The organism is Streptomyces griseoloalbus (assembly GCA_014650015.1).
GTDB lineage: Bacteria > Actinomycetota > Actinomycetes > Streptomycetales > Streptomycetaceae > Streptomyces > Streptomyces griseoloalbus.
In genome coordinates this window covers 1-230686 of sequence record BMUD01000005.1, presented here as the reverse complement: position 1 = coordinate 230686, position 230686 = coordinate 1, and the positions used below count along the sequence as shown (strand labels likewise).

Annotated in this window: 204 protein-coding genes and 2 pseudogenes (1 of these 206 cut by a window edge); 80 read left to right on the top strand and 126 right to left on the bottom strand. The window is 71.5% G+C overall.

All coding sequences use genetic code 11. The features are described 5' to 3' along the window. The 3 genes from IE178_RS09995 to IE178_RS09985 all read right to left on the bottom strand — a co-directional run. Positions 1-1668, bottom strand: the 5' portion of a protein-coding gene (locus IE178_RS09995) for an ATP-dependent DNA helicase (RefSeq protein ID WP_193511997.1). The gene continues 1848 nt to the left of window position 1, outside the view; 1668 of the gene's 3516 nt are visible here — the first part of the coding sequence; its start codon is at positions 1666-1668; its stop codon lies off the left edge, out of view. A gap of 100 nt (positions 1669-1768) precedes the next feature. After that, positions 1769-5167 carry an ATP-dependent helicase gene (locus tag IE178_RS09990; protein ID WP_193511996.1) on the bottom strand — a complete coding sequence of 1133 codons (3399 nt, stop codon included), beginning with the start codon at positions 5165-5167 and terminating at the stop codon, positions 1769-1771. Between the two features lie 257 nt (positions 5168-5424). Beyond that, positions 5425-5811 carry an MGMT family protein gene (locus IE178_RS09985; RefSeq protein ID WP_193511995.1) on the bottom strand — a complete coding sequence of 129 codons (387 nt, stop codon included), beginning with the start codon at positions 5809-5811 and terminating at the stop codon, positions 5425-5427. 176 nt (positions 5812-5987) lie between these two features. Between IE178_RS09985 and IE178_RS09980 the strand changes: the two genes are divergently transcribed. The 4 genes from IE178_RS09980 to IE178_RS09965 all read left to right on the top strand — a co-directional run bounded on the left by IE178_RS09980 (position 5988) and on the right by IE178_RS09965 (position 12724). Continuing rightward, positions 5988-8729 (top strand): lysylphosphatidylglycerol synthase domain-containing protein, encoded by a 2742-nt coding sequence (locus IE178_RS09980; RefSeq protein WP_193511994.1) that lies wholly within the window; start codon positions 5988-5990, stop codon positions 8727-8729. Positions 8730-8822: 93 nt separating this feature from the next. Continuing rightward, a complete protein-coding gene (locus IE178_RS09975) occupies positions 8823-10382 on the top strand; it encodes an alpha/beta hydrolase (protein ID WP_184764694.1) in 1560 nt (519 codons plus the stop codon). A 198-nt stretch (positions 10383-10580) separates the two neighbouring features. Then, positions 10581-12077, top strand: coding sequence for an alpha/beta hydrolase (locus IE178_RS09970; protein WP_193511993.1), 1497 nt, complete (start codon positions 10581-10583; stop codon positions 12075-12077). Between the two features lie 206 nt (positions 12078-12283). Next, positions 12284-12724 carry a hypothetical protein gene (locus tag IE178_RS09965; RefSeq protein WP_193511992.1) on the top strand — a complete coding sequence of 147 codons (441 nt, stop codon included), beginning with the start codon at positions 12284-12286 and terminating at the stop codon, positions 12722-12724. Here IE178_RS09965 and moeZ read toward each other — a convergent pair whose 3' ends face one another. From moeZ to IE178_RS09930, 7 genes are all read right to left on the bottom strand, one after another. After that, positions 12725-13903 carry an adenylyltransferase/sulfurtransferase MoeZ gene (gene moeZ, locus IE178_RS09960; RefSeq protein ID WP_193511991.1) on the bottom strand — a complete coding sequence of 393 codons (1179 nt, stop codon included), beginning with the start codon at positions 13901-13903 and terminating at the stop codon, positions 12725-12727. Between the two features lie 63 nt (positions 13904-13966). After that, on the bottom strand, positions 13967-14716 hold the full coding sequence (locus tag IE178_RS09955) for a spherulation-specific family 4 protein (RefSeq protein WP_193511990.1): 750 nt from the start codon (positions 14714-14716) through the stop codon (positions 13967-13969). After that, positions 14704-15741, bottom strand: a complete 1038-nt coding sequence (locus IE178_RS09950) for an SDR family oxidoreductase (protein WP_193511989.1) — start codon at positions 15739-15741, stop codon at positions 14704-14706. Before IE178_RS09950 ends, IE178_RS09955 begins: the two co-directional genes overlap by 13 nt. Positions 15742-15807: 66 nt before the next feature. Further along, positions 15808-16938 carry a hypothetical protein gene (locus tag IE178_RS09945; protein WP_193511988.1) on the bottom strand — a complete coding sequence of 377 codons (1131 nt, stop codon included), beginning with the start codon at positions 16936-16938 and terminating at the stop codon, positions 15808-15810. Continuing rightward, positions 16935-18620 carry a DUF3492 domain-containing protein gene (locus tag IE178_RS09940; RefSeq protein ID WP_318279947.1) on the bottom strand — a complete coding sequence of 562 codons (1686 nt, stop codon included), beginning with the start codon at positions 18618-18620 and terminating at the stop codon, positions 16935-16937. The genes IE178_RS09945 and IE178_RS09940 overlap by 4 nt, the downstream gene beginning before the upstream one ends. Before the next feature lie 209 nt (positions 18621-18829). Continuing rightward, entirely contained in the window at positions 18830-20473 is a 1644-nt protein-coding gene (locus IE178_RS09935) for a DUF3152 domain-containing protein (protein WP_193511986.1), read from the bottom strand. Between the two features lie 8 nt (positions 20474-20481). After that, complete coding sequence (locus IE178_RS09930; RefSeq protein ID WP_184764703.1) at positions 20482-21537, bottom strand: alpha/beta fold hydrolase; 1056 nt, start codon at positions 21535-21537, stop codon at positions 20482-20484. A gap of 207 nt (positions 21538-21744) precedes the next feature. On the opposite strand from IE178_RS09930, the gene IE178_RS09925 reads away from it, so the two are divergent. The 4 genes from IE178_RS09925 (at position 21745) to IE178_RS09910 (ending at position 23798) form a co-directional block, all read left to right on the top strand. After that, positions 21745-21972 carry an Rv3202a family protein gene (locus tag IE178_RS09925; RefSeq protein WP_184764704.1) on the top strand — a complete coding sequence of 76 codons (228 nt, stop codon included), beginning with the start codon at positions 21745-21747 and terminating at the stop codon, positions 21970-21972. 196 nt (positions 21973-22168) lie between these two features. After that, positions 22169-22813: a TetR/AcrR family transcriptional regulator gene (locus IE178_RS09920; protein WP_184764705.1), complete on the top strand. Its 645-nt coding sequence runs from the start codon at positions 22169-22171 to the stop codon at positions 22811-22813. Positions 22814-22965: 152 nt separating this feature from the next. Then, positions 22966-23193, top strand: coding sequence for a DUF3107 domain-containing protein (locus IE178_RS09915; protein WP_030220063.1), 228 nt, complete (start codon positions 22966-22968; stop codon positions 23191-23193). 335 nt (positions 23194-23528) lie between these two features. Continuing rightward, positions 23529-23798: a hypothetical protein gene (locus IE178_RS09910; protein ID WP_193511985.1), complete on the top strand. Its 270-nt coding sequence runs from the start codon at positions 23529-23531 to the stop codon at positions 23796-23798. A 47-nt stretch (positions 23799-23845) separates the two neighbouring features. Here IE178_RS09910 and IE178_RS09905 read toward each other — a convergent pair whose 3' ends face one another. Continuing rightward, positions 23846-24601 (bottom strand): ferritin-like domain-containing protein, encoded by a 756-nt coding sequence (locus IE178_RS09905; protein WP_184764707.1) that lies wholly within the window; start codon positions 24599-24601, stop codon positions 23846-23848. A gap of 480 nt (positions 24602-25081) precedes the next feature. Between IE178_RS09905 and IE178_RS09900 the strand changes: the two genes are divergently transcribed. Both IE178_RS09900 and IE178_RS09895 read left to right on the top strand, forming a co-directional pair. After that, positions 25082-27475 (top strand): DEAD/DEAH box helicase, encoded by a 2394-nt coding sequence (locus IE178_RS09900; RefSeq protein WP_193511984.1) that lies wholly within the window; start codon positions 25082-25084, stop codon positions 27473-27475. A gap of 77 nt (positions 27476-27552) precedes the next feature. After that, positions 27553-28446 (top strand): alpha/beta fold hydrolase, encoded by an 894-nt coding sequence (locus IE178_RS09895; protein WP_193511983.1) that lies wholly within the window; start codon positions 27553-27555, stop codon positions 28444-28446. Here the strand turns inward: IE178_RS09895 and IE178_RS09890 are convergent. Next, positions 28443-29336 carry an NYN domain-containing protein gene (locus tag IE178_RS09890; protein ID WP_193511982.1) on the bottom strand — a complete coding sequence of 298 codons (894 nt, stop codon included), beginning with the start codon at positions 29334-29336 and terminating at the stop codon, positions 28443-28445. The two genes, IE178_RS09895 and IE178_RS09890, sit on opposite strands and share 4 nt — an antisense overlap. A gap of 229 nt (positions 29337-29565) precedes the next feature. Here IE178_RS09890 and IE178_RS09885 point away from each other — a divergent pair, with 229 nt between their 5' ends. After that, positions 29566-29718: a DUF8834 family protein gene (locus tag IE178_RS09885; protein ID WP_184764710.1), complete on the top strand. Its 153-nt coding sequence runs from the start codon at positions 29566-29568 to the stop codon at positions 29716-29718. A 134-nt stretch (positions 29719-29852) separates the two neighbouring features. Here IE178_RS09885 and IE178_RS09880 read toward each other — a convergent pair whose 3' ends face one another. From IE178_RS09880 to IE178_RS09870, 3 genes are all read right to left on the bottom strand, one after another. After that, the gene (locus IE178_RS09880; protein WP_184764711.1) at positions 29853-30458 is read right to left on the bottom strand and encodes a MarC family protein; all 606 of its coding nucleotides are present in this window, start codon (positions 30456-30458) and stop codon (positions 29853-29855) included. Positions 30459-30604: 146 nt separating this feature from the next. After that, the gene (locus IE178_RS09875; protein WP_184764712.1) at positions 30605-31462 is read right to left on the bottom strand and encodes a PHP domain-containing protein; all 858 of its coding nucleotides are present in this window, start codon (positions 31460-31462) and stop codon (positions 30605-30607) included. Between the two features lie 227 nt (positions 31463-31689). Continuing rightward, positions 31690-32331, bottom strand: a complete 642-nt coding sequence (locus IE178_RS09870) for a DUF6758 family protein (protein WP_184764713.1) — start codon at positions 32329-32331, stop codon at positions 31690-31692. Between the two features lie 169 nt (positions 32332-32500). On the opposite strand from IE178_RS09870, the gene IE178_RS09865 reads away from it, so the two are divergent. After that, on the top strand, positions 32501-33763 hold the full coding sequence (locus tag IE178_RS09865) for an MFS transporter (protein ID WP_193511981.1): 1263 nt from the start codon (positions 32501-32503) through the stop codon (positions 33761-33763). 64 nt (positions 33764-33827) lie between these two features. On the opposite strand, the gene IE178_RS09860 is transcribed toward IE178_RS09865, so the two are convergent. After that, entirely contained in the window at positions 33828-34412 is a 585-nt protein-coding gene (locus IE178_RS09860; protein ID WP_193511980.1) for a suppressor of fused domain protein, read from the bottom strand. A 500-nt stretch (positions 34413-34912) separates the two neighbouring features. Between IE178_RS09860 and IE178_RS09855 the strand changes: the two genes are divergently transcribed. Continuing rightward, positions 34913-36031 carry a magnesium and cobalt transport protein CorA gene (locus IE178_RS09855; protein ID WP_193511979.1) on the top strand — a complete coding sequence of 373 codons (1119 nt, stop codon included), beginning with the start codon at positions 34913-34915 and terminating at the stop codon, positions 36029-36031. A gap of 164 nt (positions 36032-36195) precedes the next feature. After that, positions 36196-36711, top strand: coding sequence for a hypothetical protein (locus tag IE178_RS09850; protein ID WP_193511978.1), 516 nt, complete (start codon positions 36196-36198; stop codon positions 36709-36711). Positions 36712-36718: 7 nt separating this feature from the next. Here IE178_RS09850 and IE178_RS09845 read toward each other — a convergent pair whose 3' ends face one another. Continuing rightward, a complete protein-coding gene (locus IE178_RS09845; RefSeq protein ID WP_184764718.1) occupies positions 36719-37495 on the bottom strand; it encodes a hypothetical protein in 777 nt (258 codons plus the stop codon). A gap of 215 nt (positions 37496-37710) precedes the next feature. Here IE178_RS09845 and IE178_RS09840 point away from each other — a divergent pair, with 215 nt between their 5' ends. Genes IE178_RS09840 through IE178_RS09830 form a run of 3 tightly spaced genes read left to right on the top strand, consistent with a single transcriptional unit; the run spans position 37711 to position 40769 of the window. Then, positions 37711-38994, top strand: coding sequence for a magnesium transporter MgtE N-terminal domain-containing protein (locus IE178_RS09840; RefSeq protein ID WP_184764719.1), 1284 nt, complete (start codon positions 37711-37713; stop codon positions 38992-38994). After that, positions 38984-39592, top strand: coding sequence for a DUF1003 domain-containing protein (locus IE178_RS09835; RefSeq protein WP_193511977.1), 609 nt, complete (start codon positions 38984-38986; stop codon positions 39590-39592). Before IE178_RS09840 ends, IE178_RS09835 begins: the two co-directional genes overlap by 11 nt. Positions 39593-39635: 43 nt before the next feature. Further along, entirely contained in the window at positions 39636-40769 is a 1134-nt protein-coding gene (locus IE178_RS09830) for an Mrp/NBP35 family ATP-binding protein (RefSeq protein WP_184764721.1), read from the top strand. Positions 40770-40835: 66 nt separating this feature from the next. Here IE178_RS09830 and IE178_RS09825 read toward each other — a convergent pair whose 3' ends face one another. The 5 genes from IE178_RS09825 to sigE form a co-directional block, all read right to left on the bottom strand. Next, positions 40836-41510, bottom strand: coding sequence for a hypothetical protein (locus IE178_RS09825; RefSeq protein WP_184766495.1), 675 nt, complete (start codon positions 41508-41510; stop codon positions 40836-40838). A gap of 248 nt (positions 41511-41758) precedes the next feature. After that, positions 41759-42205, bottom strand: coding sequence for a sec-independent translocase (locus tag IE178_RS09820; protein ID WP_193511976.1), 447 nt, complete (start codon positions 42203-42205; stop codon positions 41759-41761). A gap of 281 nt (positions 42206-42486) precedes the next feature. Next, positions 42487-44454 (bottom strand): trypsin-like peptidase domain-containing protein, encoded by a 1968-nt coding sequence (locus tag IE178_RS09815; RefSeq protein ID WP_193511975.1) that lies wholly within the window; start codon positions 44452-44454, stop codon positions 42487-42489. Positions 44455-44611: 157 nt separating this feature from the next. Beyond that, positions 44612-45577 (bottom strand): anti-sigma factor family protein, encoded by a 966-nt coding sequence (locus IE178_RS09810; RefSeq protein WP_193511974.1) that lies wholly within the window; start codon positions 45575-45577, stop codon positions 44612-44614. Next, on the bottom strand, positions 45574-46233 hold the full coding sequence (sigE, locus tag IE178_RS09805; RefSeq protein ID WP_193511973.1) for an RNA polymerase sigma factor SigE: 660 nt from the start codon (positions 46231-46233) through the stop codon (positions 45574-45576). Before sigE ends, IE178_RS09810 begins: the two co-directional genes overlap by 4 nt. 276 nt (positions 46234-46509) lie before the next feature. Between sigE and IE178_RS09800 the strand changes: the two genes are divergently transcribed. Continuing rightward, complete coding sequence (locus IE178_RS09800; protein ID WP_184766498.1) at positions 46510-47208, top strand: O-methyltransferase; 699 nt, start codon at positions 46510-46512, stop codon at positions 47206-47208. 91 nt (positions 47209-47299) lie between these two features. Here the strand turns inward: IE178_RS09800 and IE178_RS09795 are convergent, their stop codons facing one another. Next, complete coding sequence (locus IE178_RS09795) at positions 47300-47467, bottom strand: DUF3117 domain-containing protein (RefSeq protein ID WP_003966491.1); 168 nt, start codon at positions 47465-47467, stop codon at positions 47300-47302. Positions 47468-47846: 379 nt separating this feature from the next. Between IE178_RS09795 and chcB the strand changes: the two genes are divergently transcribed. Next, entirely contained in the window at positions 47847-48650 is an 804-nt protein-coding gene (gene chcB / locus IE178_RS09790; protein ID WP_184766490.1) for a 2-cyclohexenylcarbonyl CoA isomerase, read from the top strand. Between the two features lie 43 nt (positions 48651-48693). Here chcB and IE178_RS09785 read toward each other — a convergent pair whose 3' ends face one another. Next, a complete protein-coding gene (locus IE178_RS09785; protein ID WP_184766489.1) occupies positions 48694-49332 on the bottom strand; it encodes a DNA-3-methyladenine glycosylase I in 639 nt (212 codons plus the stop codon). Then, positions 49329-49691, bottom strand: coding sequence for a DivIVA domain-containing protein (locus tag IE178_RS09780; protein WP_193511972.1), 363 nt, complete (start codon positions 49689-49691; stop codon positions 49329-49331). Before IE178_RS09780 ends, IE178_RS09785 begins: the two co-directional genes overlap by 4 nt. Positions 49692-49844: 153 nt before the next feature. On the opposite strand from IE178_RS09780, the gene folP reads away from it, so the two are divergent. Then, positions 49845-50705: a dihydropteroate synthase gene (gene folP, locus IE178_RS09775; protein WP_184766487.1), complete on the top strand. Its 861-nt coding sequence runs from the start codon at positions 49845-49847 to the stop codon at positions 50703-50705. A gap of 121 nt (positions 50706-50826) precedes the next feature. Here folP and IE178_RS09770 read toward each other — a convergent pair whose 3' ends face one another. Both IE178_RS09770 and dapE read right to left on the bottom strand, forming a co-directional pair. Then, the gene (locus IE178_RS09770) at positions 50827-51585 is read right to left on the bottom strand and encodes an LOG family protein (protein WP_184766486.1); all 759 of its coding nucleotides are present in this window, start codon (positions 51583-51585) and stop codon (positions 50827-50829) included. Positions 51586-51706: 121 nt separating this feature from the next. Then, positions 51707-52786: a succinyl-diaminopimelate desuccinylase gene (gene dapE, locus IE178_RS09765; RefSeq protein WP_193511971.1), complete on the bottom strand. Its 1080-nt coding sequence runs from the start codon at positions 52784-52786 to the stop codon at positions 51707-51709. An 83-nt stretch (positions 52787-52869) separates the two neighbouring features. Between dapE and IE178_RS09760 the strand changes: the two genes are divergently transcribed. After that, positions 52870-53844, top strand: coding sequence for a VldE C-terminal domain-containing protein (locus IE178_RS09760; protein ID WP_193511970.1), 975 nt, complete (start codon positions 52870-52872; stop codon positions 53842-53844). A gap of 206 nt (positions 53845-54050) precedes the next feature. After that, positions 54051-54383 (top strand): ATP-binding protein, encoded by a 333-nt coding sequence (locus tag IE178_RS09755; RefSeq protein WP_193511969.1) that lies wholly within the window; start codon positions 54051-54053, stop codon positions 54381-54383. A 210-nt stretch (positions 54384-54593) separates the two neighbouring features. Here IE178_RS09755 and IE178_RS09750 read toward each other — a convergent pair whose 3' ends face one another. Together IE178_RS09750 and fdxA are read right to left on the bottom strand one after the other, a co-directional pair. Beyond that, the gene (locus IE178_RS09750; RefSeq protein ID WP_184766482.1) at positions 54594-55691 is read right to left on the bottom strand and encodes a bifunctional succinyldiaminopimelate transaminase/glutamate-prephenate aminotransferase; all 1098 of its coding nucleotides are present in this window, start codon (positions 55689-55691) and stop codon (positions 54594-54596) included. 102 nt (positions 55692-55793) lie between these two features. Next, positions 55794-56111, bottom strand: coding sequence for a ferredoxin (fdxA, locus tag IE178_RS09745; protein WP_004926152.1), 318 nt, complete (start codon positions 56109-56111; stop codon positions 55794-55796). Between the two features lie 140 nt (positions 56112-56251). Between fdxA and IE178_RS09740 the strand changes: the two genes are divergently transcribed. Both IE178_RS09740 and IE178_RS09735 read left to right on the top strand, forming a co-directional pair. Then, the gene (locus tag IE178_RS09740; RefSeq protein WP_193511968.1) at positions 56252-57322 is read left to right on the top strand and encodes a GNAT family N-acetyltransferase; all 1071 of its coding nucleotides are present in this window, start codon (positions 56252-56254) and stop codon (positions 57320-57322) included. A 17-nt stretch (positions 57323-57339) separates the two neighbouring features. Then, on the top strand, positions 57340-58191 hold the full coding sequence (locus IE178_RS09735) for a transglutaminase family protein (RefSeq protein ID WP_193511967.1): 852 nt from the start codon (positions 57340-57342) through the stop codon (positions 58189-58191). A 65-nt stretch (positions 58192-58256) separates the two neighbouring features. Here the strand turns inward: IE178_RS09735 and IE178_RS09730 are convergent, their stop codons facing one another. The 4 genes from IE178_RS09730 to IE178_RS09715 form a co-directional block, all read right to left on the bottom strand. Next, on the bottom strand, positions 58257-60443 hold the full coding sequence (locus IE178_RS09730) for a hypothetical protein (RefSeq protein ID WP_193511966.1): 2187 nt from the start codon (positions 60441-60443) through the stop codon (positions 58257-58259). Positions 60444-60637: 194 nt separating this feature from the next. Continuing rightward, positions 60638-61027, bottom strand: coding sequence for a DUF6113 family protein (locus IE178_RS09725; RefSeq protein WP_184766497.1), 390 nt, complete (start codon positions 61025-61027; stop codon positions 60638-60640). Between the two features lie 20 nt (positions 61028-61047). Next, on the bottom strand, positions 61048-61911 hold the full coding sequence (mshB, locus tag IE178_RS09720; RefSeq protein ID WP_193511965.1) for an N-acetyl-1-D-myo-inositol-2-amino-2-deoxy-alpha-D-glucopyranoside deacetylase: 864 nt from the start codon (positions 61909-61911) through the stop codon (positions 61048-61050). Between the two features lie 871 nt (positions 61912-62782). Further along, a complete protein-coding gene (locus tag IE178_RS09715; protein ID WP_184766477.1) occupies positions 62783-62977 on the bottom strand; it encodes a hypothetical protein in 195 nt (64 codons plus the stop codon). 177 nt (positions 62978-63154) lie between these two features. Between IE178_RS09715 and IE178_RS09710 the strand changes: the two genes are divergently transcribed. Next, positions 63155-65293 carry a S9 family peptidase gene (locus IE178_RS09710; protein WP_193511964.1) on the top strand — a complete coding sequence of 713 codons (2139 nt, stop codon included), beginning with the start codon at positions 63155-63157 and terminating at the stop codon, positions 65291-65293. A 101-nt stretch (positions 65294-65394) separates the two neighbouring features. Here the strand turns inward: IE178_RS09710 and IE178_RS09705 are convergent, their stop codons facing one another. From IE178_RS09705 to IE178_RS09660, 10 genes are all read right to left on the bottom strand, one after another. Next, on the bottom strand, positions 65395-66468 hold the full coding sequence (locus tag IE178_RS09705) for an ABC transporter ATP-binding protein (protein WP_193511963.1): 1074 nt from the start codon (positions 66466-66468) through the stop codon (positions 65395-65397). Beyond that, entirely contained in the window at positions 66461-67435 is a 975-nt protein-coding gene (locus tag IE178_RS09700) for an ABC transporter ATP-binding protein (protein WP_193511962.1), read from the bottom strand. Before IE178_RS09700 ends, IE178_RS09705 begins: the two co-directional genes overlap by 8 nt. Before the next feature lie 6 nt (positions 67436-67441). Continuing rightward, entirely contained in the window at positions 67442-68422 is a 981-nt protein-coding gene (locus IE178_RS09695) for an ABC transporter permease (RefSeq protein ID WP_193511961.1), read from the bottom strand. Beyond that, the gene (locus tag IE178_RS09690; RefSeq protein WP_184766472.1) at positions 68415-69338 is read right to left on the bottom strand and encodes an ABC transporter permease; all 924 of its coding nucleotides are present in this window, start codon (positions 69336-69338) and stop codon (positions 68415-68417) included. The genes IE178_RS09695 and IE178_RS09690 overlap by 8 nt, the downstream gene beginning before the upstream one ends. A 7-nt stretch (positions 69339-69345) precedes the next feature. Beyond that, the gene (locus tag IE178_RS09685; RefSeq protein ID WP_193511960.1) at positions 69346-70974 is read right to left on the bottom strand and encodes a peptide ABC transporter substrate-binding protein; all 1629 of its coding nucleotides are present in this window, start codon (positions 70972-70974) and stop codon (positions 69346-69348) included. 186 nt (positions 70975-71160) lie between these two features. Beyond that, a complete protein-coding gene (locus IE178_RS09680; protein WP_193511959.1) occupies positions 71161-72276 on the bottom strand; it encodes an ABC transporter ATP-binding protein in 1116 nt (371 codons plus the stop codon). Between the two features lie 15 nt (positions 72277-72291). Next, on the bottom strand, positions 72292-73353 hold the full coding sequence (locus IE178_RS09675; protein WP_184766469.1) for an ABC transporter ATP-binding protein: 1062 nt from the start codon (positions 73351-73353) through the stop codon (positions 72292-72294). Positions 73354-73363: 10 nt separating this feature from the next. Beyond that, positions 73364-74341 carry an ABC transporter permease gene (locus tag IE178_RS09670; protein ID WP_184766468.1) on the bottom strand — a complete coding sequence of 326 codons (978 nt, stop codon included), beginning with the start codon at positions 74339-74341 and terminating at the stop codon, positions 73364-73366. Between the two features lie 104 nt (positions 74342-74445). Beyond that, positions 74446-76248, bottom strand: a complete 1803-nt coding sequence (locus tag IE178_RS09665; protein WP_193511958.1) for an ABC transporter substrate-binding protein — start codon at positions 76246-76248, stop codon at positions 74446-74448. 100 nt (positions 76249-76348) lie between these two features. Next, positions 76349-77395 (bottom strand): ABC transporter permease, encoded by a 1047-nt coding sequence (locus tag IE178_RS09660; RefSeq protein WP_193511957.1) that lies wholly within the window; start codon positions 77393-77395, stop codon positions 76349-76351. Between the two features lie 441 nt (positions 77396-77836). Here IE178_RS09660 and typA point away from each other — a divergent pair, with 441 nt between their 5' ends. Further along, positions 77837-79744: a translational GTPase TypA gene (gene typA, locus IE178_RS09655; RefSeq protein ID WP_184766465.1), complete on the top strand. Its 1908-nt coding sequence runs from the start codon at positions 77837-77839 to the stop codon at positions 79742-79744. Between the two features lie 75 nt (positions 79745-79819). Here typA and IE178_RS09650 read toward each other — a convergent pair whose 3' ends face one another. Next, on the bottom strand, positions 79820-82114 hold the full coding sequence (locus IE178_RS09650; RefSeq protein WP_193511956.1) for an ABC transporter family substrate-binding protein: 2295 nt from the start codon (positions 82112-82114) through the stop codon (positions 79820-79822). 289 nt (positions 82115-82403) lie between these two features. Here IE178_RS09650 and IE178_RS09645 point away from each other — a divergent pair, with 289 nt between their 5' ends. The 4 genes from IE178_RS09645 to IE178_RS09630 are packed head-to-tail and all read left to right on the top strand — an operon-like array spanning position 82404 to position 86307. After that, a complete protein-coding gene (locus tag IE178_RS09645) occupies positions 82404-82697 on the top strand; it encodes an Rv0250c family protein (RefSeq protein WP_193511955.1) in 294 nt (97 codons plus the stop codon). Positions 82698-82716: 19 nt separating this feature from the next. Next, entirely contained in the window at positions 82717-83550 is an 834-nt protein-coding gene (sdhC, locus tag IE178_RS09640; RefSeq protein ID WP_193511954.1) for a succinate dehydrogenase subunit SdhC, read from the top strand. Between the two features lie 19 nt (positions 83551-83569). Continuing rightward, on the top strand, positions 83570-85543 hold the full coding sequence (locus tag IE178_RS09635; protein WP_193511953.1) for a fumarate reductase/succinate dehydrogenase flavoprotein subunit: 1974 nt from the start codon (positions 83570-83572) through the stop codon (positions 85541-85543). Next, a complete protein-coding gene (locus IE178_RS09630; protein WP_193511952.1) occupies positions 85540-86307 on the top strand; it encodes a succinate dehydrogenase/fumarate reductase iron-sulfur subunit in 768 nt (255 codons plus the stop codon). The genes IE178_RS09635 and IE178_RS09630 overlap by 4 nt, the downstream gene beginning before the upstream one ends. Positions 86308-86325: 18 nt before the next feature. Here IE178_RS09630 and IE178_RS09625 read toward each other — a convergent pair whose 3' ends face one another. From IE178_RS09625 to IE178_RS09585, 9 genes are all read right to left on the bottom strand, one after another. Continuing rightward, positions 86326-87510, bottom strand: a complete 1185-nt coding sequence (locus tag IE178_RS09625) for a glycoside hydrolase family 18 protein (RefSeq protein ID WP_318279942.1) — start codon at positions 87508-87510, stop codon at positions 86326-86328. Positions 87511-87600: 90 nt separating this feature from the next. After that, positions 87601-90303 (bottom strand): SpoIIE family protein phosphatase, encoded by a 2703-nt coding sequence (locus IE178_RS09620; protein WP_193511951.1) that lies wholly within the window; start codon positions 90301-90303, stop codon positions 87601-87603. Between the two features lie 265 nt (positions 90304-90568). After that, a complete protein-coding gene (locus IE178_RS09615; RefSeq protein WP_184766496.1) occupies positions 90569-90997 on the bottom strand; it encodes an ATP-binding protein in 429 nt (142 codons plus the stop codon). A gap of 168 nt (positions 90998-91165) precedes the next feature. Then, positions 91166-91573 carry a (deoxy)nucleoside triphosphate pyrophosphohydrolase gene (locus tag IE178_RS09610; RefSeq protein WP_184766457.1) on the bottom strand — a complete coding sequence of 136 codons (408 nt, stop codon included), beginning with the start codon at positions 91571-91573 and terminating at the stop codon, positions 91166-91168. 402 nt (positions 91574-91975) lie between these two features. Beyond that, positions 91976-92164, bottom strand: coding sequence for an SPOR domain-containing protein (locus IE178_RS09605; RefSeq protein WP_184766456.1), 189 nt, complete (start codon positions 92162-92164; stop codon positions 91976-91978). Between the two features lie 375 nt (positions 92165-92539). Continuing rightward, entirely contained in the window at positions 92540-93292 is a 753-nt protein-coding gene (locus IE178_RS09600; RefSeq protein WP_184766455.1) for a GntR family transcriptional regulator, read from the bottom strand. 147 nt (positions 93293-93439) lie between these two features. Beyond that, positions 93440-94645 carry a DUF4190 domain-containing protein gene (locus IE178_RS09595; protein ID WP_318279941.1) on the bottom strand — a complete coding sequence of 402 codons (1206 nt, stop codon included), beginning with the start codon at positions 94643-94645 and terminating at the stop codon, positions 93440-93442. Between the two features lie 114 nt (positions 94646-94759). Beyond that, positions 94760-96340 (bottom strand): S8 family peptidase, encoded by a 1581-nt coding sequence (locus tag IE178_RS09590; protein ID WP_184766453.1) that lies wholly within the window; start codon positions 96338-96340, stop codon positions 94760-94762. A gap of 389 nt (positions 96341-96729) precedes the next feature. Further along, positions 96730-97359, bottom strand: coding sequence for a TetR/AcrR family transcriptional regulator (locus tag IE178_RS09585; protein ID WP_193511949.1), 630 nt, complete (start codon positions 97357-97359; stop codon positions 96730-96732). A 125-nt stretch (positions 97360-97484) separates the two neighbouring features. Between IE178_RS09585 and IE178_RS09580 the strand changes: the two genes are divergently transcribed. Next, the gene (locus tag IE178_RS09580; RefSeq protein ID WP_193511948.1) at positions 97485-98447 is read left to right on the top strand and encodes a zinc-binding dehydrogenase; all 963 of its coding nucleotides are present in this window, start codon (positions 97485-97487) and stop codon (positions 98445-98447) included. Between the two features lie 370 nt (positions 98448-98817). On the opposite strand, the gene IE178_RS09575 is transcribed toward IE178_RS09580, so the two are convergent. Continuing rightward, complete coding sequence (locus IE178_RS09575) at positions 98818-100731, bottom strand: glycosyltransferase family 2 protein (protein ID WP_193511947.1); 1914 nt, start codon at positions 100729-100731, stop codon at positions 98818-98820. Between the two features lie 142 nt (positions 100732-100873). On the opposite strand from IE178_RS09575, the gene IE178_RS09570 reads away from it, so the two are divergent. Then, positions 100874-101392: a hypothetical protein gene (locus IE178_RS09570; RefSeq protein ID WP_229876087.1), complete on the top strand. Its 519-nt coding sequence runs from the start codon at positions 100874-100876 to the stop codon at positions 101390-101392. On the opposite strand, the gene IE178_RS09565 is transcribed toward IE178_RS09570, so the two are convergent. The 6 genes from IE178_RS09565 to IE178_RS09540 form a co-directional block, all read right to left on the bottom strand. Then, complete coding sequence (locus IE178_RS09565) at positions 101358-102626, bottom strand: erythromycin esterase family protein (protein ID WP_193511946.1); 1269 nt, start codon at positions 102624-102626, stop codon at positions 101358-101360. The genes IE178_RS09570 and IE178_RS09565 overlap by 35 nt on opposite strands. A 90-nt stretch (positions 102627-102716) precedes the next feature. Beyond that, the gene (locus IE178_RS09560) at positions 102717-103679 is read right to left on the bottom strand and encodes an LLM class flavin-dependent oxidoreductase (RefSeq protein ID WP_318279940.1); all 963 of its coding nucleotides are present in this window, start codon (positions 103677-103679) and stop codon (positions 102717-102719) included. Positions 103680-103690: 11 nt separating this feature from the next. Beyond that, on the bottom strand, positions 103691-105475 hold the full coding sequence (locus tag IE178_RS09555; RefSeq protein ID WP_193511945.1) for an ABC transporter ATP-binding protein: 1785 nt from the start codon (positions 105473-105475) through the stop codon (positions 103691-103693). Beyond that, entirely contained in the window at positions 105472-108540 is a 3069-nt protein-coding gene (locus tag IE178_RS09550; protein ID WP_318279939.1) for a lantibiotic dehydratase, read from the bottom strand. Before IE178_RS09550 ends, IE178_RS09555 begins: the two co-directional genes overlap by 4 nt. Continuing rightward, positions 108513-109850 (bottom strand): lanthionine synthetase C family protein, encoded by a 1338-nt coding sequence (locus IE178_RS09545; protein WP_318279938.1) that lies wholly within the window; start codon positions 109848-109850, stop codon positions 108513-108515. The genes IE178_RS09550 and IE178_RS09545 overlap by 28 nt, the downstream gene beginning before the upstream one ends. Before the next feature lie 88 nt (positions 109851-109938). Then, positions 109939-110121 carry an FDLD family class I lanthipeptide gene (locus IE178_RS09540; protein WP_184761289.1) on the bottom strand — a complete coding sequence of 61 codons (183 nt, stop codon included), beginning with the start codon at positions 110119-110121 and terminating at the stop codon, positions 109939-109941. A 601-nt stretch (positions 110122-110722) separates the two neighbouring features. Here IE178_RS09540 and IE178_RS09535 point away from each other — a divergent pair. Next, a complete protein-coding gene (locus tag IE178_RS09535; protein ID WP_318279937.1) occupies positions 110723-111094 on the top strand; it encodes a LuxR C-terminal-related transcriptional regulator in 372 nt (123 codons plus the stop codon). Between the two features lie 112 nt (positions 111095-111206). Here IE178_RS09535 and IE178_RS09530 read toward each other — a convergent pair whose 3' ends face one another. Then, on the bottom strand, positions 111207-112625 hold the full coding sequence (locus tag IE178_RS09530) for an ATP-binding protein (protein WP_193511943.1): 1419 nt from the start codon (positions 112623-112625) through the stop codon (positions 111207-111209). Positions 112626-113012: 387 nt separating this feature from the next. Between IE178_RS09530 and IE178_RS09525 the strand changes: the two are divergent. Beyond that, positions 113013-113372, top strand: a pseudogene (locus IE178_RS09525) (hypothetical protein); the annotation flags it as partial. A gap of 92 nt (positions 113373-113464) precedes the next feature. On the opposite strand, the gene ychF reads toward IE178_RS09525, so the two are convergent. Further along, complete coding sequence (gene ychF / locus IE178_RS09520; RefSeq protein WP_184761278.1) at positions 113465-114553, bottom strand: redox-regulated ATPase YchF; 1089 nt, start codon at positions 114551-114553, stop codon at positions 113465-113467. A gap of 182 nt (positions 114554-114735) precedes the next feature. Here ychF and IE178_RS09515 point away from each other — a divergent pair, with 182 nt between their 5' ends. Next, entirely contained in the window at positions 114736-115365 is a 630-nt protein-coding gene (locus tag IE178_RS09515) for a DUF6542 domain-containing protein (protein WP_193511942.1), read from the top strand. A gap of 14 nt (positions 115366-115379) precedes the next feature. Here the strand turns inward: IE178_RS09515 and ppgK are convergent, their stop codons facing one another. Both ppgK and IE178_RS09505 read right to left on the bottom strand, forming a co-directional pair. Next, positions 115380-116126: a polyphosphate--glucose phosphotransferase gene (ppgK, locus tag IE178_RS09510; RefSeq protein ID WP_193511941.1), complete on the bottom strand. Its 747-nt coding sequence runs from the start codon at positions 116124-116126 to the stop codon at positions 115380-115382. A gap of 70 nt (positions 116127-116196) precedes the next feature. Next, complete coding sequence (locus IE178_RS09505) at positions 116197-117222, bottom strand: 4-hydroxy-3-methylbut-2-enyl diphosphate reductase (RefSeq protein ID WP_184761275.1); 1026 nt, start codon at positions 117220-117222, stop codon at positions 116197-116199. A gap of 64 nt (positions 117223-117286) precedes the next feature. Here IE178_RS09505 and xseA point away from each other — a divergent pair, with 64 nt between their 5' ends. From xseA to IE178_RS09490, 3 genes are all read left to right on the top strand, one after another. Beyond that, the gene (gene xseA, locus IE178_RS09500; protein ID WP_193511940.1) at positions 117287-118495 is read left to right on the top strand and encodes an exodeoxyribonuclease VII large subunit; all 1209 of its coding nucleotides are present in this window, start codon (positions 117287-117289) and stop codon (positions 118493-118495) included. Positions 118496-118504: 9 nt separating this feature from the next. Beyond that, the gene (locus IE178_RS09495; RefSeq protein WP_184761273.1) at positions 118505-118753 is read left to right on the top strand and encodes an exodeoxyribonuclease VII small subunit; all 249 of its coding nucleotides are present in this window, start codon (positions 118505-118507) and stop codon (positions 118751-118753) included. A 218-nt stretch (positions 118754-118971) separates the two neighbouring features. Then, positions 118972-119562, top strand: coding sequence for a malonic semialdehyde reductase (locus IE178_RS09490; protein WP_193511939.1), 591 nt, complete (start codon positions 118972-118974; stop codon positions 119560-119562). Between the two features lie 88 nt (positions 119563-119650). Here IE178_RS09490 and IE178_RS09485 read toward each other — a convergent pair whose 3' ends face one another. Next, the gene (locus tag IE178_RS09485; RefSeq protein WP_184761329.1) at positions 119651-120157 is read right to left on the bottom strand and encodes a DUF4245 domain-containing protein; all 507 of its coding nucleotides are present in this window, start codon (positions 120155-120157) and stop codon (positions 119651-119653) included. 142 nt (positions 120158-120299) lie between these two features. Between IE178_RS09485 and glpX the strand changes: the two genes are divergently transcribed. Further along, positions 120300-121334: a class II fructose-bisphosphatase gene (glpX, locus tag IE178_RS09480; RefSeq protein WP_145867449.1), complete on the top strand. Its 1035-nt coding sequence runs from the start codon at positions 120300-120302 to the stop codon at positions 121332-121334. A 164-nt stretch (positions 121335-121498) separates the two neighbouring features. Here glpX and IE178_RS09475 read toward each other — a convergent pair whose 3' ends face one another. Further along, a complete protein-coding gene (locus IE178_RS09475) occupies positions 121499-121873 on the bottom strand; it encodes a WhiB family transcriptional regulator (protein ID WP_193511938.1) in 375 nt (124 codons plus the stop codon). A gap of 117 nt (positions 121874-121990) precedes the next feature. After that, a complete protein-coding gene (locus IE178_RS09470) occupies positions 121991-122686 on the bottom strand; it encodes a DUF1707 SHOCT-like domain-containing protein (protein WP_184761270.1) in 696 nt (231 codons plus the stop codon). Positions 122687-122832: 146 nt separating this feature from the next. Between IE178_RS09470 and IE178_RS09465 the strand changes: the two genes are divergently transcribed. The 5 genes and pseudogenes from IE178_RS09465 to IE178_RS09445 all read left to right on the top strand — a co-directional run bounded on the left by IE178_RS09465 (position 122833) and on the right by IE178_RS09445 (position 130941). Beyond that, the gene (locus tag IE178_RS09465) at positions 122833-124509 is read left to right on the top strand and encodes a fumarate hydratase (protein WP_318279935.1); all 1677 of its coding nucleotides are present in this window, start codon (positions 122833-122835) and stop codon (positions 124507-124509) included. A gap of 317 nt (positions 124510-124826) precedes the next feature. Continuing rightward, positions 124827-126242 (top strand): M20/M25/M40 family metallo-hydrolase, encoded by a 1416-nt coding sequence (locus tag IE178_RS09460; protein WP_193511936.1) that lies wholly within the window; start codon positions 124827-124829, stop codon positions 126240-126242. Between the two features lie 112 nt (positions 126243-126354). Continuing rightward, positions 126355-127758 (top strand): class II fumarate hydratase, encoded by a 1404-nt coding sequence (locus IE178_RS09455; protein ID WP_184761267.1) that lies wholly within the window; start codon positions 126355-126357, stop codon positions 127756-127758. Positions 127759-127830: 72 nt separating this feature from the next. Next, on the top strand, positions 127831-128523 hold the full coding sequence (fomD, locus tag IE178_RS09450) for a cytidylyl-2-hydroxypropylphosphonate hydrolase (protein ID WP_193511935.1): 693 nt from the start codon (positions 127831-127833) through the stop codon (positions 128521-128523). Positions 128524-128797: 274 nt separating this feature from the next. Next, positions 128798-130941 (top strand): annotated as a pseudogene (locus IE178_RS09445) (SpoIIE family protein phosphatase). A 62-nt stretch (positions 130942-131003) separates the two neighbouring features. Here IE178_RS09445 and IE178_RS09440 read toward each other — a convergent pair. Beyond that, positions 131004-133292, bottom strand: coding sequence for a transglycosylase domain-containing protein (locus IE178_RS09440; RefSeq protein ID WP_193511934.1), 2289 nt, complete (start codon positions 133290-133292; stop codon positions 131004-131006). A 270-nt stretch (positions 133293-133562) separates the two neighbouring features. Here IE178_RS09440 and IE178_RS09435 point away from each other — a divergent pair, with 270 nt between their 5' ends. From IE178_RS09435 to IE178_RS09415, 5 genes are all read left to right on the top strand, one after another. Beyond that, positions 133563-134525, top strand: a complete 963-nt coding sequence (locus IE178_RS09435; protein ID WP_193511933.1) for an SPFH domain-containing protein — start codon at positions 133563-133565, stop codon at positions 134523-134525. Continuing rightward, the gene (locus IE178_RS09430) at positions 134522-134776 is read left to right on the top strand and encodes a type II toxin-antitoxin system antitoxin (protein WP_193511932.1); all 255 of its coding nucleotides are present in this window, start codon (positions 134522-134524) and stop codon (positions 134774-134776) included. The genes IE178_RS09435 and IE178_RS09430 overlap by 4 nt, the downstream gene beginning before the upstream one ends. 158 nt (positions 134777-134934) lie before the next feature. Then, entirely contained in the window at positions 134935-135459 is a 525-nt protein-coding gene (locus IE178_RS09425) for a PadR family transcriptional regulator (protein ID WP_184761261.1), read from the top strand. Then, positions 135456-136148 carry an ABC transporter ATP-binding protein gene (locus IE178_RS09420; RefSeq protein ID WP_193511931.1) on the top strand — a complete coding sequence of 231 codons (693 nt, stop codon included), beginning with the start codon at positions 135456-135458 and terminating at the stop codon, positions 136146-136148. Before IE178_RS09425 ends, IE178_RS09420 begins: the two co-directional genes overlap by 4 nt. Beyond that, positions 136145-138481 (top strand): ABC transporter permease, encoded by a 2337-nt coding sequence (locus tag IE178_RS09415; RefSeq protein WP_193511930.1) that lies wholly within the window; start codon positions 136145-136147, stop codon positions 138479-138481. The genes IE178_RS09420 and IE178_RS09415 overlap by 4 nt, the downstream gene beginning before the upstream one ends. A 201-nt stretch (positions 138482-138682) precedes the next feature. Here the strand turns inward: IE178_RS09415 and IE178_RS09410 are convergent, their stop codons facing one another. Then, complete coding sequence (locus IE178_RS09410) at positions 138683-139627, bottom strand: LysR substrate-binding domain-containing protein (protein ID WP_438874364.1); 945 nt, start codon at positions 139625-139627, stop codon at positions 138683-138685. 133 nt (positions 139628-139760) lie between these two features. Between IE178_RS09410 and IE178_RS09405 the strand changes: the two genes are divergently transcribed. Together IE178_RS09405 and IE178_RS09400 are read left to right on the top strand one after the other, a co-directional pair. Beyond that, a complete protein-coding gene (locus IE178_RS09405; protein WP_030859927.1) occupies positions 139761-140315 on the top strand; it encodes a peroxiredoxin in 555 nt (184 codons plus the stop codon). A 6-nt stretch (positions 140316-140321) separates the two neighbouring features. Next, complete coding sequence (locus tag IE178_RS09400) at positions 140322-140855, top strand: alkyl hydroperoxide reductase (RefSeq protein WP_184761257.1); 534 nt, start codon at positions 140322-140324, stop codon at positions 140853-140855. 93 nt (positions 140856-140948) lie between these two features. Here the strand turns inward: IE178_RS09400 and IE178_RS09395 are convergent, their stop codons facing one another. The 10 genes from IE178_RS09395 to IE178_RS09350 form a co-directional block, all read right to left on the bottom strand. Further along, complete coding sequence (locus IE178_RS09395; RefSeq protein ID WP_193511929.1) at positions 140949-142361, bottom strand: AI-2E family transporter; 1413 nt, start codon at positions 142359-142361, stop codon at positions 140949-140951. Between the two features lie 145 nt (positions 142362-142506). Next, positions 142507-143205, bottom strand: coding sequence for an aggregation-promoting factor C-terminal-like domain-containing protein (locus tag IE178_RS09390; protein ID WP_438874363.1), 699 nt, complete (start codon positions 143203-143205; stop codon positions 142507-142509). A gap of 451 nt (positions 143206-143656) precedes the next feature. After that, positions 143657-144982: an RNA 5'-3' helicase PhoH2 gene (gene phoH2 / locus IE178_RS09385; RefSeq protein WP_184761254.1), complete on the bottom strand. Its 1326-nt coding sequence runs from the start codon at positions 144980-144982 to the stop codon at positions 143657-143659. A 338-nt stretch (positions 144983-145320) separates the two neighbouring features. Continuing rightward, positions 145321-146094 (bottom strand): isoprenyl transferase, encoded by a 774-nt coding sequence (locus tag IE178_RS09380; protein WP_184761253.1) that lies wholly within the window; start codon positions 146092-146094, stop codon positions 145321-145323. A gap of 333 nt (positions 146095-146427) precedes the next feature. Continuing rightward, positions 146428-147090: a hypothetical protein gene (locus IE178_RS09375; RefSeq protein ID WP_193511928.1), complete on the bottom strand. Its 663-nt coding sequence runs from the start codon at positions 147088-147090 to the stop codon at positions 146428-146430. 403 nt (positions 147091-147493) lie between these two features. Beyond that, the gene (locus IE178_RS09370) at positions 147494-148300 is read right to left on the bottom strand and encodes a methyltransferase domain-containing protein (protein ID WP_193511927.1); all 807 of its coding nucleotides are present in this window, start codon (positions 148298-148300) and stop codon (positions 147494-147496) included. Positions 148301-148364: 64 nt separating this feature from the next. Next, the gene (locus tag IE178_RS09365; protein WP_184761251.1) at positions 148365-149240 is read right to left on the bottom strand and encodes an LLM class flavin-dependent oxidoreductase; all 876 of its coding nucleotides are present in this window, start codon (positions 149238-149240) and stop codon (positions 148365-148367) included. Between the two features lie 177 nt (positions 149241-149417). Next, a complete protein-coding gene (locus IE178_RS09360) occupies positions 149418-150446 on the bottom strand; it encodes a hypothetical protein (RefSeq protein ID WP_438874362.1) in 1029 nt (342 codons plus the stop codon). Next, entirely contained in the window at positions 150434-151093 is a 660-nt protein-coding gene (locus tag IE178_RS09355; protein ID WP_193511926.1) for a hypothetical protein, read from the bottom strand. Before IE178_RS09355 ends, IE178_RS09360 begins: the two co-directional genes overlap by 13 nt. A 149-nt stretch (positions 151094-151242) precedes the next feature. Next, positions 151243-151455, bottom strand: coding sequence for a DUF4287 domain-containing protein (locus IE178_RS09350; RefSeq protein WP_184761248.1), 213 nt, complete (start codon positions 151453-151455; stop codon positions 151243-151245). A 305-nt stretch (positions 151456-151760) separates the two neighbouring features. On the opposite strand from IE178_RS09350, the gene IE178_RS09345 reads away from it, so the two are divergent. Together IE178_RS09345 and IE178_RS09340 are read left to right on the top strand one after the other, a co-directional pair. Next, complete coding sequence (locus IE178_RS09345; RefSeq protein ID WP_193511925.1) at positions 151761-153284, top strand: discoidin domain-containing protein; 1524 nt, start codon at positions 151761-151763, stop codon at positions 153282-153284. A 72-nt stretch (positions 153285-153356) separates the two neighbouring features. Next, positions 153357-153734 (top strand): DUF192 domain-containing protein, encoded by a 378-nt coding sequence (locus IE178_RS09340; protein WP_193511924.1) that lies wholly within the window; start codon positions 153357-153359, stop codon positions 153732-153734. Positions 153735-153887: 153 nt separating this feature from the next. Here IE178_RS09340 and IE178_RS09335 read toward each other — a convergent pair whose 3' ends face one another. The 14 genes from IE178_RS09335 to IE178_RS09270 form a co-directional block, all read right to left on the bottom strand. After that, complete coding sequence (locus IE178_RS09335) at positions 153888-154535, bottom strand: OmpA family protein (RefSeq protein WP_193511923.1); 648 nt, start codon at positions 154533-154535, stop codon at positions 153888-153890. Positions 154536-154543: 8 nt separating this feature from the next. After that, positions 154544-155119 carry a hypothetical protein gene (locus tag IE178_RS09330; protein WP_193511922.1) on the bottom strand — a complete coding sequence of 192 codons (576 nt, stop codon included), beginning with the start codon at positions 155117-155119 and terminating at the stop codon, positions 154544-154546. Positions 155120-155153: 34 nt separating this feature from the next. Beyond that, positions 155154-155756 (bottom strand): pilus assembly protein TadG-related protein, encoded by a 603-nt coding sequence (locus IE178_RS09325; protein ID WP_193511921.1) that lies wholly within the window; start codon positions 155754-155756, stop codon positions 155154-155156. Continuing rightward, positions 155753-155986: a hypothetical protein gene (locus tag IE178_RS09320; protein ID WP_193511920.1), complete on the bottom strand. Its 234-nt coding sequence runs from the start codon at positions 155984-155986 to the stop codon at positions 155753-155755. The genes IE178_RS09325 and IE178_RS09320 overlap by 4 nt, the downstream gene beginning before the upstream one ends. Before the next feature lie 160 nt (positions 155987-156146). Beyond that, the gene (locus IE178_RS09315; RefSeq protein WP_318279934.1) at positions 156147-156980 is read right to left on the bottom strand and encodes a response regulator transcription factor; all 834 of its coding nucleotides are present in this window, start codon (positions 156978-156980) and stop codon (positions 156147-156149) included. A gap of 44 nt (positions 156981-157024) precedes the next feature. Continuing rightward, positions 157025-158617 carry a sensor histidine kinase gene (locus IE178_RS09310; RefSeq protein WP_193511918.1) on the bottom strand — a complete coding sequence of 531 codons (1593 nt, stop codon included), beginning with the start codon at positions 158615-158617 and terminating at the stop codon, positions 157025-157027. Positions 158618-158634: 17 nt separating this feature from the next. Continuing rightward, positions 158635-159522, bottom strand: coding sequence for a DUF5936 domain-containing protein (locus tag IE178_RS09305; RefSeq protein ID WP_184761240.1), 888 nt, complete (start codon positions 159520-159522; stop codon positions 158635-158637). Positions 159523-159544: 22 nt separating this feature from the next. Further along, complete coding sequence (locus IE178_RS09300; protein WP_184761239.1) at positions 159545-160489, bottom strand: type II secretion system F family protein; 945 nt, start codon at positions 160487-160489, stop codon at positions 159545-159547. 11 nt (positions 160490-160500) lie between these two features. After that, a complete protein-coding gene (locus IE178_RS09295) occupies positions 160501-161838 on the bottom strand; it encodes a TadA family conjugal transfer-associated ATPase (protein ID WP_193511917.1) in 1338 nt (445 codons plus the stop codon). A gap of 14 nt (positions 161839-161852) precedes the next feature. Beyond that, positions 161853-162245, bottom strand: coding sequence for a TadE/TadG family type IV pilus assembly protein (locus IE178_RS09290; protein ID WP_193511916.1), 393 nt, complete (start codon positions 162243-162245; stop codon positions 161853-161855). A gap of 1 nt (position 162246) precedes the next feature. Continuing rightward, entirely contained in the window at positions 162247-162576 is a 330-nt protein-coding gene (locus IE178_RS09285; RefSeq protein ID WP_229876104.1) for a pilus assembly protein, read from the bottom strand. Between the two features lie 200 nt (positions 162577-162776). Beyond that, complete coding sequence (locus IE178_RS09280; protein WP_184761236.1) at positions 162777-164045, bottom strand: CpaE/TadZ family protein; 1269 nt, start codon at positions 164043-164045, stop codon at positions 162777-162779. Positions 164046-164054: 9 nt separating this feature from the next. Continuing rightward, entirely contained in the window at positions 164055-164762 is a 708-nt protein-coding gene (gene cpaB / locus IE178_RS09275) for a Flp pilus assembly protein CpaB (RefSeq protein WP_184761235.1), read from the bottom strand. 160 nt (positions 164763-164922) lie between these two features. Beyond that, positions 164923-165771, bottom strand: a complete 849-nt coding sequence (locus tag IE178_RS09270; protein ID WP_193512064.1) for a hypothetical protein — start codon at positions 165769-165771, stop codon at positions 164923-164925. 476 nt (positions 165772-166247) lie between these two features. Here IE178_RS09270 and IE178_RS09265 point away from each other — a divergent pair, with 476 nt between their 5' ends. The 3 genes from IE178_RS09265 to IE178_RS09255 all read left to right on the top strand — a co-directional run bounded on the left by IE178_RS09265 (position 166248) and on the right by IE178_RS09255 (position 169962). Next, positions 166248-167951, top strand: coding sequence for a chitinase (locus IE178_RS09265; RefSeq protein WP_193511915.1), 1704 nt, complete (start codon positions 166248-166250; stop codon positions 167949-167951). A 165-nt stretch (positions 167952-168116) separates the two neighbouring features. Continuing rightward, positions 168117-168626, top strand: coding sequence for a SigE family RNA polymerase sigma factor (locus tag IE178_RS09260; protein ID WP_193511914.1), 510 nt, complete (start codon positions 168117-168119; stop codon positions 168624-168626). Between the two features lie 64 nt (positions 168627-168690). Continuing rightward, positions 168691-169962: a hypothetical protein gene (locus IE178_RS09255; RefSeq protein ID WP_193511913.1), complete on the top strand. Its 1272-nt coding sequence runs from the start codon at positions 168691-168693 to the stop codon at positions 169960-169962. A gap of 72 nt (positions 169963-170034) precedes the next feature. Here the strand turns inward: IE178_RS09255 and IE178_RS09250 are convergent, their stop codons facing one another. Continuing rightward, on the bottom strand, positions 170035-171357 hold the full coding sequence (locus IE178_RS09250; RefSeq protein ID WP_184761231.1) for an Nramp family divalent metal transporter: 1323 nt from the start codon (positions 171355-171357) through the stop codon (positions 170035-170037). 185 nt (positions 171358-171542) lie between these two features. Here IE178_RS09250 and IE178_RS09245 point away from each other — a divergent pair, with 185 nt between their 5' ends. Next, the gene (locus IE178_RS09245) at positions 171543-172883 is read left to right on the top strand and encodes a M14 family metallopeptidase (RefSeq protein WP_193511912.1); all 1341 of its coding nucleotides are present in this window, start codon (positions 171543-171545) and stop codon (positions 172881-172883) included. 6 nt (positions 172884-172889) lie between these two features. On the opposite strand, the gene IE178_RS09240 is transcribed toward IE178_RS09245, so the two are convergent. The 5 genes from IE178_RS09240 to IE178_RS09220 form a co-directional block, all read right to left on the bottom strand. After that, entirely contained in the window at positions 172890-173519 is a 630-nt protein-coding gene (locus tag IE178_RS09240) for a hypothetical protein (protein ID WP_193511911.1), read from the bottom strand. An 83-nt stretch (positions 173520-173602) separates the two neighbouring features. Further along, entirely contained in the window at positions 173603-175090 is a 1488-nt protein-coding gene (locus IE178_RS09235; protein WP_193511910.1) for a GntP family permease, read from the bottom strand. A gap of 131 nt (positions 175091-175221) precedes the next feature. Beyond that, positions 175222-175641, bottom strand: coding sequence for a RidA family protein (locus IE178_RS09230; protein WP_184761227.1), 420 nt, complete (start codon positions 175639-175641; stop codon positions 175222-175224). Continuing rightward, the gene (locus IE178_RS09225; RefSeq protein WP_184761226.1) at positions 175638-176411 is read right to left on the bottom strand and encodes an IclR family transcriptional regulator; all 774 of its coding nucleotides are present in this window, start codon (positions 176409-176411) and stop codon (positions 175638-175640) included. The genes IE178_RS09230 and IE178_RS09225 overlap by 4 nt, the downstream gene beginning before the upstream one ends. Then, positions 176408-177535: a sugar kinase gene (locus IE178_RS09220; RefSeq protein WP_193511909.1), complete on the bottom strand. Its 1128-nt coding sequence runs from the start codon at positions 177533-177535 to the stop codon at positions 176408-176410. The genes IE178_RS09225 and IE178_RS09220 overlap by 4 nt, the downstream gene beginning before the upstream one ends. A 134-nt stretch (positions 177536-177669) precedes the next feature. On the opposite strand from IE178_RS09220, the gene IE178_RS09215 reads away from it, so the two are divergent. After that, entirely contained in the window at positions 177670-178956 is a 1287-nt protein-coding gene (locus IE178_RS09215; RefSeq protein ID WP_193511908.1) for an amino acid deaminase, read from the top strand. A gap of 9 nt (positions 178957-178965) precedes the next feature. Further along, on the top strand, positions 178966-180576 hold the full coding sequence (locus IE178_RS09210) for an N-acyl-D-amino-acid deacylase family protein (RefSeq protein ID WP_193511907.1): 1611 nt from the start codon (positions 178966-178968) through the stop codon (positions 180574-180576). Positions 180577-180607: 31 nt separating this feature from the next. Here the strand turns inward: IE178_RS09210 and IE178_RS09205 are convergent, their stop codons facing one another. Beyond that, positions 180608-181540, bottom strand: a complete 933-nt coding sequence (locus tag IE178_RS09205) for a S1 family peptidase (protein ID WP_193511906.1) — start codon at positions 181538-181540, stop codon at positions 180608-180610. Positions 181541-181839: 299 nt separating this feature from the next. Between IE178_RS09205 and IE178_RS09200 the strand changes: the two genes are divergently transcribed. Together IE178_RS09200 and IE178_RS09195 are read left to right on the top strand one after the other, a co-directional pair. After that, positions 181840-183051 (top strand): pyridoxal phosphate-dependent aminotransferase, encoded by a 1212-nt coding sequence (locus tag IE178_RS09200; RefSeq protein ID WP_193511905.1) that lies wholly within the window; start codon positions 181840-181842, stop codon positions 183049-183051. Between the two features lie 113 nt (positions 183052-183164). Continuing rightward, a complete protein-coding gene (locus tag IE178_RS09195; RefSeq protein ID WP_193511904.1) occupies positions 183165-183587 on the top strand; it encodes an SCO4983 family protein in 423 nt (140 codons plus the stop codon). 139 nt (positions 183588-183726) lie between these two features. Here the strand turns inward: IE178_RS09195 and IE178_RS09190 are convergent, their stop codons facing one another. Continuing rightward, positions 183727-184281 (bottom strand): hypothetical protein, encoded by a 555-nt coding sequence (locus tag IE178_RS09190; protein ID WP_318279932.1) that lies wholly within the window; start codon positions 184279-184281, stop codon positions 183727-183729. A gap of 51 nt (positions 184282-184332) precedes the next feature. Between IE178_RS09190 and IE178_RS09185 the strand changes: the two genes are divergently transcribed. Then, positions 184333-184554 (top strand): hypothetical protein, encoded by a 222-nt coding sequence (locus IE178_RS09185; RefSeq protein ID WP_193511903.1) that lies wholly within the window; start codon positions 184333-184335, stop codon positions 184552-184554. A gap of 87 nt (positions 184555-184641) precedes the next feature. Here IE178_RS09185 and IE178_RS09180 read toward each other — a convergent pair whose 3' ends face one another. Both IE178_RS09180 and IE178_RS09175 read right to left on the bottom strand, forming a co-directional pair. Further along, positions 184642-184932, bottom strand: a complete 291-nt coding sequence (locus tag IE178_RS09180; protein ID WP_193511902.1) for a DUF397 domain-containing protein — start codon at positions 184930-184932, stop codon at positions 184642-184644. Beyond that, positions 184913-185767, bottom strand: a complete 855-nt coding sequence (locus IE178_RS09175) for a helix-turn-helix domain-containing protein (protein WP_193511901.1) — start codon at positions 185765-185767, stop codon at positions 184913-184915. Before IE178_RS09175 ends, IE178_RS09180 begins: the two co-directional genes overlap by 20 nt. Before the next feature lie 181 nt (positions 185768-185948). Between IE178_RS09175 and IE178_RS09170 the strand changes: the two genes are divergently transcribed. Both IE178_RS09170 and IE178_RS09165 read left to right on the top strand, forming a co-directional pair. Next, a complete protein-coding gene (locus tag IE178_RS09170) occupies positions 185949-186152 on the top strand; it encodes a hypothetical protein (RefSeq protein ID WP_193511900.1) in 204 nt (67 codons plus the stop codon). Continuing rightward, the gene (locus tag IE178_RS09165; protein WP_193511899.1) at positions 186152-186670 is read left to right on the top strand and encodes an ATP-binding protein; all 519 of its coding nucleotides are present in this window, start codon (positions 186152-186154) and stop codon (positions 186668-186670) included. Before IE178_RS09170 ends, IE178_RS09165 begins: the two co-directional genes overlap by 1 nt. A gap of 112 nt (positions 186671-186782) precedes the next feature. Here IE178_RS09165 and IE178_RS09160 read toward each other — a convergent pair whose 3' ends face one another. After that, positions 186783-187655: an enoyl-CoA hydratase/isomerase family protein gene (locus IE178_RS09160; RefSeq protein ID WP_438874361.1), complete on the bottom strand. Its 873-nt coding sequence runs from the start codon at positions 187653-187655 to the stop codon at positions 186783-186785. A gap of 141 nt (positions 187656-187796) precedes the next feature. On the opposite strand from IE178_RS09160, the gene IE178_RS09155 reads away from it, so the two are divergent. After that, the gene (locus IE178_RS09155) at positions 187797-188414 is read left to right on the top strand and encodes a TetR family transcriptional regulator (RefSeq protein ID WP_193511898.1); all 618 of its coding nucleotides are present in this window, start codon (positions 187797-187799) and stop codon (positions 188412-188414) included. A gap of 242 nt (positions 188415-188656) precedes the next feature. On the opposite strand, the gene IE178_RS09150 is transcribed toward IE178_RS09155, so the two are convergent. The 6 genes from IE178_RS09150 to IE178_RS09125 form a co-directional block, all read right to left on the bottom strand. After that, on the bottom strand, positions 188657-189790 hold the full coding sequence (locus IE178_RS09150) for an FAD-dependent monooxygenase (RefSeq protein WP_193511897.1): 1134 nt from the start codon (positions 189788-189790) through the stop codon (positions 188657-188659). 38 nt (positions 189791-189828) lie between these two features. After that, the gene (locus tag IE178_RS09145) at positions 189829-190398 is read right to left on the bottom strand and encodes a GTP-binding protein (protein ID WP_184761211.1); all 570 of its coding nucleotides are present in this window, start codon (positions 190396-190398) and stop codon (positions 189829-189831) included. Positions 190399-190403: 5 nt separating this feature from the next. Then, positions 190404-190811 carry a DUF742 domain-containing protein gene (locus IE178_RS09140; protein WP_373301142.1) on the bottom strand — a complete coding sequence of 136 codons (408 nt, stop codon included), beginning with the start codon at positions 190809-190811 and terminating at the stop codon, positions 190404-190406. Next, entirely contained in the window at positions 190808-191245 is a 438-nt protein-coding gene (locus IE178_RS09135; RefSeq protein WP_193511896.1) for a roadblock/LC7 domain-containing protein, read from the bottom strand. The genes IE178_RS09140 and IE178_RS09135 overlap by 4 nt, the downstream gene beginning before the upstream one ends. Beyond that, positions 191242-194163: a sensor histidine kinase gene (locus IE178_RS09130; RefSeq protein WP_193511895.1), complete on the bottom strand. Its 2922-nt coding sequence runs from the start codon at positions 194161-194163 to the stop codon at positions 191242-191244. The genes IE178_RS09135 and IE178_RS09130 overlap by 4 nt, the downstream gene beginning before the upstream one ends. Before the next feature lie 546 nt (positions 194164-194709). Then, the gene (locus tag IE178_RS09125) at positions 194710-196584 is read right to left on the bottom strand and encodes a phosphoenolpyruvate carboxykinase (GTP) (protein ID WP_184761208.1); all 1875 of its coding nucleotides are present in this window, start codon (positions 196582-196584) and stop codon (positions 194710-194712) included. Positions 196585-196922: 338 nt separating this feature from the next. On the opposite strand from IE178_RS09125, the gene trhA reads away from it, so the two are divergent. From trhA to IE178_RS09105, 4 genes are all read left to right on the top strand, one after another. Further along, on the top strand, positions 196923-197636 hold the full coding sequence (trhA, locus tag IE178_RS09120; protein WP_193511894.1) for a PAQR family membrane homeostasis protein TrhA: 714 nt from the start codon (positions 196923-196925) through the stop codon (positions 197634-197636). 56 nt (positions 197637-197692) lie between these two features. After that, a complete protein-coding gene (locus IE178_RS09115) occupies positions 197693-198349 on the top strand; it encodes a TetR/AcrR family transcriptional regulator (RefSeq protein ID WP_193511893.1) in 657 nt (218 codons plus the stop codon). A gap of 93 nt (positions 198350-198442) precedes the next feature. Then, complete coding sequence (locus IE178_RS09110) at positions 198443-199174, top strand: Mut7-C RNAse domain-containing protein (protein WP_184761205.1); 732 nt, start codon at positions 198443-198445, stop codon at positions 199172-199174. A 47-nt stretch (positions 199175-199221) separates the two neighbouring features. Continuing rightward, the gene (locus IE178_RS09105) at positions 199222-199545 is read left to right on the top strand and encodes a hypothetical protein (protein ID WP_193511892.1); all 324 of its coding nucleotides are present in this window, start codon (positions 199222-199224) and stop codon (positions 199543-199545) included. A gap of 71 nt (positions 199546-199616) precedes the next feature. On the opposite strand, the gene IE178_RS09100 is transcribed toward IE178_RS09105, so the two are convergent. Then, positions 199617-201650, bottom strand: coding sequence for a thioredoxin domain-containing protein (locus IE178_RS09100; RefSeq protein WP_193511891.1), 2034 nt, complete (start codon positions 201648-201650; stop codon positions 199617-199619). Positions 201651-202019: 369 nt separating this feature from the next. Between IE178_RS09100 and IE178_RS09095 the strand changes: the two genes are divergently transcribed. Continuing rightward, positions 202020-205220, top strand: coding sequence for a tetratricopeptide repeat protein (locus IE178_RS09095; RefSeq protein WP_193511890.1), 3201 nt, complete (start codon positions 202020-202022; stop codon positions 205218-205220). Positions 205221-205542: 322 nt separating this feature from the next. Here IE178_RS09095 and IE178_RS09090 read toward each other — a convergent pair whose 3' ends face one another. Next, a complete protein-coding gene (locus tag IE178_RS09090; RefSeq protein WP_184761201.1) occupies positions 205543-205791 on the bottom strand; it encodes a hypothetical protein in 249 nt (82 codons plus the stop codon). Then, positions 205784-206665, bottom strand: a complete 882-nt coding sequence (gene mca, locus IE178_RS09085) for a mycothiol conjugate amidase Mca (RefSeq protein WP_184761200.1) — start codon at positions 206663-206665, stop codon at positions 205784-205786. Before mca ends, IE178_RS09090 begins: the two co-directional genes overlap by 8 nt. A 148-nt stretch (positions 206666-206813) precedes the next feature. Here mca and IE178_RS09080 point away from each other — a divergent pair, with 148 nt between their 5' ends. Further along, the gene (locus IE178_RS09080) at positions 206814-207212 is read left to right on the top strand and encodes a DUF4307 domain-containing protein (protein ID WP_184761199.1); all 399 of its coding nucleotides are present in this window, start codon (positions 206814-206816) and stop codon (positions 207210-207212) included. A gap of 168 nt (positions 207213-207380) precedes the next feature. Next, the gene (gene greA / locus IE178_RS09075; RefSeq protein ID WP_184761198.1) at positions 207381-207878 is read left to right on the top strand and encodes a transcription elongation factor GreA; all 498 of its coding nucleotides are present in this window, start codon (positions 207381-207383) and stop codon (positions 207876-207878) included. 57 nt (positions 207879-207935) lie between these two features. Here the strand turns inward: greA and IE178_RS09070 are convergent, their stop codons facing one another. The 3 genes from IE178_RS09070 to ilvA all read right to left on the bottom strand — a co-directional run bounded on the left by IE178_RS09070 (position 207936) and on the right by ilvA (position 211277). Further along, entirely contained in the window at positions 207936-208781 is an 846-nt protein-coding gene (locus IE178_RS09070) for an ABC transporter permease (RefSeq protein ID WP_184761197.1), read from the bottom strand. Beyond that, positions 208778-209809, bottom strand: coding sequence for an ATP-binding cassette domain-containing protein (locus tag IE178_RS09065; protein WP_193511889.1), 1032 nt, complete (start codon positions 209807-209809; stop codon positions 208778-208780). Before IE178_RS09065 ends, IE178_RS09070 begins: the two co-directional genes overlap by 4 nt. Before the next feature lie 238 nt (positions 209810-210047). Then, entirely contained in the window at positions 210048-211277 is a 1230-nt protein-coding gene (gene ilvA / locus IE178_RS09060; RefSeq protein ID WP_193511888.1) for a threonine ammonia-lyase, read from the bottom strand. A gap of 162 nt (positions 211278-211439) precedes the next feature. Between ilvA and IE178_RS09055 the strand changes: the two genes are divergently transcribed. From IE178_RS09055 to IE178_RS09045, 3 genes are all read left to right on the top strand, one after another. Further along, complete coding sequence (locus IE178_RS09055) at positions 211440-211961, top strand: MarR family winged helix-turn-helix transcriptional regulator (RefSeq protein ID WP_193512062.1); 522 nt, start codon at positions 211440-211442, stop codon at positions 211959-211961. A gap of 289 nt (positions 211962-212250) precedes the next feature. Continuing rightward, complete coding sequence (locus IE178_RS09050) at positions 212251-212754, top strand: sigma factor-like helix-turn-helix DNA-binding protein (RefSeq protein WP_193511887.1); 504 nt, start codon at positions 212251-212253, stop codon at positions 212752-212754. A 13-nt stretch (positions 212755-212767) separates the two neighbouring features. Continuing rightward, complete coding sequence (locus tag IE178_RS09045) at positions 212768-213016, top strand: hypothetical protein (protein ID WP_184761193.1); 249 nt, start codon at positions 212768-212770, stop codon at positions 213014-213016. Positions 213017-213043: 27 nt separating this feature from the next. On the opposite strand, the gene IE178_RS09040 is transcribed toward IE178_RS09045, so the two are convergent. Continuing rightward, on the bottom strand, positions 213044-214201 hold the full coding sequence (locus tag IE178_RS09040; RefSeq protein ID WP_184761192.1) for a cystathionine gamma-synthase: 1158 nt from the start codon (positions 214199-214201) through the stop codon (positions 213044-213046). A gap of 153 nt (positions 214202-214354) precedes the next feature. Here IE178_RS09040 and IE178_RS09035 point away from each other — a divergent pair, with 153 nt between their 5' ends. Beyond that, a complete protein-coding gene (locus IE178_RS09035; protein WP_184761191.1) occupies positions 214355-215473 on the top strand; it encodes a hypothetical protein in 1119 nt (372 codons plus the stop codon). A gap of 31 nt (positions 215474-215504) precedes the next feature. Here IE178_RS09035 and IE178_RS09030 read toward each other — a convergent pair whose 3' ends face one another. After that, a complete protein-coding gene (locus tag IE178_RS09030; RefSeq protein WP_184761190.1) occupies positions 215505-216545 on the bottom strand; it encodes an NAD(P)-dependent alcohol dehydrogenase in 1041 nt (346 codons plus the stop codon). Positions 216546-216718: 173 nt separating this feature from the next. On the opposite strand from IE178_RS09030, the gene IE178_RS09025 reads away from it, so the two are divergent. Next, complete coding sequence (locus IE178_RS09025; protein WP_184761189.1) at positions 216719-217636, top strand: helix-turn-helix domain-containing protein; 918 nt, start codon at positions 216719-216721, stop codon at positions 217634-217636. Positions 217637-217648: 12 nt separating this feature from the next. On the opposite strand, the gene IE178_RS09020 is transcribed toward IE178_RS09025, so the two are convergent. The 4 genes from IE178_RS09020 to IE178_RS09005 form a co-directional block, all read right to left on the bottom strand. Further along, on the bottom strand, positions 217649-218161 hold the full coding sequence (locus tag IE178_RS09020; protein WP_193511886.1) for a hypothetical protein: 513 nt from the start codon (positions 218159-218161) through the stop codon (positions 217649-217651). A 91-nt stretch (positions 218162-218252) separates the two neighbouring features. Then, positions 218253-221576, bottom strand: coding sequence for a S8 family peptidase (locus tag IE178_RS09015; protein WP_318279929.1), 3324 nt, complete (start codon positions 221574-221576; stop codon positions 218253-218255). Between the two features lie 426 nt (positions 221577-222002). Then, positions 222003-223253, bottom strand: coding sequence for a L,D-transpeptidase (locus tag IE178_RS09010; RefSeq protein ID WP_193511884.1), 1251 nt, complete (start codon positions 223251-223253; stop codon positions 222003-222005). A 238-nt stretch (positions 223254-223491) separates the two neighbouring features. Continuing rightward, complete coding sequence (locus tag IE178_RS09005; protein WP_193511883.1) at positions 223492-223845, bottom strand: hypothetical protein; 354 nt, start codon at positions 223843-223845, stop codon at positions 223492-223494. A gap of 109 nt (positions 223846-223954) precedes the next feature. Between IE178_RS09005 and IE178_RS09000 the strand changes: the two genes are divergently transcribed. Further along, positions 223955-224272: a hypothetical protein gene (locus IE178_RS09000; protein WP_184761184.1), complete on the top strand. Its 318-nt coding sequence runs from the start codon at positions 223955-223957 to the stop codon at positions 224270-224272. A 219-nt stretch (positions 224273-224491) separates the two neighbouring features. Continuing rightward, the gene (locus IE178_RS08995; protein WP_193511882.1) at positions 224492-224839 is read left to right on the top strand and encodes a hypothetical protein; all 348 of its coding nucleotides are present in this window, start codon (positions 224492-224494) and stop codon (positions 224837-224839) included. 38 nt (positions 224840-224877) lie between these two features. Here IE178_RS08995 and hutH read toward each other — a convergent pair whose 3' ends face one another. The 3 genes from hutH to IE178_RS08980 all read right to left on the bottom strand — a co-directional run bounded on the left by hutH (position 224878) and on the right by IE178_RS08980 (position 228517). After that, complete coding sequence (gene hutH, locus IE178_RS08990) at positions 224878-226416, bottom strand: histidine ammonia-lyase (protein ID WP_184761322.1); 1539 nt, start codon at positions 226414-226416, stop codon at positions 224878-224880. Positions 226417-226491: 75 nt separating this feature from the next. After that, positions 226492-227652, bottom strand: a complete 1161-nt coding sequence (locus IE178_RS08985) for a GGDEF domain-containing protein (protein ID WP_184761182.1) — start codon at positions 227650-227652, stop codon at positions 226492-226494. A 64-nt stretch (positions 227653-227716) separates the two neighbouring features. Next, positions 227717-228517 carry an enoyl-CoA hydratase/isomerase family protein gene (locus IE178_RS08980; RefSeq protein WP_184761181.1) on the bottom strand — a complete coding sequence of 267 codons (801 nt, stop codon included), beginning with the start codon at positions 228515-228517 and terminating at the stop codon, positions 227717-227719. Positions 228518-228730: 213 nt separating this feature from the next. On the opposite strand from IE178_RS08980, the gene IE178_RS08975 reads away from it, so the two are divergent. Next, complete coding sequence (locus IE178_RS08975; RefSeq protein ID WP_193511881.1) at positions 228731-229342, top strand: hypothetical protein; 612 nt, start codon at positions 228731-228733, stop codon at positions 229340-229342. On the opposite strand, the gene IE178_RS08970 is transcribed toward IE178_RS08975, so the two are convergent. Beyond that, a complete protein-coding gene (locus tag IE178_RS08970; RefSeq protein WP_184761179.1) occupies positions 229339-230445 on the bottom strand; it encodes an adenylate/guanylate cyclase domain-containing protein in 1107 nt (368 codons plus the stop codon). The genes IE178_RS08975 and IE178_RS08970 overlap by 4 nt on opposite strands. Positions 230446-230686: the final 241 nt, after the last annotated feature.

The following is a 230686-nucleotide window of genomic DNA, read 5'->3' as shown; positions in this document are numbered from 1 at the left end:
GAACCGCACGCGCGCGTCCGGCGAGAAGGGCAGGCCGTCGTCGTCGCCGCGGCCGTCGAGCGGGGTCTCCAGGAAGGTGTCGAGGGCGTCCGCGAGCGAGATCACCTCGGCCGGGTCGACGCCCTCGACGGCCTGGGCGAGCCGCCGGTCGGGATCGTCGTCGCCGTCCACGCGCGCGTGGGAGACGAGCAGGCGTGCGCGCCGCCCCAGCAGGGCGAGGTCGCGGGGGCCGATGCGCCAGCGCGGGCCGGTCAGCAGGCGTACGAGGGAGGCGTTGGCACCGGGGTCCTGGAGGACCTCGCAGACGGCGACGAGGTCGGCGATCTCGGGCAGGTGGAGCAGCCCGGACAGGCCGACCACCTCGACGGGGATGTCCCTGGCGACCAGGGATCCCTGGATCTCGGCGAAGTCGCCGGCCGTGCGGCACAGCACGGCGATCTCGCCGGGCGCCGTGCCGGTGCGTACGAGGTGGGCGATGGAGTCGGCGATCCAGTCGATCTCCTCCGCGTGGGTGCGCAGCAGGGCGCAGCGGACGGTGCCGTCGTGTTCGGCGCCCGGGGCCGGGCGGAGGGCTTCCACGCCCGCGTGCAGGGCGCGCAGGGGTTCGGCGAGACCGTTGGCGAGGTCCAGCAGGCGGCCTCCGCTGCGGCGGTTCTCACTGAGGGACTGGCGGGCGGCGGGGCGGCCGTCGGCGTGGGGGAAGTGCTCGGGGAAGTCGTCGAGGTTGGCGACGGAGGCACCGCGCCAGCCGTAGATGGCCTGGCAGGGGTCGCCGACGGCGGTCACCGGGTGGCCGGTGCCGCCGCCGAACAGCCCGGCCAGCAGGACGCGCTGGGCGACCGAGGTGTCCTGGTACTCGTCGAGGAGGACCACGCGGAACTCGTCGCGCAGGATGCGGCCCACCTCGGGGATCGCGGCGAGCCGGGCGGACAGGGCGATCTGGTCGCCGAAGTCGAGCAGGTCGCGTTCGCGTTTGGCGGTCCGGTAGCGCACCACGAGGTCGGCGAGTTCACGCCGCGCGGCGGCCGCTTCGGGGACCTTGCGCAGGTCGGCGTTGGTGAGCTTGGTGTTCTCCAGGGTGCGCAGCAGTCCGGCGTCGTGGGCGCGCAGGTCCTCGGGCCGTACGAGGTGTTCGGCGAGCTCTCCGTCGAGGGTGAGCAGGTCCCCGACGAGGTCGGGGAAGGAGCGGGTGAGCGCCGGGTAGGGGCCCGGTGCCTCGCGCAGGACGCGCGCGGCGAGCTGGTAGCGGGTGGCGTCGGCGAGCAGGCGGGAGGTCGGTTCGAGGCCGATGCGCAGGCCGTGGTCGGTGAGGAGGCGGCCCGCGAAGGCGTGGTACGTGGAGATCACGGGCTCGCCCGGGGGGTTGTCCGGGTCGATGGCGTCCGGGTCGGTGACACCGGCCTTGATCAGCGCCTTGCGGACGCGTTCGGCGAGTTCGCCGGCGGCCTTGTTGGTGAAGGTGAGGCCGAGGACCTGTTCGGGGGCGACCTGGCCGGTGCCGACCAGCCACACCACGCGTGCCGCCATGACCGTCGTCTTGCCCGACCCGGCTCCGGCGACGATCACCTGCGGGGCGGGCGGCGCGACGATGCAGGCCGTCTGCTCCGGGGTGAACGGAATCCCGAGGAGCTCCTTGAGCTGATCGGGATCGGTGATACGAGCGGGCACACCCAGAGGCTAGCGGTGGGCACTGACACCGGAGGCCGGATGAGGGTTCCGGGATGGGAACATCGCAGGTCGGCATGGGTGGTGCGATGCGTCACGCCGGTCACTCGACCACGTGCCGGCCCTCCGGGCGGGCGCTGCACGAGGCCCGGAAGGCGCAGTGGGCGCAGTGCTGGCCCGCGGTGGGGGTGAACCGTTCGTCGAGGACCTTGCCGGCGGCCGTGGCCAGCAGATCGCCGACCCACTCCCCCTCCAGCGGTTCCTGGGCCTGCACCTTGGGCAGGGCCTCGCCGCCGTCCCGTTTCGCGGCGCCCTGGCGCAGCTGGACGAGCTCGGCACCGCCCGGTTCGGGGCGTGCTCCGTCGAAGACCTCGTCGACGGCGCCCTCGCGGATAGCGAGCTGGTAGACGGCGAGCTGGGGGTGCCGGGCGACCTCGGCGGAGCTGGGCGCCTGTTTGCCGGTCTTGAAGTCGACGACGTAGGCGCGGCCGTCGCCGTCGGTCTCGACGCGGTCCAACTGGCCGCGGATGCGTACTTCGTAGTCGCCCGCTTCGAGGGTGACGTCGAAGTCGTGCTCGCTGGCCACCGGGGTGCGTCCGGCGCGGTCCATCACATGCCACTTCAGGAAGCGTTCGAGGGCCACGCGCGCGTTCTCCTTCTCCTGCGCCGACTTCCACGGCGCGTCGAAGGCGAGCGCGTTCCACACGGAGTCGAGTCGCTCCATGAGGACGGCGAGATCCGCCGGGGTGTGCCCGGAGGCCACCTCGTCGGCCAGGACGTGCACCACGTTGCCGAAGCCCTGGGCGGCGGTCGCGGGGGCGTCGGCCTTCACCTCACGGCCCAGGAACCACTGCAGGGCGCAGGTGTTGGCCAGCTGGTCGAGGGCGCTGCCGGACAGCACGACGGGCTGGTCGCGGTGGCGCAGCGGCACCTTGGACTCCGTCGGTTCGAACATGCCCCACCAGCGGTACGGGTGCGCGGACGGCACCAGCGGGCGGCCGTCCTCGTCGGCGAGTGCGGCGAGCCGGGCCAGCCGCCTGGCTGCCGCCTCCCGGAGGGTGTCCGAGACCCGCGGGTCGACCGTCGTGGCGCGCAGTTCGGCGACGAGCGCGGCGACGGACAGGGGGCGGCGCGGGCGTCCGGTGACGTCCTTGGGCTCGACGCCCAGTTCGGTCAGGAAGCGGGAGGGCTGGTCGCCGTCGTCGGCGGGCGCCTTCACGGCCGTCACGACCAGACGTTCCCGCGCGCGCGTGGCGGCGACGTAGAACAGGCGGCGTTCCTCGGCGAGCAGTGCGCCGGGGGTGAGGGGTTCGGCGAGTCCGTCGCGGCCGATGCGGTCGGCCTCCAGGAGGGAGCCGCGGCGGCGCAGGTCCGGCCACAGGCCCTCCTGGACGCCTGCCACGACGACCAGGCGCCATTCCAGCCCTTTCGAGCGGTGCGCGGTCATCAGGCGCACGGCGTCGGGGCGGGCGGCGCGCCGCGTGAGGGTGTCGGCGGCGATGTCCTCGGCCTCGATCTCCTCCAGGAAGTTCAGGGCGCCCCGGCCGCCGGTGCGTTCCTCCGCGCGGGCGGCGGTCGCGAACAGCGCGCATACGGCGTCGAGGTCCCGGTCGGCATTGCGGCCCGCCGCGCCGCCGCGCCGGGCGGAGCGCTCCAGGCGCTGGGGCCACGGAGTGCCGTCCCAGAGGTCCCACAGGGCCTCTTCGGCCGTACCGCCGCCCGCCAGGCGTTCGCGGGCCCGGCGCAGCAGGGCGCCGAGGCGTTGGGCACCGCGCGCGTAGGCGGGGTCGTGCACGGCGAGCCGCTCCGGTTCGGCCAGCGCACGTGCGAGCAGCTCGTCCGAGGGCGGCGGCAGCGGGTTGCCCGCGGCCCGCTCCTCCTCGCGCAGGGCCCGTCCGAGCCGGCGCAGGTCGGCGGCGTCCATGCCGGCGAGCGGGGAGGCGAGCAGGGTGAGGGCGGTTTCGGTGTCGAGCCAGCACGTCTCGCCTGCGGCGTAGGAGCCCGTTCCGGCCGCTGCTTCGGCGTCGGGATCCGGTCCCGAGGCCGATGCCGATCCCGTTGCGACGCCCGAATCCGGTCCCCCTGCCCCCGTGGTGTCTTCTCGCTCGTCCGCCTCCGCCGTCGCCACCGCGCGCAGGGCCGTCAGCAGCGGGGCCACCGCCGGTTCGTGGCGCAGGGGCACGTCGTCGCCGTCGACGTCCACGGGGACGCCCGCCGAGGTGAGCGCGCGGCGGACCGCGGGGAGGGTGCGGGAGCCGGCCCGCACCAGAACGGCCATGTCGGTCCAGGGGACGCCGTCCTCCAGGTGCGCCCTGCGCAGGATGTCGGCGATGTTGTCCAGCTCGGTGCCGGACGTCGGGTAGGTGTACACCTCGACCCGGCCGCCGTCCCGTACCGGAGTCAGCTCCCGGTGGGCGCGGACCTTCTCGGCGGGCAGTCGGGGCAGCGGCATGCGCCGGGTCACCCGCCGGGTGGCGTCCAGCAGGGCGGCGCCGGAACGCCGGGAGGCGCGCAGTACCTCGACGGGGGCCGGGCGGCCGTCCGCGCGGGGGAACGCGTACGGGAACTCCAGGATGCCGTTGACGTCCGCGCCCCGGAAGGCGTAGATCGACTGGTCGGGGTCGCCGAAGGCGACGAGCGTGCGTCCGCCGGCCAGGGCGTGCAGCAGCCGTACCTGGGCGGGGTCGGTGTCCTGGTACTCGTCGACGTAGACGGCGTCGTACCGCGCGGCCAGCTGCCCGGCGATCTCCGGGCGGCGGGCGAGGAGCACCGCGCGGTGGACCAGTTCGGCATAGTCGAGTACGCCCTGCAGGTCGAGGACGTCGAGGTACTCGGCGAGGAAGGCGGAGGCGGCGCGCCAGTCGGGGCGTCCGATGCGGCGGGCGAAGGCGTCCAGGGCGTCGGGGCCGAGGCCCAGTTCGCGGCTGCGGGCGAGCACGGCGCGGACCTCGTCGGCGAAACCGCGGGTGGTCAGGCAGGCGCGCAGGTCGTCCGGCCAGCGCACATGGGCGAGCCCGAGCCGTTCCAGGTCCACCTGGCCGGCGAGGAGTTCGCGGACGGTGACGTCCTGCTCGGGGCCCGACAGCAGCCGCAGCGGCTCCACGAAGAGGTCGCTGTCCTGGTGGGCGCGGACCAGGGCGTAGCAGAACGAGTGGAACGTGGTCGCCCGCGGTGCGCGGGCGGCGCCGATCCGCAGCGCCATGCGGTCGCGCAGTTCGACGGCCGCCTTGCGGCTGAACGTCAGCACCAGGATGCGCTCGGGGTCCCCGCCACGGGCGATCCGCGCGGCCACGGACTCGACGAGGGTGGTGGTCTTCCCGGTGCCCGGACCTGCGAGAACGAGCAGCGGGCCGGTCCGGTGCTCAACCACGGAGCGCTGCGCGGCGTCCAGGAGAGGGGGATCGATACGGGCCGGCGGGGTACGCACCAGTCGATAAGCGCCACGGTTCCCCCGCCGCACCCGGGGGTGCGACAGGTCGCTGGTGGAGAAAGAGGAGCTCACGTGGTTCGCCGGTCCTGGTGGGTGTGCTGTTGGGGCATTCGCCGCGCGTGCGGGGCGGTGGTCGCGGGATGAAGGGGACACGCGCAGCCGACGCTACGCCGGTGAAAAGCTCGGAAGCAGACCTTCCGCTTCTTCCCTCCGGGCACTCCCGTCGCACATGTCCCTCGCCTCACGAACGTACGTCATGCCATGGATGTGCCTCATGTCCCCCTGGCGGATCACTGGTCACACGGCGGCGTGCGCGATGGCGGAAGCTGTCAGGTGTGACCCTCGGTGTGCCCGCCGCCGTCCCACCGCGCGCGCTTCATGTCGAGGCGCGGCACATGGCCCTCCGCGGCCCGGCTCGCCTCCTTCAGCGGCGTGCCCTCGGCGCGGTAGTGACCGAGGGCTCTGCGCTCATGCCCGGGGAGCGGCAGACCGTCCGCGCGGACGACGCGCCACCACGGGACGGCTCCCCCGTACAGGGCCATCACGCGCCCGACCTGCCGGGGCCCGCCCTCCCCCAGCCACTCGGCGACGTCCCCGTATGTCATGACACGCCCCGGCGGGATCAGCTCGGTCACCTCGAGGACCCGCTCGGCGTACTCCGGCAGGGCGTCCGGGTGCTCCGGACCCCCGTCGGACGGAAGGCTCTCCTGGCTCATCCGGCCCATCCTGCCCCACCGCACCGACAACGCGACGCGCGCGCACGGCTCGCCCCGGGGCAGCGCTTCGGGCAGACTGTGCCGCCCCGCTTTGGGACCCTGATGCCCCCTTGTGCCGCTACGGCATGCCACCATCATGCGGGCGGTGACTGGTGATACGAGACCGAGAAGAGACGATGAAGCAGCAGGGTGCGCACCCCGGAGACACGGAGGGCACCCCTGACGCGTCGTCGCGCCCGGACACGGCGGAGGGCCCGGACACCGCGGGGGGCCCGAACACCGCGGGGGGCCCGAACACCGCGGACCCCGACTCGGCGCACATCGACGAGGTGGAGGGCGACGAACCGCTGCTCCCCGCGCGGGTGCACCGCCCGTCCGATCTCATGCGGCTCGTGGGCGGCGTACTCGCCGTCGTGGTGCTGATGGCGATCGCCGCGTTCGCCCACGGCACCACCTCGGGGCTGGAACAGGACATCAACAAGGGCACCGGTCAGGCGCCCGACCTGCTCATCAAGATCGCGGGCCTGGCGTCCAGCATCGCGATCCTCCTGGTACCGGTCGCCTTCGCCATCGAGCGGCTGATCAAACGGGACGGGCTGCGGATCGCCGACGGCGTGCTCGCCGCCGTCCTCGCGCACGGTGTGACACTCGCCACCGACCTGTGGGTCGCGCGCGCCGCTCCGGACTCGATCCAGGAGGCGCTCACCCAGCCCTCCCCCGGTGACATCCACGCCCTCACCGACCCCGTGCACGGCTATCTGGCCCCCGTCATCGCGTACATGACGGCCGTCGGCATGTCCCGCAGACCCCGCTGGCGCGCGGTGCTCTGGGTGGTGCTGCTCCTCGACGCCTTCTCGATGCTCGTCACGGGGTACACGACGCCGTTCTCGATCATCCTGACGGTGCTGATCGGCTGGACCGTCGCCTACGGCACGCTCTACGCGGTCGGTTCGCCCAATGTGCGCCCCACGGGACGCACCCTGATGGCGGGACTGCGCACCGTCGGCTTCCGCCCCGTGAGCGCGTCCCGCGAGGAGACGCCGGACGCCTCGGAGGCCGGCGACCGGGGGCGCCGGTACTTCGTCACCCTGGAGGACGGTCCACCGCTGGACGTCACGGTGGTCGACCGCGAGCAGCAGGCGCAGGGGTTCTTCTACCGCGCGTGGCGCAATCTGACCCTGCGCGGCTTCGCCACCCGCAGCAGCCTGCAGTCGCTGCGCCAGGCGCTGGAGCAGGAGGCACTGCTGGCCTACGCGGCCATCGCCGCCGGTGCCAACGCGCCCAAGCTGATCGCGACCTCCGAACTGGGTCCCGACGCGGTGATGCTCGTCTACGAGCACAGCGGCGGACGCACCCTCGACACGCTGCCGGACGAGGAGATCACCGACGAACTGCTGCGCGACACCTGGCACCAGGTACGGGCCCTGCAGTCGCGCCGTATCGCGCACCGCAGGCTGGTGGGCGACGCCATCCTGGTGGATCGTTCCGGCACGGTGATCCTCACCGACCTGCGCGGCGGCGAGATCGCGGCCGGCGATCTGCTGCTGCGCATGGACACCTCCCAGCTGCTGGTGACGCTGGGCCTCAGGGTGGGCGCCGAACGCGCGGTGGCCTCCGCGCTGAGCGTCCTGGGCCCCGACACCGTGGCGGACTGTCTGCCGATGCTCCAGCCGATCGCGCTGAGCCGCTCCACGCGCGCGACCCTGCGGAAGCTGGCCCGGGAGCGGGCGGAGCGTGAACGTGAGGCGGTTCTGGAGGCCTCCCGGCAGGCCAAGCCGGCCCGCGCGGAGCACGCCGCGGACGACGCGCACCACCCGGTCGTGCTCGAAAAGGCCGACAAGAAGGCCGTGCGCGCGGAGCAGCGGGCCGAGAAGCGGGCCATCGACGAGGCCCTCGAGGAGGCGCGCGAGGAGGATCTGCTCACCCAGATCCGGCACGAGGTGCTGCGGATCAGGCCGCAGGCCCCGGTCGAGCCGGCCCGACTGGAACGGGTGCGCCCGCGGACACTGATCAGTTTCATCGCCGGTGCGATCGGCGCGTACTTCCTGCTGACGCAGCTCACCCACATCGAGTTCGGCCCGCTGATCGCGAACGCGGAGTGGGGCTGGGTGGCCGCGGCGGTGCTGTTCTCGGCGGCCAGTTATGTCGCGGCGGCCATGGCCCTGCTCGGATTCGTACCGGAGCGGGTGCCGTTCCCGCGGACCGTGGCGGCGCAGGTCGCCGGGTCGTTCGTGAAGATCGTCGCCCCGGCGGCGGTGGGCGGTGTCGCCCTGAACACGCGCTTCCTCCAGCGCGCGGGGGTGCGGCCGGGGCTCGCGGTGGCGAGCGTCGGCGCTTCCCAGCTCTTCGGGCTCGGCTGTCACATCCTGATGCTGCTGGCCTTCGGCTATCTGACCGGCACCGAGAAGACGCCCTCCCTCACTCCGTCCCGCACGGTGATCGGGGGCCTGTTGACGGTGGCGGTGCTGGTGCTGGTGGTGACCTCGGTGCCGTTCCTGCGGAAATTCGTCGTCACACGTGTGCGGTCGCTTTTCGCGGGAGTCGTGCCGCGCATGCTCGATGTGCTGCAACGGCCGCAGAAGCTGGTCACCGGTATCGGCGGCATGCTGCTGCTCACGGCCTGTTTCGTGATGTGCCTGGACGCCTCGATCCGGGCGTTCGGCGACGAGACGACCTCGGTCAGCATCGCGAGCGTCGCCGTCGTCTTCCTCGCGGGCAACGCGCTGGGGTCGGCGGCGCCGACACCGGGTGGTGTGGGCGCGGTCGAGGCGACCCTGACGGTCGGTCTGATCGCGGTCGGGCTCCCCAAGGAGGTCGCCGCGCCGGCGGTGCTGCTCTTCCGCCTGCTGACCCTGTGGCTTCCGGTGCTGCCGGGATGGCTCGCCTTCAACCACCTCACGCGCAAGGCAGCTCTGTAGGCGGCGCGAGACGGACGGTGTCCGGCCGCGGCCCCGTACCTCGTACGGCCCGTGTCCCGCGCGTCCCGCTCCGGGCGACCGCAGGATGGGAACATGCCCCACCCCTTGTCCCACCGCTGCCGCCTGCGGGTCGCCGCCCTGACCGTCTTCGCCGTACTGCTGCCCGCGCTGCTGGCGGGCTGCGGCCAGGACGACAGGGACGAGGACCTGACGGATCAGAAGCTCAACTGGGAGGACTGCCCGGTCCCGTCCCAGGCCCAGGGCGGAAGCGCTCGCCCGTCCCCGCTGCCGGGCGGCAGGGGCGAATGGAGCTGCGCCACCATGAAGGCGCCGCTGAACTGGGACGAACCCAAGGGCGACACCATCGACCTCGCGCTGATCAGGGCCAGGTCGAGCGGCGCGGCGAGCGAACGCATCGGCTCCCTGATCTTCAACTTCGGCGGCCCGGGGGGCTCCGGCGTCACCACGCTGCCCGCGTTCGGCAAGGACTACGCGACTCTGCGCACCCGCTACGACCTGGTGAGCTTCGATCCCCGCGGAGTCGGCCGCAGCGCACCCGTGACCTGCCAGAACGACCAGCAGCTCGACGCCTACTTCCAGCAGGACGCCACCCCCGACGACAGCGCCGAGCGCACGGAACTGATGGACATCACCAGGGAGTTCAACGCGGCCTGCGAGAGGAACTCCGGGCGAATCCTGCCCCATGTGCGCACCACGGAAGCCGCCCGCGACCTGGACCTGATGCGCCAGGTCCTCGGCGACGAGAAGCTGCACTACTTCGGTATCTCCTACGGCACCGAACTGGGCGGCGTCTACGCCCACCTGTTCCCGAAGAGGGTGGGCCGTGTGGTGTTCGACGCGGTCGTCGACCCGACGCAGAACGCGGAGCAGGGCTCGCTGGGGCAGGCCCGGGGGTTCCAGCTCGCGCTCGACAACTACGCCGAGCACTGCGTCTCCCAGAAGGAGGAGTGCCCCGTCGGCGACAGCGCACAGGATGTGAAGGACCGGATCGCCAAGCTGCTGAAGGACCTCGACAGCAGGCCCGTTACCGGCCTCTTCCCGCGGGAACTCACCCAGACCGCGGCGACCAACGGGATCGTGCAGGCCCTGTACTCGCAGGAGTTCTGGGATCTTCTCACTGACGGTCTCAAGCAGGCGTACGGCGGTGACGGAACGATTCTGATGCTGCTGTCCGACTCGTTGAACAGGCGCAGGGAGAACGGCGAGTACAGCAACCTCGTCGCGGCCAACACCGCCATCGACTGCGCCGACGAGAAACCCCGTTACAGCCCGGCGGACGTGCAGCGCAGGCTGCCCGAGTTCCGGGCCGTGTCCGGCCTGTTCGGCGACTATCTGGCGTGGGGACTGATCGGCTGCACCGACTGGCCGGTGCCGGGGGCCGCCGACCATCCGGACGTGCACGCCCCCGGCGCGGACCCGATCCTGGTGATCGGCAACACCGGCGACCCGGCCACACCGTACGAGGGGGCGCGCAGGATGGCGCAGGCGCTCGGTGAGGGCGTCGGTGTGGAGCTGACGTACGAGGGGCAGGGGCACGGGGCCTACGGCAGCAAGAACACGTGCGTACAGAACGCGGTGCACGGCTACCTGTTGGACGGAAAGGTGCCGATGGCCGGGACCGTCTGCTCCTGAACGGGCGCCCGAGCCGCAGTAAGTCGCAGGAACCCGCAAGAAGTCGCGGGAAAGTCGCGGGAAGTCGCGGGAAGTCGCGGGAAGTCGCAGGTCAGAGCGTTATCCACAGGCTGCCCCGGTGGGCGGCGGATCTGCCTACCATGGCCTGACCGCCATCCGCGGCACAGTGCGGACGGCCAGCGAGGGGGGAAGTGGCACATGACCCGTTTCACACGGTGGACGGCCCTGACGGTCGCCGCCGCGCTTCTGACGGCGGGCTGCAGCGGCGGCTCGTCGGACGACGACTCAGGGAACGACGGCAAGAGCGGCGGGACGGCGCTCGAGTGGGGACGCTGCAAGGCCACCGGGGACGGCCCCGCTCCGGGCGGCGACTGGCAGTGCGCCACTCTGCGGGTGCCGCTGGACTGGTCGAAGCCCGACGGCTCGACCATAGGGCTGGCCCTGATCCGGGCCAAGGCCACGGGCGACGACCGCCTCGGCTCACTGCTGTTCAACTTCGGCGGCCCGGGCGGCTCGGGCGTGTCCACGATGCCGTCCTACGCCGCCACGGCCGCCGAGCTGCGCGAGCGGTACGACCTGGTGAGCTGGGATCCTCGCGGGGTGGCCGCCAGCGAGGGCGTCCGCTGCCGAGACGACAAGAGCATCCAGGCCGCCGAGTCGTCGGTGGACGGCACCCCGGACACGCAGGCCGAGGAACAGGCGTTCCTCGACGACGCCGCCGACTTCGGCAAGGGCTGCCAGGACGCCGCCGGGAAGCTGATGGCCCATGTGTCGACCACGGACACCGCCCGCGACATGGACCGCATCCGGCAGGCCCTCGGCGACGACAGGCTGAACTACTTCGGGATCTCCTACGGCACCGAACTCGGCGGCGTCTACGCCCATCTGTTCCCGAAGAAGGTGGGTCGGATGACGCTCGACGCGGTGGTGGACCCGAGCGCCGACACGGTGGGCCATGCCAGGAATCAGACGCGTGGCTTCCAGACGGCGCTCGACAACTACCTGAAGTCCACCGGACGGGACCCCGGGCAGGGGTCGCGGGAGATCGCGGAGCTCCTGGAGCGGATCGACGCCGAACCGCTGCCGACGTCCGCCTCCGGACGCGAGCTGACGCAGACCCTGGCGCTGACCGGCATCGTGCTGCCGCTGTACAGCAAGGACGGCTGGCCTGCGCTGACCAGCGCGCTGAAGGCGGCGCAGGAGGGGGACGGTTCGGAGCTGCTGGCGCTGGCCGACGGCTACAACGAACGCGACACCTCGGGACGCTACGGCACGACGACCCACTCGCAGCGGGTCATATCGTGCCTGGACGACAAGCAGCGGCCGACCCTGGAGGAGACGAAGAAGCTGCTGCCCGAGTTCGAGGAGATCTCGCCCGTGTTCGGGGCGTTCCTCGGCTGGGACACGGCCGGCTGGTGCCACGACTGGCCGGTTCCCGGTCAGCACGACACCCCCGAGGTGAGCGCGCCGGGCGCGGCGCCGGTCCTGGTCGTGGGCAACACCGGCGACCCCGCCACGCCGTACGAGGGTGCCCGGAAGATGGCGGACGAGCTGGGCGAGGACGTCGGTGTCGTGCTCACCTGGAAGGGCGAGGGCCACGGTGCGTACGGCAGTGGCAGCGACTGCGTCGACTCCACGGTGAACGCGTATCTGCTGAACGGCACGGTGCCCGAGGACGGCAAGGTCTGCTCATGACGACGGCGGGGGCTCCACGCACCCGTGACGCGTGGAGACCCGCCTCAGCCTCGATGCCGGCCTCAGGGCTGTCCCGTAGAGATCGTCGAGCCCGAGACCGCCGCCGGTGCATCCGAGGTAGCGCCCCGGAGCGTAGCCCTACGGGTTCGGCGGTTGAGCGGCAGGTAGCCGTACGGCTCGTATGGCTTGTTGTTGGCAGTCAAGGCATGGGCGAGGGACCGGGTCACCTGTTCAGTGAAGGAGTGGTCGCCGCCGAGACGCTGGCTGCCGGAGCTGGCGGTGGAGGGGCCCCCGGGTGCGAGCGCGCCAGGAAAGCCGGGCTTTTTATGCGGGCCGGTGGGTCCATTGACCGCATCCAGCAGTGCGGCGATGGCCGCCTGCTCATTCGAGTCCAAGCCGTGCAGATCCTTTTGGATGACGGCACTCAGGATGTCGGGTACGTCAGCGGCCGCAAGGGGTTCGATCGTCAGCGGAATGAGACGCTCACGCCGGGCGACAACGGCGGTCCACTCCTCGCGAGTCCACCGACCGAAGAGCGTAGACGCGACACCGCGGCCGACGCCAACCCATCACGGCAGAAGCCCACGGCACCTGAACTGGTCAGTGCCATGGGCTTCTTCAGGTCCGCCGGTCAGCGGAAGGGTTGATCAGTACACCGGCTTCTCCGGCTCGATCTGGTTGACCCAGCCGATCACGCCGCCGCCGACGTGGACGGCGTCGGCGAAGCCCGCGGACTTCAGGACCGCGAGGACTTCCGCACTGCGGACACCCGTCTTGCAGTTCAAGACGATCTTCTTGTCCTGCGGCAGGTTCTCCAGGGCGCTGCCCATGAGGAACTCGTTCTTGGGGACCAGCCGGGCGCCCGGGATGGAGACGATCTCGAACTCGTTCGGCTCGCGTACGTCGATGAGTTCGATGTTCTCGCCGTCGTCGATCCACTCCTTGAGCTGCTTGGGAGTGATCGTGGAGTCGACGGCCGCCGCCTGGGCCTCCTCGGACACGACACCGCAGAAGGCCTCGTAGTCGATGAGCGCGGTGACGGTCGGGTTCTCGCCGCAGACCGCGCAGTCGGGGTCCTTGCGGACCTTGACCTGGCGGTACTGCATCTCCAGGGCGTCGTAGATCATCAGACGGCCGACGAGGGGCTCACCGATGCCGGCGAGCAGCTTGATGGCCTCGTTGACCTGGATGGAGCCGATGGACGCGCACAGCACGCCCAGGACGCCGCCCTCGGCGCAGGAGGGGACCATGCCGGGGGGCGGGGGCTCCGGGTACAGGCAGCGGTAGCAGGGGCCGTGCTCGGACCAGAACACCGAGGCCTGGCCGTCGAAGCGGTAGATCGAACCCCACACGTACGGCTTGTTCAGCAGGACGCAGGCGTCGTTGACCAGGTAGCGGGTCGCGAAGTTGTCCGTGCCGTCGACGATCAGGTCGTACTGGCTGAAGATCTCCATCACGTTGTCGGCCTCGAGCCGCTCCTCGTGAAGGATCACGTTCACGTACGGGTTGATGCCCTGGACGGTGTCACGGGCGGACTCGGCCTTGGGGCGGCCGATGTCGGCCTGGCTGTGGATGACCTGGCGCTGCAGGTTCGACTCGTCGACCTCGTCGAACTCCACGATGCCGAGGGTGCCCACGCCGGCGGCGGCCATGTACATCAGCGCCGGCGAACCCAGGCCGCCGGCGCCCACGCAGAGCACCTTGGCGTTCTTCAGCCGCTTCTGCCCGTCCATGCCCACATCGGGGATGATCAGGTGGCGGGAGTACCTGCGGACCTCGTCTACGGTGAGCTCGGGGGCCGGCTCGACCAGGGGTGGCAGCGACACGGGGACTCCGTTGGTCGGTCAATCACTACGGTTGTTCTCCGCTTAACACTGCCATGGCCTTTTTCATTCCGAGACACCTGTCCCGATCCGCGAGACGAGGTCGTCCCAGTAACCGGGCCGCGGCTCCCAGGGTTCGGTACGGCCGCCGTGCCCCGTGTGGTCGGTGAAGTAGATCGTGGCCGCGCCCTGCCAGCGGGCGATGCGCAGGGCCTCGTCCAGGTGCGGCCGGGGCACTCCGTGCACGAAGTGGCAGAAGCGTTCGGGCGGGTGGTCGGCGGTCCACTCCGCCACCTGCGACCAGCGGTAGTCGCTCCACGGGCCGGAGAAGGTGACCAGTTGGTCGGCGTGTTCGGCGTATCCCGGGTACGGGTGGGTGCCGTGGCCGAGGACGATGTGGGCGTCGTCACGGATCGCCTGGAGCGTGGTGACGGTGCGCCGGACCTCGGGGAGTGCGGCGCGGTCGGCGGGACAGCGGTCCAGGAGGAAGCCGTCGACCTGGTACCAGTCGAGGAACCGGTGGGCGTCCGAGATCACCTCGCCGAAGGTCCGCAGGCCGTACGCGGTGTCGAGGTGGCCGAGGACGCGGACACCGGCGTTGCGCAGCCGGCCGGCCGCCTCCAGGCAGCGCGGGTCGGGCCGGCCACCGGGGCCGTCGGCCACGTTGAGCACCACCCAGTGCAGGGGGGTGCCCGGGCGGGTGAGTTCGTTCCACTCGGCGGGGGCGACGAGGGGGTGCGCGAAGCCGGGGATGCCGAAGCCGGTGCGGACGTCTGTGCTCGCCGTGCCGCGTTTGGCACTGGTCAGATGCGGCATGCGGCCTCCATCCAGATGTCGGCCAGGGATTCCTCGAGATTGATCCGGGGGCGCCAGCCGAGCCGGTCGCGGGCGGTGCGCACATCGGCCTGCTGCCAGCTCCCGCAGCCGTCCGGGTACGGGAAGGCCATGGGGCTCGTCGTGTGGTGGTCGGGGTCGGGGCGGGGGTGGCCGATGGTGGGCCTGATGTGGGGGGACTGGGTGGCGTGGGACGCGTGGGTGGCGTGGTGGGGGCCCGCCGTCACGTGGGGTGCGTGGTGCATGCCGGGCGGGCCGTCCAGTTCGGTGAGGGCTCCGCCGTATCCGGCCACCCGGGCGAGGATGCCGGCGGCGTCGCGGAGGCGGACGGCGCGGCCCGAGCCGATGTTGATGACGCCCTGCGCGGCGGAGAGTGAGGCGGCGTGGACGGCGCGGGCCACATCACGGACGTCGACGAAGTCCCGCTGTGCGCCGAGACCGCCGAGCTTCAGCTCACCGTCGCCGGACTGCATGGCGCGGCGCATCGCCTCGGCCAGACGGCCGAGCGGGGAGCCGGCGGGGGTGCCGGGGCCCACGGGTGAGAAGACCCGCAGGACCACGGCGTCCAGGCCGGAGCCGAGGACCAGTTCGGTGGCGGCGAGCTTGCTCACGCCGTACGGACCGCCGGGGCGGGGGACGGCGTCCTCCGCGGTGGAGGAACCGGGCTGGCTGGGGCCGTACTCCGAACTGCAGCCGATCTGCACGAGCCGTGCCCCGCAGCCGCTGCGACGCAGGGCCTCGCAGACGGTGGCGACGGCGACGGTGTTGTGCCGGGTGAGCTCGCGGGCGCCGCCTCTCGTGGCGCCGGCGCAGTTGACCACCACGCCGGGGTGGACGGCGTCGAGGAAGCGGGTGAGGGCGCCGGGGCTGCCGGTGGCGAGGTCGAAGCGGACGTCGGCGTCGTCGCCGCGGCCCAGGGCGGTGAGCTGGACCGCGGGGTCGGCGAGGAGACGGTCGGCCACGAAGCGGCCGAGGTAGCCGTTGGCTCCGATCAGCAGGACTCTCATCGGGCGGCTCCTTCGGGGTGCGGAGCTGCGGGGTGGGTGGTCATGCGGGGGTCTCCTTCGGATGGGTCACCGTGGTTGCTCCGGTGGAATGTGGGCCGAGGCCCGGGTGAGGGTGCGGGAGGCGTGGATCAGGAGGGTCAGGGCCGCCGCACCGCAGGTGAGGGCGGGAAGGGCGGCGGGGTCCCAGGCCGTCAGGGTTTCCACGGGTGCGTCCACAGGGGCGCAGCCGGGGAGGCGGGCCGCGAACACCGTGGCCAGGGCGGTCGCCTGGGCGGCGACGGTGAGGGTGAGGATCACCTTCGGGGCGTGGGTGAAGCCGTGGACGGTGAGGAGGCGGGCCAGGAAGAGGAGGGCGCCCAGGGTGAGCGTTTCCGCGTGGGCTGAGGGCTCGTCCAGGAGGGCGGACGATGCGGTGAGGAGGGTGGCCAGGGCGGTCAGGTACAGGGCGAACGTGCCGAGCAGCACGGGGCGTACGGAGGCGGCGAGGTCCTCCAGCCCACGGCTGGAGCGGAGCCTGCGGCGGGCGTGGACGGTGAAGAGGCGGACGGTCCAGGCCGCCGGCGCGCAGGACAGGGCGAGCGCCAGGACCGGGGCGACGGTGAGCGGCCAGTCTCCTTCGGCGGTGCCGTTGGGCAGGCCGTCCGGGCCGCCCGTGATCGCGGTACCGAGCAGGCCGTTGCCCAGCAGGGCGTATCCGATGAGCCAGCAGGTCCGGGAGGCCGTGGCGGTGCGGGACCGGGTGGGGCCGAGGGAGCTGAGCGGTCCTCGGCGCAGTGCCGCGCGCAGCGCGAGGGTGACGGCGAGGACGCCGGCGACGGCCGCGTAGAGGCCGGTCTGGCCGTGGGTCTGGCGCAGGGCGATCACCGTTGCCGCGCACAGGGCGCCGGGGAGCACGGGGAGAAGGATGAGGGCCGTCCGGTCGGTGCCTGTCCCGGGGGGTGGCTCGGTCGGTGCGGGCTGCGGGGTTTCACCGGCGCGGGGGACTCGGGCGTAAAGCTCCTCCGCGAGGGAGAAGACGTCGCGGTGGCGGAAACGGGCGGCGATGCGGTCGGTGATGCCGTGGGCCTCCAGGCCCGCAGCGATCTCCAGCGGGTCCACCGCCCGTTCGCACAGATCGCGGTGGCGGTGCAGCAGCGCCTTGACCGGGTCGGCCGCGCCCGGCGGAGTGCCGCGGTTCAGTTCGCCGAGGTCGGTCATCGGGCTGTCTCCGTCGCGGGAACCGGGGCGTCCATGGCCCACCCGGGCAGGACGCGGGAGGTGCGGTCGGTCCAGTGGCCGGGGACGTGGGCCTCGGCGGGGGTGGCGAAGGGCAGGGGGTCGCCGGTGGCGTCCAGGAGGAGGCGGTGGACCGGTGTCCGGGCGACGATCTCCAGATAGATGCCGTGGAACGCCGCGATGCTCTGGTCGGCGGTGAACAGTTCGAGTGCTCGGGCGCGCGCGGCGGCGCCGAGGCGCGCGCGGCGCTCGGGGTCGCGCAGCAGGGAGACGCACGCCTCGGCGAGCGCCCGCGGATTGCGCGGCGGTACGACGAGACCGGTGCCGCCGATGGCCTCCACGACCGCGCCGACGTCCGTGGAGACCGTCGCGCGACCGCAGAACATCGCCTCCACCAGGCCGACCGGGAAGCCCTCGACGACGCTGGACGAAACGGTCACGGCACCGCGTCCGTAGGCGTCGGCGGGGGTCGGCAGTTCGGGGCCGCCGAGCTCCTCGAAGGAGACCGGGTTGTCACCGACGGAGTGCGGGCTCTCGGCCTCGTCCGGGAAGAGCTGGGCGGCCAGTGCCCTGCAGTGGCCGAGGTAGGCGGCGCCCTCCGGGCCGCAGGGTCCGCCGATGATCCGCAGTCGGGTCTTCGGCTCCTCCTTGCGGATCTCCGCGAAGGCGTGCAGGAGCGAGACCAGGTCCTTGGCGGGCTGCACGTGGCCGACCCAGACGAGGGTGTGCGGGTCCGCGCTCTCCGGGGCCTCGCCCACCTCCGCGAAGGGCGCGGCGTCCATGCCGGGGTAGACCGTGCGGAGCTTCGCCCGGTCGGCGCCGCAGCGCTCCTGCCAGCGGCGGGCGTGCGTGTTGCCCGGTGTGATGAACGCCGCCCGGCGGTAGATCTCGGCGGCGAGCCTGCCGTGGAAGGCGGCGAGCAGGGCACGGACCGCGGGCGGGGAGTCCGGGCGGGTGAGGTAGTACGTCCGCAGGCGTACGCCGTACTCGGTGACCAGGAGGGGGACGCCGGAGAAGTGGTGGGCGAGCAGACCCGGAAGGGCCGTCACCCCGCCGGCGGCGGCGTGGCAGACGTCGACCGCGCCGAGTCCGTCCTCCTCGTACCAGTCGAGCGAGAGGGGGCGCAGGGCGCGTTCCAGGTGGGCGGCGACGGCCAGCAGATCCGGTACGCGGGCCTCACGCGTGGTGCGCAGGGCGCCGGGCGCACGACAGGCGCGCTCCAGGGCGCGTACGGCCGTCTCGGAGCGGAGCGCGGACTGCAGGCCCCCTTCGTCGCGGGCGAGTTCGGCAAGGCCGTGGAGAGCGGTGGCGAAACGGTCCGCCTCGGCTGACACGCGGGGTGTGCCGGGCCTCGCGGGCCGGCTGTCGGGGGCAAGGGGGTCCGTCGCGGCGCAGAGGACGGCGGCCAGCTCGCCGTAGTGCTCCGAGAAGCGCCGGCGCGCGCGGCGGCCGTACACCACCCCGTCACCCCAGGCCCCCCACAGCGGTGCGGTACGCACCCGGCCGACCTGCGGCGGCAGCGGGACCCAGCCCGCTTGCTCCTGTGCTTCGCTGCTGCTGAACGCGTAGACGTCGAACTCATGGTGGCCGAGTCCGCGCACCAGGCGGTCGCACCAGAGCCAGCCCTCACCGTCCACATACGGATAGCCACCCTCCGTAAGCATTCCGATGCGCACCTGTGCACCCCCGATCTCCCGTATGGGGAGCCGCCGTTGACCCGGCGGCTCGCAGCGGGACGAACGTATGCGGACAAGGCGGTGGCGTGATGGACGGTTGTCCATCACGCCACCAAAAGGGGTGAAGAGGCGTAACTTTCCCGTGCGGGACGCGTTCCGCCGCGCTAGAAGGCCGTCAGTGGGCGCTCAGCCGGTGATCAGCTCTTCGGGAAGGGCCACGGGTTGGGGCGGCAGCTGATTCCGTCGTATTCGAGGAACTTGGTCTGCTGCTGCATCACCGGGGCCAAGTCGCCGTTCTTGTCACAGGTGACATGGTCGTAGCCCAGGCGGTGGCCGATCTCGTGGTTGATCAGCATCTGACGGTAGGCGTGCATCCTGTCGCCGTACGTCTCCGCTCCCTGCGCCCACCGGTACGCGTTGATCATCACGCGTTCGGTCGCCGCGGAGTCGCAGGAGACGTTGTCCACGGTGGTGTCCAGGCCGGACTTGGCGCACCATTCGGCGGTCGTCTCGGGGCCGGCGAGGGTGATCACGAAATCGACCTGGCCGGAGTGGATGCGCTCGAAGGTGCGCGCGCCGTTGTGCGCCCAGCTGCGGTCGTCGTTGAGCGTCCTTTGCACCGCCTCGGCGAAGAGTTCGCCGTCGAGGCCGAGTCCCTGCTCCACGTCCACCCGATAGGTGAACTTCTCGCCCACGCCCGGCGCCTTGTCGATGCCGGGGACCGCGTCGAACTTCCCCGTGCTCGCGCGCGCGGCGCTGAGCGGATACCTCTTGTCCATCTTCTGCTCGTACGTCAGCGGCTCGGCGGAAGGCGCGGAGGGCGTCTCCCGGCCGTCCCCGCGTGAGGCCGCATCCCGGACGTCGCGCGCCTGGTCGTCGGCGGACTGCGCCTGTACGCCGGTGCCGCCGCTCCGGTCGGCGACCTGGCCGGCCACGACGACGGCCAGCACCGTGGTGACGGCTGCGGCCGCGATCCCCGTGAACGCCCGCCCCTTGCCGGCGCGGGCCGGCGCGGGCTCGCCGGTCGGCGGGGCGTTGTCGTCGTCGAGGTCGGAGGGGATGCCGGTGACCGGAGCGGCGTTCCAGTCGGTGACGGCGGCGTGGGGGGCGTCGGTGGGCGCGGAGGCGGGTGGGCGCGGGGTGAAGAGGTCGTCGTCCTCGTCGAAGGCGTCGAGGTAGTCCTGGCGCGGCCCCCGGGGAGGTGCCTGCCGCTGTCGTGGGAGGGGCGCACCCGGCGGCCCGGCCACCGGTGTGCCGTGGCCGGCCCCTGCCCCGGTCGCCGTCCGGCCTGTCAACGTCCCCCAGCCGCCCCCGTGTTCCCGCTGCTCGGGGTGCCCACCGCGGGCTCGGGGCACACCGTGCGCGGGGGTACCGTCCGGCAGCCGGGGAACACCGTCGACCGGGGTCCCGTCGGGGAGCCGGGGAACACCGTGCGCCGGGGTGCCGTCCGGCATGCGCGGGACGCCGTGCGCGGGCGTTCCCTCCGGAAGCCATCCATCCGGGAGCCGCGGAACCCCCTGCACCGGCGTGCCGTCCGGAAACCGGGGCACCCCGTCGGCAGGCGTCCCGTACCCAGGAGTTCCGTGCGCCGGAGTCCCGGGTGAGGTTCGGTAGGGAACCCCGTACCCCTGAGTTCCGCCCGTGGCCTGCCCCGGCTGCTGGGCAGCCCCAGCGGCCTGCCCTCGCGCCGGCGGAGCCGCAGGCATGCGGCGCGGGCCCGGAACGTCGTCCCGCCGGTCGTCCGTGGCGTCGTCCCGGCGGGCCGCGCGGCCGTCCCGTGCCCCGGCTGGCTCTGCGGTGTCGCCCTTCGGGGCGGGTCCGCGGCGGCTGTGGCGTCCCACGTCGCGCCTCAGCCCCTCATGTTCTCGGCGGTGGTCCCTCCACCGGTTTCGGCGGGAGGACCCGGGGCGCCCTGCGCGCCCGGCTCATCAGTATCCCCCTCGGCCGCCGGATCCGTCGCATCCGCGAGGAGTTCACGGAAGGCGAGGGCCACGGTCTCGGGATACTCCATCATCGCCACATGCCCCGCGTCCGGGAGTGTCACCAGCCGCGCGTCCCGGAAGGCGCGCGCCGACCGCTGGGCCATGCGGAAGCCGACGAGCTGGTCCCGGCCGCCGTAGACGAGCAGGGTCGGCGCGAGCACCCGCTCGGCCTGGCGCCACAGTCCCTGCTGGCCACCCAGCATGTACGCGCTGACGAGCCCTCGCGCGGAGCGTGCCATCGCGTCCCAGAAGTACGGCAGTCGCAGCCGCCGCTCCATCTCCTGCACGGCGTTGCGGAACCCTTCCGCCGTCACCCGCGCGGGGTCCCCGTAGCAGAGCTGCATCACGCCACGGACCCGCTGTTCCGCCGTCCACTCCCGGCTGATCCGGGTGAACAGCGATACGACCCCGGGTACCGCCAGCAGTCCCGTCGGGACGGCGGTGCGCTGCACCCGCAGTTCCGGCAGCGCCGGTGACACGAGCGTGAGGGTGCGGACGAGGTCGGGGCGTACGGCGGCGACCCGTGTGGCGACCGCGCCGCCGAGTGAGTTGCCGAACAGGTGCACCGGACCGCGGCCGGCGGCGTCGAGATAGCGGATCACCGCGCGTGCGTGCGCGGTGATGGAGTAGTCGCCGTCGTCCGGGGGTGGGGAGTCGCCGAAGCCGGGCAGGTCCACGGCCTCGCTGGAGACGACGTCGTCCAGCATCGGCATGAGTGCCGACCAGTTCAGCGAGGAACCGCCGAGTCCGTGGACGTAGAGAGCGGGCGGCAGTCCCTCCCGCGCGCCAGGCCTCGACCGCACCGACAGGGTGACCCCGGGCAGTTCCACCGATCTGAGCCGTTCCCCGGCGGCGACCCTGACGGCCGCCGCCTCGGAAAGCGCGCTGGCGGGCGGCACGGACGGCAGCTCGGTCGAAGACATGCGGCAATGTTACGAGACGATCACGTAGTGGTTCATGTGTTCGCCGTCACAGGGGATGCCTGATCCCGCTCCTCGGGGTGCGCACACTGTCACATCCCGGTCGCGGATCGCATAGCGTCCGGATCGGGTGTCTCCTAGGCTCGAAGAAAGGGCACCCGCATGTGGCCCCTGCATTCTCCAGGGACGTTCGTAGGAAGGGAGCCCAGCATGGCCGTAGACCCGACCGACCCCGAGACGTTCGAGGAAGACGAGGACGTTCGCGGGAACCAGGAGTACGACGTCGAGGCGCCCGAGGTCGACGCGGCCGAGCAGCACACGGAGGTGAAGCCCGACCGCGACGACCCGTTGACCGGCGTCGATCCCGACCGTGCCAATGAGGCGGACCTGGTGGAACAGGCCCGGGTCGTCTCCCTCGACGAGGACGACTACCGGTGACGAGGACGCCGGCCGGGGCGTGATCGAGCAGTGAGGAGGCCTTCTTGCCCGCTCTGACACCTTTTGAAACCGTCCGTATGGCTTTCACCGCCGTCCGGTCCGTGAAATTCTGCGTTCTCACCGCGCACACCACGGTTACCGAAAAGTACGATGGCGGCGCGGCTCACACCGCACATGGACGACAATGGGAGGCGGCGTGACAGCCATCGAGCAGACAGAGGCGGTACGCCCGAGGGGTACACGCCTGCCGCGCCGTGCCCGACGGAACCAGTTGCTGGGCGCCGCACAGGAAGTCTTCGTCGCGCAGGGCTACCACGCGGCCGCGATGGACGACATCGCCGAGCGCGCCGGCGTCAGCAAGCCGGTGCTCTACCAGCACTTCCCGGGCAAGCTCGATCTCTATCTCGCCCTGCTGGACCAGCACTGCGAGGCCCTGATCCAGTCGGTGCGCCACGCGCTGGCGTCGACGACGGACAACAAGCACCGCGTCCGGGCGACCATGGACGCCTACTTCGCGTACGTGGAGGACGACGGCGGCGCGTTCCGCCTGGTCTTCGAGTCGGATCTGACGAACGAGCCCGCCGTGCGCGAGCGCGTCGACAAGGTGACCAACGAATGCGCGGAGGCGATCTGCGACGTGATCGCCGAGGACACCGGGCTGTCGCGGGCGGAGTCGATGCTGCTCGCCTCGGGGCTCGGCGGTCTCGCCCAGGTGGTGGCGCGGTCCTGGCTGCACAGCGACCGCAGCGTGCCGCGTGACCAGGCGGTGCAGTTGCTGGCCTCGCTGGCGTGGCGGGGCATCGCCGGATTCCCGCTGCACGGCAACGAACAGCATCACTGAGTACGCGGGCGGGCGCCGGCGGCGGTTTGTTCCCGTCGGCTGTTCGCTCATGGCGTGGCCGGGCGCAGCGTGCACGTCCCTGCACCGGGCTAATGTGTGCTGGTACGGCGCGGAAGGTCGCGCACTTCACTGACCGTCGGAGGGACATAGCCGTGGAGGTCAAGATCGGCGTGCAGCACGCGCCCCGCGAGATCGTTCTGGAGAGCGGTCAGAGCGCCGAGGAGGTCGAGCGCGTGGTGGCCGAGGCGCTGGCCGGGAAGTCGCAGCTGCTGAGCCTCGTGGACGAGCACGGCCGCAAGATCCTGGTCCCGGCCGACCGTCTCGCGTACATCGAGATCGGCGAGCCGGCCCCGCGCAAGGTGGGCTTCGGCGCGCTGTAGGCGACGACCGGCAGTCGTGGAAGGGCCCGGCGGTTCGACACCGCCGGGCCCTCCCGCGTTCCGGCGTCAGCGGCGGCGCCGTTCCGGCCGTCAGCGGCCCTGCCCTCGCGCTCGCTCGGCGGTGCGCCGTCCCCGTGGTCCGAGGGTGTGCCGTCCCGGTCGTTCGGGAGTGTGCCGTCCCCGCGGTCCGGCGGTGCGCCGTCCCGTTCGTACGTGCGTGCGCCCTCACGGATGGAGCACAGGTGCTTCACGGATGAGGATTGGATTCCGCAGGTCAGGGGTAGGACGGGCTAGGAACGATGTGAGCAGGCCGGCCATGTGGGAGGGACCCCGACATGCTCTTGGAAGCGCTCAGCTCCGCGATCCTCGGCCTGGCTCTGGGGTGGGCGGCCAGCCACCGTCTGCCGCACCGTCTTCCCGCCCGCGCCCTGGTCCTGCCGACCGGTGTGGCCGGAGCGCTGTTCGGCGCCTTCCTCATCACCACGGCGCTGGACGCCGGCAATCTGCTCACGATGCTGCTCGGCGCGGTGATCGTGTCCGTGGCGTCCCTGTCGCTGCTGCTGCGCCCGGCGGGAAGACTGCGCCGCCGGTCGGCGACCGCCTGACCGGGCGCCGACGGTGGCGCCGGGGGTGAACCGGCCCCGAGGGGTTCTCAGGCCGCCAGTCCCAGTGCCGCCATGCGCTTGGTGTGCGCCTCGGTGATCCGGGAGAACATCTTGCCGACCTCGGCGAGATCGAACCCGTCCGCGACCCCACCCACCAGCATCGTCGACAGCGCGTCCCGGTCGGCGACCACCCGCTGGGACTGCGACAGTGCCTCGCCCATCAGCCGCCGCGCCCACAGCGCGAGCCGCCCGCCCACCCGCGGGTCCGCGTCGATCGCGGCGCGCACCTTCTCCACGGCGAAACCGCCGTGACCCGTGTCGTCGAGCACCGCCACCACCAGGGCGCGGCTGTCGGAGTCCAGGCGGGCCGCGACCTCCCGGTAGAAGTCGCTGGCGATGGAGTCGCCGACGTACGCCTTGACCAGACCCTCCAGCCAGTCGGAGGGCGCCGTCTGCTTGTGGAAGCCGTCGTACGCGGCGACGAACGGCTCCATCGCGTGCGTCGGCTCCTCGCCGATCTCGGCGAGCCGGTCACGCAGCCGCTCGAAGTGGTGGAACTCGGCCGAGGCCATCTTCGCCAGCTCCGCCTTGTCCGCCAGCGTGGGCGCCAGCTTGGCGTCCTCCGCGAGCCGCTCGAACGCCGCCAGTTCCCCGTACGCGAGCGCGCCGAGCAGATCCACGACAGCGGCGCGGTACTGGGGGTCGGCGGAAGCGGCCGCCCAGTCCATGGCGGCGACGCCGGTGTGCCCGGTGGTGGTCTCGGTGCTGGCCGCGGCGTTGTCAGGCTTGTCGGAGCTCGTCATGAAGCGCACAATATCCCGCTTGCCCCGCGCCGGAAGGCCCTGGCCAATCAGTGTGACGACGACTACGTGACCAAATCGGCCATGGCGTGTGCGCGAATCCAGGGTATGGTGGTAATGCGCCTGCTGAGCACTCTGACGTACTCGACAGGCCGTATGTATGAGGATGCCCGGTCGGTGGCCCGATCGGCTCCGACCCGACAGCCCTCCCTGCCGTACGCCACGCTGCGTACGGAATCCGGAGGGGGAACCTCAGCGGTACGAGCGCTAGAGCGTCGGCAGTGGTCCCGTGTCCTACGGCCCCGCCCGTAAGGCAGCCGACGTCCCCGGCACGGTCCCTACACGACCCCCGCGCTCGCCTCGCACCGCGCACACAGAAGAGGCAGCACCCTGACTACGACGTTCCGAGAGCTCGGGATCCTCCCCGAGACCGCCGAGGCCCTGGAGGCCGTCGGCATCATCACCCCCTTCCCCATCCAGGAGATGACGCTCCCCGTGGCCCTGACGGGCACGGACGTCATCGGCCAGGCCAAGACCGGCACCGGAAAGACGCTCGGCTTCGGCCTTCCGCTCCTCGAGCGCGTCACCGTCCCCGCGGACGTCGAGGCGGGCCGTGCGAAGCCCGAGGACCTCACCGACACCCCGCAGGCGCTCGTCGTCGTCCCCACGCGTGAGCTGTGCACACAGGTCACCAACGACCTGCTGACCGCCGGCAAGGTGCGCAATGTGCGCGTCACCGCGATCTACGGCGGCCGCGCCTACGAGCCGCAGGTCGAGGCGCTGAAGAAGGGCGTCGACGTGATCGTCGGCACCCCGGGCCGACTGCTCGACCTCGCCGGGCAGAAGAAGCTGAACCTGAAGGATGTGAAGGCCCTCGTCCTCGACGAGGCCGACGAGATGCTCGACCTGGGCTTCCTGCCCGACGTCGAGAAGATCATCAACCTGCTGCCGGCCAAGCGTCAGACCATGCTGTTCTCGGCCACCATGCCGGGCGCGGTCATCGGTCTGGCCCGCCGTTACATGTCCCAGCCCACGCACATCCGCGCCACCGCGCCGGACGACGAGGGCGCGACGGTCGCGAACACCACGCAGTTCATCTACCGCGCGCACAACATGGACAAGCCCGAGATGGTCGCGCGGATACTGCAGGCCGACGGCCGGGGACTGGTCATGGTCTTCTGCCGCACCAAGCGCACCGCCGCCGACCTCGCCGACCAGCTCAAGCAGCGCGGCTTCGCCTCCGGCGCGGTCCACGGCGACCTCGGCCAGGGCGCCCGCGAGCAGGCGCTGCGCGCGTTCCGCAACGGCAAGGTGGACGTGCTCGTCTGCACCGACGTCGCCGCCCGCGGCATCGACGTCGAGGGCGTGACGCACGTCATCAACTACCAGTCGCCGGAAGAGGAGAAGACGTATCTGCACCGCATCGGCCGTACCGGCCGCGCGGGCGCGAAGGGTACGGCGATCACGCTGGTCGACTGGGACGACATCCCGCGCTGGCAGCTGATCAACAAGGCGCTGGACCTGGGCTTCAACGACCCGCCGGAGACGTACTCCACCTCCCCGCACTTCTACACCGACCTCGGCATCCCCGAGGGCACGAAGGGCGTCCTGCCCCGCTCGGAGCGCACGCGCGCCGGGCTGGACGCGGAGGAGCTGGAGGACCTGGGCGAGCCGGGCGGCCGTGGACCGCGCGGGCGCGGCGGCCGGGGCGGGCGCGGTGACGCCCGTCCGGCCGAGTCGGAGACCTCGACCCGTACGCCGCGACGCCGCCGTCGTACGCGTGGCGGTACGCCGCTGGACGAGACGGCGCAGCAGCCCGTGAGCCCGGTCGCGGAAGGCACCGACGGTGCGGAGGCCGGCACGGTCACCGCACGCACCCCGCGCCGTCGTCGCCGTATGCGCGGCGGCGTCCCGTCCGGGACGACGCCGGCCGCGGCGACCGCGGTGGAGCCGGCGCAGTCGGCGGAGGCGGCCGTCGACACGGCCGAGGGCACGTCCGGGGACGCCCCCGAGAAGCCCCGTCGTCGCCGCACCCGCAAGACGGCCGAGACGGCAGCCGTGGAAACGGCGCCTGTCGTCACGCCGCCGGTCGAGGAGCCCGCTGCGGCCCCGGTGGTGACGGACGCCCCGGTGGTGACGGAAACCGAGGCTCCGGCAGCCGAGTCCCGCCGCACCCGCACCCGCACCCGCAAGACCGCGGCGGAGGCCGAGACGGCCGTCGACACGGCCGAGGGGAGCGCCGAGCCGGTCGAGGCGGCGGAGGCCAAGCCGCGCCGTACGCGCAAGGCCACGGCCAAGAAGGCCGAAGCCGCCGTCGACACCGCCGAGGCCACCGAGGCCGCCGAGGCGAAGCCGCGCCGCACCCGCAAGACCGCGGCCACCGAGGCAGCCGACAGCGCCGACACCGCGGAAGCCGCCGAGGCCAAGCCCCGCCGCCGCACCCGCAAGGCCGCCGAGGCGGACCCGGCCGTCGCCGTCGAGATCCCGGCGCAGACGGTCACGGAGCCGGAGGCGGCGGAGGCCAAGCCGCGCCGTACGCGCAAGGCCACGGCCAAGAAGGCCGAAGCCGCCGTCGACACGGCCGAGGCCACCGAGGCGAAGCCGCGCCGCACCCGCAAGACCGCGGCCACCGCCACCGCCACGGAGGCAGCCGACACCGCGGAAGCCGCCGAGGCCAAGCCCCGGCGCCGCACCCGCAAGGCCGCCGAGGCCGCCGGGATCCCGGCGCAGGCCGCACAGGAGCCGGAGGGCGCGGAGGCCAAGCCGCGCCGCGCCCGCAAGGCCGCCGCGGCCGCGCAGGAGCCGGACGCCACGGCAGAGGCGAAGCCGCGACGGACCCGGAAGACGGCGGCCGCCGCGGAGCCCGCGGAAGGCTGACGCATCGAAACCGACGGCCCGGTCCCACACCCGTGGGGCCGGGCCGTCGGCGTATCCGAACCCGCTACTCTCACCCCGTGACCAGCGACTCCTCCCCCGCCCCGCGCCTCGGCGCCCGCGCCCACCGACTCCGCACCCCGCGCGGGGAGTTCGCCGTCGTGGACGTGCCGCCGGCCGCCGGCGTTCCGGTGAGGGGGACCGCGTTGCTGCTGCCCGGGTACACGGGCAGCAAGGAGGACTTCGCCCTGGTGCACGAGCCGCTCGCCGCGCGCGGGTATCGCACGGTCGCCGTGGACGGGCGGGGTCAGTACCAATCGGACGGGCCCACCGACGACGAATCCGCCTACGCTCAGGTCGAGTTGGCGCAGGACGTGCTCGCGCAGGCCTCCGTGCTCGGTACGCCGGTACATCTCGTCGGACACTCGCTCGGCGGCCAGATCGCCCGTGCCGCCGCCCTCCTGGACCACTCGCCCTTCCGCTCGCTCACGCTCGTCTCCTCCGGCCCCGCACGGATCTCCGTCCCCCAGGAACAGCGGGTGAAGCTGCTGCGGGACGCGCTCGCGGTGATGTCGATGGCGGAGTGCTGGGAGGTGATCCTGGCCATGGGGCCGCCGGAGGAGGTGGGCGGGCCGGCCCGCGGGATAGGCGGTCAGGAGTGGCTGCGGCGCCGCTGGCTCGGCACCCGGCCCGCGCAACTGCTCGCCACGGGCCGACAGTTGTGCGTCGAGCCGGACCGGGTCGCCGAACTGTCCGCCGTACCGCTGCCGTTCCACGTCCTGTCGGGCGTACGGGACGACACCTGGCCGGTGCCGGACCTCGACAAGATGGCGCTGCGGCTGAAGGCGCATCGCACCGTCATCGAAGGGGCCGAGCACTCACCGACCATCGACCGGCCCGAGCCGACCGCCCGCGCCCTCGCCGACTTCTGGGACGACCACCAACCCGACCGTCGCGATCGTCGCGATCGCTAATACTGCGTCTGCAGGTGGTCCCAGAAGCCGTCGCGCAGGGCGCGTCGCAGATCCGCCTGGCCGCGCAGGGAGTACTGCAGCAGGCCCTCCGCCTCCACCAGCAGGTCCTGGTCGACCGAGCCGGGCAGATAGGGATGACCGGGGAGCAGTTCCACCAGGGTGTCCCGGCCGCGCGCGACCAGCCACTTCGCGGCGATCTGCGCACCGACGAACCGGACGTCCTCGCGCGTGGGCCGACCCGTCGTGGCCTCGTACGTCTGTGCCGCGCGCCGGGAGACATACGGCTTGAAGAAGTCCAGGTCGAGGGTGCGCTGGCTGTCGACCTCCCAGAGCAGCGGCTCGGCCTGGTTGCGGCCCTCGGGTGCCTCGATGCCCCAGAGGTGGACCCGGGCGCCGTACCCCTGTGCCGCCTCGACCGCCGAGACGAGGTCCTCGTCGCCGCCGAGCAGGGCCGCGTCGCTGATGGAGCGGTGCCGGGCCAGTGACTCCAGGTCGGTGCGGATCAGGGAGTCGACGCCCTTCTGCTGGTTGTTGGCGTTGAGGTTGCCGAGGCGGACCTTGACGTCCGGGAGTTCGGCGATGGTCTGCTGCTCGGCGGTGTGGATGCGGCGCCTGGCACCGTCGTACCAGTAGACCCGCAACAGCCTGCTGTCCGCGAAGACGGTGCGGGCCCGGTCGATGAGCGCGTCGATGAGTCCCTCGGCGTCGAGGTCGAAGGCCCGGCGGTCCTCCGTCCCGGCCACCAGGCGCCCCGCGGCGGCGTACAGATAGCCGGCGTCGACGAAGATCGCATGCGTCGAGGGCGTCTTCGCCACCTCGGCGAGCATGCGCTGGAGCAGCTCGTTCGTGCGGTCGATACGGGCGTGCAGAGCCGCGAGGTCTTCGTTCATCAGCTCCATTGTCCCGGTGGTCACACTACGAACACAACCGGTCTCGGTCGGTCTCCTTCGAAACACTTACCGGTCAGTATTTAGTAGATCGAATATTTTCCTTAGCGTAGGGAATGTTTGCATCGCACAGGCCGTTGAACCCGTCATGGCACACAGGCACCGACTGGCCCGTGTGCCCTCCACCCAGTAGTTCTCCTTCAGGAGGATGACCAGACGAAGGGAGAAGCCCATGCGCTTCGAAATCATGCGACTCGACGACATCGACGGGACACCCGTGGACACCACCGTCGTGGACGCCGCCTCCGTCAACCGCATCGTTCAGCAGGCCGCCGCCATCGGACAGCGCCTGTGGATCCGCCCGGCCGGCACCCCGGCCTCATAACCCTCATCACGCCCACACGCTCATGACGCGGGACGACGGCCACACGGGCCGGGTCCCGGACCGTACACCTCCGAGCCCCCGTGCCGTCCTCGGCACGGGGGCTCGGCGCGTTGCCGCGGCGGTGATACGGGGGGTCAGCCGCCCCGGATCACCTGGGTGACGCCGTTGATGATCTGCTGCACGGCGATCGCGGAGAGCATCATGCCCGCCAGGCGGGTCACCAGGACCACGCCGCCGTCCTTGATGACCCGAATGATCAGCAGTGAGTACCGCAGCGCCAGCCACAGCACGACATGGATGGCGAAGATGGCCGCCCACACCGAGACCTGCCCGGTGACTCCGTCGGCCTTCTGCACGGCGAGAATGACCGACACGATCGCACCGGGCCCGGCCAGCAGCGGCATCCCCAGCGGGACCAGCGCGACGTTGACGTCCTTGGTCTGCTTGGGCTCGTCGGTCTTGCCGGTGAGCAGATCGAGCGCGATCAGCAGGAGCAGCAGCCCGCCCGCGATCATCAGCGCGGGCACCGACACATGCAGGTAGTCGAGGATCCGGTGGCCGAGCAGCCCGAACACGACGATCACACCACCGGCCACACAGACGGCCTGGAAGGCCATCCGCTTCTGCGCCTTGGCGGGCCGGCCCGCGGTCAGGGCGAGGAAGATCGGGGTGACCCCAGGGGGATCCATGATGACAAAAAGGGTCAGGAAGAGAGAGCCGAAGACGGCGACGTCGAGCATGACTGCCTTGCTGAAGAACGAGGAGAGGGACGGAGGAGGCACAACGCCAGCGCACGCCGGGGCGCACCGGTGAAGGGCGAGGAACGCACGAGGGAGGTACGAGGGGCGTACCGGGACGGACGAAGGACGGGCGGGAGGAGGCGGTCTCAGACTCCGCCGGTCCCCGGCACCGGGAACGCCCCGGTCGCGCGCCGCGTGATCTCGCCGTAGACCTCGGGGTCCGTCATGAACTCGCCGAGCACACAGGTCTTCCGGCTGCCGTGGTAGTCGCTCGACCCGGTCACCAGGAGACCCAGCTCCTTCGCGAGGCCCCGCAGCCGCGCCCGCGTCTCGGGGTCGTGGTCCATGTGGTCGACCTCGATGCCGTCGAGACCCGCCTCGGCCAGCTCGGCGATCGCGGACTCCGGCACGGTCCGGCCCCGCTTGCTCGCGGCGGGGTGCGCGAAGACGGCGACCCCGCCCGCGTTCTTGATCAACCGCAGGGTTTCGTAGGGGTCGGTCTCGTGCTTCTCCATGTACGCCCGGCCACCGTCGGCCAGCCACTCCTGGGTGAAGGCGTCACTCACGGTGGGCACGACGCCCAGTTCGACGAGCGCGGTGGCCACGTGCGGGCGCCCCACCGAACCGTCGCCGGCGATCCGCGCCACCTGCTCCCAGGTGACCGGCACGCCCAGCGCGTTCAGCTTGGCGATCATGCCCTGGGCCCGCGGCACCCGGTCGTCGCGGACCAGTTCACGCTCGGCGAGCAGCGCGGGTTCCTCCGGGTCGAAGAGGTAGGCCAGCATGTGCATGCTGATGCCGTCGAGCCGGCAGGAGAGTTCGGCGCCGGTGACCAGGGTGAGTCCCGCCGGCAGCACGGCGAGCGCCTCGGCGTGACCACGGGTGGTGTCGTGGTCGGTCAGCGCGATGACGTCGAGACCTGAGGCGGCGGCCTTGCGGACCAGTTCGGCCGGCGTGTCCGTACCGTCGGACGCGGTGGAGTGGGTGTGCAGATCGATGCGCACGACGCGGTACTCCAAGCGGGTGACGGGCGGAGGGGACGCTTCAGGATAACCGGATTTTCGAAGGCCCCTTGTCACACCCGAACCGGCCGCGCGCCCCCTACCGATCCCCCTGGAGACCCCCATGCGACGCCCCAAGCGACGTCGCGGTGGGGCGTCGCGGTGGGGCGTCGCGGTGGAGCGTCGATGTGACGCCGATGCGGCGTATGCGCCGGGTGCGCCGGGTGCGCCTAAGCCTCCAGCAGGCGCGGTGACAGCGCCCCGCAGGGCACCAGTTCCACCTCCGCCCCGGCGTCCCGCAGGTCGGTGAGCACCAGCTCGTCGTACATCAGCAGCCCGGACTGCTCCGGCCACACCACCGCCCACAGCCACATCCCGAGCGCCTCACCCGCGAACACGGCGCGGTCGTCCGGCGCCTTGGCGACATGCCAGAGCGGCGTCGGGCGGCCGGCGGCCAGCACCTTGGCCTGGGCCGGTTTCTCCACGTTCATGTACGGCCCCGGGTCCGGGCCGTCGATACCCGCGTACCGCGCGCCGAGACCGACGCCGAGCTCCTCGGCGACCAGGATCAGCTCACCCATTCCGCCCAGCGGACCGGGCCCGGTGCACGCGACGGCGGTCGCCCGGCCCCCGCTGCGGTCGTCGCCCGCACTGGCCACGCCCGTGAACAGCCAGCCGACCGGTAGCGGCCACGGCATCCACACCGGCACCTTCGTGCGGTGCACGACGACTTCGAGAGCCTCGACACTCGGCGGTATCACGGGCTGGACCGGGTGCACGGTGCCGTGCACATCACACTGCCACGCATCCGAGAAGAGGCCGGGAGCCCTGACCCGGCCACCACACTTCGGGCAACTGGGTTCGCCCCTCATAGAGCCCCACGGTCCTACCCTCACCGCGCCACGTCAAGGACGATCACCCGTCCGGGCGGAACCGGTCACGAGGAAACTAGATGTAACTTGCATTAATTAGCATGGCTAATCTAATGTGTGCACACACCATCTACCTTTCCATGCAGTCACGCCCGGGATTGGAGCACCCATGGACCCCTTCGACACGGGATCGGGCGGCATACTCAGGCAGCCGAAGTCCGTGTGGGCGACGGCCGGAGCGTCCGTCGTCGCCTTCATGGGGATCGGCCTCGTCGATCCGATCCTGCCCTCCATCGCCCAAGGCCTGGACGCCACCGCCGGACAGGTCTCCCTGCTCTTCACCTCGTACTTCCTCATCACCGCGCTCGCGATGCTGGTGACCGGATTCGTCTCCAGCCGCATCGGCGGCCGGAAGACCCTGCTGCTCGGCCTCGCGCTCGTCGTGGTCTTCGCCGCGCTCTCCGGCACCTCGGGATCGGTCGGCGAGCTGGCCGGCTTCCGGGCGGGCTGGGGTCTGGGCAACGCGCTGTTCGTCTCCACGGCCCTCGCGGTCATCGTCGGCGCGGCGGCCGGGGGCAGCGCGGCGGCCATCCTGCTGTACGAGTCCGCCCTCGGACTCGGCATGGCCTGCGGGCCCCTGCTGGGCGCGCTGCTCGGCGACGCGAGCTGGCGCTACCCGTTCTTCGGCACGGCCTTCCTGATGGCGGTCGGCTTCCTGTGCATCTCGGTGTTCCTGAAGGAGCAGCCCAAGCCGGCCCGGAAGACATCGCCGCTCGACCCGCTCAGGGCGCTCGGCCATGGCGGACTGGCCTCGGCGGCGGTCTCGGCGTTCTTCTACAACTACACGTTCTTCACCGTGCTGGCCTTCACGCCGTTCGTGCTGGACATGTCCCCGTACCGGTCGGGTGCGGTGTTCTTCGCCTGGGGCGTGCTGCTCGCCGTCTTCTCGGTGATCGTGGCGCCGCGCCTGCAGAAGCGGTTCGGCTCACTGCGGGTGCTGGGCGGGTCGCTGGTGCTGCTCGCGGCGGACGTGCTCGTCCTCGGCTACGGCGACCACACCACTGCCGTCGTCTGCACCGTCGCCTCCGGTGCCTTCATCGGCGTGAACAACACGGTGTACACCGAACTGGCCCTCGGGGTGTCGGACGCGCCGCGGCCGGTGGCGAGCGCGGGGTACAACTTCGTGCGCTGGTTCGCGGCAGCCGCCGCGCCCTACTTCGCGCCGAAGATCGAGGAGTGGACCGATGTCCACGTCCCGTTCGTGGTCGCCGCGGTCACGGCCGTCCTGGGCGCGCTCGTGGTCGTCGTGCGGCGCAGGGCCCTCGCACTCCCCCAGGCTCCCGACTCCGCTCGACCAGGAGGGACCCTCATGGCCGAGGAGCTCCGGCCGCACCACGCCGCCGAGGACGGGGACACCGTCTTCGCCAACTGACCGGAAACTGTTCGGTGTTGGTGAGCTTGCTCACTGAGGGCTCGCTCGCGGCCGGCTCCACCGCTCACTCCAGCGGCACGGACTTCCGGGACGGATCCCTGAGGTCCGTGCCCTGGGTCAGCCAGCGCTCCTGAAGGGCCTGTGCGCCGTGCACCCGCTTCCAGGCGGCCTCGTTCGGGGTCATCGGCAGCAGCGGCAGGAACCGGACGGGATCCAGGGGCGCGTCGAGCTCCAGGTCCTCCACCAGGCCGCCCGGCTCGGCGACCAGCACCGAGGTGAACGGGGCGCCGGGCCACAGCGGCTCGCCGACGTCCAGCGAGGCGCCGGGGGCCACGACGACACCCTCGACCTGCGGCGACGCGGCCAGTACGGCGAGCGGGCGGAGCACCTTGTCGGTGTCGGCGAGGCCGTCCCTCACGGACAGCACCAGCTCGACACGCGGACCCTTGACCGGGTCGGCGACCACCGCGGTGGGGTCGGTCATGGGCTGGGCCGCCATGCCGAGAGTCGCGTAGCGCACGATGTCGCCCTCGTGGAAGCGCAGCACCTCGATGCGGTCCGTGCCCAGGAAGGTGACCGCCGCGCGCGCGTCCGGTTCGCCCAGTGCCGTACGCAGCCGGGCCTCGACCAGAGGAAGAACATCAGCCATGCGGCGAGCATAGAACTCGTCAGTACCGGGCAAAGCAGAGCCTTGACATGTCAGTCGGCTGATACGCTTGGACGGCGGTTCGGGACAGCACGCAGAAGCGTCCGTTCGAGTCCCGGACGCCGATGTGACACTCCCCGCTCAAGGGGGATCCCCCACGGGGATCGTGGATCGTCCCTCACGAGGGACCGGCCGGAGGAGGTGGGGCTGGCATGGACCGAAGTCGACCGTGCAGTACCACCCGCTCTTCCGCCCGTTGATGTAGCCGCTTCCTTTCCTGGCTGCCGCCTCTCGCCTTCGCGTCTTCATCGGAAGAGCACTTCGTTTCGTTCTGCCTGATCTGCCCCCGTAGCTGTATCAGCGACGAAGCTCGCCACCGCGACGGTGCGGTGCTCCCCGCTTTGTGGACGTGCCAAACATCCGCAGTTGAGGACGTCCCCATTCCGGGTTGCTCCACCCGTCGTTCCGGCGCCTTTCGTTGCCCGTCTGCGAAGGAGCCCGCCATGTCGATGATCCGCGACCTGCGCGCCGCAGTCCGTCCCGCCTCCCGCGTCTCCCTGCGCAAGGAGAGCGGCCCGTACGACACCACCCGCGACCCGTCGACGACCACGGCCGTCGTCGACTGCGCCGTCTACCGGGACGGCCGGCGCCTGGTGACCGAGGCCCCGCTCGGCCCCCAGGAGGCGATGCGCCTCGTGCGCCGTGACGGCGGCTTCGTGTGGATCGGCCTGCACGAGCCGAACGAGGCCGAATTCGCCGGGATCGCCGCGGAGTTCGGGCTGCACCCGCTGGCCGTGGAGGACGCCGTCCAGGCGCATCAGCGGCCCAAGCTGGAGCGCTACGACGACTCGCTGTTCACGGTCTTCAAGACCGTCCACTACCTCGACCACGACCGGCTCAGCTCCACCAGCGAGGTCGTCGAGACCGGCGAGGTGATGTGCTTCACCGGCCGGGACTTCTTCATCACCGTCCGGCACGGCGGGCAGGGTTCCCTGCGCGCCCTCCGGCACCGCCTCCAGGACGACCCCGAACTGCTCGCCAAGGGGCCCTCGGCCGTGCTGCACGCCATCGCCGACCATGTGGTGGACGGCTACATCGCGGTCGCCGACGCGGTGCAGGACGACATCGACGAGGTCGAGACGGAGGTGTTCTCGCCGGGCCGCAAGGGCACCCCGCGCGGCACCGACGCCGGGCGGATCTACCAACTCAAGCGCGAGGTGCTGGAGTTCAAGCGGGCCGTGTCGCCGCTGCTGCGGCCGATGCAGCTGCTGAGCGAGCGGCCGATGCGGCTGGTCGACCCGGACATCCAGAAGTACTTCCGGGACGTGGCCGACCACCTGGCCCGGGTGCAGGAGCAGGTCATCGGCTTCGACGAACTGCTGAACTCCATCCTCCAGGCCAACCTCGCGCAGGCGTCCGTGGCACAGAACGAGGACATGCGGAAGATCACCTCGTGGGCCGCGATCATCGCCGTGCCGACGATGGTGTGCGGGGTGTACGGGATGAACTTCGACCACATGCCGGAGCTGCGGTGGAAGTACGGCTATCCGCTGGTCCTGGGAGTCACGGTGGCCCTCTGTCTGGGCATCCACCGCACGCTGAAGCGCAACGGCTGGCTCTGAACGGCCGTGAAGCATCCGGAGCCCGGCGGCACTCGGAGCCGAGCCCGGGAGCACTCCGTGCCCGGGGAGCCCGGCCGGTACCCGGGGACGTCGTTGAGCCCGTGAAGCCCTGGACAGTCCTTGGAGCCCTCAGCGCCCTTGGAGCCCCTGGATAGGCTGGTCGCATGACAAGCGAGCTGCTCGACAGGGCCCTCATCGAGGAGGCCACGAAGAAGTCCGGCCTCATCTGGGTCAAGGGACCCGGTGTCCCGGCCCGTGCGCTGTGGCATGTGTGGCACGAGGGTGCCGCGTGCGTGATCGGCGACGGACCCGGGGAGCAGCCGCTGCCGGGGCTCGCGGACGGCGGGCCGGCCGAGGTGACGGTCCGCAGCAAGGACAAGGGCGGCCGGCTCGTCTCCTGGACCGCGACGGTCGTGGAGCTGCCACCGGACTCCGAGGAGTGGACGACGGCGGTCGCGGAGCTCAAGGGCAAGCGGCTCAACGCGCCCGACGGCGAGGCGATGACCGGGCGCTGGGCCCGCGAGTGCCGGGTGCTGCGGCTGGAGCCGACGGGGGCGACCGCACCGCTGCCCGACGGCTCGCTGGCCGCGGCCCCCCTGCCGACACCGGTGACCACCCGGCAGCCGGCCCCCGCGGGACTGCCCCGGCTGCTGCTGAAGCGGAAGCGCCGGCGCGGCTGACCGGACCCTACGAGGACGGGAGCTGCTGGCCGTAGTCCAGCGTCTCGTCCTGGGCCGGCTTCTCCAGGGGGAAGTCGGTGCCCCAGGCCGAGAACGTGAGGGTGCCCGCTTCGCCGGCCCGCACCAGGCGCACCGGGTACGGCGTGCCCTCGAGCGAGACGTCCAGGGTGCCGCCGGAGCCCTTGTCGCCGGTGACGCGGATGGTGCGCACGCCCGCCTGCTGGTGATGGCCGTCCGTGGCCAGCTTGCCGTGCAGGGTCAGCAGACCGCCGAGGAGGACGTTCTTGTCCGTGAAGCCGATGAACTTCTTGTACGACGGATCGCCCTGCGGCACCTTCACATACTTCTCGGCGAGCTTGCCGGCCGCCGCCGCGTCCGCACCGCCGCCGCCCTCACCACCGTTCTCCCCGCCGTCCTCGCCGCCTGCCTGCCCCCAGAACTCGGCACCGGCCTTCAGATAGAGCTCGTCGTCGATCCTCAGGAGGCGGAACGTCTCCCCCTTGGTGGTGACCGAGCCGATGCCGCCCTTCTCCTTCAGCCGCATGTCCAGCGTGTACGTGCGTCCGCTGGTGACCACGGTTCCGTGCAGCCGTACCGTGCCGACCGACTCGGCGGCCTTCTGTGCTCTGCCCCGGATCTGGTCGGCGGGCAGTCTGCCGACCCCGTTCGTTCCCTCGTTCGGATCCTCGGAGCATCCCGTGAGCGCCGTCCCGGTCACGAGCAGCGCGCACACGGCGCCGGCCAGCGTGGCCCTGCGGGAACGGCCCTGGGAGATCGGAATCACAGGTGGGCTGCCTCTCTGACGGGGGACCTGAACGGCGTACCGCAGGGTACCGGGGTCGGGTACGCCGGGCGGAGCCAGTCCGTCCGGACGGGCCGCGAGCGCACGGCCGAACGGGACGGGCTAGCCTGAAGCCCATCCGAGCGGGCAATCCGGAATACAGACGCAGCAGGCAGTACACGGCAACGAAACCTCCCGCACGCAAAGGAGCCGCCGCCATGGCAGCGGGCGCCCCCCGGTTCTTCGTCTCGCACGTCTCCGGTGTCGCGGTCTTCGACCCGGCCGGCGACCAGGTGGGGCGCGTGCGTGATCTGGTCGTCGTCCTGCGGGTCGGCAGGCGTCCGCCCAGACTGCTCGGACTGGTCGTGGAACTCTCCACCCGCCGCCGTATCTTCCTGCCCATGAACCGGGTGACCGCCGTGCAGTCCGGCCAGGTCATCACGACCGGAGTGCTCAACGTCCGGCGCTTCGAGCAGCGGCCCACCGAGCGGCTCGTCTTCGGCGAGCTCCTGGACCGGCGGGTGACGCTCGTGGAGAGCCGCGAGGAGGTCACCGTCCTCGACCTGTCGGTGCATCAGCTGCCGGCCCGCCGCGAGTGGGAGATCGACCGCGTCTTCGTGCGCAAGGGGAAGAAGGGCGGCGCGTTCCGGCGCAGCAAGGGCGAGACGCTGACCGTCGAGTGGTCCGCCGTCACCGGCTTCTCCCTGGAGGAGCACGGGCAGGGCGCCGAGAACCTGCTCGCCACCTTCGAGCAGCTGCGCCCCGCCGACCTCGCCAACGTCCTGCACCATCTCTCCCCCAAGCGGCGCGCGGAGGTGGCGGCGGCCCTCGACGACGACCGGCTCGCCGACGTGCTCGAGGAGCTGCCCGAGGACGACCAGATCGAGATCCTCGGCAAGCTGAAGGAGGAGCGTGCCGCCGACGTCCTGGAGGCCATGGACCCCGACGACGCGGCGGACCTGCTCGGTGAGCTGCCCGAGGCCGACAAGGAGCGGCTGCTGAGCCTGATGCAGCCCGGCGACGCGGCCGACATGCGGCGCCTGATGTCGTACGAGGAGCACACGGCGGGCGGTCTGATGACGACCGAGCCGATCGTGCTGCGGCCCGACGCGACCGTCGCGGACGCCCTCGCCCGCATCCGTGAGCCCGACCTGTCCCCGGCGCACGCCGCGCAGATCTACGTCTGCCGCCCGCCCGAGGAGACCCCCACCGGCAAGTATCTGGGCACGGTCCACTTCCAGCGCCTGCTGCGCGATCCCCCGTACACCCTGGTCGGCTCGATCCTGGACGCCGATCTGCAGCCCCTGGAGCCGGACGCGGCACTGCCCGTGGTCGCCGGGTTCTTCGCCGCGTACGACATGGTGGCGGCGCCCGTGGTCGACGAGGCGGGCTCGCTGCTGGGCGCGGTGACGGTGGACGACGTGCTGGACCACATGCTTCCCGAGGACTGGCGGGAGACCGAGTTCCACCTCGACGAGGGGGTGGTGACCGATGGCTCCTGAGCGCGAAGGGGTGCGCGAGCGCCTGCCCGCCGGCGCCACGGCGTCCGGACGGCCGCGGGCGCCCCGTCTGGACCAGCCGCGGCCTCCCCGGCGGCGGATCCTGCCCGAGTGGGACCCGGAGGCGTTCGGGCGGCTGTCGGAGCGCATCGCGCGTTTCCTGGGCACCGGGCGGTTCATCGTCTGGATGACGGTCGCCATCATCGTGTGGGTGCTGTGGAACGTGTCCGCGCCACGCGAGCTGCGCTTCGACGAGTACCCGTTCATCTTCCTGACCCTGATGCTCTCCCTCCAGGCCTCCTACGCGGCCCCGCTGATCCTGCTCGCGCAGAACAGGCAGGACGACCGCGACCGGGTCAATCTGGAGCAGGACCGCAAGCAGAACGAGCGGTCGATCGCGGACACCGAGTATCTGACCCGGGAGATCGCCGCCCTGCGCATCGGGCTCGGGGAGGTCGCGACGCGGGACTGGATCCGCTCGGAGCTCCAGGACATGATCAAGGAGCTGGAGGGGCGGCAGAACGGCCACAGAGATCATCACGGCCCATTCCCGGCGATGCGGGCGGATCGGCCGCCGGGACGTGACGCAGAAGACCACTGACGGACTTACCGGCGGGTGCGTCCGGCGCCGTACCATCGTCCCTATGGCTACGGAAGACGCGGTGCGCGAGGCACTGGCGACGGTGAACGACCCCGAGATCAACCGGCCCATCACCGAGCTCGGCATGGTCAAATCGGTGGAGATCGGCGCGGACGGGGCGGTCGCGGTCACCGTGTACCTGACGGTCTCCGGCTGCCCCATGCGGGACACCATCACGCAGCGCGTGACGGACGCGGTCTCCCGCATCGAGGGCGTCACCCGTGTCGACGTCACGCTGGACGTCATGAGCGACGAGCAGCGCAAGGAGCTGGCGAGCGCCCTGCGCGGCGGCCAGACCGAGCGCGAGGTGCCCTTCGCCAAGCCGGGCAGCCTGACCCGGGTGTACGCGGTCGCCTCCGGCAAGGGCGGCGTCGGCAAGTCCTCGGTGACGGTGAACCTGGCGGCGGCGATGGCGGCCGACGGTCTGAAGGTCGGTGTCGTGGACGCCGACATCTACGGCCACTCGGTGCCGCGCATGCTGGGCGCCGACGGTCGTCCGACCCAGGTCGAGAACATGATCATGCCGCCGTCGGCGAACGGCGTGAAGGTCATCTCCATCGGCATGTTCACCCCGGGCAACGCGCCGGTGGTGTGGCGCGGGCCGATGCTGCACCGCGCACTCCAGCAGTTCCTCGCGGACGTCTACTGGGGCGACCTCGACGTGCTGCTGCTGGACCTGCCGCCCGGCACCGGCGACATCGCGATCTCCGTGGCCCAGCTGGTCCCGAACGCCGAGATCCTGGTCGTCACCACGCCCCAGCAGGCGGCGGCCGAGGTGGCCGAGCGGGCGGGCTCCATCGCCGTGCAGACGCACCAGAAGATCGTCGGCGTGGTGGAGAACATGTCCGGGCTGCCCTGCCCGCACTGCGGCGAGATGGTCGACGTCTTCGGCACGGGCGGCGGCCAGAGGGTCGCCGACGGCCTGACCCGGACCACCGGGACGAACGTTCCGGTGCTCGGCTCCATCCCCATCGACGTCCGGCTCCGCGAGGGCGGCGACGAGGGCAAGCCCGTGGTCCTGACCGACCCGGACTCCCCGGCCGGCTCGGCGCTCCGCTCGATCGCCGGGAAACTGGGCGGCCGGCAGCGGGGCCTCGCGGGGCTGTCCCTGGGAATCACCCCGCGCAACAAGTTCTGAGGCACGTCATGCGGAAGGGCGCCGTCCCGGTGGACGGCGCCCTTCCGCGTACCGCGGCGTCCGTGCTCAGGACGTGTACGCGGCGATGTCCTCGACCACGGAGAAACCGAGGCCGTACGCGCTCATGCCCCTGCCGTACGCCCCCACGTGCACGCCCGTCGGCGTGGAGCCCGCGAGCACCCAGCCGAACTCGGACTCCCGGTAGTGGAACGGCGTCGGCACGCCGTCCACGGGCAGGGACAGCGTCGACCAGTCCGGCCCCTCCAGGTCGTCCGCGAGGACCCAGGCCGTCTCCGTCTGCTGCTCCAGCCAGTCGTCGCGCAGCGAGTGGTCCATCTGGCCCGGCCAGGTGAAGGACAGCAGCCCCACACCGGCGAGCCAGGCGGCGGAGGAGACCGAGGTGGCCTCCAGCAGACCGGTGCCGTCCGCGCTGCGGCGCACCGGGTTGGCGGCCACGGTCACCACGACCGCGAACTTCTCCTTGGCGTCCTGGCCGGCCCCGGCCGCGTACTCGCTGCGCACCGAGGGCTCGTCGCCGTGCCCGACCGATCCGTGCTCGACGGCTCCGTCGGCCGCCAGTCCGACCTGCATCAGCCAGCGCGGTCCCGTGAAGGCCTCGTCGAGGCCGTACCACGGGAAGGGCGCACGCAGGTAGCCGTCGACCGCACGCCGGGCGGAGGGGACGTGTTGTCCGTCCTCCGCGGCCGGCGCCTGCGCGACTGCCCGACTCGTCGTCTCCATGTGCCCGGACGCCTCCTCGCTCTCGTCGGACCGGGCGGCCCGCCCCCCTTCGGGCGTACTCGTCCGTTCCGCACAACAACTGGGCAGCATAGCCACCCTGCGGCCACAGGCTGGGAAACCGCCCGGCGCATGGGCCGCTCGGAGGTCCGGATCAGGCCGTGCGCAGCTCGGGTGGAGTATGAAACGCGTCACGTCCACGGGGGCGTACGCCCCCGTGCGCCCGGCTCCAGGCGCCGTCCGCGCTCGGCTCAGGTGGCATCCGCGTCGAAGGGCGGACGGGTGTCGGCCGCCGGGCTCTCGGGCTTCTTGATCATGTCCACCCGGCCACCGGAGGAGCCGGAGGAGGGCGACGGGGACGACGAGGAGTCGGTGTCGCGGCCGTGGACCGCGTCCGTGACCTCGGCCATCTCCTTCTTCAGGTCGAAGCCGTTACGGATCTCCTTGAGCCCCAGGTCGTCGTTGTCCATCTGCTTGCGGATGAACGTCTTGGGGTTGAGGTCCTCGAACTCGAAGTCCTTGAACTCCGGGCCGAGCTCCTGCCGGATGTCCTGCTTGGCGCTCTCCGAGAAGTCGCGGATCTTCCGGATCGTGCGGGTCACGTCCTGGATGACCTTGGGGAGCTTGTCCGGACCGAAGACGAGCACGGCGAGGATGATCAGCGTCACCAGCTCGAGCGGTCCTATGTCATTGAACACCTGAAGCTCCTCGCGATGCCTTCGGTCCTCGGCCCTCGGCGGCTGTGGTCTTCCGTGGTCCGGGCCGGGTCCACGGTACCCGGCCATCCCCTACGACCGGTACTGTCCCGAGGGCCACTGATGCGTCTACGTGTGCGGTTTTTTCGGAAGTTCGCCGTCCCGTGCCGTGCCGTACGCCTCACTCGCCGTCCTCAGCCGCGGTTTTCCGTCTCCGTCGTCAGTCGCCGTCCTTGAGCCGCCGTCCGTGAGCCGGAGCGGCGCCGTCCTTGAGCCCGCCGTACTCAGCCGCCGTCCGAGGAACCGAGCACCAGCGAAACCTCCCGCTCCTCCCCGTCCCGCTCCAGGGTGAGCTCCAGCCGGTCGCCGGGGCGGTGGGCGCGGGTCTTGACGATGAGTTCCTCGCCGGAGTGGACCCGCCGGCCGTCGACCTGCGTGATGACGTCGCCGGACCTGATCCCGGCCCTGGCTCCGGGCCCGCCGGTGCTGACCGCCGGGCCGCCGTCGCTGCCCTTGGCGGCGACGCGGGCGCCGTCGCCGCTGTAGTCCATGTCGAGGGTGACGCCGATCACCGGGTGGGTGGCCTTGCCGGTGTTGATCAGCTCCTCGGCGACGCGCTTGCCCTGGTTGATCGGGATGGCGAAGCCGAGTCCTATGGAGCCGGCCTGACCGCCGTCGAGGTCGGCGCCGCCGCCGGCGGAGCGAATGGCCGAATTGATGCCGATCACCCGGGCCTCGGCGTCGAGGAGCGGGCCACCGGAGTTGCCGGGGTTGATCGGCGCGTCGGTCTGCAGCGCGTCGACGTACGACACGTCACTGCCGTCGCCCTTCTCACCGCCGGCGGTGATGGGCCGCTCCCTGGCGCTGATGATGCCGGAGGTGACGGTGCCGGCCAGGTCGAAGGGGGCACCGATGGCGACGACGGGGTCGCCGACCCGCACGTTGTCGGAGTTGCCGAGGGGCAGGGGGGTGAGCCCCTGGACGCCCTTCACCTTCACGACGGCGAGGTCGTAGCCGCTGTCCCGGCCGACGACGGTGGCGTCGGCGGTGGCGCCGCTGTTGAAGGTGACGGTGATCTCGCCGTCGTCCCCGGCGGGTTCCACGACGTGGTTGTTGGTGAGGATGTGGCCGCGCTCGTCGAGCACGAAGCCGGTACCGGTACCGGTGCCGGCCGCGCCGGCGCCGCTGGCGTGCAGGGTGACGACGCTGGGCAGCGCCCGCGCGGCGATTCCGGCGACGCTGCCCGGGTCCCTCCCGGACGCCTCCTCGCCGGCCTGCGGCAGTTCGACGGAGCCGACGCCGCCGTTGCGCTCCAGATACGCGCCGACGATCCCGCCGATGCCTCCGGAGACGAGCGCGAGCAGCAACGCGGCACCGATGACCACACGCCTGGCCCGCCTGCGCCGCTGCTTCCCGTCGATCACGGTGGGCTCGGCCCGCTGCAACGGCGCGGCCGCGGCTGCCGCCCAGGGGTCGTAGCGGCCCCATGGGTCGGTGACCGGGGTGTCCGGGTGAACGGCGGGGACAGGCGCCGGGGCAGGGACAGGGACGGGCGGTCCTGCGGGAGCGCCGTGGGGCGCCGCCGTGTCCGAGGCCGCGGGAGGCGCCGCGGTGGCCCCACCGTGCGTCGGAGTGGCCGCCGCCGGGTGCTGCACGGGCGGCGCGGGCGCCCAGGGGCCCGGTTCGCCGTAGGGCGGGGTGCTGTAGGGGTCGGGGTCGTGCAACGGCTTCGGCTGCCCGGCCCCGACGGCAGGGGCGCCGCCCGGCGCCGGGGCGGCCGGGGCCCCGACGGACGTCGCGGAGGCGTCGGTCCCAACGGCGGGACCGGGGACCGTCGGCCTCGGCCCGGCGGAAGCGTCGGACACCGGCGCCCCGACGGCGGAGGTGCCGGGCACGGGGGCGGCCGGCGTGTCCGGTGCGCCGGCCTCGACGGCGAAGGCGCCCGGCACGGGAGCGGCAGGGCTGTGCGCCACGTCGGGGGCGGCACCGGTGACGTCGGCGGCCGGGGCGGCCGGAGACGTGGGCGGGACAGGTGTGGCGGGCGTGGCGGGGGGCTCGGGAGGTGCGGGGGCCTGAGGGGCCTTCGCGGCCCGCTCGGGCATCAGGGGGCGGTCCAGTTCGTAGTCGCCCTCGTGGTGGTCCACGGCCACGGCGGCCGACCGATCCGGACGCGCCAGTTCGAAGTCCCCGTCGGGCCCCTCCGGACGCGTGGTCGGTTCCTCCCCCGATGGGCCCGGCTTCCCCTCGTTCATGCTCTCCCCACAGCTGGACACGGCACGGATCGTCGGCTCCGTGGCTCCGTGGCTCCGTCCGCCGGTGCGTCGGAGCCTGGCTCGGCGCCCGGCGGTGTGGGCCTGGGCGCGCCACCTGGATTCAATCAGGTTCGCGCGCCCCTGCGCAGTGGACGGGTCAGCGGGCCGTGCTGGAGGTGGGAACCGGCGTCGCACCGGCGGTGACGAGGCCGGGTTCCTTCAGCCCGACGGACTCGGCCCACGAGGTCAGGGTGAGCGGCGGGGCTGAGGCGAGCGGACGTATCAGCGGAGACACCGCCGTCGCTCCCCCCGTCACCGGCGTGCCCGGTGTGGGGTGACGCACCGTGGGTGGCGGCACCCCGGGCAGCAGCGGCGCGGACACCGCGGTCGGGGCGGCCGGGGTGTTCCCCAGCGCGCTCTGGCCCTCCAGCTGACCGAGCAGCGGTCCGACGCCACGTCGCCGCTGGGACTCGGGCGTCGCCGCCAGGCCGGCCCCCTGGGTGCGCATCGGTGTCGCGTTGCTGCCCTTGCCCGAGCCACGCGCCTCCGTGTCGGTGGGCGTGCTCGCGGTGACCCCGCCGAGCGCGATCGCGGCCAGGGAGACCGCCCCGGCGGCGACGAACGCGAACCGCAGTCCGCGCGAGGCCGGCCGGTCGGTCTCGTGGCGGCTGACGTCATGGACGCCGAAGCCGCGGCCGCCCGCCGTGGACGCCGGAAGCGCCGGCTCATGACGGCGGATGGGCGCGTACGCGAACTCGAAGCGCTCGCTCCGCCTGGCCCCGAAGACCCCGGAGCCCGCGCCGAACCGCCCGGACATGCCGCCCGGCAGCCCTCCGCCGCCCAGCGGTGAACCGCCGTCGCCGAGGTCGCCCCCGGCCGGCAGGCCCTGGAGGCGGGCCAGGAAACTCTCGGAGGGCGGCGGCGGGGCCGCCGCCGCGAAAACGTTCTTCAGGCGGCGCTGCGCGTCCACCTCCGCCTTGCACTTGGCGCAGGTGGCGACGTGCGCCAGTACGCGCTCACGCGCGTCATGACCGAGCTCTCCGTCCACCAGGGCGGAGAGTCGGTCTCCCAGGTGCTGCTCTGCGAGGTGCCCCTCGGAAGACTTCGGCAGTGAACCGTTCACGCGCTCGCGCCCCCTCCTCCCAGTGCGGGAACACGCGGCACGAAGGAGCGGCGCTCCGCGCGCGCCTGCGGCGAGCGGTGCGCGAGGGCCTTGCGCAGCTGGGAACGGCCGCGGTGGATGCGGGACCGGACGGTGCCGAGCTTGACGCCCAGGGTGGCCGCGATCTCCTCGTAGGACAGACCTTCGATGTCGCACAGGACGACGGCTGCACGGAACTCGGGGGCGAGGGTGTCGAGGGCCTGCTGGACGTCCGCGTCGAAGTGGGCGTCGTTGAAGACCTGCTGCGGGCTGGGTTCCTTGCTGGCCAGCCGCTCGGCCGCGTCCTCGCCGAGCGCGTCGAAACGGATGCGCTGCTTGCGGCGGACCATGTCCAGGAACAGGTTGGTGGTGATGCGGTGCAGCCAGCCCTCGAAGGTGCCCGGCGTGTAGGTCGACAGGGAGCGGAAGACGCGGACGAAGACCTCCTGGGTGAGGTCCTCGGCGTCGTGCTGGTTGCCGGTGAGACGGTAGGCGAGCCGGTAGACCCGGCCGCTGTGCATGCTGACGATCTCCTCCCACGTGGGCGGAGTCCACGCCTGCCCGTCCGCGTCGGTGGAGAAGGTCGCGGTCTGGGCCGGGTCTCCGGCGCGGTCGTGGTCAGCAGCGGTGTTGTTCACGGATTTCGGCCTGCCCGCCGATCCGAGGAGGCGCCGCAGCGCTCCTGCGCGATCCACAGGCGCAGCCGCACCTCCCCTATCGGCTCTGGTGGTGTCCAGCGGAGCCCCTACCATAGCCACCTCGCCCGTTAGCTCCGGATAAGCGGTTTTACGAGAATTTGATCTGCGCTGCCACGGCTCGTACGCCCGCGTCAGCACCTGCCCGGCGCCCTCGTCCACTCCCCGCCCCCCGTCACGGCACGCGCCATTTGCTCATCCCTTTCAACGACCGGTCCCATCTGCGGGTTCCCGACGCCAACGGATACAGTCACGCCCAGGCCACCACGGGGACAGGAGAGGGTCATTACCGCCAACCGGCAGACGAGCTGGGCCTTCGCCGACGCCTATGTCGCCGAGGACGAAGCGCTGCACTGGGCCCGTGACCGGGCTCGCGACGCAGGGCTGCGCTCGGTGGCGCCCGGCACGGGCGCGGCCCTGCGCTTGCTCGCCGCCAGCGTGGATGCCAAGGCGGTCGCGGAGATCGGCACCGGCTGCGGGGTCTCCGGGATCCATCTGCTGCACGGGATGCGGCCGGACGGGGTGCTGACGACGGTCGATCAGGAGCCGGAGCACCAGCAGTCCGCCCGCCAGGCCTTCCGTGACGCCGGCTTCGCCGGCAATCGGGCCCGGTTCATCCCGGGCCGCGCACTGGACGTGCTGCCCCGCCTCGCGGACGCCGGATACGACCTGGTCTTCTGCGACGGCGACCGGCAGGAGTACCAGGACTACCTCGCGGAATCGTTGCGTCTGCTGCGTCCGGGAGGCCTGGTGGCTTTCGAGGGCGTCTTCGCCAACGGGCGCACGGTGGACTCCGGACCGCAGCCCACGGAGGTGCTGCGGCTGCGGGAGCTGGTGCGGACGGTACGGGAGAGCACGGACCTGGTGTCCTCGCTGCTGCCGGTGGGTGACGGGCTCCTCTGCGTCGTGAAGCGGTGAGCTGGGGGTGGGCGGGGCAGGAGGCCAAACAGTCGCCCCGGCACCGCGTGCGGTGCCGGGGCGACTGAAAGGGTATGGTCGCGTGCGCGCGTCAGCCGACGACCTTCTTGAGGGCGTCGCCGAGTGCGTCGGCCTCGTCCGGGGTCAGCTCGACGACGAGCCGACCGCCGCCTTCGAGCGGAACGCGCATGACGATGCCCCGCCCCTCCTTGGTCACCTCGAGCGGGCCATCACCCGTCCGCGGCTTCATGGCCGCCATGCTCGTTCCCCTTCCTGAAACCCAGCTAAACCGTCTAGCCGACGGCCCACTGAAGGGCACCTGCGGTCCTCGAAGCAGGACACACGCCACCGGCATCGAACACATTGCTTCCAGGCCATTATCCCGCATCGCAGGACCCGATGACCAACATCAGGCGGCATCGCTTGGGCAACGCACGCGACCAAAACCACTCAATTCGGCGGTGTGGCTGCGATACTGCGCCGCCGCACACAGGTCCGCCGATCGGAAACGCACCGGAATCGTTTGACGCAGGTCACACGCCGACCGCGGTCCGTAGCGGGTGGACTCCGTCATGCTGTCCTGCAGACGGGGACGTACCCGCCGGTACGTCCCGAGCCACCACACGGAGGGATACGCCATGGCCGACACCGTGCTCTACGAGGTGAGCGACGGACTCGCGACGATCACGCTGAACCGCCCCGAGGCGATGAACGCGCTGAACGTCGCGGCGAAGGTCGCCCTCCGGGACGCGGTCCGGTCCGCCGCGGACGACGACGCCGTACGGGCCGTGCTGCTGACGGCGGCCGGGGACAGGGCGTTCTGCGTCGGGCAGGACCTCAAGGAACACATCGGGTTGCTGGCCGCCGACCGGGCGAGCGGTTCGGGGCAGACCATGAGCACGGTGCGCGAGCACTACAACCCGATCGTGAAGGCCCTGGCCGGGGCCCCGAAGCCGGTGGTCGCGGCGGTGAACGGGGTCGCGGCGGGCGCCGGATTCGGCTTCGCGCTGGCCGCGGACTACCGGATCGTCGCGGACACGGCGGCCTTCAACACGTCGTTCGCCGGCGTCGCGCTGACCGCGGACTCCGGGATCTCCTGGACGCTGCCGCGCGTGATCGGCCCCGGGCGCGCCACCGACCTGCTGCTCTTCCCGCGCAACATCCCGGCGCAGGAGGCGTACGAGCTGGGCATCGCGAACCGGCTGGTCCCGGCGGCGGAGCTGCGCGCGGAGGCGGAGAAGGTGGCCCGCGCCCTGGCCGGGGGGCCGACGGTGGCGTACGCGGCGCTGAAGGAGTCCGTGGCGTACGGGCTGAGCCACTCGCTGGAGGAGGCCCTGGAGAAGGAGGACGAGCTCCAGACCCGGGCGGGCTCCTCCGAGGACCACGCGATCGCGGTGCAGGCGTTCGTGAACAAGGAGAAGCCGAGGTATCTGGGCCGCTGAGCGGCGGTCCCCGCATCCGTACCCGGTGGCCCGTGCCCGGCCCTCAGCCGCCGGACGGGCCACTCGGGCCGTCCGGGCTGTCCGGGCCGCTCGGGCTGTTGCGTGCCACGCACGTTTCCAGGTGGTCGTTCACCAGCCCGCAGGCCTGCATCAAGGCGTAGGCCGTGGTCGGGCCGACGAAGCGCAGGCCCCGCTTCTTCAGGGCCTTGGACAGGGCCGTCGACTCCGGGGTGACCGCGGGGACGTCGGTGAGGGCCTGGGGCGCCGGGCGGCGGGCCGGGTCGGGGGCGTGGGACCAGATGAGGGCGTCCAGGTCGCCGGGCGCCCACCCGGCCAGCACGCGCGCGTTGGCGAGGGTCGCGTCGATCTTGGCGCGATTGCGGATGATGCCGGCATCGGCCAGCAGGCGCTCGCGGTCGGTGTCGGTGAACTCCGCGACCGCGGCGATCTTGAACTCGGCGAAGGCGGCGCGGAAGCCGGGACGGCGGCGCAGGATGGTGATCCAGGACAGGCCGGACTGGAACGCCTCCAGGCTGAGCCGTTCGAAGAGGGCGTCGTCGCCGTGGACCGGGCGGCCCCACTCCTCGTCGTGGTACGCCACGTAGTCCGCGGTGGACAGGGCCCAGGGGCAGCGCGGGAGACCGTCCGGGCCGGTGAGGGCGGCTGCCGCTCCGTCGCTCACGGCTGCTCCTCCTCGCGGCGCGGGGCGGGCTTGTCCATGGACAGGTGGGCCGCGGCGGCACGGGCGCCCGCCAGCGCGGACTCCAGGTCGGCGATCCGGGCGTCGCGCTCGGCGAGCTCGGCGCCGAGGCGTCCGAGGGCGTCGTCCACGTCCGCCATGCGGTAGCCCCGGGCGGCGAGCGGGAAGCGCAGGCTGTCGACGTCCCCGCGGTTGACCGGGCGGTCCGGCGGCAGGGGGTCCCACAGACGCTCGGGGGCCGCGTCGGGCAGCGGGCCGTTGTCGCCACCGCCCACCACGAGGAGCGTCACCGCGGTGACCACGACGGCGAGCGCGACGACCAGGAACAAGAACATAACCATCGCCGGGGCCCCCACGGTCGGATGTGTCGGAGTGCGTCGGAAGTGAGTCGGAGTCGGATGTGTGGCTCCGATCGTGCCATGCGAGTCTGACAGTCGGAGCCGCCGGGCGGTCGCGGGCGGCCGAGTCGCACGTACGAGGAGAGGTCGCAGGAGATGCTCAGGCTGGGCAGGCGGGATTTCGCACCGCACGAGCGGGTGATCATGGCGATCGTGAACCGGACCCCGGACTCCTTCTACGACCGGGGCGCCACCTTCCACGACGAGCCGGCGCTCGCCCGCGTGGAGCAGGCGGTGGCGGAGGGCGCCGCGATCATCGACATCGGCGGAGTGAAGGCCGGTCCGGGCGAGGAGGTCACGGCCGAGGAGGAGGCGCGGCGGACGGTCGGTTTCGTCGCCGAGGTGCGGCGGCGCTTCCCTGACGTCGTGATCAGCGTGGACACCTGGCGGCACGAGGTCGGCGAGGCGGTGTGCGAGGCGGGGGCGGACCTGCTGAACGACGCGTGGGGCGGGGTCGATCCACGGCTCGCGGAGGTCGCCGCCCGGTACGGCGTCGGGCTGGTGTGCACCCACGCGGGCGGCGCCGAGCCGCGGACCCGGCCGCACCGGGTGACGTACGACGACGTCATGGCGGACATCCTCGGCGTGACCGTGGGACTGGCGGAGCGGGCGGTGGCCCTGGGGGTGCCGAGGGAGTCGGTGCTGATCGATCCCGGGCACGACTTCGGGAAGAACACGCGGCACAGCCTGGAGGCGACGCGGCGGCTGGACGAGATGGTCGCCACGGGGTGGCCGGTGCTGGTGTCGCTGTCCAACAAGGACTTCGTCGGGGAGACGCTGGACCGGCCGGTGAAGGAGCGGGTGCTGGGGACGCTGGCGACGACCGCGGTGTCGGCGTGGCTGGGGGCGCGGGTGTACCGGGTGCACGAGGTGGCGGAGACACGGCAGGTCCTGGACATGGTCTCGTCCATCGCGGGGGATCGGGCACCGGCGGTCGCGCGGAGAGGGCTGGCCTGATGCGGAGAGGGCTGGCCTGATACCGGGTTCCGCCGCCCCTGACCGTCCCCTTCCCGGGGGCTCCGCCCCCGGGCTCCCGGCCGTTGTCACCCACCACCCGACCCGGTGGGGGGAGGTCCCGTCAGCGGCCCGCCTCCTTGGAGACCAGGGCCACCGCCTCCTCCACGTCGTCGGTGACGTGGAACAGCAGCAGGTCCTTCTCCGACGCCTTGCCCTGCGCGATGACCGTGCGGCGGAGCCAGTCGACCAGGCCGCCCCAGTAGTCCGTGCCGAACAGGACGATGGGGAAGCGGGTGACCTTCTGGGTCTGGACGAGGGTGAGGGCCTCGAAGAGTTCGTCGAGGGTGCCGAGGCCGCCGGGCAGCACCACGAAGCCCTGGGCGTACTTGACGAACATCATCTTGCGGACGAAGAAGTAACGGAAGTTCAGCCCGATGTCGACATAGGGGTTCAGCCCCTGCTCGAAGGGCAGCTCGATGCCCAGGCCGACCGAGATGCCGTCGGCCTCGCAGGCGCCCTTGTTGGCCGCCTCCATGGCCCCGGGACCACCGCCGGTGATCACCGCGAAGCCCGCCTCGACCAGGCCGCGGCCCAGGCGGACACCGGCCTCGTATTCCGTGGAGTCCACCGGGGTGCGCGCCGAACCGAACACGCTGATGGCGGGCGGGAGTTCGGCCAGCGTGCCGAAGCCCTCGATGAACTCCGACTGGATGCGCAGCACCCGCCAGGGATCGGTGTGGACCCAGTCCGTGGGGGCGCGCTCGTCCAGCAGCCGCTGGTCCGTGGTGCTCGCCTGCACCTGGCCCCGCCTGCGGAGAACCGGCCCCAGGCGCTTCTCCTCCGGCGGCTGCTGCTTCCCCTCGGGGTTGCCGGTAGCCATGTGCGCTCCCTCCGTTTTGCTGGTGGTTCCACCTCAGCGTAGATCGACGCGGGTTACGTCCGGGGGACGTCAGCATGTCCGCGGGACAGCGTCCCAAACGCCCCGGCGCGAGCCGCCGGTCTCACGCCGTCAGCCAGGACCGCAGGCGCTCCTCCCCCGCGAGGATCTTCGCGGTGTCCACGCGCTCGTCCCGCTTGTGCGCCAGGTGGGGGTTGCCGGGACCGTAATTGACCGCCGGGACGCCCAGGGACGAGAAGCGGGAGACGTCCGTCCAGCCGTACTTGGGCTGCGGTGTGCCGCCCACCGCCTTGATGAAGGCCGCGGCGGCCGGGTGGGACAGGCCGGGCAGCGCCGCGCCGCTGTGGTCGTCGACGACGAACTCCGCCACCCCGCAGTCCGCGAAGACCTCGCGGACATGGGCCAGCGCCTCCTCCTCGGTGCGGTCCGGGGCGTAGCGGAAGTTCACGGTGACGACGCACTCGTCGGGGATGACGTTGCCGGCCACTCCCCCCCGGATGCCGACCGCGTTCATGCCCTCCCGGTACTCCAGGCCGTCGATCACCGGGTAGCGCGGTTCGTAGGCGGCCAGACGGGCGAGGATCGGGGCGGCGGCGTGGATCGCGTTGGAGCCCATCCAGCCGCGCGCCGAGTGCGCGCGCTCGCCGGTGGTCTTCAGCAGGACCCGCAGCGTCCCCTGGCAGCCGCCCTCCACCTGGCCGTCGGAGGGCTCGAGCAGCACCGCGAAGTCGCCCTCGAGCCACTCGGGGTGCGCCTCGGCCAGGTGCTTCAGGCCGTTGAGGTCGGCGGCGACCTCTTCGTTGTCGTAGAAGACGAAGGTCAGATCGCGGTTGGGGGCGGGGACCGTGGCGGCGATGCGCAGCTGGACGGCCACGCCCGCCTTCATGTCGCAGGTGCCGCAGCCCCACAGCGTGCCGTCGTCGTCGAGCCGGGAGGGGACGTTGTCCGCGATCGGGACCGTGTCGATGTGGCCGGCCAGGATCACGCGCTCCGCCCGCCCCAGCCGCGTACGGGCGACGACGTTGTTGCCGAACCGGTCGACCACGAGGTGCGGAAGCGCGCGCAGCGCGGTCTCGATCGCGTCCGCGAGCGGCTTCTCGCTGCCGCTGACGGACGGGAAGTCGACGAGCCGCGCGGTCAGGCGCGCGGCGTCCAGCGTGAGGTCAAGCGGGGTGTCGGCCATGCCGTCGACCCTAACGCGCCGGGCCGGGACCCACGGTCCACACCCGGCTCACGCGCCTGTGTACTCTCCAGTACCTTGTACGCGTGCCAGAGCCGTCCCCTTCTTCCAAGCGTCGTGGCCGCCTCTTCCGCTTCGGGGCGTCCCTTGTGGTCCTGCTCGCGGTCGCCGGGTACCTCGTGGTGCAGTACGTCACCGGGGGCAGGGGCGGCCCGGGCTGCAAGGTCGTGTCCGGCACGGGTGACGGGGCGACGTACGAGTTCACGCCCGAGCAGGCGGTGAACGCCGCGACGATCACCGCCGTGGGCACCGCGCGCGAGCTGCCCGAGCGGGCGGTGACGATCGCGCTGGCGACCGCGCTCCAGGAGTCGGCGCTGCGCAACATCGACTACGGCGACCGTGACTCGCTGGGCCTGTTCCAGCAGCGTCCCTCGCAGGGCTGGGGCACGCCGAAGGAGATTATGGATCCGACGTACGCGGCGGAGAAGTTCTACGAGCACCTGGAGGAGGTGCCGGGCTACACCCGGCTGCCGCTCACGGTCGCCGCGCAGAAGGTGCAGCGCAGCGGCTTCCCGCAGGCGTACGCCAAGCACGAGCCGGATGCCACGCTGCTGGCCGCCGCGCTCACCGGGCGCTCGGCGGCGACGCTGACCTGCGAGGGCCGGCCGGCGGCGACCCGGGCGGCGGGCGCGGACGCGGTGCGTGCCGCGCTGGTGCGGGACTTCGGGCGGGAGCTGCTGGAGCCCGCGGGTGCCGAGGTGGGCGACGTGGCCACGGCCTCGCCGTCCGCGAGCGCGCCGGCCGGGTCGCCCGGCTCCGACGGGCGGACGGTGACGCTCCCGGTCGCCGCGGGAGTGGGTGCCGACGCCGGAACCCGCGGCTGGCAGCTGGCCCACTGGGCCGTGGCCAACGCCTCCGAACTGCACATCGAGCAGGTGGCGTACGCGGGGCGGGAATGGACCGCCGGGAACACCGACAGCCAGTGGCGGCCGACCGACGGCAAGGGCTCCGCGGACGCGGGGGACGGCGCGGACACGGTCCGGATCACGACGGCGCGGTAGCCCCGGTCAGGAGTACGGGGACTCACTCGCGGGCGTCACACGCGGCCGGTCAGGCGACGCATTGCCAACTCTTTACGGTGTCCCACCGCAACCTTCCCGGCGGTCGAGCGGTAGTCACTGCGTCCGAGCCCGACGATCAACAGCCGGTGGATCGCCCTCCCGGGCCGGCCGGACGTCTCATCGTTCTCACCCGCCGAAGGAGCACCATGTCCCTCCCCCTGACCCGTCGGATCGCCCGTGCCGCGCTGCTCGTCGCTGCGGGAGCGGCCGCCGGGGTCGGTGCGGCCGGTTCCGCCAGCGCTGCTCCGGAGCTGCCGGCCACTCCGAACCTCGGCGGGCTGACCGCCTTGGACGGGGCTGCCGACGACACCGTGGACACCGTGACGCGGGACGTCACCAAGACGGCGGGTGACGCCGACAAGGTGGCGCCGACCGTCGGCAAGACCGTGGAGAAGGCCGGGTCGGCGGCGAAGACGCTGCCGACCGAGTCCCTCACCAAGGGTGGCGTCCCGTCGGCCAGGACGCTGCCGCTCGTCTGAGGTTCGGCCGCAGCCGTACTACGACGGGGTCCGGGATCTCCCGGGCCCCGTCGTCTCGTGTGTCCGCGCCGGTGCGGTGAGCGCCTGCCGAGCGATGCCCGGCGCCGGTGGCGGTGCCCACCCTCCCCCCTTGACCGGGAGGGCAGGGGAGATGCCCCCCACCGCCCTGCGGAACGGCCGCCCACAGCCGGGCCGGGCGGGCCGGGGGCGTCAGGCGGTGAGTCTGGCCACCGCCGCCCGGACGCGTTCGTCCGTGGCCGTCAGGGCGACGCGGACGAAGTTCTCGCCCGCCGGGCCGTAGAAGTCGCCGGGGGCGACGAGAATGCCGCGCTCGGCCAGGTGGGCGACCGTGCTCCAGCAGGACTCGTCCCTCGTGGCCCACAGGTAGAGGCTGGCCTCGCTGTGCTCGATGCGGAAGCCGTGGCCGAGCAGCGCCTCGCGCAGGGCGGTGCGGCGGGCCGCGTAGCGCTCACGCTGGACCCGGACGTGCTCGTCGTCACCCAGGGCCGCCACCACGGCCGCCTGCGTCGGCGCGGAGGTCATCATCCCGCCGTGCTTGCGGATCTCCAGCAGCGGGCCGAGGACCGCCGGGTCACCGGCGAGGAAGGCGGCGCGGTAGCCGGCGAGGTTGGAGCGCTTGGACAGGGAGTGGACCGAGACGATGCCGTCGTACGAGCCGCCGTTGACGTCCGGGTGCAGCACCGAGACCGGGTCGGCCTCCCAGCCCAGCTCGATGTAGCACTCGTCGGACAGGAGCAGGACGCCGTGCTCACGGGCCCAGGCCACGATCCGGGTCAGCTCCTCCTTGGACAGCACCCGGCCCGTCGGGTTGGACGGGGAGTTCAGCCAGAGCAGCCTCAGGTTCGTCGGGTCGAGCTCGGTCGGGTCGTCGTAGGCCTCGTACTCGGCGCGGGCGAGGCGGGCGCCGACCTCGTACGTCGGATAGGCCAGGCGCGGGTAGGCGACCTTGTCGCCGGGGCCGAGACCGAGCTGGGTGGGCAGCCAGGCGACCAGTTCCTTGGAGCCGACGACCGGCAGGACGTGGCGGTGGGTCACCCCGCGGGCGCCCAGCCGGCGCTCCACCCAGCGGGTGAGCGCGTCACGCAGTTCCGGGGTGCCCCAGACCGTGGGATAGCCCGGGGAGTCCGCCGCGGCGACGAGGGCCTTCTGGACCGGCTCGGGGACCGGGTCGACGGGGGTGCCGACCGAGAGGTCGACGATGCCGTCGGGGTGCGCGGCGGCCGTCTTCTTGTAGGGCTCCAGCTTGTCCCAGGGGAAGGTGGGCAGCCGGTCGGAGACTGCGGACACGGGTGGCTCACTTTCTGGTACGGCAAACGCCTGGTCCCGTACGGCGATCGGGCCGTACGGGACCAAGGCGGCACGTCGGTGCGGAGGCCGCCGACGGGACGGCTACGCCTGCGGCGGCAGCGCGGCGATGAACGGGTGATCGCGCTCGATCAGCCCCAGCTTGCTGGCGCCGCCGGGCGAGCCGAGCTCGTCGAAGAACTCGACGTTCGCCTTGTAGTAGTCCTTCCACTCCTCCGGAGTGTCGTCCTCGTAGAAGATGGCCTCGACCGGGCAGACCGGTTCACAGGCGCCACAGTCGACGCATTCGTCCGGGTGGATGTACAAGGACCGCTGGCCCTCGTAGATGCAGTCGACCGGGCACTCCTCGATGCACGCCTTGTCCTTCACGTCGACACAAGGCTGCGCGATGACGTAGGTCACGCTGTCGTTCCTCCTCGATAGGGCGCTGGCGGGCCTCCTCAGGCTCCGCCGCCTGGCGCGCGGGAGCGCGGCGTCGTCGATGCCCGCCCCTAGTATCTCCGTTCCTGGGCATGATCCGAACAGGAGGGGTGAACTGACCTGTGGAAATCTCTGCCGCCGGGCGCCTCGAGGTCCGTATCACCACTGCTGACGTGGGAAAACGGGTCTCCGTGAGGAGCTTGATCGAACATGGTCCTTCGGGTGACACGTTCACCGACACGGTCGGTGTTCTCACATCATGGGACAACGGTGTGCTGCGGATCACAAGGAAGAACGGGGAAGGTGTCAGCATCGCGGAGTCCGCGCTGGTCGCGGGCAAGGTCGTGCCGGCGGCGCCGGCGCGTCGGCGCGGTCCGGCCGCCTCGTACGAGGAGCTGGCGCGCGTCAGCGCGCGGGCGTGGCGCCCCGTGGAGAGCGAGCGGCTCGGCGAGTGGGAGCTGCGGGCGGCCGAGGGCTTCACGCGGCGGGCGAACTCGGTGCTGCCGCTGGGTGACCCGGGCGTGCCGCTCGAGGAGGCGCTGACGGCCGTACGCCGCTGGTACGCCGCGCGGGGACTGCCCGCCTACGTCCAGACCGCGACCGGCGCGCAAGGCACGCAGGAGCTGCTGTGCGCGGAGCTGGAGCGGCGGGGCTGGGTGCGGGAGGTGACCGCCGAGCTGTGGACCGGGGCGTTGGCGCCGGTCGCGGACCTGGGTGCGGAGCCGTCCGGGGTCGTGCTGTCGCGGGAGGCCGACGAGGCGTGGCTGGCCCGCTACCGGCGCAAGGGGGTGAGCGAGGTGGCCCTGCGGGTGCTGGAAGGGGGCTCCCCCGGTCCGAGCGACGCCGGGAGCGGGGGAGGGCCGACGGTGTGGTTCGCCACGGTGCCGGGCGGGGCGGACGCGCCGGCCGCCATCGGGCGGTGCGCGGTGGACGGTCGGTGGGCGGGCTTCGCCGCGGTCGAGGTGGACCCGGCGCGGCGACGGCGCGGGCTGGCGACCGCCGTGATGGCCGCGCTGGCCCGGCGGGCGCTCGACGAGGGCGCCTCCGCGGCCTGGCTCCAGGTCGAGGACGACAACGCGGGAGCGCGGGCGCTGTACGACCGGATGGGTTTCGCCGCGCACCACGCGTACCACCACTACCGCGCGCCGGAATCCTCGGATCCGGCGGATCCGGCGGGTGAGGGAACACTGTGAGCGGGCACGAACCGGGTATGCGTTCCCCTCATTCCCCACCGCCCGAGCGCTCCGCCGAGCTGCGCCGGCGGTTCGCCGAGGAGGCCCGCTGCGAGCGGCCCGACCTGTCGACGCTGTGCCTGCTGCTGGGCGCGGAGGCGGACGGCGCGCTGGACGAGGCGGCCATGGACGCCGCACAGGTGGAGCTGGACCGGCTGGCCGGTGAACTCCCCTACCGGCCCGGCACGCCCCGGGCCTGGGCGCTCGCGCTGCGGGAGCTGCTGGGCGAGCGGTACGGCTTCCACGGCGCCCCGGAGGACTACCGGCGGCTGAAGTCCTCGCTGCTGCACGAGGTGCTGCGGCGGCGGCGCGGGCTGCCGATCCTGCTGTCGGTGGTGTGGCTGGAGGTGGCCCGTCGGGCGGGTGCGCCGGTGTACGGGGTGGCGCTGCCGGGGCACTTCGTCGTCGGCTTCGGGGAGGCGGAGGGACAGGTGCTCGCCGATCCCTTCGACGGGGGCCGGGTACTGACCGGCGCCGACGCGGAGCTGCTGGTCGCCGGGGCCACGGGGGCGCCGCTGAGCGCGTCCATGCTGACGCCCGCCGACACGCTGGACGTCGTCCTGCGCATCCTGAACAACATCCGGGCGTGGGCGGCGGCCCGTCCGGAACACTCGGACGTGTCCCTGTGGGCGGTGGACCTCTCCCTGCTCCTCCCCTCGCACCCGGCACGGCTGCGCTACGAGCGGGCGCAGTTGCTGGTGCGGCGCGGGGACTACCGGGACGGCGCGCGGGAGTTGGAGGCGTACGCGGAGGTGGTCGCGGCGGTGGACGAACCGGCGGCGGAGCAGGTGCGGGGGCAGGCCCGGGCGGCGCTGGCGCTGCTCAACTAGTTCGACGACAGGGCGCAGGACGCGGGGGCCCGGTGGTGCACCGGGCCCCCACTCCGCGCGTCGCCTCAGCTGGGGTTCGTCTCGATCACCGCGACCCGGTCGGTCTTGCTCGTCAGGGCCTGGCGGAGGGCGACGTACACGTCCTGGGGGGTGACGGGCGTCTTGTTGCCGTTGCCCCGGGTGATGCGCACATCGTCGAACGTCTGGCCGTACAGCTCCTTCAGGGCGTCCAGGTCGGGCTTGTCGACGAGCTTGCCGTTGACGGCCTCCACTCCGAGGAACTTCCACAGCGACTTCTGCGGGCTCATCGGGATCGAGTGCGCCGCGTCGGTCTGCACGGTCACGATGGCCGACATCGCCGGCTCGGCGAACTCCTTCATCATCCGGTCGACCTCGGCCTTGGAGACCTTCGGCTGCTGGGAGGTCGTCGGGACGTTCACCGGGGCGGCGGTGCCCGTCTCCACCTGGGTGCGGTACGCCTCCTGCACGGCCTGCGTCGACTTGGCCACGTCGATGCCCTTGCCCGGCTTGCCGTACACGGGGACGGCCTTGCCGGACTCGAACTCGATCGTGCCCTCGACCATCGACCCCGCACCGCCCGCGGCGTCCTCCAGGGCGGCGTGCAGCTTCTCCTCGTCGACGGGCATGACCGGGTCGACGACGCGGTGGTTGCCGAAGAGGGAGCCGATCACGGAGACCGGGTTGTAGTCACTGCCGGCGGCAGCGGCGACGGTGGCGTCGGTGTCGACCTGCAGGCCCGCGTTGTCCGGCTCCAGCTCGACCGTCTTGCCGTCGACGGACAGCTTCAGCGGCTTGTTCGGCCGGTCGTCGAGGGCCGCGTCCAGCTTCTTCACGGCCTCGTCGCGGGTGCCGCCGCCGATCTCGACACCGAGGACGGTGGTGCCCTTGGGCACGTCGGAGCGGTTCATCAGCAGGCCGGCGCCGTAGGCGACACCGCCGAGGAAGACCACGCAGCCGCAGAGCAGGACGAGCTTGTTGCGCCCCTTCTTCTTCGGCGGCTTCGAGGAACTCGCCGGGGGCGGGGAGACCGGATCGGGCAGCTTGGGCGGCGTGTGCGGCAGGGGGCCGTCGGTGGGGACGCCGCCCGCGCCGAAGGCCGCCCCCGGCGGGACGACCGGGATACCGCTGGTCACGGTGTGCCCGGAGACGTTGTCGTGGCGGGGGCCGTAGCCCGGCGTACCCGGTTCGGCGGGCTTCTGGGGCGTGAGGATCGCGGTGTCGTCGCTCATACCGCCGCCGGGGACGCCGAGACGGTCCTGCACGCCGGCCGGGCCGGGACCACCGGTGGCCGGCGGCAGCATCGGGCCGTCGCCCATGACCGGGCCGCCGGTCGGACCTGCGGGGCCCTCAGGGCCACCGGGGCGGCCCTGGCCGCCGTAACCCGGCTGACCAGCCTGCCCCGGCATGCCACCCGGACCGCGGTGCCCGTCGGGGCCGCCGGGCGCCTCCTCCGTGACGTACGGCAGGTCGTCGCGGCGCGGCTCGCCACCGTGGCTCGTGCCCGGACGTGTGCCGCTGCCCGCCGGTCCGCCGGCCAGCGCCTCGGTCACATCGAAGGAACCGGTGCCGCCTCCGTGCCCGGGGGCCACGGGCCCGCCGGTCGCACCGGTCGCGCCGGTGGGTCCGGAGCCTTTCGGGCCGCCGGGGCGGGAGCCACCCGGCGCACTCATGGAGCCGACCACGCCACCCGGCCGCGCGCCACCGGGGGCGCCGGCACCGGACGCACCGGCGGCAGCCGCGGGTGCGGAGGCACCCTGCGCGGCGCCGCCCGCACCGGAGCCCGAACCGCTCGGGGTACCCGCCCCGTTGGCGGAGCCGACGCCCGGCCCGCCCTTGCCCCCGCCCGACTTGCGCGGTGCGAACCAGTCACTGGCCGGCTTCTCCTCGGCCGACGACTGGGCAGGACGGGTGGGCCGGGCGGACCGAGCGGGAGGCTCCACCGCGGCGGCCCCGGCCGACGGCGGGGCCGGCGCCTCGGCCGCGGCGGTGTCCTTGCTTTCCGCGTCCGTGACGGGCTTGCGCACGACGACCGGCGGAATGGGCCGCGATCCGGGGATGTTGATCCGGATTCGGGTCGTCAGCGTGGTCTCGGTCTTGCGTTCCTCCGGCCGCGCGGCCGGCCGGCCCTCGTCCGGAATCGCCGGGATGCCGTAGGGCGGGGTGCCCGACGGGTAGGCGGCTCCGCCGTGCCCGTTGGGCCCGGAGGACGGAGTGTCAGTTTCACGACTCAAGGCAGGTTCTCCCGGTTGGCTCCGCCGCCCGTCACGACCTCACGGTGGGGGTCCCCCAGCTCGGAACGGAGCCGAGAGTGCGGGGAAGGCTCGGCGGCGCGCACCACCTTACTGGCCACATCCGGCCCATATCCCAGGACCGCTCGGGAAACCCGCACCGGACCCGCACGCTCATGACACGGCGAAGTGGTACGTCACTTGCCAAGTCGGACGGGACGGCCGTCCGGTTGCCGCCCGGAGGCGAGGGTGGTGCAGATCACAGCGACGCCGATGCCGCCGAGCAGGAAGAGATAGGAACCGCCGTCGGCGGCGAAGAGGAAGTCGCCTTCCGGGCGGCTGGCCGTGAGCAGGATGACGACGAGCATCCAGCCACCGGCGACCGCCCCGCCACCGGCACGGCTGCGCATCACACGTGCCGCCCCCAGGACCAGCCCCGCCTCTCCGGCCAGGGCCAGCAGCAGCCCGCCCGGGAACCACGCGGGCTGCACGAGCGCCCCGGCCACCCCGACCAGCGCCCCGAGCAGGAACAGTCCCAGAAAGGCACCGACCCGTCCGGCGGAGGGCGGACGAATCGGCCGCGCCATCACGGGCGTACGGTCACCACTCACGACGCCTCCCCCACGGCGACTCCGGCGAACAGGTCGTTCTCCCGCGTTTCAGGACGTTCACCGCGTACCAACTCGTAGTACTCAGTGGTGAAGAGGGGCTGGGCAAGCAGGTTGGAGAGCACGAAGTAGGGCTCGGCCACGGTGATCTGGGTGGCGTGGGCGCGCATCGCGGCGGCCTTGGCGGCGGCGTGCGCGGTGCCGTCGATCGCCGTGGTGACCTGCTCGTCGGGGACCACGCCGGGTACGTCGTCGACGTCGGCCGCCTTGTCGAAGGGCAGGCCGGGCAGGTCTTGGTGGAGGCGCGCGAAGGACTCCTCGGCCACGGAGCGGGGCACCCGGTTCCAGTAGATCTTGGGGATGTCCCAGCCGGAGTCGGCGGCGAGTTCCACGGCGCGCATGGCGACGCGGTGGGCCTGGATGTGGTCGGGGTGACCGTAACCACCGTGGTCGTCGTAGGTGACGAGAACCTGCGGCCGCACCTCCTCGATCACCTCGGCGAGCAGCCCGGCGGCCTGGTCGACGTCGGCCTGCCAGAAGCAGCCGGGGTCGTCGTTGTCGGACAGCCCCATCATCCCGGAGTCGCAGTAGCGCCCGGCACCACCGAGCAGCCGGACGTCGGCGACCCCGAGCGCGCGCATCGCGTCCCTCAGCTCACCGAGACGGTGCCCGCCGAGGGCGGCCCCGCTCAGGTGCCTCAGCTCGGGCGGAATGACCTCGCCGCGCTCACCGAGGGTGCAGGTGACCAGCGCCACATGGGCGCCCTCGGCGGCGTAGCGGGCCATGGTCGCGCCGTTGTTGATCGACTCGTCGTCCGGGTGGGCGTGCACCAGCAGCAGACGCCGGTCGGGCAGTTCCGTCATGGGGCCACCTTATGAGGCCCCGGCCCCGCATTCGTCCCGTCACCCCGGGGCCGCACGGACGGCAGGGCTGCCGCACACGCCCGGAACGGAGGTGGGGCCGGGGCCCGGCGGCGTGCGGCGGATCTCCGCCCGGACGGTCTCGCGCGGGAAGCGTCCCTCGCCGACTCCCCAGCGGTCGTGTTCACGGCGGGCGAGGCGGGCACCGCGCGCGGTGCACGACAGCAGCATGCCGGCCGCGTGGGCGGGCTTCGTATCAGGCGTTCGCAAGTGACCGCTTGATCCGGCGGGTGGTCGCGGAAACCGTGAACACTTCGCCCCTGAGTGTTCACGGTTCTCGAAGGGGGTCCGGGAGCCTCGCGGTGGCAGCCGCCCAGCCGCCCCGGCGTCTTCCCCGACGAGGCCCGAACGCGGCCCCGGCGCACCCTCAAGGGCAGCCGCCCCCAACCAACCCGGCGTGAGCCCCCACAGGGACCGCGAACAGCCGCAGCACCCCCTGACGGGCAGCCGCCGAGCCGACCCGGCGTGCCGCCGCCCGGCGAGCGCGTGCCGCGAACTCCGGCCCGCCACGCAGCCGGCCTCGCACCGCAGACATGCCTGAGCCACCCGTTCCTCCCCCGGCCGCCCGCTCGTTTCCCACCCGTGCTGGAGCGCGCCGAGTCAAGGGTGGCCCGCCAGGGCCATCGCCGCAGGCGACGCGGAACGCAGCGCAGCGGAACGCAGCGCCCTTCACTCGGTGCGCGCAAGCACGACACCGGCAAAGAAGCGGGCGGCCCAACGGTCACTCGGGAGCGGGGTCCCGTCCGACACCGGCCCGGCCGACCGGGGCCGGCCGACAGACCGGCCCGACCGTCTCACGGCTACGACGCCGCGCTCAGAAGTTGATACTGCCAATCATCCCCGCGATGTTGGTCGTCAGCTCGCTGATGGTGGGGGCGATCGTCGACGAGGCGAGGTAGAAGCCGAGCAGCATGCACACGATGGCGTGCCCTGCCTTCAGGCCCGACTTCTTGATCAGCAAGAAGACGATGATCGCCAGCAGCACCACCGCCGATATCGAGAGTGCCACGGCGGTTCACCTCCAAGGATCCCAAAGCGCGGGGGGGTAGGAATATGGGGGCAGATAAATCCACACAGCAGCCAGCAGGTTCATACCCACTATGCGCTAACGATCATAACTATCCGTACCTGCGCATCGATCGGCGCACGGCCGCACAAGGGGGCGCATGGCCAATATGGTCAGGGTATGACGACCGAGGCTGACTCCTTCCCCCGACGGCACGCCCGCACCCAGCGCTTCACGCTCGGCGCGCCGCGTTCGTTCACCGTGGCGCCCGACGGCTCGCGTGTCGTGTTCCTGCGCTCCGCTTCCGGTACGGACCGGGCGAATTCGCTCTGGGTCCTCGACACGGAAGGGGGCCGGGAGCGCGTGGCCGCCGACCCGCGCGCCCTCCTGGGCGGCGCCTCCGAGCAGCTCTCCGCGGCGGAGCGCGCGCGGCGCGAGCGGAGCCGGGAGGGCGGTGCCGGCATCGTCGGCTATGCCACCGACACGGCCGTCGAGTTGGCCTCTTTCGCCTTGTCAGGACGGCTTTTCGCGGCCGAGCTGCGGGCCGGGACGGCGCGTGAAGTGCCCACCCCGGGCCAGGTGATCGACCCCCGGCCGTCGCCCGACGGGCGGCACGTCGCCTACGTCGCCCGCGGTGCGCTGCGGGTGGTCGGAGCGGAAGGGGCGGACGACCGCGCGCTCGCCGCCCCGGAGGGGGAGGGCGTCACCTACGGTCTGGCCGAGTTCGTCGCGGCCGAGGAGATGGGGCGCTCGCGGGGCTTCTGGTGGGCCCCGGAGTCGGACCGGCTGCTGGTGGCGCGGGCGGACGACACGCCGGTGGAGCGGTGGTGGATCTCCGATCCCGCCCACCCGGACCGTGAGCCGAGCCACGTCCGCTACCCGGCGGCGGGGACCGCGAACGCGGACGTACGGCTGTTCGTGATCGGGCTCGACGGGGCGCGCACGGAGGTCTCCTGGGACCGGGCCCGTTATCCCTATCTGGCACGTGTGCACTGGTCAGCGGCGGGTGCGCCGCTGCTGCTCGTACAGGCGCGCGACCAGCGCAGTCAGCTGATCCTGGCCGTGGAGCCCGACTCCGGGACGACCCGGATGGTGCACGCCGACGAAGATCCAAGTTGGCTGGAACTTTTCCCCGGAGTGCCGTGCTGGAGCCCCTCCGGGCAGCTGGTCCGGATCGCGGACGAGGGGGGAGCGCGCCGCCTCGCCGTGGGTGAACGCCCACTGACCGGCCCCCAGTTGCACCTGAGGGCGGTACTCGACGTCTCCGACGACGATGTGCTGGTCTCGGCGTCGGCGGGCGAGGAGGCGGCCGACCCGGAGACCGGCGAGGTGCACGTGTACCGGGTGAACGAGCTGGGCGTGGAGCGCGTCTCCGAGGAGCCCGGGGTGCACTCGGCGGTACGCGCCGGGGGCGTGACCGTGCTCGTCTCCGCGACACCGGATGCGCCGGGTTCGCGGGCGCGGGTCCTGCGTGACGGGAAACCGACGGCGACTGTCCCCTCGTACGCCGAAGACCCCGGTATGTCCCCCCGCGTGACCCTGACTCAGGGGGGCGCACGCCGCATCCCGTGCGCCGTGCTTATGCCTCGGGACTACGCCGGTGACACCCCCCTGCCGGTACTCATGGACCCTTACGGTGGCCCGCACGGGCAGCGGGTGGTCGCCGCCCACCATCCGCATCTGACCTCGCAGTGGTTCGCCGACCAGGGATTCGCCGTGATCGTCGCGGACGGGCGCGGGACGCCGGGCCGCTCGCCCGCCTGGGAGAAGTCCATCAAGGACGACGTGGCCGCGACCGTCGTCCAGGACCAGGTCGACGCGCTCCGGGCGCTCGCCGCCGACTTCCCGCTCGACCTGAGCCGGGTCGCCATCCGGGGCTGGTCCTTCGGCGGCTACCTGGCCGCCCTCGCGGCGCTGCGCCGCCCCGACGTCTTCCACGCGGCGGTGGTGGGCGCCCCGGTCACCGACCTGCGCCTGTACGACACCCACTACCAGGAGCGCTACCTCGGCCACCCGGGCGAGCAGCCGGAGGTCTACCGGCGCAACTCGGTGATCGACGACGCGGGCCTGGTGGACGCCGCCGAACCGCACCGGCCCATGATGATCATCCACGGGCTGGCGGACGACAACGTGGTGGTCGCCCACTCGCTGCGGCTGTCCTCGGCGCTGCTGGCGGCCGGCCGCCCCCACGAGGTGCTGCCGCTGTCCGGCGTCACCCACATGACCCCGCAGGAGACGGTCGCCGAGAACCTGCTCCGGCTCCAGCTCGACTTCCTCAGGCGCGCGCTCGCCCCGGCACAGGGGGATGAACCGCGTTAACACACAGGCAACTTCACGGAAGTGGTTCCGATATACGGACACGCGACGCTGAACAGCGTACGGCCGTGCGGGTGCCGTTGAGCGGGCCGGGGTGCGCCATGTCACCCCGGCCCGCCGCCGTGTCCCTCCAGCGGGACCACCTGCCCCGGCGCGGAGCGCCCGATGGACCCGTCCGCCGCGAAGTGACAGGCCGAGTCGTGCGCCGCCGGGCCGCCGCCCGTGCGGAACCAGGCGGGCACCGCGAGGGCGGGCACCTCCCGCGCGCAGCGCTCCCGCGCCTTCCAGCAGCGGGTACGGAAGCGGCAGCCGGAGGGGATGTTCGTCGGGGAGGGCACGTCGCCGCTGAGGATGATCCGTTCGCGGTGTTCCCGGGCCTCCGGGTCCGGTACGGGGACGGCGGACAGCAGCGCCTGGGTGTAGGGGTGCGTGGGGTGCTCGTAGATCTCGGTGTCCGTGCCGGTCTCGACGATCCGGCCGAGGTACATCACCCCGACCCGGTCCGAGATGTGCCGCACGATCGACAGGTCGTGCGCGATGAAGACGCAGGAGAGCTCGAACTCGCGCTGCAGCCGGTCCATCAGGTTGATGACCTGGGCCTGGACCGAGACGTCCAGCGCCGAGACCGGTTCGTCGGCGACGATCACCTCGGGGCGCAGGGCAAGCCCTCGGGCGATGCCGATGCGCTGGCGCTGGCCGCCGGAGAACTGGTGCGGATAGCGGTTGATGTACTCCGGGTCGAGACCGACGACGTCCAGCAGGTCCTGGACCCTGCGGCGCCGGTCGCCCTTGGGAGCCACCTCGGGATGGATGTCGTACGGCTCCCCGATGATGTCGCCCACCGTCATCCGGGGGTTGAGGGAGGTGTACGGGTCCTGGAACACCATCTGGATGTTGCGGCGGACGGCCTTGAGCGCCCGGCCCGACAGCCGGGTGATGTCCTCGCCCTTGTAGCGGATCGAACCGGCCGTCGGCCGTTCCAGGTTGACCAGCATCTTCGCGACCGTCGACTTGCCGCAGCCGGACTCGCCGACGATGCCCAGCGTCTCACCCCGGCCGAGGTGGAAGTCCACCCCGTCGACCGCGCGCACGGCGCCGACCTGCTTGCGGAACAGGACGCCCCGCGTGAGCGGGTAGTGCTTGACCAGGTCGCTGACCTCGATGATCGGCTCAGCCATTCAGGCATTCCCTCCAGAAGTGGCAGGCGCTCCCCCGCGTGTCCGCGACCTCGTGCAGCGGGGGCTCGTCGGTGCGGCAGACGTCCCGGGCGAGCGGGCAGCGCGGGTGGAAGGCGCAGCCCGGCGGGATGTGCGTGAGATTGGGCGGCAGACCCTTGATGGCGTAGAGCTCCCGCCCCTTGAGGTCGAGGCGCGGGACGGAGTCCAGCAGGCCGCGGGTGTAGGGGTGGGCGGGGGCCTTGTAGATGTCGTGCACGGGGGCCGACTCGACGATGCGGCCCGCGTACATCACGGCGATGCGGTCGGCGACGTCGGCGACGACGCCCAGGTCGTGGGTGATGAGGATCAGGCCCATGCGGTACTCGCGCCGGAGCTCCGCGAGCAGTTCCATGACCTGGGCCTGGACGGTGACGTCGAGGGCGGTGGTGGGTTCGTCGGCGATGATCAGGGCCGGTTCCAGGGCCAGCGCCATCGCGATCATGACGCGCTGGCGCATCCCGCCGGAGAACTGGTGCGGGTACTGCTTCACCCGTTCCCGGGCGGCGGGGATGCGCACCCGGTCCATCAGCTCGACGGCCTTCGCCCGCGCGTCCTTGCGCGACATGCCCCGGTGCACGGTGAACATCTCGCCGAGCTGGTCGCCGACGGAGAGCACGGGGTTCAGGGACGACAGCGCGTCCTGGAAGATCATCGACATCTCGGCGCCGCGGACCTTGCGGCGCTCGTCCTCCTTCAGCTTCAGCAGGTCCCGCCCCTGGAAGACGACCTCGCCGCCGGTGATCCGGCCGGGCGGCACGTCGAGGATGCCCATGATCGCCTGTGCGGTCACCGACTTTCCGGAGCCGGACTCGCCGAGCACGGCCAGCGTCTCGCCCTCGTCCACGCCGTAGCTGACGCCGTTGACGGCCCGGGCGACCCCGTCCCGGGTGCGGAACTCCACGTGCAGATCGCGAACTTCGAGCAGCACGGCGGCTCACCTCAGCTTCGGGTCGAGGGCGTCGCGCACCGCGTCGCCGAGCATGATGAACGCCAGGACGGTGATCGCGAGGGCCCCGGAGGGCCACAGCAGCGCGTGCGGGGCGTTGCGGACGTACGGGGAGGCGGCGGAGATGTCGATGCCCCAGGAGACGCTGGGCGGCTTCAGGCCGACGCCGAGGTAGGACAGGGTGGCCTCCAGGGCGATGTACGTACCGAGCGAGATGGTCGCGACGACGATCACCGGGGCGACGGCGTTGGGCGCGATGTGCCGCAGCATCAGCCGGGAGTTGGAGGCGCCGAGGGCCCGCGCGGCCTGCACGTAGTCGTGCTGCTTGGCGGTGATGACGGCGCCGCGGGCGATACGGGAGAGCTGCGGCCAGCCGAGCAGCACGATGAACCCGATGACCGGCCAGACGGTGTCGCTGGTGATGACGGACAGCAGCACCAGTCCGCCGAGGACGACCGGGATGGCGAAGAAGACGTCGGTGATCCGGGACAGGATCGAGTCCCAGATGCCGCCGAAGAACCCGGCGAGGGCGCCGAGGACGCTGCCGAGGACCGCGACGCCGAGGGTGGCGAGGACACCGACCGCCACGGACGTACGGGCGCCGTGGACGGTGCGGGTGTACACGTCGCAGCCCTGGCCGTCGAAGCCGAAGGGATGACCGGCCTGCGAGCCCTCCTGTGCCTTGGACAGGTCGCAGTCGAGGGGGCTTCGGGAGGCGATCGCCGAGGGCCACAGGGCGATGAGGACCAGGAAGAGGATGACCAGACCGGAGACGATGAAGACGGGGTTGCGGCGCAGATCGCGCCAGGCGTCGGACCACAGCGAGCGTGGTCTGTCCTGCGGTGCGGGGCCGTCCGGGCCCGCCGGCCGCTTCTTGGGCGTCTCGGCCTCCTCGACGCCCAGGTCCACGGTGCCGCCCACGGCCGTTGCGGCGAGGGCGGGCTCGGGTTCGTAGTGCCGGTCAGACATAGCGGATCCTCGGGTCGAGTACGGCGTAGAGGAGGTCGACGACGAGGTTGGCGATCAGGAACACCAGCACGAGCACGGTGACGAAGCCGACGACGGTCTGGGTGTTCTGCCGCAGGATGCCCTGGTAGAGCTGGTAGCCGACGCCGTGGATGTTGAAGATCCGCTCGGTGACGATCGCGCCGCCCATGAGGAAGCCGATGTCGGCCCCGATGAAGGTGACCACGGGGATGAGGGAGGTGCGCAGCAGGTGCCGGACGACCACCCGGTGCCGTGGCAGGCCCTTGGCGACGGCGGTGCGGACGTAGTCGGAGCGGCGGTTCTCGGCGATGGAGGTGCGGGTCAGCCGGGTGACGTAGGCGAGTGAGACGGAGGCCAGCACCAGGCCGGGCAGGATCAGCTCGTCGAAGGGCGCCTCGGAGGAGACCGAGGGCCGGATCCAGCCCCACTTCACGCCGAGCAGCAGTTGGAGCAGCAGGCCGGTGACGAAGGTGGGCACGGAGATGACGACGAGGGTGACCAGCAGGACGCCGGTGTCGACGGGGCGTCCCCGGCCCAGTCCGGTGATCACGCCGAGGGTGACGCCGATGACGATCTCGAAGAGGAGCGCGATCAGGGTGAGCCGGACGGTGACGGGGAACGCCGTCGACATCAGCTCGGTGACCTCCTGGCCGTTGAAGGCCGTGCCGAAGTCGCCGGTGAAGACGTTCCCCATGTAGGTCAGGTACTGCTGCCGGACCGGCTCGTCGAGGCCGAATTCCCTCTGCAGTTGGGCGGCGGTCGCCGGGTCGCAGCGCCGCTCGCCGCACAGGCCGGCGATGGGGTCGCCCATCACGTTGACCATCAGGAAGATCAGCAGCGTCGCCCCGACGAACACCGGGATCATCTGGAGCAGTCGCCGCAGGACGTAGCGTCCCATGGCCGGCTCAGCTCACCTTGATCTGTTCGTACACGGGGACGCTGAAGGGGTTGAGCTTGACGGCGGACAGCCGCTCGGACCAGCCGGCGCTGCCGTTCTGGTACCAGAGCGGGATGGCGGCCATGTGGTCGCGGACGACCTCCTGGGCCTGTTGGAACAGGGCGACCGCCTTGGCCGTGTCGGTCTCCTGGTTGGCGCGGTCGACGAGGCCGTCGAACTCCTTGTCGGACCACTTTCCGTCGTTGGAGGAGGCGTTGGTGTAGTAGAGCGGCTGGAGGAAGTTCTGGATGAGCGGGTAGTCCATCTGCCAGCCGGCGCGGAAGGGGCCGCTCATCTTGTGGCCGGTGATCCTGTTGCGGAAGTCGGCGAAGGTGCCGACGGGGTTGGCGGTGCAGGCGCGCTCGTCGTCCAGCGCGTTGTTGATGGAGTTGCAGACGGCGTTGACCCATTCGCGGTGGGAGCCGGTGTCCGCGTTGAAGGTGATCGTCACCCGGCCGCCGGGCAGGCCGCCGCCCTCCTCGATGAGTTTCTTGGCCTTGTCGGGCTTGTACGCGCAGGACTCCCCGCACAGGCCGTCCCGGAAGCCGCCGTCCTCGCCGAGGACGGGCGAGGTCCAGTCGGTGGCGGGGGTGCGGGTCTTGTGGAAGATCGTGTCGGTGATCTGCTTCCGGTCGATCGCCATGGACAGGCCCTTGCGGACCTTCTCCGCGCCGGGCTTGTTCCATGCGTCGTCGTAGTAGGGGAAGGCGAGGGTCTGGAGGATGCCGGCGGGCGAGTTGAGGTAGCGGTCGCCGAGGTCGTTGCGCACGTTCTTCAGCTGCGCGGCCGGGACGTCGTCGACCAGGTCGAGGTTGCCGGCCATCAGGTCGGTGTAGGCGGTGTTGTTGTCGGTGTAGACCTTGAGGTCGACGCCGCCGTTTCGCGCCGTGTCGGGGCCGGGGTAGTCGGCCCAGGTGCGCAGGTCCATCTGCGAGCCGCGCGTGTACGAGTCGACCAGGTAGGGGCCGTTGCCGATGGGCTTCTTCACCCAGGCGTCGTGGTCGTCGAAGAAGGCGCGGGGCAGCGGGGCGAAGGCGTTGTACCCGAGGGTGTCCGGGAACGACGAGAACTTCTGCGTGAGCTCGACGGTGAAGGTCCGGTCGTCGACGACCTCGAGCCCGGAGAGGGTGTCGGCGCTCTGCTTGCCGCCGTCCTCGGGGTGGACCTTGTCATAGCCCTCGATGTAGCGGAAGAAGTAGGAGTTGCGCTGGTGGTTCTTCAGGCTCGCGCCGTAGTTCCAGGCGTCGACGAACGACCGGGCGGTGACCTTCTCGCCGTCGCTGAAGGTCCAGCCGTCCTTGATGGTGATCGTGAAGGTCTGCGAGTCGGAGGTCTCGATCTTCTCGGCGAGCATGTCCTTGGCCTCGCCGGTCTCGGGGTCGTAGCGCTTCAGGCCCCGGAAGATCATGTCGAGGACCTTGCCGCCCTGGACCTCGTTGGTGTTGGCCGGCTCCAGCGGTTTCTGCGGATCGCCCCAGGAGGCGCTCAGCACGGCACCCGCGTCGCTGCTGCCGCTGTCCCCGCTTCCGCAGGCCGTCGCGGCGAGGGCGACCGCCACCGCGCAGGCGGCCCATCGGGCGTGCATGGCTCCGCGCATGGGGTGCCTCCTCGTACGTGCGCTGACCCTTCACGCCAATATCGGCACAAAGGGGGCCCAGCGCACATGTACGGCACCTGTACGGGGCCGACACCAGCCATATGTACGTATGAAGCAGCCGAACGAGCGGCGGCTGCCGTCCGCCTCACGGGGAGGCGTACGGCAGCCGCCGCGTCCGACGAGGTGTCAGTCCTTCTCGACGTCCTCCAGGGCCTTCAGCGCCGGGTCGAGGACGACGTCCTCGGTACGGGCCTCGGTGCTCGGGTCCTCCGGGAAGTGGCAGGCCGTCAGGTGGCCCTCACGGTTGCCGGAGATCTGCAGGAGCGGCGGCTCCTCGGTGGCGCACTTGTCCTGCGCCTTCCAGCAGCGGGTGCGGAAGCGGCAGCCGGACGGCGGCATGATCGGCGAGGGCACGTCACCGGCGAGCCGGATGCGTTCCCGGTTCTCGGTCTCGTCGTCCATGGCCACCTCGGGCACGGCCGACAGCAGGGCGTGGGTGTAGGGGTGCCGGGGCCGGTTGTAGATGGAGTCCCGGTCGCCGACCTCGACCACCTTGCCGAGGTACATCACGGCCACGCGCTGCGAGAAGTGCCGGACCACCGCCAGGTCGTGGGCGATGAACAGGAAGGCGATGCCCAGCTCTTCCTGGACCTTCTGCAGCAGGTTGACGACCTGCGCCTGGATCGACACGTCCAGCGCCGAGACCGGCTCGTCCGCCACGATCAGCTTCGGGTTGAGCGCGAGGGCGCGGGCGACGCCGATGCGCTGGCGCTGACCGCCGGAGAACTCGTGCGGGAAGCGGTTGTAGTGCTCGGGGTTGAGGCCGACGAGCTCGAGGAGCTCGCGCACCTTCTTCTCCCGGCCGCCCGCCGGGTCGATCCCGTTGACCTCCATCGGCGACTTGATGATCGTGCCGACGGTCTGCCGCGGGTTCAGCGAGGAGTACGGGTCCTGGAAGATCATCTGGATCTCGGACCGCACGGACGCCATCTGCCTGCGCGAGGCGTGCGTGATGTCCTGGCCCGCGTACGTGATCTTGCCGCCGGTCGGCTCCAGGAGCCGGGTGATGAGCCGGCCGGTGGTCGACTTGCCGCAGCCCGACTCACCCACCAGGCCGACGCTCTCGCCGACGCCGACGGTCAGGTCGACGTCGTCGACGGCCTGCACGGCGCCGACCTTCCGTTTGATCGGGAAGCCGCCGTAGATCGGGAAGTGTTTGGTCAGGCCCTCCACCGTCAGCAGCGCCTCGGTGGACGCTCCGGTGGAGCCCTGCTGTGCCGGGAGGGTGAGGTTGTCGCTCATGTCTCGGATCTCTCCCTAGCGCAGCCGGGGCTGGATCGTGTCGAAGAAGATGGTCTGCTTCTGCTCCGCCGTCAGATGGCAGGCGGCGGCGCGGCCCTCGCCGAGCGGCGGGCGCTCGGTGCTGCACCGGTCGCCCCCCACCTCGCCGGTGAAGGCGCAGCGCGGGTGGAAGGGGCAGCCGGAGGGCGGGTTCAGCAGGCTGGGCGGAGACCCGGGGATCGGGTTCAGCGCCTGCGAGGTGTCGCCGCCGAGCCGCGGCATCGAGCTGAGCAGGCCCCAGGTGTAGGGGTGCCTGGGCTCGCGCAGCACCTCGCGGACGCCACCGCGCTCCACGGCCCGGCCCGAGTACATCACCAGCAGGTCGTCGGCCATGTCGGAGATGACGCCGAGGTCGTGGGTGATGAAGACGATCGCGGAGCCGAACTCCTGCTGGAGGTCCTTGAGCAGGTCGAGGATCTGCGCCTGGACCGTCACGTCCAGGGCCGTGGTCGGCTCGTCCGCGATCAGCAGGTCGGGGTCGCAGACCAGCGCCATGGCGATCATGGCGCGCTGGCGCATACCGCCGGAGAACTGGTGCGGGTAGTCGTCCACCCGGGACTTGGGCTGCGGGATGCCGACCTTGGTCAGCATCTCGATCGCCCGCTCCCGCGCCTCCTTCTTGGAGGCGCCGGTGTGCTTCATGAACGGCTCGGCGATCTGCCGGCCCACCGTGTAGTACGGCGAGAGCGCCGTCAGCGGGTCCTGGAAGATCATCGCGACCTTGTTGCCGCGGAGCTTCTCCATCTCCTTCTCGGAGGCGGTGACCAGCTCCTGCCCGTCGAGGACGATCTCGCCCTCGACGGTGGTGGTCTTGGGGTTGTGCAGGCCGAGCACCGTCAGGTTGGTGACGGACTTGCCGGAACCCGACTCGCCCACGATGCCGAGGGTCTTGCCGCGTTCGACGTCGAAGGACAGCCCGTCGACCGCCTTGACGATGCCGTCCTCGGTGGAGAACCGCACCCGCAGGTCGCGGACCGAGAGGAAGGAGTCCGGCCCGGTCGGGGCCTTCTCGCCTTCGGTCTTGGTCAGTGTGGTCACGGTGTTTCTCCTAGCTGAGCCGCACGCGCGGGTCGATGTAGGCGTACGCGAGGTCGACGATGATGTTCAGGATCAGGATGAAGAAGGCCCCGAACAGCATGACGCCCATGGTCACCGGCAGGTCCTTCGTCAGCGACGAGTCGACCGCGAGGCGGCCGATGCCGGCCAGGTCGAACGTGAACTCCGTGACCACCGCGCCGGACAGCAGCGCGCTGAGGTCCATACCGAGGATCGTGACCATCGGGATGAGCGAACCACGCCAGGCATAACGGAAGAAGACGTACCGCTGCCTCATGCCCTTGGCGCGCGCGGTGCGGACGTGCTCCTCCTGCAGTTGCTCGATCATGGTCGAGCGGGACATACGCGTGTACTGGGCGGTGAAGATGGTGGCCATCACCAGCCAGGGGATGAGCAGGCCGAGGGCCCAGGTGGCCGGGTTCTCGGTGAACGGATGGTACTTCGGGTTCTCCATCAGGCCCGAGCTGTACACCAGGATGCCGAGGGCGATCGGGCCGAGGAAGTAGATCTGGAACGAGCTGAGCACGATCGAGGCGCCGCTGACGAGCTTGTCGACCACCGTGCCGCGCTTCCACGCGGCGAGCAGACCCGAGCCGAGGCCCAGCGTCAGGAAGATCACCAGACCGCCGACGGTCAGGGACAGCGTCAGCGGGAAGCGGTCGACGATGGAGTCCCACACGAAGTTGCCGCTGTCGAAGGAGACACCCAGGCACGGCGCGGAGCAGTGCCCCTGCGGGAAGTCGCGGCCGGCCACGATGCCCGACATGAACTCCCAGAACTGCGTGGTGATGGGCTTGTCCAGGCCCAGGTTCTCACGGATCACCGCGAGGTTCTCGGGGGAGCAGTTCTTGCCGCAGGACAGCGCAGCGAAGTCCTGCGGGATCGTATAGAACAGGAAGAACGTGAAGGCGCCGATCAGGAACATGATGACGAAGGCGCCGATCAGCCTGCGGATGAGGAACTGAAGCATGGCGGGTGGATGCTCTCTTCGAAACGCGGCGGCAGGGCGGGGGTACCGTCCGCGGGGGTGCGCTCCGCCTGGCGCACACCCCCGCGGTCAGCCGAGCTGACGGATTACGGCTGCTTCAGGTACAGGTCGTTGATGTCGATGTAGCTCGACTCGTTGCTGTACTTGGCGCCACCGATGTTCGATCCGTAGAGCTGGATCTGCTTCGAGTAGTAGACCGGGGCAGCCGGGTTGATCTCCTCCACGATGCGGTGGTGAGCCTGCTCCCAGGTCTTGGCGGCCTCCTCCGGCTGCTGCGTCAGGGCCTTCTCGATCAGCTCGTTGACCTGAGCGTCGTCGATGTGCGAGTAGTTCGACGCACCGTCCTGGACCTGCGTGCCGTCGTAGACGGGGGTGATGACCGTGGACGGGGACGGCCAGTCCTGGCCCCAGCCGGTCATGTACAGGTCGTACGGGTTCTTCAGCTTGCCGACCTGCTCGTAGAAGCTGGCCCGGTCGATCTCCTTCGCCTGGATGTCGAAGCCGATCTTGTTGAGCGCGTCCTTGATGATGACCATCTGCGCCTGGCCGCGCGGGGTGTTGGAGTAGGCGTAGGTGAGCTTCGTGCCCTCCTTGACACCCGCCTCCTTCAGCAGCTGCTTGGCCTTCTCCGGGTCGCCGTTGGGCTTCTTCAGCTTGCCGAACGGGTCGTACGTCCCGTCGAAGCCCGGCAGGGTCGGGGCGAGCAGACCGCCGGCGATCTCACCGCCGTAGCGGCCGCCGTCCGCCTGGACCATGGACTGGTTCGGGATCGCGTACGTGATCGCGTCGCGGATCTTCTTGTCCTTCATCCGGTCAAGGTTGAAGGTCAGCTGCCACACGTAGGGCTGGTAGCCCTGGATGGTGCGCTTCTTGGTCGCCGCGTCGCCGATGACCGTGGACATCTGGGCCGGGTCCACCGAGTCCGTGAACTGGATGGCGTTCTTGGCCTCGCCCTGGTCGGCGATCAGACGCTTGGTCTGGCTGGGCTGGTCGATGGTGCTGGTGAAGTTGTAACCGTCGACGTACTGGTGGCGCACCGAGTCCGTCTTCGGGTCCCACTGGTCGTTCTTGACCAGCTTCATCGACTTGCCGGCCTTGTACTCGGCGATCTTGTAGGGGCCGAGCGCCGCCGGGGCGTCGTCGTACTTCTCCTTCGTGTCCTGCTTCTCGGGCACGATGGCGTAGCCGGCCATGGCCAGGGCCTGCGGGAGGTCCGGGCGCGGCTGGTCGAAGTGGAAGACGATCGTCTTGTCGTCCGGGGTCTCCAGCACGGAGTCCGGCAGGTGCTTGCCCTTGTAGGGGCCGTCCGGCAGTTCCTTGCGGTACTCCGGGCCCGACAGCCAGGTCTGGACGTAGGTCGGACCGTCGAAGATGACCTTCGAGTACTGGCGCTCGATGGTGTGGCGGACGTCGGCCGAGGTGATCTCGTTGCCGTCCTCGTCCTTGACGCCGTCCTTGAGCTTGTACGTCCAGGTCTTGCCGCCGTCGGAGGACTGGCCGGAGTCGGTGGCGACGTCACCGACGACGGTGAGGTTGCCCTCCTCGTCCTCGTGGAAGTTGGTCAGACCGCGGTGGACCAGGTTGGAGAACTGGCCGGCGTCGCTGACGTAGATCTGGCCCGGGTCCATGTGGGACAGGTCCGACTGCATGTAGACGTTGATGAAGCCACCGGACTTGGCCCCGGCGACCTCCTCGGCGGGGCCGTTGGAGGCGGCCGCGTCACCGTAGGCGACAGGGTCCTGCTGCTCGGCAGCGTCCTTCTGGGACTTGGAGTCGTCCTTGCCCTTGCTGCCGCCGCCGTTGTCGCCGGAGCAGCCGGTGAGCGCCAGCGAGCCGGCCACGATGGCCACGGCGATGGCGCGCACGGTGCGGGTTCTGATGGGCTTCATGATGCCGATGCACCTACCTGTCATTTGTTGTCCACGAGTGCTGCCTGACGGTCCGGTCACCCGGCACGGGGGCGGCAGCTCCCCCACCACCAATGGACGGTTAGCGTCCGGTCTTGGGGTCGAATGCGTCCCGGACGGAGTCTCCGAGAAGGTTGAAGGAGAGGACGAAGATCACCAGCGCCGCGCCCGGGAAGAACATGAACATCGGGTCCTGCTCGTAGACGTCGGCGCCGATGGCGAACATGCGGCCCCAGTCGGGGGTCGGCTCGACGAAGCCGACACCGATGAACGAGAGGAAGGCGATCGTGAGGATCGTGCTCGGGAGGATGTAGGTGGCCTGCACCAGGATCGGCGTGACGATGTTCGGCAGGATCTCCTTGCGCACGATGCGCCAGGGAGAGGCCCCGGACACCTTGGCCGCCTCCACGAACTCCCTGTCAGCCAGCGAGAGAACGGAACTGCGCACCAGACGGGCCAGGCCCATCCAGCCGAGGAACCACATCACCAGGATGATCGCCACGGCCCGCAGGTAGGTGGGGGTCTCGTCCTGCGGGGAGACGAACATCGCGGTCACCACCGGCATGAAGGCGATGAAGAACAGCTGCTGCGGAAAGGCCAGGAAGAAGTCGGTGACCCGGCCCAGCCAGTAGTCCACCCGGCCGCCGAAGTAGCCCATGACCATGCCGATGATCACGCCGGTGACCACGCACAGTGTCGTGACGACCACGGCCATGTACAGCGAGGTGCGCATGCCGTACAGCAGCATCGTGAACACGTCACGGCCGAGCTTGGGCTCCACACCGAACCAGAAGTCGCCCGACATGCCGCCGAAGGAACCGGTGGGCATGGCGAAGTCGTCCAGGAGGAACGGGTAGTCCGGCTCCTGCGCGTACAGCGTGTAGGGATTCTTGCCGTACACCTTCGCGATGAGCGGAGCCAGCGCCGCGACGACGAAGAAAAAAATCACTACGCACGCGGAAACGACTCCGGTACGGTCGCGCTTGAAGCGCTGCCACATCAACTGGCCGGGGGAACGACCCTCGGGCTGCTTCTCGCCCTGGGCGACCGCGTTTTCGGTGGTCGCTGCGAGCTCAGGGTCCAAGACAGCCGCGGACCCGGAGTCCTCGGCCTTGATTGGACTGGTCATCGTGTTCGTCCCCCGGGGGGTTGGAGAGTTGAGCGCAGCACAGATACCGGCAGGTTCTGTGGTTTGGGGGAACTTTCGCCAAACGAGTCAACGCGCGTCAAGGGCGGAAGACATAGGGATCTCCCTACCGTCCATATTTTGAGCAAAAATTGCAAAGATTGACATCTGCGCGCGCTTGACACCTCTGGAGACAAACCGGCAAATCGGGCAAATGCCCACACCATTTTGTTTACATGTCCGAAACGTGTCCGCGTGCGCACCGATATGCGAACGACCCTTCGGGGTTCCCGGGGGTCACAGTAGGCCCATGGGCTCGCGAGGGCGGACCTCGCGGCGGCCCCGTACCATGGGGTGAGGCCGAGGCATGTTCAGCCCGGCAGGGCCCGCACACCACAGACGCTCGTGCGGGGCATTCCTCAGCACTCCGGGAGTACGCCTTATATGGCCACGCGCCACGACATCCGCAACGTCGCCATCGTCGCCCACGTCGACCACGGCAAGACCACCATCGTCGACGGCATGCTCAAGCAGGCCGGCGCCTTCGCCGCGCACCAGCTCGACCAGGTCGACGACCGCATGATGGACTCGAACGACCTGGAGCGTGAGAAGGGCATCACGATCCTCGCCAAGAACACGGCGGTGAAGTACCACCCCAAGGACGGCGGGGAGCCCATCACGATCAACATCATCGACACCCCCGGCCACGCCGACTTCGGCGGCGAGGTCGAGCGCGGCCTGTCGATGGTCGACGGTGTGGTGCTGCTGGTGGACGCCTCCGAGGGCCCGCTGCCGCAGACCCGCTTCGTGCTGCGCAAGGCGCTCCAGCAGCGGCTGCCGATCATCCTCTGCATCAACAAGACGGACCGTCCGGACGCCCGCATCGACGAGGTCGTCAACGAGACCTACGACCTCTTCCTCGACCTGGACGCCGACGAGGAGCAGATCGAGTTCCCGATCGTCTACGCCTGCGGCCGGGACGGCGTGGCCTCCCTGACCAAGCCGGACGACGGCACGGTCCCGGCCGACTCCGACTCGCTGGAGCCGTTCTTCTCCACGATCCTGGAGCACATCCCGGCCCCCACCTACGACGAGGACGCCCCGCTCCAGGCTCACGTCACCAACCTCGACGCCGACAACTTCCTCGGCCGCATCGCCCTGCTCCGCGTCCACCAGGGCGAGCTGAAGAAGGGGCAGACGGTCGCCTGGCTGAAGCGCGACGGGTCCGTCTCCAACGTGCGCATCTCCGAGCTGATGATGACCGAGGCGCTCACCCGCAAGCCCGCCGAGAAGGCAGGACCCGGTGACATCTGCGCCGTCGCCGGCATCCCGGACATCATGATCGGCGAGACCCTCGCGGACACCGAGAACCCCGTCCCGCTGCCGCTGATCACGGTGGACGAGCCGGCCATCTCCATGACCATCGGCACGAACACCTCCCCGCTGGTCGGCCGGGGCGCGACCGGCAAGGGCGCGGACAACAAGGCGGTCGTCAAGGACCGCAAGGTCACCGCCCGCCAGGTCAAGGACCGCCTCGACCGCGAGCTGATCGGCAACGTCTCGCTCCGCGTCCTGGACACCGAGCGTCCGGACGCCTGGGAGGTGCAGGGCCGCGGTGAGCTGGCGCTGGCCATCCTGGTCGAGCAGATGCGCCGTGAGGGCTTCGAGCTGACGATCGGCAAGCCGCAGGTCGTCACCAAGGACGTCGACGGCAAGACGTACGAGCCCGTCGAGCGCATGACGATCGACGTGCCCGAGGAGCACATGGGCGCCGTCACGCAGCTCATGGGTGTGCGCAAGGGCCGGATGGACAACATGTCCAACCACGGCTCGGGCTGGGTCCGCATGGAGTTCGTGGTTCCGTCCCGCGGTCTGATCGGTTTCCGGACGGAGTTCCTGACCCAGACCCGCGGCACCGGCATCGCCCACTCCATCCACGAGGGCCACGAGCCCTGGTTCGGCACGCTCACCACCCGTAACAACGGCTCCCTGGTCGCCGACCGCTCCGGTGCCGTCACCGCGTTCGCGATGACCAACCTCCAGGAGCGCGGCGTGCTGTTCGTCGAGCCCGGCACCGAGGTGTACGAGGGCATGATCGTCGGCGAGAACTCCCGTGCCGACGACATGGACGTCAACATCACCAAGGAAAAGAAGCTCACCAACATGCGGTCGTCCTCGGCCGATTCGTTCGAGGCGATCGTCCCGCCGCGCAAGCTGTCGCTGGAGCAGTCCCTGGAGTTCTGCCGCGACGACGAGTGCGTGGAGGTCACCCCGGAGGCGGTCCGCATCCGCAAGGTGAACCTGGACGCCCGCGAGCGCGCCCGCGCCGCGAGCCGCGCCAAGCACGGCTGATCACGGCCGGACCACGGACGCCGAGCGGCACACCCCGATCCCGGGTGTGCCGCTCGGCGCATGTGCTCGTGGCGGTCAGTCCCCGGCCGGCGGCTCGGCGCTCTTCGCACCCGGCGCCCCCGTCGGTCCCTGCGCGGACTTCTTCAGGAAGCCCATGTCCTCGTACACCGGGGTGCGGAAGCCGAACGCGCCGACGTTGGCCAGGTTCTTGCGGGCCGCGGTGAGCTGGGGGCGCTGGAAGAGGGGGATCGAACCGGCCGCCGCCCAGATCCGGGAGTCGGCCTTGCGGAGCAGGGAGCGGCGCTCGGAGTCGTCGAGCGTGGTGATGGCCTGGTCGAAGAGCTGGTCGACCTGGTCGGTGCCGACGCGGGTGTAGTTCTGCTCCACGTTCAGCGAGCCGTCGGCGCCCGGGACCGGCTTGGCGTAGACGGGGCGGGCGTCGGTGGCGGGGAAGGCGGTCGCGGGCCAGGAGTACAGGGCGAGGTCGTACTCGCCGGAGGCGATGTGGTCCTTGAAGTAGCTCTCGTCGTCGACCTTGGAGATCTTCGTGCGGATGCCGATCCGCTCCAGCATCGTGGAGATCCGGTCGGCCACGGTGCGCAGCGTGTCCGAGCCGGGCCCCGAGGGCAGGACGAAGCGGAGGGTGAGCGCCTTGCCGTCCTTGGCGACGGGGGCCGCCTCGGCCCGGGCCGGGGCCGCGGTGCCCCTGGGGGCGTAGGCGCCGGGGGCGCTGCCCTGCTCCAGGTGCTGGGTACCGGTGCCGGAGTCCTGCGGCGCCTTGTTGTCGCCGCCGCCTTCCCCGCCGTCGGCGCCGCTGTCTCCGTTCTCCCCGCTGTCGCCGTTCTCCCCGCTGTCGCCGCCTTCCTTGTCGTCCCCGCCCTCCTCGTTGTCCTCGCCGACGATGTACGTGCCGTCGTCGCCGCCCTCGGACCCGGTCTCGGAGTCCTCCTCGGAGCCGCCGTCCTTCTCCCCCTGCGAGCCGGCCGCCTTCTCGCCCTCCTCCTTCTTCTCCTCGACCCGCCCGCCCGGCACCCAGCCGGCGTCCGCGAGCAGCGCCCGGGCCTCCTTGGTGTCCTGCCGGCCGAGGGCGCCGCTGTTGTCGGCGTAGGCGGCCTGGCCGGACAGCGCGAGATGGCTGCCGACGGGCTGGGCGGGCAGTCCGAGCGGTTCCAGGACCGCCTCGGCGATGGCCTTCCGGTCCAGGGCGCGGGCCACGGCACGGCGGACCCGCTCGTCGGCGAGGGGACCGTCGGCGCCGTTGAGGGCGAGCTGGGTGTAGGCGGGCTCCAGGGACTTGCGCACCTCGAAGCCGCCGAGGGCCTTCTGCTGACGGGCGTACTTCGCGGTCTTCCCGCGCAGCTTCTCGCGGGCGGAGATCTCCTCGTCGGCGGCCTCCTCGTCGGAGCCGTTGGCGATCGCCCAGGAGCGCAGGTCGTCCGCGGCCGACCGCTTGGCGCCGGGGCCCATGAGAGGGCTGCTCGCGCTCTGCTCGAGCGCGGCGGCGGTGATGCGGCGGACGGCCGAGGGGTCGATCTCGGCCAGGTCGACGGTGCCGGCGGCGAGCGCGGAGATCCGCTTGTCGCGGGGGACGGCGCGCAGCACGATCGTCGAGAGCTTCGCCGGGTCGCCCCACCAGCGCACGCTGCGGGTGAGGGTGACCTCGTCCTCCTTGCCGTCGACCTTCTTCACCGTGAAGGGCCCGGCGGTGACCTTGAGCTTCTTGCGCGCCCCGTCGTTGAAGGAGTCCGGGGTGCCCATGACGTCCTTCGGGTACAGCGGGGTGAACAGTGACCGCCAGTCGGCGTAGGGGCGGCTGAAGGTGACCTTGACCTCGAGGTTCCCCTTGCCCCGCTCGATCTTCTCGATGCGGTCGTAGCCCGCGTTGCGGGCGGTCCAGTAGGCGGTGTCCTTGCCGGACAGGGCGCGCCACTGGGCGGCGAAGTCGGCGGCGCCGATCTCGCGGCCGTCGCTCCAGACGGCCTGCTGGTTGAGCTTGTACAGGACGACCTGCTTGGGCTCGGTCTCGACGACCTCGGCGGACTCCAGGTAGTCGGGGTTGCGCACCGGCCGGCCCCGGCTGTCCATCCGGTACAGCGACGGCAGGACGGCCTGCGCGATCCGGGTGGTGGTGGCGTCGGCGTCCGACTGGAAGGTGTTCAGGGTGGCCGGGGCGGTGTCCACGGCCCAGCGCAGGGTGCCCCCGTCGGCGACCCGGGCCCGGTCGGCGCGCCCGATGTCCCCTGTGGCCAGGGGCTTGCCCGCGGGGTCGTCGGAGCCGCATCCGGCCAGCGCGGGCACCGCGAGGACGCCCGCCGTGAGGAAGGCGGCCGCGCGCATGACCGCGCGCGGGCCGATGCCGTCGTGGGACATCTCTGGGTACCTCCGGGAAGCCGCGGGCGTTACGATCACTTTTGGTGGTATTTGGAGCTCATCCGATGTATGCGGCCCACTGAAGAGGAAAGGGTTCGGCAACTCAGGACGACACGGCGGCCACGGGTGGCAAGCCACCCGTGCGGCGCAACGCACCGGACGGTGCACCCATACGCCTCGGCCAATCGGCGCACATCCCTTCACAGCGCAAGGTGTGACGCGCGACACTCGCAGGCGCATGAACGTTGCCGCCTTGGGCCCGAAGGACCCGTGGAAGTGAGGGCAAGTCATGTCCGTGCACGACGAACTGGCATCCGTCCAGCGCTGTCTCGACGACCTGATCCGGTCGGTGGGGCGCCTGGAGAAGCAAGTGGGCAGCGGCGGCCTGGAAATGCGCCGCGTCCGCGCCGACACCAACCATCTGCGCGAGAGCCTCGCGCTGCTGCGGGAGACGGCCGCGACCACCACGGCACCGCAGACGCGCCCCGATCTCGTGACCATCTCCGACACGCCGTACGACCCGTCGCTGTGGGTGGACACGGACGACGAGGGACTCGGCGCCCGTGACCGTCGCGCCCCCTGACCCCGACCGGAGTGGACACGTGGCCACTGGTACGGAACCCCCTGCCACAGAACCCCGTCCCCGAGGCGGCGTGAGAACGGGTACGCGCGCCGCGATCAGCGCCCCGCACCTGCGGACCGACCGCTGGTGGCTGGCCCCGGCCGCCACCGCGGCCGGGCTGCTCGCCTTCATCGTCTACTCGACCTGGCGGGCCTTCGCGAACGCCGACTACTACGCGGCACCGTACGTCTCACCGTTCTACTCGCCGTGTCTCGCGGAGAACTGCGAGCCGATGAGGGCCGGGCCGAACTGGGACCTGTTCGGCAGCTGGTGGGGCATCTCGCCGGCGATCATCGTCCTGATCTTCCCGCTCGGCTTCCGCCTGACCTGCTACTACTACCGCAAGGCCTACTACCGGGGCTTCTGGGCGTCCCCGCCGGCCTGCGCGGTGGCCGAACCGCACGGCACGTACACCGGGGAGACCCGCTTCCCGCTGATCCTGCAGAACCTCCACCGGTACTTCTTCTACGCGGCCCTCCCGGTGGCGGGCATCCTGACCTACGACACCGTCCTCGCCTTCCGCGACGAGCACTACGCGTGGGGCCACATGGGCCTCGGCACGCTGGTCTTCCTGGTCAACATCGTGCTGATCTGGGCGTACACCCTCTCCTGCCACTCCTGCCGGCACATCGTCGGCGGGAAGCTGAAGCACTTCTCGAAGCATCCGGTGCGCTACCGGATGTGGCAGTGGGTGAGCCGGCTGAACGGCCGGCACATGCAGCTCGCCTGGGCGTCGCTGCTCAGCGTGGCGCTCGCCGATCTCTACGTGTATCTCGTCGCGTCCGGTGCCTTCGACGATCCGCGCTTCTTCTAGCTGAGTGGGGAACTGACTGATGCCCGTGGTCGACCGGCAGGAATGGGACGTCGTCGTGGTCGGTGCGGGCGGCGCCGGACTGCGCGCCGCCATCGAGGCGCGGGAGCGGGGCGCCCGTACGGCCGTGATCTGCAAGTCGCTGTTCGGCAAGGCGCACACCGTGATGGCCGAGGGCGGCATCGCGGCCGCGATGGGCAACGTCAACGCCGGGGACAACTGGCAGGTCCACTTCCGCGACACCATGCGCGGCGGCAAGTTCCTCAACCAGTGGCGGATGGCCGAGCTGCACGCCCAGGAGGCACCGCAGCGGGTGTGGGAGCTGGAGACCTGGGGCGCGCTGTTCGACCGGACCGAGGACGGCCGGATCTCGCAGCGCAACTTCGGCGGCCACGAGTACCCGCGCCTGGCGCACGTCGGCGACCGCACCGGCCTGGAGCTGATCCGCACCCTCCAGCAGAAGATCGTCGCGCTCCAGCAGGAGGACTTCCGGGACACCGGGGACTACGAGTCCCGGCTGAAGGTCTTCCAGGAGTGCACGGTCACCCGGGTGCTCAAGGAGGGCGAGCGAAGCGGGATGGGGGTCCCCCCGGCCGAGGGCCGGGGGAGGGTCTCGGGGGTCTTCGGGTACGAGCGGGAGTCCGGCCGCTTCTTCGTCCTGGAGGCGCCCGCCGTGGTGATCGCCACCGGCGGCATCGGCAAGTCGTTCAAGGTGACGTCGAACTCGTGGGAGTACACCGGCGACGGTCACGCGCTGGCGCTGCTCGCCGGGGCGCCGCTGCTGAACATGGAGTTCGTGCAGTTCCACCCGACGGGGATGGTCTGGCCGCCGTCGGTGAAGGGCATCCTGGTCACCGAGTCGGTGCGCGGGGACGGCGGGGTGCTGCGCAACTCCGAGGGCAAGCGGTTCATGTTCGACTACATCCCGGACGTCTTCAAGGACAAGTACGCCGAGTCCGAGGACGAGGGCGACCGCTGGTACGACGATCCGGACGACAACCGGCGCCCGCCCGAGCTGCTCCCCCGCGACGAGGTGGCCCGCGCGATCAACGCCGAGGTGAAGGCGGGCCGCGGCTCCCCGCACGGCGGGGTCTTCCTGGACGTGTCCACGCGGATGCCGGCCGAGGTGATCAGGCGGCGGCTGCCGTCGATGTACCACCAGTTCAAGGAGCTGGCGGACGTCGACATCACGGCGGAGGCGATGGAGGTCGGGCCGACCTGCCACTACGTGATGGGCGGCATCGCCGTCGACTCCGACTCGGCGGCGGCACGCGGGGTGCCGGGGCTCTTCGCGGCCGGTGAGGTGGCCGGCGGGATGCACGGCTCCAACCGGCTCGGCGGGAACTCGCTGTCCGATCTGCTGGTGTTCGGGCGCCGGGCGGGCCGGCACGCGGCCGAGTACGCGAGTGGCGCGGCGGCCGCGCGGCCCCGGGTGGACGACGTACAGGTCGACGCGGCCGCCGCGGAGGCCCTGCGGCCGTTCTCCGCGGAGAGCGAGGCACCGGCCGAGGGCCCGCCGGAGAACCCGTACACCCTGCACCAGGAACTCCAGCAGACGATGAACGACCTGGTCGGCATCATCCGCCGTGAGCACGAGATGGAGCGCGCCCTGGAGAAACTGGCCGAGCTGCGGGTGCGGGCGCGCCGGGCCGGGGTCGAGGGGCACCGGCAGTTCAACCCGGGATGGCACCTCGCGCTGGACCTCAGGAACATGCTGCTGGTCAGCGAGTGCGTGGCCCGGGCGGCGCTGGAGCGCACCGAGTCGCGCGGCGGACACACCCGTGAGGACCACTCCGCGATGGACCGCGCCTGGCGCAACGTCAACCTGCTGTGCGCGCTCACCGATCCCACGGGCGGTCTCGCGGCCACCGACCCGGTGCGCGGCCAGATCGCTCTCACCCGCGAGACCACCGAACCCATCCGCCCGGACCTGCTCGCCCTCTTCGAGAAGGAGGAGCTGGTCAAGTACCTCGCCGAAGAGGAGCTCTACGAGTGAGCAGCTACGAGGCCCGCTTCAAGGTGTGGCGGGGAGACGTGCGGGGCGGCGGCCTGGAGGACTTCGCGGTCGAGGTGAACGACGGCGAGGTGGTGCTCGACATCATCCACCGCCTCCAGGCCACCCAGGCCCCCGATCTCGCCGTGCGCTGGAACTGCAAGGCCGGCAAGTGCGGTTCCTGCTCGGCGGAGATCAACGGGCGTCCCCGGCTGCTGTGCATGACCCGGATGTCGGTGTTCGAGCGGGACGAGACGATCACCGTGACCCCGCTGCGGGCCTTCCCGGTGATCCGCGACCTGGTGACGGACGTCGGCTTCAATTACGCCAAGGCCCGGCAGGTCCCGTCCTTCGTGCCGCCGGAGGGGGTCGGGCCGGGCGAGTACCGGATGACGCAGGAGGACGTGGACCGTTCGCAGGAGTTCCGCAAGTGCATCGAGTGCTTCCTGTGCCAGGACACCTGCCATGTGGTGCGCGACCACGAGGAGAACAAGCAGGCGTTCGCGGGGCCGCGCTTCCTGATGCGGGTCGCGGAGCTCGACATGCATCCGCTGGACGCGGCCGAGGAGGCCGGCCTGGACCGCGGGCGCACGGCCCAGGACGACCACGGCCTCGGCTACTGCAACATCACCAAGTGCTGTACGGAGGTCTGCCCCGAGGGGATCAGGATCACGGACAACGCGCTGATCCCGCTGAAGGAACGGGCCGTCGACCGCAAGTACGACCCGCTGGTGTGGCTGGGCGACAAGATCCGGCGGCGCTCCTGAGCCTCGCGCACGGCTCGCTCACGGCTCGTTGAGCCAGCCCTCCCGGTACGCCTTCCAGTCCGCCTCCGTCGCCGCGAAGTCGACGTAGAGGGCCACGCCGAAGTGGGCGCGGTCGGCGTCGGTGCGGGACAGGCCGAGGCGCACGCCGCGGACGGCGGCGGGGACGGTCTCGGCGTGGGCCCAGTGGCCGAACCGGTTCTCCCGGAAGAAGGGCAGACCCATCAGCAGGTCGGTGGAGGGCGGGGTGACCTCCAGGGCGAGGGCGGTCTGCTGGGCGACGTAGCCGCCGTAGGTGCCCTCCAGTGGCTGGATGGTGTCGTACGACATGAGGGCGATCTGGTCGACGCGGCGGGCCACCTGCCCGAAGTACTCCTGCGACCACCACTTGGGGTGGCCGGTGAGCGTGCCCCAGAAGGAGTGGAAGGCGGGGAGCGGGTCGATCTGGTGGGCGGCGACGGAGAGCGGGACGTCGCGCGAGCCGGTCTCCTCGTGCAGGGCGTCCAGAAGCTTCAGGTAATCGCCGTCGCCGGAGTGCAGGGGCTCGAGGTCGAAGTGGACGCCGTCGTAACCGGCGTCCAGGATCTCGCGGGTGGAGCGGAGGATCGCGGCGCGGGACTCGGCGCGCTCCAGGTGCAGGGCCTCGGGGTGCTCGGGGGCGAGGATGTCGCCGAGCCAGGCCTGGACGCGGACGCCGGGCAGCTCGCGGTGCACGGAGTCGATCAGCCAACGCGCGCGGGGGTACGCCGACTTCGGCAGGGTGCCGTCGTGCTCCAGCGGGCCGGAGTGGACGTACAGGTCGCGGATGCCGGTGCCGTCGAGGCGGCGGGCGAGCGCGGTGATGTCGGCGTCCTTCTTCCGCCCGTCGACCCACGCGTGCCCGAGCCAGATGGCGTCCCGGTCGCGGGTGCGGGTGCCGTCCACCGGGTCGCCGGTGTAGTTGATCCACAGGGCCGTCTCGGCGGTGAGGAGGGGCACCAGGAGGGCCAGGACCAGCCCGAGGGCGGTGCGTCTGAGCCGGCGGGCCCAGGGCAGGCCGCGTTTCGCCTCCGGGGGTGCGGTGCCTTCGGCAGGCTCCCGCGGACCGACCTGGCCCCCGGCCGCCACCGGTCCCTGCTCACCGACCCGGCCCCCGGCCGCCACCGGTCCCTGCTCACCGACCTGGCCCCTCGTGCCCGCCGGTTCCTGCGACTGTGTGCGCTCCATGCGCGTCCTCCCCGCCTCTCGGCCCGGCCGTGTGGCCCGTGGTGTGGGAGGAGACGACGCGTCAGGACGTCGTGGTTCCGACAACGGTTGTCAGAACAGGCTCAGCAGTGCCTCCGCCGGGTCGGTGAGGCTGGTGTCGGGGCCGGGGAGGGGGAGTTCGAACCAGACCGTCTTGCCCCGGGGCGTACGACGGGAGCCCCAGGCGGCGCTCAGCAGGCCGACGAGCTGGAGGCCCCGGCCGCCCTCGTCTGTGTCGCGGGCGCGACGCCGGCGGGGCTGGACCAGGCCGGAGTCCCAGACCTCGCAGACCAGGGTGCGGTCGAGGAGGAGACGGAGCCTGATCTCGCCCTCGCCGTAGCGCAGGGCGTTGGTGACCAGTTCGCTCACCAGGAGCTCCGTGGTGTCGACCAGGGGCTCCATGTCCCAGCTGAGCAGCTGCCCGCGGGCGTACTCGCGGGCGCGGCCCACGCTGCGGGGCTCGCGGGGCAGGGTCCAGTCGCCGACGGACTCGGCGGGCAGCCCCTGGACGCGGGCCATCAGCAGGGCGATGTCGTCCTCTCCGTGGTGGGTGTCGAGGGTGTTGAGGACGTGGTCGCAGACGTCCTCCAGGTTCGGATAGGTGTCGGCGCCCGGCGCCGTCGTCGGGGGGTGGTGGCCGGGCGACGGGCGGGAGGGGGCCGTCAGGGCGCCCACGAAGGCCTGGAGGCCCTCGTCGAGGGGGTGGTCGCGGCTTTCGACGAGTCCGTCCGTGTAGAGGGCGAGCAGGGCGCCCTCGGCCAGTTCGACCTCCACCTCCTCGAAGGGCTCCCCGCCGACACCGAGCGGCATGCCGGGCGGCACGTCCAGCATCAGCGCGGGCTCGCCCGGTTCGACCAGGACGGGCGGCAGATGGCCCGCGTTGGCGAAGGTGCAGCGCCTGGTCACCGCGTCGTAGACGGCGTAGACGCAGGTCGCCAGGTAGACCTCGGAGAGGTCGGCCTCGCGGGGGCGGCGGGCGGCGCGGGTCGCCTGCTGGACGCCTCCCACGGAGCCGAAGGCCTGGGAGGGGCCGCCGGGGGCGCCGAGTCCCCGGGCGATCTCGTCCAGCTGGGCGAGCACCTCGGCGGGTTCGAGGTCGAGCTGGGCCAGTGTGCGCACGGCGGTGCGCAGTTCGCCCATCGCCACGGCGGCGCGCAGGCCCCGCCCCATGACGTCGCCGACGACCAGCGCGGTGCGGTGGCCGGGCAGTTCGATGACGTCGAACCAGTCGCCGCCGACCTCGCTGGGCCGGCCCGTCGCCGCGTTGCCCGGCAGATAGCGGCAGGCGATGTCGAGGCCGGAGGCCTCCGGGTCGCCGGGCGGGAGCAGGGACCGCTGCAGTATCAGCGCGCGTTCGTGCTCGCGCCGGTACAGGCGGGCGTTGTCGATGCAGACGGCGGCGCGCGCGGCCAGCTCGACCGCGAGGTCGCGGTCGCGGTCGCCGAACGGCTCGCTGCCCTTGGTGCGGGCGAACTGCGCGAGGCCCACCACCGTGTCGTGGGCGACCATCGGCACGGCGAGCGTGGACTGCACGAGGCCGCCGTCCTCACCGGGGACGAATCGCGGACGGGCGGTGCGCAGGGCGTCCGCGCAGGGCGAGCTGAACGGGTAGTGGTGGACGGCGCCCAGCTTGACGGGTTCGGCGGTGCCGCCGCTGAACGGCGCGTCGGAGACGGCGCTGGCGAAGGCGACGCGGCGTACCTCCGCGCTGCCGTCGGCGAGGCCCAGCGGGGTCTCGTCACCGGCCAGCAGGCCTTGGTAGAGATCGACGGTGGCCAGGTCGCAGAAGCCGGGGACGACGACGTCGAGGAGTTCGCGCGCGGTGGTCTCCAGATCGAGGGAGTTGCCGATCCGGGCACCCGCCTCGTTGAGGAGGGCGAGATTGCGCCGTGCGGCGGCGGCCTCTCGGGCGGCGGCACGGCGGGCGGTGATGTCGGTGCCGAGCCAGGCGATGCCGATGGGCCGGCCGCTGCCGCTGTGTACGCGGTAGAGGTTGACGGACCAGTGGCGGCGCTCGTCGGAGCCCGGCACGAAGCCCGTGACGTGCATGTCCGTGATGGAGTCACCGGTCTCCAGCACCCGGCGCAGGGTCGCGGCCACCCGCTCGGCCTCGCCGCGCGGCAGGTAGTCGTGCACACCCTTGCCGCGGTGGTCGTCGGGGCTGCCGCCGAAAGTGGACGCGAACCGCTGGTTGGCTCGGCGTACCCGCAGGTCGGGGTCGATCAGCAGGAAGCCGAAGGGAGATTGGCCGAATATGGCCTGCGAGGCGGCGAGGTCGGTCTCGATGCGGCGCAGGGTGCGGACGTCGACGACGATGCAGACGGCGGCCTTCTCGCCGTCCTCGGTGCGCGTCGGCATGACGTAGACCTCGGCCATGCCCTCCCGGTCGCGCTCGTCCGCCGCCACCGAGTCCGGCAGCCGGAAGGGCACCACTCCGGTCCACTCCCGCCCGTCGAGGATCTCGGCCATCTTGCGCTGGCCGCGCTCCCGCCGGACGGGCTCGAGGAACGCCTCGATGGGGTCCATGCCGACGGCGCGGTCGGCGGGGACACCGAAGATCTGCTCGGCGCGCAGGCTCCACTGGTCGACCAGCCCGTCCGGGCCGATGGAGAAGGAAGCGACCTTGATGTAGTCGTACATGGAGCCGGGTGGACTGGTCTGCCACATCGCGTCGGCGGACGGAGCGTCGCCGAAGGCGGAGCCGTCCGCGGCCCCTGTCCTCGCGCCGCCCGACGAGTCCTCGGACTCCGTGGCCTTCGCTGGTATCTCGCTCACGCGAACCGTCCCCTCCAGCTCACCGCGTCCGGCACCGGTCACCGGGGGCGGCTGCCCGCAGTATCCAGCACTACGGCGCCGCACAACACGGTGTTCACGATCACAGCACGATCCCGATGCTTTTCGGTCCGCGCCGTGAGAACACTTCCAGTCTTCTAACCAGCGGACACGTCATCGAACCCCCCTCTTCGACAACCTCCACGGGCCGGAACCGGTCACTCCATGTAACGGGCGGGCGCGTGCACCGGAACGACCGTGCGATGCGTCATCGTGGCACCGAGAGTTCGAACCACACGGTCTTCCCGTCGGCGCCGGGCCGGGCGCCCCAGCGGCGGGAGGCGGAGGCCAGGAGACGCAGTCCGCGTCCGCTCTCGTCGTCGGGCCGGGCGTCGCGTTCGCGCGGAAGGTCGGGGAGCGGGTCGGAGACCTCCACCAGGAGGACTCCGGCGAGGTCGGAGGGGCGTACCAGACGGACCCCTATGGGACCCTCGGCATGCCGCAGGGCATTGGTGACCAGTTCGCTGACCAGCAGGGCCGCGAGGTCACCGATGCTGTCGAGGTCCCAGCGGCGCAGTTGGTCACGGACGGCGGAACGGGCGGCGCGCACCGCTCCCGGGTCCGCGGAGAAGGTCCACGTGGCGAAGTCGCCATCGGTGTCGCTCACGCGGATCACTTCCCCGCAGAGGGAGTCCAGCCATGTCCGTTTTCATGGGGTTAATGGGCACCTACCCGGTATCCCTGGCGGAGTACCGCGCTCGACGGCGCATCGAGGCACGGGCGGCGTGGGAAGGCGCCCACGTCTCGTCGGCGCTGCCCCCGCACGCCGGAACCGCGCTTCACGCGCCCTGCCGCTGATGGGCGGTCACGGATGCCGTGCGGTGTGGGTGAGGGTGTCCCGGACGGCCGGTACGTCGTGCTCGAGCCAGTCGACGTCCCAGATCCGGTCGGGGGTGAGCCAGCGCAGCTCGTCATGATCCTCGAGGGGCCGGGGAGCGGGGGATCCGGGGCGCAGGCGGGCGGTCCACACCTGCATCACATACGGCGCCCGCAGCGGCCACTCCCCCGGGACGCGCTCTCCCGCCCGTGCCTCGACACCGAGCTCCTCACGCAACTCCCGTACGACGGCGGCGTCCGGGGTCTCCCCCGGTTCGACCTTGCCGCCGGGCAGCTCCCAGCGTCCGGCCAGGTCGGCGGGCGCGCTCCGGCGGGCGGCGAGCAGCCGCCCCTCGTGCCACAGGGCCGCCCCGACCACCAGGATCCGCTCGCTCATGTGCCGGAGCCTACGGGAGCGCCGGACCGCGGCCGGCCGGCGGGCCGGGGCGGCCGACGCGCCGGAGTCGGTCGGCGGGCCGGAGTCGGTCGGCGGACCGAAGTCGGTCAGTGGACCGAAGTCGGTCGGCGGGCCGGAATCAGTCAGCGGGCCGAAGTCCGTCGGCGGGCCGGAGTCGGTCAGCGGGCCGAAGTCGGTCGGCGGGCCGGAGTCGGTCAGTGGACCGAAGTCGGTCGGCGGGCCGGAATCAGTCAGCGGCCGGAGTCGGTCGGCGGGGTTGGTCGACAGCCCGAGTCAGTCGACGGGCACCGGCAGGACGACAGTCCCGGCCGGTCGACGGGCACCGTGCCCGGACGAGCAGTCCCGGTCGGCCGACGATCCGTGCCGGACGAGCAGTCCGGGTCAGTCCGCGGACGTCGCGTTCCGGCCGATCCGCTCGACCCAGTAGAGCTGTTTGTGGCCGCGCTCGTCGAGGCTGTCCGCGATCCTCTCGGCCTCGGCGCGGGTCGCGTACCGGCCCACCCGGTAGCGATTGCCGTTGTCGTCCTGACGCACGACGAGCCAGGGAAGAGTCACCGTCCCGTCGTTCATCGCTCCCCTCCACTTCCCGCCCGCGGCCTGTGCCGCGCCCCGCCCGGTAAGGAAACCGCGATCCGCATATGCCCGACCCTACGCCTTACCTTCACTGAGCGGATACGCCTTTTCACAAAGAGGTACGCAACCGGCCAGAACGCAGGGGGCGCACGGGGGCGGATGCGCCGTGCGTGAAGGTCGACGCGTCCGGTCAGCGGCGTACCGCCCGGTGCGCCGCGCTCCAGGGGCGACCTGGGAGAACGGCCAGATTGTTACGGCGTCGGGGCAGCCGTGTCGGGGCCGGCGCGCCGGAGTGGACGCGCGGCGGGGGCGCGGAAGGGAGCGCGGGGGAGTGAGAAGGCGACGGGACGGAGGTGCGACGGCGGGTGGGTGCTACTTCACCGGGAGGTGGTAGGAGGCCCGGTACCGGTCGGCGGGGATGACCACGTCGGCGGTCTCGACCGGCCGCCCCGAGGCGAAGTAGGTGCGCTGGATGACCAGGACGACATGGCCGGGGACGCCGCCCAGCACGACCAGTTCCTCGGCGAGGCCGGGGCGGGCGCCGACCTCCTCCGTGACGTTGTCCACGATCACGTCGATGGCGCGCATGCGCTCGACGACGCCCATGCCGCCGAGCGGTCCCTCCTCGGGCAGCATCACGGGGGTCCGGCCGGTCAGGGCCAGCGGCTCCCAGGAGGTGGAGAGCATCATCGGCTCGCCGGCCTCCCGGAAGAGGTACTTGGTGCGCATCACGCGGTCGCCGGGCTCGATGCCGAGCCGCTCGGCGATGGCGGCGCAGGCGTCGCTCTGCTCGCTGTGGGACTCCCAGGTGCCCCGGACGCCCGCGTCCGCCTGCTCCTGGCGGAAGGGTGTGGCCCCCCGCTCGGGACGGAACCCGGAGCGGGCGACCCGGCGCGGCACCGGCCGCTCGCGCACATACGTCCCCGAGCCGGAACGGCCCTCGACGAGCCCCTCCGCCATGAGCACCTTGCGCGCCTCCAGCGCGACGGTGTCCGAGACGCCGTACTCCTCGCGGATCCGCGCCTGGGAGGGGAGCCGGGTGTGGGGCGGCAGACGGCCGTCGACGATCTTCTTGCGGAGATCCCCCGCGACACGCAGGTACGCCGGCTGCTCACCGAATGTCACGGGCCGCTCCCATCAGGTTGTACAGACAGCAACAGCGTGGCAACCGCAGGTTGTGCCAGGCAAGCGAAGGCCAGAGAATCACTCGATGTGATGACTTCTGTGGGCTGAGGGCTTTACGCAGGCACTTTCTCCCCGCTATGGCGGCCGTCACACCTGCATACCGCCGCCGTCCGGGTCGCGTTCGGTCTCCTCGTCGTACTCGGGCGGGGAGGTGGCCAGTCCCAGAGCCTTGCGGGCGGTGACCGAGCCGTCGGGGTCGACGAGGTCCCACCCCCGGTCGTAGTGCTCGTAGTAGGTGTCCGCGTCACCGGCCACCGCGGCCTTCGCCCACTCCCCCTCGGCCTCGTCCAGTTCCGCGGCGAGTTCCCGCACCGGCCGTTCCGCGTCGGCGGGCCACTCGTGCGCGCGCAGCATCCGGGTCTGCTCGGCGAGCGCCGCCGTCATCTGCGCCGCCCATTCCCTGTGCCCCGGCAGGTCGTCCTCGACGAACTCGGCGTCGGGGACCTCGTCCAGGGCGTCGTCGAGCACGCGCGAAGCCTTCAGGTAGGCCATCTGGTGCGCGTCGAGCGTGGTCGCGTCCCGGCGCAGCGACCCGGTGAGGGTGGCCTGCGCGTCCTGGTTGCCGAGGACACAGGTGATCTCGCGGTCGCCGAAGTCCCAGCTCTCCCGGGACGGGACGAGGTAGTACACCTCCACGGTGGCGGGCAGCGCCCAGCGGTCCATGACGTAGGTGTCCCGGAGGCCGTAGCACCGCTCGTCGGCGGTGTCGGTGAGGCCGGCGTCGCCCGGGTAGGAACCGTCGGGGACGCGGACGACGGCGAAGACCTCACCGTCGTGCTCCCGCGCGCAGGGCACCCGGTCGGCATCGGTGGCCCAGCCCTCAAGACCGCCGGGCGAGTTGAAGCAGTCGCCCTCGCGCAGGGCGAGGATGCCGTTGCCGCGCGTGCCCTCCTTGACGTCTTCCCAGACGTCGGCCGCGAACCCGGTGGCGAGCGACACCACCCACAGCGCGAGCCCGAGCGACGACAGCGCCGACCCGGCGACCGCCATCCCCCGCCCCCGCTCCCCGCGCCGCCCGATCTGCCGCAACGCCACCAGCCCGAGCACGAGCCCGACGGCCGGCAGGAAGCACAGGACGCCGAACACCAGGGCCGCGATGGCGACGCCGTTGACGGCGGCGGGGGGCCGGGGACCGTAGGGGCCGTAGAGCCCGTACGGCGCGAAGCCCGGCTGCCCTCCGTACGGGAACGGTGCCGGCGGATACGTGCCGTGCGGCCGGGGAGCGGGGTACTGGCCCCGGGGTTCCGGCGGGTCCTGCGCAGGCTGGTGCCCGGAGGGCGGAAGTATGGACACGAGGCGCATCGTAAGCGCGGTCGCGCCGTGCCCCGTCCTCGGGGCGGGCCGGGCCGGCTGTCCCGAAGCCCTTCCCCGAGGACGAGGGTGTCCGTGCGCCGGGCGCGGGTGGCGTCAGAACTGCAGGGCCCAGCCGTTGAGCCGGCCGGTGTCGAACGACGCGTTGTCGCTGACGCGCAGCTTCCAGGTGCCGTTCGCCGTCTCCGTGGAGGCGTCGACGGTGTAGGTGGTGTTGATGTCGTTCGCGCTGCCGCCGGTGCCGTAGCCCTTCAGGGTGTACGCCGTGCCGTCGGGAGCGATCAACTGGACCTGGAGGTCACCGATGTAGCTGTGGGTGATGTCGACCGAGACGGCCAGGTCCGAGGGGGCGTTGCCGGAGACGCCGGAGACGGCCACCGGGGACTCGACGGTGGAGTTGTCGGCGACGGCGTAGCCCGTGGTGCTCTCGAAGCGGTCACCGGTCGGGGGCTCGGTGGTGCCCCCGTCGCCCACGCGCAGCAGGCGGTTGGGCGAGCCGCTGCCCGGGTTGCCGACGACGCCGGTGGTGGCGGCGGAGGTCAGCGCGGAGGAGACCTGGGCGGGGGTGGCCGAGGGGTTGTCGGCCAGGTGGAGGGCGGCGGCCCCGGCGACGTGCGGGCTCGCCATGGACGTACCGGAGATGGTGTTGGTGGCCGTGTCGCTGGTGCGCCAGGCGGAGGTGATGGAGGAGCCCGGCGCGAACAGGTCCAGGACGGAGCCGTAGTTGGAGTAGCTGGCGCGGGCGTCGCTGGAGGTGGTGGCGCCGACGGTGATCGCCTCGGTGACGCGGGCCGGGGACTTGGTGGAGGCGTCGGTGGACTCGTTGCCGGCCGCGACGACGAAGGTGACGCCGGAGGCGACGGCGCCCCGGACGGCCGTGTCGAGGGCGCTGTCGGCGCCGCCGCCGAGGGACATGTTGGCGACGGCCGGCTTGACCGCGTTCCGCGCGACCCAGTCGATGCCGGCGACGACCTGGGCGGTGGTGCCGGAGCCGGAGTTGTTCAGCACCCGCACGCCGACGATCTTCGCCTTCTTGGCCACGCCGTAGGAGCTGCCCGCGACCGTGCCGGCGACGTGGGTGCCGTGGCCGTGGCCGTCCTGGGCGGTGTTGTCGTTGTCGATCGCGTCGTAGCCGTCGGAGGCACGGCCGCCGAAGTCGCTGTGGGTGATGCGGACGCCGGTGTCGATGACGTACGCCGTCACGCCCTCCCCGGCCGAGTCCGGGTAGGTGTACGAGTTGTTCAGCGGGAGGTTCTGCTGGTCGATCCGGTCCAGGCCCCAGGAGGGCGGGCTGGGCTGGGTGCCGGTGATGTGGAAGGTGCGGTTCTGGATCACCGAGGCGACGGCCGGGTCGGCGGCGAGGCGTTGCGCCTCGGACTCGGAGGCCTCGACCTCGTAGCCGTTCAGGGCCTTGGTGTACGTGCGCTCGATGTCGGCGCCGTACTTCTTGGCCAGGGCGCGGCCCTCGGCGGAGCCGGAACGGGCCTCGTCGGCCTTCAGGGTCACGATGTAGCTGCCGGCGACGGCGTTGGCGGCGCCCGCGTACTGGACGCGGCCTTCGGGAGCGGCCGGGGCCGCGCCTGCGGGGAGAGCGGAGACGAGACCCGCGACGAGGGCCGCGGTGGTCGCGGCGCCGAGGGCGGTCAGTCTTCGCCGGGGGTGACGCATCACTGTCATGTGAGGGTTCCTCCTCAGTCGGTGGTGCGCGTGCGGTGGGGGTGTGGTGCGGGCGGCGCACGTGCGGCTCGTGTGCGCCGTGGCGCGTGTGGCGCCACGGCGCGTGGGGGTAGTCGTGAACCAGCCACTGGCAGGATCATGTCAATGCCGGCAGCCGAGTACGTGCGTCAGCCGAAAGATTGAGGGTTCCACAGGAATTGCACAAGAGGGCCTACCTGAACGTCATGGCCGTGTCATGCGCCCGAAACAGCCGTCGCCGCCCCCGTGTTGCTCCCTCCCGCCGGTAGGACGGCGCCCGCCCACTGGTCCGTGGATACGCGGAGGCGTGCCGGCGCGCGACGCATCCCGGCCGGCGGGTGGCGTGGCCCGCCGGGGGCGTCGCCGCCCGGTCACGTGTTCCGAACAGGTGCCGGTCGTCGGATCGCCGGGGGCAGTGGCGCGCGGGTGGGCGAGGTCTGGAAGGACTGGATCATGAGGGCGGCGAAGCGCCGGGAGGCGGCCTGCCGGGTGGCCGCCGACGTGGTGTGGATGCCCCGGTGGGCCATGAGCACCAGGATCAGGTCGTCCGGGACGAAGTCGGGGCGCAGGTCGCCGGTCTTCTGGGCGCGACGGGCCAGTTCGGCGACCGAGCCGAGCATCCGCGCACGGTCCGTGGCGAAGTCCATCGCGTCGGGGTAGGCCTCCATGAAGGCCTCGGTGAACCCCAGGCTGTGGATGTGCAGGTCACAGGTCTTCTCGAGCACCCGGCGAAAGCCCCGCCACGGATCCGGATCGGCGAGCCCTTCCTCGACGATGGCGTGGCACGCCCGCACCTCTTCGGCGAAGGCCTCGGCGACCAGCGCCCGCTTGGTCGGGAACCGGCGGTAGAGAGTGGCGGGGCCCACGCCGGCGTGCCGGGCGATCTCGCGCATCGGAACGTCCAGGCCCTCGGTGGCGAACAGCGTCCGGGCCGCTTCGAGAACGCGCTCACGGTTGTCCAGGGCGTCGGAGCGCAGGGGGTGAGGCAAAGGCTCGGTCACCTCTCTCACTTTAGCCAAGTGGACGGTGCCGTCCGTTAGCGTCCGAAGACGTCGGGCCCGGGCTTCCACCGCGCCCGGTCGCACCTCCCCCTCCCCTCCGTTTCACCCAGGACCAGGAGCCGATCTTGAAGGCAGTCGCGATCCAGACGTTCGGGAGCCCGGAAGGGCTGACCGTGACCGATCTCCCGGACCCGGTCCCCGCCGGGGGACAGGTGCTGATCGCCACCGGGGCGATCGGCGTCGGCGGGGTCGACGCCGTGATCCGCAGAGGTACCCTCCCCGGCCACGGCTTCACCGAGGGCCACGTCCCCGGCAGCGAGGTCGCGGGGACCGTGACAGCGGTCGGTCGTGGCGTCGACACGTCCTGGATCGGCCGGCGCGTGTGGGCGTTCACCGGCCTGGGCGGCGGTTACGCGGAACAGGCCCTCGCCCCCGTCGAGGAGATCCTTCCCCTGCCCGCGGACCTGTCCGACGCGGACGCGGTGACGTTGGGAAGCTCGGGGGTCGTGGCTCATTTCGGCCTCGCCCACGCCCACTTCACCGCCGGCGAGTCGGTCCTGGTGCGTGGCGCGGCCGGCAGCATCGGCATCATGACGGTCCAGCTCGCGGCCCGTGGCGGTGCCGGGGCGGTGGCGGTCACGACGTCGTCGGCGACGCGCGGTGACCGCCTGCGCCGGCTCGGCGCGACCCATGTGCTGGACCGTGCCGGCGACGGGGACGGGAGCGCCCTCGTCTCCTACGACGTCGTCATCGACATCGTGGCCGGTGCGGACATGCCGTCGTTCATCGACCGGCTCGGCCCGAACGGACGCATGGTGGCCGTGGGCATCGTCGGCGGACATCCCCCGGCCGACTTCGGCACGCGCATGCTGGCGGCGTTCCGCAAGTCGGTGTCGTTCGCCACGTTCAGCGCCGACACCGTGCCCACGTCCGCCCGACAGGCCGTGCGGGCCGAGCAGTTCGCCGCCGCGATCCGCGGGGAACTGCGTTCGGTGGTGCACGAGGTGCTGCCGCTGGAGCAGGCCCCGCTGGCCCACCGGAAGATGGACGCCGGCGAGGTGTTCGGCCGGATCGTCCTGACGCCGTAGCCGACGCGGCGGCACGGCGGCACGGCGGCACGGCGGCACGGCGTCTCGGGTCGGCACGGCGGCAAGGGTCGGCACGGCGGCACGGCGTCTCGGGTCGGCACGGCGGCAAGGGTCGGCACGGCGGCTCGGCGGCACGGCGGCACGGCGGCACGGGTCGGCACGGCGGCTCGGCGGCACGGGTCGGCACGGCGGCACGGGTCGGCACGGCGGCTCGGGTGGGCGCGAGCGGGGGTCGCCACCGGGTGACCGGCCACGGCACGTCGACCCCGCCCGGGGTGCCCGGCACCGCCGGCGAGTCGGCGTCGCCCGCCGGGTCGTGCTCCGGCCTCGACCGCTCAGCCGCGACCGCTCCGCCGGACCCGCCCCGCCGTCACCGTGCGCGCCGGATCCGGCGGTGGCCGGCGACCGCGTCGAGGAGCCGGCGCCCCGCGCCGGCCGCGTACGCCGGACCCTCCAGGCGCAGCAGGGCGCCGTGACGGACGACGGCGTACGCGACCGGGGTGTCCGCCTTCGGGAGGGTGACCGGGTGCCGTCCGGCCGGGAGGCCGAGGCGGTCGGGGAGGCGCAGGTGCGCCGTGGCTCCGTCGGCCCCGGGGATCAGCTCGGCTTTGACCGTCAGGGCGGACACCGTGACCTGGACGGGAGCCGGGGCGCCGGCCGTCGCCGCCACGTACGCCAGCGGGAGCGACCGCCCGCCGCGCGCGGCGTTCGCGGCGGCGGCACCGGCCGTGTCGGGGCCGAACCCGCGCTGGCGCTGGTCCACGTCGAGGGCGAGTTGGCCGCTGCCCGTCCAGTACGGGAGCGCGAGCCGCCCGCCGGTCAGCGCGGGGCCCGTGGCCGGGCTGCCCGGGGCGGCGTCGCCGGTCACGCGGACCATCCGGTCGACGCCCAGCAGTTGGACGTACGCCCATACGTCGTGCACCCCGCGTTCCAGCGGCCGTCCACCGGCCAGCCGCTCCGGGTCGAGGCACAGCCTCCCGGACGCGACGAGCCGCGAACGCCCCTCCCCGAGCGGCTCCAGCCGCACCTCCAGGTCACCCTCGGGGTACCACCAGTCCTCCCGGTCCCGGTCCTTCACCACCAGCTCCGCGTACGCCATCCGGAACGGATCGCGGACCTCCCACCCGCCGTCGGTCCCCGGCACGCTGTCCACCAGCTCCGGGTCCAGCCACCACGTCCCGTCCCGCTCGACGAGCGCCAGCGGTTCGCCGTCCCCGCGCAGCAGGTCCAGCGTGACGTCGGCGACCAGGCGGCCGTCCGCCCAGCGCAGTGCGCCGACCCGGCTGCGGGCCTTCACCTCCCGGACGCGCTCCGCGAGCGCCACCGCCCCGTCGAAGTCGCCGCGTTCCAGCAGTTCGGCCCGCAGCCGTGACACCGCGGGCAGTCCCTCCCGGACAGCCGCCGGGAACTCCTCCAGCGCCAGCTCCCGGGCCGCGTCGAAGCGCTGCCGCTGCACGGCCCGGTCCTCGCGCAGGACTTCGGGCTCACGGGTCCGGGAGAGGATCTCCACGTGGTAGAGGCGGTGCAGCAGCCGGTTCTGCAGCGCGTCGATGTCGTCGGAAGGGGCGGTGCCGTCCTTGATCTGGCGGACGATGCTGCGGCAGTTGGGCCAGAACCCGTGCCGGGGGTCGAACCGGTGCTGGGTGTTGTTGCCGCCGTCGTCCCGCTTCATCCAGTAGTAGCAGGGGTAGTCGGCGAGGATCGAGATCCGTTCCGCCTTCAGGTAGGCGGCGCTGACGAAGGACAGGTCCTCCAGGATCCAGGGCCCTTCCGGGAACCGCAGCCCGTGCTCCTCGACGAAGGCCCGCCGGAACATCTTGTGCGGAGACATGCTCTGCATCAGCTCGTCGTTCTCGATCGTGCAGGCGTCCACGGTGTGCCGGAACAGCCGGCGGGGCCGCACCATCGTGCTGGACATCTTGCCGAGCACCACGTCGGCGTCATTCCGTTTCGCGTGCTCGTACAGCCGCTCCAGCGCCTCGGGCCCGAGCGTGTCGTCGTGGTCGACGAACTGCACGTACTCGCCCTTGGCGTGTCGCATACCGAGGTTGCGCGGCGCGCCCGGCCAGCCCGAGTTCGGCCGGGTGTGCACCTGGACGTTCGGGTGCGCGGCCGCGATCTTCTCCAACCGGCCCAGCGTGTCGTCCGTCGACCCGTCGTCGACGTAGATCACCTCGTACTCGTCGGCCGGCAGGCTCTGCCCGAGCAGCGACGGCGCGCACTCGTCGACGTACTTCCCGGTGTTGTAGACGGGAACGATCACACTGACCTTGGTTCTCGGCATTTCACGGACCCTACCGCCCGCCGTACGCCGGACATGACGTGACGACGGTGGGGTGTGATCCGGTCCTTCTCCCGCCCGTCCTTGAGCGGTTTCGGGGCCCTTGGATACGCTGGCGACGAGCAGCCGCCGAGCGAGGAGTCGTGTGACCGACAACGTCGAGCACGTGCGCGTCCACGACCCGCTCTTCGGCCCCGTCGACGTCCGTCTCGACGATGAGGCGGGCGAGGTGAGCCTCACAGGTGACGTCCTTCCCGGTGTCGTCGTCCGGCGGGCTCCGGGGACTCGGCTCGAGGTGCACGTCCCCATCGGCACCCGCGACGCGGAGCGGCTCACCATGGCGATCGCCGGCTCCGAGGCCCGGTTGACGCCGTCCAAGGGCTTCCTCACCCGGACGTCCTACCGTGTGGACGTCCACTACGACGGTGCGCACTACCGGTTGATCCCCGTCACGACCGGCGAGAGCCGGCTGCTCCGGGACGGCGCGGCCCTCGGGACGTTCATCTCGACCGGGGACGGGGTGGTGAGCGTCGAGTGGCGGGACGAGGCGGGGCAGGAGCCGCGGGACGCCGCCGTCGGTTACAGCCTCGCCGCGTCCTTCGGGACGGGAGCGGAGCCCATGTGGAAGCTCACGCTGCACGCGGTCCTCGATCTGATCCCCTGAGGGGCGGCAGCGGACGCGAACAGGTCGACCTGGCCACGAACGCGATCCCGTCGTACTCCTGCGCGGGAACCAGCGGCGCCACATGGAACCGGTAGGTCAGCCGCGGCACGTTGGACCCGAAGCTGCGCTGGTGGTGCGGGGCGCGCAGCCACCGCCCGGCGGCGGACCCGGGGTCCGCGGCGCGGAAGTCGACCAGGTAGTCGCCGCGGACGGCGGCCGCGAACCGTGACTCGACGGTCCTGCCGCCGCGCCCCACGCGGTGCGCGACCGCGTCGCCTTCGAGGTCGTCTCCCCGGCGGGCGCGGAAGGCCCCCTTGCCGAACAGCAGCCCGAGCGCGTAGTAGGCGTCGCCGTGCCGCTGCCTCAGCCGGCTGCCGAGCGACGGCACCCCGTTCGCGTACGTGCCCGTGGCGACATGCCCGTTGTGCCCCCACACGGCGATCCGGCCGCCGGTGGTGGCCACGAGCGAGGTGACCGCCTCGGCCATGTGGCGGTCGCGGACGGCCAGGGCGCTCTCCTCCGCGTTCTCCGCCCGCAGCGGCCGGGTGACGAGGTCGGCGGCCCGGACGAGGGCACCGGCGTGCCACACCGCCTCGTCGGCCGCGTCGGCGGTGGTACGCCGGGCGAACTCCTCCCGGTGGCTCTCCAGGAACGCGGCGAGGTCCTCGGCCGCGACCCGCAGTTGCTGCCCGGGATCCGGCCGCGATCCGGGCCGCGCCTCGGCCAGCACGTCGAGAAGATCCGTCCCGTCCCGCTCCGGGGCCACCTTCCCCAGGAACTCGCGCAGCACGGCGACCGAGTCCGCGCAGCGCTGCGGGTCGACGCCGACGAAGCTCACCTGCTCGGTCACGGGCGCGGTGCGGTTGTGCTCCCGCATCCACTCGACCATGTCGAGGATCTCCTCGGTCCGCCAGGTCCAGAATCCGAGGCGGTCGAGGAGCCGTGCGGCGTCGCCGGGACCGCCGTGCACATAGGCGTCGACCGCACGGGCCGCCGACTCGCTGGCCTCCATGGCCAGCGCCGTGCATCCCATCTCCAGGACGAGGAAGCGCAGCAGCCGGTGCTTCAGCCGGAAGAACTCCCGGGTTCCGTGCGTGGACTCACCCATGCCGAGGATCCGCACACCGTCCAACGGCCCGCGCAGCGGCTGCAGTTCGTCCAGCGGTCCGTCCGCCGAGAGCGTCGTCAGCGGGACGGCGTTCGCGGACAGCCAGGGCCCGATGTCATCCGGCACTGTGCTCTCTCTCCTCGGCCCTACGTGTGCGACAGTCCGGGTACCGGCCCCGGTCCTCCCCGCCGACGGGGCATCGTAACGCGCACCCGGTCAGCTCCCGGCGGTCGCGGCGAGGATCTCGGCCAGGTCCCGCGCCGCCGCGTCGTACCCGTGTTCGGCGGCCAGTCCGGCCAGGTTCAGGACGACCTCGTCGACGCCCGCGCGGCCGTATGCGGCCAGTCCCTCCGCCACCTCCGCGGCCGTGCCGTGGAGGAAGGTGCCGGAGTCGACCAGGGCGCGGGCGCCGAGGTTGGGCTGGGCCGGATGCACCCGCAGTCCCGCCCTGCGCAGCATGTCGGTGTAGTGCGGGGCGGCGAGGTGGGCGCCCGCGCCCCTGAACGCCAGCCGGTAGGGGTTGCGGTCCGGGCCGGCCAGTGCCGCGTGCACCACCGTGACCAGGCGCGGGACGGTGCGTCCCGCCTCGGCCGCTCCCTTGCCCAGGGCGGGCACGAGGACGTCGCGCACATACCCCGGTGGCGTCATCCAGCTGATCGCGACATCGGCGACCCGGCCCGCGGCACGCGCCAGCACGGGCCGCAGCACGCCCAGGCCGATCTCCACCCCGGGATGGCCGAGACCGGGAAGCGTCACGACGGCCGGCACGTCGTCGTCCCGCGTGTCCGGCTCGCCGGCCCGCAGCAGGCGGCGCACCTCCTCCACGTAGCGGACGCAGGCGTCCCGCGGGCTCGGGTACGGCTCGCCGTGCAGCGCGGCGACGAACTCGGGTGTGGCCGGGCCGAGTCCGAGCACCATGCTGTTGCCGGTCAGCCGGGCCAGGGAGCGTGCCTGCACGGCCGCTTCGAGCGGGTGCCGCAGCGGCATCAGCACGACGCTGGTACCGACCGGGATGCGGAAGCCGTTGCCGGCCAGGTAGGCGAAGAGCTGATGGGTCTCCACGCTCAGCGACTGTCCCTGCCACAGCCGCTGGGCGTGGCCGTCCCGCACCAGTTCCGCGAAGGGCACCATGTCCCGGGGATCGCTCGCCATGGCCGGGCAGATGATCGATACACGCATGTCAGGGCCTTCTAGCGTTGTCCGGCCTCGGTGAGATAGCCCGAGGCCTGCAGGTTGAAGAGGCGGGCATAGACCCCGTCGGCCGTCAGCAGCTCCTCGTGGGTGCCCTCTTCGAGGAGCCGCCCGCCCTGGATCACCAGGATCTTGTCGGCGATCCGGACGGTGGAGAAGCGGTGCGCGATGACCAGCGAGGTGGCCTCGTGGGCGATGGTGCGCAGCCGGCCGAAGATCTCCGCCTCGGCCTCGGCGTCGATCGCCGCCGTCGGCTCGTCGAGGATGACGACCGGTGCCTTCCTCATGAACGCCCGGCTGAGGGCGATCTTCTGCCACTGGCCGCCGGAGAGCTGGTGGCCTTCCTCGAAGTGCCGGCCGAGCATCGTGTCGTAGGTGTGGGGCAGGCCGTCGATCACCTGCTCGGCGCCTCCGGAGGCCGCGGCCCTGGCCACCCGTTCGGTGTCGTGCCGCGCTTCGATCCTGCCGAACCCGATGTTGTCCCGCGCGGTCGTCTCGTAGCGGATGAAGTCCTGGAAGATCACTCCCATGTTCCGCTGGAGCTCGTCGAGGTCGTACTCCTCGATGGGTACGTCGTCGATCAGGATCTGTCCGCCGGTCCGCTCGTAGAGACGGGTCAGGAGTTTGACGACGGTGGTCTTTCCCGCCCCGTTCTGCCCGACGAGGGCGACGCACTGGCCGGCCGGGATGCGGAAGCTGAGGCGGTCCAGGACGAGTTCGTCGGTGCCGGGGTAGGTGAAGCTCACGTCGCGGAACTCGATGCCGACGCGCAGCTTCTCGGGGAAGGGCCGGGTGCCGCCCTTGATCTGCCGTTCGGGCAGGCCGAAGAAGGTGAAGAGGTTCCCGAGGAACAGCGTGTCCTTGTACAGGCCCGCGATGCCCAGCAGCAGGCCGTGCGCCGACACCTGGATCGAGCCGATCGCCTGCAGATAGCCGGCCAGCCGGCCCACCTGCCCGGACGACATGGCTTCGTGGATCGCCCACAGCATCGCGCCGGACGAGGCGAGGACGCTGAGGATGCCGAGGCCGCCGCCTATCAGGGACTGGCGCCGGGCGAGGCTCCGGTCGACCTGGAAGAAGGTGCGGACGGCGTTGCTGTAGAGGTTCACGAAGTAGTCGCCCAGCTGGAAGAGCCGTACTTCCTTGAACGAGTGATCGGTCGTGGTCAGGTACTGGTAGTAGTAGATGCGCCGCCGCTCCGCCGTGCGGTCGTACTCGATCTCGAACGCCTTGTGGGTGAAGACCATGTGGGAAATCACCGACGGCAGCGGCGAGAGCAGGATGACGAGCGCGATCCAGGGGTTCCAGGAGAAGAGGACGGCACTGACCGTGACCAGGGTGATCAGCTCGCGCACGGCCTCCAGGAGCTGGGTGAACACCTGGTAGATCCGGCCGCCGCTGCTCTCCTGGAAGGCCCGCTGCAGATTGTCGTAGGCCTCGGCGTCCTCGTACTGCTGGAGGTCCAGCAGGGTGCCCTTGCGCATGACCATCTCACCGACCCGCATGGTCAGTTCGAGGCGCAGCAGCGAGTCGAGGTACTGCTGGCACATGCCCAGCACGTGCTGGGCGAGGGAGAGCCCGACCAGTGCGAAGCCGTTGCGCAGGGCGACCTCGCGGGCGCCCGCCTGTCCGCCGATCGCCTCGGCCACCGCCTGGACCGCGGAGGCGGTCAGTCCGATCTGCACGGCGGGCACCACGGCCGACAGCACCGACACCACGGTGTACGCCACCACGCGGCTCGGGCTGAGCTGCCAGAAGAGCCGCACGACACGGAGCCAGATCACGGTGCCTCCTCGGCGGCCATCCGGCCGCGGAGCGCGCGCAGCACATGGCTCCACAGGCCGTGGCAACGCGCCTCACGCTCCAGGTCGATGGGGAGCAAACGGTTCACCTGCATATGGGCCAGGCTGGCGAGTATCTGTTCCTCGCCGCCCACGAGATCGCCGTCGGCCGCGGCCCGCCGCACGGTGTCCGCCGCGTGCCGGACGGCCGGCAGCTGGGTCGCGAGGACGGGCTCCAGCAGGCCCCGGTGCTCGCTGCCCCGCGGATGGGTGTACCGGTCCCAGGGGCTGAGGAGTTCGCAGAGGTAGTCCCGGTTCTCCTGGAACAGCTTGCGGGTCTCGTCCTCGTGGGTGCCTCTGGCGTGCCGCCCGCGGTCCGCCGGAGGCACCCCCCACTGCGCGTGCAGGGTGTCCAGGGCCGCGACCGCCAGGAACTCCGGCCTGATGTCGGGGCGCACGGCGAGCAGCGCGGCGGTCACCTCGCTGTTGGCCTCGAAGACCGCCTCGGCGGCGTCGAAGGACGCGGGGCCCCCGTACCGGGCGATCTCCGGGACGTAACCGGCCACCTGGAAGTCCTGGGCGAGCCCCTGCCCGACCAGGCTCCTGCCCCAGGCGGTCAGCAGCGCCGGCGCGAGGGAGGTCTCACTGCTGCGCACCCGGACCCGCAGATGGGGGAACGGGTCGGCGTAGCGCATGTAGAACCACCGGTCCAGGAGCTGCCGCTCCCGCAGTTCCCGGACGATGTCCCGCAGCGGTCCGGCGATGATCTCGTCGTGTCGTTCCGGCGCCGAATAGATCTTGAGGTACGTCCATTCGCCGCCGGGTACGTGCCGCTCGACCGGAACGTGCGGCTGCCGCTCCACGGGCGGCCGCGTGACGCGCCGGGCATCCTTCAGGACGACGGGCACGATGACCTCGCTGACGTACCCCTGGTCGCGCTCGTCCCGCAGCCAGAGCCGGTCGAACGCGGGGAGCATCTCCTGCAGCACGACGGCCGGCTTCCGCTTCAGCTCCGCCTCCAGCTCGGCCCGGAAGGACGGGTGGTCCAGATCCAGCAGCAGCCGGTGGTCGGACTCGGTCATGTAGACGTACCGGGGCACGTCGAACCGCGCGCGCCAGGCGGACAGGTCGGCGCCGTCCTCGGCGGTCAGCCGCCACTGGGCGGGCCGCAGCGTCACCCGTCCCCGGGTCACCCGCGGCAGGAACGGCGCCGACTCCAGCGTCCCCCAGTGGAAGCCGGTGGGCATGACGTATCCGTCGTGCGAGACCTCGAGCAGGAAGCGCGCGACGTTCGGGGCGAGGGACGGGCTGAGCATGTGGTGCTGCTCGACGACGATCTCCCGGTCCAGCCGCTTGGACCACAGGTAGAAGCGGCTGTCCGTGGCGCCCACCAGGATGTCGTCCAGCGTGATCACCCGGTCCTCGGGCACCGACGCGGGGGTGTTGACGGGGATCTCGTACGGCCGGATCGCCGGACGCACGGCGACGTTGGCCGCCCTGCCGTAGGGCGGCAGATAGGCGAGCTCGGCGTACACCACGTCGGGGTAGAGGCGCTCCTCCCGCCGGGCGTAGGCACGCAGCCGGTCCACGGACTCGTCGCCGAGCAGGTCGCTGAAGCGCCCGAAGGTCCGGCCGCCGTGGGCGAGTCCGTCGGAGCGGATCACCGCGCGCCACTCGCCCCGGTCGATCGCCTGCCGGTCGGCCGCGGCTATCTGCAGATAGGCGTCCATGGCCGGCGGCCAGTCGGTGGTGTCCGCGTGCGGGGCGATCCGGTCGACCCAGGCGTCGGTCAGCTCGACCTCCGTCGCGTGGTTCCACCACGCCTGCTGGGCGAGGGCGAGGAGGGCCTGGTCCATCCGCCGGGTGTCCGGCGGGTGCTGCGCGGGCAGCTCCACACTGCGGGCCGGGTTGGTGTACGTCGGCGGGGCGTCGAGGCCCGCGTCCGGGCTGAGCAGGGTCAGCACCGGCACGCGCGCGCCCGCCCCGTACCGCTCGCCGAACTCCTCGCGGTACCGCGTCAGATGGCTGGTGTGGCCGAAGGAGGAACTGAGCCGCATCAGGGTGCCCACCGCCTCCGCGGTCTCCTCGGCGATCGACGCGTCGAGTTCGGCTCCACGCAGTCCGAGGGCCGCGTCGGCCTGGTACGTCTGACCGCTGTGGTCCGGCACCAGCGCACGCTGGGCGGTGCTGAGCCGCTCCAGGGATTCGGCCCCGTCGGCCCGCTGGGCGAGGTCGGCGACGGTCCGCAGCCGGTCCGCCGCGTCGGCGGCCACCGGCAGGTCGGCCAGCTTCTTCAGCAGGTCCTGTTCCGGGCGTACGGCCGTCTGCGAGGGCCGCAGGTCGCTGACGAGGAAGCCGAGCTCCCACATCTGCCGGACCAGCCCGCTCACCGCTTCCCCGGGCGCCTCGGGAAAGGCGGTGGTCAGTTCGGCGAGAAGGCGCTCGTAGGGCACGGGCGTGACGGCGGCGCGCATCACGACGTCGACGGCCGGCGTGGCCCGGATGCGCACCGAACGGGCGTCGGCCTGCCCGTACTTGTCCGCCTGCGGGAGGATTACCCGGTCGCCGGCGACATGTGCCATCGGGTTCACCATGACGCGCAGGTGCCGCAGCAGTCCGGCGTCCTCCTCCAGCTGCTTGATCCAGGCCAGCAGCCAGCCCATGTCGGCGCGGACCCGGGTCCGCGCTATCGGGGACTCGCCGAGCCGGACGGTGGTGGCGGGTCCGAACTCCCCCATGGCGACACCGGAGAAGGTGCCGAACGGCGTGGGCCTGGTCGACATCCTGGTGAGGTAGCGCAGCAGCCCGGACCGCACCCTCCTGGTCCGCTTGGCGCCGAGCCGGCCGAAACGGGCCAGGCTGTGGGTGAGGTCCTCGCTCGCCACCAGCAGCGCCCGTCTGACGTCGGGGCGCCCGGCGAGGTCGAGCAGTCGTCCGTCGGTGCGTTCGGGGTCGGCGGTGATGTCGAGATAGGTGCGCGCGGGCAGTGCCGGGGCGCGCAGCAGGAAGAACCCGGCGGGCTCGTAGGCGGGCACGGCCATCACCTCCCCAGGAAGGTCCGGAACCACCGCGGCCGCTCCTCGCCGACGGCCGCGAGGAGGGTGAGCGCCACCCCCGGGGCTCCGGTGAGGAGGGTGGGGTCGTCCACGAAGTTCCCCGGCACCTCCTGGTCGGCGAAGACCAGCGGGCGGTCGGGGTCGGCGTAGTCGAGCAGGTCCTCGAGCAGTCGCGGCAGGGCCTCGCTCGCGGCCGGGCTCCACGGTGCGAACTCCTGGCACAGCATCACCATGCCCGCCTGGCCGTGGCACAGCGTCGGGGACGCCAAGCGTGTGCCCTCGGCCCGCCGCAGCACCCCTTCGAACGCGTCGACGGCGGCCGTCCGCAGCTCCTCGTCGCCGGTGGCGTTCGCGACGGTGAGGAGCGAGGCGGCGACGCCCGCGGAGCCGTAGCACCAGGCGAACTGGTCGTGCCCGTGGCCGGTGGTGACCTCGTGGCCGTCCTCGTCGACGGGGATGCCGTCCGGCCAGACGGGACCGTACTCGTCGACGTGGTGTCGGGCCCGGATCCAGGTGGTCAGCGCCTCGACGGCGGCCGACTGCCCGGGGTGACGGTGGCCCGCCTCCCAGGCGGACGCGAGGGCGGCGGCCACTCCCGGGACCCCGTGCGAGTAGCCGAGGTTGAGGTATCCGTGCGGGTACTTCGCGTGGTAGTCGCCCACCGGCGGATAGAACTCGGGGGTGATCAGCCAGCGGTGGACCGTACCCGGCGTCAGGGCCGGTTCGGCCAGCCAGACCAGGTACCCGACCAGCTCGGCAACGGCCCGGCGCACCGGTTCCGTGGGGTCCTCGACGGCCGCGAGGCAGGAGAGCGTGCCCGCCGCGCCGGTGACGAGGTCGTAGTCCACGTCGGCGAGCCCTCGCTCGGTCCTGGGGAAGCCGCTGTCGAGGACCTGCTGGGCCAGACGCTCGTGCAGCCGGTCCAGGCTGGGCCGGAAGCGGGGTTCGTCACGGGTGCAGTCGGCGAGCGCCAGCGCGAGTCCGCTGGTCCCCGCGAACAGCCCGTGTCCTTCCAGGGGCTCCACCTGGGTGGAGAGGACCGCTTCCCGTATGTGGTCGTGGGCGGTGGCGAGGTCGCCCAGGCCGGCCCGGGCGGCGTACAGGTGGAGCAGCGCCGTACCGGCCTGTCCGCCGGCGAGGCTCGGCGGATACCAGCCCGCGGGGTGCCGGGCCTGCTCCGCCGCACGCAGCACGTGGTCGGTCACATCCTCGTTGGCGGCGGTGCGTTCGGCCACCAGGCGGGCCATCCGTTGCGCTCGGTCGACCAGCGGCCCGTCCGTGACGTGGGCCCACGTACCCCTGACGTTGTGCACTGGCTGCATTCTTCTTTCCTTCTCCGGTGACCGAGCCGCTGGCGATAATGCGGTGGGGTGCTGCCGTGTCTCCCTCACGGCAGCACCCGTCAGCCGCTTACTTCTCCGGGCTGCAGAGGATCGTGCACATCGAGGTGCAGGCACAGGTCTTGGTGACCTGGCAGGTGACGCGGGTGCAGATCGTGCGGGTCGCGATGGTGGAGATGGACATCGGGGTGTCCTGGCCGTTGGGGCTGGTCGGCGTGGAGACCCGGGCGTCGAGGTCGAAGACGTCGGACATGGCAATTCCTTCCGGTCCGGTGAACGCCCAGTCACCTCACGCGGCTGGGCGGCGCCGGGCTCGTGCCCGGCACGGGGCAGAACACTGCCGGAAGGTCATCGCGGTCGCTATTGGCTCCCGCGACAGTATCGACGGCCCCCGCCGCCCCACCCGTTCGTCACCGCACCCGCCGTCGGGTCCCGCGTCCGCACGGAGTGATCCGGGCCAGAATGCGCCGTCCCGCCGAGCGCGGCCGCACCCGCGCCGGGACCCCACGCTTCCGGGGCATCCGCTTACCGCCGGACACGTCGCCGCACCGGTCCGCGACGCACCTCGCGGCGCCGCCCCCGCCCATGACCCCGGCAGGTCGTACGCCCCCTCCGCCGGCGGACATGACCTCGGGCACCTCGACGGACCGGCCGCATCGGACTGGCTTGTTTTGGCCACCCCGCTGCGAAGAGTCGGCCGAATCCGGGTCAAGAACAGGTAACGTCAGTGAATTGAACGAGCATTCGCATCGGCAGCCCGCCATGACCACCGGCTCTCGTACAAGGCCGGGCGCGGGCGCCGGGGCACCATGACGTAACAGGGGGATGAAGCCGTCATGCGTTCACAATTTGTCATGCCCGATTGGACACAAGTGCTGCATCGTGTCCCCAGCCTGACGAGCCGCGAGCTGGAAGTCTTCGAGCTCCTGGCCTACGGATCCACCAACGCGGAAATATCCGAGCACCTGGTCGTCACCGAGCGCACTGTCCGTGCGCACACGGGGAGCATCCTGTCCAAACTGGGCCTTCGGTCCCGCCTGACAGCCAGCCTCGCCGCCTTCGCGTACACCCAGAAAGTCGCCCTTCCACCAGGAAACGCGGAGGCGAGCGCCAGTCCGAAAATGGACCTGCGGAAGAAGGACCTGACAAGAAAACAGGAATACCGCCACCGCCCCGGCACGGGAAGAGACCAGGGCCCCGACTTCGACCCGTCGGCCCACTTCTGACCTGCGGCTCTGCTGGACCGGCGACGTGGTGGCACGTCACCCGCCCCACAACGAAGCGGAACCCCACCACGTCGCCGCGCCCTGCGGAACCACGACCCCACCCGCCAGCCGCTCACACCGGCCAGGCGGTCAGCAGATCGCCGGGACCGTAGGCGGCATCGAGCCCGGGGCAGTCGACTCCGGCGCGTGATACCGCCATGACGGGAACGGGGTCGCCGGTGAGGGCGGCCCGGTGCCGATGCAGAGCGGCCAGGTCGTGCCGGTCGAAGGGCGACCGCTCCAGCCACTTGATGGAGCCGACGAAGAGCAGCTCCTTGGCAAGAGGAGCGCGGTCCGCCCCGACGATGTCGATCTCGACGTCGTTGGTGCGGGTCCAGTAGCCGCCGACTGCGGACGCCGCGGGGAGCCGGTCGTCGGGCAGGATCCGGGCGAGGGCCTCCCGCACGAGCGGCTCGATCGCCCGGCCGCGCCAGCTGGTCCAGCTCTCCCGGATCCGCGCCAGGGTCAGATCGCCCCGGCCCCGCTCGATCTCCTCCATGAAGGGGCCGAGCAGGTGCAGCCAGAACCGCAGATAGGGATCGGTCACCCGGTAGCGGCGATCCTTCGACGGACGCAGCGACACGGGCAGCTCCGCGGCAACGATCCGCTTGTCCGTGAGCAGCCCCAGGGCTCGCTGCAACGGCGCGGCGCCGACCCCGCCGGCCGCACGGCCGATGTTGGTGAAGGTCCGCTCGCCACTGCCGATGGCCGCCAGTACCGCACGCGCCTGAGCCTGCGGGGGGAACTCGGCCGCCAGCGAGCGCTCGGCCGACACCAACAGGGCGGAGACCGGATCACTCAGCGCCTCGCCGAGGAAGTCCCACAGCCCCGCGCCGTGCGGCCACTCCGCGCAGATCAGCGGCAACCCGCCGGTGACCAGCGCGGCGTCGAAGGCTTCCGCCGGGTCCAGCCCGAGCATCCGCCCCACCTCGGCGGGGTTCAGCGGCCCGAGCACCATTTCCCGGCCGCGCTGGTGGAAGGGCCGCCCATAGCTGTTCAGGGCCTCCATCATCGACAGATCGGAGCCGATGAGGACCAGCAGCACCGGCTTGGCCTCCAGCACCCGGTCCCAGGCCCGTTGCAGCATCCCCTCGAAGGCGCCGTCGGCGTCCATCAGATACGGCACCTCGTCGATGACCAGCACACTCGTCCGGTCGTCGGGCAGCGTCGCGGCCAGTACATCGAACGCGGCGTCCCAGCTCTCCGGCCGCGCGGCGGCCACCAGCCCCGCCAGCGGCAGCGTCGACGCCTGGGCGTCCCGGGCCAGCCGCGCCAGGTCATCCCCAGGGGACGCACCGGTCGCCGCGTAGAACAGGAACGGGGCTCCGGAACGCTCGGCGAACCGCTCGACCAGCCGTGACTTCCCCACCCGGCGCCGCCCACGCAACATCACGCACCGGCCGGGCCGCTCCCCGCCGACCCCTGCCGCCACCTTCCGCAGCTCCCGCTCCAGCGTCGCCAGCTCCTGCCGACGCCCGACAAACTCCACCACGCCCGCCGACCTCCATCATACTAATCTCAATGTTAGTAACATTAAGGTTAGTAACCTAGCCAGGGTGGCTTGTGATCACAAGACGCCGACCCGATGTCCCGTGCGTTCGAGTGAGGCCGGTACCGCGTTGCAAACCGATCGGACCCGAGATCGCCGAAGTACGGCCGCTCCGCCCCGGCAGAAGAAGGCAACGGGCAACCCCGCCGAACCTCGGTTCTTGAGGCACACCTCATGCCAAACTCGTTCTCGCATGCGAAGCGAAACCGCTCCGTCACGAAGAGTGCGGGCCGGTTTTCGCGTCGATCGACCGACGAACGTCGAACGAAAGCTCGCCCGTGAGGGCGCATGGCTCTCGCGGCCGCTGTTCAAGGGGGTATGTGGTGAGCAAGCGGACGGGGCGAGGCCATGGCTGCCGATGTGACGCTGGCCCTCGCCCCCGCCGACCGCGAGCGCCTGCGGAAGTTGAAGGACCTTCGCAAGGACGAAGAGGTCTGGGAGTACGAGCGTCAGCACGAGCGCAACAAGCGGCGCTATCTCGGTGACGACGTGCTCAAGAGCGTGGGAACTGCCGTGGTGTGGTGGCTGGCCCGTCACGAGAACGAGATCGAGAAGGCGGTCGACATGATCGGTCCTCTCGCCCGGATCGCGGCGGCGGCCAACGGCGAGGAGGTCCCCGAACTTTTCCGCCACCTGCTCGTCCCGCCCGTGGGCACGCGCAGCGAAGCGACCGCCGGGGGGCCGATCTGGAAACGGATAGCCCAAGGGGCCCAGCCCCCACGGGCCGGACCCCTTCGACCCGGGTTTTCGTCAGGTCGGTGGCGTGATGGTGGGGACGCAGGCTACACGTTGAAGCGGAACTCCACCACGTCGCCGTCCTGCATGACGTAGTCCTTGCCCTCCATGCGGGCCTTGCCCTTGGCGCGGGCCTCGGTGACCGAGCCGGTTTCGACCAGGTCGGCGAAGGAGATGACCTCCGCCTTGATGAAGCCCTTCTGGAAGTCGGTGTGGATGACACCGGCGGCCTCGGGGGCGGTGGCGCCCTTCTTGATGGTCCAGGCGCGGGATTCCTTCGGGCCGGCCGTGAGGTAGGTCTGCAGGCCGAGGGTGCGGAAACCGACGTGGGCGAGGGTGGCGAGGCCGGGCTCCTCGGCGCCGACCGACTCCAGGAGCTCGAGGGCGTCCTCCTCGTCCAGCTCGGCGAGGTCCGCCTCCAGCTTGGCGTTGAGGAAGATCGCCTCGGCGGGGGCGACCAGGGCGCGCTGCTCGTTCTTGAAGTCCTCGTCGACCAGCTCGTCCTCGTCGACGTTGAAGACGTAGAGGAAGGGCTTGGTGGTGAGCAGGTGCAGGTCGTGCAGGAGCTCGCTGCGCTCGGTGCCCTGGACGATGCCGTGCGCGAAGAGCGTGTCGCCCTTCTCCAGGATCTCCTTCGCCTCCTCGACCGCCTTGACCTTGGGCGCGATGTCCTTCTTGATCCGCGACTCCTTCTGCAGGCGCGGCAGGACCTTCTCGATGGTCTGGAGGTCGGCGAGGATCAGCTCGGTGTTGATCGTCTCGATGTCGTCCTTCGGCGAGACCTTGCCGTCGACATGGACGACGTTCTCGTCCTTGAAAGCCCGGATGACCTGGCAGATCGCGTCGGACTCGCGAATGTTCGCCAGGAACTTGTTGCCGAGCCCCTCGCCCTCGCTGGCGCCGCGCACGATGCCGGCGATGTCGACGAAGTCGACCGTGGCCGGGAGGATGCGCTGGGAGCCGAAGATCTCCGCCAGCTTGGTGAGGCGGGCGTCGGGGACGCCCACGACGCCGACGTTCGGCTCGATCGTGGCGAACGGGTAGTTGGCCGCCAGCACGTCGTTCTTGGTCAGGGCGTTGAACAGGGTCGACTTGCCGACATTCGGCAGACCGACGATTCCGATCGTGAGCGACACGTTGCGACTTCCCGTACGTGAGGTTGGGGGACGAGGACCGGCCGACGGGGCTGCGTGGGCCGATCCACCAGTCTACGGCTTGCCCGCGACCGCCCCGCCGATGTATCGAACGCATGGCCGTACTCGAGTCCTCGGCGTGTCTGACGGACTGTTCGGCACATAAAACGACCTAAGTTGGTCCAGTGGAGCAACACAGGACGCGACCCGCACAGTACGGACCGCGACGTGACACGGTGCCCCGGCCGCCCAAGCAGCCCAAGCCGTCCAGGTCGCCCGAGCCGCCGCTGCCCCCGCAGGCCGGGCCGGCGGCGGGCGGCGGGGTCGCGCGGTCCGCCCGGCCCGCCGCTGCGCCGGTGCGCCGGCCCGCTCCCCCGCCCGCGGCCCGGCGGCTGCCCAGCCCGCGGCTCACCGGACTGGGCGGCGGCCTGTTCTGCGGGCTGCTGATGCTCGCGCTCGGGCTGCTGACCGAGGTGCTGTTCGGGGGCTCCCAGACCGTGTACGGCGTGCTGTTCCTGCCGGTGTGCGCACTGACCGCGGTGTGGCTGCGCGAGGGCGACCTGCTCACCGCGCCCATCGTCGTGCCGATCGCCTTCGCCCTGGGGCTGGCCCCGATCGCCGACGAGGGCGGGGGCGGCACGTCCGGCGGGCTGATGGGCATGGTGACGGGCCTCGCCACGCAGGCCGGGTGGCTCTACGGCGGGACGCTCGTCGCGGGCCTGATCGTGCTGGTGCGCAGGATGCGCCGGGTGCGCATGGTCAACCGGCGCATCGCGCGAAACCGTCCCGCCCGGGGCTCGGACGCCCGGGGCTGAGACAGGAAAGGCGGCTACGAGCCCGTCGCCGCCCGCATCGCCGCTCCCACGATGCCCGCGTTGTTCTGCAGCTCGGCCGGGACGATCTCCGCCTTGATGCCCTCGATGTGGTGCAGGAACTTGTGGGACTTGCGGCTGACGCCGCCGCCGATGACGAACAGCTCGGGCGAGAACAGCATCTCCACGTGGGCCAGGTACTTCTGCACCCGTTCCGCCCACTCCTCCCACGACAGGTCGTGGTCCTCCCTGGCCTTGCTGGAGGCCCGCTTCTCCGCGTCGTGGCCGTGCAGCTCCAGATGGCCCAGCTCGGTGTTGGGGACGAGGACGCCGTCCACGAACACCGCGCTGCCGATGCCGGTGCCGAAGGTCAGCAGGATGACCGTGCCCCGGCGCTGGCGTCCGGCGCCGAAGTGCATCTCCGCGACGCCCGCCGCGTCCGCGTCGTTCACCACCGTCACCGGCAGGCCGCCGAGGCGGTCGCCGAGCAGTACGCGCGCGTCGGTGTCGATCCAGCTCTTGTCGACGTTGGCCGCCGTACGGATCGTGGTGCCGCCGGTGACGACGCCCGGGAAGGTGACCCCGACCGGCCCCGTCCAGCCGAAGTGGTCGACGACCTGCTTGACGCCGTCGGCCACCGCGTCCGGTGTGGCGGGGTGCGGGGTGAGGACCTTGCAGCGCTCCTGCGCCAGGTCCCCCCTGTCCAGGTCGACCGGGGCACCCTTGATCCCGGACCCGCCGATGTCCACACCGAAGATCTGCATGGCACCACGTTACGACGGACGACCGACGGTCACGGACTCGATCACCGTGACCGCCACCGTCGCACCACCGTCACCGCGCGGAATCCTCACCGGCCCCCGTGCCGCCACGCCCGGCCGCCAGGGCGGCAGCCTCCTCGCGCAGATCGCGGCGGAGCTCCTTCGGCAGGGAGAAGATGATGGACTCCTCGGCCGCCTTGACGAGTTCGACGTCCTCGAAACCGCGCTCGGACAGCCACTGCAGGACCTGCTCGACAAGGATCTCCGGTACCGAGGCACCGGAGGTGACACCGACCGTGGAGACGCCCTCAAGCCAGGCCTCGTCGATCTCGTCGGCGAAGTCCACCAGGTGGGCCGCGCGGGCGCCGGCGAGCTTGGCGACCTCCACCAGCCGCTTGGAGTTGGAGGAGTTGCGGGAGCCGACGACGATCACCAGGTCCGCCTCGGCGCCCATCTGCTTGACCGCGAGCTGGCGGTTCTGCGTGGCGTAGCAGATGTCGTCGCTCGGCGGGGAGATCAGCCCGGGGAACTTCTCCTTCAGGGCGTCGACGGTCTCCATGGTCTCGTCGACCGACAGGGTGGTCTGGGAGAGCCAGACGACCTTGGACGGGTCGCGGACCTCGACCTTGGCGACGTCCTCGGGGCCGTCGACGAGCTGGATGTGCTCGGGGGCCTCACCGGAGGTGCCGATGACCTCCTCGTGGCCCTCGTGCCCGATCAGGAGGATGTCGTAGTCCTCCTTGGCGAACCGGACCGCTTCCTTGTGCACCTTGGTGACCAGCGGGCAGGTGGCGTCGATGGTGGCGAGCCGGCCGCGCTCGGCCTCCTCGTGGACGACGGGGGCGACGCCGTGCGCGGAGAACATGACGATGTTGCCCGGGGGGACCTCCTCCGTCCGTTCGACGAAGACGGCGCCCTTCTTCTCCAGGGTCTGCACGACGTACTTGTTGTGGACGATCTCGTGCCGGACGTAGACGGGAGCCCCGTACTGCTCCAGGGCCTTCTCGACGGCGATCACGGCGCGGTCCACACCCGCGCAGTAGCCACGGGGGGCGGCGAGCAGGACACGGCGGCCAGGCGAAGCGGTCATGCGTCCCATCGTAAGGCCGCTTCCGGGGGCGCGGTCACGGTGCGTTGTCGGTGCGGCGCACTACCCTCGCGGCATGGCTGTCAACACGTCTGCGGAAGCGCCCCTGCCCGTCGGTGAGGTGTCGCGGCTCATCGGGGGGTGGATCGACCGGCTCGGCGCGGTGTGGGTCGAGGGGCAGATCACCCAGCTGTCGCGGCGGCCGGGCGCCGGGGTGGTGTTCCTGACGCTGCGGGACCCGTCGTACGACATCTCCGTGGGCGTGACCTGTTACCGGCAGGTCTTCGACGCCGTGGCGGACGTCGTGAGCGAGGGCGCGCGGGTGGTGGTGCACTGCAAGCCGGAGTGGTACGCGCCGCGCGGGCAGCTGTCGCTGCGCGCCGCCGAGATCAGGCCGGTCGGGGTCGGTGAGCTGCTGGCGCGGCTGGAGCAGCTGAAGAAGTCCCTCGCGCGGGAGGGACTGTTCGCGCCGGAGCGCAAGAAGCCGCTGCCGTTCCTGCCGCAGCTGATCGGGCTGGTGTGCGGGCGCGCCTCGGCGGCCGAGCGGGACGTGCTGGAGAACGCCCGGCACCGCTGGCCGGCCGTGCGCTTCGAGGTGCGCAATGTGCCCGTGCAGGGGGTGCACGCCGTGCCGCAGGTCGTCCAGGCCGTGAAGGAACTGGACGCGATCGACGACGTGGACGTGATCATCGTGGCCCGGGGCGGCGGCAGCGTGGAGGATCTGCTGCCGTTCTCGGACGAGCAGCTGGTCCGGGCCGTGGCGGCGTGCCGCACGCCGGTCGTCTCCGCGATCGGGCACGAGCCGGACAACCCGCTGCTGGACCATGTCGCCGATCTGCGCGCCTCCACGCCGACCGACGCCGCCAAGAAGGTGGTGCCGGACGTGGGTGAGGAGTACGAGCGGGTGCGGATGCTGCGCGACCGCGCGCGGCGCTGTGTCCAGGGGCTGCTGGAGAGGGAGGAGCGCGGGCTGGCCCAGGCGCTGGCCCGGCCCTCGATACAGGATCCGCACCGGATGATCGACGCCCGGGCCGAGGAGGTCACGGCGCTGCTGGAGCGGGGCCGGCGCTGTCTGCGGCACCAGTTGGACCGGGCCGACTCCGAGCTGACGCACACGCACGCGCGCGTGGTGGCCCTGTCCCCCGCCGCGACCCTGAAGCGGGGGTACGCCGTGCTGCAGCGGGCGGACGGGCAAGCGGTGCGCGCTCCGGGCGAGGTGGAGGCCGGTGAGGCCTTGCGGGCGCGGGTGTCCGAGGGCGAGTTCACCGTCAGAGTCGATGCGTAGGGTGGGCGGATGACCGGCAAGACGGAGCAGACGACGGTGGCGGCGGCCGAGGCACTCGGATACGAGCAGGCGCGCGACGAGCTGATCGAGGTCGTACGGCGGCTCGAGGCGGGCGGTACGACGCTGGAGGAGTCCCTCGCCCTCTGGGAGCGGGGCGAGGAGCTGGCCAAGGTGTGCCGGCGCTGGCTCGACGGGGCGCGGGCCCGCCTGGACGCGGCGCTCGCGCAGGAGGCGGGGGACTCTGGGGAGACCGAGTAGGGCGCGCGCGCCGAGCGGGGCGGGCGGGGCACGCACAACAGGCGGAGCGGGCAGGACCGGCAGGGGAACAGAACCGGCAGGGTCGGCTGTGAAGTGGATCACCACACCCCGGGTTTAGTTGAGCATTGAACTTCACCGCGCGTAGGGTCGAGTCCGTCAACCGGTTCTGGTTCCCGCACGGATTCCCGGGCCGACGTACCCCCCGAGAAGGTTCACGCATGTCTCTCGTTCTTGACCCCGCCGCCCAGGACCTGCTGTTCCGCGAGGCGCGCACCGCCAACACGTTCACCGACGAACCGGTGACGGACGAGCAGGTGCGGGCGATCTACGACCTGGTCAAGTACGGCCCGACCGCTTTCAACCAGTCGCCGCTGCGCGTCACGCTGGTCCGCTCCCCCGAGGCCCGCGAGCGCCTCGTCCAGCACATGGCCGAGGGCAACCGGCCCAAGACGGCCACCGCCCCGCTGGTCGCGATCCTTTCGGCGGACAACGAGTTCCACCAGGAGCTGCCGCAGCTCTTCCCGCACTTCCCGCAGGCCAAGGACGCCTTCTTCAGCGAGCGCCCGGCGCGTGAGGGCGCCGCCGCGCTGAACGCCGCCCTCCAGGCCGCGTACTTCATCATCGGCGTGCGCGCCGCGGGCCTGGCCGCCGGACCGATGACCGGCCTCGACTTCGAGGGCGTCCGCAAGGAGTTCCTCGACGACGACCACACCCCGCTGATGGTCGTCAACATCGGCCGTCCGGGGCCGGACGCCTGGTTCCCGCGCTCGCCGCGCCTGGAGTACGAGCAGGTCATCACCACCGTCTGAGCCCGAGCACGGCGCACACGGGGCGGGGCCCCGTCGGATCAGCGGATCCGACGGGGCCCCGCCCCATGCGTTCGCGACGCCTACGCGCTCACTCGGTGCGCAGCGCCCCGGCCATGGTCGCCAGCTGCCCGAACGACCCGGTGCCCGTCACCACGGTGGTCGAACCCTCGGTACCCTCCAGCACCAGCGCGTCGTAGTGCTCGCCCTCGTAGCGCGTCCAGGTCCGGCCGTCGATCCGCTGGGTGGTCCCGCTCTTCTCGGCGCCCTGGGTCGTGTCCTCGATGAAGGGCGACCGCTTGCCCGCAGACTGCTCGACCGCCACGTACTCCCCGTCGGGGGCGTGGAAGCCGAGGTGCCAGGCGTCGGCCTCCTCGCCCCGGAAGCGGACGGAGGTGGGCTTCCACGCCTCGGGCAGACCCACGGGGGCGGCCACGGGGTAGGAGGCGGCCCGGCGGGCCGTGAGCAGGTCGACCCGGTAGTCGACCCGCTTGATGTCGGGTTCGCCGTCCTCGTGCGGGATGAACAGCCAGACCACTCCCGCCGCGAGCACGATCAGGGCCAGGGAAAGGATCATGTCCCGGGCCGTTTTCTGCATGCTGCTCGTACCTGCCACGCCCCCTATCGTCGCAGGTACCCGAAGCGCTCATCCGTGGGGGCCCCTGCTCATTTTGTCTGCCTAACGATAGAGTCGTGCCCAACCCTCATCCGGCCGTCGTCGTACAGAAAGGTGCGCTCCGATGACCGAACACCATCACTTGCCGTCCGAGCTCGATGTGCCCTCCGAGGCACCCGACCGCAACCTCGCCCTGGAGCTCGTGCGGGTCACCGAGGCCGCGGCGATGGCCGCGGGCCGCTGGGTAGGGCGCGGTGACAAGAACGGCGCGGACGGCGCCGCGGTGCGCGCCATGCGCACCCTCGTCTCCACCGTCTCGATGAACGGCGTCGTCGTCATCGGCGAGGGCGAGAAGGACGAAGCCCCGATGCTCTTCAACGGGGAGCGCGTGGGCGACGGGACCGGCCCCGAGTGCGACATCGCCGTCGACCCGATCGACGGCACCACGCTGACCGCCAAGGGCATGACGAACGCCATCGCGGTGCTGGCCGCCGCCGAGCGCGGCTCGATGTTCGACCCGTCGGCCGTGTTCTACATGGACAAGCTGGTCACCGGCCCGGAGGCCGCCGACTTCGTCGACATCAACGCGCCGGTGAACGTGAACATCCGCCGGGTCGCCAAGGCCAAGCGGGTCACGCCGGAGGACGTCACCGTGGTGATCCTCGACCGGCCCCGGCACGAGGGCATCATCCAGGAGATCCGGGAGACCGGCGCCCGCATCAAGCTGATCTCCGACGGCGACGTGGCCGGCTCGATCCTCGCGCTGCGCGAGGGCACCGGCATCGACCTGCTGCTCGGCGTGGGCGGCACCCCCGAGGGCATCATCTCGGCGTGCGCCGTGAAGTGCCTGGGCGGCACCATCCAGGGCAAGCTGTGGCCCAAGGACGACGAGGAGCGGCAGCGGGCGATCGACGCGGGGCACGACCTCGACCGTGTCCTGACCACCGACGACCTCGTCTCCGGGGAGAACGTGTTCTTCGTGGCGACCGGGATCACCGACGGCGAACTGCTGCGGGGCGTGCGGTACCGGCCGGAGACCGCTACGACCGACTCGATCGTGATGCGGTCGAAGTCGGGCACGGTGCGCAGGATCGATTCCGAGCATCGGCTGAGCAAGCTGCGCGCTTACAGCGCGGTCGATTTCGATCGGGCCAAGTGACGTCGCACAGGTGCGCCGCGGCGCCGGGGGCGCGCGGTGCGCGGGCGGCTGCGGGTGGTCCGTGGCCGGTCGCACGGTTCCCCGCGCCCGCGGGGCGCTGATCCCACCCGGCGTCGCGAAGGGCACCCTCTGTGCGGAGAGGGTGCCCTTTCGCCTGCCTACGACTAACCCGCCGCCGCTATGCGGCCGGAGCGGGAGGCCTTCTTCAGTTCCACCTCGCGGCGCCTGCGGCGGGCCAGGACCACGCGGCGCTCGGCGGCGGTGAGGCCGCCCCAGACGCCGTAGGGCTCGGGCTGGAGCAGGGCGTGCTCGCGGCACTCGACCATCACCGGGCAGCGGGCGCAGACCCGCTTGGCCGCCTCCTCGCGGGAGAGCCGCGCGGCGGTGGGTTCCTTCGAGGGGGCGAAGAACAGCCCCGCCTCGTCGCGCCGGCACACCGCCTCGGTGTGCCAGGGGGCGTCCTGGTCCCTGTCCCGCGCTGCCGCTCGCCGGACCGGAACGGCGGCTACCTGCAGGGACGAATGCGGCGGTTGCAGCACGGGTCTACTCCTGACGACGGCTTCGCGAGCGAGAGACGATGCAGCAAGGCTTACCCGATGTACGCGCGCCTATGCACTGAGTCCCCAACGGGGCGCGCTCGCGACGCTGTCACGAGGTCAGTGGCCCAGATGCCCGCGCCTGCTCCTGTCGGTCTTGCGCCGCGCCTTGTCGAGGATGTCCGCCACGAACCTGCCGCGCCTGGGCCGCGCCTCGATGCTCCCGAGCACCGCCCAGCCGTCGACGTAGACCACCGGTGCCTCGGCGTCGGTCGCGTCGAGCGTGTCCGCCTCGAAACTGCCGAGCACGCCGCCGCCCATGCCGCGCAGCGACACGTTCTCCGGGACGCGGATGTCCACGCTGCCGAAGACGGCGAACGCCTTGATCACGACCTGCTGATGGTCGAAGAGCGCCTCGCTGAGGTCGATGTCGACGCTGCCGAAGACCGCGTACGCGTGGATGCGGCGGCCGGTCCGCCAGCGGCCCTTGCGGGAGGCCGCGCTGAACACCGCGACCACGTTGTCATCGGGGTCCATCGGGATCGCGCCCGCGGTGGGGCGGCTGGGCGCGGAGGCGTGGGCCGGGCGCCGCTGATGGGCTATCGGCAGGTCCCGGACGAACACGTCCAGCTCCCCGACCGTCTTGGCGGCCAGCACGCCCTCGACGCGCTCGGCGTGCTCGTCGGCGGTCAGGCGGCCCTCGGCGAGGGCCTCGCGCAGGAGGTCGGCGATACGGTCCCGGTCGGCGTCGGAGGCGCGCAGTTCGGCCGTCCGCGCTGCCGTGTCCGGCTGCTGGGCGTGCTTCTGGAGGTCCACGGCAGCAGCCTACCCAAACGCGATAGATCGCGACTACCCTCCGGCACGGACAACTGAGGACAACCTCACAGACTCGCCGCCGACGGCAGGTTCTAGGCTGGTGAACGCCCGCCGACGGAGGCGGGCGGTCTTCTGTCGAGTGAGGAATGGGCGAGATGCCTGAGTTCGAGTACGCCGATCTGCTCCCCATGGGAGAGGACACCACCCCCTACCGGCTGGTGACCTCCGAAGGTGTCTCCACCTTCGAGGCCGACGGGCGGACCTTCCTCAAGGTGGAGCCGGAGGCGCTGCGCAAGCTCGCCGAGGAGGCCATCCACGACATCCAGCACTATCTGCGCCCCGCCCACCTCGCCCAGCTGCGCCGCATCATCGACGACCCCGAGGCCTCGTCGAACGACAAGTTCGTCGCCCTGGACCTGCTGAAGAACGCGAACATCGCGGCGGCCGGTGTGCTCCCGATGTGCCAGGACACCGGCACGGCGATCGTCATGGGCAAGCGCGGCCAGAACGTGCTGACGCGGGGCCGTGACGAGGAGGCCCTGTCCCGGGGCATCTACGACGCGTACAAGAACCTGAACCTGCGCTACTCGCAGATGGCGCCGCTGACCATGTGGGAGGAGAAGAACACCGGTTCCAACCTCCCGGCGCAGATCGAGCTGTACGCGACCGACGGCGGCGCCTACAAGTTCCTGTTCATGGCCAAGGGCGGCGGCTCCGCCAACAAGTCGTTCCTGTACCAGGAGACGAAGGCGGTCCTGAACGAGTCCTCCATGATGAAGTTCCTGGAGGAGAAGATCCGTTCGCTGGGTACGGCCGCCTGTCCGCCGTACCACCTGGCGATCGTCGTGGGCGGTACGTCGGCCGAGTACGCGCTGAAGACCGCCAAGTACGCCTCCGCCCACTACCTGGACGAGATCCCGTCCGAGGGGTCCGAGCTGGGCCACGGCTTCCGCGACAAGGAGCTGGAGGAGAAGGTCTTCGAGCTGACGCAGAAGATCGGTATCGGCGCGCAGTTCGGCGGCAAGTACTTCTGCCACGACGTGCGGGTGGTGCGGCTGCCGCGGCACGGGGCGTCCTGCCCGGTCGCGATCGCCGTCTCCTGCTCCGCCGACCGCCAGGCCGTCGCGAAGATCACCGCCGAGGGCGTCTTCCTGGAGCAGCTGGAGACGGACCCGGCGCGGTTCCTGCCGGAGACGACCGAGGAGCACCTCGACGAGTCCGGTGACGTCGTGAGGATCGACCTCAACCAGCCGATGGACGACATCCTCGCGGAGCTCACCAAGTACCCGGTGAAGACCCGGCTGTCGCTGACCGGTCCGCTGGTCGTGGCGCGTGACATCGCGCACGCCAAGATCAAGGAGCGGCTGGACGCGGGCGAGGAGATGCCGCAGTACCTGAAGGACCACCCGGTCTACTACGCCGGCCCCGCGAAGACGCCGGAGGGGTACGCGTCCGGGTCCTTCGGGCCGACGACGGCCGGGCGCATGGACTCCTACGTGGAGCAGTTCCAGGCGGCGGGCGGCTCCCGGGTGATGCTGGCCAAGGGCAACCGGAGCAAGCAGGTCACCGACGCGTGTGACGCGCACGGCGGGTTCTACCTGGGCTCCATCGGCGGGCCGGCGGCGCGGCTGGCGCAGGACTGCATCAAGAAGGTCGAGGTCGTCGAGTACGAGGAGCTCGGCATGGAGGCGGTCTGGAAGATCGAGGTCGAGGACTTCCCCGCGTTCATCGTCGTGGACGACAAGGGCAACGACTTCTTCCAGGACCCGGCGCCGCAGCCGACGTTCACGAGCATTCCGGTGCGGGGGCCGGGGCTGGCGTAAGCGTCCGACGGGGGCGGCGGGGGCGGTTCTCGCTCCCCGCCGCCCTTTTCCGTCCCGTCCTCCGGGGGCTGTGCCCCGGAGGACGGGAGCTGTGCCCCGGAGGACCCTTCCGGCCCTGAACGGGCCTTGCCCTCGGACGCCGGACGGGCCGGCCACAGTGTCCGTATAGCGGAATGTCTGTGCTTCTTTCGGACAACCTGGCCGCTGCCCTGCCCGTTGCGTTGACTGTCTCCCCCGCCGCTGTGAGTCTTCTCGCCGCTTGAACATGCGCATGCCATGAGTGGCTCACCCCACCGCCCTCTCCCGGAGGAGACAAGGTGATACGAAGATTCGCCGTGGCGAGCGTCTCGCTCGCTGTCGTGCTCGGCTGCGGAACGCTCCCCGCCGTGGCCGCCGACTCCGTACCCGCCGCGGTCACCGCCGCCGCGCCCGACGTCGACGTGACCAAGGTGAAGGGACACCTCAACGAACTGAGCGCCATCGCCGGGCGGAACGGCGGCAACCGCCGGTCCACCGGCCAGGGATACCGCGACTCCGTCGCCTATGTGAAGGGCAGGCTGCAGGCCGCCGGTTACACCGTCACCGAGCAGCCCTGCACCTCCGGCTGCACCAGCGGGGCCGGGCCCAACCTGATCGCCGAGTGGCCGCAGGGCGACGCCGCCAACGTGTACATGTTCGGCGCCCACCTCGACGGCGTGTCGGCGGGACCCGGCATGAACGACAACGGCTCCGGCTCGGCCGCCCTGCTCGAGAACGCCCTGACGCTGGCGCAGCAGAACCCCACCCTGCGCAACCGGGTCCGCTTCGCCTGGTGGACCGACGAGGAGCAGGGCCTCAACGGGTCCGACTTCTACGTCCGTTCGCTGTCGTCGGCCGACCGCGCGAAGATCAAGGCGTACTACAACTTCGACATGATCGCCTCCACCAACGGCGGCTACTTCGTCAACCACATCACCTCGTCGGCCGCCGCGCCGATGAAGGCGTACTGGGACTCGCTCGGCCTGCGGCCCGAGGAGAACACCGAGGGTGCCGGGCGCAGCGACGACTACTCCTTCGAGCAGTACGGCATCCCGACCTCCGGCTACGCGATGGGCGCCAGCGCCCGCAAGACGTCCGCGCAGGCCTCGAAGTGGGGCGGTACGGCCGGTTCCGCCTACGACCCCTGCTACCACCGGTCGTGCGACACCCTCACCAACATCAACACCACCGGCCTCGACCGCGCGTCCGACGGCATCGCGTACACCATCTGGCAGCGGGCCGTCCTGGCCGAGACCGGTGGCTGCGACACCGCCGGTGCCGTCGCCAACGGCGGGTTCGAGAGCGGCACCGCGCCGTGGACCGGGGACACCGGCAGCATCGGTGCCCGGTCGGGGCAGTCCGCCCACACCGGGACCCGGTTCGCCTGGCTGGCGGGGTACGGCTCCACGCGCACCGAGTCGATCAGCCAGACGGTGACCGTGCCGGCCGGGTGCACCCGGGCGACGCTGAACTACTGGCTGCGCATCGACACCGACGAGTCCGGCTCGACGCCGTACGACAGGTTCACGGTGAAGGCCGACGGCACCACGCTCGCCACGCTGTCCAACGCCGACGCCGGCAGCGGCTACGTGCAGCGCTCGGTCGACCTGACGGCGTACGCGGGCCGGACGGTGACCCTGGCGTTCACCGGCACCGAGGACTCCTCGCTGCAGACCGGCTTCGTCGTCGACGACGTGTCGCTGCAGAGCGGCTGACCACCCCCCACGGGGTTCTCCGCCCCGCCGTGCTCCTCGTGCGGCGGGGCGGAGGCCGTTTCGGGAATACGCTCGTCCGACGCCGCTGCTGTGCATCTTCGGAGGTAACACGATGACGACCACGGACGACGACCGGCACTACCGCGTCGAGCACGACTCCATGGGCGAGGTGAGGGTTCCGGCCGACGCCAAGTGGCGCGCACAGACCCAGCGCGCCGTGGAGAACTTCCCGGTCTCCGGTCAGCGCCTCGAACGGGCCCACATCGAGGCCCTGGCCCGTATCAAGGGGGCCGCGGCCAAGGTGAACGCCCGTCTCGGTGTGCTGGACAAGGACATCGCCGAGGCGATCCAGGAGGCGGCCGCCGAGGTCGCCGAGGGCCGGTGGGACGAGCACTTCCCGGTCGACGTGTTCCAGACCGGGTCCGGGACCTCGTCCAACATGAACACCAACGAGGTCGTCGCCACCCTCGCCACCGAGCGGCTCGGGCGGGACGTGCACCCCAACGACCACGTCAACGCCTCGCAGTCGTCCAACGACGTCTTCCCGTCGTCCCTCCACATCGCCGCCACCGCGGCCGTCACCCGCGATCTGATCCCGGCCCTGGACCACCTGGCGGCCTCGCTGGAGCGCAAGGCCGAGGAGTTCGCCGACGTGGTGAAGTCCGGGCGGACGCACCTCATGGACGCCACACCCGTGACGCTGGGCCAGGAGTTCGGCGGATACGCGGCCCAGGTGCGGTACGGGGTCGAGCGGCTGAACGCCTCCCTGCCGCGCCTGGCCGAGCTGCCGCTGGGCGGGACCGCCGTCGGCACCGGCATCAACACCCCGCCGGGATTCTCCGCCGCCGTCATCGAGGAGGTCGCCCGGGCCACCGGGCTGCCGCTGACCGAGGCGCGCGACCACTTCGAGGCGCAGGGCGCCCGGGACGGCATCGTCGAGACCAGCGGGCAGCTGCGGACCATCGCCGTCGGACTGACGAAGATCGCCAACGATCTGCGGTGGATGTCCTCCGGACCGCGCACGGGCCTCGCGGAGATCAGCCTGCCCGACCTCCAGCCCGGCTCCTCGATCATGCCCGGCAAGGTCAACCCGGTCGTCCCGGAGGCCGTGCTCATGGTGTGCGCGCAGGTGACCGGCAACGACGCGACCGTCGCCACCGCCGGCGCCTCGGGCAACTTCGAGCTCAACGTGATGCTGCCGGTCATCGCGAAGAACGTGCTGGAATCGGTGCGGCTGCTCGCCAACGTCTCCCGGCTGCTCGCCGACCGCACGGTCGACGGCATCGTCGCCCACCGCGAACGGGCCCGGGAGTACGCGGAGTCCTCGCCGTCCGTGGTCACCCCGCTCAACAAGTACATCGGCTACGAGGAGGCCGCCAAGGTCGCCAAGAAGTCGCTGGCCGAGCGGAAGACCATCCGTCAGGTGGTCCTGGAGGGCGGTTACGTCGAGCGCGGCGACCTCACCGTCGAGCAGCTCGACGAGGCGCTCGATGTCCTGCGGATGACGCGCCCGTAAAGCCTCGCGCGCCGGGCGTGAACCGTGACGGACGCCGCAGCGTCGTATGCCCGGGGCACCTAATATCTGCGCATGGCAGAGGGCGGAGCGATGAGGCGCGGGGAAGCGGGCGGTACGGCGGGATTCTGGGCGCCCGGGACACAGATCCTGTGGCGGTACCGGGAGAACGGCGGCGCGCGCATTCACATCGCGCGCCCCGTCACGGTCGTGCGCGACGACCCGGAGCTGCTCGCCGTGTGGATGGCGCCCGGCACCGAGTGTGTGAAGCCGGTGCTCGCCGACGGTACGCCCGTGCACGAGGAGCCGCTGGGCAGCAGGTACACCAAGCCGCGCACGGTGCAGCGGGACCGCTGGTTCGGCACCGGTGTGCTGAAGCTGGCGCGGCCCGGTGAGCCCTGGTCGGTGTGGCTGTTCTGGGATCCGGACTGGCAGTTCAAGAACTGGTACGTGAACCTGGAGGAGCCGCTGGCCCGTTGGGCGGGCGGGGTGGATTCCGAGGATCACTTCCTGGACATCTCCGTGCACCCGGACCGCGGCTGGCACTGGCGCGACGAGGACGAGTTCGCGCAGGCCCAGCGGGACGGGCTGGTGGACTCCGCGCTGGCCGGGAGGGTGCGCGAGGCCGGGCGGGCGGCGGTGGAGGTGATCGGCTCCTGGGGGCCGCCGTTCTCGGACGGCTGGGAGGACTGGCGCCCGGATCCGTCGTGGACGGTACCGTCACTGCCACAGGACTGGGACCGCACTCCGGCGCATGTGTCCTCGTGAGACCCTTGCTGCGCCCCCGGGCGGGAAACGTAGGATCGTCCTCCGCAAGGGCGCGGGGCACTCAACAGCGGAGCGCGCGCCGGGCTTGACCGATCGTCACCGAGGGGCGGCAGGACGTGAGCGAGGGGTACGGAAACACCGGTGCCGGCCAGGAACGGTCGGCCGGCGGCACAGGAACAACCTCTGACCACGCGGGAAATCCGTTCCGGGGGCAGGTATTCCGGGTATCGGAGTTTCGGCGGGACGAACCGCGCGCACAGCGTGCGCCGGACGGATGGACTCGACACGCGTGACGGAGCAGCCGACCTCCTTCGAGCGCCCCCAGCCGGGCGTGGACCCCGCGGATCCCCGCGGGGCGCTCTTGCGTACCCCGTCACCGGCCGGCGTGCCGGACACGGGAGCCGCCTTACCCGTACAGAGCCGCTCCGGCGGTGATCCCGCCGCGCCGGGGGCCGCGTCCCCGGGGTCGCCCGGGGCCGGCTCGCCGGGGACGGTGACACCCGGCGGTACGGACCAGGACCCGGCGGGGCCCGGCTCCGAGCACTCCCAGCCGGGCGCCGGGCAGGACGCCGAGCCGGACGCGCACCGGCCGCGGCCCGCGCCCGAGGGCATCCCGGTGCAGCCGGCCGCGGGATCCGGCCGTGCGGCGCCGGGCACCGACGGGCAGGAGCGCCGTACCGGGCAGGTCACCCCGCCCGGGCGGCCGACGCCGATGCGGCGGGACGGGGACCGGCTGCGGTTCGTCGGTGCCGCGACCCGGCGGATCGCCCGCGGTATCGACCTGGACGAGATCGTGATGGGGCTGTGCCGGGCCACCGTGCCCACCTTCTCCGACGCGATCCTGGTCTATCTGCGCGATCCGCTGCCGGTCGGCGACGAGCGGCCCACCGGCCCGCTGATGCTGCGGCTGCGCCGCACCGACCGGATCCCCGCCGAACGGGACACCGAGGGCGGGTTCACCCCGGTCGCCCCGCCGGAGCCGTCCGAGCTGGACTCGGTCGGCGCGGAGCTGTGCACGGTACGGCCCGGCAGTGCGCTCGCCGAGGTGCTGCGCGGCGTACGGCCGGTGTTCACGGACGCGCCGGCCGCCCGCGCCGCGCTGCCCGAACTCCTGGGTGAGCAGGGCGCGTCGGTCGTTCCCGAGGGGCAGCGGGCGATCCTGGCGCCGCTGCGCGGCCGGCGCCGGGTGATCGGCGCCGCCCTGTTCCTGCGCCGCCCCGAACGCGACCCGTTCGAGGCCGACGATCTGCTGGTCGCCGCGCAGCTCGCCACGCACAGCGCCCTCGGCATCGACAAGGCGGTGCTGTACGGGCGGGAGGCGTACATCGCGGACGAGTTGCAGCGCACCATGCTGCCGGAGAACCTGCCGCGCTGCACCGGCGTACGGCTGGCCACGCGGTATCTGCCGGCCGCGGAGACCGCGCGGGTGGGCGGTGACTGGTACGACGCGATTCCGCTGCCCGGAAGCCGGGTCGCGCTGGTCGTCGGTGACGTCATGGGGCACTCCATGACCTCCGCGGCGATCATGGGTCAGCTGCGCACCACCGCGCAGACCCTGGCCGGGCTCGACCTGCCCCGCAGGAGGTGCTGCACCATCTCGACGAGCAGGCGCAGCGGCTCGGCGTGGACCGCATGGCGACCTGCCTGTACGCGGTGTACGACCCGGTATCGCATCGCATCACCATCGCCAACGCCGGTCATCCGCCGCCCATCCTGCTGCATCTGGGCGGGCGGGCCGAGGTGCTGCGGGTGCCCGCGGGCGCGCCGATCGGCGTGGGCGGGGTGGACTTCGAGGCCGTGGAGCTGGACGCGCCCGCCGGGGGGACCCTGCTGCTGTACACCGACGGCCTGGTGGAGTCCCGGCTGCGCGACGTGTGGACCGGCATCGAGCAGCTGCGGGAGAAGCTCGCCGCGACCGCGCAGCTGACCGGGCCGGACCATCCGCCGCCCCTTGAGGCGCTGTGCGACGAGGTGCTGGACATGCTCGGCCCGGGTGACCGGGACGACGACATCGCGCTGCTCGCCGCCCGCTTCGACGGGATCGCGCCGAGCGATGTGGCGTACTGGTTCCTGGAGCCGGAGGACGCCGCGCCCGGCCGGGCCCGCCGGCTGGCCCGGCGGGCGCTGTCCCGCTGGGACATGGAGGACCTCAGCGACTCGGTGGAGCTGCTGGTCAGCGAGGTGGTGACCAATGCCGTGCGGTACGCGACGCGGCCGGTCACGCTGCGGCTGCTGCGCACCGATGTGCTGCGCTGCGAGGTCGGCGACGACGTGCCGCAGCTGCCGCGGCTGCGGCAGGCGCGCGCCACGGACGAGGGCGGGCGCGGACTGTATCTGGTGAACCGGCTGGCCCGGCGGTGGGGCGCCACCCGGCTCAGCACGGGCAAGGTGGTGTGGTTCGAGCTGAACCACGGCTGAGCGGCCGTACGACGACGCGAGGGGCGCCCGGTGGGTCACCGGGCGCCCCTCGCGTCTGTCGTCTACTGCTCCTCGTCGTCCTCCGGGTCGCCCGGCCCCTCCGGGATGCCGAACGTGGGCGGCGCCGAGGGCGTGTTCGTCGGCGGCTCCGACGTCGGCGTCTGGCTCGGCGGCTCCGACGTCGGCGTCTGGGACGGGGTCTCGGACGGCGCCTCGGTGGTCGGCTCCTGGGTCGTCGGCTCCTGGCTCGGCGTCTGCGACGGCGACTGGGTGTCCGGCGGCGAGGTGCTGGGCCTCACCGCGGCGCCCTGCTTGGTGTCCAGGTCGAACTCGGTGACCTCGTCCATGACGCCGAAGGTGTACGCCGCCCAGATCTCCGCGGGGAAGCCGCCGCCGTTGACGCGGTAGTCGACGCCGCCCGCCCGGTACATCGGGACCTGGCTGTGGTTCTTCTCGTCCTCGCCGAACAGACCGACGGAGGTGACCAGGTCGGGTGTGAAGCCGGTGAACCAGGCCGACTTGTTGTTGTCGGAGGTACCCGTCTTGCCGGCGACCTGCTGGCCGTCGCGCAGGGGGTTCTCCCGCACCGACGTCCTGGCCGTACCGTCGTCGACCACGCCGGTGAGCACGGAGGTCACCGTGTCGGCTGCCTCGCGGCTGATGACCTGCTCGCCGATCGGGTCGGGGAACTCGACCCTGCGGTCCTTGTGCTCGACCGACTTCACGACGGCCGGGGTGACCTTCTTGCCGTGGTTGTCGAGGGTGGCGTAGACGCCGGCCATCTCCAGCGGGCTCGCGCCCATACTGCCCAGGGTCTGCGCGGGCACGGCCTCCATGCCCTCGGTCTCCATGCCGAGCCGGCCCGCGACCCGCACGACCTCGGGCATGCCGACGTCGATGCCCATCTGCGCGAAGACCGAGTTGACGGACTTGTTCATCGCCTCCTGAACGGTGATGTCGCCGTAGTCGACGTCGTCCTCGTTGGGGGGCGCGAAGCCGACCTTGCGGGTGCCGTCCATCACGGGGCGCTTGCTCGTGCCGTCGTAGATCGTGTCGGCCGTGATCGGCACGCCGTCCTGGGTCTCGGCGTCCTGGTCGACGGCCGCGGCGAGGATCACCGGCTTGAAGGTGGAGGCGGGCTGGTAGTCGTCGCGGGTGGCGTTGTTGGTGTAGTGCTTCACGTAGTCCACGCCGCCGTACATCGCCACGACCGCTCCCGTCTTCGGGTCCACGGAGACGGCGCCGGCCTGGACGTCGGCGTCGACCGCGCGCTTGCCGGGGTCCAGCTTGCTGGTGAGCCGGGTCTTGACCGCCTTCTCCAGCGCGGCCTGCTTCTTCTTGTCGACGTTCAGCGTGATGGTGTAGCCGCCGAGGTCGACCAGGGCCTTGGCCTGCTCCAGGTCCTCGGCGATGCCCTGGGCGACGAGCTGCTGCTTGAGCGCGGTGTTGGCCGCCTCGACCAGGTACCCGGTCTGGCCCTCCATGCCGGGAGCGGGCCTGGGCTCCTCGGGGGTCGGGAACTCCATGGCCTGGCGGTCGGCCCGGTCCAGCCACTTCTGCTCGACCATGTTGTCCAGGACGTAGTTCCAGCGCTCCTGGACCAGCCGCTTGCCGGTGTCGCTGGCGATCGCCCAGTCGTACTGGTTGGGCGCCTGGAGCAGCGCGGCGAGGTACGCGCCCTGCCCGACCGTCAGGTCCTCGGCGTCGACGCGGTAGTAGGCCTGGGCGGCGGCCTGGATTCCGTAGGCGCCGCGACCGTAGTAGCTGGTGTTGATGTACCCGGCGAGGATGTAGTCCTTGGACTTCTCCCGGTCCAGCTTCAGGGAGATGACCAGTTCCTTCAGCTTGCGCGAGACCGTCTGTTCCTGGCTCAGGTAGTAGTTCTTGACGTACTGCTGGGTGATCGTCGAACCGCCCTGCGCGCCCTTGCCGGACAGCGTGTTGAGCACACCGCGCGCGGTGCCCCGGAGGTCGACGCCGGAGTCCTTGTAGAAGGTCTTGTTCTCGGCGGCGACGAAGGTGCGCTGGACGTCCTTGGGGACCCTGGCCAGCTCGACGATCTCGCGGTTGCGCTCGCCGTCGCGGGCCATGATGCTGCCGTCACTGTACTTGTACACGTTGCTCTGCAGCTCGGCGTCGGCGTTCCCCTCGGGGATGCCGATCATCATGTACAGCACGATGAAGGCGCCCATGCCGAGCAGGCAGAGGCCGAAGAAGGTGCCGAGGATCTTCTTCCAGGTGAAGAGGCGGCGTATGCCGGTGCGGCCCGCCGCACCCGACGAGCGGCGGCCCTCGGGTGCCGCACGGCGCCCACCGCGCTGTCGTGCGCGTCTTTCTTCCGCTCGTCCCATGCGTCCGTTCCGCTCCGCTTCGTTCGTGTGTGCTCGGCAGCCACACCAGTTCGTCGCTCAGGTCAGCTCAGAAAGCTAACACCGAGAGCTATGACAAAGGGCTGACGATCCGGCCTTTACGGGCGTGACAATCAGCACCCGCCCCAACGGAACCGACGTACGAGAGGGGTGTGAGGTTGCCGCGACCGAGTAATGTGATATCACTTAGATAGACAAGCGCTAGCCGCGCAGACCGGCATGGCAGGCGCACGGAGAAACGGGGGACCACCCATGTCCACACATGACGCACATGACCCGCAGGCCGTACAGGCCGCGCAGGCCACGGCCGACGTGCCCGAGATGCCGGCCCCGCGCGTGCGGGAGTTCACGGCGCACAGCATCGGCGGCGGGCTCGCGCTGCTGCTCGGCCTGGTCGGGCTGTTCATCGGCGCGACGCTGATCGTCACCGCCACGGCGGTCAGCGGGGCCGGCGCGAAGGCCGTACTGATCATCGGCGGCATCCTGGTCGCACTCGCGGCGTTCCTCGCGATGTGCGGGCTGAACATGGTGGCGCCGGGCGAGGCGCGGGTGGTGCAGCTCTTCGGCCGCTACCGGGGCACGATCCGGCAGGACGGGCTGCGCTGGGTCAACCCCTTGACCGCGCGCACCAAGATCTCGACGCGCGTACGCAACCACGAGACCGCCGTCCTGAAGGTGAACGACGCCTACGGCAACCCGATCGAACTCGCCGCCGTCGTGGTGTGGCGGGTGGAGGACACCGCGCAGGCCACCTTCGAGGTGGACGACTACATCGAGTTCGTCTCCACCCAGACCGAGGCGGCCGTGCGGCACATCGCCATCGAGTACCCCTACGACGCCCACGACGAGGACGGCCTCTCGCTGCGCGGCAACGCCGAGGAGATCACCGAGAAGCTCGCCGTGGAACTGCACGCGCGCGTGGAGGCGGCCGGTGTGCAGATCATCGAGTCCCGCTTCACGCACCTCGCGTACGCCCCCGAGATCGCCTCGGCGATGCTCCAGCGGCAGCAGGCCGGCGCGGTCGTGGCGGCGCGGCAGCAGATCGTGGAGGGCGCCGTGGGCATGGTCGAGTCGGCGCTGACCCGGATCGCCGAGCAGGACATCGTGGACCTGGATCCGGAGCGCAAGGCGGCGATGGTGTCCAACCTGATGGTCGTGCTGTGCGGGGACCGCTCCGCACAGCCGGTCCTCAACACGGGGACGCTCTACCAGTGACGACTCCTTCCGAGGGGGCAGCCCCCAAGGGCCGGCCGCAGCGCAAGCAGGTGCTGCTGCGGCTGGACCCGGCGGTGTACGAGGCACTGGCGCGCTGGGCCAACGACGAGCTGCGCTCGGCCAACGCGCAGATCGAGTTCCTGCTGCGGCGCGCGCTTCTGGAGGCGGGGAGGCTGCCGGGTGAGGCCGGGCCGCTGCCCCGCCGGGGCCGGCCTCCCGGGGGATCCGCCCCCGGACCCCCGCCGGCCTGAACGGCCTCGTCCTCGAGCGCCGGACGGGCCGGCCCTCGCCCGGCGTTCAGTGGCAGAACCGTGACAATCGGCTCCCACCTGGGCTCTTCCTCACCCCGCACCGCTCTGCACACCGTGCGTATACATAGCGCGTATACACCGTGTGTAGAGTGCTCGGCATGTCCATCGGTCACACCCTTCTGGGACTCCTGGAATCCGGCCCGCGCCATGGTTACGACCTGAAGCGGGCCTTCGACGAGAAGTTCGGTCACGACCGGCCGCTGCACTACGGCCAGGTCTACTCGACGATGTCCCGCCTGCTGAAGAACGGGCTCGTCGAAGTCGACGGCATCGAGGCCGCCGGCGGCCCCGAGCGCAAGCGGTACGCGATCACCGAGGCCGGCATCACCGATGTCGAGCGCTGGCTCGCCACACCGGAGAAGCCGGAGCCGTACCTCCAGTCGACGCTCTACACCAAGGTCGTCCTCGCCCTGCTCACCAGCCGCGACGCGGCCGACATCCTGGACACGCAGCGCTCGGAGCATCTGCGCGGCATGCGGATCCTCACCGACCGCAAGCGCAAGGGCGACCTCGCCGACCAGCTCATCTGCGACCACGCCCTGTTCCACCTCGAGGCCGACCTGCGCTGGCTGGAGCTGACCGCGGCGCGTCTCGACAAGCTCCGTGAGGCGGTGGCCCGATGAACTCCGCTCCCCCCGGTTCCCTCCTCGCGGCCCGGGACCTGCGCAAGGTCTACGGCCCGACCACCGCGCTCGACGGTGCCGCCTTCTCCATCCACCCCGGCGAGGTCGTCGCGGTGATGGGCCCCTCCGGCTCGGGCAAGTCGACGCTGCTGCACTGCCTCGCCGGGATCGTCATGCCCGACTCCGGGTCGATCACGTACAACGGGCGTGAGCTGACCGCCATGAGCGACAGCGAGCGCAGTGCGCTCAGGCGCTCGGAGTTCGGCTTCGTCTTCCAGTTCGGCCAGCTCGTGCCGGAGCTCACCTGCGTGGAGAACGTCGCCCTGCCGCTGCGGCTGAACGGCACGCCCCGCAAGGAGGCCGAGCGGGCGGCACTGACCTGGATGGAGCGGCTGGAGGTCGACGACGTCCGCGCAAAGCGTCCCGGCGAGGTGTCCGGCGGTCAGGGGCAGCGGGTCGCCGTGGCCCGTGCGCTGGTCACCGGCCCGCGCCTGCTGTTCGCCGACGAGCCGACCGGCGCGCTGGACTCCCTCAACGGCGAGCGGGTGATGGAACTGCTCACCGACGCCGCCCGGTCCGCCAACGCCGCCGTCGTCCTCGTCACGCACGAGGCGCGGGTGGCCGCGTACTCCGACCGCGAGATCGTCGTACGCGACGGCAGGTCACGGGACATGGAGCGCGTCGTATGAGGGCGGTGCAGTGGGCGCGGGATCTCGCCATGGGGTCCCGGTTCGCCTTCGCCGGCGGACGCGAGGGATGGGTCCGTGCCCTGCTCACCGCCGTCGGCGTCGGACTGGGGGTGGCGCTGCTGCTGCTCACCACCGCCCTGCCGGGCGCGCTGGCCGAGCGGAGCCGGCGGGAGGAGGCACGCCTCGACTACACCTACAGCCGGGAGGTCATGCCCAAGGCCGACGACACCCTGGTCGTCGCGGACACCGACACCGAGTTCGACGGCCAGGGCGTCCGCGGCCGGTTCCTCGAGCCGGAGGGCGACGGGGCCCCGCTGCCGCCGGGTCTGCGGGAGTTCCCGGCGCCGGGTGACATGGTGGTCTCCCCCGCGCTGCAGGAGCTGCTCGACTCGGACGGGGGCGGGCTGCTGCGGGAGCGGCTGCCGTACGACATCGTCGGCACGATCGGCGAGCAGGGGCTGATCGGTTCGCAGGAACTCGCCTACTACACGGGCGGCAAGGGCCTCGCGGAACGGATCAACAACTCGACGGTGGCGCGCATCGACGCCTTCGGGTCCCCGCAGCCGAGCGAGCAGGAGACCGATCCGGTCCTCGTGCTGCTGGTCCTGGTCGTCTTCGTGGTGCTGCTGATGCCGGTCGCCGTGTTCATCGCCGCGGCCGTGCGGTTCGGCGGCGAGCGGCGCGACCGCAGACTGGCGGCGCTGCGGCTGGTCGGCTCCGACGGCGGCATGACCCGGCGGATCGCCGCGGGCGAGGCGCTCGCCGGGGCGCTGCTCGGGCTGGTGTTCGGCACCGGTTTCTTCCTGGCGGGGCGTGAGGTGGCGGCGTCGTTCGAGGTGTTCCAGGTCAGCGTCTTCCCCAGCTATCTGAACCCCTCGCCGCTGCTGGCGCTGCTGGTCGCGGTGGCGGTCCCGGCGGCCGCGGTGCTGGTGACGCTGTTCGCGCTGCGCGGGGTGGTCATCGAACCGCTGGGCGTGGTGCGTACGGCGCGGCCCTCGCGCCGCCGGCTGTGGTGGCGGCTGCTGCTGCCGCTGGCCGGGGTCGGCATGCTGGTCCCCATGATCGGCCAGGGCCGGGACGGCGGCGCCTTCAACCAGTATCTGGTCGTCGGCGGTGTCATGTGCCTGCTCGTCGGGATCACCGCGCTGCTGCCGTGGATCGTGGAGACGGTCGTCGCCCGGCTCGGCTCGGGCAGCGTCTCCTGGCAACTCGCGGTACGCCGCCTGCAGTTGAGCAGCGGAGCGGCGGCCCGCATGGTCAACGGCATCGCGGTGGCGGTGGCCGGCGCGATCGCGCTGCAGATGCTGTTCGCCGGGATCGAGAGCGACTACACCGAGAACACGGGCTACGACGTGTCGCGGGCCCAGATGCAGGTGCAGGTGCCCAAGGGCACGGACCTCGCTCCGGCCGCGGCGAAGTTCGAGAAGACCAAGGGCGTACGCGAGGTCTACGCCCTGTCCGAGGGTTATGTGGGCGACCGGCCCTGGCGGCAGCAGCCGGAGCGCGTCGTCCAGCTGACCATCGGCGACTGCGCGACCCTGCGCGAGGTGGCGAAGCTGCCCTCGTGCGAGGACGGTGACGTGTTCTCGGTCCGGGGCGGCGCGTACGACACCGACACCCCGTCACTGAGCGAGCCGGGCCGGAAACTGTACCTGGAGACGGCCGGCGGTGACAGCAGTCGGGAGGACGTCGTCTGGACCCTTCCGGAGGGGCTGAAGCGGGCCGACTCCGTCGAGGACCCGACCGGCACGAAGCGCGGTGGCTTCCTGATGACGTCGGGCGCGGTGCCCGCGGACATCGGGAAGGCGATCAGCGGGGACCTGTACCTGGCGGTGGACGACTCGGTGCCGTACGCCCACGAGTACATCCGCAACGCGGCCGCCGTGATCGACCCGATGACCGAGCCGATGGTGTGGTACGCCACCGAGCGCTCGGAGCGCTACGACTCCATCCGCACGGGTCTGTCCGTCGGTGCCACCGCCGTACTGGCGCTGATCGGGGCGAGCCTGCTGGTCTCCCAGCTGGAACAGCTGCGCGAGCGCCGCAAGCTGCTGTCGGCCCTGGTCGCCTTCGGCACCCGGCGGCGCACGCTGAGCCTGTCGGTGCTGTGGCAGACGGCGATCCCGATCGGCCTGGGCCTGCTGCTCGCCTCGGCGGTGGGCATGGCCCTGGGCGCGGTGCTGCTCCGGATGACCTCGACGTCGGTCGACGTGCACTGGACGAGCGTGTTCCGGATGACCGGCGCGGGTGCGGCGGTGGTCCTCCTGGTGACCCTGCTGAGCCTTCCGCCCCTCCTCCGCATGATGCGCCCGGACGGCCTGCGCACGGAGTAGGCCGCCGGACCGCACACCCGGGGTGGGCAGGTCCCGTGCGGGACCTGCCCACCCCGCGGCGGTTTCCGGGACCTCGGGCCCCGGGGACCGCGGTTCGCACCGGAGCCCCGCCCTCGCCGGGGCGCGGTCGCCGGCCGGAGCGAGCGCGCGGGGGCGGATCGCGGGCGTACGAGGGCCGGGCCCGGGGTTCGTGCGGGCGAGTCAGTGGCCCACTGTCCGTACCGGCAGGTCGCGCAACGCCTCGCGCAGGGCCGCTGCCAGTTGGCCGTACTCCGATGCGCGGGCCGCGCCCGTACGCATGGCGAGGGCGATGCGGCGGGTGGGGGCCGGGTCGGCGAAGACACCGGTGAGCAGGCGGCTGGAGCGGGTGGTCTCGACGTCGACGGCGGTGCGCGGCAGCAGCGTCACCCCGAGGCCCCCCGCCACCAGTTGCACCAGCGTGGACAGCCCCGCCGCCGTGGTCGTGGCCGGGACGCCCGCACGGCCGGCCTCGCGGCAGATGTCCAGGGCCTGGTCGCGCAGACAGTGCCCCTCGTCCAGGAGGAGCAGGTTCAGCTCGCGCAGCGCCTCGCGGGGAATGCCCTCCCGGCCGCCGAGCGGGTGATCCAGCGGCGTGACCAGCACGAAGTCCTCGTCGAAGAGGGGGAGTTCGGTCACGCCGGGCACGGCGAGCGGCACGGCGAGCAGCAGCAGGTCGAGCCGGCCGCCGGCCAGCCCGTCCAGCAGGTTGGCGGTCTGCTCCTCGTGCACCTGGAGGTCGAGGTGCGGATAGCGGTCGTGGACCAGCCGCAGCACGGTGGGCAGCAGATACGGCGCCACCGTCGGGATCACGCCGAGCCGCAGCGCCCCGGTGAACGGCGCCCGCAGCGCGTCCGCCTCCTCCATCAGCGCCCCGACCTCCGCCAGCACGGCCTTGGCGCGGACGGCGAGCTGTTCCCCGGCCGGCGAGAGCAGCACCTTGCGCGTCGTACGCTCCAGGAGGGTGACGCCCAGTGTCTCCTCCAGCGCCGACACGGCTCCCGACAGGGCCGGCTGGCTCATCCCTATCGCCGCCGCGGCGTCCCGGAAGTGCAGATGCTCGGCCACCGCGGCGAACGCCCGGAGCTGCGCGAGACTCGGTTGCCTGCGCCTATTACCCACAGTCACTGATAGCTACCTCCGATCAACATGACCGAGTGTAGCTATTTCACTAATCAATGCACCCTGTGCCAACATCATCCGAGTCCAACCCATGGGAAACGCCTGTAATCCGGGTGTTTCTTCGCTGCAAGGAGAGCCTGTGCTCACTGTCGGTGACAAGTTCCCCGAGTTCGAACTGACCGCCTGCGTCTCGCTGGAGAAGGGCAAGGAGTTCGAGACGATCGACCACAAGACCTACGAGGGCAAGTGGAAGATCGTGTTCGCGTGGCCCAAGGACTTCACCTTCGTGTGCCCGACCGAGATCGCGGCGTTCGGCAAGCTGAACGACGAGTTCGCCGACCGCGACGCCCAGGTCCTCGGTTTCTCCGGCGACTCGGAGTTCGTCCACCACGCCTGGCGCAAGGACCACGACGACCTGCGTGACCTGCCCTTCCCGATGATGGCCGACTCCAAGCACGAGCTGATGCGCGACCTGGGCATCGAGGGCGAGGACGGCTTCGCCAAGCGCGCCGTCTTCATCGTCGACCAGAACAACGAGATCCAGTTCTCCATGGTGACCGCCGGCTCCGTCGGCCGTAACCCCAAGGAGGTCCTGCGGGTCCTGGACGCCCTGCAGACCGACGAGCTCTGCCCGTGCAACTGGAGCAAGGGCGACGAGACCCTGGACCCGGTCGCGCTGCTGGCCGGGGAGTGACCTGACATGTCGCTCGACTCCCTGAAGTCCCGCATACCGGACTACGCCAAGGACCTCAAGCTCAACCTGGGCTCGGTCATCGGCAACTCCGACCTCCCGGCCCAGCAGCTGTGGGGCACGGTGCTGTCGACGGCGATCGCCTCGCGCTCGGCCATCGTGCTGCGCGAGCTGGAGCCGGAGGCGAAGGCGAACCTGTCGCCGGAGGCGTACACGGCCGCCAAGGCCGCCGCCGCGGTGATGGCGATGAACAACGTCTTCTACCGCACCCGCCACCTGCTGTCGGACCACGAGTACGGCACCCTGCGCGCCGGTCTGCGGATGAACGTCATCGGCAACCCGGGTGTCGACAAGGTCGACTTCGAGTTCTGGTCCTTCGCGGTCTCCGCGATCAACGGCTGCGGCATGTGCCTCGACTCGCACGAGCAGGTGCTGCGCAAGGCCGGTGTGGAGCGCGAGGTCGTCCAGGAGGCGTTCAAGATCGCCGCGGTGATCCAGGCGGTCGCCGCCACGCTGGACGCGGAGGCGGCGCTCGCCGAGTGACCCGCGCCCCGTCGCATGACAGCGGGCCCGTCCACCGAGACCGGTGGGCGGGCCCGCTGCCGTACGGACGGGGCACAGCCGTCGGGTGCGTCCCTACGGCTCGCGCGTGTCGCCCGGCCGCTCCTCCTCCGTCGGCGGCTGCGGACCGGGCTTCGATCCGGGCGCCGTCGGTGCCGGGGCGTCCGGTGCCGGGGTGTCCGGTGCCGGGGTGTCCGGTGCCGATATCGCCGTGGCGCCCCGGGGCTTGGGGTACTGGCGTACGGCCGCCTCGAGGGAGAACGCGCGCAGATAGCCGACGACGGTGTTGGTGACCGCGACCAGCGGTACGGCGACCACGGCGCCGCCGATGCCGGCCACCATGCCGCCCGAGGCGACCGCCAGCACCACCGCGAGCGGATGGACCCGGACCGCCCGGCCCAGGATGAACGGCTGGAGGATGTGCCCCTCGATCTGCTGCACCGCCAGCACCACCACCAGCGTCATGACGCCCGTGAACACCCCCTGGGTGACGAGCGCTACGACCACCGCCAGCGCACCCGACACCACCGCGCCCACGAGCGGGATGAACGAGAACAGGAAGATGAAGACGGCGAGCGGCACCGCCATCGGCACATCGAGGAAGTAGATGCCGAGGCCGATGAAGATCGCGTCGATCAGCGCCACTATCACCGTGCCGCGCACATACGCGGTGAGCGTGCGCCACGCGACCGGGCCCGCACCGGCGACTCCCGGACGGGCGGCGGCCGGGACGAGCTTGAGCGACCACTCCCAGATCCGCTTGCCGTCGTAGAGCAGGAACAGCGTCGAGAAGACCGCCAGCAGGATGCCGGTGAGCGCCTCGACGACGACGGTCACGCCCTCCAGGCCCGCCGAGGTGATCTGCTCGGTGTTGGCACCGACCGCCTCCCGCAGGTTCTTGGCGATCTCGTTGATCTGCTTGTCGGTGACGTGGAACGGGCTGTTGAGCAGCCAGTTGCGCAGCTCGTCGATGCCGTCCTGGATCTGGTCGGAGAGGTGGTCGATGTTCTCCATGACCTGCCAGGTCACGAACCAGCCGATGAGGCCGATCACGACGAACCCGAACAACGCCGTGAGCGCGGTGGCCGGCCCGCGCGGCACGCCGATCCGCGTCATCCGGGCCACCGTCGGCTGGAGCAGCGCCGTGATCAGCAGCGCGGCCACGAACGCCAGCACGACCAGCTGTACGGCGCTGATGACCCGCATGAGCACCCAGAGCGTGCCGGCCAGCACCAGCAGCCGCCAGCCGGCCTCGGCCGCGACCCGTACTCCCCAGGGCACGGCCTGCGCGGGGTCGGGGCGGGCCGGGACGACGGCGGCGTACTCCACCGGTGGTGGTGCCTGGTCGGGGCGCGGGACGGTCTCCTGTTCGGGCTCCGCGTCGGGCGGGCGGCCCCCCTCCACCTCGGCGCGGCGCTCCTCCAACCGCTTGCTGACCTCGGTCAGTCCGGCTCCGACCCGGCCGAGCCACCTTGGCACTCGCGACATGATCCGTCCTCTTCCCCCGTATCTCCCCACCACTCCCCCCTGGAGTCGTCGGTCAGACCGTACATGGCGAAAGCCCCGCACCGTAGGACGGTGTGGGGCTGTGCCGGGGTTGAGCGGGGCCGGGGGCGAGGGGCTCCCGGTACTTCTAGTACCAGTTGTTGGCCTGCCAGAAGTTCCAGGCGCCGCACGGGCTGCCGTAGCGGTCGTTCATGTAGCCCAGACCCCACTTGATCTGGGTGGCCGGATTCGTCATCCAGTCGGCTCCGGCGGAGGCCATCTTGGAACCCGGGAGCGCCTGCACCAGCCCGTAGGCGTCGGAGGTGGGGTTGTCGGCCCGGTAGTTCCAGCTGGACTCGTGGTCCACGATGTTGCTGAAGCACTGGAACTGGTCGGCGGGCACCAGCTGGCGCGCGATCGCCTGGACGTCGGCGACCGAGTACGAGCTCTGGACGGCGATCTCGGAAGCGTCACGGGCCGCGTCGCGGCTGGCGGCGGCCTTGGCCGCAGCGCGCTCCTTGGCCTCCTGCTCCGCCTTCTCGGCGGCTTCCTGCTTCTTCGCGATCGCGGTCTCGGCGGCGGCCTTGCGGGCGGCCTCCTCCGCGTCCTTCTTCGCGGTCGCGTCCGCGGCGATGGCCATCGTTTCGGCCTGCTGCGTCAGGGACGCGGTCTGCACCTGGGCCTGCTGGCCCGCGGGGATGTCCGCGAGCAGCGTGGTGCCGCTTGCCGTCGCTTCGGCGTCGTTGTTCTGCGCGGTGCTGCCCGAGGCAACGCCGACAACGCTTCCGACAGCGGTGACCGCCGTGGCCGAAGCCACTGCGAATCCCCGGACCGAGATCCGGCTCACACGGTTTCCTTCCAGCATCGCCCGCTTCGGTGACCCTCGCGGACGCAATCGTGCCCCTGGCACTGGCCTCCCCAACTGCGGGTCACGGGAGGCACGGGCCCGGTGGGCAACTCCCGCGAGAGGAGCGCCGCGTGGTGCTTCGGGCGGCATACGACGGCGCTATGCAGTTGGAGCTGGGCTTGCTGTGGTCACGTACCTCCCCCACTGCCTCGAAGGCGTGGGAGGTACCCCCAGGGGTACAGGTGTGTCGTATGCGGGGCCTGACAGGAGTGAGACTCTGCCGTAACCCGACGGTGCAAGGCAATTCCCCGTTGCGTGTGAAAGCTCACATCCCGTTTGGCCCTAGGGAATCTCGGAAATCCGCACACACGCCGACGCCGCCCGGCTAGGCTCTTCGCCTTTCCGGACGGCGCCAACCAGTCGGTAACCGACCCGTTTTGGTACGCGAGGGTCAGATCTGCCCGTCCTCGAGCATTTCGGTCACAAGGGCGGCGATCTGGGACCTCTCGGACCGGGTCAGGGTGACATGCGCGAAGAGCGGATGCCCCTTCAGTTTCTCGACGACGGCGACCACACCGTCGTACCGACCGACCCTCAGATTGTCCCGCTGGGCGACATCATGGGTCAGAACGACCCGCGAATTGGCCCCGATCCGGGACAGAACGGTCAGCAGTACGTTCCGTTCCAGCGACTGCGCCTCGTCCACGATCACGAACGCGTCGTGCAGTGAGCGGCCCCGGATGTGGGTGAGCGGCAGGACCTCCAGCATGCCGCGCGCGGTGACCTCCTCGATGACCTCCCGGCTGGTGACCGCCGACAGTGTGTCGAACACCGCCTGCGCCCAGGGGCTCATCTTCTCCGCCTCGGTACCGGGCAGATAGCCGAGCTCCTGCCCGCCCACCGCGTACAGCGGGCGGAAGACCATCACCTTCTGGTGCTGCCGGCGCTCCAGCACCGCCTCGAGCCCCGCGCAGAGGGCCAGCGCCGACTTGCCGGTGCCGGCCCGGCCGCCCATGGACACGATCCCGACGTCCGGGTCGAGCAGCAGGTCGAGGGCGATCCGCTGCTCGGCGCTGCGGCCCTTGATGCCGAACGCCTCCCGGTCGCCGCGCACCAGCCGGACGGTGCCCTCGGCGGTGACCCGGCCGAGCGCCTTGCCGCGCTCCGACTGGAGGGTGAGTCCGGTGTGCACCGGGAGATGAGCGGCTTCGGGCACATGGACGTGCCCCTCCTCGAAGAGGATGTCCACCTGCTCGCCGGGCAGGGTCAGTTCGGACATTCCGGTCCAGCCGGAGGCGTCCGTGATGGCGAGCTCCGCGCGGTACTCCTCGGCGAGGAGGCCGACGGAGGACGCCTTGATCCTGAGCGGGAGGTCCTTCGACACGACGGTGACGTCGAACCCCTCGGCCTGCAGATTGCGGGCGACCGCGAGGATGCGGGAGTCGTTGTCCCCCAGGCGGTAGCCACTGGGCAGCACGCTGGGGTCCGAGTGGTTCAGCTCGACCCGCACGGTTCCGCCGAGGTCCCCGGTCGGAATGGGGGCGTCGAGACGGCCGTACCGCACCCGGTAGTCGTCCAGCAGACGCAGCGCCTGCCGGGCGAAGTACCCGAGTTCGGGATGGTTCCGCTTGGCCTCCAGTTCCGTCACCACGACGACGGGGAGCACGACCTCGTGCTCGTCGAAGCGGCTCAGGGCGTTCGGGTCGGCCAGCAGGACGCTGGTGTCGAGAACATAGGTGCGCCGGTCTGGCTTGTGGCGCTTTGCGCTGGTCACCACGGAAGGACGTACCCCCTCGGATGAGGTCGGGGAGCGACGGAGTGGAAGCTGGGCCGGGAGGGTGGGAACATTCCGACCGGTGGACGGCCGCCCTGCGCAGCGGGCCGAGAACCGGCCCTCCGCTGCTTCTTCCGTGCCGTGACCGCACGGTCGTGCTGTAGCAAGGGGCCTCCCGGGCGGACGGCCCCGAGCCGCCCGCTGAGATCCGACACCCGTGGTTCGGGTGTCGACCTGCCAGGGTTATTCCCTCCATCGAGCGCTGCCATGCCACGGCATATGACGGCGCCCCGGTGAACAGCGCGTGTCGACCGGGGCGGGAGGAGGGTTGACGAGGCCGTTCAGCCGCCGAAGCGCCGGTGGCGGGCGGCGTAGTCGCGCAGCGCGCGCAGGAAGTCGACCTTGCGGAAGGCCGGCCAGAAGACCTCGCAGAAGTAGTACTCCGAATGCGCGGTCTGCCAGAGCATGAATCCGGAGAGCCGCTGCTCACCGCTGGTACGGATGACGAGGTCCGGGTCGGGCTGGGCCCGGGTGTAGAGGTGACGTCCGATCATGTCGACGTCGACGGCCTCGGCGAGCTCCTCCATCGAGGTGCCCTTCTCCTGGGCGTCGGCGAGCATGGACCGCACCGCGTCGGCGATCTCCTGACGACCGCCGTATCCGATGGCGACGTTGACCACTATCCCGTCGACGTGCGCGGTGGCCTCCTCGGCCTCCTTCAGGGTGGTCTGCATCCCGGAGGGCAGCAGATCGGGCGTGCCGACGTGATGCACGCGCCAGCGCCCGTCGGCCGCGAGGGTGCGCACCACGTCCTCGATGATGCCGAGCAGCGGGACGAGTTCTTCCTTCGGCCGGTCGAAGTTGTCCGTCGACAGCAGCCAGAGGGTGACGACCTCGACGTCCGTCTCGCTGCACCAGCCGAGGAACTCCTCGATCTTCTCCGCGCCGACCCGGTGGCCGTGGACGGTGCTGGAACCCGCGGCCTTCGCCCAGCGGCGGTTGCCATCCATGATGACGCCGATGTGCTTGGGCACCTGAGCGGTGTCCAGGTGGCCTTCCACCCGGCGTGCGTACAGCCTGACCAGCAGGCCCCGCAGCTTGTCGCGCAGGTTCACGTGATCGTCAGCCCCTCCGTACGGATCGGACAGGCGCGGCACCCTGCCGCGTCGCGCGGCAAGCGGCCCGGTCTCGGCCGCGGGCGGCCCCTGTCCGTATGGCGGTCCCCGGGGGCGAAGCCTACCCCCGCCGGGGCGGGGGTCCCCAAAGTCCGGGGTGGCGCGTTTGTCGGCTCTGTCGGCTGTGCCGCGGTGGTGTCGGCCCTGTCGGGTCCATCGGCCGTCTCAGCCGGGTACGGCGTCTCAGCCGGGTCCGCTGTGCCGACGGGGTACGGCGTGCCGGCGGAGTACGGCGTGCCGGCCGGGTCCGCTGTGTCAGCCGTGCCCGCTGCGTCAGCCGTGCTGCGGTGGCACGCCGTGTGCGCGGTACCGCCGGAACCACTGCCCCGCCGAACCCTGACCGAGCAGAACGATGACGGCGATGGCGGCGCCGAGCCACAGGACGCCGAGCAGGACGCCCTGGCCCATCGCGCTGAGGCCGAACAGGATCTGGACCGAGGCCAGGACGATGGAGGCGACGCGCACGCCGTTGCCCGCCTTCGGGTACTGGAACGCCAGGACGCACAGCACCGCGGTCGCCAGGTACGACCCGGCGAACCGGCCCGCGGAGTAGGCACCGGCACCGGCTGCGACCAGGACGGTGAGCAGCACGGCGACTCCGGTGGTCGCGAAGATCACGATCTGGGCGGCCCGCACGGAACCGGGCATGGCCGGGGGCTCGGAAGGGCCGTAGTAGGGCACGGCACCTGCCCAGCCGTGGGGATGAACGCCGGACAGGGGGTACGGCGCGGCGCCCGGGGGCGAGGGGTACGGCGGGTGGGCCGGTGGAGCGCCGTAAGGGCCGGGGGCCTGAGCGCCGTAGGGGCCGGGGGCCTGGCCGGGCGGCTGACCGTACTGGCCGTACGCGCCCGGCGGGCCGTACCGGCTGGGCCCGCCGGGCTGACCGTGGGGCTGCGCGGGAGGCTGATGAGGCGGTGTCGGATGCTCGTTCGACATGTCTGGACTCTAGCCAGGGGGCGTCACGGGACGGGACTCGCCGGCCTGGCGCGGGGCCGGGCGGGACGGCAAGAAAAAACGGGCCGGTCCGTGGGGGGGAGACGGACCGGCCCGAGGGGGGGTTTCCACCATAACCCTTCGTAAGTGATGCTGCGCGCATTGGCGGCCCACAACTACTCTCCGAAGTCGCCCGACGACGCCCCGATGGCCCTGGAAGCGGTGATTCAGGGGCTTCTTATGGCTGAAACCCGGCGAAATCCTGCGAAAACAGAGCACTGGAGGGATCGGCGTGCAGGATGTGACACCGGGACGCCGGGCCCCACCGCACTCTTCCGGCCGTCCCCCCGACGGGTGACCCCGACGACGACATCCGCTTGACCCTGCCCCGTGACCGTGTGGGCACTTACGGGCGCGGGGTGCGGCCTGCCCCGGTCTTGCGGGCGTGGAAGAGGTGACGGGTGCTGTGGGCCACGAAGGCCCCCTCGGCCTCGATCCGCTCATGCAGGGCGCGCAGCTGCGGCAGGTACGCCTCGACGGTGAAGTCGGGAACCATCCAGATCACCTTGCGCAGGAAGTGGACGACGGCGGCGATGTCGTAGAACTCCACGCGCAGCCGCTCGGCCCGCAGATCGACGATCTCGAGCCCGGCGGCCTCGGCCGCGCGCCGTTCGCGGTCCGGATGCCGCGCGTTGCGCCGGGCTTCCGGCTGCGGTCCGACGAAGTGCTCGACGAGTTCGTAGACACTGCTGGGCCCGACGTGCTGGGCGAAGTAGGCGCCACCGTCCTCCAGCACCCGCGCGATCTCCGCCCAGGGAGCCACGACGGGATGCCGGCTGACGACGAGGTCGAAGGCACCGTCGGCGAAGGGCAGTGGCGCGTCCTCGGGCAGGGCGACGACGGCGACACCGCGGGCCCGCAGCAGGGCGGTGGCCTTACGGACGTTGGGCGGCCACCCCTCCGTGGCGACGGTGAGCGGCGGGCGCCGAAGCGCTCTGCCGAGGGCGACGTCCAGAACCTCCCCTCCCCCGGTCTGCAGGTCGAGTACGGCACCGGCGCCACCCAATCGCTCGGCCAGCGCGGTGGCATACCCCCAGGAGGGCCGGGCCTCGGTGGCCCGGCCCTCGAACCAGGAGAAGTCCCATCCCTCGGTGGGGACGGAGGCGCCTTCGGCGAGAAGCTCCTCGAACGTGCGCGTCTGCTGGTCGGACATGAACCGACCTTGCCCGAACGCGGCCTCGTCTGTCGCTTCCTTTTCCCCGCGCACGGGCGGGCGCTCACGGCACCAGCGGCCGCACTTCCTCCGCCACGAACCGCACGAAGCCCTCGGGGTCCGGCTCGTCACCGGTCGGCTGGATGACGACCGAGTCGGCCCCGGCCTCGGCCAGCCGCTCGACCGCCTTGGCGACGGCACCTGCGTCCCCGGCCACCCCGAGATCCGTGTCCCCGCCCACCCCTTCGGCGACCAGATCGGCACGCACCCGCTCGTCGGCGCCGGGACCCGTGGCGGCGAGCAAGTAGACGACGACCTTGTGCGGGCCGTCATCACGCCCCGCCGCGCCCCGCCCCTCGTCGATGAGCCGACGTGCGCGCCGTACCCCCTCGGGTGAGGTGGCGCAGGTGAGGATGGTCCCGTCGGCGGCCTCACCGGTGAGCCGCACGGTACGGGGCCCGGTGGCACCGGCGAGCACCTCGACCGGGCCCGGTGGCGGCCAGTCGAGGGCGACGTCGTCGAGCGTGACGTACCGCCCCTCGGTCGTGACCCGCTCCCCGCGCAACAGGGCACGCAGCGCGACGAGATGCTCCCGCAGCAGGGTGAGGGGCGACTCGGCACGCGCTCCGACCTGCCCCATCCAGTCCTGCACACCGTGTCCGACGCCGAGGATCGCGCGCCCGGGGAACATACGGTGCAGGGTGGCGGCCTCCATGGCAGTAATGGCGACGTTGCGCAACGGCACGGGCAGCAGTCCTACCCCGACCCGCACCCGCTCGGTCCACGCCAGCGCGGCCGCGGCGGTCGAGATGCCGCCCTCCCGGAAACAGTCCTCCCACAGCCAGAGCTCGTCCAGCCCTGCCTCATCCGCGAGCCGGGCGACGGAACGGAGACGTTCGGGGGCGAGCTGGGGGCGGAAGACTGCGCCGAGTGTGGTCATGACGGGGGTCCTACCCGGGGAGGGGTGGGTGGGTAACTTCGATGCCGACGGCACGAAGCCGGCGGTCAATGTGGACGGTGTCACCCGGGTGCTGGATGTGGACGGCTGACACGCACGTACGCGCCGGGCCCCGCACAGCGCCGAGGATGTCGAACGGCGCTGTGCGCGGCGAGGCGTTCAGCGGTTGATGGCCTGGATCTCCTGGACGACGACGTCCTGGGTCGCTCCGAAGTCGCCGTCGGGGAGGTCGCCGCCCGCGCCGTCGGTGCCCGTCCAGTGGATCTCCCAGGTGACCGTGGCCTGGAGCGGGAACGAGCCGTCGCCCGAGGAGCGCAGGTACTTCACCCCGCACGGCGGCGTCTCGTCCGCCTTGCCCTTCGCGTAGGGCTCGCCGATCCGGCCGTCGTTGATTTCGCAGACACCCGAGGCCGGGTACGTCTCCGCGTCCGGGGTGCCCGGCTTGATCTGCAGCGAGACCGGCTCCGCCGTGGCGGTCGCCTGGATGCCGATCGTCGGCACCGACGCGGTGACCGAGACCGGCTTGAACTCCGCGCCGTCCAGCCACGCCCAGGTCGGCAGGTTCACCTTGGTCGCCTCCGCCGGGGCCAGGGTCACCTCGGTGCCCGGGACGCGGATCTCCGCGTAGGCGAGTTCGGCGAGGACCTCCGGGGTGACGGCGTTCTCGATGCCGGGGGGCGGAGGGTCGCCCTTGTCCACCCAGAAGTAATCCTTGTCGCAGGAGTCCCAGCCGGGCGGGTAACTCTCGTTGACGTACGAGCCCCACCAATAGCCTTCGCCGGACTTGTCCTTGTTGAAGCCCTTCTTCTCATCGTCGGCGTTGTACTTCTCCCGCTGCTCGGCGTCCCACTGGTAGCCCGTCGACTCGGCCTCCCAGATCGGTTCCAGGTACTTCTGCAACTGCTCGGGGGTGTACTTGGGGGCGTACCAGCAGGGTGGGGGTGTCCATGACGTGGACGACGTCAGCGCCCCTGCGGAACCGCCGCCGCCGTTCTTCGAACGGTCGAAGACGATGCCGCCGACGGTTACCGAGACGGTTCCGTCGTCGCCGACATCGGCGTTCTGTTCTGTCTCGCCGTCGGTGCCGCCGAACCCCTTCTCCGCGTGTGCGGGCGTCGCAGCGGCAAGGATGAGGGTGACGATCCCCAAGGGAAGCAGCAGGCGTCTGCCTCGGATCACGGCTGGCACTTGGCGCTCCCCCTCTGAGAAGTCAGGCGCTCGGTGACCCACACGCCGCTCTCGTTCTTGCGCAGGGTGCCGGCGTAGATGACATAGGCGTTCTTCGTGACCGGTGTGACATCGGTCTTGCCGCTCTTCAGGAACTTGTTGAACGCCTTGCTCTGGTCCTCGCAGTACACGAGGGCGGCGGTTCCGTCATCCCTGATCGTCAAGCTTTCGTTGTAGTAACGGGTCACCCCCGTCGTGCGTGCCTCGTGGTCGACGAATTCCTGGATGTACTTCTGGCTGCTCGCAGCGGCCACACCCTCGGAATAGAAGCGATAAGCCTCATGCAGCGGATCCTGTTCGGCGATGGCCATGTCCACGGCCTTGATGCGCTGCTCGGCGTCGCTGAGCACGGCGTCCTTCGCCTGGTCTCCCGTCTTGTCCCACTCGAACTTGTAGGTGACGTCGGACGGCAACTCGATCTTCGGGCGGTCGGCCGCGGCAGGGGTCGACGCACTCGGGGACGCCGACTCCTCACCGCCCGTGTCAGCTCCCGCGATCTTGTCGTTGTCCTTGGCGGAACTGTCGTCGTCGCTTCCGCATGCGGACAGCGTCAGGGCCGCGGTGGCGGTCAGCGCGAGCGCTGCGAGCAGGGTGGGGCGGCGGTTCACGGTCGGCTCCCGGTGGGGCGAGGCTTCTCTTGAGCGGACCCAAGCTATCCGCGTCATGAGTGACGACACCAGAGTGACTGATGCCAACCCGTGGGAACCAGTACACAATTGCAACAGAACACCCCCGTCGCCCGCCCCCGGTGAGCGGTCTACTTGCCGCCGGCCTCCGCGAGCGTGTGCGCGACGAGGGCGTTGGCGTGGCCGTGACCCAGCCCGTGTTCGGCCTTCAGCCAGCTGACGAGCTCCATGTGCTTGGTCAGGGGCGAGGAGCGGATAAGGTCCTTCCACTCCGCAATCGGGCGCCCGTACTTCTTCTCGATGGAGGGGAAGTAGCTGGCGGGTCCCTTGGCGGCGTCAGCCATGTCGGTCCTTCCGGTGACGGTGCGGTGTTGTCGCTCGTATGACCGACGGAGGCGGACCGCGTCATCGGTCGTCGCATGTGTTTGGCGTCACACTTCAGATCGTGGGCAGCCGCTCGGCCGTCCAACGCCCGAGCGGCGTCGTCCGCTGATCGTGGCGTGCGGCGCGCTCTCCCTCCGGAAGGCGCGTCCGGGAGATCCGTCTTCCCGCTCGCCGGCGTTGTCAGTCCGTCCTACTAGGGTCCGGATCACAGTCGCCGCCCTGCCGTGCGACTTCTACTGACGTTCCGTCATTCCCGGGAGCATTCATGGGCTTTGAGGCCACCTACGCAGACTTCTCCGTCGATCCGGCCCGGCTGGCCAATGCCGACGCCAGGTACCACGGGGCCCGATTCGCCGGGTCCCACCTGGCGTTGAGCGCGGGCGGGACCGTGATGCTGGACTTCGAGGTGGAGGACACGGAGGACGTCCCCCAGGCGACGCTGAGCATCACGGCGCTGGTCTCCAAGCTCGGTTCGTCCGTCGGGTACGCGCCCATGGACGTACTGATCCAGGGGGAGACGCTGGTCTCGGACCTCACCGTGCCCGGCGGTGGTGACCTGCCGCACGACAACGTGTTCGCCGTCCCCGGGCACCTGCTGAAACCCGGCACCAACACCCTGGAGATACGGTCCTCGGCGAAGGCCGAGAGCATGCTCTGGCTCTACCGGATCACCCTGGACCCGGTCTGGGAGCGCGGCCGCTCGGAGCGGGCGCGGATGGCCGAGGCCGCCCGCGACTCGGTCTTCACCTACCGTACGGAACTCCGCCCCGCCCACGCCCCCTCCGCCCCCTGGCAGCAGGCCCAGCAGCTGCTCTTCCACATCGACCGGGACGAGCACTCCCTGCCCGCCCAGCTCGGCTGGCGCGCCGAGGACGGGGCCGAGGCCGCCATCAGCTTCCAGTCCAGCATGTCCGACTTCCACGGGTGCTACCGCACGGCGGACGGTGCGGCGTACGAGTACCGGGGGCGCCTCACCGACCGTCGGCCGTACTCGGAGGAGACCGGGAACCTCTCGGCGTCCGTCCTGCACCGCTTCGACACGGAGGAGGGCTGGGGTGGCGGCTGGCACACCTCCCACGAGCTGCGGTTGCTGGTCGACGACGGCGGAGCGCCCGTCGAGCGGGTGACCTGGCGCGATCAGCGGGGCAACTCCGGCGTGGTCGTGCTGCACGTCCCCTCCACCGAGGTCGAGGTGACCGGTGTCGAGGCGAGCGACGAGTTCGACGACGGGGGCGAGGGCGCCGACAACCTCCTCGACGACCGGCGCAGCAAGTGGCTGGCGTTCGAGGAGTCCGCCCGGCTCGACTTCTCCCTCGCCCGCCCCACCGCCGTCACCTCGTACACCCTGATGTCGGCGAACGACGCCCCCGACCGCGACCCCCGGGACTGGACCCTGCACGGCTCCCACGACGGCCACGCCTGGACGCCGCTGGACACGCGCAGCGGCGAGTCGTTCAACGGGCGTTTCGAGTCGCGGGAGTTCCACCTCCGCTCCCGCCCCCGGGCCTACCGCCACTACCGTCTCGACATCACCCGCAACGCCGGTGCGGGCGAGACCCAGCTCGCCCAGGTCCGCTTCGCCGAGGCGTCCGCCGGGCAGGCGTTCACCGGGTACTACCAGCGCCACAACGAAGGCCCCATCGGCTACCGCGGCACGCCGGTCGCCGTCGCCTCCGCCGTCCGTCCCGCCGATCCCCGCGTCGCCTCGGAACTGTCGGCCGCCGCCTCCAGCCTGGCCGAGACCGCCCAGACGCTGGCCGCCCTGGCCGAGCGGCTGCGCAGGCACTGACGTCCAGCGGTTATTGCGGATACGTTCGGTGTGACGGTCGGTCGGCCGTACGTGCGGAGGGGGCGGTCGGGGATGACCCGCTGGCGGGACGGGCGTGGGGAGCTGACCGTACGGCCGGTGGACGGCGGGGGGACGCCTGTACGCGTTCCGCTCGAGATCGCCACCTCCTATCGGGCCCGGACGAAGGGACTGCTGGGGCGGGACTCCCTCGACGGGGCCCTGCTGCTCTCCCCCGCCAACAGCGTCCACACCTTCCGTATGCGCATGCCCATCGACGTCGCCTATCTCGACCGGCGGCTCCGGGTCGTCGCCGTCCGCACCATGCCCCCGGGGCGGCTCGGTCTGCCCCGGCTCCGGGCCCGGCACGTGATCGAGGCGGAGGCCGGGGCGATGGAGGGGTGGGGGTTGCGGGTCGGGACGCGGGTGGCAGTGGTTCGGGAGGGGCAGTGACGGGCCGCCGCCACGGCTCTGGGGCCACGTCCGCCGCCATCGCCCTCGCCTCGCCGGGCAGGAAGACGCCCCGCTCACCGACAGCAGGGGGCCCTGCGCGCCGTCATCCTGGAGATCGGGGCGGGCAAGGCCGATCACCTGCTCCGGTCGGGCTCAGCCCTCCGTGCGGGGGAAGGTGATCTCGACCCGGCGGTTCTTCTTGCGGCCGGCTTCCGTGGAGTTGTCGGCGATCGGGTACTGCTCGCCGTAGCCGCGGACCTCGTAGGTGACGTTGGAGTCGTTCAGTTCCTGGCCCAGGACGCTCTGTACGGCGTTCGCGCGCCGGCGGGACAGGACGTCGCCGTGGGCGGACGTGCCGAGGTCGTCGGTGAAGCCGAAGACGCGGATCTTCGTCGCGTTCTGCGTCTTGATCTCCTGCGCGATCGTGGCGATACGGGCCTTCGCCTCGGCACCGAGCTTGGCACTGTCCTTGCCGAACAGCACCTCGGCCTGGAGGGCGAACTTCACGTCGGAGTTGGTGTCCTCGCGGCGTTCGTCTCCGCTTTGGTCTTCTACGACGGTTTTGATGTCCAGGACCTTGGGTTCAGTGAGGGTCGCGCCCTCGGGGAGCTTGAGGTCGGGATCATTGGGGTCGACCTCGACGGGGGCCGATGCGGACGCCTCGGTTCCGGGAGGAACGCTGGGGCCGTCGTCCGCGTGCGCGACCACTGCGCCGTAGATGTGCGTGGTGACCATGACCGTGGCGGCGGAGAGGACCAGGGCGAGGCGCGGGGGCGCCGATCGGGTTGGAGTACGAGTCATGGCCGGCCTCATCCAGAGATTTTGATCGTGCCGCTCGAGAACGTCGGTACTTGGAGGTCAATCTCCACCGTGCTCGCCGGCGGCGCAGGAAACTGCATGAAGACCGGCAGGGTCTGCCCCGCTTCGAGGTTCCCCAGTCCGGTTGTGGTCAGCGGCCGGCCATCCGTGTCACGCAGCACGTAGTAGCGCTTCTTCCCCTTCGCATCCACGAGGGTGGCTCCACCGAGTGACGGACCGTGCTTGATGACCTCGGTCTCGTCACCGCTTGTCTGAGGCGGAATGACCACCGACTCGGCACCATCGTTCTTCACCGTGCCGTTCACAGTGATGAACCCGCCGGCATCACGCTCAGCAGAGGTGATCTGGAGGAGCAGTCCGTCTGTACCGCGCAGTTCGGCCAGAGGCGTTTCCGCCTGCCCCTCCTGAGCACTCGGCTTGGACCCACTGTCCTTCGAAGTCGACGACGAAGGCTTTGGCTTGTCGTCATCGCCGCCGCCGCAGCCCGCCATGCCCAGAGCAAGACCGGCCACAGCGGTCAACGCGACCATCCCCCTGCGGGCCTTCGCAGTGATCCGAATGCTCATCTCTCTGTTTCCTTCATCACTCGTCGTTCGCTTGTCAGTCGGCCAGATGGACGTCGAACAGATCCTCGGGCTTGGGGAGGAGTTCGACGGGCTCCTTCGGGTCCAAGTCCCACTCCCTGCCCTCGCAGGTGAGCAGCGGCAACACCTCGTCTCCGGCATCCTCGGCCGGTAGCTCGAACGTGCAGCGTGACTCGATCACGGCGACGGCGGATGCGTTCGACTTCCGCTCCTCCGTGCCGGGGACGATTGAATGCCCGACGGACTTGTTGGTCTCGACCTCGATCGCGTAACCCAGCAACCCGTCAGGAAGACACCTCAGGACGTCGGCATCGTTCTGCGCCGCAAGTTGGTCCGCCCGCCAGCACGAGAGACCGAGCCCATTTGCTTCGCCGTCGAAAATGTCCTGCCACTTCGTCGGATCGAGAAGGTTCTGCACCCATGCACCCGCGAGTTGATCCCGCCGGTCCTGAGCCGCCGCGAGTGCGGCCGCATCAGCTGCTGTCTGTGCGTCGTTGCGATTCGCCGCGGCCTGGCCCACCGCAAAGTACGCGAACGCGAGAAAGAGCAGGCCCCCCACCACCGTGATGTAGATGGGGAAGGCCTGCCCTGCGTCGCCGTAGCGGCGGAATCGCCTCAAGGAGCGACCTTGGCGATCTGAGCGTTGATCTTGCCGAGGATGGTCTGCCCGATACTGGTGCCCGTAATCGCGAGCACGATCAGCACGACCACCGCGATGATGCCCAGGTACTCGACCGCGGTCTGCCCCTTGTCGGCGTTGCGGCGCTGCATGGCCTCGACCGTCGTGTTCTTCCAGCCGTTGACCCGGACCTTGGTCGCGACGGCGGTCTTCAGCATCAGGTCGCTCATGGTGTTCCCCTCCGGCTGACGCGGTGGCGGCCCTCTTCGTGGGGCCGCTTTCGACCTCCGCACCGTACGGCCGGGTGCCTCGTCCGGCAGAGGGCCCCAGGGCCCAATTCCGGGCCCACTCACAGGCCCACCGGTTCGTCCCCCCAGACGTCACCGCAGCTCACCCCACTCCTCGGCTCGAACCCGGTGCCGTCCCGAGCCACTTCGCCGCGGCTTCGGAGCGGCTGGTGCTGTGGAGCTTGGCGAAGATGCGGTTGATGTGGTTCTTGACCGTCTTCTCGCTGATGAAGCACGTGGCGGCGATCTGCTGGTTGTTCATGCCGGACGCGATGAGGTCCATGATCTCCGCCTCCCTCGCGCTCAGCCGGAACCTCGACCTGTCGGGAGAAGACTGTGCCACAGCCGGTTGCAGTTGCGAAAGGTTTTCCACGAAAGTAGGTGGGGGTGAGAAGTGGGAGAGGCCGATTCCGTTCTGGAGGCGGCGAGTTGTGTGCGCCGCACCCAAGCCGTCCGGTAGCTCCCGCTCCGTTCCCTGCCCTTGGCGAAGTTGCGCCAGCAACGCACCTGCCGCCGTCGAGGTGAAGTGGGCCCTGCCTTCCTTGATGTCCCTGACCGCCGACACCAACTGGTCCGCCGTGAACTCGCCGTGGACCAGGTAACCGCCCGCTCCCCTGCGCAGCGCCTCCTGGACGATCTCCGACTCCCTGCTGTACGTCAGCATCACGACAGGGGCGATGCCGACCAGGTACGGCAGCGCCGAAATGCCGTCGACGCCCGGCATGCGGACGTCGAGGAGGACGACGTCGGGGCGGTGAGCGTGGGCCGCCTCGTACGCTTCTGCGCCGTCGGCCGCCTCCGCCACCACCTCGATGTCCTCGCGGCCGGAGAGGAGGGCCGTCAGGCCGGCGCGGACCACGGGGTTGTCGTCGGCGACCACCACCCGGAGCGAGGGGGGCGGGGGGACGTTTCGAAAGGGGCTCGGCGGCGGCTGCATGGGGCTGCCTCCTCTCCGGGGGTGGGGGGACGGGGACGGCGTGGTCATATGGTCGGCTCCGTTCGGGGCGGTGTCGTCAAGGCCGCCAGCGGGAGTTCCAGGAGGACCTCCGTGCCGCCTGCGTGGGTGCCGCGGCCTATGCGGATGCGGGCGCCGACCGAGGCCGCCCGCTCGACCATGCCGACCAGGCCGAAGTGGCCGGCCCTGCGCAGTTGTTCCAGGCTGGTGCCGGGCGGGAGGCCGCGGCCGTCGTCGTGGACGCTCAGGCGGAGCAGGTCGCCGTGGACGCCGGCGCTGACCTCCACCCGGGTCGGTGCCGCGTGGCGGTGGGCGTTCTCCATGGCTTCCGAGGCGATGGTGAGGAGTTGGCGGGCCACCGCCGGTGGCACCGGTGGGACCGTGTCCTCGCCCGTCGGGCCGTACGTCGCCGGCAGGCCGGTGCGGGTGCTGAAGTCGCGGGTGCGCGCCGCCAGTTCGACGAGTACGTCCGTGCCCTGGTCCGGGTCCGACTCGCGGCGCAGGTCGGCCAGGAGTTCGCGGGACTCCGCCGCGGCTCGGCGGGCCGAACGGGCGACGAGTTCCGCCTGCTGCCTCACCAGGGTCGGGTCCAGGCGGTCGGAGCCGGCCGTGCTCGCCAGTCCGTCGGCCGCCAGGGCGACCCCGTGCAGGGTTTTCGCCACCGAGTCGTGCATGTCCCTGGCCAGTCGGGCTCGTTCGGCGCCGACCGCCTCCGTGACGGCCAGGCGGGCCTGGATCGCCGTCAGGGCGTGGGTGGCCGTGCCGAGGCGGAACATCAGGTTGCGCAGACTGGAGCCGACGGCGCCCGCGATCACACAGAGGCCGGGCAGGAGCAGCGTCTCCGCCGGGTCCGCGTGGGGGTTGTCCAGCGCCGCGTGGACCAGGAGGAGGATCAGGCCCTGGAGGGAGGCGAAGACGGCCGCTCCGCGCCAGCCGTAGACCAGGCCCGCCAGGAGGGGTGTGCAGACGCTGACGTAGGCGAGGGTGGTGTCCGGGCCCGCCGAGATCAGGAGCAGGGCGCCGAAGAGGGTGTCCACGGCGAGGAGTGTGGGGTGGCGCAGGAGGAGGGGGCCGAAGCGTTCCCAGTCGCGGAAGAGGACGTAGGACGCCATGAAGGTGACGACGACCGCGATGCCGACGAGGCGGGTGCCCCAGCCCGGGCCCGCGTTGAGGAGGGCGGCGGGGGCGGCGACGGCGATCATCGCCAGTCTGAAGCCGAAGGCCTGGCGGCACAGGGCTTGCAGGGCGTTGATCTGGATCTGGACGTCGGGTCCCTGTGCGGGTCGCGGGGAGTGCGTCCGGCCTTCGGCCGCGGAGGGGTTCCCATCCGCGTCACCCGGGGGTGTTTCGTCGGGTGCGGGTGGTCCCTGCCGTGGGTCACCGCCGTCGGCGGCCTTCGCTCCCTGCGGCAGTCCGCCCCAGCCCTCCTCGCCCGGCTCCGCCGGTTCCCAGCCCGGGGGCAGTGCCGGGGTCGCCGTCGTGACCGGGACGTCCGGGGCGCCCGTCCTCGCGTACTCCGGGAGGACCGTGCCCGCCGGTGGAGTGGTGATCACCGCGGGCTTCGCGGGGCGGCGGAGCAGCCTCGTACGGCGTCCCGTGCGTTCCCCGGTCGTCGTCATCGCATCCCGCCCCCGTCCTACTCTCCCGTGACCGCGCCGAAGTCGATGCCGGAACCGAGGATCAGGCCGGCGCCGAGGAGGATGAGCGTGGCCGGGACCATGAACGTGGTGATCATCATGGTGGCCTTGGGGACCGCGCGGGCGGCCTTGCGGCGGGCGTTCTGGGCGTCCGTGCGGCGCATGTCCCTGGCCAGGGACACCAGCGTGTCGACGATCGGCGCGCCCAGTTCCTCGCCCTGCTGCAACGCCGTGACGAACATGGTGACCTGTTCCGAGTCGTTGCGGCGGCGCAGCTCCGCGAAGGCCTGGCGGCGGCTCATGCCCAGGTCCATCTGGCGCAGGGTGATGCTGAGTTCGTCGGCCCACGGGCCCTCGTACTTCGACGCCACCCGGTCCAGGGCCTGGCGGAAGCCGAGGCCCGCGCTGACCACGACCGCCAGGACGTCCAGGAAGTCGGGCAGGGTGCGTTCGATGACGTCCTTGCGGACGCGGATCGCCGACCAGATGCCGACCTCCGTCCAGAACGCGCCGAAGGCGAGCAGCAGCAGGGCCACGAAGAGCTGGCCGCGCATGAGGAAGACCAGGAAGCCGATGCCGCCGAGGGCGCCGTAGACGGCGCGGCGGGCGGCGTAGCGGTCGAGGGTGAGGCCGCCGGGGTTGCCCGCCAGGTCGATCTTGCGGCGGTACTTGGCGACCTGCTTGGGGCCCATGAGGCGCAGCACGGCGGGCGCGTAGCGCATGCCCATGCGGTCGATGAGGGAGTCGACCGCGCCGGTGCGGGTGGAGCCGACCTCCAGGGCGAGCATCAGGTCGCCGGGGAGTTTCGCCTCGGCGCGGTACATGCGGATGCCGGCGAAGACGCCCCAGACGCCGAGGCCCATGAGCAGCGCGAGCAGAAGTGCCATGTCGGTCGGTCCTCCTCGCCGGTCAGACGTCGATGCGGGACAGGCGGCGGATGAGGACGAAGCCGACGGCGTACAGGCCGAACGCGATGATCACCGCGAACTGGCCGGCGGGTGAGCCGGTCATGCGTTCCAGTGCGCCGTCCTTCACGCCGTTCATGAGGAACAGCGAGCCGACGCCCAGGACGGGGACGGCGTACGACGTCATGCTGACCTGGGAGAGCTGCGTGCGCACTTCCCGCCGGGTCTCCTTGCGCTCCTCCAGTGTCTCCGTCAGGTTGCGCAGGGCGCCGACCACCTGGCCGCCGGCCCGGTTGGACAGCACCAGTGTGGTGACCAGGACGACGAGTTCGCGGGAGGGGAGGCGGTCGGCGAGTTCGCCGAGCGCGTCGTCCATCGACGCGCCCACCGCCAGCTGGTTGGCGACCTTGGACAGTTCCTCGCCGGCCGGGGCCTCCAGTTCCTCCGCCGCCATGCCGATGGCCGTACGGAGGGCGAGCCCCGCCTGGGTCGCGTTGGCGAGGATGCGGGCGAGTTCGGGGAGTTGGTTGATGAACCGCTCGATGCGTTTCTGGCGCTGCCAGTTGAGGAACTGGAGCGCCGCCCAGATGCCGAGCAGGCCGGCGATCGGGCCGAAGAAGGGGGCGAGGGTGGCCTGGCCGACGAGCCAGAGGCCGGCGACGGTGGCGAGCATGGCGGCGAAGAACTCGCCGGGGGTGATGTCCAGGCCGGTGGCCTGCAGGCGCAGCTCCAGCTTGCGGCCGGGCTTGGTGCGGCGCAGGCGGCGGTCGAGGGTGAGGAAGTGGCGCCGGCGGCCGGGGGCCGGGATCCGGCCGGTGGCCGTCAGACGGTCCACCAGCGCCTGCCGCTGTGCCCTGCCGGTGGCGTAGGAGTGCACACCGACGACCGCGAGGACGCAGGTGAGCAGTGCGACGCCGGTGGTCAGCGTGATCAGGTTCCGCAGATCCATGGGGACGGTTCCTACCTGGCTTCTCGGGTGGCGAGCTGGTCGGAGGACTGGGCGACGCCGAACGCCTGGGGGATGGGCTGGCTCGCCATGTAGAGGCGGTCGGCGGTACGGCGCGGGAGGGGGTAGTGGTCGTAGGCGCCGTGGACGCGGCCGTCGGCGGCCATCGGGCGGGCGTGGAAGCGGGCGACGGTGGTCAGCCGGTACGGCTCCGAGCCGTGGCTCTCCAGCAGGGCGATCTCGGTGATGCGGCGGGCGCCGTCGGCGAAGCGGGTGAGCTGGACGATCACGTCGACGGCGCTGTTGATCTGGTCGTGCAGCGCCACGAAGGGGATCTCCACGTCGGACATGGAGGCGAGGGTCTGCAGTCGCATCAGGGCGTCCTCGGCGCTGTTGGCGTGGACGGTGGCCAGGGAGCCGTCGTGGCCCGTCGACATCGCCTGGAGCATGTCCAGCGATTCGCCGCCGCGGACCTCACCGACGACGATGCGGTCGGGGCGCATGCGCAGCGAGTTGCGGACGAGGTCGCGGATGGTGATCCGGCCCTTGCCCTCGACGTTCGGCGGGCGGGACTCCAGGCGGATGACGTGCGGCTGCTGGAGCTGGAGTTCGGCGGAGTCCTCGATGGTGATGATGCGTTCGCCCTCGGGGATCAGGCCGGAGAGGGCGTTGAGGAGGGTGGTCTTCCCGGTGCCGGTCGCGCCCGAGACGATGATGTTGAAGCGGGCCTGCACCAGGCCGGCCAGCAGGTAGAGCATGTGCTCGTCGAGCGAGCCGAGGCCGATGAGTTCCTGGAGGGTGAAGGAGCGCGGGAAGCGGCGGATGGTGAGGGTGGCGCCGGTCAGGGACAGCGGCGGGATGATGACGTTGACGCGCTCGCCGGAGGGGAGGCGGGCGTCGACCATGGGGTTCGATTCGTCGACGCGGCGGTTGACGGTGGAGACGATGCGTTCGATCGTCTGCATGAGCTGGTCGTTGGACGCGAAGCGCAGGGGGAGCTGCTCGACCCGGCCGGCGCGCTCGACGAAGATCGCGTCGGGGCCGTTCACCATGATCTCGGTGATCGACGCGTCCTCCAGCAGCGGCTCCAGGATGCCCAGGCCCAGGGCCTCGTCGACGACCCTGCGGATCAGCTGGGAGCGTTCGACCGTGGAGAGGACCGGGCCTTCGCGGCTGATGATGTGGCCGAGGACCCGTTCCAGCCGGGCCCGGCGTTCGGCCGCGGCCAGCGAACTCATCTCCGCGAGGTCGATCTCCTCCAGGAGTTTGGCGCGGTAGGAGGCGACCATGTGGCCGTCCTCGCCCCGTCCGGCCGTCTCCTCGGGGGAGTTGATGCGTGCCCGCAGGCTCATGAGTCGCTTGCTCCTCAGTGGTCTAGCGGCATCGTGGCGGTCTTGCGGGCCGGGTCGAAGTCCCAGCCCGGCACGATCGAGGGGATCTCGACCGTGGCGGTGACGGTGATCTCGTCACCGCCGGGATAGCCCTCGCAGGAGGCGCCGTCGGCGAGCCAGTCGCTGACGGCGGCGGTGCAGGCGTAGCCGTAGGCCTGGTCGAGCGACGCGCTGCGCGCTCCCGCGCGGGCCGCGGTGCCGGCCTGCTGGGCGGTGTAGGCGATCAGGCCGAGCTGTACGGCGGCCATGGCGACCAGGAGCAGGATCGGGAGGAAGCCGAGGTATTCGATGGCGACCTGGCCGCGGTCGCGGCGTGTGCGCCCTGGGCCACTGATGTCGCTCGTGCGGCTGCTACGGCGGTACGGCATGTCAGTCCGTCTCCTCCTCGACCGCGCCCGCGTGGCCCTTGACGTCGAAGGGGTAGGAGACGGTGCCCGGGAAGAGGAGGGGAACGCTCAGCGTCACGTCGGCGGTGACGAAACCGCCTGCCGTCGTGCAGTTCACGGTCGCTCCCCCCGCCCACGCTCCCGACAGCTTGTCCAGCCCGGCCTCCTGGCAGGCGCCCTGGCGTGCGCCCGGTGCCGCCGCCGTCGCCGCCCGTACGGCCTCGTCCGCAGCATTCCCCGCGAGCGTGAACGTGTACCCCACGAGCACGAGCTGCCACAGCACCACCAGCGTCACGAGGATCGTCGGGGTCATGCCGAGGAACTCGATGGTGACCTGGCCCCGGTCACGGCCACGGCAGCGGCCCCGGTCGCGGCCCTGGTCGCGGTCGCGGCCCTGGTCGCGGTCGCGGCCCTGGTCGCGGTCGCGGCCCTGGTCGCGGTCGCGGCCCTGGTCGAGGTCGCGGCCCTGGTCGAGGTCGCGGTCAGGGGGCAGCCGTAACGCCCTCCTCATGCTCATCCCCCTCCGTCCTTCCGCCGCCGTAGGCTCACCGGCCCCCGGTCGCCGCGCAGCCGGTCGCCGCGCAGCCGGCCCTGCTTGTGGGCGCCCTCGGCGGCCTTGACCAGGCCGAGTTCGCCGGCCAGGCCCCACAGGGCCTGTTTCACCGTGCTCTTGCTCTCCAGCTCGTGGACGCGGCCGGCGTCCACGACGCCCTGCAGTTCCTTGAAGTGGGCGGGGATCGTGGTGGCCGCCACCGCGGTGCCGGTGATCTTCCGGATGAGCGGGGGCTGGATCTCCGTCGCCCGGGTGTGCCGGTTGACGACGATCGTGGTCTCCTCGGCCTTGCGGATCTGCAGCCGGTCCCACATCCGCACCGCCCGCTTGGCGCCCCGTACGGCGATCACGTCGGGGGTGGTGACCAGCAGGGCCGTGTCGGCCATCTCCACCGCCGCCGCGCCCGCCCCGCCGAGCTGGGCGCCGCAGTCGATGACGACGACCTCGTAGCGGGAGCGCAGGGCGCTGACGATCTGGCGGGCCGCGCGGTCGGTGACGTCCTCGCCGCGTTCGCCCTCGCCGGGGGCGAGCAGCAGCGCGAGGCCGGTGTCGTGCCGGAAGACGGCGTCGGCCAGGACGCGCGGGGAGATGTCGGTGATGGCGGCGAGGTCGACCACGGACCGGCGGAACTGGACGTCCAGGTAGGAGGCGACGTCGCCGGTCTGGAGGTCCATGTCGACCAGGGCGGCGCTGCGGCCGGAGGCCTGGGCGGCGAGGGCGAGCTGGATGGCGGTCAGGGTCGCGCCCACGCCGCCCTTGGACCCGCTGACGGTGACGACGGTGCCGCCGACGCCGGTGAACACGTCGGCGCCCGCGCCCAGATGGCGGCGTACGCCGACCGACCACTGGGCGACGGCCTGGACGCGGCTGGCGAGTTCCTCGTAGCCGAGCGGGAGGGCGACCAGGCCGCGGGCGCCGTAGTCCATGGCGGCCTGGAAGAGGCCGGGGCTCGCGTCGGAGGTGACGAGGATGACGCCGACGGACGGGAAGCGCAGGGCGACTTCACGGATCAGCTCGAGCGCGGGGACGGGGCCGATCCGCTCGTGCACGACCACGACCTCGGGCAGCTCGTCGACGGACTCGGCGGCCAGGCGCGCGAGGGTGTCGACGAGCTGGGTGGAGTCGACCACCGGGGCCACCGGCTCGGCGTCCGGGAGCTGGCTGAGCAGTGTGGTGATGGACCGGACCGCGTCCGCGTCGCCGACTGCCGGGAGGATCCTCGTGGGCATGCGCGCCTCTCACTTGTCCTTCGCGAGTTCGTACGTCCGCTGCGAGTCCGGGACGGTGGTGTCGCTTCCGGGTGCGACCAGCGCGAGCCGGACCCGCTGGGCGAACGACTCGGCGTAGGTGATGCGCTGGGCGTCGATGGTGGACAGCGCGAAGGTGATCGGGACGGCGTCGGTGGGCTCCCGGCCCCGCTCGTTCTCGTCGGGCTGGAGGGCGGTGAGCCGGCCCACGTCCAGGACCGCGGCGTTGGTCACGATGATCTTGGACTGGGAGGGGTCGCCCTCGCGCTCCCCCTCGAAGGTGGCGTAGACGTTGACCGTCGAACCCGGGGTGATCTTGCCGGCGACGCCGGTCGCCGCGTCGATCATGATGGCGACCTCCTGCTGCCCCGGCCGCAGGGCGGGCTGGTTCACGATCATGTCGCTCTGCAGCAGGGAGCCCGCCCGCAGGGTGGTCACGGCGATCTTGTCCTGGATCGCGCGCAGATCGGTCACCGCGTTCTCGGACAGCCACCGCTCGGGCATCGAAATCTTCTCGAACTGGCCTCTGCTGAGCGGGGTGTAGGGCGCCACGTCGGACTTCAGCCGGTACGCGGTGACCTCGGGGCCGACCTTGGACTCCACGTCGTTGATGACGGAGAGCACGCCGGCGAACGCGCCGAGGGCGCACAGGACCGACAGGAGCAGGAGTATCACGCCGCGGCGCTGACGGGAGTTCATGAACCGTACAACCTCGTTGGGGATATCGGTCGAGCGGAATCGGGCGGGGTCAGGTGCGGTGCGCGGTGGTCCGGGCGGACCGGGTGCGGTGGGCGGGCCGGGTGGAGCGGGGCCCGAGCCCCGGGACGTGCGTCCCGTCGGGTGCCCCGTGGTGCGGGACTCACCCGGCGATCGCCCGGTGCTCGGTCCGGGTCCGGGGCGGTCCGTCCTGGCCGGGTGGTGTGGCCGAACAGAACACGCACCGGTCGCCGATGACGTCGATGCCGCACCAGTGGCAGGTGCCGCGCCGTACGGACGTGACCAGCTGGTACAGGACGGACAGGTCGGGCAGATAGGTGCAGAACTCGATCAGTTTGCCGGTCCCCCACCAGCGCGGGGATTCGGCCGGCAGTGGTGTCTCGCGCAGCCCCTGCACCTTCCAGGAGGGTGCCAGGGAGGCGGTGACCCAGTCGGACTGGAGCTGGCCCTTGGCGACCAGCATCCGGGTGCCGAACTCGGGGCCGTCGAGAACGGTCTCGGGGCCGAGGCGGACGAGCTGCGGCTGCGGGTGGGCGAGAACCGCGAACTGGCTGCCGGGCAGCCAGGACTTGGCGTGCTGCTTCAGGTTCACGGGGACGCGGTCGAGCCGGGCGACGGAACCCAGCAGTGCCCCGGAGTGGATGTAGTGGATCAGCAGGCGGCCGGCCGAGGCGAGGACGCCGGGGCTGAGGTCGCAGGAGGCGAGCTGGCGCAACTGGCGGGCCAGGACGGCCAGTCCGAGTGGGGGCAGGTCGGGGCTGAAGAGGGCGATCCGGTCGCTCTCCAGCAGGGAGCGCAGGGTGTGCAGCCGGCGCCGGACGGCGACGGGGGTGGCCTGGGAGCAGACGACGATGACGTGGCCGTGCTGCTCGACGATCAGCTGCAGCTCGGTCAGGGCCTGTTCGAGCGGGCGGGTGTGGAGGTCCCGCAGCACCACGGCGGGCAGGGTTCGTTCGTCCTGCGCCGGCAGCGCCATGTCGGCGCTGGTCACGGCAATGGCAGTTGGCACGCGCGGCTCCCCGTTCTCCCCATGCCCGTCGGCCCACCGGGCGTTACTCCGATGCACCCTGGTGACTTCACTGCGTGACTACCTCAGCACTGTATCCGCGGGCCTGTGACCGGAGAACAGCGTTTGAGCAGCCGGACAGCAACTCCCGATGTACAAGGTGCGCCAAAACGGGACGGGTTGAGCATCTCGCCGGTCTCGATACGGCCCCGGAGGTGTGGGTCCTGTGCACCGACTTGACGCCGGGCCCCGCTTCGGCCCCTCGGGCCCACGCTTCCCCTGCGCGTCCGGGCCTACTCCCGCTCGCGGGTGCCGGCCCTTTTCGGCCCGGACCCATTGACAACGCTATTGGTCTGGACCACCTTGTCTCCAGCGGTGGCCACCGTCGCTCTGTCCCGCTCGTCCTCCCGCAGTGGCCACCGTCGCTCCCTCCTCCCCTTCACCCCCCACCGGAGGCCCCAGTGGACCGCGCACCAGGAACGCCCGGCCGCAGCAGACGCGTCTGGGCCGGAGCCCTCGTCTCCGCCCTCGCCCTCACCCTCGCCGGCGCGGGCCAGGCATCCGCGGCGGACGTCAACAACGCGAAGAACGCCGGTTTCGAGGCGGGCCTGAGCAACTGGACCTGCTCGGCGAACAGCGGCAGCACCGTCTCCTCCCCGGTGCGCGCCGGTACGGCCGCGCTCAGGGCCACGCCGGCCGGGCAGGACAACGCCCGCTGCACCCAGACCGTCGCGGTGAAGCCCAACTCCACGTACAAGCTGAGCAGCTGGGTGCAGGGCGGCTACGCCTACCTGGGTGTGACCGGCACCGGTACGACGGACGTGTCCACCTGGACCCCGGACTCCGGCAGCTGGAAGCAGCTGTCGACGAGCTTCACCACCGGCTCCTCCACCACCTCGGTGACGGTCTACACCCACGGCTGGTACGGCCAGGCGGCCTACTACGTGGACGACCTGTCGGTCTTCGGCCCCGACGGGGGCGGCGGCGGTGACCAGGAGCCCACGGTCCCGGCCACACCGGGCGGGCTCGGCGTCTCCGGTACGACGTCCTCGTCGGTGTCCCTGGCGTGGAACGCGGTGTCGGGGGCGACGGGCTACACCCTCTACCGCGACGGCACCAGGGTGACGGCCGTGTCGGGCACGTCGGCGACCGTGACCGGCCTCGCGGCCGCCACGTCGTACTCCTTCCAGGTGACCGCGACCAACGCGGCGGGCGAGTCGCCGAAGTCCACGGCGGTGACGGCCCGGACGAAGGAGAGCGGCAACGGTGGGGGCGGTGACCTGCCCAGGCACGCGGTGACCGGCTACTGGCAGAACTTCAACAACGGCGCGGCCGTCCAGAAGATCTCGGACGTCCCCGCCCAGTACGACATCATCGCGGTCGCCTTCGCGGACGCGACCGCCACACCCGGAGCGGTCACCTTCAACCTGGACTCGGCGGGTCTGAACGGCTACACCGTCGACCAGTTCAAGGCGGACGTCCGGGCCAAGCAGGCGGCCGGGAAGAAGGTCATCATCTCGGTCGGCGGCGAGAAGGGCACCGTCTCGGTCAACGACTCCGCCTCGGCGGCCAACTTCGCCGACTCGGTGTACGCGGTGATGCGGGAGTACGGCTTCGACGGCGTCGACATCGACCTGGAGAACGGACTCGACGCGACCTACATGACGCAGGCGCTGCGGTCGCTGTCCGCGAAGGCGGGCCCGTCGATGATCCTGACCATGGCCCCGCAGACGATCGACATGCAGTCGACGTCCAACGCGTACTTCCGGACCGCGCTGAACGTGAAGGACATCCTCACGGTCGTCAACATGCAGTACTACAACAGCGGGTCCATGCTGGGCTGCGACGGCAAGGTCTACAGCCAGGGCTCGGTGGACTTCCTGACCGCGCTCGCCTGCGTCCAGCTGGAGAACGGCCTCGACCCGTCCCAGGTCGGCCTGGGCCTCCCGGCCTCGACCCGCGGCGCGGGCAGCGGCTACGTCTCCCCGTCCGTGGTGAACAACGCCCTGGACTGCCTGACCAAGGGCACCAACTGCGGCACCTTCAAGCCGTCCAGGACCTACCCGTCCCTGCGGGGCGCGATGACCTGGTCCACCAACTGGGACGCGACGGCGGGCAACGCCTGGTCCAACGCGGTGGGCCCGCACGTCCACGCGCTGCCGTAACCCCGACCGAACCCGGCCACCCCCGTCCACAGCACTGTGGGCGGGGGTGTCGGCCTTCCGTGAGGAACGCTGTGAAGTCCGTATGAAACATTTCCCCGGCCCCACCGCATCAATGAGGTGAAGGCAGTGGGCACGGGGGCGGGCAAGCGCGGGGGGACGTGGCACATGAGGCAGAGCCGGGCGGACGAGTACGCCGAGTTCGCGGCCGCGCGGGCGGGGCATCTGTACCGGTCCGCGTGTCTGCTCACCGCCGGGGACACACACCTGGCCGAGGACCTCGTGCAGGAGACCTTCGGGCGGCTGTACGCCCGCTGGGGACGCGTCTCCCGGGCCGACAACCCCGCCGGGTACGCGCAGACCGTGCTCACCCGGACCTTCCTCGCCCACCAGCGGCGGCGCAGCAGCCGTGAGCGGGCGACGGACGTCTTCCCCGATGTGCCCGGCGCCGTCGACGGGGACGCGCCCCTGCGGCTGACGCTGCTGGCCGCGCTCGCCCGGCTGCCCGCCAAGGACCGGGCGGTCATCGTGCTGCGGTACTGGGAGGACCGCTCGATCGAGCAGACCGCCGACGTACTGAACGTCAGCTCGGCGGCCGTGCGGACGCGATGCGTGCGGGCGCTCGGCCGGTTGCGGGAGCTGCTGGGCGAGGACCTCTCGGAGTACAGCAGCTCCTGAGACCGACCGCGCCTCGCCTTCCTCGGACCTCACACCTCACACCTTGCGGAAAGGGTGGTTCGCCATGCCCGAGCACCAGCACCACGACCCCTTCGAGGACCGGTTCACCGCCGCCCTGCGCGACACCGGCGACGGCTTCGCCGCGTCTCCGGCGGCCGGTGCCGCCCTCGCCGCCGGCGGTGCGGCCCGTGGCCGGCGGGCCCGGCTACGGCGTCGGGCGGCCGTACTCGGGGGTGCGGCCGCCGTCGCCCTGGCCGGGGTGGGCGGGACGCTGCTCGTGCCGGGCGGCGACTCCTCGGGCCCCCGGGGGTCGTCCACGGCTGCGGGACCGGACACGTCCGCGAGCCCGGCCCCCGCCGCGTCCTACTCCGGCGACGACCTGATCGCCGCGCTCAAGGGGCTGCTTCCGGGCGGCGAGTTCCGCCAGGAGGCCGCGCGGGGCACGGACGGGCGGCTGCCCCCGTACGCGCATGTCGTGTACGACGACGGCGACGGCGCGGCGGCCGTCGAGATCGGCCTCGACCGCGTGCGACCCGGCAGCCGGGAAATCCGTGAGCTGACGCGGTGCCCGGACAAGGTGCACGTCGAGTACGACGACTGCACCACCAGCAGGCTGCCCGACGGCTCACTGCTCATGCTGTACCGGGGCTACGAATACCCCGACCGGCGTGAGGACACGAAGTGGTGGTCGGCCCGGCTGGTCACGGCCGAGGGACAGCACGTCTCCCTGAGTGAGTGGAACTCGGCAACCCAGAAGGGCTCCCCGGTCACCCGCGAGGAACCTCCGCTCTCCACGGACGAGATGAAGAAGGTCGTCACCGCCGATGTGTGGCGGCGCGTCGTGGACGCCATCCCCGAGGAGGAGGAGCCGTCGGCCACCGCCACGGCGAACGCCCCGCAGCCGCCACCGCCGGCTTCGGGCGAGTCGATCGGTGACACGCTCACCGCGTTGCTTCCCGACGGGCTCACCGTGGTCGACCGTGGCGGCCAGGAGACCGAGTACGCCTATCTCGTCGTCGACGACGGCGAGGGCAGGAGCCTCGTCCAGATCAACGTGCAGCCCGACATGTCCGACGTCGCCGGGCAGCTCTACGGCGACGCCGAGACCCTTCCCGACGGCACTCGGGTCGCCCTGCGGAAGGGAGCCGGTGAGAAGGGCGGCGCGGGCGTCGTCATGTGGACCGCCGACACCATGCGGCCCGACGGTTTCCGGGTCGTGGTCAGCGCCTTCAACACCGGCGCCCAGCACCAGGACGCCACCCGCGACACCCCGGCGCTGACCACGCGGCAGTTGCGGGAGATCGCCCTCAGCCCGAAGTGGGAGCGGCTGCGGTAGGGCGATCGGCCGCCGCTGGGGCCTGTCTGGCACTTCCCGCCTGCCTCACGGGCGGGAATCGTCAGACAGGTCCTAGAAGAACTCCGACCACGGCTGGTCCCAGACCTGCTTCACGCACAGCACCAGGAACAGCAGGCCCGCGATCGCGAGCATGCCGTTGCTCAGCCAGCCGTTGCGCCACTCGCGCGGTGTGCGGGCCGAGTTGAGGAGCCACAGCAGGGTGAGGGCGAGGAAGGGCATGAAGGCGGCGCCCAGGACCCCGTAGATGATGATCAGGCGGAAGGGCTGGCCCTGGAAGAGCAGGATCATGGGCGGGAAGGTGAGCCAGAGCAGGTAGGCGCGGAAGGCCCAGGAGCGTTCGCGGCGGCCGGAGGCCAGCTCGTCGCCCCGGGCCTCCCGCTCGCCGCGCCGCCGGGCCAGGAAGTCGGCGAACATCAGGCTCACGCCGTGCCAGACACCGATCAGGGAGGTGAAGGAGGTGGCGAAGAAACCGATCAGGAAGAGCTTGCCGGTCGCCGTGCCGTACTCCCTCTCCAGGATGTCGCCGAGCTGGATCAGGCCCTTGTCGCCGCTGGCGATCGCGACGTTCGCCGAGTGCAGCAGTTCGGCGCCGACGAAGAGCATCGCGATGACGAAGATGCCGGTGGTGGCGTAGGCGACCCGGTTGTCCAGGCGCATGACCTTCATCCAGCCGGTGTTGGTCCAGCCTTTGGCGTTGACCCAGTAGCCGTACGCGGCCAGCGTGATGGTGCCGCCGACGCCGCCGATCAGGCCGAGGGTGTTGAGGACCGAGTCCTTCTCGTCCGGGAGGACCGGGAGGAGACCGGCGAAGGCGTCGCCGAGGTTGGGCGTGACCCTGATGGCCAGGTACACCGTCACCACGAACATGACGCCGACCAGGACCGTCATGACCTTCTCGAAGACGGAGTACTTGTTGAACCAGACGAAGACCAGGCCCACCAGACCGCAGGCGATGCCCCACCATTCGAGGTCCATCACGTCCGGGAAGAGCGCGTGGAGCGGCAGGGCGCTGGACGACATCGCCGCCGCGCCGTAGACGAAGCCCCAGATCACGGCGTAGACGGCGAAGAACCAGGTCGTCCAGCTGCCAAGGCTGGCCCAGCCGTCGAAGAGGGTGCGGCCGGTGGACAGATGCCACCGGCCGCACGCCTCCGCGAGGGAGATCTTCACCAGACAGCCGAGGATCGCGGCCCACAGCAGGGTGTAGCCGAAGTTGCTGCCCGCGATGAGGGTGGCGACGAGGTCGCCGGCGCCCACGCCGGTGGCCGCGACGACGATGCCGGGTCCGATGTAGCGCCAACTGGACTTGCGCGGGTGGGAGCCGGGCGCGCCCGGTGCTCCGATGGCCTGGGTGTCTCGTGTGGTGTCCGCCATGAAGGTCATGAAAGCCCATGGGTGGCGGTCGGACAAGAGGGCGTGCGGGGATCTTCACGGGATACACCTGGTCGAGCGGTCGGCCGGAACCCCTATCTTGACCTGCCCACGTCAGACGCTGACGATGACCGCACCGCACCACGCACGTCGCTGTGAACGACCCCCACCTCCCACAAGGAGACTTCATGCGACTCCGCATCCGTGGCAGACGGCGCTCCGCCGCGCTCGCCACCCTGCTCGCCCTCGCCCTCGCGGCGCCCCTGTCGCTGACGGCCACCCAGGCCGGCGCCGACAGCGCCGACCGTGCGGCGCCCTCGGCCGAGGACGTCCGCCAGTACGAGATCCACCAGCGCACGACTCCCGTGACCCGTACGGCGATCCAGCGCTCCGGTGTCACCGTGGACGAGGCCGACGAGGAGAGCGTGGTGGTCTCCGGGCGGGCGGACCAGATCCGGGCGCTGCGCCAACAGGGGTACGAGGTCACGCCCCTGGGCGCCGCCCCGGACCGCTCCTCGGCCGCCGACGGCACCCGGCTGTTCGACTTCCCGTCGGCCGACTCCCGCTACCACAACTACGCCGAGATGAACGCGGAGATCGACCAGCGGCTGTCGGCGTATCCGAGCATCATGAGCAAGCGGGTGATCGGCAAGTCCTACCAGGGCCGGGACATCGTCGCCATCAAGATCAGCGACAACGTGGCGACCGACGAGAACGAGCCCGAGGTCCTGTTCACCCACCATCAGCACGCCCGCGAGCACCTCACCGTGGAGATGGCCCTGTACCTGCTGCGCGAGCTCGGCGCGGGGTACGGCAGCGACTCCAGGATCACGAACGCGGTCAACGGGCGGGAGATCTGGATCGTCCCGGACCTCAACCCGGACGGCGGCGAGTACGACATCGCCTCCGGCTCCTACCGCTCCTGGCGCAAGAACCGCCAGCCCAACTCCGGTTCGTCCTCCGTCGGCACCGACCTGAACCGCAACTGGGACTACCGCTGGGGCTGCTGCGGCGGCTCCTCGGGCTCCGCGTCCTCCGAGACGTACCGGGGCTCCGCCCCCGAGTCCGCGACCGAGGTGAAGGTCGTGGCGAACTTCGTGCGCAGCCGGGTCGTCGGCGGGGTGCAGCAGATCAAGGCCGGCGTCGACTTCCACACCTACAGCGAGCTGGTGCTGTGGCCGTTCGGCTACACCTACTCCGACACCACGACCGGGATGACGGCCGACGACTACGCCGCGTTCAAGGCGGTCGGCCAGAAGATGGCGGCCGGCAACGGCTACACGCCCCAGCAGTCCAGCGACCTGTACATCACGGACGGGTCGATCGACGACTACCTGTGGGGCACGCACAAGATCTTCGGATACACCTTCGAGATGTACCCGGGTTCCAGCTCCGGAGGCGGTTTCTACCCGCCCGACGAGGTCATCGAGCGGGAGACGTCCCGTAACCGGGACGCCGTCCTGCAACTCCTGGAGAACGCGGACTGCATGTACCGCTCCATCGGCAAGGAGGCGCAGTACTGCCGTTAGGGCGCGTTACTCGGTGTCTTCCCCGGTGCCGGAGGTGGCCTCGGCCGGCTCCGGGGACTTGTCGCCGTCCTCCTCGAAGTACTCGTCCAGGACCGCGTCCAGACCGGCGTCCCACTCGGCGAAGCGGCTCCTGGACGGGGCCTCGACCTCCAGCGGGTACCAGCGGCGGTCGGGGGTGTGGACGGTGACCGTCCAGCGCTTGCCGAAGCGGCCGGTCTCCGTCTCCACCGCGCCGATCTCGTCCCAGCGGAACTCGCACTCCTGGTCGTCCAGGCGCAGTCGTACGCCGCTGTGGTCGGCGACGATCCTGGCGCGGCGGTCGGACGCCTCGAAGACGGGGCCGTCGGGGGCGGATTCCTCCGCTTCCGCGGTGGCTTCCTCCGCGGGCTCCGTCTCCGCCTCGGCCTCGGGAGCCGTGTCCTTCGTGTCCTCCGGCTCCGGGGCGGCGCCTTCCGGCTCCTCCGCCTTCTCCGGCTCCTCCGCCTTCTCCGGCTCCTCCGCCTTCTCCGGCTCCTCCGGCTTCGTTTTCGGGTCCTCCCCCCGGCCGGACGCGGGGGCGGTGAGCCCGGGGATGAATGCCGGGTCGAATCCGGCGCCTTCCAGGGGCTGGCTGCTCGAACCTATGCGCTGCTCCACACCGCAGGAGTATGGCCGACAAACCTGTGCCGGACACAGCCAGCCCCAACTTCGTTATCGGACGCCTACACGGGCACCACGGCTCACACGACGAGGCTGAGCGCCGCGGCGACCACGAAACCGGCCACGGACAGCACGCTCTCCAGCACGGTCCACGTCTTGAGCGTGTCCCGCTCGCTGATGCCGAAGTACTTGGCGACCATCCAGAATCCGCCGTCGTTGACGTGCGAGGCGAAGATGGAGCCCGCCGAGATGGCCATGATGACGAGCGCCACGAACGCCTGCGAGTGGTCCCCCTCGGCCAGCAGCGGGGCGACGATGCCCGCCGTCGTCACGATCGCCACCGTCGCCGAGCCCTGCGCGACCCGCAGCACCACGGAGATCAGGTAGGACAGGACGATCACCGGCAGGCCGACGTCGTTGAAGGTGTCCGACAGGGCCTGGGCGACGCCGCTGGCCTTGAGGATCGCGCCGAAGACGCCGCCCGCGCCGACCACCAGCAGGATGTTGCCGACCGGCTTCAGCGAGGACGTGGAGACGGTCTCCAGGGACTTGCGGGACCAGCCGCGCCGGATGCCCAGCAGGTAGTAGGCGAGGAACAGGGCGAGGGTGAGCGCCACGAAGGGGTGACCGAAGAACTCGATGACCGAGCGGAGCGTGGAGGGGTCCAGGGCGATCGAGGAGAAGGTGGCCGCGAGGATGAGGACGAGCGGCGTACCGATGATCCCGAGGACCGTGCCGAGCGGCACGGGCGCCTCCCGCGGCTCCACGCCGGACGCGCGCTGCTCGGCGACGACGGCCTGCTTGGCCTCCTCGGCCGCCTCCACCATGTCCTGCGGTACGGCGACGAAGATGCGCTTGCCGATCCAGGCGGAGTAGACCCAGGCGGCGGCGACGGCCGGCAGACCGCAGACGACGCCCATGAGGATGACCCAGCCGAGGTCGACCTGGAGCAGTCCGGCGGCGGCCACCGGGCCCGGGTGCGGAGGCAGGAAGGCGTGGGTGACCGAGAGGCCGGCGAGCAGGGGCAGGCAGTACAGCAGGATCGACTTGCCGGAGCGCTTGGCGGCGGCGTAGACGATCGGCGCGAGGACGAAGATGCCGACGTCGAAGAAGACCGGGATGCCGAAGATCAGGCCGGTGAGGCCCATGGCGAGCGGCGCCCGCTTCTCGCCGAACAGACCGAGCAGCCGGCCCGCCAGCACTTCGGCGCCGCCGCTGACTTCGAGGATCGCGCCGAGCATGGTGCCCAGGCCGATGATGATCGCGACATGGCCGAGGATGCCGCCCATGCCGGACTCGATGGTGGACACCGCGTCCGAGCGCTGGACCGTGCCGAAGAGTTCGGTGACCGACAGGCCCGCCAGCAGGCCGACGGCTATGGAGACGCCGAGCAGCGCGACGAAGGGCTGGAGCCGCACCTTGATGATCAGGAAGAGGAGGAGCGCGATGCCGATGGCGGCGACGGTCAGCAGACCGGCGGTGCCGTCGAGCAGGAGGAGCAGTCCACCGGTGTGCGGTGGTGTCTCCGCCGGTGCGGAGGCGGCGAGCGGGAGGAACGGATGGGACATGCGGGGGTCCTCTGGGTAAGGGCATGAGGCTTTCGAGCAGGGGGGATCGCGGCACGGCGTCCCCAGGGGTGACGGGGCGCCGTGCCGTGACGACGTACGGCGTGCGGGGGGAGGGAGGGGGCGGGCGCCCGTCAGCCGAGGACGGCGAGCGCGTCGATCTCGATGAGGAGACCGGCGGGCAGACCGACGTAGACGGTCGTGCGCGCGGCGGGCGGCTGGGTGAGGCCCTGCTCCTCGAAGTAGGCGTTGTAGAGGGCGTTCATCTCCGCGAAGTGGTCCACGTCGGTGAGGTAGACGCGGATCATCATCACGTCGTCCCAGCCCGCGCCGCCCTCTTCGAGGATCGCCTTGACGTTGGCGAGGGTCTGGAGGGTCTGCTCGCGCAGGGTGGGGCCGGCCGGGGTGGGGGCCTTGCCCTCCTCGTGGGGGAGGAAGCCGACCTGGCCGGCGACCTGGAGGATGTTGCCCTTCCGCACGCCGTGGGAGAACTTCGCCGGCGGGACGGTGTGGGTCGCGGGGGTGAGCGCGATCTTCTCGGTCTTGTCGGTCATACGGTGTCCTTCTCGGGGTGGTGCACGGGGGTCCTGCCGGAGTACTCGCCGCTGATCGCGTCCGCGGTACGGCGCACGAGCGGGAGCAGGGTGAGGAGTTCGTCGGCGGTGACCACGACGTTCGGCGCGGAGACCGACATCGCGGCGACCACCCGGCCGTCGGCGCCGCGGATCGGCGCGGCGACGCAGTTGATGGACTCCTCGTGGCCGCCGAGGTCGGTGGCCCAGCCCTGTTCGCGCACCTTCTCCAGCTCGCGCAGGAACGCGGCCGGGTTCGGTGTCGAACGGGACGTGTACATGGGGTAGTCGAGCTTCTCCGCGAGGGCGCGGCGCTCGTGTTCGGGCAGGTCGGCCAGGAGCAGTTTGGCCACCGCGGCGACCGTGATGGCGACGGGCTTGCCGATCCGCGAGTACATGCGCACCGGGTAGCGGCTCTCCACCTTGTCGATGTAGAGGACCTCGTTCTCCTCGTACACGGCGAGGTGGACGGTGTGCCCGCACTCCTCGTTGAGGCGCGTCAGGTGGGCGTGGGCGATCTCGCGGACGTCGAGGTTCTCCATCGCCTCCTGGGCGAGGGCGAAGAGCCGGGCGCCGAGGCGGTAGCGCTGGTCGGACTGGCGGTAGACCAGGCCGTGCTCGTGCAGGGTGCGCAGCAGACGCAGGGCCGTGGACTTGTGCACGCCGAGGCGGTCGGCGACCTGTCCGAGGTCGGCGGGACCCTCCGCGAGCAGCGGCAGGATGCTCAGCGCGCGGTCGACGGTCTGGCTCATGGGGTGCGTACCTCCTCGTCGGCCCCTTCGTCGGCCTGTGTCCAGCCGGGGCCGAGTCGCAGTCTCCCCCACGCGGTGTCGTCGAGGGCGGTCAGGCGGTCGGCGAGGGCGCGGGCGGGCGGTGCGGCGAGGTCGCCGGGGGCGGTGAGGGTGGCGGCGGCGGTGAGGTGGCCGTGCCGCAGCCGGTCGCGTACGGGCAGTCCGCGCAGGGTGGCGGAGAGGAACCCGGCGGCGAAGGCGTCGCCCGCGCCGGTCGTGGCGACCACGTCGACGTCGAGGGCCGGGGCGGTCGCGGCTGGGCGGGGGCGGGGTGTGCGGCCCGGCGTCGACGGGGTGCCGCCGCGGGCAGTCGGGCCACCCCGGGCGGCACGGCCGCCCGCGGCCGGGCCGAAGGCCACGGCTCCCCGTGCCCCCTGCTTGACCACCAGGATGTCCGGTTCGGGCAGGGCCTCGCGCAGGGATGACGGGTCGCCGTCGATCCCCCAGGCGGACTCGGCCTCGTCCTCGCCGACGAAGACGATGTCCGCCGCGCGTGCCAGTTCCAGCAGGACCCCGGGCCCGGGACCGTCGCGCCACAGGCCCGGCCGGTGGTTGACGTCGAAGGAGACGAGGGGGCGGCCGGGGCGGGGGGCGGTGAGCTCCCGCATCAGGTCCAGGCAGTCGGCGGACAGCGCGGCCGTGATGCCGGACAGGTGCAGGACGCGTCCGGCGCGCACCGCCTCCAGGTCGACGCCGGCGGCGGTCATCGCGGAGGCCGCGGAGCCCGCGCGGTAGTAGGCGACCTCGTGGGCGTCGCCGGCCCGGTCGCCGGCGGTGCGGAAGTAGACGCCGGTGGGGCGGTCCGGGTCGCGGCGGACGTACGACACGTCGACGCCGTATCCGCCGATCGCCTCGACGAGGTGGTCGCCGAAGCCGTCCGCGCCCACCCGGCTGACCCACCGGGTGGTGTGCCCCGCCGCCGCCAGCACGCACGCCACGTTGGACTCCGCGCCGCCGATCCCGCGGTCGAAGGAGGGGACGTCGGCGAGGCGGCCCGGCCGGGAGGGCAGGAACGTCACCATGGACTCGCCGAGCGCGACGACGTCCACGACGTCGGGGGCGTTGCGGGGTCCGGTGACGGTCACGATGACGTGGCTCCTCGTCTGCTGCGGGGGAAGCGGTGTCCGTTGACCCCGCGTGGCCGAGATGTTAGACAGCGTTAAGCGATATACGCAATGCCTGTTGCAAGTAATGCAACGTGCCTGATCAGGGAGGTCTGATGGTCCTCGACCCCGGCTCCGACACACATGACCGCCTCGCCCGCCTCGCCGAGGAACGTGTCGATCACCGCTTCAAGGGCCTCCCTCCGGACGCCGGGGGGCTGACCGTCGGCGAGCTGGCGGCACAGCGCCGGAACCTGTTCACCGACGGCTTCACCACCCCCGTGCTCGCGCTCTCCGCCGAGCGCCTGGAGCACAACCTGCGGCTGATGGAGACGTACACGGCTCGGCACGGGCTCGCCTTCGCCCCGCACGGCAAGACCTCCATGGCCCCGCAGCTCTTCCGGCGGCAGATCGAGCACGGGGCGTGGGGCATCACGCTGGCCGTTCCGCATCAGGTGCGGGTGGCGCGCGCCTTCGGGGTCCAGCGGGTCTTCCTCGCCAACGAGCTGGTCGACGCGGCGGCCCTGCGGTGGATCGCCGCCGAGCTGGACGCCGACCCCGGCTTCCGGTTCGTCTGCTACGTCGACTCCGTGCGCGGGGTGGAGCTGATGGACGCGGCGCTCGCTGGGGCCTCCCGTCCCGTGGACGTGGTCGTCGAGCTGGCCGCCGGCGAGGGTGCGCGCACGGGGGTGCGGACGGAGGCGGAGTGTGCCGCCGTCGCCGACGCCGTGGCGGGCGCGCGCGGACTGCGGCTGGTCGGGGTCGCCGGGTACGAGGGCGAGGTTCCGCAGGCCGATCCGGAGCGGGTGCACGCGTGGCTGCGGCGGCTGGTGTCCCTCGCCGTGGACTTCGACGGGGCGGGGCGGTTCGCGGGGCTGGACGAGATCGTGGTGAGCGCGGGCGGCAGCGCCTGGTTCGACGCGGTGGCCGACGTCTTCGCCGAGCTCCCCGAACTCTCCGTGCCCGTGCTGAAGCTGCTGCGCTCGGGGGCGTACGTCTCGCACGACGACGGCCACTACCGCGAGCTGACCCCCTTCAACCGGGTGCCTCAGGAAGGCGCGCTGGAACCGGCGTTCCGCCTCTGGACGCAGGTCGTCTCCCGGCCCTGTGCCGAGCAGGCGTTCACCAACGCGGGCAAGCGGGACGCGGCCTACGACCTCGATCTGCCGTTCGCCCAGGTGGTCCGCCGGGACGGCGGCGAGCGCCCGGCCACGGGGATCTCGGTGACCGGGCTCTCCGACCAGCACGCCTGGCTGCGTACCACCGAGGAGGCCGATCTGGAGGTCGGCGACTGGGTGGGCCTCGGGCTGTCCCACCCGTGCACGTCCTTCGACAAGTGGGTGCTCATCCCCGTGGCCGAGGCGGACGGCACGGTGGTCGACTACATCCGTACGTTCTTCTAGGAGGCCGGCATGGAAGAGCTCGTCATCCGGGACGCGGACGTCGTGGACGGCTCCGGCGACCACGCGTACCGCGCGGACGTGGTCGTGGACGGCGGCCGGATCGTCGCCATCGTGAAGGAGGCGGCGGACGCGGGCTGTCAGCGCCCGAGGGCCCGCCGTGAGCTGGACGCCGAGGGGCTGGTGCTGGCCCCCGGCTTCATCGACATGCACGCCCACAGCGATCTGGCGCTGCTGCGCGACCCCGACCACAGCGCCAAGGCCGCGCAGGGCGTGACCCTCGAAGTCCTCGGCCAGGACGGGCTGTCGTACGCGCCGGTCGACGACCGCACGCTCGGCGAGGTGCGCCGGGCGATCGCCGGCTGGAACGGCTCGGGCGACGACATCGACTTCGACTGGCGGTCGGTGGGCGAGTACCTGGACCGGCTGGACCGGGGCATCGCGGTCAACGCCGCGTATCTGATCCCGCAGGGCACGGTCCGCGCGCTCGCCGTCGGCTGGGAGGACCGCGAGGCCACGCCGGCCGAGCTGGAGCGCATGCGGCAGCTGGTCGCGGAAGGCATGGAGCAGGGCGCGGTCGGCATGTCGTCCGGGCTGACGTACACGCCCGGCATGTACGCCAAGGACGCCGAACTGACCGAGCTGTGCCGGGTGGTGGCGTCGTACGGCGGCTACTACTGCCCCCACCACCGCTCCTACGGCGCGGGCGCCCTGGAGGCCTACGAGGAGATGGTGGCGCTCACCCGGGAGGCGGGCTGCCCGCTGCACCTGGCGCACGCCACGATGAACTTCGGGGTGAACAAGGGCCGGGCGCCCGAGCTGCTGTCGCTGCTGGACGAGGCGCTGGACGCCGGCGCCGACATCAGCCTCGACACGTACCCCTACACCCCCGGTTGTACGACTCTGGTGGCGCTGCTGCCGAGCTGGGCGGGCGAGGGCGGTCCGCAGGAGATCCTGCGGCGGCTCGCGGACGAGGGGACGGCCGAGCGGATCCGGCACCATCTGGAGGTCACCGGCTCGGACGGCTGCCACGGCGTGCCCGTGGAGTGGGAGACCATCGAGATCTCCGGCGTCGGCGACCCGGCGCTGGGCGCGTACGTGGGCCGTACGGTCCTGGAGTCGGCGCGGGCGCGCGGCGAGAGCCCCTGGGTGGTCGCGCGGGAGCTGCTGCTGAAGGACAGGCTGGCCCCGACGATCCTCCAGCACGTCGGGCACGAGGAGAACGTGCGGGCGATCATGCGGCACCGGGTGCACACCGGCGGCTCGGACGGCATCCTCCAGGGCGCGAAGCCGCATCCGCGCGCGTACGGCACGTTCCCGCACTATCTCGGGCACTACGTCCGGGAGTTGGGGGTGCTGTCGCTGGAGGAGTGCGTCGCGCGTCTGACCTCGCGGCCGGCCGCGCGGCTGCGGCTGCCGGACCGGGGGCTGGTCCGCGAGGGCTACAGGGCGGACCTGGTGCTGTTCGATCCGAGGACGGTGGCCGCGGGGTCGACCTTCGAGGAGCCCCGGACGCTCCCGACGGGCATCCCGTACGTGCTGGTCGACGGGCGGTTCGTGATCGAGGACGGGCGGCGCACGGACGAGCTGGCGGGGCGGGCGGTCCGCGGGAACCCCCGCTGACCGCCCGCTCCCGCCCGCCCCTGCGAACCCGTTACGGCTTGGGGACGGCGCAGCCGCTCGCGCTCAGTTCGAGCTTGTTGTCCGCACCGAAGCAGGCGGGGAACCGGTAGGTCTGCTGGGCGTAGTTGATGCTCTGGCGGACCGTCACGTTCCCGCCCTCGTCGACCTCGCACGGGTTGTTGACCGTGCAGCGCTCGCCGTCCTCGTTGCCGGTGTTGTTGACGGCGACCACCGTGCCGGTGGCGCCGTCGACGACCGGGGAACCGGAGGTGCCGCCGATGGTGTCGCACGCGGAGGTGTAACGGACCGAGTCCTTCCAGGTCCAGTCGCCCTCCTTCATGCGGTACGCGAACCCGTCGATGGAGCAGGTGTAGACGCGCTTCCAGTAGCCGGAGACCACGCTGATGGCGGTACCGGCCTGCGGGCGGCTGTCGGCGAGCGTCAGCGCGTCGATGCCGTACGCGCTCTTGATCTGCGCGTACGTCGTGCCGAGCCGGTAGATCGCCGCGTCCGTGTCGGTCATGGTCGCGTACAGGAGCCGGTCGGCGCGCAGGGTGGCGACCTTGGAGCCGGAGGAGTTCAGCAGCCCGAAGGTACGGCTGGACGCCTGGTCGACGACGACCTGGCCGGGGGCCGGGAAGCCGCTCTCCAGGCAGTGGCCGTTGGTGAGCACGAGCGCCGGGTCGTCGGCCGCCGAGTCGGGCATGCGGACGACGGAACCGGAGCAGTTGCTGAGCGAGACGGTGCCGGCGAAGTTCACCGCGCCTTCCTTGGGCGCGGTGAGGCCGGACAGGGTGTCCGCCGCGGTCCCGACCGTGTCGTTGACGACATCCATCAGCGTGGTCGGGCTCGCGCCCGTGGTCGTGTCCGCGCCCGTGGGGGAAGGCGCGGCGGCGACCGCGGGGGCCGCGCCCGCCCCGGCGAACGCCAGGGCGCAGAGCGCGACAACGAGAGGTTTTCTCATGGGGGTCCCCTCTTGCGACGTCGGGCGGCCGGAAATCCTCCGGCCGCCCACAGAATTGTCATGCGCATTGTCAGCATGCGAATGACGAGGGGGCAAGGGCTTGTTTCCGGCCGGTAACCCGGCGCGCCGCGGCCCTCAGGGTCGCCCGGGCCTGCGGAGAAACCGGGGGCTGCCGTGGGGAGGCTCGGTGTGGAGGTGATGGAGGCGCACACCCCCGCGGACATAACCACTCGAACCGACGCGTCTCACGTGTCGGAGAACACGGCCCAAAAGGCATGACCGGGTCGTAAGCTCCCTGCATGCAGGTGATCCAGTCGACCAAGCTCGCCAACGTCTGTTACGAGATCCGGGGCCCGGTGCTCGAGGAGGCGATGCGGCTGGAAGCGGCCGGTCACCGCATCCTCAAGCTGAACACCGGCAACCCGGCCGCCTTCGGCTTCGAGTGTCCGCCCGAGATCCTGGAGGACATCCTCCGCAACGTGTCGTCGGCCCACGGCTACGGCGACGCGAAGGGCCTGCTGGCGGCGCGCCGGGCGGTCGTGATGCACAACCAGACCCTCGGCATCGAGACCGACGTCGAGCACGTCTTCATCGGCAACGGCGTCTCCGAGCTGATCGTGATGGCGATGCAAGGGCTGCTGGACGACGGCGACGAGGTGCTGGTCCCCGCGCCCGACTATCCGCTGTGGACGGCCGCCGTCTCGCTCTCCGGCGGCACGCCGGTGCACTACCGCTGCGACGAGCAGTCCGACTGGATGCCGGACCTCGCCGACGTGGAGCGCAAGGTGACCGACCGCACCAAGGCGCTCGTCATCATCAACCCGAACAACCCGACCGGCGCGGTCTACGACGAGGCGGTCGTCAAGGGCCTGACGGACATCGCCCGCCGCCACAACCTGCTGGTCTGCTCGGACGAGATCTACGACAAGATCCTCTACGACGACGCCGAGCACATCCCCACCGCCTCCGTCGCCCCCGACCTGCTCACCCTGACCTTCAACGGCATGTCGAAGGCGTACCGGGTGGCCGGTTACCGGGTGGGCTGGATGTCGATCTCGGGCCCGCGCGCGCACGCCGACTCCTACATCGAGGGCCTGACGATCCTGGCGAACATGCGCCTGTGCGCGAACATGCCGGGCCAGCACGGCGTGGTCGCGGCGCTCAGCGGACGCCAGACGATCAACGACCTGGTACTGCCGGGCGGCCGGCTGCGCGAACAGCGGGACGCGGCGTACGAACTGCTGACCCAGATCCCGGGCGTGAGCTGCGTGAAGCCGAAGGGGGCGCTGTACCTCTTCCCGCGGCTCGACCCCGATGTCTTCAAGATCAAGGACGACCGGCGGATGGTCCTGGACCTGCTGCGCCGCGAGAAGATCATGGTCGTCCAGGGCACCGGCTTCAACTGGCCGGAGCCGGACCACTTCCGGGTCGTCACCCTGCCGTCGGTCACCGACCTGCGGGACGCGGTGGGCCGGATCGGCCGCTTCCTGGACGGCTACGGCCAGCCCTGACGGCGGCGCGCTCACCCTGCGTGCATCATGTCGTCCGGTTTTGTGAACGACTCAACTTTAGACGAGATCTAAGCTAGGATGGTTTCCTGCCGGCGTCCAGGAGGCCATCCATCATGTACGAACCGATCCGCACCAAGTCGGTCCACAGCACGATGGCCGACGCCCCCGACGACTTCCCCCACCGCACCCGTGAGGAAGAGCTGGACATCCAGCTCGCGGGCCATCTCGCCGCGCTGCTCGCCGTCACCGACGACCTGCGCCTGGTGGCGCCCGCGGCCGACCTGGACACCGCGGCCGAACGGCTCGCCGAGCAGGTCGCCCGCCTGCGGGGTGGACGTACGCCGGCCCGCGCGGCGGCGACCGCGCCGGGCCGCGAGCCGCACACCGACGCCCTGCACCGGCGGGCGCACGCCCTCGCGGGCCGCGCCCTGGTCGTCGCCGCCTCCCGCGCCGACACGGCGGCGGCGATCCTCGCCGCCGAACGGATGGACGCGCACACCGCGGCCCTGCAGCCGCGTGCGCTCGCGTCCCACTGAGCCCCACCGGGCTCCCTGAACGGCCCCGGTCCGCGTGCACCCGCAGCGACGCGCGGACCGGGCGCCCTGCATCACCCCACCGCCGACGGGGCACTCCGGGCGTGCTGCCCGGAGTGCCCCGTCGGCGTTGCGCGTGAGGTCAGCGGGTGACGCGGAACGTCGCCGACGCCGTGGCTCCCTCGTGCAGGTCGTCACCCGGCCAGCCGACCGTGTAGGTCGTCTCGCCCCGGGTGCGCGGCAGGTCGTCGATGACGAAGGTGCCGTCCGCCGCCACGGTCACCGACGACAGCGTGCCGGTGCCGAGCCGGTCGGTGCGCCCCACCTTGAGCACGGCCCGCTCGGGCAGCGCCTTGCCCTGCGCGGCGAACGTCCCGGTAAGCCGGACACCGCTGCTCATCGACGCCTCAGCCGGGGCGGTGAGCGCGATCGAGCTGGCCGCCTTGCCGACGGACACGGTGTGCGTGACGTCGGTGGCGGGGCGGTGGGTCAGGTCGCCGAGGAACGACACGGTGTACGTGGCATCGCCGACCAGGTCCGGTTCGTCGAGCACGGTGAAGGTGCCGTCCGCCTTGACGGTGGTCGTGCCCAGCTCGTGCGTGCCGTTCGCGTCGGTGCGGGTCGCCGTGACCTTCAGCGGCTCGGCGGGGGCCGGGCCGTCCAGCTCCAGCTTGGAGAACACCTGTCGGTCTTCCACTGCGTCACGCACAACGACGCGTCCGACCCGGTGACGGCCGACGGCCGCCTCGTGCCCCGGTACTGGGAGGCTCCGCAGCCGCACTACCCGGGCACGTTCTGGCGGGTGCTGCTCCAGCGTGACCCGGGGGTGCCGGAGGCGGAGCCGGAACCGGCCGTGCGCGCCCTGCCCCTGACCCTGCGTCCCTTCGTGGACGCCAAGGGGCCGTTCGGAGCGCGTTTCAAGGTGGGTGGTACGGCGTCCCAGGCAGTGCTGGCCGCACCCTCGCCGTGATCCTGGTTCTGGGCGTGACTACCGATTGCGTCCGGTGGACACGCCGACATCGTCGCCGGCGCGGACGGCGGCGGTGAGCCGGCCGTGTCAGGCGGTGGGGGCCGACTTGAGGGACGTGACGAACGATGTCCAGGCCGGTGCCGTGATGGTGAGGACCGGGCCGTGGGGAACCTTGGAGTCACGGACGGGGACGACGGCGGTGTGGGCGTCGCAGACCTCTACGCAGTCCCCGCCGTCGCCATTGCTGTAGCTGCTCTTGCGCCAGCGGGCGGCGCCGGGGAAGTCCTCGGCGACTTCCAGGCAGTCACCGCCGCTGCCGTTGCTGTAGCTGCTCTTGCGCCAGACAGCGGTGCTCAAGTCATTCGCGTTGCTCGCCATTTCGCACATCCTCTGCCGCTTGCTCAATGAGGGCCAGGGACGCCTCCAGTGGCAGTGCGGCGGCCCTGAGCAGATCGTACGACCTTCGGTACTCCTTCACGAGGCATGGATCCTCGATGGTGTCCCCACTGTGCAGCGCCTCCGTGTAGACCAGCGGTGGTGCATCGGGGAACGTCATGATCTTGGCGGTGCCCAGCATGAACGGGTGCGCACCGCAGTTCCACGGAAGGATCTGCGGAACGATGCGGTGCCGCCTGGCCAACGCGGCAATGTGCTCCCACTGTTCGGCGGCCTGGTCCGGCGGGACGATCGGCTGACGGAGCAGTGACTCCGACAGGATGGCCCAGTACACGGGTGTCTTGTGGTTCTCCTCGAAGAGACGGGCCCGCGCCAGTCGGGCGGTGGCCTTCTCCTCCACCTCCTCGCCCGGGGCCAGCGGGTGGGTCGCCCGCACCACCGCCCGCGCGTACGCATCCGTCTGCAACAACCCCGGGATCAGCGTCGGAGACCACTCCTCGATGGTCTCCGCGTGCTTCTCCGCCTCCAGCACCCGCTCGAAGTAGCTCGCGTGCCCCCGCCGCTTCGCCCGCCGTACGTCCTCGCACCGCCGCCGGAAGAACCCGTCCGTGCCGAGCACGCGGTCCACGTGCTCGGCCAGTTCCGCCGGCATCCGGCGCGTGCCGCGTTCGATCTCGCTGAGGTGGCTCGGCCCGTAGAAGCTGCCCTCGACGAGCTGCTGGAGGGTGAGTCCCGCCTCCTCCCGTTTCCAGCGCAACTCGCTGCCGTAGAAGGTCGGGACGCCCGTCGAGCCGTCGATGTCCTTGCGCTGCCCCATCGTTCACCGTCCTAGGTGTGCCGTTACCGCCCGCTTCCCCGGCATTCCCCCGCCCCTACCAACTCCCGAACCGCATACGTGCAGTTCAGGACCGGGATGCCGAAGTGCTGTCACGCTACGCCGACCGGCGGCACAGTGTGAGCAGTTCGTCACACAGCGCACTGGAAGGTGTGAACCACCCATGCACAGCCCCTCCGAAGCCGACGCCTGCGCCGAGGAACTGCGGGCGGCGCTCGCCGCACACGGCATCACGCTGCCGTCCCTCGGGGTCGACCTGCCGACCTTCGCCTCCCGCTGCCCGACCCGGCCGCTGATCACGCTCGGCAACTGCAACCTCCTCACCGCCCAGGCCCTGACGGCCGCCCTCCGCAAGGGGGCCGAGTGATGCGGCCGATGACGACCCTGGAGCTGCTCGCGACCCCGACCGAGGTGTCCGGCGTGCGGCGGACGCTGCGCGAGTACGGCACCGACGTCCAGCTCTGCGCGAGCGAGCTGGTCACCAACGTGATCCAGCACCTCGGCGAGGGAGTTCCCGTCACCGTCCGCGTCCTGCGGGACAGTGACGGACGTACGCGCCTGGAGGTGACCGATCCCGACCCCCGTGCGCTGCCCGTCCTGCGTGCGGCGGTGGCCGACGAGGACGAGTCGGGGCGGGGGCTCGCGCTGCTCGACGCGCTGACGCTGAGGTGGGGCGTGGCGCAGGGGTCCGACGGCAAGACCGTGTGGTGCGAGCTGGGGGCGCGATCACCGGACAGGGGCGCGGTCCCGGGTGGGGACGAGACTCCACGCCGTGATCCGATGTCGGTCGCGTGCGCGCCGTCCGGCCACCCGGTCCCCGGCCCGGAAGGCGTCGGGCTCCGCCGTCAGCAGGCCGCAGTTCCTGAGGACCGTCAGCGGCAGTGAGGCCCGGCGAACCAGGGTGGTCGAACCGACCACCCGACAACGCGCGTGCCGGCAATGGCTGAGGAACTCTTCCCACGGAGTCTCTGCGCACGGATGGCGAGAACTTGGGCACTCAGATGCTGTTGGCGATGCGCTCGTGGTCCCGTTCGCCCTCGCGGGTCTGGATACCAGCGGCGAGCAGCTTGTGGGCGAGTTCGGTGACCTCATCGCCGAACGCCGCGAACAGGCCCTCGTTCTCAACGGCGTACGCCGCACGCGGAATCGGCTGCGCGACCGCGTCGACCGCAGCCTTCGTGATGGAGATCACCTCCGGCCGGAGGCCGGCGATCCGTCGGGCGAGGGTGTCGACGAAGGAATCGAGTTCCGCGGCGGGCAGGGCACGGTTGATCAGGCCGTACCGTTCCGCGAGCTCCGCGCCCACGAGTTCGGCGCCGAGGATGAGCTCCAGCGTGCGGGCCCTTCCTGCCAGGCGCGTCATGTTCACCGTGCCGCCGCCTCCGGGCAGGATCCCCATCAAGGACTCCGGCTGCCCCTGCCCCGACTTGCCGATCGCCGCGAATCGCATGTCCAGGTACATGAAGAACTCGTTGCCCGCGCCGCGCGCGAAGCCCGCCAGCTTGCCGATGGTGACCTGCGGCAGCGAGCGGACCTCTTCGCTCATCGCCTGGAGGATGTTCAGGCCTTCCGGGACGGTCGAGCCCGGCGCGGCCGCGATCGCAGCGCGAGTGGCCGCAGGCAGCGCGTCAGGGTCGGTGAGGTAGGCCATGTCACCGTGCGCGACGAAGAACTCCGGGTCAGCGCTCTCGAAGACAATGACGCGGACGTCGGCGTCGTCCCGCACACGCGCGACGAATGCCCGGAGTGACGGAAGGAGGACCGCGTCCATCAGATTGAGCGGCGGGTGATCGATGGTCACCGTCGCGACCCCGTCCGAGACGTCGATCGTCAGGGCGGGAAGGTCTTCATAGCTCATGAGGTGGCTCATTCCGCGGTGAGGGACGGCCCGCGACCGGGCCGCCGGCTGGGGACAGCGTCGCGAATCTCAGCGTCGCGACTGACACTGAGTATCACGTTAGAATCCTGTACCCAAAGAAGCAAACAAGTGTGCCGGAGTACACTCGTCCCCATGAGCGCAACGCCAGTCGGTACCCGTGAGATCAGCCGCCACGCGGTGCGAGCAGAGCTGGCCCGCGTGGCGTTCAACCGGTTCTGCCTCACCGGCTTCGACCAGGTCACCTTTGCCGACCTCTCCGAAGCCGCCGGAGTGTCGCGGAGCACCTTCCTGCGCTACTTCGGCACCAAGGAAGACGTGGTCCTGTTCGTCTTCGACCCTGTCGGTGACGTCATCGCTGACGCGCTCGATGCCGACCGGGCCAACCAGGACGACTGGAGCAGGCTGCGCAACGCCCTGGAGTCAGCCGTGACGTTCCTCGTGCGCGACGTCCAGGAACTCGTGACGATCCTCGGCCTCATCGAGCAGACCCCAGCCCTGTGCGCACGCCTGCGCGAGAAGCAGGCTGAATGGCGACCAGGGATCGTCGCCCGACTGCAGAAGACAACCTCCTCGACCGACGGGTCATCGGTCATCGCCCACGTTCGCGTAGCGGCGGCGCTCGAATGCCTGTGGATCGTCCTCGGGCAATGGAGTGCGAGCGGCGGCGACGAGGACCTCGGCGAACTGCTGGACGCTGCGTTCGCCGCCTTCTCGACCCCGGCATGCCAGCAGACGCACGCTCCGTCGTAAAGGGCCGAGGCGGCGGCCTCCTTCCCGTTGCGTACCGGTATCACGCGGCCACCGGCCGTTCACGGGCCGCCCGGGAACGTTGGATTCCGCAGGCATGCTCCGGACGTGAGACGAATGAGGGGAATCCTCCTCGCGGTCCTGCTGATCGGTGGCGTGGTGGCCGCCGTCGTCACGGGCCGGGACAGCGCCGGGCAGGTCCGGACCGCCGTAGACATGCCGGGCGGTCCCCGGACCGCAGTGGGTCAGTACGGCTGGACCAGGGCGTGGGCGGCGCCCGGTACGCCGGTCCTCAGGAGTTCGTCCTCCTCGGCGGTCGTCCTCCCGCCCGTCTCCTGCTTGAGTACCGCGCGGGACAGGGCCTGTACCCACAGGGCGCGGGGCCGGCGCCGCTCCTCCCACGCCCTGAGCGCCGCGGGGACGTCGGCGTGCGCGTCCAGGGACTCGGCGAGCACGATCGCGTCCTCGACGGCCATCGCCGCGCCCTGCGCCAGCTGCGGGGCACTCGCGTGGGCCGCGTCACCGGCCAGCGCCACACGGCCCACGTGCCACGGCGCGTCCACCGTCACCTGGGAGATCCTGGAGTACACGACGGCCGCGGGGTCGGTGGCGGTGGCGAGCGCCTCGGCGACCGGCCCGGAGAACATCGTCAGCCGCTCGGCGAGCTGCTCGTGCGCACGCTCCGGGTCCGGTCTGAAGTCCTCGGCCTCCGCGGACACCGCGCCCAGGTACATCGAGTCCTGCGTGATCGGAGTGAGCAGCGCCTTCGCCTCCTGCCCGGCGGTGCTCATCACCACACCCCGCACCTGGGGCGCGCGGGGCACCGTGACCCGCCAGTTGGCGAAGCCGGTGTACTCGGGGGTGTAGCGGTCGCCGTACAGGCGCGTGCGCACCGGGGAGCCGATGCCGTCGAAGCCGACCACCAGGTCCCAGCGGTCCGACGAGCCGTCCGAGAGGGTGACGTCGACGCCCGAGCCGTCGTCGGTGAGTTCCGTGACGGTGGCGGAGAACCGGATCTTCGCACCGGCCGCCACCGCGGCGGCACCGAGCACCCGCGCGAGCGCCGGGCGGGGGATGCCGTTGGCGGGGGGAGCGTCACCCATCCGGGGCTGCGGGATACGGGCCAGGGCGTTGCCCGCAGGATCGGCGATGGTGAGGATCTCCCACGCGAAACCGGCCGCGAGGCAGTCGTCGAGCACCCCGATCTCCCGCATGACGTGCAGCGCGTTGGACGGCTGGATGATGCCCACGCCGAGCGCCTCCAGTGCGCCGCGGAGTTCGGCGACCTCCACGGTGTGGCCGCGCCGGGCCAGCGCGGTGGCGAGGGTGAGTCCGCCGATGCCGCCGCCGTGAACGAGGACGCGCAGCTGTGAGGCCATGTCGGTGTCTCCGGGAGAGTGTGGGGAAGGGCGGACGGTCAGGCGACCGACGCGTTCAGGCGCGCCAGGTGGTCGACGAGGGTGAGCAGCGTCTCCTTGCCGTACGCGCGCTCCCGGGCGTCACCGATCAGCAGCGGCACATGCGGGTCGAGGTCGAGGGCCGCCCTGATCTCGTCGGGGGTACGGGTGTTGTGGCCGTGGAAGCAGTTGATGGCCACCACGAACGGGATGCGCCGGCTCTCGAAGAAGTCGATCGAGGCGAAACTGCTGTCCAGACGCCGGGTGTCGGCGATGACCACGCCACCGAGCGCACCATGGACCAGGTCGTTCCACATGAACCAGAAGCGTTCCTGGCCCGGAGTGCCGAAGAGGTACATGACCAGGTCGGCGTTGATCGTGATGCGTCCGAAGTCCAGGGCGACGGTGGTGGTCTCCTTGTCCCCGACCCCCGCCAGGTCGTCGACGCCGATGCTGGCCCTCGTCATGTACTCCTCGGTGTGCAGCGGCGCGACCTCGCTGACCGCACCCACCAGGGTGGTCTTGCCGACGCCGAATCCGCCCGCGACGAGGATCTTGACGGCGGCGGGCGCCGCCTGACTGGTGATCATGGCTTCTACAGTCTCCGGAGTCCGTCACGAACGGCGGCCAGCAGGCTCGGGTCGACGCCGCCCGCCGCCCAGGCCACCGTGATCGGCGCCCGCGCGGCGAGCAGGCCCTGGCCGACGAGGTCGGCCAGCAGGATCTTGGTCACCGACACGGCGAGGTCGAGATCGGCGGCGACCTCGGCGACCGCCGCGGGTTGGCGGCAGCGATCCAGAATGCGGCGGTGCTCCGGCTGGAGCCTGCCCGGCCGCACGGGCGCCCCGCGCTCGTCGCGCGGGTCCTCCACGGTCGTGAGCACGGTGATGAGGGTGAGGTCGTCACGTGCGGGAGCGGTGCGGCCACGGGTGATGGTGTACGGACGCACCATGCTCTCCGCGCCGTCCTCACCCGCGTCGTCGTGCTCCCATCCCGGGTTCACGCGCCGGTTCCCTGCCCCATGCCGAAGGCGTCGAACCCAGCGCGGGCCGCCGTGCCGAGCTTCTGCCCGACCTGCTGCACGAGGTTGTGCATGGCGAGCGACATCACCTCCGCGTCCACCTCCTGGGAGGCGACCACGGCCAGGTGGGTGCCCTGGCCGGCCGCGATGATGAAGAGCCACAGGTCGGCGAGTTCGACGATGACCTGGTGGACGACACCGCCGTCGAAGAGCTGTCCCACACCGCGGGCCAGGCTCTGCTGGCCGGTGCAGATGGCGGCCAGACGCTCGGCGTCCGCGCGCGCGATGCTCTGCGAATGGCTCACGACCAGGCCGTCGTCGGACAGCAGAACCGCGTTCCTGGTCTCGGCGACCGAGTCCACGAGGCCGTCGAGCAGCCAGTCCAGGTCCTGGTGGGTCGCGGTGGTACGTGTCATGACTCCTCTTCTTCTCTCATCGGGTGGCGAGGGGAACCGGATTCGGGCGGCGCCGGGGTCCGTCCCTCACGGGCGGCCCGCGACCGGCGCTGGAACGCGCCGATCGTCGCCCCGGCGCGGCGCGGTACGGGGCGCAGCATCGGATCGTCCTGCCAGCGGGGAGGCCTGGGCAGCGGGGGCCCGGCCGTGGGGTCGACGCGCAGTTCGTCGGCCAGGCTGGCCTGGCGCACCCGCCGCGGCAGCGGTGCCTCGTCACCGGTCAGGGCGGGGCCGCCGCCGGCCTCGGCACCGGTTGGGGGCGGCTGCGGTACCGCGTACGCACCTTGGTGGACGGGGGTTTCACCGGCGTGGGCCGGGGCGGTCCCGGCCGGGTACGGCGCGGGACCGGTGCCGTAAGGGGTTGGATCGGTGCCGTAGGGGGCGGGACCGGTGCCGAAGGAGGCGGGAGCCGGATCGGTCCCGTACGGGGCGGGACCGGTGCCGAAGGAGGCGGGAGCCGGATCGGTCCCGTACGGCGCGGGACCGGTGCCGTACGGGGCGGGACCGGTGCCGTAGGGGGCGGGGCCGGTGCCGTAGGGGGCGTCGCCAGTGCCGTCGTGGTCCTGGACCGTCCCGTACGGAGCGTCGATGTGCGACGTCCGGTCGTCCTGGGGCGTGGGGACACCGACGGGTTCCTGGGCCGGGGCGACCGGGTGGGTGCCGTACTGCGCGGCGGGCCGTTGGTGGCCGTGGCCGTACGGCGTGTCCGGCGTGTCCGCCGTGTCTGCCGTGTCCGGCGTCGGGGCGGCGTCGGTGGGCCAGGGGGCCTGGGCGCGGTGCGGGTCCGGGGACCGCGGGGGCTCCGGCGCACGGGACCCGGCCGGGATCAACGCCGTGACGTCGGCCATCGCCCGACCCTGTACCCGTACGGGCAGCGGCTCCTCGGCGCCGTGCGCGGGAGCGGCCGGTGCCTGCGCGGGCCCGGGGTCCGGGACGAGTGGGGGCACCGCCACCGGGCCCTGCTGCGGCGCGGGGGCGGTGAGTTCGGCCGGGACGAGCACGACCACGCGCGTACCGCCGAACGCGGACGCGCGGAACTCCACCCGCAGCCCGTACTGGTGCGTCAGGCGCGCGACCACGTGCAGGCCCAGGCGGATGTCGTCGGAGTGGGCCAGCACGTCGAACCGGTGCGGACGGGCCATCAGCTCGTTGGCCGCGGCCAGCGCCTCCGACTCCATGCCCAGGCCGCGGTCCTCGATCTCGATGGCCAGACCGCGGCTCACCTCGGCCGCCCTGACCTCGACCGGGCTCGGCGGGCGGGAGAAGGTGAGCGCGTTCTCGATGAGTTCGGCCAGCACGTGCGTGACCGGACCGACGGCCCGCGCCGCGAGCCACGGTTCGCCCTCCTGGTCCAGCACCACCCGCCGGTAGTCCTGCACCTCGCCCTGCGCCGAGCGCATCACGTCCAACAGGGCGACCGGCTTGCGCCACCGCCGGTGCGGGGTGCCGCCGGCGAGGATGACCAGGTTCTCCTCGTAACGCCGCAGCCGGGCGGTGAGATGGTCGAGGTCGAAGAGGCCGTCGAGGACCTCGGAGTCCTCGTGGCGGCGCTCCATCTCGTCCAGTTTCTTCAGCTGCTGCCCGATCAGCTGCTGGGTGCGGCGGGCGATGCGCTGCAGCAGCCGTTCGAACCCGCGATGCTGGTCGGCCTGCTTGACGGCGGCCTTCAGGGCGCTGGTGCGGGCGAGGTTGAGCGCCGCGCCGAGCCGGGTCAGCTCGTCGTCGGCACGGCCGGGGCCTTCGTGCGCGATGGCCCTCGCCTCGGCCTCGACGTCGATCCGCTCGCCCTGCGCGAGCCGCTCCACGACGTCGGGCAGCGCCGCCTCCAGCATCTCGGCCTGCTCCTGCAGGCTGCCGATGCGCCGGCGGAGGTTGCGGGTGAGGCGCCACGTCGTCCAGATCACGGCGACGACGGCGGCGAGACCGACGACAGTGGTGAGCACCATCCTGTACAGCAGCGCCATCACACTCGCCTTGCCCTGCTCATGCACCAGGGCGGTCCGGTGTTCGAGGAGTTCCTCGAAATCCGGGGTGAGGGCGTCCATCGCGCCGCGCCAGGTCTCCCGGTCGGCGTCCAGGGTGACCGGGCCGCCCGCGTCGGGCCGGCCCGCGGCCAGCACCGCCTCCTCCACGCCGGTCTTGTTCTTCCATGCCGCGCTGCCCGTGATCCGCTGCCACATGGCGCGTTCCTCGGCGGGCAGCTTGGACGCGACCTTCACGGTGCTCAGGAAGGACTGCGCCTCGACCGCCTCACGGACCTGCCGGAGCTCCCCGGTGGTCAGCGTGTCCGCGCCCCAGCCGCGGGCCAGCAGCGCATCCGTGCGGGAGATCATCTCCTTGGTCCAGAACAGGTCGACGAGCGGCTGGGAGAGCACGGTGATCCGGCCGTTGTCCACCTGGCTGAGGGACGTGAACAGCTCCAGGTCCACCGCGATCAGGTCGGTGTAGTACCGGTACACCGCCGCCTGCTGGTCCTCGTCGCCGCTGTCGACCAGGGAGCGCTGCGCGGGCAGCCGGTCGATCGCCTCGCGCGCCTCGTCGACCGCCTCCCTGACCTGCCGGGGCGCGTCCCCGGCCGCGGACAGGTCGTCCGACAGCGTCCGGAAGACGTCCACCGCCTCGTCCGTCGCAGCCCGTTGCCGTGCCAGCGCCTTGGCCGCCCCGTCCTGTCCGGCGAGCACCTCGGCGCTGAGGCGGCGTTCCTGCTGGAGGTTGTAGTAGACGATGTTCGACGGATTTCCGGCCTTCTCCGCCAACAGGCCCTGGTCCGCCTGCCGCTGGAAGTCGAGATAGGTCTGGCCGCTGGTGACGGCCCACAGCGCGATCAGTGCGATCCCGGGGACGAAGGCCAGGACGAGGAGTGCCGTCCGCAACGACATGCTCGTCGGGATGGGCTTTCTTGCACGCGAGCGCAGGGCGGACTCCCTCGGACGGACCGGCTTCACAACCGGACGCTTTCAATCACACATGATGCCGCGCGCATATTAGTCATACTGTGCGTTCGATTACCCCAAGCGGGGCGACCTCAGAGAGCGCCCACCGCGGGGCACTTCGGGCATCACCGCCCGGACCGATTCGGTCCACTGCATTCCGGCACCGGTCGGGCACCGCACCTTCACCTCGTCTGGCGCCGAGGGGGACGGCCGGGACGCCGGCAAAGGCCGAGCGCTCCAGTCGGCTCGATCGGCCGGCTGAAGCGCTCGGTCACCCACTGGCCCGTTCGTGAAAGCCCGCGGAGGCGGGCCGAGCCGGGGAAGGCGGGCCGGGTCCCGTCACCGCGGTACCCGTCGGGGCGGACGGAGAGCGGCGACGGGCCCACACCCGCACGCCGTTGTGCGGGCCCCGCCGGTGTGTTCCGCGGCCGGCCGTGACGATCGCTGGTCAGGGCATCCCTGTCCCAACCGGCCGCGGGGTCTGTGCGGGCGTCAGCCCAGGCGCCTCACCAGCGCGTGGTACTGGTCCCACAGCTCCTTGGGCGTGTGGTCGCCGAAGGTGTCGAGGTGCTCGGGGATCAGGGCGGCCTCCTCGCGCCACACGTCCTTGTCGACGCTGAGCAGGAAGTCCAGGTCGGCTTCGGAGAGGTCCAGGCCGTCGGTGTCCAGCGCGCCCTTGGCCGGGAGTACGCCGATGGGGGTCTCGACGCCTTCCGCCCTGCCCTCCAGGCGCTCCACGATCCACTTCAAAACGCGGCTGTTCTCGCCGAAGCCGGGCCAGACGAACGCGCCCTCGTCGTTCTTGCGGAACCAGTTGACGTAGTAGATCTTCGGCAGCTTGGACTGGTCCTTGTCCTTGGCCACGTCGATCCAGTGCGCCATGTAGTCGCCCATGTTGTAGCCGCAGAACGGCAGCATGGCGAACGGGTCGCGGCGCAGCTCACCGACCTTGCCCTCGGCGGCGGCGGTCTTCTCGGAGGCCACGTTGGCGCCGAGGAAGACGCCGTGGTTCCAGTCGAAGGACTCCGTCACCAGCGGTACGGCGCTGGCGCGGCGCCCGCCGAAGAGGATCGCGGAGATCGGCACGCCCTTGGGGTCCTCCCACTCGGGCGCGATGATCGGGCACTGCGCGGCGGGGGTGGTGAAGCGGGCGTTGGGGTGGGCGGCGGGCGTGCCGGACTCGGGGGTCCAGTCGTTGCCCTTCCAGTCCGTCAGGTGGGCCGGGGTCTCCTCGGTCATGCCCTCCCACCAGACGTCGCCGTCGTCCGTCAGCGCCACGTTCGTGAAGACCGAGTTGCCCCACAGCGTCTTCATGGCGTTGGCGTTGGTGTGCTCGCCGGTACCGGGGGCGACGCCGAAGAAGCCGGCCTCGGGGTTGATGGCGTACAGGCGGCCGTCCTCGCCGAAGCGCATCCAGGCGATGTCGTCGCCGATCGTCTCGACCGTCCAGCCGGAGATCGTGGGCTCCAGCATGGCGAGGTTGGTCTTGCCGCAGGCCGACGGGAAGGCGGCGGCGACGTACTTGGACCCGTCTTCCCGTCGCCCACCACCACCCTCGAACGAGGCCCTGCGGGCCGCAGGATCATTCTGCGGCGGGGTCAGCTTGAGGATCAGCATGTGCTCGGCGAGCCAGCCCTCGTCGCGGGCCATGACGGAGGCGATGCGCAGGGCGTAGCACTTCTTGCCGAGCAGGGCGTTGCCGCCGTAGCCGGAGCCGTAGGACCAGATCTCGCGGTCCTCGGGGAAGTGGGAGATGTACTTCGTCCCATTGCAGGGCCAGGGGACGTCCTGCTGGCCGGGCTCCAGCGGGGCGCCGACCGAGTGCACGGCCTTGACGAAGAAGCCGTCGTCGCCCAGCTCGTCCAGGACCGGCCGACCCATGCGGGTCATCGTGCGCATGGAGACGGCGACGTACGCCGAGTCGGTGATCTCGACGCCGATGGCGGACAGCGGCGAGCCGAGGGGGCCCATGCAGAAGGGCACCACGTACAGGGTGCGGCCCTTCATCGAGCCGCGGAAGACGCCTTTCTCGCCCTGGAAGATGTCCCGCATCTCCGCGGGGGCCTTCCAGTGGTTGGTGGGGCCGGCGTCCTCCTCCTTCTCGGAGCAGATGAAGGTCCGGTCCTCGACGCGGGCGACGTCGGTGGGGTCGGACGCGGCGTAGTAGGAGTTCGGACGCTTGATCGGGTCGAGCTTGCGGAAGGTGCCCTTGGCGACGAGCTCCTCGCACAGGCGCTCGTACTCGGCCTCTGAGCCGTCGCACCAGACCACTTGGTCCGGCTGCGTCAGGTCTGCGATCTCGTTGACCCAGGAGATCAGTCCCTGGTGGGTGGTGGGGACGCTGGGAGCCGCGATGTCGCGCGCCACGATTGCTCCTAAATGAGGGGTTTTTTGTTGAGAGGCCCCGTGGGGGCTGCGACCCGGATGCTTCACGGTGAGGTCTCTGGCGCTCATCCGGTGCCGACCGCACTCATTTGATCATCCGACGAGAGTGCCCATCTGTCCAGTGGGGCGCACAAGTGAGCGGCGTGACGATGGCCACGGTTTCTCGCGGCGCTTTACGCGCACGTTGCGTATACCTTGCGGTTTCTTTGTGTGACGATCCGGCGGTGCGCCGGGGAAACAGGCGTGAGATGATGGCCACTTCGCGGAGCCAATGCGTCGGCCCGATCCGTAACTTACGGTTCCGTAGGTACGATTGAGATATGACTGCGTTCGCCCCCGACGCGCCCACGGACCCGCCGGCCGACGGCCGCGGCCCGGTCGCGACCTCCCTGCCGCACCCGGTCAAGCCCAAGCTCCGCGGCTGGCTGCATCTCGGGATGTTCCCCGCCGCCCTGATCGCCGGACTGGCGCTGACCGCCTCCGCCGACTCGGCCCGGGGGCGCCTGGCCTGCGGGATCTACGCCTTCACGGCCTGCCTGCTGTTCGGCGTGAGCGCGCTGTACCACCGGGGCGACTGGAGCCCCCGCATGGACGGGGTGCTGCGCCGCCTCGACCACGCCAACATCTTCCTGATCATCGCGGGCACCTACACCCCGCTGACGATCCTGCTGCTGCCGGACTCCAAGGGCCGCTGGCTGCTGTGGGGCATCTGGGCGGCGGCGGCCGCCGGCATCGTCTTCCGGGTCTTCTGGGTCGGCGCCCCCCGCTGGCTGTACACCCCCTGCTACATCGCGATGGGCTGGGCGGCGGTCTTCTTCCTCCCCGACTTCCTGCGCACCGGCGGCGTCACCGTCCTCGTCCTGGTGGTCGTGGGCGGTCTGCTCTACAGCGCGGGCGGGGTGATCTACGGCATCAAGAAGCCCAACCCGTCACCGCGCTGGTTCGGCTTCCACGAGGTCTTCCACTCCTTCACTCTGGCCGCCTTCATCGCGCACTACGTCGGCATCTCCCTGGTGGCGTACCAGCACGCGTGACGGCCGGTTCACGCGCAGCGGCCGGTCATTGTCGGCCGTGGCCGACAATGACCGGCATGAAGGCCACACGCTCCCCCCACGCTCCCGCCGACCCGGCCCGCCCGGGGCTGCGTGAGCGGAAGAAGACCAAGACCCGTGAGGCGATCCGCGAGGCGGCCTTCGCACTGATCGGGGAGCGGGGGTACGACGCCACGACGATCGAGCGGATCGCCGAGCGCGCCGAGGTGTCGCCGTCGACCGTCTGCCGGTACTTCCCGGCCAAGGAGGACATCGTCCTCACGGACGAGTACGACCGGCCGCTGCGCTCGGCACTCGCCGAGCGGCCCGCCGACGAACCCTGGCCCGCGTCGGTCCGGTACGTGCTGCGCCGGGCCGTCGGCCTCGCGATGGCCGAGCAGCCGGAGACGACGCTGCTGCGGGCGCGACTGCTGCGCGAGGTCCCCGCGGTGCGGTCCCGGATGCTGGAGAGCGTGTCGGCCACCGGCCGCCTGCTCGCCGAGGCGATCGCCGCGCGCACCGGGCTCGACCCGGACGGCCTGGAGGTGCGGGTCTGCACGACGTCCCTGCTGTGCGGACTGCTGGAGGCCGCGACGTACTGGGCGGAACACGGCCACACCGACGACCTCGCCCGCCTCGTCGACCGGACCCTCGACGTGTGCGAGCACGGCCTGCCCGCCCCGGAGGCCCCACGTCCGGCGGACCGCACCCCCTGAGCCGCCGACTCCGCCACGAAGCGCGGCGGTGGCTCCCGCGGCCCGGTGCGCGAACCCCGAGGTGGCGGACCGGGGCATGACATCCTTGGCCGGGTGAACGGTCCCGACATCCACATCGCGTTCGATCCGGAGCTGCTGCTCTTCGTCCCTCAGGCCCGGCCCACGGGCGCCACGAAGGCCGCCACCGACGGTGTCTCCACCCTCGGCCATGTCGTCGAGTCCCTCGGAGTCCCGCTGACCGAGGTCGGCGCGCTGCTCGTGGACGGCCGCGAGGTGCCCGCCGGACACGTCCCGGCCGCCGGCGAGTCGGTGACCGTACGCACCGTCGAACACCCCCAGCGGGTGCCGGGCGCCCCCCTGCGCTTCCTGCTCGACGTGCACCTCGGCACGCTGGCGCGCCGGCTGCGGCTGCTGGGCGTGGACACGGCGTACGAGTCGACGGACATCGGCGACCCTGCGCTGGCCGCCCGCTCGGCGGCCGAGCAGCGGGTCATGCTCAGCCGCGACCGCGGCCTGCTGCGGCGCCGGGAGCTGTGGGCGGGCGCGTTCGTCTACAGCACCCGCCCCGAGGAGCAGCTCCCCTACGTACTGGACCGGTTCCAGCCCGAGCTGCGGCCGTGGACCCGCTGCACCGCCTGCAACGGCCTGCTGCGCCGGGCCACCAAGGACGAGGTCGCCGACCAGCTGAAGGGCGGCACCCACCGCACCTACGACGTGTTCGCGCAGTGCGGCGCGTGCGGCCGGGCGTACTGGAAGGGCGCACACCACGAACAGCTGGTGGCGATCGTGGAGCGGGCCCTGAGCCGGGGTACCCAGGAGGACTGAGTACCGGGCCGGTGCCGCGGGGCCCGTGGGCGCGGTGGGATGGGGCCATGAACAGCACACCGCAGCCGGCCGCCGCCCGGCAGTTGACCGGATGGTCCGTCGCCGGACTGGTTCTGCTGCTGCCCACCGTCGCCCTCGCCTGGCTCGCCGTGCTCGCCGGCGAGCGGGGCAGCCGGTGCCTGACCTACGGCGAGCAGTGCTCCGGGGTCCCCGACGGGGTCGTCCAGGGCTTCTTCCTGACCGCCCTCGCGGCCGGGCTGCTCGCCGCGGTCTGGCCACGGACCCGGTGGCTGCCCGCCCGGTCCGCGGCCGTGGCCGCGCAGTGGCTCGCCATGCTCACCACGGCCGCGCTGATCCTCAGCGGCGCCTGACGCCCCCGTGCCCCGGGCGACGCCGTCGCGGGCCTCGTCCCGGCGCCGAACGCCCTGGTGGGGCGACCGGCTCAGCCACCCAGCGCCACGCGCAACCCGTCCGGATCGGCCGTCGGCGCGTCGCAGGTGAAGTTGCGGCAGACGTAGGCGGCCGGTCCACCCCGGACCAGCGGCCGGTCGGCGAGCAACGGGAACTCGTCACTCTCCGGAGTCCCGACGGCGACCACCGCGCCCGGCGCCGCGCCCAGGAGTGCCGTGCGGTGCAGGATGGCCGTCGACGGGTCGTCGAGCGCCGGGCCGACCACCGCGACCTCCCGCGGTCCGTCCAGCACCGCCTCGGCGACCGCGAGACCCCACCCGATGAACCGCGGCACCCGCGGGCCGAGCGCCTTCACCACGCCCAACGCCCGTTCGGCGGCGGTGCGGTGCGGCTCCGAACCGGTGTGCGCGGCATAGCTCAGCAGCGCCCCCGCCGCGGCGGTCCAGCCGGACGGGGCGGCATTGTCGGTAGGGTCCTGCGGACGCCTGATCAGCCGCTCCGCGTCGGACGCCGTGTCGTACAGGGCACCCGACCCGGCGTCGGTGAAGCGGGCGAGCACATGGTCGAGCAGCAGCCCGGCGAACTCCAGCCACACGCCCTCCCCCGTCACCGACGCGAGCGCCAGGAAACCCTCGGCGACATCGGCGTAGTCCTCCAGCACCCCCGCGTTGGCCCCGACCCGGCCGTCCTTGCTGGTGCGGGCGATACGGGCCTGGTCGTCGAGGTGCAGCCGCACCAGCAGGTCACCGGCGGCGACGGCGGCCTCGACCAGGTCCGGCCGGTCGAAGTAGGCCCCGGTCTCGGCGAGCGCGGCGATCGCGAGCCCGTTCCAGGCGGCGACCACCTTGTCGTCCCGGCCGGGAGCGGGCCGCGCGGAGCGCGCCGCGAGCAGCCGCTCCTTGATGCCGTCGATCCGCCCGGCGTCGAACACCTCGTCCCGCTGCGGCAGTTGCAGCACCGAGGCGCCCTCCTCGAAGGAGCCCTCCTCGGTCACCCCGAAGTACCGTACGGCGAGGTCGGCGTCCTCCTCCCCGAGCACCTCCCGCAGCTGCGCGGGCGTCCACACGTAGTACGCGCCCTCGACGTGCCTGCCGGTGCCGTCGTCGCTGTCGGCGTCCAGCGCGGACGCGAACCCGCCTTCCGCGGTGCCCAGTTCGCGCACCATGAAGTCGGCGGTCTCCAGCGCCACCCGGCGCGCGAGCTGCGAGCCCGTGGTCCGCCAGAGGTGGGCGTAGGCACGGCACAGCAGCGCGTTGTCGTAGAGCATCTTCTCGAAGTGCGGCACCACCCAGTCCCGGTCGACGGAGTACCGCGCGAACCCGCCGCCGAGCTGGTCGTAGATCCCGCCGCGCGCCATCCGCTCGCAGGTGTCCTGGGCCATCTGGAGCGCGCCCTCGGCGCCGGTGCGGGCGTGGTGCCGCAGCAGGAACTCGATCACCATGGACGGCGGGAACTTGGGCGCCCCGCCGAATCCGCCGCGCTGCGGGTCGTACTCCCTGGTCAGCCCCAGCAGCGCCTGCGCGAGCTCCTGCTCGCCGGGCACCTGGTCGTCGCCGTAGGAGATCTCCCGGCCGGCCAGGTCCCGCGCGATCTTCCCGGCGACCTCGTCGACCTCGTCCCGCCGCTCGTCCCACGCCTGGTGGACGCCCTGGAGCACCTGCCGGAAGGACGGCATGCCGTGCCGGGGCGCGGGCGGGAAGTACGTACCGAAGTAGAACGGCTCGGCGTCCGGTGTGAGGAACACGGTCATGGGCCAGCCGCCCTGCCCGGTCGCCGCCTGCACGGCCTCCATGTAGACGGCGTCGACATCGGGGCGCTCCTCGCGGTCCACCTTGATGTTGACGAAGTGCGCGTTCAGCTCGTCGGCGGTGGCCCGGTCCTCGAAGGACTCGTGCGCCATGACATGACACCAGTGGCAGCTCGCGTAGCCGACGCTCAGCAGCACCGGCACCTGGCGCCGCCGCGCCTCGTCGAACGCCTCCTGGGACCACGGCCACCAGTCGACCGGGTTGTCGGCGTGCTGGAGGAGATACGGGGACGTCTCATGCGCCAGTCGGTTCGGCATACCTCCATCCTGCCCGACCCGTGGACAGCCGTCGGGCCACGCCCGGGGCCGCGCCCGCGGGTCCGGGGGCGGTTGCGCCGATCGGGGGCCCGCGGACGGCGCGCGGCCGGCCGCGTGCCGTCCGCGGGCCGTCCGCGGGCCTGAAGCGATGGCGATGGCGGTGACGCAGGCGTGGCGGCGGGCGGTCGTCGCGCTGCGCACCCCGCCGCTGACCGGCTGCGGCCCGCTCCTGACCCCGGCTCGCGCCGGCGCGCGCCACCCGCTTCCTTCGTCACCGGACCGCAACCGGTGATCGTGGCCCCCTCGCGCTGACGCCCCGTCCGCAGCACACTCGTAGCCAAGGGAGTTGCCGCCGGAGGGGGACGTGACATGCGGGACGGTCATCGGGCGGATGCCGAACGGCTGTTGGCGCGCGCCGTGGAGGAGGAAGTGCGCCGGTCGGGCGGGCGTACGGACGGAAAGGTACTGCTGGCGCGGGCGCGCGGGGCGCTGGACGCGATGGCGGCGACGGCCGCCGAGGAGTACGAGGCGTACACGCGCGCCCTGGACGAGGCGGAGGCCGGGCAGCTCACCTTCCGGCAGCGCTACGCCCGGGAGGGCGCCGGGACGCCGCTGCTGGTGGCCGGGGTGGCGGGGGTCGCGGCCGTGGTCGCCGACATGGCCCTCGGGACGGGCACCGGGACGGCGCTGGGCGCGGGCGTGACCGTCGGCGTCGTCGGTGCCGCGGCGACCGTGGTGAAGGTGGCCGGCGCGCATGTGCCCGCCGCCCACCACCGGGCCGGCGCGGTGAGCCAGCCGGGCGGCCCGGAGCAGTTGCGGTTGCAGTGGCTGACGGCACTGGAGGTGCGGGGGATCCGCCCGTTCCTGGACCAGCAGCGGGTGCTGGTCGCGTCCACGGGGCCGAAGCAGGCCGGGCCGCGGCTGCGCGGCGCGGACAAGAGCGCGGCGGCGCGCGGGCGCAGTGTGCTGGAGCAGTCGTTCGGGCAACTGCCCGAACCGCTGGGGCCGTTCGCGGGCCGGCGGCGGGAGATGGCGCGGATCCGGCAGTGGGTGCAGGCGGCCCGCGCGACCGCGGAGACCCAGCCGACGGTGGTGGTGCTGCACGGGCCGTCCGGCAGCGGCCGTACGACGCTCGCGGTGCGCGCCACGCACGACCTGAAGGACTACTTCCGCGGGGCCTGCGTCGTCGATCTGCGCGGCGACAGCCCCGGCGAGCCTCCGCTGTCCACCCGGGACGCGCTGCTGCACCTGCTGAACCGGCTCGGGGCGCCCCGCGAGCAGTTGCTGTTCCGGGAGCGTTCCTCCCCGGACCAGCAGGTCAAGCGGCTGAGCGAGCTGTACCACCAGCATGTGACCGGGATGCCGGTCACGGTCGTCCTGGACGACGCCTCCGATCCGCAGCAGGTCCGCACGCTGATACCCGAGCGGTCCGACAGCCTGGTCCTGGTCACCGCCCGCGCACCGCTCGGCCTGCCCGACGACCTGCCGGCCCGGGTGCACCAGCTGCCGGTGGAGCCGCTGGACCCGGCGGGCGCGGAGGAACTCCTGGCGGCCGCGGCGCAGGACCCCTCGGGGCCGTACGACGCCGACTCCGCCGAGCGGGTGCGGGAGCTGTGCGGCGGCCTGCCGCTGGCGCTGCGGATCGCCGGCGCGGCCCTCGGCCCGCGCTCGCCGCTCGCCCTCGCCACGGACCTGGGCGCCTACGGGCCCGTCGAGCCGGTCGAGCGCGCCCTGTGGCTGCGCTACACCGATCAGCCGGAGACCGGACGGCGGCTGCTGCGCCGCCTGGCGCTGGCCGGACGGGCCTCGATGGGCGCCGCGGCCGCCGCGGCGCTCCTGGCCACCGACGAGGCGGAGGCGACCCGGCACCTGGAGGCACTGTCCCGCGCCGGCCTGATCGACCGCGTACGGCACAGCCGCTACCGGCTGCACGACCTCGTCCGTGCCTTCGCCCTGGCCCGCCTCCTCGACGAGGAGGACCCCGCCGAGCGCACGGCGGCGCAGGAACGGCTGATCGTGAACTACGCCGAACTGGCCGACTCGGTGCTGCGCCTGGTCGACGGCAACATGTCGACCCGCTCGGACCGCTTCGGCCCGTACGGGTTCACCTCGCTGGACGAGGCGCTGCGCTGGCTGGACGACGAGTCGAGCTTCATCACGGCGGCGCTGCGGCACGCGGAGGGCGTGGACCGCAGGGCGGTGCTGAATCTGCTGGGCGCGCTGTGCGACTACTGCCTGCTGCGCGGCGACCTGTACCGGCTCGGGGAGATCAACGAGCTGGCGCAGGCCGTGGACGAGGGGCTGCTGGTCCGCTCGGTGCAGTGGCGCACGGGTATCGCGGCACGGCAGCTGGGTGAGCTGGACAAGGCGCGGACGACGCTGACGTCGGTGGTGGACCTGTACCGGGAGGCACACCACGACGCGGGTGCGGCCCGGGCGCTGACCTCGCTCGGCATCACCCTGCACCACCAGGGCAACCTGACGGAGGCGTCGGCGAAGCTGCGGGAGGCGATGGAACTGCAGGCCGTGCCGGAGCTGGCCACGGACCGCGCCTGGACGATGCACGCGCTGGCGGCGGTGGAGCGCGACCGCGCCCGGCTGTCCGAGGCGCTGGACCTGCTGACCGAGTCGCTGGTGCTGCACCGCGCGGGCGAGTCCGTGCACGGGCAGGCGTGGGCGCACTTCCAGCTGGGGCAGCTGAACCTGCGGATGGGGGACGTCCCGCGCGCCGAGGCCGAGCTGCGTACGGCGCTGGACCTGTACGGCCGTACCCGCGACGCCCGTGGGGAGGCCTGGGCGCTGACCGAGCTGGCGCGGGCCCGGCTGGTGGACGGCGACGCCTCACCGGCGGTGGAGGACCTGAGCCGGGCCGCCGCCCGGCACCGGGACAACGAGGACGCGCGCGGCGAGGCGTGGACGCTGTACTACCTGGGCCAGGCGCTGGAGGAGACCGGGGACCTGGACCGTGCGGTGCGTGAGCTGGAACGCGCCCGCACGATGTTCTCCCGGATGCGGGACGTCTACGGTCTGGCGTGCGCCCGGCACCACTCGGCGCGGGTGACCCGGGACCAGCGGGCCGCCCAAACGGGGTCGCTGCGCAACTCGGGCTTCGCCCGCCAGCTGCTGGTGGACGCGCGCGCCGACTTCCAGCGCATCGGGGTGGCCCACGGCGAGGCGTGGACCTGCCTGGAGCTGGCGGTCGTCGACGCGGGCAACGCCCGTACGCAGCAGGCGCTCGCCCTGTGCGACGAAGCCGTGGCCCTGTTCGTGTCGTACGGCGACCGGCGCGGCGAGGACTGGGCGCGCTTCCTGCGCTGCACGCTGCTGCCGTACGCGGCACCGGGCGGCACGGAGGTCGGCACGGCGGTGGCCCAGGAGGAACTGTCGCAGCTGGGCCGCGCCGGCCACGCCTCCCGCGACGGGAAGCTGAACGACTGCGTGGAGGCGTACCAGCTCCTGCTGGAGCGGGGGGCGAGCCTCGAGGCGGGCTGGCAGGCCTGGCGCCTGGGCCTGGTCCCCGGCCGCCACGCCCGCGAGGTGATGGGCGTGGCGGTGGGACCGAAGGCGTGATCGCGCCCACCGGGGGCAGATGTGCCGCAGGGCGGCACGGGTGGGCGCGACGGCACCCCGCGAGCGCGGGCAGTCGTGCCGGAAGGCGGCACGGTCGGGCGCAGGCCCGCCCACCGCGGGCAGTCGTACCGCAGGGCGGCACGGGTGGGCGCGACGGTACCCCGCGAGCGCGGGCAGTCGTGCCGCAAGGCGGCACGGTCGGGCGCGACGGTACCCCGCGAGCGCGGGGCCGCGCGGATCCGCCTTCGGCCCGCACCACCACCGGGTGCTCGGCTCGCGCCGCTGCCGTACGGCCCTCCAGCAGCTCCGGAGGGCCCCGCGGTCAGGCCTGCTTCTTGCCGCCCTTGGCCAGGGCGTCCTCGGAATCGGTCGCCGGGGCCTCGGGCTCGGGGAAGTCCACCCGCCCCATGTGCCGGTTCATCGACTTCATCAGGGCCCAGACCGCCACGGCCATCACCGCGAAGACGATGAAGCCGAGGACACCGGGGGTGACCTTGTCCTCGTCGATCTCCTTGGCGAGGGAGACCAGGTGGGTCATTGCCAGGCTTGCGCTTGCGCTCATGTCAGACATTGTCCCGGATGCCCGCGAAGAGGTCGTCCTCGGGGAGGGAGGTGTCGACGAGGGACTTGGCGAGCTCGTACTCCTCCGTGGGCCAGACCTCCCTCTGGAGGTCCATCGGCACGCGGAACCAGCCGCCGTCGGGGTCGATCTGCGTGGCGTGCGCGATCAGGGCCTTGTCGCGGATCTCGAAGAAGTCGGCGCACGGGACGTACGTGGTGAGCGTGCGCTCCTTGCGCTCGAACTCGCTCCAGCGCTTGAGCCAGTCCCCGTACGGCGACTCCAGGCCGCGGTCCAGCATGGCCTGGTGCAGCGCCTCGGTGCGGGGACGGTTGAAGCCCTGGTTGTAGTACACCTTCAGCGGCTGGTACGCCGGGCCGAACTCGCCCTCCGGGTACTTCTCGGTGTCCGCCGCGCCCTCGAACGCCACCATCGTGATCTTGTGGGTCATGATGTGGTCGGGGTGCGGGTAACCGCCGTTCTCGTCATAGGTGGTGATCACCTGGGGGCGGAAGGCGCGGATCTTGCGCACCAGCTCGCCGGCCGCCTTGTCGACGTCCTCCAGGGCGAAGCAGCCCTCCGGCAGCGGCGGCAGCGGGTCGCCCTCGGGCAGGCCGGAGTCGACGAAGCCGAGCCACTCCTGCTTCACGCCGAGGATCTCGCGGGCCTCGTCCATCTCCTTCTTGCGTACCTCGTGGATGTTCTCCTCGATGTACGCGTCACCTTGCAGTTTCGGGTTGAGGATGGAGCCGCGCTCCCCGCCGGTGCAGGTCACCACCAGCACGTCCACCCCCTCGGACACGTACTTCGCCATGGTGGCCGCGCCCTTGCTCGACTCGTCGTCGGGGTGGGCGTGCACGGCCATCAGTCGCAGCTGGTCAGTCAAGACTCAATCCTCAAGTCGGTAGGCGCCCTCAGTGCGGCGGCGCAGTCGCAGGCTTCTATAGTGACCGAATCGGGGGACGAATAATTCCGGAATTCCGTTCCGGGACCTGCCAGGGGGACGCCGGTCCCCTCCTGCCGAGGAGACGATCATGAGCACGTCGAGCACGCGGCTGCCCGAGGGCCGTTACGGCCGTTCCTCGGACGAGCGTGCCGACCGCACCCTCAAGGCCGTCGGCGCCGTCCTGGGGGTGCTGCTGCTCGGACTGGTCGGCTGGTTCGGCTACCACTACGTCGCCCAGAACGAGATCAGCGCCGAGTTGATCGGTTTCGACCTCTCCGAGGACGCGGTGAAGGTGCACCTGGAGGTGCACAAGGACGCGGGGGTCGCCGGCTACTGCACGGTGCGCTCGCAGGCCGAGAACGGCGCCGAGGTGGGCCGCGCCGACTTCCGCTTCGGCACGGACGCCACGCGCATCGACGAGGTCGTCACCCTGCGCACGACCTCCCCGGGCACCACGGCCGAGCTCGTCGGCTGCCACGCCGAGTGATGTGTCGGGGAATACCTGACCACTGACCTGCGCTGATACGAATCTGGTGGCTTATGTCCTCCCCCTACGGGCAGTGAATTGTTAGGCTCGTGGTTTCGCCCTTCCGTGGAGGAACATCCTTCTGGGTAGGGCGATGCTTTGTATTCCCAGTACCTACGAGGAGCACCTGTGACCCAGACCAGCGAGAACGTCACCTGGCTGACCCAGGAGGCGTACAACAAGCTCAAGGACGAGCTTGCGTACCTTACTGGTCCCGCGCGCTCGGAGATCGCCGCCAAGATCGCCGCCGCGCGCGAGGAGGGCGACCTGCGGGAGAACGGCGGGTACCACGCGGCCAAGGAGGAGCAGGGCAAGCAGGAGCTCCGAGTGCGCCAGCTCACCCAGCTTCTCGAGAACGCGAAGGTCGGTGAGGCGCCCGCCGCCAACGGCGCGGTGGCGCCCGGCATGGTCGTGACGATCGCCTTCGACGGCGACGAGGACGACACGCTGACCTTCCTGCTCGCCTCGCGCGAGTACGCGAGCACGGAGATCGAGACCTACTCGCCGCAGTCCCCGCTCGGCTCGGGCGTGATCGGCCACAAGGTCGGCGAGGACGCGGAGTACGAGCTGCCCAACGGCAAGAAGGCCTCGGTGAAGATCCTCAAGGCCGATCCCTACAACGGCTGACCCGCCCCGCGAGTCCCCGACGGGCCCCCGGCACCCCCAGCGGCGCCGGGGGCTTCGTCATGCCGCGGCCGAGCGGTACTTGCGCACGGCGAGGGTGCGGAAGAACGCGATGATCAGGACCGAGTAGATCAGCGAGGCCCACACCGGGTGCTGCATCGGCCAGGCCCCCGAGGTGGACACCCCGGGGTTGCCGAAGAGCCCGCGGCAGGCCTGGACGGTGGCGCTGAACGGGTTCCAGTCGGCGATGTGGCGCAGCCAGGGCGTCATGTTGCCGGAGTCGACGAACGCGTTCGACACGAAGGTGACGGGGAACAGCCAGACCAGTCCGCCGGAGGTGGCCGCCTCCGGGGTGCGCACCGACAGGCCGATGACCGCGCCGATCCAGGTGAACGCGTACCCGGACAGGAGCAGCAGGGCGAACGCGCCGAGCACCTCACCGACGCTGGAGTGGGTGCGCCAGCCGACCAGGAGGGCGACGACGGCGAGTACGAGCAGGGTGAGCGCCGTCTGCACCAGGTCGGCGAGCGTACGGCCGGTGAGCACCGCGCCGCGGGCCATGGGCAGCGAGCGGAACCGGTCGATGAGCCCCTTGTGCATGTCCTCGGCGATGCCCGCACCGGCTCCGGCGGTGGCGAAGGTGACGGTCTGGGCGAAGATGCCGGCCATCAGGAACTCGCGGTACACCAAGGCGTCGGTACTGCCGCCGATGTTCATGGAGCCGCCGAACACGTACGAGAACAGCACCACGAACATGATCGGCTGGATCAGCCCGAAGATCACCACCTCGGGGATCCGGACCATGCGGATCAGGTTGCGCTTGGCGACGACCAGGGAGTCCCGGATCGACTGGGCGACGGGGTTGCCGGGTGCCGTGGTCCGCACGGCGTCGGTGACGGCGCTCATTTCACGGCCTCCTTGCCGTGCCGGTGTCCGTGTCCCGCGGTGTCCCGCGCGGCGCCGTCGTCCTCGTCCTTGATCTCCGCGACATGTCCGGTGAGGGAGAGGAAGACGTCGTCGAGGGTGGGGCGGCGCAGTCCGATGTCGTCGATCTCGATGCCGCGGGAGTCGAGCTCGCGGATGATCTCGGCCAGGAGCTTCGCTCCGCCGGACACCGGCGTGGTGATCTTGCGCATGTGGTCCTCGACCGTGGTGTCGCCTGCGCCGGGGCCGCGCAGGCTGTACTTGTCCAGGAGGGCGCGGGCGGCCCGGATGTGCTCGCGGTCGTGCACCACGACCTCGACGCGCTCGCCGCCGGTGCGGGCCTTGAGCTGGTCGGAGGTGCCCTGGGCGATGACCCGGCCGTGGTCGACGACCGCGATGTCGTGCGCGAGGTGGTCGGCCTCCTCCAGGTACTGGGTGGTGAGCAGCAGGGTCGTACCGCCGGAGACGAGCTGTTTGATCACGCCCCACAGCTGCTGGCGGTTGCGCGGGTCGAGGCCGGTCGTCGGCTCGTCCATGAACATCACGGGCGGTGAGACGACCAGGGCCGCGGCGAGGTCGAGGCGGCGGCGCATGCCTCCGGAGTAGGTCTTGGCGGTGCGGTCGGCGGCGTCCGCGAGGTGGAACTGCTCCAGCAGCTCGTCCGCGCGCACCTTCGCGGCCTTCGCCGGCATCTGGTAGAGCTGTCCGACCATCCGCAGATTCTCGCGGCCGGTCAGGTACTCGTCGACGGCCGCGAACTGGCCGGACAGGCCGATGGAGCGGCGCACGGCGTCGGGCTGCTCCAGAACGTCGAGGCCGGCGACGACGGCCTTGCCGCTGTCGGGCCGCAGCAGGGTGGTCAGGCAGCGGACGGTGGTGGTCTTGCCCGCGCCGTTCGGCCCGAGCAGGCCCAGGACAGTGCCCTCGGGGACATCGAGGTCGACGCCGTCCAGTGCCCTTACGTCTCCGAAGGTCTTCACGAGGCCTTCGGCATGGATGGCACCTGGCATATGAGTCTCCACGTCGTCGGGAACCGCGTCGTCGGGATCCTTCGGAAAGCCTAGGTTCGCGCGCTGTGATCTGCCGGGTTCGCGGCCGCGCGGGCAAGGGACCGCGACGGCCGCGAGGGACCGCGACCATGACCCGAGACGCACCGTAACGCGATGTATCGCGTATCGCCGTGGACTTACCCGAAGGAGTGACGCCCTGTCCGCCGGCAGCCGATGGCCCTGCCGGCCGATGACCGTGTCAGCCGATGACCGTGTACCCCGCCTCGCGCAGGACCTGGTTGACCTCGGTGCAGTGCGCCGGGCCCTTGGTCTCCAGGTGCAGCTCGACCTCCGCCTCCGTGAGCCCGAGCCGCGGATCGGTCCGTATGTGGCTCACGTCGAGGACGTTGGCGTCGACCCCCGACAGCGTCCCGAGCAGCGAGGCGAGCGCGCCCGGCCGGTCCGTCAGACGCAGCCGGACGGCCAGATAGCGGCCCTGGGCCGCCATGCCGTGCCGCAGTACCCGCTCCATCAGCACCGGGTCGACGTTGCCACCGGACAGCACCGCGACGACCGGCCCCTCGAAGGCGTCCGGCCGGCTCAGCAGAGCCGCGACCGGGCTGGCCCCGGCCGGCTCGACGACCAGCTTGGCCCGCTCCAGACACAGCAGCAGCGCGGCCGACAGCTCGTCCTCGGTGACCGTGCGCACCTCGTCCACCAGCTCGCCGACGATCCCGAACGGCACGTCACCGGGCCGCCCCACCTTGATGCCGTCGGCCATCGTCGCCGGGTTGCGCACCGACACCGGACGCCCGACCGCCAGCGAGGGCGGATAGGCCGCCGCGCCCTCCGCCTGCACGCCGACGATCCGCACGTCGGGCCGCAGCGCCTTCACCGCGACCGCGATCCCCGCGGCCAGCCCGCCCCCGCCGACACCGACGACGATCGTGCGCACCTGCGGGCACTGCTCCAGGATCTCCAGGCCCACCGTGCCCTGGCCCGCGATGACGTCCGGGTGGTCGAAGGGGTGGATGAACACCGCACCCGTCTCGTGCGCGTACTCCCTCGCGGCGGCCAGCGTCTCGTCGACCACCTGGCCGTGCAGGCGGACCTCGGCGCCGTACTCCCGGGTCGCGCTGATCTTCGGCAGCGGGGCGCCCTTCGGCATGAACACGGTGGAACGCACCCCGAGCAGCGACGACGCCAGCGCGACCCCCTGCGCGTGGTTGCCGGCGCTGGCCGCGACGACTCCGGCGGCCCGCTCCTCGGGCAGCAGCCCGGCGATCCGGACGTACGCGCCGCGCAGCTTGAACGACCCCGTCCGCTGAAGGTTCTCGCACTTCAGGTGCACCGGGGCCGCCACCGTCCGGGACAGGTGCCTGCTGCCCTCCATCGCGGTCATCCGCGCCACACCCGAGAGCATCTTCCGGGCGCCGCGCACATCGTCGAGAGTGACGGTCCGCAAGGCTTCGGCCGTGCTGTAGCTCATGACTCCAGCATCGCAGTTCACGGACGGCGGCGACCGGTGTGACCAACCCGCGGACTCGTCTTCGCGCAGCCCCCGTACGGCCCGCCTTCCATCCGCGTACCCTGTCCCCCAATCAGCAGCCCTCCACGAAGTGAGCCTCCGGCCATGCCCACACCACCTGAAATGTCGATGGACAGGACGACGGACCTGTCGGCCGTCGGTGACACCGGTCTTCTCGACACGCTGCAGCACGAGGTGGCGTTGTTCGCCCGCCGTGCGGAACAGACGCGGCTCGGCGGGGTCGGCCAGGTGCGCAACTCGATGGACCGCGCCGCATACCTGCTGCTCAACCGCCTCGACAAGGAAGGCCCGATGGGCGTCAAGGCGCTCGCCGCGAGCATGGGCATCGACTCCTCGACGGTCACCCGTCAGGTCGCCCCGCTCGTGGACACCGGCCTGGTCAAGCGGACCTCGCACCCCGAGGACGGGCGCGCGGTCGTGCTCCAGCTGTCCCCGCGCGGGCAGTCGCGCCTGGAGGAAGTGCGCTCCTCGCGGCGTCAGTTGATGGCCGAGCTGACACACGACTGGGCACCGGAGGAGCGCGAGGCGTTCTGCGCGCTCCTGACGCGCTTCAACGGTGCGCTGTCCTCGCGGATGTCGGTGCAGGGGCCCTCCGGCGGACCATCGGACCGGTCGGACTCCTGAGCCCCGTGAGCCCCGTGAGCCCCGTGAGCCCCGTGAGCCCCGTGAGTCCCTGGGGCCTCTGATTCCTCCAGTCGTCTGCTCCCCCCGGAGCCCTGGGCTCTCCCCAGGGCCCTTCGCTCTCCCCTCGGCGGCGTGGGCGGCGTACACGGGCCCGGTTTCCGCGTGTGCGCGGCCCTTGACCGCGGGGTGCGCCCTGGCCTGATATGAGACACCGGGTCCCCGTCGTACGCGCCCGCCGTAGGCCGTACGCGGCCGGGACCGGCTCTCTCAGGGGTGGCGGGAGGCGCGGTTGCGACCACGGCATGCGTCCCAGGATGTCCGCCGGGCCCGCGAGTTCGAGGCGTACGTCGCGGGCGCGGGCGGACGGCTGCTGCACACCGCGACCCTGCTCACCGCCGAGGCGCGGGACGACAACCCGCGCGCGCGGCGCCTGCTGACCCTGGCGCTGGCCCACACGTACGCGTGCTGGGACCGGCTGCGCGGCGAGGACCCCTACGACCACACCCGCCGGTATCTGGCGACCCGCTTCGCGCGCGGCGCCTGGCACCGGCACGGCGGACTGCCGCGCACCCGCCCCCACCCGGGAAGCCCCCTGGCCCGGCTCACCCCGCGGGAGCGTCTGATCCTGGTGCTGCGGCTCCACGAGGGCGTCGCCGAGGAGCAGACGGCGGCACTGCTCGGCCTGCCCGCCGAACGCGTGCGGACCGTCTTCCATCGCGCGATGGCGACCGTGCTGCGCCCACCCCCGGGACCGGCCCCCGCGGTGGGAGGCGTCGAGGCGGAACCGTCATGAAGCGGGGGCGGGCATGACCCGGATGAATCGTGAGGCGACCGTACGGCGGCTGCTGGAGCAGTCGCCGCCGCCCGTGCCGCCCGAACTCCACGCGGACGCCGCGCGCCGCGGGGCCCGCCTGCTGCGCCGCAGGACGCTCGCCCGCCGCGCGATGTGGCTGCTGTTGCTGGCGGTGACGGTGGCGTTCGTGGTGTGGGCGCTGACGGTCCGCCCCTGGGTGGAGCCGCCGTCGGAGACGACTCCACCGCTGACGGGCTGGTGACCGGCTGGTGCGGGCTTCCTGCCTGCCCTAGCGGCCGAGCGCCTGCTGGAGGTCTTCGAGCAGGTCGTCGACGTTCTCGAGGCCCACGGACAGGCGCACCAGGTCGGCGGGGACCTCGAGCGCGGAGCCGGCCGCGGACGCGTGCGTCATCCGCCCCGGGTGCTCGATCAGCGACTCGACGCCGCCCAGGGACTCGCCCAGCGTGAACACCTCGGCCCGGTTGCAGACCTCGACGGCCGCCTCCTCGCCGCCCTCGACGCGGAAGGAGACCATGCCGCCGAACGCCCGCATCTGCTTGGCGGCGACCTCGTGACCGGGGTGGTCCGGCAGCCCCGGGTACAGGACGCTCGTCACGCGCGCGTGGCGGGTGAGCATGTCGGCGATCCTGGTCGCGTTCTCGCTGTGCCGGTCCATGCGGACCGAGAGGGTCTTGGTGCCGCGCAGCACCAGCCAGGAGTCGAAGGGGCCGGCGACCGCGCCCATCGCGTTCTGGTGGAACGCCAGCTCCTCGCCGAGCTCCGCGTCCTTGGTGATCAGGGCGCCGCCGACGACGTCCGAGTGGCCGCCCATGTACTTGGTCAGGGAGTGCACGACGACGTCCGCGCCGAGCGAGAGCGGCTGCTGGAGGTACGGCGTGGCGAAGGTGTTGTCCACGACGAGGCGGGCGCCCGCGTCCCGCGCGACCTGGGCGACGGCGGCGATGTCGGTGATGCCGAGCAGCGGGTTGGAGGGGGTCTCCACCCACACGGCCTTGGTCTTCGGGGTGATGGCGGCCCGTACGGCGGAGGGGTCGCCGGTGTCGGCCACCGACCACTCCACACCCCAGCGGGCGACGACCTTGGCGAAGAGGCGGAACGTGCCGCCGTACGCGTCGTTCGGGATCACCACGTGATCGCCGGGGCTGAGCAGCGTACGCAACAGGCAGTCCTCGGCCGCCAGTCCGGACGCGAACGCGAGACCGCGGCGGCCGCCCTCCAGGGCGGCGAGGTTCTCCTCCAGCGCGGTCCTGGTCGGATTGGCGCTGCGGCTGTACTCGTAGCCGCCGCGCAGGCCGCCGACACCGTCCTGCTTGTAGGTGGACACCTGGTAGATCGGCGGGACGACCGCGCCCGTCAGGGGGTCGGCGGTGTTGCCCGCGTGGATCGCGAGTGTCTCGAAGTGCTGACTGATGTGCCTGTCGCTCATGAGCACCGAGGGTAGTGCGCGCGGGGTGCGGATGGCGGACGCGCAGCGGGCGCGGGCGTCGGGGCGGGCCCGCGGGAGGCGGGCGCCGGGCGTTTTCCACAGGTTCGGGGACCGGGTTGGCCAATTGTCGGCGCGGTCTGGTTCGCTGGTGGCATGGAGATTCTCTGGGTCCTGATCGCGCTCGTCATGCTCGGCGTCGTGGTGCTGCCGTTCCTCAGGCGCCGGCGCGGCGCGGTCGGACTGGTGCCGCCCGGCCACCCGGACGCGGCGGACCCGGCGAACTACGGCTTCGCCCGCGAGGAGGAGCTGGACATCCGCATGCCCGGCCCCGACCAGGACCTGCTGGACGTCCTGGACCTGGTGCAGCGCACGCAGGACCACCGCGCGGCGCAGCAGCTGCTGGCCGGTACGGACGCCGCGGGCGAGCTGCGCTGGCAGCGCGTCCAGGCCTTCGCGGGCGCGGCCTCGCTGGAGCTGAATCAGCGGCCCGGCTCGGTGGGCGAGGCGCCGGGCGGACAGTGGCTGCGGGTGTGGCGGACCGAGGCGCCCAAGGACGCGGCGGGAGCCGCGGTGCACGCGGAGTTCCTGGTGCAGCAGGCGTGGCGTACGGCGGCGCCCGGGACGGACGAGTTCCGGATCATCATGGAGGAGGCGAAGGCGGCGTGCGGCGAGGCGGCGCTGCTGGCTCCCGGTGACCCGATCCCGTACATCGTGGAACTCTCGGTGGCCCGCGGACTCGGTTACTCCCAGCAGGACTTCGAGCAGGTCTGGCTGAAGATCCTGGACCGCGCGCCGAACCACATGGGGGCGCATCTGGCCGCGCTGCACTACTGGTGCGAGAAGTGGCACGGCTCGCGGCAGCAGGCGTACGCGTTCGCGGAGGCCGCGGCGGCCAGGGCGCCGCAGGGCTCGCTGCTGGCCGCGATGCCGCTGTTCGCGGTGTTCGAGCATCTGCCCGAGGTGAACCTGGTCAGCGGCTTCTACCAGAGCGAGGTCGTCACGAAGGCGATCCACGGCGCGCTGCACGCGGTGCACTCGGCCCGCCCCGACGACCCGATGTCGGCGCATGTGCGGCACCTGCTGGTCTTCTTCCTGGTCCGCGCCGAGCGCTGGGCGGAGGCCATGAGCCAGCTGATACACATCGACGGCCACGTCGGCGCCCTGCCCTGGACACTGTCGTCCGACCCCGCCGCCGAGTTCGCCGTCCACCGCGCCCTGGCCGTCGCCGGCTACGAGGCGAACGGCGGCAGCCCGGCGACCCTGCCGCACTGACACCGGCAGGGTCGCCGGCCCGGTCAGGGCCTCAGATCGTCGCCGTGTCGATCACGAAGCGGTAGCGGACGTCGCTGTTCAGCACCCGCTCGTAGGCTTCGTTGATCTCGGCGGCGGCGATCAGTTCGATCTCCGCCCCGATGCCGTGCTCGGCGCAGAAGTCCAGCATCTCCTGGGTCTCCCGGATGCCGCCGATGCTCGACCCGGCGAGGGTCTTGCGGCCGCCGATCACCGAGAAGAGGTTGAGGGAGACGGGCTCCTCCGGGGCGCCCACGTTCACCAGCGCGCCGTCCGTCTTCAGCAGCGACAGGTACGCGCCGAGGTCGAGCGGGGCGGAGACCGTGGAGACGATCAGGTCGAGGCTGCCCCTCAGGTTCTCGAAGGTGGCCGGGTCGGCGGTGGCGTAGTAGTGGTCCGCGCCCAGCTTCAGGCCGTCGTCCTTCTTGCGCAGGGACTGCGACAGCACGGTCACCTCGGCGCCGAGCGCGTGCGCGATCTTCACGGCCACGTGGCCGAGGCCGCCGAGTCCGACGATCGCGACCTTCTTGCCGGGGCCGGCGTTCCAGTGCCGCAGCGGGGAGTACGTGGTGATGCCCGCGCACAGCAGCGGGGCGGCCTCGTCGAGGGAGAGCCCCTCGGGGATGCGGACGACGTAGTTCTCGTCGACGACGATCGTCTGCGCGTAGCCGCCGTGGGTCGGCTCGCCGTCCTTGCCGATGCCGTTGTAGGTCATCGTGGCGCCGTTCAGGCAGTACTGCTCCAGGCCCGCCTCACAGTTGTCGCACTCGCGGCAGGAGTCGACCATGCAGCCGACGCCCACCCGGTCACCGACCTGGAACTTCGTGACGCCGGGGCCGACCTCGGACACCACGCCGGCGATCTCGTGGCCGGGGACCATCGGGAAGATCGCCTCGCCCCAGCCCTCCCGGGCCTGGTGGATGTCGGAGTGGCAGATGCCCGCGAACTTGATGTCGATCAGGATGTCGTGCTCGCCGACCTCGCGCCGCTCGATGGTCGTCCGCTCCAGCGGAGCCTTGGCGGCGGGTGCGGCGTATGCGGCAACAGTGGTCATGCCGTGGTTCTCCTCGTGACGTCGTGCGCCCGGCTGCCTTCTGTCCGACCGGGCACGCCGTCCAGCCTGCGCCGACGGCCATGCCTTACCCAGCCCACGGGTTTGCGTACGTTGGCTGTGCGTACTACTGGCGGGAACAGGCTGGTGGGCGTACGACCGGGAATACTGGAGACATGGACGAGCAGTACACCGACCCGGCCGGCCCCGCGAGCGGCGGCCTCGACCCGCGAGCGGAGCTCAGCGAGTTCCTGCGCACCCGGCGTGCCCGGCTGAAGCCACAGGACGTGGGCCTGCCGGACTTCGGGCGGCACCGCCGGGTGCCCGGCCTGCGCCGCGAGGAGCTGGCGCAGCTCGCCGGGGTGTCGGTGGCGTACTACACGCGCCTGGAGCAGGGCAACGGGCGGAATGTGTCGGCGGAGGTGCTGGACGCGATCGCGCACGCCCTGCGCCTCACCGGCGCCGAGCGGGCGCACCTCACGCATCTGGCGAAGCCGAAGCGGCTCCGGAAGAGGCAGGCGGCCCGGACCCAGCAGCCCCGCCCGGCGCTCGGTCAGCTCCTGGAGTCGATGGACACGATCCCGGCGTATGTGGTGGGCCGGCGTTCGGAGATCCTCGCCTGGAACCGGATGGCCGCGGCGCTCTTCGGGGACTGGGGCCGGATGCCGGCGCAGGAGCGGAACTGGGCGCGGCTGGTGTTCCTCAACCCGGACTACCGGGAGCTGTTCGTGGAGTGGGAGCACAAGGCGTCCGACATGGTCGCCTATCTCCGCATGGACGCGGGCCGCCATCCGGACGACCCCCAGCTGTCCGCCCTGGTGGGCGAGCTGTCGGTCAAGAGCGAGGAGTTCAGGCGGCTGTGGGCGGCGCACGACGTCAAGGAGAAGAGTCACGGCGTCAAGCACGTCCGGCATCCGCTGGTCGGTGAGCTGACGCTGTTGTGGGAGTCGTTCCGCCCGTCCGGCGACAGCACCGACCAGTCGCTGGTCACGTACTTCGCCGAGCCGGGTTCGCCGTCGGCGGAGGCGCTGCGGCTGCTGGCCAGCTGGGGCACGGACGCCAGGCGGTCGGGAGCGGAAGCGACGACTCCCTGAGGCCGGTGGCGCTCAGTCCTCGACGCCCAGGTCCTCCCGCATCAGCCGCCGCATCGCCGACAGCCGGCTCTCGGCCTCCTTGAGTCCGAGCAGGGCGTGGTCCGCGCTCTCGCCCTCGCGGGCCCGCTGCCGGTCGAGCCGCTTCACCACGGCGTCGGTCCGGGCCAGTACCTCGTTGACGGCGCGCGAGGCGTCCAGGATCCGCTCGGGCACGATCATCTGGGCCTCCGCGTACCGGTCGCGGTAGTCGAGGCGCGCCTCCTCGAGCTGGTCGCGGTCGTGCTCGGTGTAGACGCCGTCGCGGAGGCGGTGCAGGGCGTCCTTGAGGAGCGTGTGGAACTGGCGCGAGGCACGGTTCATCGCCGTGTACGCGCCGCGCCGCTCCTCGAACCGCGCGCGTCGCTCGCTCATGAGGGCCTCCTCAGCCCGCTGCCGGGCGGTGAGGCGCTGGCTGAGCACCGGGGCGAACAGGGTGCCGAGGACGCCGACGACAGCGGTGATCATGGCGGTGATGGCGGCGGTCATGACAAGACCCTACTGAAGCCGCCGCGGCTGCCGCGGACACGGAACGGCCCGCCGGAAGCAGTGCTGCCGGCGGGCCGTTCGCTCAAGAGATCTACTTGCCGTAGTAGGCGTTGTAGATCGAGATCGTCGACTTGTTGCCCTTCTTGTCGGCGATCTTGGCGTGGAAGGAGATGGCCTTCCCCTTCGCCGGGTTCTTGACGCTGATGGCGCCCTTGGTGACCGTGGTCTTCTTCCAGGTCTTGCCGTAGTCGTAGGAGACGTACACCGACAGGGACTTGAGGTTCTTGCCCTGGGCGGCGCCCTCGACGGTGACCGGGATCTTGACCGTCTTGCCGGCCGCGACCTTGCTGTCCAGACCGGTGGCCGCGTGGAAGCGGGCCATGGAGGCGGGCAGCTGCGTGACGTCGCTGGTCTTCTTCGAGCGGAAGGTCCAGCTCGCGTCGATGCGGGTGGAGGCCGCGGCGACCTTGGCGCTGCGCTTGACCGAGGTGGTCAGCTTGTAGGAGGCGTCCCCGGACGGGACCTTGAACTCCTTCTCACCGAACAGCGGGTCGTCGTGCGAGCCGACCTTCTTGCCGTCGCGGTAGAGGCTGGTGGTGACCGAGGTGAACAGCGAGGAGCCGTCGTGGCCCTTGCCGTCGGCGAACAGCGGGACCCGGCCCGAGATGCTGTTGCCGTCGCGGAAGAGGCCGTAGTCGGCGGTCAGACGCGGCCCGAAGACGGCCGTGTTCACGGTCTCCGCGTACGTCTTGCCGCCCTTGTAGGTCTTCTCGAAGCCGACCGTGTAACCGGCCTCGAGGACCGGCCAGCCGTCCGCGTCGACGCCGCCCTCCTGCTCGAAGTCGAGGTCCCACTTGACCCCGTTCGCGGTGGACAGGTGCAGGGTGCGGGTGCCGGGCAGGGTCTGCGAGATGCCGATCGAGGAGCCTCCGCCGCTCGTCGGCAGCCAGCCCAGGGCGCTGACGACGCCCTTCTTGCCGCTGGCCGCCGCGCCGAGGCCGACCTTCACCGTGGCCAGGTCAGCCGTCTTGTAGGCGCGGTTGTAGCCGGTGGCGAGCTGCTTGACCTTGCCGCCTGCGACGGTGTCGTACTGCTCCTTGGCGCCCTTGCTCCAGTGGGCGTCCCACTGCTGGCTCAGCGAGCCGTCGGTGATCTGCGGACCGAGGTGGGCGGAGCGGAAGTTGTCGTACGAGTCCAGCCACCAGCCGAACGACTGGGCGCTGTTCTTCGTCTCGACGGTGTAGTCGGCCGAGGCGAACTCCGACTTGGCCCCCTTGGCGGGCACGGTGACGTTCACCGGCTTGGCCTTACGGGCGTCCAGCGTGATCGTCGTGCTCTTGGTGACGCTCAGCTTCGGCTGGGCCAGCCAGTCGACGCCCTCGTAGTTCTCCGGGTCGGAGCCGACGAAGATCCCGGTCTCCAGGACGTAACCGCCCTTGGGCACCCGGACGGTGACGGTGCCGTCGGCGTCGTAGAGCTGGTACCACTGCCCGGCACCCGAGCCGGAGAGGCCGGAGAGGCCGCCGACGTAGTTGTCGGCCGGCTTGCCCGCCCGGTCGAGGAACTTCAGCGTCACGTCGTACGACTCGACCTCGCGCTGCACCGCGGCCGCCGTACGCACGCTCTGCCCGTCGCCGGTCGCGACCACGTACGCCGAGTACGCGCCGTCGACGGTGCCGCCGAGCCGGGTGTCCGCGGTGAGGTCAACGGACGCCTTGCCGCCCGCGGGGACGGTGACCGTGGTCGCACCGAGCTTGAAGAAGCCCGCCGGGGCCGCCTTGCCCTTGGGGTCGGTGGCCGTCGACGTCAGCTTCAGCGTGACGTCCTTCGTGCCGAGGTTGCGGTAGGTCAGCTCCTTGGTGACCGGCTTGTCGTCGGTGTGCGGCCACTGCTGGACACCGAAGCTCAGCGACACCGGGTCGGCGATCACCGTCTGCTGGACGGCCTTGTCGACCTGGATCCGCCCCGAACCCTGCTCGAACGGCGTGTACTTGCCGCCCTTCGTGGAACCGGTGAGGGCGCCCTTCAGCTCCGCGTAGGTCCACTCCGGGTGCTGCTGCTTCAGGATCGCCGCCGCGCCCGCGACGTGCGGGGTCGCCATCGACGTACCGGAGATGGTCATGTAGCCGGCCGGGTTCTCGCCGACCTCCTTGGCGATGTCGTTGCCCTGCGCCGAGGCGGCCGTGATGTCCACGCCGGGCGCGGTGACGTCCGGCTTGATGGCGCCGTCGCCGAGGCGGGGGCCGGTGGAGGAGAAGTCGGCGAGCGCGTCCTTGTCGTCGACGGCGCCGACGGTGAGCGCGGCGTCCGCGCTGCCGGGCGAACCGATCGACTGCGGGCCCTCGTTGCCGGCCGCGATGGCGAACAGCACGCCCTTCTCGGCGGACAGCTTGTTGACCGCCGCCTCCAGCGGGTCCACCTCGGCGGTGTCCATGCCGCCCAGGCTCATGTTGACGACGTCGGCGCCCTGCGCGGCCGCCCACTCCATGCCGGCGAGGATGCCGGAGTCGTCACCGAAGCCGGAGTCGTCCAGGACCTTGCCGTTGAGGACCTTCGCGCCGGGCGCGACGCCCTTGTACTTACCGCCCGACTTGGCGCCCGTGCCGGCCGCGATGGAGGCGACGTGGGTGCCGTGGCCGACCTTGTCGCCGGCGTCGGGCGCGGAGGTGAAGTTCTTGGACTCGGCCACCTGGCCCTTGAGGTCCGGGTGGGTGGCGTCGACACCGGTGTCCAGCACGGCGATCGTGACGCCCTTGCCGTCGTAGCCGGCGGCCCACGCCTTGGGGGTGCCGATCTGCGCGACGGACGTGTCGAGGCTGGCCTTGCGCACCCCGTCGAGCCAGACATGGGCGACACCGGAGGCGGTCCGGTCGCCGTTGGTGACGGCGTCCCACAGCTCGGGCGCGTCCTCGTGCGGGGTCTGCACCGCGTCCGCGTTCAGGGACTTCAGGGTCCGGCGGAGGGTGCCCGCGTCGCGGACCTCGGCCTTGGCGCCGGCCGCGCTGCCCTGGTAGCCGACGATGACCTTCAGGCCCCGCTTCTGGGAGCCGCGCGTCGTGGCCTTGTCGAGTTCGGTGATGTCGAAGAGCCGCTGGTCGAGCTTGCCGCTCGCGATCAGCCGGGAGACATCCGTCGGCAGCACGAAGGTGTGACCGTCGGCCTTGCGTATCTGGACGGGTATGTTCTCCCGGCCCTGCGCCCGCTCCAGGCCGACGACGCGGCCCTTGGCGTCCACCGCGACCCGGTCGCCGGTGATCAGCGTGATGTGGTGCGTGGCCTTGAGCGCGGACGCCCCCGAAGACGTCTGCGAACCGGCCGTCGTGCGCCCCCCGTTCGCCGACGCCGGACTGGTCATGCCCGCCGCGAGCGCCACGGCTGCGGCCGTGGCGACCGTGGCCGCGCATGCTCTTTTCACTTGTCTGCGCAAGGTTCCCCCTAGCGAAGTCGCCGGGCACACCATGGCGTCACCCGGCCGGGGGTGGTCTCGTACGCATGCGCGCACCCCCCGGATCACCGAGTATGCCGAGGGGTGATCAAGCGCCTCAAGGGCGGTTCGACCGCCTGGGGAAAAGGTGCGGAAGTCGACGGCCCGCTGTAACGCCACCGCCGTAACTTCGTTACCCAATCGCGCGGTTGGCGCTTTTCCGGGTCAGACCCGGGTGTTCTCCCGCACGGTGATCCGCAGCCCGCCGAGGTGTCGAGCCCGGCGAGAGAGCCGCATGAGAGGAACCGTCGGGCCGCCGGCGACCGCCGGGAACAGCGATGCCGCCGTCCGCTCCCGAAGGAGCGGACGGCGGCATCGGTCACCTGGGTGGGAGGTTCTCCGGGTCCGCGGCAGGCGTCAGACCGCCGAGCCCGCCTTCCACTGCTCCCAGCTCATGTTCCAGCCGTTGAGGCCGTTGTCCGGGGCGATGGTCTTGTCGCCGGTGTTCTGGACGACGACCACGTCACCGATCATCGAGTTGTTGTAGAACCAGGCACCCGGCGTGTTCGGGTCGTCGGCGCCCTTGGCGTCCTGCAGGCCCACGCAGCCATGGCTGGTGTTGACGCTGCCGAAGATCGACTTGGCGCCCCAGTAGTTGCCGTGGATGAAGGTGCCGGAGGTGCTCAGACGCATGGCGTGCGGCACGTCCTTGATGTCGTACTCGCCCTCGCCGTCGTCGTCGGTGAAGCCGACCGTCGCGCCGTTCATCCGGGTCTCCTTGAACTTCTCGGAGATCACCATCTGGCCCTGGTACGTCTTGTTCTCGGGCGACCCGGCGGAGATCGGGATGGTCCGCACGGTCTTGCCGTCCTGCGTGACCTTCATCTGCTTGGTCTTGGCGTCGACGTAGGTGACCTGGTTGCGGCCGATCTTGAAGGTGACCGTCTTCTGCTGGACGCCGTAGACGCCCTCGGCGCCCTCGACCCCGTCGAGCGCCAGCTTCAGGGTGACGGTGGCGCCCTCCTGCCAGTACTCGTCGGGCCGGCAGTCCATGCGGTTGGCGTTGAACCAGTGGCAGGCGACCTCCTGGCCACTGGTGGTGGAGACGGTGACGCCCTTCTGCACCCCCGCCTTGTTGGTGATCGCCTTGTCGAAGTTGATCGACACCGGCATGCCGACGCCGACGGTGGTGCCGTCGTCCGGGGTGAAGGTGCCGATGAAGCTGTTGTCCGGGGCGACCGTGGTGAACGAGGCGTTCTCGTGGGCGGCGCGGCCCTCGGAGTCCTCGGCGGTGGCCGTCACCTTGTAGGTGGTGGCGCGCTCCAGCTGGACGCTGGGCTTCCAGCTCTTCTTGTCGGCGGATATCTCACCGGAGACGGCGGTGCCGTCGGTGGTGGTCATCTTCACCTCGGAGAGCGTGCCCTTGCTCACCTTCACGGTGGCCGAGTTGTTGATGGAGGCGTTGTTCGAGCCGTCCTTCGGCGTGATCACGATCTGCGCCTCGGAGGACTTCTTGGCCGCCGCCTCGTCGACCTGGGCCTGCGAGGTGTCGTTGCCCCCGTCGCCCGAGCCGCTGTCGTCGCCGCCGGAACAGGCCGAGAGCACCAGTACTCCGCCGAGCAGAGCGGACGCGGCCGCCAGACCCCTGCGCCGCTTACCGTCCGTCATCACACGCTTCTCCATCGTCGCCGATTTCCCAACCCCACGAGTCCCCGACCCGAAGCCGAAGGACCTCGTCCACATCTTTCAACGCTACGACCGGGTGATCCGGTTCCCCATGGCCCGCGGGTGTGGGGCTCACCACGTCCGCCGGGGAGGGCGTGAGGACGTCGGTCGGCGCGCCGCTTGAGACGCCGTGACCCCGGGCGGCGGTTGCCTCCCGGGGTCATGTTTTCCCCGAGTCGCCTCAGCCGGCCCTGCCCGCCCCGTCGTCGTCGGGGGACTCCTCGTCATCATCCTCGTCGAGGTCCCATTCCGGCGAGTCCGGGTCGTAGTCGATCTGTTCGCCGCTCCAGGAGGCCTGCAGGAGGTCCACTCCCGGCACCTCGCCGACCAGGCTCAGCGGGTCCACGAGATAGGCGAGGGCCTCCGCGGTGTCCTCTGTCACGGCGCTCTCCGCGTGTACCCGTTCCTCGGCCGGCATATCGCCGTCGTCCGTGATCCTGCTCAGCGCGGCCTTGGTCACCGCGTCCTCGTCCTCGATCTCCAGGACGAGTTCCACGCGAAGTCGTACAAACCGTGTTGTCTCAGGAGTGCTCATGTCCGGAGCGTACGGCCCGTGGCTCCCGTGACTTTCCCGTGACCCGCGCCTTTCACTAACATCGCCCCACACGGCCAATTCGCCAGCGCCACAAGGGGATCGATATTCCGTGTCATCCGCGCTCCGTCCGTTGCTGACCGCCACCGCCGCGGGCACCCTGCTGTGTGCCCTGTGGTTCGTCCCGTCCGCGAACGCGACCTCGACGGGAGGCACGGCTTCGGCAAGCCCGTCTCCGCAGGTCACGGAGCAGGCGAGAGCCGTTACGACCAGCACGTCGACGTCCCTGGACAGCACCGGTCAGGAGGTCCGCCTCGCGGACACCGGAAGTTTCGACAGCACTCCGTACCTCGTGGGCGGCACGGCCTGTCTCGCCCTCGGCGCCGGCTTCGTCGTCTATTCGGTACGCCGCGACCGCCTGGGCTTCTAGGCCCTGTCGTCAAACTCCCGTCTGCCCCGCGACGCCATGCACGCACTCTCGCCGCACCGGGCCCTGACCCGAGTACATCCAGTACGAGGGCCAGGGCCCGGCACACCGAGAGCACGCACCTGACGCCGCAGGGCCGCCCTCCGGGCGACGACGGGAGTTTGACGACAGGACCTAGGGCCCGACCTGGAGTCGTTCAACCCGCTGGACGCCGACGTCACCGTGCTGTCCCTCGCCTCCTGCGAGCGGGACGGCGCCGCCGAGGCACTGTCCGCCCTCGCCGCGGCCGTGGAGGGCTGCACGGAAGGGTTCGCGGTCGCCACCGGCAGCGCGGAGCAGAAGTACGGCGGGGTCGAGACGGAGAAGAGCTCGGGCGAGGGCGACCGATCGCTCGCCTTCGCCGTCACCAGTGACGCGGGCGCGGACTCGGGCACGGCGCACGTCGAGGTGATCCGGCACGGCCGCACCCCCGCCGCCTACTACACGCTCGATGTCGGCAAGATGATGAACCGTCAGGACTACGACGTCCCCGCCGCACTCGTCGACGCGCAGACGGCCAAGCTGGACTGAGCCACGGGGCCCCGCTTCCCGCGGGGCCCCGGCCGGCTTCAGCGCAGGGGCCCGGTGACCTTCTCCACGGCCGCGACGAGCCGCCCGTCCCGCACGAACGCGTCCGCCGCGGCGAGATCGGGCGCGAGGTAGCGGTCCGGTCCGGGACCCTCCACACCCGCTGCCCGTACGGCCTCGATGACCGCCCGGGTCGCGGGCGCCGGGGTCAGCTCCTCGCGCAGCTCCACCGCGCGGGTGGCGGCGTACAGTTCGACGGCGATGACCCGGGTGAGGTTGTCGACGGCCGTACGGAGTTTGCGCGCCGCGGACCAGCCCATGGAGACATGGTCCTCCTGCATCGCGGAGGACGGGATCGAGTCCGCCGACGCCGGTACGGCGAGCCGCTTCAGCTCGCTGACCAGGGCGGCCTGCGTGTACTGGGCGATCATCAGCCCGGAGTCGACGCCGGCGTCGTCGGCGAGGAACGGCGGCAGTCCGTGGCTGCGGTTCTTGTCCAGAAGCCGGTCGGTGCGGCGCTCGGCGATGGACCCGAGGTCGGCGACGGCGACGGCGAGGAAGTCCAGCACGTACGCCACCGGCGCACCGTGGAAGTTGCCGTTGGACTCGACCCTTCCGTCCGGCAGCACCACCGGATTGTCGACGGCGGAGGCGAGTTCGCGCTCGGCGACCAGTCGGGCGTGGGCCAGGGTGTCCCGTCCGGCACCGGCGACCTGCGGGGCACAGCGCACCGAGTAGGCGTCCTGGACCCGGGGGGCGTCGTCCTGGTGGTGCCCCGTCAGCCCCGACCCCCGCACCACCGCCAGCATGTTGGCGGCGCTGGCGGCCTGGCCCGGGTGCGGGCGGATGGCATGCAGGTCGGGCGCGAGCACCCTGTCGGTGCCGAGCAGCGCCTCCAGGCTCAGGGCGGCCGTGACGTCGGCGGACTTGTACAGGACGTCCAGGTCGGCGAGGGCCATGATCAGCATGCCGAGCATGCCGTCGGTCCCGTTGAGGAGGGCGAGCCCCTCCTTCTCGCGCAGTTCGACGGGCTGGATGCCGTGCTCGGCGAGCAGTTCGCCGGCCGGCCGCACACGGCCGTCGGGGCCCTCCGCCTCCCCCTCGCCCATCAGGGTGAGGGCGCAGTGGGACAGCGGGGCCAGGTCGCCGGAGCAGCCGAGGGAGCCGTACTCGTGGACGACCGGGGTGATCCCCGCGTTCAGCACGTCGGCCATCGTCCGCGCGACCTCGGGCCGGACGCCGGTGCGCCCGGAGCAGACGGTCTTCAGCCGCAGGAACATCAGGGCGCGGACGACCTCCCGCTCCACGCGGGGCCCCATGCCCGCGGCGTGCGAGCGGACGATGTTGCGCTGCAGCTGAGCACGGAGCTCCGGGCTGATGTGCCGGGTCGCCAGGGCGCCGAAGCCGGTGCTCACCCCGTACACGGGGTCCGGCTTGGCGGCCAGGGCGTCCACGATCGCCCGGGACGCGGCGAGGGCGGCCAGGGCCTGCGCGGACAGTTCGATGCGGGCACCGCCGCGCGCCACGGCGAGCACGTCGGACGCGGTCGCGCCGGACGTCCCCACCACCACAGTGTGCATATCCATATTCAGGAGCGTACGCAGTGAATTCGTTGATGTCACCCCTGAGGCAGGGGTCCACCCCTTACCGGTGCGTCACACCGGCCCCTCCGGCGAGTGCCGCCCGCGGAACCGGCGCCGCTCGCCGCCCGACACCCGCGACGTGTCGTCGGCGAGCCGCACGACGGGATCGTCCGGCCCCTCCCGCCCGGCCACCACGGGATGGGCCGCCCGCTCGGCCTTGGCCCGGTACTGCGCCGCGTCGGCCAGCCGGAACAGCCGCCGGGCGGAGCGCACCGGCCCGACGGGATCCTCGGTGGACGCCACCCCGCAGGCGACACCGTCCCCGATGCCCAGCTCCACGGCCCGGCGGCACACCTCGTCGGCCGCCTTGACGACCTCGTCGGCGGCCGGCCCCACCGCCAGCAGACAGAACTCGTCCCCGCCGAGCCGCGCCGCCAGGGCCCCCGGGAGCATGGCGCCGCACAGCGACAGCACGCTCCCGAACCGCTCCAGCAGCCGGTCCCCCACGGCATGCCCCAGGGTGTCGTTGACCCGCTTCAGCCCGTTCACATCGCACACCACCAGGCTGACGACGGCCCCGTCCCGGTGATGCCGCTCGACCGCCTCGTCGAGCCGCTCGTCCACGGCCCGCCGGTTGGCCAGCCCGGTCAACGAGTCCGTGTACGCCAGCCTGCGGGCCTCCTCCAGCCGCTCGGTCTGGGCGAGCCCGGCGGCCACGACGGCGGCCAGCACCGTCGCGAAGTCGGCGTCGCCCCGCCCGAAGGCGGGCACACCGACCGGCCGGGCCACATACAGCTCGCCCCACGCCCGCCCGTGCAGCACGATCGGGGCGACCACACAGCAGCCGCGCCCGCGCCGCCGGAGCGCCGCGACCCGCTGATGGCGGTACCCGGGCCGCCCCGCCGAGGGCCCCTCGGCCGTCTCCACCCACGCATCCGGCTCACCGCCGCCCGCCCACTGCTCGTGCAGGAACTCGGTGATCTCGGCGAACTGATGCACCGGATAGGACTCGTCGTCCGGGAACTCCTCCTCGCCCTCGGCCAGCTCGCCGACGTTGACCAGCACCCGCAGCCGCCCGAGCTCCCGCTCCCACACCGACAGCGCGGCGAAACTCCCGCTCAGGGCCCGGCAGGCTCCGCCGGCCGCGGCCCGCCAGGCCTCATGAGAACTGTGCGCGGCGGCCATGCCCTGAGCCAGCGCCACCACGGCCGTCAGCCGGCTCTCCTCACCCATGCCTTCAGATTAGGGAGATTCACCGCAAACCGGGACATCGGAGGAGAGAACAAAAGGCACTCGGCTACTCCCCGGGCCACTGTGGCCTGCGCTTCTCGTTGAAGGCGGCGACACCCTCCGCCCGGTCCCCCGAGAACGCCACCGAACGCCAGGCGGCGTCCTCGACCTCCAGCCCGGCGGCCAGATCCAGCCCGTGCCCGAGGCGCAGCGCACGCTTGGCCGCCCGCAGCCCCACCGGCGAGTTCGCGGCGATCCGGGACGCCATGGCCAGGGCCTCCTCCCGGTCCCGCCCCGCCTCCACCAGCTCGTCGACCAGCCCCAGCTCCCGGGCCTCACCGGCCTCCACCCGCCGCGCCGTGAAGATCAGCTCGGCGGCCCGCGCCGCCCCCACCCGGCGGGGCAGCAACTGCGTACCGCCCCCGCCCGGGATCACTCCCACGGACACCTCGGGCAGCCCCATGACAGCCGTACGGTCGGCCACGATCACATCGCACGCCAGAGCCAGCTCGCACCCGCCCCCCAGGGCGAACCCGTGCACCGCAGCGACCGTGGGCACCGGCAGCTCGAGCACCCCGGTGTACGCGGCCCGCGCCACCGGACGCTGACGCACCAGATCAGCGTCACTGAAGGAATTCCGCTCCTTCAGATCGGCCCCCACACAGAACGCCCGCTCGTGCGACGAGGTCAGCACCACCACCCGTACGCCCTGGTCCGCCCCGAGCGCCGCACAGGCCCCGGCGATGGAGCGGGCCATCTCGGTCGACACGGCGTTCATGGCCTTGGGCCGGTCGAGGACGAGCTCCGCGACATGCCCCCGCTCATGCCGGCGCACCAGCACGAACTCCCCGAACCGTTCCTCACTCATGACACCCTCCGGTTAACGCGGGTTAACATCCCTCGCCCCGATCATCGCAGCCGACGCCCGCCCGGAAAAGGGCGCACGCCCGGTTCCCTCGTCACCCCCCGCCCACCCGTTCGAGTGACATCCCGCTGACTCCGGCACCACCCTCCACGGGAGCGCATAGCGTGCGCACACCGCGGCGCGTCGGGGGCGCGCACGCAGGGGGAGGGATACGCGATGCCACCGAACACACCACCCGACGAGCCGCCCGCGGCGACCGGCCGCACTGCCCTCTTCCGGGGCCGTCACCGCAAGCCCCGCCCCCGCAAGGCACTGCTGGCCGCGGGGGGCCTCGCCCTGGCCGCGGGCGCCGTGAGTCTGGTCCGTCTGGCCTCCGCCCCGGACGGCGGCGCGGAGGCGGCCCCCCGCCCCGTGCCCCACACGGACACCACCACACACCGCACCGCCCCCACGACGGACGCGGCCACGCCCCTCACCCCCGAGGCGAGCCCGTCCTCCCCCACGGCCCTGGGCGGCAAGAACCCCACCCCCCTCACCCCACCCGGGCCCCCGCCCCGGCCGCCCGCTGCGACCACACCCCCGGACACGGCAGCGACGACCCCGGCGACGCCCCTGCCCCCGCCCCCGACGAGCGGGCCACCCCCCACGCCCCACACGCACACGCCCGGTCCCCCACCACCCGCGCCCGGCGAACCGGCACCGGAACGACCCGACAAGCCGGCCCCCGACTCCGCACCCGTCCTGTGCGTACCGATCATCGGCCTGTGCGTGGGCGACGGCCCGGACCTCCAGGACAGGGAGTCGGACCGGTGGAACCAGCCGGACTAGGCAGAGGGAGCCACGTTCCGGCGCGTGAGCAGCCAGGGCTCCACCACGCCGAGACCACGCACCGGCCGCTGCCACATCGGCTGCAGCGCGAACCGGTACGCCGGCGGCTCCTCGCCCTCCTTCTCCGCCGTGGCCAGCGCCTCGGCCGCCGCCGCCTCGGAGGCCGGGGCGTCACCGGTGCGGATGAGCTCCTCGGCGAACGCGGTGTCGACGAGCACGGCGTCCCGGGGAGCTATGGAAGTGAGCCGGGAGGCCAGATTCACGGTCGTACCGAAGACGTCGCCCATCCGGGTGGTCACCGTGCCGAACGCCATGCCGACCCGCAGTTCCGGCATGGTCTCGTCGTTCGCCATGGTCTCGACCAGCCGCAGAGCGATCTCCGCGGCCACGCCGGCGTCGTCGGCGGCGTAGAGCACCTCGTCGCCCAGCGTCTTGATGAGCCGCCCACCCCGGGCGGCGACCAGATCGGCGGCCGTGGTCTCGAAGGCCTCGACCAGCTCGCCGAGCTCCTCCTCCTCCATCCGCCGGGTCAGCCGCGTGAACCCCACGAGATCCGCGAAGGCGACGGCGAGCCGCCGGTCGACCATCTCCTCGTCGTCGGCGCCCTGCACCACCCGCCCCGCCGACGCGGCCAGCTGCCGCCGCCAGACGTAGACGAGGAACTCCTCCAGCTCGGGCAGGAGCAGCTCGACGATCGGATACGTCACCTCGGTACGGGTCATCCCCGGCTCGGGCGGCTCGGTCAGCCCCTCCAGGAACGAGTCGATCTGCCATTCGGCCAACCGTGCGGTGGTCTGCCCGGTGGACCGCGCCACCTGCACCGCCATGGCCTCGCTCAGCAGTCCCGCCTCCACCAGACCGGCCAACCGACGCAGGGCCAGTACGTCGGCCTCCGTGAGCGCCTTGGCCTGCCCGACGTCGGCGAATCCCATGGCCCGCCAGAAGCGCGTGGCCAGCTCCATGGTGACGCCGGCGCTGCGGGCGGCCTGAAACGGGGTGTAACGGCGCTCGGCGCCCAGAATGAGCTGTTCGAGGCGCAGAGCAAGCGGATCCTCGCCGGCGCCCTGCGCGTCCGTACCGGAACCCGAGTCGTCGACGGTCACGCGTTGCTGCCCTTCCGATCTGCCACGGCCATGTATCGACCGGCCACAACTCTACGGCAGGTGTGCGCCAGCTCACTCCGTCAGGTTGGGCCGGGGGGTGAGGTGACCGGCGTTTTCTTGGCGACCGGTGCCGGGGGTGGGCCCGGGGGGTGCCTCTATGTCTTTCGTCAAGAGGTCCGCGTCGGGTTTGGGATGGTCTGGCTTGCTGGGGTCATGCGGCGAGTTCGACGTCCTCGGGGTG

Coding starts and splice junctions, on each gene's coding strand:
- IE178_RS09985 (WP_193511995.1), bottom strand. CDS start 5,811: ATGAGCCAGGAGAGCCTTCCGTCCGACGGGGGTCCGGAGCACCCGGAC.
- IE178_RS09980 (WP_193511994.1), top strand. CDS start 5,988: ATGAAGCAGCAGGGTGCGCACCCCGGAGACACGGAGGGCACCCCTGAC.
- IE178_RS09975 (WP_184764694.1), top strand. CDS start 8,823: ATGCCCCACCCCTTGTCCCACCGCTGCCGCCTGCGGGTCGCCGCCCTG.
- IE178_RS09970 (WP_193511993.1), top strand. CDS start 10,581: ATGACCCGTTTCACACGGTGGACGGCCCTGACGGTCGCCGCCGCGCTT.
- IE178_RS09965 (WP_193511992.1), top strand. CDS start 12,284: ATGGGCGAGGGACCGGGTCACCTGTTCAGTGAAGGAGTGGTCGCCGCC.
- IE178_RS09955 (WP_193511990.1), bottom strand. CDS start 14,716: ATGCCGCATCTGACCAGTGCCAAACGCGGCACGGCGAGCACAGACGTC.
- IE178_RS09950 (WP_193511989.1), bottom strand. CDS start 15,741: ATGAGAGTCCTGCTGATCGGAGCCAACGGCTACCTCGGCCGCTTCGTG.
- IE178_RS09945 (WP_193511988.1), bottom strand. CDS start 16,938: ATGACCGACCTCGGCGAACTGAACCGCGGCACTCCGCCGGGCGCGGCC.
- IE178_RS09940 (WP_318279947.1), bottom strand. CDS start 18,620: ATGCTTACGGAGGGTGGCTATCCGTATGTGGACGGTGAGGGCTGGCTC.
- IE178_RS09930 (WP_184764703.1), bottom strand. CDS start 21,537: ATGTCTTCGACCGAGCTGCCGTCCGTGCCGCCCGCCAGCGCGCTTTCC.
- IE178_RS09925 (WP_184764704.1), top strand. CDS start 21,745: ATGGCCGTAGACCCGACCGACCCCGAGACGTTCGAGGAAGACGAGGAC.
- IE178_RS09910 (WP_193511985.1), top strand. CDS start 23,529: ATGCTCTTGGAAGCGCTCAGCTCCGCGATCCTCGGCCTGGCTCTGGGG.
- IE178_RS09905 (WP_184764707.1), bottom strand. CDS start 24,601: ATGACGAGCTCCGACAAGCCTGACAACGCCGCGGCCAGCACCGAGACC.
- IE178_RS09900 (WP_193511984.1), top strand. CDS start 25,082: ATGACGCTCCCCGTGGCCCTGACGGGCACGGACGTCATCGGCCAGGCC.
- IE178_RS09890 (WP_193511982.1), bottom strand. CDS start 29,336: ATGAACGAAGACCTCGCGGCTCTGCACGCCCGTATCGACCGCACGAAC.
- IE178_RS09885 (WP_184764710.1), top strand. CDS start 29,566: ATGCGCTTCGAAATCATGCGACTCGACGACATCGACGGGACACCCGTG.
- IE178_RS09880 (WP_184764711.1), bottom strand. CDS start 30,458: ATGCTCGACGTCGCCGTCTTCGGCTCTCTCTTCCTGACCCTTTTTGTC.
- IE178_RS09870 (WP_184764713.1), bottom strand. CDS start 32,331: ATGAGGGGCGAACCCAGTTGCCCGAAGTGTGGTGGCCGGGTCAGGGCT.
- IE178_RS09865 (WP_193511981.1), top strand. CDS start 32,501: ATGGACCCCTTCGACACGGGATCGGGCGGCATACTCAGGCAGCCGAAG.
- IE178_RS09860 (WP_193511980.1), bottom strand. CDS start 34,412: ATGGCTGATGTTCTTCCTCTGGTCGAGGCCCGGCTGCGTACGGCACTG.
- IE178_RS09855 (WP_193511979.1), top strand. CDS start 34,913: ATGTCGATGATCCGCGACCTGCGCGCCGCAGTCCGTCCCGCCTCCCGC.
- IE178_RS09850 (WP_193511978.1), top strand. CDS start 36,196: ATGACAAGCGAGCTGCTCGACAGGGCCCTCATCGAGGAGGCCACGAAG.
- IE178_RS09840 (WP_184764719.1), top strand. CDS start 37,711: ATGGCAGCGGGCGCCCCCCGGTTCTTCGTCTCGCACGTCTCCGGTGTC.
- IE178_RS09835 (WP_193511977.1), top strand. CDS start 38,984: ATGGCTCCTGAGCGCGAAGGGGTGCGCGAGCGCCTGCCCGCCGGCGCC.
- IE178_RS09830 (WP_184764721.1), top strand. CDS start 39,636: ATGGCTACGGAAGACGCGGTGCGCGAGGCACTGGCGACGGTGAACGAC.
- IE178_RS09825 (WP_184766495.1), bottom strand. CDS start 41,510: ATGGAGACGACGAGTCGGGCAGTCGCGCAGGCGCCGGCCGCGGAGGAC.
- IE178_RS09815 (WP_193511975.1), bottom strand. CDS start 44,454: ATGAACGAGGGGAAGCCGGGCCCATCGGGGGAGGAACCGACCACGCGT.
- IE178_RS09795 (WP_003966491.1), bottom strand. CDS start 47,467: ATGGCGGCCATGAAGCCGCGGACGGGTGATGGCCCGCTCGAGGTGACC.
- chcB (WP_184766490.1), top strand. CDS start 47,847: ATGGCCGACACCGTGCTCTACGAGGTGAGCGACGGACTCGCGACGATC.
- IE178_RS09780 (WP_193511972.1), bottom strand. CDS start 49,691: ATGGTTATGTTCTTGTTCCTGGTCGTCGCGCTCGCCGTCGTGGTCACC.
- folP (WP_184766487.1), top strand. CDS start 49,845: ATGCTCAGGCTGGGCAGGCGGGATTTCGCACCGCACGAGCGGGTGATC.
- IE178_RS09770 (WP_184766486.1), bottom strand. CDS start 51,585: ATGGCTACCGGCAACCCCGAGGGGAAGCAGCAGCCGCCGGAGGAGAAG.
- dapE (WP_193511971.1), bottom strand. CDS start 52,786: ATGGCCGACACCCCGCTTGACCTCACGCTGGACGCCGCGCGCCTGACC.
- IE178_RS09755 (WP_193511969.1), top strand. CDS start 54,051: ATGTCCCTCCCCCTGACCCGTCGGATCGCCCGTGCCGCGCTGCTCGTC.
- IE178_RS09735 (WP_193511967.1), top strand. CDS start 57,340: ATGCGTTCCCCTCATTCCCCACCGCCCGAGCGCTCCGCCGAGCTGCGC.
- IE178_RS09725 (WP_184766497.1), bottom strand. CDS start 61,027: ATGGCGCGGCCGATTCGTCCGCCCTCCGCCGGACGGGTCGGTGCCTTT.
- mshB (WP_193511965.1), bottom strand. CDS start 61,911: ATGACGGAACTGCCCGACCGGCGTCTGCTGCTGGTGCACGCCCACCCG.
- IE178_RS09710 (WP_193511964.1), top strand. CDS start 63,155: ATGACGACCGAGGCTGACTCCTTCCCCCGACGGCACGCCCGCACCCAG.
- IE178_RS09705 (WP_193511963.1), bottom strand. CDS start 66,468: ATGGCTGAGCCGATCATCGAGGTCAGCGACCTGGTCAAGCACTACCCG.
- IE178_RS09695 (WP_193511961.1), bottom strand. CDS start 68,422: ATGTCTGACCGGCACTACGAACCCGAGCCCGCCCTCGCCGCAACGGCC.
- IE178_RS09690 (WP_184766472.1), bottom strand. CDS start 69,338: ATGGGACGCTACGTCCTGCGGCGACTGCTCCAGATGATCCCGGTGTTC.
- IE178_RS09685 (WP_193511960.1), bottom strand. CDS start 70,974: ATGCGCGGAGCCATGCACGCCCGATGGGCCGCCTGCGCGGTGGCGGTC.
- IE178_RS09680 (WP_193511959.1), bottom strand. CDS start 72,276: ATGAGCGACAACCTCACCCTCCCGGCACAGCAGGGCTCCACCGGAGCG.
- IE178_RS09670 (WP_184766468.1), bottom strand. CDS start 74,341: ATGCTTCAGTTCCTCATCCGCAGGCTGATCGGCGCCTTCGTCATCATG.
- IE178_RS09665 (WP_193511958.1), bottom strand. CDS start 76,248: ATGAAGCCCATCAGAACCCGCACCGTGCGCGCCATCGCCGTGGCCATC.
- IE178_RS09660 (WP_193511957.1), bottom strand. CDS start 77,395: ATGACCAGTCCAATCAAGGCCGAGGACTCCGGGTCCGCGGCTGTCTTG.
- typA (WP_184766465.1), top strand. CDS start 77,837: ATGGCCACGCGCCACGACATCCGCAACGTCGCCATCGTCGCCCACGTC.
- IE178_RS09650 (WP_193511956.1), bottom strand. CDS start 82,114: ATGTCCCACGACGGCATCGGCCCGCGCGCGGTCATGCGCGCGGCCGCC.
- IE178_RS09645 (WP_193511955.1), top strand. CDS start 82,404: ATGTCCGTGCACGACGAACTGGCATCCGTCCAGCGCTGTCTCGACGAC.
- IE178_RS09635 (WP_193511953.1), top strand. CDS start 83,570: ATGCCCGTGGTCGACCGGCAGGAATGGGACGTCGTCGTGGTCGGTGCG.
- IE178_RS09625 (WP_318279942.1), bottom strand. CDS start 87,510: ATGGAGCGCACACAGTCGCAGGAACCGGCGGGCACGAGGGGCCAGGTC.
- IE178_RS09610 (WP_184766457.1), bottom strand. CDS start 91,573: ATGAGCGAGCGGATCCTGGTGGTCGGGGCGGCCCTGTGGCACGAGGGG.
- IE178_RS09605 (WP_184766456.1), bottom strand. CDS start 92,164: ATGAACGACGGGACGGTGACTCTTCCCTGGCTCGTCGTGCGTCAGGAC.
- IE178_RS09590 (WP_184766453.1), bottom strand. CDS start 96,340: ATGACAGTGATGCGTCACCCCCGGCGAAGACTGACCGCCCTCGGCGCC.
- IE178_RS09575 (WP_193511947.1), bottom strand. CDS start 100,731: ATGCCGAGAACCAAGGTCAGTGTGATCGTTCCCGTCTACAACACCGGG.
- IE178_RS09560 (WP_318279940.1), bottom strand. CDS start 103,679: ATGCGTGTATCGATCATCTGCCCGGCCATGGCGAGCGATCCCCGGGAC.
- IE178_RS09545 (WP_318279938.1), bottom strand. CDS start 109,850: ATGCAGCCAGTGCACAACGTCAGGGGTACGTGGGCCCACGTCACGGAC.
- IE178_RS09540 (WP_184761289.1), bottom strand. CDS start 110,121: ATGTCCGACGTCTTCGACCTCGACGCCCGGGTCTCCACGCCGACCAGC.
- IE178_RS09535 (WP_318279937.1), top strand. CDS start 110,723: ATGCCCGATTGGACACAAGTGCTGCATCGTGTCCCCAGCCTGACGAGC.
- ppgK (WP_193511941.1), bottom strand. CDS start 116,126: ATGCAGATCTTCGGTGTGGACATCGGCGGGTCCGGGATCAAGGGTGCC.
- IE178_RS09505 (WP_184761275.1), bottom strand. CDS start 117,222: ATGGGACGCATGACCGCTTCGCCTGGCCGCCGTGTCCTGCTCGCCGCC.
- xseA (WP_193511940.1), top strand. CDS start 117,287: ATGGCTGTCAACACGTCTGCGGAAGCGCCCCTGCCCGTCGGTGAGGTG.
- IE178_RS09495 (WP_184761273.1), top strand. CDS start 118,505: ATGACCGGCAAGACGGAGCAGACGACGGTGGCGGCGGCCGAGGCACTC.
- IE178_RS09490 (WP_193511939.1), top strand. CDS start 118,972: ATGTCTCTCGTTCTTGACCCCGCCGCCCAGGACCTGCTGTTCCGCGAG.
- IE178_RS09485 (WP_184761329.1), bottom strand. CDS start 120,157: ATGCAGAAAACGGCCCGGGACATGATCCTTTCCCTGGCCCTGATCGTG.
- glpX (WP_145867449.1), top strand. CDS start 120,300: ATGACCGAACACCATCACTTGCCGTCCGAGCTCGATGTGCCCTCCGAG.
- IE178_RS09465 (WP_318279935.1), top strand. CDS start 122,833: ATGGGCGAGATGCCTGAGTTCGAGTACGCCGATCTGCTCCCCATGGGA.
- IE178_RS09455 (WP_184761267.1), top strand. CDS start 126,355: ATGACGACCACGGACGACGACCGGCACTACCGCGTCGAGCACGACTCC.
- fomD (WP_193511935.1), top strand. CDS start 127,831: ATGGCAGAGGGCGGAGCGATGAGGCGCGGGGAAGCGGGCGGTACGGCG.
- IE178_RS09440 (WP_193511934.1), bottom strand. CDS start 133,292: ATGGGACGAGCGGAAGAAAGACGCGCACGACAGCGCGGTGGGCGCCGT.
- IE178_RS09435 (WP_193511933.1), top strand. CDS start 133,563: ATGTCCACACATGACGCACATGACCCGCAGGCCGTACAGGCCGCGCAG.
- IE178_RS09425 (WP_184761261.1), top strand. CDS start 134,935: ATGTCCATCGGTCACACCCTTCTGGGACTCCTGGAATCCGGCCCGCGC.
- IE178_RS09420 (WP_193511931.1), top strand. CDS start 135,456: ATGAACTCCGCTCCCCCCGGTTCCCTCCTCGCGGCCCGGGACCTGCGC.
- IE178_RS09415 (WP_193511930.1), top strand. CDS start 136,145: ATGAGGGCGGTGCAGTGGGCGCGGGATCTCGCCATGGGGTCCCGGTTC.
- IE178_RS09400 (WP_184761257.1), top strand. CDS start 140,322: ATGTCGCTCGACTCCCTGAAGTCCCGCATACCGGACTACGCCAAGGAC.
- IE178_RS09395 (WP_193511929.1), bottom strand. CDS start 142,361: ATGTCGCGAGTGCCAAGGTGGCTCGGCCGGGTCGGAGCCGGACTGACC.
- IE178_RS09375 (WP_193511928.1), bottom strand. CDS start 147,090: ATGTCGAACGAGCATCCGACACCGCCTCATCAGCCTCCCGCGCAGCCC.
- IE178_RS09370 (WP_193511927.1), bottom strand. CDS start 148,300: ATGTCCGACCAGCAGACGCGCACGTTCGAGGAGCTTCTCGCCGAAGGC.
- IE178_RS09365 (WP_184761251.1), bottom strand. CDS start 149,240: ATGACCACACTCGGCGCAGTCTTCCGCCCCCAGCTCGCCCCCGAACGT.
- IE178_RS09350 (WP_184761248.1), bottom strand. CDS start 151,455: ATGGCTGACGCCGCCAAGGGACCCGCCAGCTACTTCCCCTCCATCGAG.
- IE178_RS09345 (WP_193511925.1), top strand. CDS start 151,761: ATGGGCTTTGAGGCCACCTACGCAGACTTCTCCGTCGATCCGGCCCGG.
- IE178_RS09340 (WP_193511924.1), top strand. CDS start 153,357: ATGACCCGCTGGCGGGACGGGCGTGGGGAGCTGACCGTACGGCCGGTG.
- IE178_RS09335 (WP_193511923.1), bottom strand. CDS start 154,535: ATGACTCGTACTCCAACCCGATCGGCGCCCCCGCGCCTCGCCCTGGTC.
- IE178_RS09330 (WP_193511922.1), bottom strand. CDS start 155,119: ATGAGCATTCGGATCACTGCGAAGGCCCGCAGGGGGATGGTCGCGTTG.
- IE178_RS09320 (WP_193511920.1), bottom strand. CDS start 155,986: ATGAGCGACCTGATGCTGAAGACCGCCGTCGCGACCAAGGTCCGGGTC.
- IE178_RS09315 (WP_318279934.1), bottom strand. CDS start 156,980: ATGCAGCCGCCGCCGAGCCCCTTTCGAAACGTCCCCCCGCCCCCCTCG.
- IE178_RS09310 (WP_193511918.1), bottom strand. CDS start 158,617: ATGACGACGACCGGGGAACGCACGGGACGCCGTACGAGGCTGCTCCGC.
- IE178_RS09305 (WP_184761240.1), bottom strand. CDS start 159,522: ATGGCACTTCTGCTCGCGCTGCTCATGGGCCTCGGCGTCTGGGGCGTC.
- IE178_RS09300 (WP_184761239.1), bottom strand. CDS start 160,489: ATGGATCTGCGGAACCTGATCACGCTGACCACCGGCGTCGCACTGCTC.
- IE178_RS09295 (WP_193511917.1), bottom strand. CDS start 161,838: ATGAGCCTGCGGGCACGCATCAACTCCCCCGAGGAGACGGCCGGACGG.
- IE178_RS09290 (WP_193511916.1), bottom strand. CDS start 162,245: ATGCCGTACCGCCGTAGCAGCCGCACGAGCGACATCAGTGGCCCAGGG.
- IE178_RS09285 (WP_229876104.1), bottom strand. CDS start 162,576: ATGACCCCGACGATCCTCGTGACGCTGGTGGTGCTGTGGCAGCTCGTG.
- IE178_RS09280 (WP_184761236.1), bottom strand. CDS start 164,045: ATGCCCACGAGGATCCTCCCGGCAGTCGGCGACGCGGACGCGGTCCGG.
- cpaB (WP_184761235.1), bottom strand. CDS start 164,762: ATGAACTCCCGTCAGCGCCGCGGCGTGATACTCCTGCTCCTGTCGGTC.
- IE178_RS09260 (WP_193511914.1), top strand. CDS start 168,117: ATGAGGCAGAGCCGGGCGGACGAGTACGCCGAGTTCGCGGCCGCGCGG.
- IE178_RS09255 (WP_193511913.1), top strand. CDS start 168,691: ATGCCCGAGCACCAGCACCACGACCCCTTCGAGGACCGGTTCACCGCC.
- IE178_RS09250 (WP_184761231.1), bottom strand. CDS start 171,357: ATGGCGGACACCACACGAGACACCCAGGCCATCGGAGCACCGGGCGCG.
- IE178_RS09245 (WP_193511912.1), top strand. CDS start 171,543: ATGCGACTCCGCATCCGTGGCAGACGGCGCTCCGCCGCGCTCGCCACC.
- IE178_RS09235 (WP_193511910.1), bottom strand. CDS start 175,090: ATGTCCCATCCGTTCCTCCCGCTCGCCGCCTCCGCACCGGCGGAGACA.
- IE178_RS09230 (WP_184761227.1), bottom strand. CDS start 175,641: ATGACCGACAAGACCGAGAAGATCGCGCTCACCCCCGCGACCCACACC.
- IE178_RS09225 (WP_184761226.1), bottom strand. CDS start 176,411: ATGAGCCAGACCGTCGACCGCGCGCTGAGCATCCTGCCGCTGCTCGCG.
- IE178_RS09215 (WP_193511908.1), top strand. CDS start 177,670: ATGGTCCTCGACCCCGGCTCCGACACACATGACCGCCTCGCCCGCCTC.
- IE178_RS09210 (WP_193511907.1), top strand. CDS start 178,966: ATGGAAGAGCTCGTCATCCGGGACGCGGACGTCGTGGACGGCTCCGGC.
- IE178_RS09205 (WP_193511906.1), bottom strand. CDS start 181,540: ATGAGAAAACCTCTCGTTGTCGCGCTCTGCGCCCTGGCGTTCGCCGGG.
- IE178_RS09200 (WP_193511905.1), top strand. CDS start 181,840: ATGCAGGTGATCCAGTCGACCAAGCTCGCCAACGTCTGTTACGAGATC.
- IE178_RS09195 (WP_193511904.1), top strand. CDS start 183,165: ATGTACGAACCGATCCGCACCAAGTCGGTCCACAGCACGATGGCCGAC.
- IE178_RS09180 (WP_193511902.1), bottom strand. CDS start 184,932: ATGGCGAGCAACGCGAATGACTTGAGCACCGCTGTCTGGCGCAAGAGC.
- IE178_RS09175 (WP_193511901.1), bottom strand. CDS start 185,767: ATGGGGCAGCGCAAGGACATCGACGGCTCGACGGGCGTCCCGACCTTC.
- IE178_RS09170 (WP_193511900.1), top strand. CDS start 185,949: ATGCACAGCCCCTCCGAAGCCGACGCCTGCGCCGAGGAACTGCGGGCG.
- IE178_RS09165 (WP_193511899.1), top strand. CDS start 186,152: ATGCGGCCGATGACGACCCTGGAGCTGCTCGCGACCCCGACCGAGGTG.
- IE178_RS09160 (WP_438874361.1), bottom strand. CDS start 187,655: ATGAGCCACCTCATGAGCTATGAAGACCTTCCCGCCCTGACGATCGAC.
- IE178_RS09155 (WP_193511898.1), top strand. CDS start 187,797: ATGAGCGCAACGCCAGTCGGTACCCGTGAGATCAGCCGCCACGCGGTG.
- IE178_RS09150 (WP_193511897.1), bottom strand. CDS start 189,790: ATGGCCTCACAGCTGCGCGTCCTCGTTCACGGCGGCGGCATCGGCGGA.
- IE178_RS09145 (WP_184761211.1), bottom strand. CDS start 190,398: ATGATCACCAGTCAGGCGGCGCCCGCCGCCGTCAAGATCCTCGTCGCG.
- IE178_RS09135 (WP_193511896.1), bottom strand. CDS start 191,245: ATGACACGTACCACCGCGACCCACCAGGACCTGGACTGGCTGCTCGAC.
- IE178_RS09130 (WP_193511895.1), bottom strand. CDS start 194,163: ATGTCGTTGCGGACGGCACTCCTCGTCCTGGCCTTCGTCCCCGGGATC.
- trhA (WP_193511894.1), top strand. CDS start 196,923: ATGACTGCGTTCGCCCCCGACGCGCCCACGGACCCGCCGGCCGACGGC.
- IE178_RS09115 (WP_193511893.1), top strand. CDS start 197,693: ATGAAGGCCACACGCTCCCCCCACGCTCCCGCCGACCCGGCCCGCCCG.
- IE178_RS09105 (WP_193511892.1), top strand. CDS start 199,222: ATGAACAGCACACCGCAGCCGGCCGCCGCCCGGCAGTTGACCGGATGG.
- IE178_RS09100 (WP_193511891.1), bottom strand. CDS start 201,650: ATGCCGAACCGACTGGCGCATGAGACGTCCCCGTATCTCCTCCAGCAC.
- IE178_RS09095 (WP_193511890.1), top strand. CDS start 202,020: ATGCGGGACGGTCATCGGGCGGATGCCGAACGGCTGTTGGCGCGCGCC.
- IE178_RS09090 (WP_184761201.1), bottom strand. CDS start 205,791: ATGTCTGACATGAGCGCAAGCGCAAGCCTGGCAATGACCCACCTGGTC.
- IE178_RS09080 (WP_184761199.1), top strand. CDS start 206,814: ATGAGCACGTCGAGCACGCGGCTGCCCGAGGGCCGTTACGGCCGTTCC.
- IE178_RS09070 (WP_184761197.1), bottom strand. CDS start 208,781: ATGAGCGCCGTCACCGACGCCGTGCGGACCACGGCACCCGGCAACCCC.
- IE178_RS09065 (WP_193511889.1), bottom strand. CDS start 209,809: ATGCCAGGTGCCATCCATGCCGAAGGCCTCGTGAAGACCTTCGGAGAC.
- ilvA (WP_193511888.1), bottom strand. CDS start 211,277: ATGAGCTACAGCACGGCCGAAGCCTTGCGGACCGTCACTCTCGACGAT.
- IE178_RS09055 (WP_193512062.1), top strand. CDS start 211,440: ATGTCGATGGACAGGACGACGGACCTGTCGGCCGTCGGTGACACCGGT.
- IE178_RS09045 (WP_184761193.1), top strand. CDS start 212,768: ATGACCCGGATGAATCGTGAGGCGACCGTACGGCGGCTGCTGGAGCAG.
- IE178_RS09040 (WP_184761192.1), bottom strand. CDS start 214,201: ATGAGCGACAGGCACATCAGTCAGCACTTCGAGACACTCGCGATCCAC.
- IE178_RS09035 (WP_184761191.1), top strand. CDS start 214,355: ATGGAGATTCTCTGGGTCCTGATCGCGCTCGTCATGCTCGGCGTCGTG.
- IE178_RS09030 (WP_184761190.1), bottom strand. CDS start 216,545: ATGACCACTGTTGCCGCATACGCCGCACCCGCCGCCAAGGCTCCGCTG.
- IE178_RS09025 (WP_184761189.1), top strand. CDS start 216,719: ATGGACGAGCAGTACACCGACCCGGCCGGCCCCGCGAGCGGCGGCCTC.
- IE178_RS09020 (WP_193511886.1), bottom strand. CDS start 218,161: ATGACCGCCGCCATCACCGCCATGATCACCGCTGTCGTCGGCGTCCTC.
- IE178_RS09010 (WP_193511884.1), bottom strand. CDS start 223,253: ATGACGGACGGTAAGCGGCGCAGGGGTCTGGCGGCCGCGTCCGCTCTG.
- IE178_RS09005 (WP_193511883.1), bottom strand. CDS start 223,845: ATGAGCACTCCTGAGACAACACGGTTTGTACGACTTCGCGTGGAACTC.
- hutH (WP_184761322.1), bottom strand. CDS start 226,416: ATGCACACTGTGGTGGTGGGGACGTCCGGCGCGACCGCGTCCGACGTG.
- IE178_RS08985 (WP_184761182.1), bottom strand. CDS start 227,652: ATGGGTGAGGAGAGCCGGCTGACGGCCGTGGTGGCGCTGGCTCAGGGC.
- IE178_RS08980 (WP_184761181.1), bottom strand. CDS start 228,517: ATGAGTGAGGAACGGTTCGGGGAGTTCGTGCTGGTGCGCCGGCATGAG.
- IE178_RS08975 (WP_193511881.1), top strand. CDS start 228,731: ATGCCACCGAACACACCACCCGACGAGCCGCCCGCGGCGACCGGCCGC.